Origin of the sequence: Chryseobacterium sp. KBW03, from assembly GCF_003852415.1 — a bacterium.
GTDB lineage: Bacteria > Bacteroidota > Bacteroidia > Flavobacteriales > Weeksellaceae > Chryseobacterium > Chryseobacterium viscerum.
Window position 1 is genome coordinate 339,528 of the sequence record NZ_QAJO01000004.1, and the last position, 230,686, is coordinate 570,213.

Genomic DNA, 230,686 nt, shown 5'->3' on the forward strand with positions numbered 1-230,686 from the left:
CGCCGCCAAATACCAGAAAAAGCGAGCAGCGAAAGCAGGTTCCCGGCTCCTTAATAGGATGATCATTAAACTTCAAATAAAATCTCTATATTGGTATAAGGTTTTACCATAATTAAAAAAAAATGACAGACTATTTTGGTTTTTTTGTAAAATTGATTGTGATCGCTGTTGTTATAACGATCGCTACAATTATTTTTGTCCCATTAAAAAAATACAGAATAGCAAAGATATTACTGTTCATTATTGCCGGTATTTTATTTATCATTGGTGCGGGAGGATGCTTTTTGATGACCATCTCTAATGTAGGATCTTACAGGTATTAATATTTTCCCAATAAAAAACATTATTTTTGCACATCAGACGTAAAAATTATGGCAAAGCAAGAAGATGTTTTCAAGAAAGTGATTTCTCACGCTAAAGAATATGGTTTTATTTTCCCATCGAGTGAGATCTATGATGGTTTATCCGCTGTTTATGATTATGGACAGAACGGGGCCGAACTTAAAAATAATATCAAACAATACTGGTGGAAAGCTATGGTACAGCTTAACGAGAATATTGTGGGTATTGATTCGGCGATCCTTATGCACCCTACAACATGGAAGGCATCAGGCCACGTAGACGCTTTCAACGATCCATTGATTGACAATAAAGATTCTAAGAAACGTTTCAGAGCAGACGTTTTGGTGGAAGACTACTGTGCTAAAATTGAAGATAAAGAGAATAAAGAAATCGAAAAAGCTGCGAAAAGATTCGGGGAGGCTTTCGATAAAGATCAGTTTGTTGCAACGAATCCAAAAATTTTGGAATACAGAGCAAAAAGAGAAGCTATTCTTTCAAGACTGGCAAAATCTCTGGAAAATGAAGATCTTGCTGATGTAAAAGCATTGATTGAAGAGCTTGAAATTGCAGATCCTGATACAGGTTCCAGAAACTGGACGGAAGTAAGACAATTCAACCTGATGTTCGGAACAAAGCTTGGTGCTTCTGCAGACTCTGCAATGGATCTTTATTTAAGACCTGAAACAGCACAGGGTATCTTTGTGAACTTCCTGAATGTACAGAAAACTTCACGTCATAAACTTCCTTTCGGTATCGCACAGATCGGTAAGGCATTCAGAAATGAGATTGTTGCAAGACAGTTTATCTTCAGAATGCGTGAATTCGAACAGATGGAAATGCAGTTCTTCGTAGCTCCGGGAACGGAACTGGAATTCTACGAGCAATGGAAGCAAAAGCGTCTGAACTGGCACTTGGCTCTAGGGTTAGGAAACGACAACTACAGATTCCATGACCATGAAAAATTGGCTCACTATGCGAATGCTGCTGCTGATATTGAGTTTAACTTCCCATTCGGATTTAAGGAACTAGAAGGTATTCACTCAAGAACGGATTTCGATTTAAAAGCGCATGAAGAATTCTCTGGAAGAAAACTTCAGTTCTTCGATCCTGAAAGAAATGAAAACTATGTTCCTTATGTAGTGGAAACTTCAGTAGGTTTAGACCGATTATTCCTGTCAATTTTCTCACATTGTCTAAGAGATGAAGTATTGGAAGATGGTTCTGAAAGAACTGTTTTATCTTTACCTCCAGCGATTGCTCCAATCAAAGCAGCTATTCTTCCTTTGATGAAGAAAGATGGTTTGGCAGAATACGCAGAAACAATCTTCAACGATCTGAAATATGATTTCAACCTATTCTACGAAGAAAAAGATGCGATCGGAAAACGTTACAGAAGACAGGATGCCATCGGTACTCCTTACTGTATCACTGTAGACCACGACTCTCTTGTAGATCATACAGTAACCATCAGAGACAGAGATACGATGCAGCAGGAAAGAGTTCCTGTTTCAGAGTTGAGAAGAATCATTGATGAGAAAACCAACTTCAGAAATTTACTCTCTAAATTATAATTTAAAAGCCCTGTTCGCAGGGCTTTTTTATTTTTATCAACATATGGGTTAATTTATTATTTTTATCCCTCAAATTTTAACCATGAAAAAAATAACACTCATAATGTTTGGAGTGATCCAGACATTGGCATTTGCCCAAACCCAGGACTTGACAACACTAGCTGCCGGGGATCATGTGGGAATGAATGCTCTATTCGATGATAAGGACAATCTTTACGGTTACGTTTCTCTATATTCTTACGGAAAATCCGGTGATAAGACCAAAAAATTTGAATACGTTGTATTAGACAAAAACCTCAACCCTGTTGCCAACAAAGAGTTTGAAGGAGATATCACCGCAGCATCTTATGTAGGATATGTTGATTTTAAGGGTCAGATTATCTTAAAACCTTCCATGATGGATTATTCTCTGGTAAAAAGCAGAGAAGTATTTACTCCCGTCTCTATGGTAATCGATCCAAAAACCAACTCTATTACCAGAAAAATATATTATGACTATCTGGAAAATGGGACTTTCAAAGAGATCAATGAACCTAAGAGCTGGAAAGAACAACGTAAAGAAAACCGTGATGAGAAAAAAGACAAAGGTTACAACTACGTTTCTGCTGTAGGAGAACTGAAAGAAGGAGGGTATTTTGCTGTTGAATACAAAGATTATGGAAAGTACGAGAACAGCAACAGCCTTATAAAGTTTGATCCAAACAAAAAGGAGGTTTGGAGGTACAGGTATAATACAGACGGAAGCAAGAAAATTTATACCACCTTGTCTGTTCTGGAAAGAGACGAAAACTACATGTACTGCATCATGAAAAAAGTCAATGAGAAGCAGAAAACATTCAGTCTTCTTGTTCTTGATATGAAAACCGGAAAAGAAACTTCCAATAAGCCAGTTACCGGATTATCAGATGACACCATAGACAATATTGAATCCTTCTACTCTAATTACAGAAAGATTGACAATGATAAAACCTTTGATGATAAAGTAGTTCTATTGGGAAGAAACTATGATGATTCTGAATCAGTAGGATTTGCAAGAATGATCGTCAATAAATCTAATTTTTCAGTAGATACCAAAGCGATTAATTATGAACCTAATATTTCTGCATTTCTTCCAAAAGTCAATAGGAATGGTATGGTAGAAAGCGGCTATATGCTTCAGACTAAGGACATGTATTTTATGAATGACGGAAGTGTAGGGATTCTATCTGAAAAATATAAACCGGCAGGCCAATATTCGGCTCCTAAAACCACTGATCTTGTTTACATTTACACCGATAAAGATTTCAAAGTAAAAAATGTTCAGGTTTTTGAAAAGGAAAAATCAAAATGGGTAAACAGTGATTATCTGTTCTCACAATACCTCAATGGAGGAAAAGATGTGGTATTTTTCTATCGTGACTACCAGAAAGATGAAGTGACTAGGCAAAAAAGATGGAATTTATTCATCAATACCATTATTGACGGGAAATTCAAACAGGAAATTGTTCCTATTTCTGAAAAAGACAATTATACAGTAACACCTTACGTAGGAAAAGAAGGCTATATACTGCTTCGTGAGTATAATGAGAAAGAAAAATTTAATAAGATCCGTTTGGAGAAATTAAATTACTAATACAAAAAAGAACCCTGAATTTTCATCAGGGTTCTTTTTTGTATGTTTTGGCTAAAGGCCAGTGGATTTTTTATTATTTTAAAACGGGCTAAAGCCGTTCCTATTGATCTCTTAATTACTATCAATTTACTTTTGCCAATGTCTCATTCGTCTGATAATACTCTGCAATATTCTTTATTTCATCCAAACTCAGGTTCCACATAAAATTCAGGAACTGCTGATAACTTTCACTTTGATTTTTGGATTCTATCCTATCCAGATATCGGTTTAGGTTGTAGTTTTTTCTCGCTTCATATATTTTGGAAAAACATCTTCCTAACCAGCTTTTATAATATTTTTCTTCCTCTTCATCCTGTAAAAACTGCATGGCGGTGTAAATTCCCAGTCCATAGTCTTCTGAGTGGAAATAATTGGGTAAAATCTCCATTCTTGCTGCTTTCTTTAATGTTACAAACAGATCTGAGGGTTTATCTGGAGCAACAGGTGTTTTAAGTTCTGCAAATGTTTTTTTAAGCATCTCAATTCTTCTGGACACCTCAGGATGAGAAGCCAGAGAATCTTTATTCAGCTTTTCTTTGTAGAAATTATAATTGTATAATGAAAAATCCTCCTTCTTCATCCACTTTTCATTGAAAGCCTGTTTGGGAAGATTAAAAAGTTTTTTATACGTTTCTACCTTCAATTCTCTGGGTGAAATCGTATCAAAATCCTGCAGCCTCTGAAGAGCATTCACAAATTCTGCTTTCTTAAAATCGCTGTTTTTAAAAATAACATAGCCCAAAGAATCTGCCTGCATTTCACTCTGTCTCCTTTCCACGCTTTTTTTATACACGGTATTTTTTACAATATCAAAAGCTTTTTGATTCTGGCTCTGACTTCGGTTCGTTGTAGTAGATTTTATATTCTCAACCAGTACTTTATCCAGCTTGTCCTGTTCTATAATTTTTAAAAAGGTTTTCAGGGAATGTTCTTCCATTTTATGTCCCAGCTCATGAGAAATAACGGCAGCAATCTGTTCCTCATTGTTGAGCCAGCTGTAAAGCCCCATATTGATTACAAAAGTTCCGTCAGCAAGACAATAAGCATTGGGAGTATTGTCTTTTGCAATCAGAATTTTCAGATCCTGAGGAATTTTAGGATTATTCTTTTTAAGACGTTGAATCATAGAGTGTATACTGGTTTCAAATTCAGATTTAAAGATAAAATCCTTATTTTTCACCTGCTTTTCAAAGTCAGTTCCAAATTCTTTGTAAATTTTGGAGAGTTGAGAACCTGTTTTCCCGGAATATTGGGACCTTAATTTCTTTACAGTCGCTTCATTATTCGCTTCAAAATTATTTAAAAATGCTTTTCTCTGTATGTAATCTGCAGTATCTATAGGCTTGTAAATCTGTGACATTCCCATTATAGAAAATAGGAAGCAGCCCAATACAATTAGTTTTCTGGTCATAGTTTTCATCAATAAGAACAAAAATAACGTATTTGATGATTCATTTTAATTTTTATAGCCAAATTATTCTAAATTTGTTAGAGACCCATTCATGAAAAAATGAGAATACTAAAGTATATGATAGGCGGAGCCGTAGCAGGTGCTGCAGCAGCTTATTTTCTGGGATATGATTATTTATTTAGTGGTATCTCCAAAACCTATCTTAAAGGAAAATCAAGTGCCTATATTGATGACGGAAATCTTTTCCCGAGCAATCCTATTGCTACAGAAGAACCCAGGCTGTGGGAAGAAGATTCTGATTACAATAAAAAAGAATTACCGAAACATTTAGTTGAAAATTTAGAGCACTCCAAAACAGCATCTTTTGTAGTGATACGGAATGGGAAAATTCTTCATGAGCAATATTGGGACGGGTACAATCAACTGTCGCAAACCAATTCTTTTTCTATGGCAAAGGCGGTCACTGTCATGCTTTTGGGAAAAGCACTGGAAGAAGGTATTATTCCCTCTATTGATGAAAAGTTCTCTGATTTTTATCCTGAATTTAAAAATAAGCCATTAGGAAACCTAGTTACCCTTAAAAACTTAGCTCAAATGGAAGCCGGATTGGACTGGAATGAAAATTACAACAATCCCTTTTTTCCTAATGCCAAAGCCTATTACGGAAAGAGCCTTGTAAAAGCCGTATTCCCAAGAAATTTCAAAGAAGAGCCGGGAACCCGATTTGAATATCAAAGCGGTTCTACACAGCTTCTTGGTTTTGCCCTTAGAAAAGCAATCGATAAGCCACTGGCTGGATACTTATCAGAAAAATTCTGGGTTCCTTTGGGAATGGAACAAAATGCGAAATGGAGTACAGACGATTATGGAATGGAAAAAACCTACTGCTGTATTCATTCCAATGCAAGAGATTTTGCCAAACTGGGACAATTATTTCTGGATGATGGAAAAGTTGAGGATCAGCAAATTCTCAACCTTGATTTTATTGAACAGATGAGAACTCCTACAGAAAAATCCGAAAACATCTATGGGATGGGACTTTGGATCAATCATGATAATCCTATCAAACATTATTATTTCCTGGGATTGCAGGGACAATATATTATTATGGTTCCGGAGCACCATATGGTGATTGTAAAAACCGGAAGTTATTCCAACAACCCTAAAAACGATAGAGGAAGACCTGATCAGGTTAGATTCTTTGTAAATGAAATTGTATCTTTATTCCAATAGAAATGATGGAAAAATACAGCTCAAAAATAGATGCTTATATTGAAAAATCCCAGGATTTTGCCAAACCGATACTGCATTATATCCGTGAAACCGTGCATGAGTTCTGTCCAGAAGCAGAAGAAACCATGAAATGGAGTTTTCCCCATTTTATCTACAAAGGAAAAAATCTTTGTGCCATGGCTTCTTTTAAACAGCACTGTACATTTGGGTTCTGGCTGGAAAAAGAAATGAAAACCATGCAGGAAATCACTCAGGATATTGAAAAAAACTCAATGTTCAGCTTAGGAAAAATCACCAGTATGGAAGACCTTCCATCTAAACCTCAGCTTAAAAGTGCCATTACAGAAGCCATGGAACTTACAGATATGGGAGTTGCCATGAAGAAATCGGCCCCTTCCAAAACGGAAATGGAAGTTCCGGATTACTTTCAATCAGCTTTAGATACTCAACCAAAGGCTCTGGAAGTTTTTGAAAAAGCTTCACCATCATTCAGAAAAGAATATATCTCCTGGATTGTTGATGCTAAAACAGAGGTGACCAGAAATAAGAGAATGGAACAGGCTCTGGAATGGATCGCTGAAGGTAAAGGCCGTAACTGGAAGTATGAGAGAAAATAAAAACACATATCCAATGAAGAAAAAAATTATTCACTTTTTCTTCCTTATTATTTCAATTTTTACATTTGCTCAAAAATTTGATTTTGAAGGGCAATATAGGTATGCCCGAATGCTTTCATCCAAAAATCCGGACAGCTCGGAAATTGTTCTGAATAAGATTATTGATTCTGCGCAGAGAAGAAATCTGCCGGAATTTCTTGCAAAGGCATATTATTTAAAGTCTTTCAACAGCTATTTGAAATCTGATGCCGAGAAAAGCCTTGATTTTGCAGACAAAGCGCTTAAAGTATCTATCCAAAGTGACTACAGCATCGGGAAAGCACTGGCGTACAGGATGCAGGGAACTCAATATGCAAAGCTTGGGCTGCTTAAAGAATCTTCGAAAAGCCTTCGAAATGCTCTGGCAGAAGTAAAAAACAATAATACGGAAGAAGGACATGAGCTGAAAGGTATGATCTTTAATTCTTTTCTGATCCTTCTCAATAAGAACCAGTATAAAGAGAAAGAGTACTATTCTACAGGTGCCATTCAGGAATTTAAGAAACTTAAAAATGTAACCAGACGAAATGAATTGCTGATTTCAGCTTATACCAATATGGGGTATAATTTATCTGAAGTAAAAAAATTCAAGGAAGCCAAATATTATTTCGTAAATGCTCTTTCATTGGTAGGGGAAAGCAATTATTATCTCCAGGCCAACATTCTTAATGATATAGGATTTTCATTTTCAAAACAGAATAAACCGGACAGTGCTGTGCTTTACTATCAGAAATCTCTGGCGATTGTAGACCGGTATGGTTTCAATGAAAAAAAGATTGAGGTTACCAAAAATCTTGAAGAAGCGTATGCCTTGCTTCACGATGATTCCAATACCGAGAAATATAAAATTGAAAATCTTACATTAAAAGACAGCATTGCTTACAATAAAGCCATGGCCGTCAACAAAACATTATCCAAAAAAGAGGAAAGTTTTCATCAACAGCTTAATGAAAGCCACAGCACTTCAAAAGGGCTTATTATAGCATGTCTTGCACTGATTCTTGTTTTAGGAGCTGCGATTTTCAATACCATCCGTCTCCGTAAAAAGCATAAAGAAACTGTTGCTAAAATTTACAGAGAAGGGATTTCTCCCGTTGTTTATGAAGAAGATCCACAGGAAGCTTCTGAAGATATTCAGACAAAAAACACCTCTACTCCGATTGAAATAAAAATTTCGCCTGAAGTAGAGGAAAACATACTAGATGGATTAAAAATTTTTGAAGAAAACCTTGAGTTTAACAACAAAAACATTTCTCGTTATAATCTTGCAAACACGCTGAATATCAATACAAAATACCTTTCAACGGTTATTAAGAAACATAAAAAATTCAATTTTAACCAATACATTAATCACCTGAGGATCAATTATATTGTCAATCAGTTGAAAAATGAGCCACAATACAGAAAGTACAAGATCAATCACCTTGCTGAAATCACAGGATATTCATCTCACAGTGCTTTTTCTCTTGAGTTCAAAAAGATCACAGGACTGCATCCGTCTGCTTTTATTAAAACCCTTGATGAAATCTCCTGATTACTGTTCTGCTATGGTAAGGTTATTATAACCTCCCGTATTATTGAGCGAAAAATTCGCAACGTTTGAGTTATTTAAATTAAACCAGATGTAAGGCATCAGCCTCTGCCCTGCCGTCATGTAGAATGAAGCTGTACAGTTACTTCCTGCATCAATATTTCCTACACTGTTTGAGGACATGGTATTGGCACATTTTACAGTATTGACAATATTGATGGCAGCCAATCCTGTTGTATTATCATAAAGCTGCCAGATCGCTTCTATCTGAATAGGATTTAAAGGATCTGTAGTATAATTAATGGCTAACGGAGCCAGATCTGTGGTGAAAGTAGCAACATAAATTCCATTTCTGGGGGCTGTAAAAATACCTGTACCCGCATTAAAAGTCGTCCCTGAATTACTTTCAAAGGTCTTACTCCAGTCTACAAGATAATTACTGGCTCTGTTCTGCAAGCCATTTGTTACAGTAGGTATAGAGGGAGTTGCCAGCTTTACGTTATTAGTCGTTTTGGCTGCAATAACAATCACCTTATTACTGGCGGGTTGTGCTGTAAGCAAAGGAAGCCACTCGCTTCCGTTGGAATATTCCACTCCGCTGTTATAGCGTACTGCCCCCTCATCTGCCGCAACCGCTGTGAGTGTAGAAGTTCCAAAACCAATAGCTCCGTTTCCGGAATTTCTGGCATCTACTTTTGCCGCCGGGCTCAAAGTTCCTACTCCTATTTTTCCCGCACTGCTCACAAGCACATCATTGGCCTGCTGGGCCGGAGTAAATGTCGATCCTGACGAAGGATTATCTTTTTGCCCGTCAATATGCAGAATTCCTTGTGGATTTGGAGTATTGATTCCAATCTGTGAAAATGCATATTGGAAGCTTAAGGTCATTAAAATCAGTAAACAATTCTTTTTCATCATCTATTTTTTTATAATCCGAAAATACTTAAAGAAGTAAGTGTAGAATCTGTATCCAGTGTTTTTGAACTTCCCAGTTTCTGATTCAGGCTTACGGTAATATTATCTCCCTGGTTCAGGTTAAAAATTCCGGAACAGTTCCCTGCAACACGGTTCCCAATCGTATTGTTTCCGGGATAACTTCCTACACATTTGAAAACCTTACCTGTTGCCGAAGATGTGGAATTGGTTTGAATCAGCGTTTCATACCTTGAATCATCCGCAATGCTTCCTGAAGTCAGTGAAAAGGTAAAGGATACGATGTATACTCCCGTTTTTGAAGCGGTAAAAATTCCTGTCCCTGCATTAAAGCTGCTATTTACATCAGTTTTTTTAGTCCAGTCTATAACGGTAGCTTGTATTCCGTCACTGAAACTTTGTGTAGAAGCATTTTCTGCATCCACAAAATCATTGGGAGCTTTATGAGCCAGTGCTACCCAAGAAGTTCCGTTAGAATAGCTCAGATCCTGAGTTCCGGAATTATACCTCAGCGCTCCGGTCTTTGCTGCAGCAGCAGATTGTGAAGTACCTCCAATTCCTATTGCATTTAAACGTTCTCCTGATCGGAGATCCAGTCTTGTTTTCGGAGATTTTGTTCCTATCCCTACATTTCCGGAAGGGGTAATAACTACATCATCATAATAAGTGGAGGGTATTGAAACACTTGTATTCTTCTGTCCGTCAATGTGTACCGCTCCCTCCGGAGAAGACATATTGATTCCTATCTGAGCATTCATCCATAAGCCAGAGCAAATGAGTAAAGCCAGTCCTAATTTTTTTCTCATATCAAAATGTGTTATTGTTCTAAAATAGAAAGATTTACAAAGCCATATTCATTACTTGCAGAAGATGTATCTGTTCTCAAACTCAGGCTGCCATTATAAACAGACTGATAGATATAAGGCTGAAGAGTATCTCCTTTATTCAGCTGAACTCCGGCAACGCACGAGCCTGCTACCTGTGCCTGTTTTGAAATATTTGAGTAAGATTTTACGCATTTTTTTATGGTACTGTTTCCATTTACAACATATCTCGCTTCTGAAAAATAACCCGAGACTATAGGAATTCTTACAAAATCATACGTAAAAGAAACAAGATATACTCCGGTTCTTGGGGCTGTAAAAATACCTGTTCCGGGAGTAAAGTTTCCTGTTGGGTCAGAAACTTCCGTCCATCCTGCAATACCTGTAGAAACCTGATAAGGAATTTTAACGGCAAAGTTCGCTGCCTGAAGATTAGCTACTACTACCGCTTTGGTAGGAGAAGAAATAAGATCCTGCCATACAACCCCGTCTGAATACTGTATCTTACCTCCATTCAGCGGGTTATATCTTACAGCACCTCCACCTGCTGCTGAGGCGGTCTGGCTGGTCTCTCCTATTCCGATTGAGTTGTCCGTATTTGTTACTGAACGAGTATCTATCTTAACGGCTGGTGTTAAAGTTCCAATTCCTATTTCTCCGGCAGAAGTGATGGCAACGTCATTAGCTATTTGAGTAGAGGATGGAGCTCCGGATGAGGGATTATCTTTTGCCCCATCCACATGGAAAGTGGTTTGAGGGTTTGAAGTATTAATACCTACTTGAGCTTTTGAGTGGCTTATGGTAAAGCATAAGAGAATCAGGATTCCCTTCATCAAAATACTTAGATTTTTCATGTAATTTGTGGTTTTTAAATCGTGTGCAATTCTTGGCCAAAGATAAATGCAAAAGCCCATCTCATACAATAGCACTATTTAAACCACAAACACTTAAAACATTGAAAACAAGCAAAATAACACTTTATTTTACATTATCAAAATACGGAATTTTACTACTTAAAATAAAACCCTTATGCTATTTTATTGGAAATTTTTAAAGAATTTTTGTTTTTTGAAGAAAATTTTTATTCTTAATGAAATCTGAAGTTTGCTTCCGATAAGGTATTCTGTTTCAGGAAGGCTTCATATTCGGGAGACAGTTTTGCTCGTCCAAAAGTATTTTCTCCACTCATGCTTCCAAGACGGACTTTATCCTTTCCGAATTTTCTGTTCATGGCATCCATCGCTTTCATCACAGGAAGATGCTGGTTTTGTATATCTTCTTCAAAAAGGCCGATCTGTCTCTGATCTTCGGGAACAAAATCATTCACCATTACTCCTGCCCTTTTATAATGAAACCCTTCTCTATAAACGGCCTCAAAAAGCTCATTGACCACTCTTCCGATCAAAATGGATGAATTGGTAGGATTGGAAAGAATCCGGGTCATAGCATTCCTGTACTCCGGAAGATCTTTTCTGAATCGGTTGGTCTGCACAAAAACGGTGATCGTTTTACAACAGGTATTCTGCTTTCTCAATCTTTCTGAGCAGTACATTCCAAAAGTTTCCACCCTTTCTCTTACTTCCCCTTTCTTAGTAAGCATCTGCATAAAGCTTCGGGTAACCGCGATGGATTTTTTAGGAGAAGGAGAATCCAGTTCCAGCTGGCGGATTCCTTTCAGCTCATGAATCATCCTTACTCCATGAATTCCCATAATTTTTCTGACCCACATTTCGGGTTTCTGAAGAAGATCCCAGGCTTTATAGACGCCATTGTCATTCATTTTAATGGCAAGCCTTCTTCCTATTCCCCATACATCTCCTATATTGAGCCATTTTAATGCCTTTTCAATTTTTTCGGGAGTATCTAAAATATAAACTCCCTTAAAGTTATCAGGAAAATCCTTTACAATTCTGTTCGCCACTTTGCATAAGGTCTTGGTAGGCGCAATTCCTATACTCACGGGAATATTTTCTTTATGGAGAATCTCTTCTCTGATTTTAAGGCAGTATTCATGCATATCAATATACTTAAAGCCTGTTAAATCAAGAAAAAGCTCGTCAATACTGTACACTTCATGATCAATAACGTAGGATTTGGCTATATTGATGACCTGTTGGCTTTTATAATTATACAGTTCAAATTTAGCGGAAAAGCTTTTCACATCATGTTTCTGAAAAAGCTCTTTATATTTGAATGCCGGAGCAGCCATAGGAATTCCCAGATCTTTTGCTTCTTTACTTCGCGATACAACACAGCCATCGTTGTTGGAAAGAACCACAACGGGCTTGCCCTCAAGTGCAGGATCTAAAGTCCTTTCACAGGAAACAAAAAAGTTGTTACAATCTACCAGAGCGTACATGACAAGCGTATAAGAAATATCTATACAAAATTATAGTTTTTAAAGAATAAAATAATCTTTTAGACTATAATTAACATCATATTTAACAATCTGGAAAACAAATGAATAAAATTTTAAACACGACACGTTTTGTCGTATTAGTGCTTTAATTTTGTTTTCAAAAACATTATTATTTAATACTTATTCTGCAGCTTAAATCATTTTTAAACGCTCTTCCTCAAGATCAATCTGATAAAGCTGGTGACGAATAATACTTTCATCGATAGAAATATCCTTATTGAGTTCTGCAAGAAACTGTCTCTGGCTTTCTAACATCTCAAAAAAGACCTCTTTTGTTTTTTCATTCATCCATTCTGTGCCATCGGACTGTATTTTTTCTTCCCAATGTTTCAGCATTCGCTCTATTCCGGCATGGCTGCTCAGTTCGCTTTCATGCTTATTTTTAAGAAAATGATAAACATGCTGCTTCAGTTTTTGTTTTATTTCTTCTCTGGCCTGTTTGTCTTTCTCTTCATCTGTAAAATCATCAAATACATGTCCATATCTGATAATATATGGCAGCGTAAGTCCCTGCACCAGTAATGTAAGTAAGATCACAACAAAAGTAATGAACAGAATAAGGTTTCTGTTGGGAAAAGGAAGTCCGTTTTCAAGGGTGATCGGAATTGCTAATGCAGCAGCTAATGAAACAACACCTCTCATCCCCGTCCATCCAAGGATAAGCGGCATCAGCAAACGTCTTCTCGCAGAAGATGCACGTGGTGCTACACTGGGCCGAAAAATCAAAGTAGCCAACATGGCGGCATATGCACTTATTATTCTGGCGGCAATGAGAATGCCCGTTATCAAAACTCCATACTGGATGGCAATCCTCAGAGGAACTCCCTCTGACCGCAATCCGCCAACAATTTCGGGAAGCTCAAGCCCAATAATTAAAAATACGATCCCATTCAGAATAAATACAAAGCTTTCCCATACACTGTAGCCTCTTATACGACTGCTGCTGTTTAAAAATATCATCCTTTTGGCAGACATATACAGACCTCCACAAACGACCGCTAAAACTCCGGAACAATGAAACTGTTCTGCCACCCAATACATGAGATAAGGTTCAATAAGAGTCAATGCAATATCTGACGAGGGTTCTGTAGGAAGACGCTTGTGAGCCTGGACAAAAATCCAGGCGAGCAGCAAGCCAACTCCAGCCCCTCCAATAATCATCCAAAAAAAGTCTAAAGAAGCTTCCTGCCATACAAATTGTCCGGTTCCTACGGCAATCAAAGCAAAACGGAATATAATAAGTGAGGAGGCATCATTCAGTAAACTTTCTCCTTCCAGAATAGCGGATGTAGTGGTTGGTATTTTTACAAATTTCATAATAGCTCCTGTACTTACCGCATCAGGAGGAGATACTATTCCTCCCAGCAAGAACCCTAAAGCAATCGTAAATCCTGGAATAAAATAATTAGCGGCTACCGCCACTGCCAGCGCTGTAAAAAAAACGACCAGAAAGGCAAAGCTTCCAATAATACGCCACCATCTTTTCATCTCTTTAAAGGAAATAGACCATGCTGCTTCAAATAATAGAGGAGGTAAAAAAATAAAAAATATAAGATCCGGATTGATCTTTACAACAGGCAAACCAGGTATAAAAGAAACGAAAAGCCCGAATACAACAAGTAAAATCGGATAAGCAATTTTTAATCTGGTAGCCCACATGTTTAGCAGCACGATGGCTGCTACCATAGCCAGTAAAAAAGGTAAGATGGTATGCATTTAATATTGTGTTTTTTGTCCATCATATTTACTACTTCTATTTGATTTTTAAAAATTTAAAAGCAATTTTTTTCTTGTTTTTTTTATGCTCACAGATTAATTTGATGTCATAAATCTATTTTCATATTCCCTTTTTATCTCAGATTGAATATTGTGAAATTTTAAACAAATTTTAAATAAAACACGTCAAGTTTCGTCGCTTCCGTTCTATACTTTTGTATCATAACAATAAGAAATATGGACAAAGTAACCTTAGAACGAATTCAGAAACTTCACCCGTTGGTAAGAGATGAAGTGAAGCAGATTATAAAGGAATGTGATGAAGCACTCACCGGAAGAGCCAAGATACGAATCACTCAAGGGTTAAGATCTTTTGAAGAACAGGAAAAGCTTTATGCCATCGGAAGAATTACATCAGGAAAAAAGGTGACCAATGCTAAAGCCGGACAAAGCATTCACAATTATGGCCTTGCTGTGGATATCTGCCTGATGATAGATGGAAAAACCGCTAGTTGGGATACCGTAAAAGACTGGGATAATGACAAAGTTGCGGATTGGTACGAGTGTGTAAAGATTTTTGCCCGCCATGGCTGGGATTGGGGTGGAAACTGGAAAACCTTCAAGGACCTTCCCCACTTCGAAAAGAAAAGCATTCCTTCCCAAAAAGGCCTCGTAAAAACCAGCTGGAGAACACTGTTGAAGATGCCCAGAGACAAGCAGAATTATGTTGTTTTTTAGTGATTATTTATTTGAAAATAATTAAAACACGACACGTTCTGTCGCTTCCCCAGCCTACCTTTGCTTTATAAGAAAACAACGAAAAAAGCAATGAAATCTAAGTATGAAACCTTATTATTTTTCTGATAAATCAATAGGTTCTGCAAATTTAAGATTGCATGTGTCCTTTTAAAAAACCATTAAAAATATCACATGAAAAAGACGACTATTCTTTCTTTGGACGGAGGTGGAATAAGGGGAATCATCACCTGCATTATTCTGCGTTACATAGAAGAGCAGCTCCAGTATTATGATAAACCGACCGCCAAGCTCGGAGATTATTTTGATCTGGTAGCAGGCAGCAGCACCGGAGGTCTGATTGCTTCTATTATTCTATCTCCTGATGAAACCCGAAAAGCAAAATATTCTATTCAGAAAGGACTGGAATTATATGCTGAAAAGGGCGGCGACATCTTCCAGGTTTCTTTTTGGGAAAAGCTGGTCAATCCATTCGGATTATTGAATGAAAGAATTTCTCAGGAAGCTCTTGAAAAGAATTTAAATGATTTTTTTGGAAATTTAGAATTAAAAGAATTAATAAAACCATGTTTGATAACAAGTTACGACATAGAAAACAGAAGAGCAAAACTTTTCAACTCATGGAAAGCCAACCTCAGCACAGACAACTTCTATGTAAAGGATATCTGCAGGGCGACTTCGGCGGCTCCCACCTATTTCAGCCCTGTTCAGATCAAATCGATGTATGGACAGATTTTCAGTCTGATTGATGGAGGGATGTTTGCCAATAATCCGTCGCTTTGTGCGTATGCGGAAGCAAGAAAAATTCCTTTTGCAGAAGTGTTGAAAAATCATCAGAAAGCCAATCATCCGAGTGTAAATGATATGATCATTGTTTCTATCGGAACTGGAATTGAAGCCAGACCTTATCCTTTTAAAAGACTCGAAAAATCAGGAAAAATAGGCTGGGTAAGTCCAATTATTGACATTCTGATGTCTGCGAATGCTGAAACAGTAGATTATCAGCTGGAGCAGATGTTTCAGACTTTAGGTCTCCGAAATCAAAAGAACTATTACCGCTTGAATCCTTCACTGAAAAATGCCTCTCCGGCAATGGATAATGTAAGAAGGTCTAATATTGAAAATCTGATACAAGCCGGATTAAGCTATATTGATGATAACAGAGAAACATTGAATCAGATTGTTCAAAAACTCATCAAAAATAAAATATAATCTTTTAACCTTATAATAGATCAATATAAGCTCTAAAGATTATATTGAAAATTTAGAAAATCTTTTTTTAACACGTCAAGTTTTGTCGTTTCGCACCATTATCTTTGGAGTATCAAAAAAACACAAAACAACAATCTATAAAAACTTTTAAAAGCCTTTGAATTCAACATTCACCTATGCTGAACAGCCTGAAGTATGTTCAAACTATAACCAACACCTTATAACACAAAACATAGAAACACCCAATCACAATATACTCTTCGATGAAGATCTCTATACCATAGAATGGAGCGATATCGAAAATACTGAGATGGATTACGAAAACTATCTCAATGACATTGAAAATTTCTTCAGAGGAGACTTTGAAGAAGACCAACTTGAAGAAGATACATTTTAAATAAAAATTTAAAACACGACAAGTTCTGACGCTGTCCGACATTACCTTTGAAATCCCTCTAATACGCGTACAGCAGTTTCATTAAACATTCCCAACACCTTTGAATTCACCATTCACAAAAATGCTGGACAGCCAGAACTATGTCTGAAAATTTCTAAAAAAACAACAAACAATGAATCTGAAAATCAAGAGCAAAGGTGGATATCTTTTGTCTGAAACCACCTAAAAAAATAAGACTACAACCTGAGACCTATCTATTAAAAAGAAGTTTTAAAATTTTAACTCAATTAATAAAATACCTAACAAAATTACAAAATGAGTAATACTGAAAACAAAATGGCTGCTTCTTCAGCTGACAACACCCCATCACAAACACTTTTCAGATTTGTAAGCTTAAGAAGCCCGCAACTTCCTGATGAAAAAAAGGAAAACAAAAAATTCATCACCATTCCGGATAGCTTAAAAAACGATGATTCTTTCTACAAGCCTGTGGCTTCAAACAATGGCTCTAAACTAAGAGTATTAAAAGAAAGAGCCCAACTGTATAAACAAAACAGTAATTTCATTCCGGATACTAAAACTCTGAAACAAGTTTATACAGTAGTATATGACTATGCTTTATGGCTTGCTAAAAACAAAAACACATGTTCTTATAATCAATTCAATGAGAAAAAGAATCAGGTAAAATTTTCCCCTTCTTATGCATTCCCTAATCTTATCAATTTATGGAATAACTTAATTTATCAGATTGCTACTCAAAAAGACTTTTATGTTAAAGAAGGATTGATGCAGGTTTTATTGGCTGCTCATACTCTTGACCCTAAATATTCAGACCCAGTCGGAGATGAATACAAAGATCTATTATCTGCAAGAGTTGTAATTCCAAGAGAACTGATGCTGGATACTCCGGATGCGAATCCAATTGGTCTCGCTTCAAAAATGGCAGGAAGAGAATCCGGAGAAATTACCGCTCCTTCTGCTTACATGGAAAAGCAGCAAAAGATTCAGGAAGCGAAGGCTTTACTTAGCAGATATGAAGTTTTAACAAAAGAGATCTCTCTTATTGAAACCGGATATAATAAAGAGTATGCACAGGAATATAAAAGAAGTGAAGAAGAGCACAATGAAAAAAATCAATCAATCATTGATGAATATTATGTTCGTTTAGAAGAAGCAAGAAGAAAATACTGTGAAATCAGAAAACCTGACCAGCCCTATAACCCCGCAGACCCTTGTCACCAGCCGGAAGCAATTCCTTATCCGAAACTTCCTAAATTCGAATTTCCATTCCGTCCTGAAATTGATGCAAGAACACTTGTCAATGCATTGAAACCAAGCAGCATTGATACCGTTTTGTCTCTTTTAGACTATGATTTTTCAGAACCGGTTAAAGCAAAAATGGACAATACAGGGACCATCGATAGTTTACTGGCAGGCAGGAATACTTTCTCTGAAGTAAAAGATATTATATCAAATGCAACGGAAAAAGCCAACAAGCTTATCTTAGATAACATCATAGATAATTCTGAATCCTATACCAGTATTGGCGGAGTCCTGCTTCCTGTTTCCAGAGTAGAAACCATTCCTTTTACGTATCAGTTATGTCCGAAATTTATAATGAGACTCACCTCTCTGGATTTATCTATTGATGTACCTGATGCTTCCTGGAATGTAGCCAGCATGAGTTATACTTTTTACACCAATGCAGGCCCTATTTCTGGAACTTATTTTGAAAAAAGCCGTGTCGGAAATAAGATCTTTTTAAGTAAATTATTAGCATCAGCGACTACAGACGGGGTATACATCGCTCAGACAGAGAACTTCACAATGGATGTTAAGATCACCTTTACGAATGGTAAAGTAACTGCTTTCAACCCAAGGATCATCACGATGAAATCCTGCTACACGTCGGCTTTTGAATTTGTAAATGAAATTAAGGATCCTATCGAAGAGCCGGATGATGCTTACATTCCTTCAGGATTTGGATTCAAACAAATTGGGATTGCAGATTATCTTAAGGTAGAGCAAACTACTCATGCTTATGTAGAAGGAGAAGTCGCTCACATTGAAAACGTAATGGCTCGTGAATATCGCGAAAAAGCAACAAGAAGGCTAAGAAGAAGCGAAAATACAACCACTACCTCTTCAGATACTGAAAGAGAGAAACTTACAGATACAACGACTGCTACCAGATTTGAAATGCAGACTGAAATTGCCAAAATGATGCAGGAATCCAGGGATACCAATGTACAGGCACATTTTGATGCTCAATGGAAGCTGACAGGTGGTGGATCTATAAGTACCGGAATTGCAGGAGGATATGCCAGTCATTCATCCAAAGAGGAAAGTACAAGACAGGCACTCACTCAGGCACAAGATGTTACAGCAAGAGCATTAGACAGAGTGGTGACCAAAGTTCATGAGGAAAGGATCGAAAAAATCATTGAAGAGTTTGAAGAAAACAACAAACACGGCTTTGATAATACAAAAGGAGACAAGCATGTTGTAGGCGTTTTCCGTTGGGTAGATAAACTAATGAAAAACCAGATCTATAATTATGGAAAACGTCTGATGTTTGAATTTATGATTCCTCAGCCGGCTAAACTTCATACATTGGGCATGACTCTGGATAATTCAGCAACAAAAAGTGATCTTGTAAAGCCTGAAGACCCTAGAAAAGCAAGCAATTTACCTTTGGAGAATTATACTTTCTTAAGTAATGACGCTGCATTAAAGCACTGGGTGAGTAAATATAATGCTGAAATTGATGAAAAACCTGCTGAATCTTTTGCTATCAGTAAATCCTTTAGTGGACGTGACGGAAACTTTGGAGGAAAAGATGATGATAAAGTTCAGATCGTCAATGGTAACGGAGAAGTAGAAGTTCCGGAGGGTTATTTATTAAAAGATGTTGATTATACTTTCCAGACTTATCCACATGGTTTCAAAGGAGCTCATCAGGCTTTCATGACTATTGGAGGGCAGGGTACTTATTGGATCAGTTCACCCAACAGTACGCAAATGAGTGGAAAGACTACCACCCTTAACATCAAAAATAAACTGGAATTTAGTTTTGCCACAGGGGAAAGTCCAATTATGCAGGGAACCCTAAAACTGAACTTAGAATTAACTCCTGAAGCAAGAAACGCATGGTTCCAAAAAACATTCAAAGCCATTATAGACAGCTACGAAAAAGCATTAGCAATTTACGAGCAGAAAATAGCTGAAGAAAAAGCTACAGGCATCCAGATTAAAGGCTCTAACCCAGGATTCTATCGTCAGATTGAAAACACGGTTCTTCGTAAAAACTGTATCTCTTATATGATCAACAGGTCAGCTAATTCTACGCAAGGATATGGTATGGCAGGATTAACAACTGGGAGCACTTTTACAGATTATGAAACGGATTTGTCATCAAAACTGGATAAATATACTGCCTTCCTTAAGTTCATGGAACAGGCTTTTGAATGGGAAAACCTTTCTTATTATCTGTATCCCTATTATTGGGCTAATAAAACAGAATGGGCTAACCTTTATCAGTCCGAAGATGTAGATCCATTATTCAGAGCGTTCTTACAAAGTGGTATGGCAAGAGTGGTTGCAACCGTTCGCCCGGGATTTGAAGATGCTGTCCAGTTCTATATGGCAACAGGAAAAATCTGGAGTGGTGGAGAAGTTCCTGTCATTGGTGATGAGCTTTATTTATCTATTGTAGATGAAATGAAGCAGCCAAAAGGAGAAAAACAAGGAAAAGCCTGGATCACGAGACTTCCTACTCCATTAAATATTCTTCAGGCAGAAAGCATCGGCTTAAAAGTGGGGCACGCTTTACCTTTTACAGCTGAAGATCCTAACGATTTTGAAGTGCCGGGTGATGTTATCACTGAAAGCAATTTTGTAAAAGATAATTCTTTAATGGGAACTAAATCAAGCATTAAGCAAATCCAGTTTTCACTAAAACAGTTAGATGCGGGATCTTATACAACCATCGGTGACCTTGATGATGTAGGTGAATTTCCTAGAAAATACGAATGTATGGGACAAACCATTGAAGTCGTAAGAGATGCAAAATGGGCTAAAACAGATTCCCTGGTGAAGCTTTATGGTGATTTAGCTGGTGGCCTTTCCAGAATAGATGGTCTTGAAGCCTTTGCCAATACAGAAAACGGAGTTACCATTCGAGTGGATATAGACAAAATCAAAAATTTCAAATTTGTAAAACCTCCTTATTCTGGTTCTGAGGATACCCTAAGCTTTACAACAGATGGTCTATCCTTCATAAAATTTGGCAGTGACAACTTTACAGGTTCCACAAATAGACTTTTTGACAAAGACAACAAGTCTATTGATTTCCAAGAGTATACAGACAAAATTGCTCTATCTAAATTTTTAATTTAATTCTCTAAAATATAACCATGAGCCGAGTAAAACTCGAGGCTATTTGGCAGCACGATCAAGTGCTGCCTTATATCCTCACGACCTTAAAGGATAAGATTGATGACATAACTGCTGTGGAAAAGATCTTTCTTTTCGGAAGCAGAGGCCGGGTGCCCTTTGATGAATGGGATACTTTGGAAGGAAAAGACTGGGATGTTTTGGTTCAGGCTAAAGGTAAACTTAAAAATGCTTATGCATTGATTGATCAAGATTACTATTTGGATCTTCTTGTTCTAGATGAACAAACAATAAAAGAGCATTATTCCAACAATAAACTTGCGATGATTTTTCCAGAAAATGAATTATCATCTTTAATCTCTAAAAATAAAGATAATGGCTGATTTTGAACAACTCATTGAGTTTCTCAGACTTTATCGAAGGTCTGAGGAAGCTGCAGAAAATGCTTTACCTCCCACGGAAGTTCTTTTAACAGCTTTAGATGATGGTGAAGCTTATAATGTCAATAAAAATATTTTTGAAACAGATTTTAGCAAATATAAACGAATCTTTAGTCTTCTGGACAGCCATCATGCTGAAGCTATTTATCTGCTCAAAACTACCGGGGAACGAAAATACTATGTAAAAACATCCAACGGAAACTATTACAATCTTTTGGATGAAACAACAGAAGTCGTGCCTGATGGATGGCTTATAGAATTTCCCATAGAATTTGGAACAAGCTCATATATTTATGATACCGATAAAAATTTGGTAGTCATTTTTTCTCAAAATTTAAAGGAGATAAGTGTTTTTCCAGACAATATCTATTATGACCCCAATGGAAAGTATCTCAAAGACATAGAAAGTGATGTATATAGTTACGATTATACAGATCACATCACTACTTTCGGGAAAATTATCAAAATACTCTTTGAAGATGAACAATACTTATGGAACAATCCGGAAAAGAAAGTTCAGGTTCTGAAAGCTGAAAAAGAAGGCAGAATGAATCTGATTCCTTTTCTCCAAATAGAATACGGACTGAAGAATTTCATACTGAAATACAGGTATTATGAAAAAGGGTACAGACCAAAGTTTTTCATATCTGATGATGAATGTTCTATTATATTAAAATTCACAAGTATCGGCGGAATCCTTACTTTTTTGGATCAGACTTTATTTAGTGAAGGATTTTCTTTACAAAAAGGAGAAAATCAAAATATCCAAAGAGATTTTTTCAGGGATCAGTTTATGACCCAGGTTATTCATAAAACAGAAGACAGTATTAAAAGTAAAAGCACACTTGCTTACTATGATGCCATGAAAACCCTGTTTTATTTACCGGAATCTGTAGCCATAATGTTTAATGAGAACTTCTTATGGACGCTTATGGAAATGGCCATAAGAAGAGATAGCCTTACGAACAAGAAAGATCTCGCAGAAGAAAACATCTTTGTAAAACTTATTAGAATTATTCTACAAAAAGAAGGACAGGAAGTGAGACTTATGAATTGGTTCCTGGAGAATATAAAAGATGGTGACAAAAATATTACCAAATTTGAATTTATTTATGATAGGATCAATGGAGATAACTTCTTAGAATTTGCAAAACTGATCAGTCAGGTTTGGAAAAAGTCAAGATTCATTTATCCGGATACGGAGAAAAACCCTGAGTTTGCAACGACAGACGGCCTTTTATTCCTTCCATATTCTTCTGAAAAAGCTTTTGGTTTCTATTTCAGTAATGTAAGTATGTCTTTTGAAACCCACAAACAGAAAGGAAGGTTATTAAAAACATTATATGATACAGGAAGAACCGAAACCGAAATGAGACCAGGCCTAAAGACTGATAATCTTGTGCCTACACAGGTTCCGATTATAGATCAATTCTGGTACCATCCTTTCTATCCTATTTATCTTAAGGATATTGAAAATCAGCAAACGGAAATGAAACTGGATTCTGTTGTTCCTGCCTTTATGCTGAAGGCCAATCGTGATAAACAGTTCTGGAGTAATGTCATCACGAGTGCAGAGTATGCCGCAGATATTTTAACTACTGTTTCCGGAGTTGGGAATATTGGAAAATTCAGATATCTGGCGAAATTTGCTGCAAAAGCAGAGAAGCTCAGCTTTGTCAGTAAAGCCGGAAGAGCAGTAGCTACCGCCAGAAAGGCTGTGGCAGCAACTGCGGCCGTAGTAGAAATTACCAGTGGTACAGTAAATATATTATTGAAACTTACAGGAGTAAGAGATGCAGCATGGGGTAAATCATTATCTGAATATTTATTTTGGCTGGAATTATTATCTTTGTCTGGAGAGCTTACAGTTACAATTCATAACGGTTTAAGGAAAAGTGCCAGAGAAATCTTAGAACATGAAGATGATTTAAAAGCACAACTTAAAAATGAAAAATATTCTGATGATCTTTTAGATGAAATATATGAGATTGCGGAAGAAAAGGTTCGCAGTTTAAATATTGGAGATGATATTGCCGATATTACTGAAGTAGACATTAAATCAATATCTACAATTGCTGCTAAAATCAATAAAGTCACTAAACTCCAAAATTTTGATATAATGGTAGTTAGCAGAGATAACGAAGCACTTACCGAACTATTCAAAGCATGGCAGAAAGAACCCAGAGTGGAAGGCGTTTTTATTCCTAAGAGTGGTATTTACAGAAGATATGGCATTCATTTAAAAGGTCCAAAAGTTTATTTATTTACAGGAAATACTTCTGATGGATTTATAAAAATTAAAGCACATACATTACAGCATGAAATATTCCATGTTGAAATGCATGCAAAGCTGATAGAACAATTAGGATTAGATAAATATCAAAAATTAGTTGATAGAATCCCTACAAATATAAAAGAAGAATATGTTGTACACAGGTTTTTAAAAACAAACTCTAAAGCAATTGACCTTAAAGAGATAGATATAGAACTTGATAACATCAATAATAATTATCGTATAAAAGCTGGCCATACTGAATCATTAAACAAAAACTATTTAATGAATGAATGGAATTTGAAAAATGAATTAAAAAAAATAAATATACATTATTAATCATGAAACCAACCAAAGAGCAAATTATAGAGATAGGACTAAAAATTGTTAGTGATATTTTCAACGAAGCTTATAATATCAAATCTGCTTCTGCAACTCAAGGCAAAGTAAAGCTATATTCATTAGGAAATGATGGCTATTATGAACATGATGGGTGGCACTTTAATGTGGATAGCGAAAAAAAATATGTTGATGAACACAAATCCTTTTTCATATACTTTTTAGATAATGGTATTCCTCTTCATATGACATCATTTTTAGGCGATGATAAACCTAAATTTGTATATGCCATAAAAAAAGATAATAAATATATTGCAGTAAATGAAATTGAATATTTTAAATACCAAAATTTTGATTTAAAAAAATTTATTAAAAAAGATTTTTAAACTTTCATAAAAAATAAAACACGACACCTTTTGTCGCATTAAGCACATATATTTGTCTTACAAAACTTTACTATGAAGAAAGACTTTTATCTGACAAGATATGCCTTAATAATTAAAAGATTAGAAAGTTCTCCGGCTACCTATTCTCAGCTGGAGGACTATCTTTTAAACTCTTTTGAATTTCAGGATGCAGAAATCAAGAGCTACTCTATCCGTACCTTGCAGAGGGATATCCGTGAGATTTCTGACCTTTTCAATCTTTCTATTCACAACAAGAAAAAGGGGGACAACCGATATTATATTGAGAGCCGCCCCATCATGGAAGTGGATGAATACAACCAAAAATTATTGGAATCCTTTCAGGTGAGCAACGCCATGAATACCCATCCCAATTTTTCAGATTTTATCTTTTTTGAAAGCCGGAAACCTACTGGTGTGGAAAATTTTTATGACCTTTTTTTTGCCATACGAAATAAAAGGGTTGTCACTTTTGAGCACTACAATTACAAAAACAAACTAATGACCTCCAGAAAGGTTCATCCTTTGGCATTAAAAGAATCCAAAGACAGATGGTACCTCATCGCTATTGATACAAAAGATAAGATTTTAAAATCATTCGGTCTTGATAGAATCAATTACTTGGATGTGGATAAAAATCAGTTCAGAGAGAAGTATAAATATAACTTCAGAGAGCATTTCAAAAACGCTTTTGGAGTGATGAATCTTGCAGAACAGAAACCACAAAATATTGTATTGAAATGCAGCCGCCATCAGGGAGAATATATCAGAAGCTTTCCTCTTCATCAGTCACAGAAGGAAACCAAAGAAACTCCGGAAGAGATCTATTTTGAGTTTTTTCTCCATCATACCTACGATTTCATGCAGGAGATTCTTTCTTACGGAAAAGAAGTAACCGTTCTGGAACCTAAAGCTTTAGTTGATGACATCCGCAATCATCTGCAGGAATCTTTAAACCGTTATCTTGAAAGCTGAGAATAAGAAATAAATGTCATATTTTTTGTTATATTTACATAAATATACCCTTATTGAAAACTTTATTCATTGGCATCAGCTGTTTTATTTCTTCTTTTTTACTGTCACAGCAGAAAGAAGAATTTAAGCTTGTAAAAAATTATTACAACCAGCACAGAAATATGCTGAATAAAGAATTCAAGAAAAAATTTGATGCAGAATCTAATACCGCAAAGAAGCTAGAGATCAAAGGAGATTTCCTTTTTTTTATGAAAAAAATGGACAGCATTGAAAACAATGCACTGATTGGAGCTTTGTTAAGGGTTAGAAACCTGGAAGACCTTAATACTATCAAGAGCCCCAAACTCATGTCATCTGACAAATTTGTGGATGCAGAAAAGGTTGCCGATTATCCCGGCGGACTCAATTCTTTGAGACAGGAAGTCGCCAATCTGCTGTATATTGACGGGGTATATTCTGAAGAAAAAATGGTGAAAACAGATGTTGCTTTTATTGTAGAAAAAGATGGAACCATCAGCAATGTTCATGCTCAGGGAAATAATTTCACCTTCAACAGACAGGCTGAAATTGCACTGTATTCTCTGGCAGAAAAGTTTTCTCCCGCCATGATAAAAGGTGATCCGGCGATCTATCGTTTTACTCTTCCTTTAACTTTAACCATGACAGACTAATGAAGAAATACTGCAGTTTATTTCTGCTCTTTACCCTTAATTTTTATTTTTCACAGCAGACAGAAGGTCTTAGGCTCATTAAAGAAAAATATGATCTCGAAATTCAGAAAGTAAAAAACATTTACCTAGATGAAGTTTTAAAAGTTCCTTTAAGAAAACGCGCTAAAATAACTATAAAAAAAGATACAATCTGTTTATCCAATCTCTGATGCGAATATAACATCTTTCAAAGATAGTAAGGTTGCTTATCAACCTAATTACCCCGGCGGAACGAAGGCCTTTAAAAAAGAGATTATTGATCATTTCAATATTAATGCTATTAATGGGAAAGGGAAACTCCAAAGTATTGTAATATTCATTATAGAAAAAGATGGAAGCATTATTACAGCAAAAGGCTTTGGCGAAAATCAAAATTTCAACAAACAAGCTGAGCTTGCAGTTCTACTCATTCAAAAGAAATGGGAACCCGCGATAAGAAATGGACAACCAGAGAGGGCTTATATGAGCGTTCCTTTAACATTAAACTTTGATTAAATTAAATGTTTACTGACGAATATTACATGAAAATGGCACTGCAGGAAGCAGAAGCCGCTTTAGAAAAAGATGAGGTCCCTATTGGATGTATAGTGGTTTCCAATAACCGCATTATTGCAAGAGCTCACAACCTTACGGAAACACTGAATGATGTTACTGCCCATGCAGAAATGCAGGCCATCACCTCAGCAGCCAATTTCCTTGGAGGAAAGTATTTAAAGGACTGTACGCTTTATGTGACGATGGAACCTTGTGTCATGTGCTCGGGAGCTCTTTCCTGGTCTCAGATCTCAAAAGTCGTGATTGGAGCTAGGGATGAACAAAGAGGATTTATTAATAAACATCTTTCTCTGCACCCGAAAACAGAAATTATCACGGGTATTATGGAAGCTGAGTGCTCTTCTATCGTGAAAGATTTTTTTAAAAGCAAAAGATAGACTTTTAATCACAACATAAAAAAGCAGAGAGTATTTTTCAATATTCTCTGCTTTTGTTTTTATAATGTCCGGAATGGTAAAAATACTTTTGTGGGGTCAGTCTTTGAAAATAGAATACCTCACAATATCAAAATATTCACCATTTTTTTTCATTTCCTGTTTTAAAACAGCTTCCTGCTCCATTCCTATTTTTTCCATAATTCTTCCGGAGGCAGGGTTGTGAAGAAAATGAGTTGCAAAAATTTTATTGAACTCCAGATCCTTAAAACCAAAATCCACTATCGCTTTTGCTGCTTCAGTCACATATCCTTTATTCCAGTAAGGAATTCCGATCCAATAGCCCAGCTCTGCTTTATCATCATCCCTGTCATGAAGCCCGATAGCTCCTATAATTTGACCTTCTTTATTCCGGATAGCAAACGTATAACCGGTATGGTCATCAAAAACTTCTTTTGACATTTTCACCCAGGAGATAGCATCACTTTCCATATACGGATAAGGAATATTGGAAGTAAGATCAGAAAAAATTCTATGCTGAAGATATTCAACGATGAAAGGAATATCCTTCTCTTCCAATTGGGAGAGAATCAATCTTTCGGTTTCTAGTATGGGAAACTTTTTCATTATATTAAATAGTAAAGCTGAGGTTCCAGCTAAGCATCTGTTCTTAATTCTCTAAGTTTACAAATCTTTTCCAAGGAAATAAAGCCCTTTTAAGGTATGAAGCCTGTCCATCACATGAATTTTATCTGTCAAAGGTTTATAGATATGAGAAACCCCTCCAGTGGCAACTACAAAACAGTCATCATTCACTTCGTCATTGATACGGGTGATAAAACCTTCTACCATACCCAGGAAACCATATACCATACCGCTTTGCATGCAGGTTACCGTATCCAGTCCTAAAACAGTTTTTGGTTTTTTCAGTTCAATATCAGGAAGCTGTGCGGTCTGGTTGATCAGTGAATTGAGTGAGGTAACAATTCCCGGAGCAATAATCACTCCTAAAGTCTCGCCTGTTTCTGTCACACAACTCGCTGTAAGGGCTGTTCCGAAATCGATGACAATCTTTTTCCTGCCTGGGTACAAATTGTGTGCTGCCACAAGGTTCGCATAGATATCTGTCCCCATCTGCTTTGATTTTGCCTGGACTCCCGAAGGTGTTCCTCTGTCAACAATCACAGGAGTTGTTCCATGAATTTTTTTGATCCCTGAGCTCATTACTTTGGTAAGCTGGGGTACCACCGATCCGATAATGACCTTATCAATATCTTTTGGATCAATTTTATAGGTCTGGTAAAGCATCAGCATTTGTACATACAGTTCATCTGCCGTTCTGTAGGGTTTTGTATTGATGACCCACGAAATATCACAGTTATCACCATTGAAAAGCCCAAATCGGATATTGCTGTTCCCTACGTTGATTACGATTGAATTCATTGACATATTTTTCAGAAGAAACCCCATAATCTATAACTGAGATTCTTACTTAATTTTGAGGGAATAAATTTAATAATTTTAAAAAAAAGAATCTGTTATTATCAAACTAAATTACAATGATTTATTTATTTTTTCTTTCTTTAAAACAAATCAGTATATTTAAATACACAACTTTATTCAAAACCTCTCATGAAAAAACTGATCCTCGGTACTTTATTATGCCTTAGTGTCTCTATTTTTGCGCAGTCTGGCTCTGCAATAACAACCGTTTTCCAAAAAATAAAGAATCAATCAAAAATTGACACTAATGATAGAGTAGTTTATGATCTGATGGATGAGCTTTATCAAAAGAATCTTCAGGCTGAAAATGACGAAATGACTCCTGAGTTTATGCACAAAATGGAAAAAGCTGTCTCTGATACTAACACCAAAAACATGCACTTATTATATCTTCTCCTGATGTATCAGCAGCATATCAGCCAGGCAGTAACAAAAGGAAAAAGTCCCAATCCTGAATTTCAGATTGAGATCATGAGTCTTCTGGAAAGTGAAACAAAAGAAGTGTATGGAAAGCTCCCGGCAATCATTTACATTTTTAAAGCAGAAGCCTTAGATAGCGGTCCAAAAAAGGAAGAAGCAAAAATTGCTGTTGCAAACGGATTAAAAGAATATCCTGATTCTGTTCCTTTAAAGGTTTATAGTTATTTAAACACGAAAGATGAAGCCTTGAGGCAAGACCTTATTAAAAATCATCCGAATCATTGGATGGTACAGCAATTCGGAATAAAATAAAAAAAATCCACAGACTCATCTGTGGATTTTTTTATAGGTTCTAATAATTATTTCACTTCAACAAAATTGTTCTCCATGTTCACATCAGCAATTCTCTGGCTGAAATCAATTCCCAGAACAGACAGCTGAGATTTTGTATAAGGAATCGTCAATGTATATTCTTTTTGAGTCCAAGGCCAGTAAGGCATTGTTTTAAAATCACCATAGACATCTTTTTCTTTCCACGTATGAGTCATATTCAATGGAATCTGGTAAGTCACTATTTTCTTATCAGTGGTCATCACCCCAAAATCAATCGGCATAGGAACCTGACCATTATTGACTAAGGTAATGGTTGTAGATTTTGCATCGTATTTCACATCCTTAATTCCGTAATCGATCGTCTTTGTAGTATTGATCCAATAGTTATGGAACCATTTCAGATCCATCCCGGAAACTTTCTGTGCAATGTGAAGGAAATCTCTGTCTGAAGGGTGTTTCATACTCCACAGATCATAATACTGCTTTAAGGTTTCTGCAAGATTCTGCTCTCCCATAATGTAGCCAAGCTGTACCAGATATAATTCTCCTTTTACATAAGATGCATACGTATAAGAAGTCCCGTTATCATGGTGATCCCCCAGCCAAACTGCAGGTTCTTCAATTCCTTTTTTAATAAACTTTCTGTAAGCATCCAATCTTTCCATAAAAGGATTCGGAAGGTCTTCAGGGAATAGCTGATACATCGTATATCCTTCTGCATAGCTGGTAAAGCCTTCATCCATCCATGGACGAACAGATTCGTTGGTTGCCAGCATCTGCTGATACCAGGAGTGAGATCCTTCGTGAGCCATTAGACCCAATAAATCTTTAACGTTTTTAGCTTCACCTAAAATCATGGTACACATCCCGTACTCCATTCCACCATCACCTCCCTGGATAAATGCATAGGTAGGATATACATACTTTCCAAAGTGAGCATTCATAATCTGGAAATACTTGGTGATATAAGGCTGTGCCTCTCCCCATGCTTTTGTTTTATCGTTTTTCTGATACACCAAATACGCTTTTGGCCCTTCCGGAACATTGAAGCTTTCTACAGAGTAATCTCTGTCTGCGCTCCATGCAAAATCAAGAATGTTTTTTGCGGTCCATTTCCAGGTTACTTTCTTATCTTTTTCTGCTTTTATTTTAGCATTGGCATCATAGCCTTTTACTTCTGTTGGGTTTTCGAGAATTCCTCCTGCTCCTACAACATAATCTTTGTTGATTTTAATGGTAACATCAAAATCGGAGAATGGGGCATGAAATTCTCTTCCTAAATAGTCAAAAGTTGCCCAGCCGTCATAATCGTACTCTGCAATTTTTGGGTACCATTGCGTCATCGTCATGTCTACTCCTTCTCTGTTGTTTCTTCCGCTTCTTCTGATCTGCTGAGGAATCACAGAATCCCAATCCATTGTAAAGGTAGTTGTAGAATTGGGCTTGATGGGTTCCGCCAGATATACTTTCATAATAGTTTCCTGAACTTCAAACTTCAGGTCTTTTCCATTCTGTTTGATCCAGTGGATATTCTGAACACCTTCCTGATCTTTTGGAATAGAAGCCAATCTTGAGATTCCGTCTTTCTGCAGTCTTCCGTCACCATTTTTTCCCTGGGAAGCCACTCTTTGGTCCATCATAGAATTGGGCTTGAAAGCATTCCAGTATAAATGAAAATACACTACCTTCAACTCATCGGGTGAGTTATTGGTATATTCTAAAGTCTGTTTTCCCTGATAGGTAAATTTTTCAGCATTAACATCAATATCCATCTTGTACTTCGCAGCCTGCTGATAATAAGCCCCTTGCTGAGCCTGAAATTGTGAAATGATAAACGCAAAAATGATTGCAGCCGATTTTCTCATTTAAAATTTTATTTTTTCTAAAGTTAAGTAATTTAAATAAGAACCTCAAATAGGAGTTATTCTGAGATTTTATTCTGTTTAGTATGGTTTTAGATAGATTTTAATTAAAATTGTTAAATTCTTTTTTTAAGCTTTATTTACAATGATCCTTGTCAAGGTTTAAAACCTTGACAAGGATCACAGATGATTGTGTATATCTTTTTATCTGCTTTTTAATAGTTTTTTGATTAAAGTAATCTGTCCCAGATGATAATAGCAGTGTTCGATCATTCCGTCGATATTTCTTCTGTAAGTTCCGTACTTCTCATCCACAAATACCTCATCAAGTTTAGAATCCGGTATCTGCTCCAATAGTACAGCAAACCTCTCAGAATCGTTCCATAATTTATGTAATAAGTCTTCCCACTGTTCCTGAGATTCGATGGGAGGAAGATCAAAACTAAATTTATCTTTGATCTCGAGACCACCGCCTTCAAAAACATTCACAATTCCTGCGATATAATAATCGATATGAAAAGTAAGCATCGCAATGGTATTCAAAGAATCTATCTTCGCCACGGCCTGCTCCCAGCTAACATCCGAAAGCTGATCTTTAAAATTCGTATTGGCAATCCAAAGACCATCCAGCAATACTTCCCTAAATCTTTTTGATAATTCTGATACTGAACTCATGGGCTACTATATTATGTTTTCTAAAGATAAATAATAAAAAAGAATGTCAGTCTTCTAGAAAAACTGACATTCTTGTGGGAAAATGATTGTGATGACCTGCATCGCCAAATCAAAAATTATAAGGCTGAGTATTGGCTAATCCGCTTCATAGAAAAGTTTCTTCCATTTTGTTATTGTATTTCTGCTCAGCTTATAGTAACTCGCCAACTGAAGGTTATTCAGATTATTCTTTTTCTGATAGTCTAATATTTTCAGAATAGCAGATTTACTGTAAGAACGGTGTTTCTGATTAAAAGCTTCTGTTTCTTTATCTGCTTTCCCGAATATTTTATGGTTCAGCTTTATAATATCTATTGCTGAAAGATTTTCGTTTTTCAATAAGGAAAGGCATTCCGCTTTTTTTTCAGGATATTTAGCGTCGAGAATATCCATGAAAATTTGTCGATAATTAATATTAGATTTTTGCATGGTTTTTTGAGGTTTAATAGATATTAGTCTACATATTTTCTGATTTTCTGTATTTTCCAATCCATTTGTAAAGGGTTGTTTTAGGTATTCTGTAATCTTCTAATACCTGAAACCTTGTTTTTTCTCCACTTTCAATAAGTTCCAGTACAAAATCTATGATCTCTCTGGTATAAATATTTTTCCTAAATTGTGGAAGAGCCGTCTTTGTCTTTTTATCAATTCCTCTTTCAGAATTAGCTGGGGCATACAATATCAAATGTTGTGTATAAATTCTAAAAAAATCATATTCCAAAAGCTTGCTCCAGCGGAGTAGAACCTCGCTATCTAAGCTTTGGGATGCATACATTTTGTTTACTTCCTCCTGTGAACATTTCATAAAGTTGCAGATCCGGAATATTTCTATCCTACATTCTGTAACTCTTTTTTCAATCATCTTTCCTATATGTATTTCTTTAAAATTAACCATTGTTTTACTTTTTATTACCTTCTGTAACCCAAAAATGGAAATGCCTCTAAGTTCTTTTAAGTTGTATACAGAGACTTTAATGAGAGTTAGCCTTTCTCAGGCTTTCTCTTTTTTTAATCATTTAAAAGATGCAGCCTTCTATACTTTTACAATCACATTAAAAGAAAGAAGTACTGCATCATTATTTTAGATCAGATTTTATACATTAAAATCCTGCCTTACCCAGAGCATAAGCCATGATATTATGCAAGAATCTCTCTTGTTGAGTGTCAATCACAGTACCTGCCACTGAGGTATCTCTGAAAGCCCCTTCATCCCAGAAGAAAATGGCTTTCCCTTGGTTTCCGGCAACAAATATTTGCGGAGCAGCTCCATTAGCTGCCAAAAGCGTATATCCTGCAGGCAATTGAGAAGTCGTGACAGCACCATATGATCCCTGACCTGTTATCAGAGTGTTTGTTGTATTCCCAAATATTCCATTGTTGATCGCATTTGTATTGGTTGTTGCAGTTGCCACACCAGAACCTACAGCACCTGTCCCTCCAAATGCATTAAATAAACTGGTTCCAGTACCAGAATCAAAAAGGATGATTGCAACTCCTCCACCATCTACAAACCCTTTAATTTTAGCGGCATCGGCAACCGTCATATTGGCATATCCTGTAGATATAACATCGTACGAACTTAATAAGTTAGCTACTGTAAGCCCAGATAAAGTTGAGGTAATATCTGTGAAAGTAAATCCGTTGAAATTACCCGAATACGTTCCTGAGACCCCATAATTAGCAGCATTACTTAATTGCGAATTGTACGCAGCTTGTGCACTATTCCCTATTGCATAACCTGACCAATATGCAAAACGAACCGTTTTTCGAACAGCTACAGAGTTTGAACAGCTTAAGTTCAGTTTACTCCACGCCCCAGTTAAAGTTCCTGATGCAGCAGGTGTTCCAGTTAGATTATATGTGATTATTTGAGATTGTCCAGCGTTAAGAGTAACCGATGCAGGTGTTACAGAAGCAACGGTTACTCCGCTTACACCACTCAAAGTAAGGTCACTTGCCTGAAAGCCGATCGTAGCCGTGGAGAAAGAATTATTAGTTAAAGTCACAGAGAATGTTGCTCCAGATAATGCTACACCTCCTGTATAGGTACCCTGAAATCCGCTTTGAGTACAGTCCGCTGCTATGGTAGGTGTTGTGGAACAAGCATCACATAAACAGTTTGACCATGCTGTCCCGTTAAATACTTTTACACATTTCATGCTGCTGTCATAAATGATAGTTCCTTCTGCAACATTTCCTCCCTGAGGGTTTATAATGTTTCCGGTGGAAGTATTCGTAGGCAATACCAAGCCCATATTATAGGTGGTAGGCTTATTAATATCTAATGCACCTCTGGGTGCCGTTGTTCCAATTCCAACCTGTCCGTTTGCTATTTGAAATAGCACTATTAATATAATTAATAAATACTTGTTTTTCATACTATGTATTTTTTACGATGATAATTTGTAAACTTGAATATTGTTAAGTTAAAAATGCTTCACATTCTTTTCAAGGTTTTGAACTTTGATAAGGCTAATTGTAAAGGCTTAAGCAGTAAAGGGTATCATGAAAGGCGGCGGTCGGGAATAATGAGCCAGCACTTTTTCTTTTACAAGAGAAGAGTCACAAAATGAAAATATAATAGTGTCTTCCCAGGCAAAAGAGTATATGGATATATATAAATCTTCATATAGAATCTGAAATTTCTGGATAACAGGATTATTGTTCAGTATCGCAAAACCCCAATAACCACCCGACGACGTAAAGAATGTGTGCCTATTTCCTGTAGGTTTAACATAAGAAAGGATTTGAGGCTTTTTTTCCGGTTTGTAAAGTTTTGCTTTTTGACATTTTGGACTTACAGCCCATTTTTTCTTTCCTGATCTGTGGGCAATTGTTTTTTCTTCATTCAATTTTGAATTTCCGAAATGTTCTGCACCATATATATGAACACCTTTTGCAATATAAATTTCGGTTTTTCCTGTACCTGTACTGATTTTCGTTTTTGAGCTGTCAAAATCATCTGCTACATAAAGAGTAACATTTCCTTCGATAGTAACTGCAGGATTATTTTTATTAAAAGTTTGGGAAAATAGAAACACAGAGATGAAATACAGAAAAAAGCCAATAGACATACCGCACTTACGGTATGCTATTGGAAACAAACTTTCTTTCACCAGAATGTTTTTCATCATATTATTAAACAATAGTCCTCTTTAGACTATTATTTAACCCATTGATTTACAAATCAATATTTTTAGAATGAAGAATCGGTATCAATAAAAATTTATCTTTCTGTTTTTTTAATCTATAAATATCAAATCAATGAAACAAAGTATACACAATGAACTAGAAAACAGAATTTTAAATTATTAGGTTTCTCAAAAAAAAGTTTATATTTGCAATGAAAAAGTAGTCTAAAGAGGACTACTTTTTTTATGTTAATTTAGCTGATAATAATCGCTAAACCCTACAAAATGACACTCCAATTTTTCCTATCTGAAAATTGTGGCACACAGAAAAATATCCACCTGGTAATTACTGACAATCAACAAAATAAAAAATACAATTTCCGCACAAACCTTAGTATTTCTGAAGAAAACTGGGATAAAGAGAAACAGCGTCCTTGTAATATTTATATAAAGAAGTATAAAATACTCAATGTAAAATTAGATTGTATAAAAAAGAAAATTACAGGATATATTGATAATAAAAAATTTCTTCGCCGGGAGATATCATGCAAAATAAAAAACATAGGTAATGGTGTACAGGATCCACCACAGGAAAACACTCTTCTATACTATATGCAATGGTACATTGACAGCAAAAAGGGACTCATATGCCATTCCACTTATAAAAGATATAAAGTTTTCTTCCGCCTCCTGGAACGTTTTGAAGGTTTTTTATGCAAATCCGTTTATATTGAGAATGTTGATTCTGATTTCATAAGGGATTTTATGATTTTTGGAAAAAAAGAAGAATACAGTGAAAATACAATCTACCGCACCATTCATTTTATCAAAACCATTTTGAATTTTGTAGAAAGAAAAGGGATCAGAACTTGCGTAAGAGAACTGGAACTGCGCAGGGAGAAGCAAAAAAAAGAAGTGGTAACACTTACAGAAAAGGAAATCATCAAAATACAAAAAACAGTTGTTCCAGAAGAATTGCAAGCCGCAAAAGACTGGTTGCTCATCAGCTGTTATACCGGTCAGCGATTTTCGGATTTTATACGTTTTAATACTCAACAGTTACATATTATAGAAGGAAAAACCTGTCTTTCGTTTGAGCAGAAGAAAACAAAAAAAGAAATTTTTTTGCCCTTACATCCTAAAGTATTACACATCATTGAACACAATGAGAACCGCTTTCCAAAAATAATGGACATCCAGCATTACAACAAATACATTAAAGAAATCGCAAAACTCGCCCACCTGAATGAGTCTTTAAAATCAAGGAAAAGAATCGGTTACAGAAGTAAGGAAGTGCAGTCAGAAAAGTGGGAAACACTGTCCAGCCATATAGGGCGAAGGAGTTTTGCGACCAACTTTTATGGAAAAATCCCCACACCACTGTTGATGGAGGCTACAGGACACAGCACTGAACAAATGTTTCTACGGTATATTAATCCTGTGAATAAAGACCGCATCCTGTCTCTAGGGAATTATTTTGATAAAATTGATGAGGGAAAAATGGCGTATCAATACTAAGCATGAGCATCACTATTTCATTTGTATTTTGAAAAAAAACCTCAAATGCAAAATACATCTGAGGTTGATATTATAATATTGAATGATCATTATTTTTTAGCAGAAGCTTCTTTCTTTCCACTTCTTAGAATCTTTTCAAGAATTCTTAGAGTGATCAGATAAGTTGGTTTTACCCCTGTAAGACCAAGACCTCCTGAAGATAATGTACTTCCTGTTTCCAACGGATTATCAGAAGCATAATACGCATACATCACAAAAAGGTCCGGTGAAATGTGGTGTCTGATTTTAGAAGCCACCTGAATAGCTTTCTGATAATGCGCCCCTTCCATTTCAAGACCAATTGCCTTCCATGAAGTATTCATAAAGTATGATAAAATATCTCTGTTTTGCAGTGACGTTCCCAATACGGTAATCATAGGCCCTTCAAAAGCTTTCAGCTCATCATCATTGAAATCATCAAGTTTTAATGCATTTTCAAATGGATAGTTATCTGCCGTTCCTTCAAAAATATGAGAAGTAGGAATCATAATATCTCCTTTTGCTCCTGTAAGAATTCCTGCTTTCCCCATGATAGACACAGATTTCACCTTCATCATATATATTTCCCCTTTGTGCTCAAAAGGTCTCAACAGCTCATCCATCACTTCGAAAGCCTGCTCACCAAAAGCATAATCGAATACCATTACCACGTCATCTCCTGAAAACTTGCAATCTGCAAACGGTGTATTCTTTAAGTCTGTTTTGCTGAGGTCAATGATCTGAACATCGATATTACTTCCACTCTTGTCAGCAATATGAATCATTCCCTCATCCAACGCATATTTTAAAACTTTATCACGAAGTTCTTTTTTGTTCGAAATCTCTTCGTATAGTTTATAGTCAATTTCATGATGCTGTTTCTTTTTAACTGCATTGTTGGCATACAGCATATTTTTCACAGAGTGCATGTTGGCAGAAATAATATGAAGCGGGCGCATGTGAAGGTTGTTATCAAATAAAACCTCTTTCACTTTGTTGGCCCATTTCTCACCAAAATAATGGTGCCCTACTCTTTCCTTTAATATAGCGCTGAAATAAACTTCTCTTTCTCTGCTACCTTTTGCATCCTCAAGACTTACTTTTCCTAAGTTGTAGATGATTTTGAATAAACGATCAGGATTATGATCATCACCAAAAGTATTATAAGCTCTTAGCGTTTCATCAAAAGATCTTCCTATTAAAGAAGAAAGATGAATAAGTGCCACTTCTTTTTCTTTTCTGCTGAATTTCTTTTCCCCTTTCACAACCTCTTCAATAATTTTGAAGGCGCGTGTCGGTTTCCAGTTTTCATTCTGAATGAAAGCCAGATTACGGATTTTATCCGCTTCTATAAATAAAAAGGTAAGGTGGGTAAGAATGTCATAAATTTCGGAACGGCCCAAAAGAACCTCAATATTCATCTGGTGTTCGTCTATTCTATAACAGTTTCTTCTTCTTTTCTTTGGAACAATTGGTTCGAAACTTCCTTTATCAAAACCTTCATCAGATGTAAGATGAATAAAAGCACATTCTTCAATCCCTTCCGGAAGTCTGTCTAATACATACATCAAACCGTCAAGTTCCAATTTGCTTGGAATATTCATGGTCCCATAAATTTCCGGATTGATCGTCTTCAACAAACTTCTGATACTTTCTCCTGAAACACCTCCCGGCTTGAAAAATCCTCTATAAAATAAATGTCTCATAGAGATGTATAATCTTTCAATAGCTTCCGTTGTCTCTCTTGCTCTAGAATTTGTCATAAAATAAATTTCACACAAATATACAAAATCTTTGCCCATCTTATTTTAACTGTCTTTTAATAAGTTGTTTAAAACCTACTGATAAGAAGATCTATTTTAAGATCTATCTGCACTCCTTTTTGTTTAATTATTTAATGGGAAATTGAATATCCATGTTTTATTCTTATATTTATACAGGCATAAGTGGTCATGAAAGTTGTTATTAATATGATTCCTCTTAAGAGATCTATTTTTTAAAGCACATTACAGTAAAAGTTTCTATTTCTGGATTTACAGCAATCCATTTTTAAACTTAAATACAAATTACCCCTCTCCAAAAACACCAAACAAGTGTTTAAGTTATGTAAATTTTTAAAACACCCCTAAATTTTTTGGGGTTAAAATGTTTTCGATTCATTTTTTTCGTAAATTTGCCCTGTAAAAAATCACCCAAATATGTCAACCTTAAGATTCAAAGCATTAGAAACCCTACCATTTAAGGATTTCAGAAAAGACAACGCTGTCGAAATCCCTGCAAAATTATCTGAACTTTTCTGTAAAAATGTTTTCTCAGAAGAAACAATGAGAGAATATTTAACAAAAGAAGCATTCAATTCTATTATGGATGCTATTAAAAAAGGAACTAAGATCCAGAGACATATCGCAGATCAGGTAGCCGTAGCGATGAAAGACTGGGCAATGAGCAAAGGTGCAACTCACTACACGCACTGGTTTCAGCCTTTAACAGGGACTACTGCTGAAAAGCACGATTCTTTCTTTACCCCAATTGAAGGAGGAAGAGCGATTGAAAGATTCAGCGGAAGCATGCTAATCCAGCAGGAACCTGACGCATCATCTTTCCCTAACGGAGGTATCAGAAATACTTTTGAAGCAAGAGGTTATACAGCTTGGGATCCTACATCTCCGGCATTCATCATGGGAACTACATTGTGTATTCCTTCCATCTTTATCTCTTATACCGGAGAAACATTAGATTACAAAACACCTCTTTTAAGATCATTGAACGCTGTGGATGATGCTGCTACGAATGTAATGCAGTATTTTGACAAAAATGTTACCAAGGTAACTCCTACTTTAGGTTGGGAGCAGGAATATTTCCTTGTTGATTCAGCATTATACCAGTCACGTCCGGACCTTGTATTAACAGGTAAGACATTATTAGGACATTCTCCTGCAAAAGGACAGCAGCTGGATGACCATTATTTCGGTTCTATTCCTACAAGAGTAATGAACTTCATGAAAGAGTTGGAAATCGAATGTATGAAATTGGGAATTCCTGCAACAACAAGACATAACGAGGTTGCACCAAACCAATTCGAGCTTGCTCCAATGTTTGAAGAAGTGAACGTTGCTGTAGACCACAACTCATTGTTGATGGACATCATGGCAAGAGTCGCTCACAAACACCACTTCCATATTCTTTTCCACGAAAAACCTTTCGCAGGAGTAAACGGAAGCGGGAAGCACAACAACTGGTCTTTGGCAACAGATACAGGGGAAAACCTATTAAGCCCGGGAAAAAATCCAAAGAAAAACTTACAGTTCTTAACATTCTTTGTTAACACGATTAAAGCTGTTCATGAATATGCAGATCTTTTAAGAGCAAGTATCGCTTCTGCAAGCAATGATCACAGACTTGGTGCCAACGAAGCTCCGCCAGCAATTATTTCCGTATTTATCGGAAGTCAGTTGTTCAGCGTATTGGAAGAACTTGAAAAAGTAACCAACGGAAAATTATCTCCGGAAGAGAAAACAGAATTAAAATTAAACGTAGTTGGAAAGATTCCTGAAATCTTATTAGACAATACTGATAGAAACAGAACTTCTCCATTTGCATTTACAGGAAATAAGTTTGAAATCAGAGCTGTAGGTTCTTCTGCTAACTGTGCAGAATCTATGACTGTAATGAACACTATTGCAGCGAAGCAGCTGAACGACTTCAAAAAAGAAGTAGATACCCTTATCGAAGGTGGATTAAAGAAAGATGAAGCGATCTTCAATGTATTAAGAGAGTACATCAAGCAATCTAAGAACATCATGTTTGAAGGTGACGGATATTCTGACGACTGGGCAAAAGAAGCTAAGAAAAGAGGATTGAACAACCTGAAAACAACTCCGGAAGCTCTTAAACAGGAAATGGACAAAAAATTCTTAGACCTTTATGAGGAAATGGGAATTTTCAACCACAGAGAAGTTGAAGCGAGAAACGAAATCAAATTAGAAAAATATTCTACCGTTATCGATATTGAAGCAAGAGTTTTAGGTGATATCGCAAGAAACCACATCATTCCTTCTGCTTTAAACTATCAGAACAGATTGATTGAAAACGTAAAAGGTCTTAAAGAAATCTTCGGAGATAAAGATTTCAAGCCATTGGCGAAAGAACAGATGAGCTTAATTACAAGCATTTCTGAAAACGTTTCTAAAATCAAGCTTGGTGTTGAAGATCTTCTTAAAGCCAGAGAAACGGCAAAAAATATATCAGACAGCCAAAAACAGGCAGAACAATACTGCAACAAAGTAAAACCATTATTCGATCCTATCAGAGAAGCTTCAGATGCTTTGGAAATGATGGTAGATGATGAGCTTTGGCCAATGACAAAATACAGAGAAATGTTATTTACAAAATAACCTCTGTAAAGTTCCATATTAGTTCAAATTCCTCGGAAAACCGGGGAATTTTTTATTTTATTTAAAATACTAATAGACAAAGACTTCCACAACTTCAAAATTGGTACAGAATTTAATTTTACCTTTGTTTTCATTATGAAAATCCTGATCGTAGAAGACAACAAAGAACTCGCCCAAAGCATGGAATATTATCTTGAAGGCGAGAACTATATCTGTGAATGTGCTTACCATTACAGTGAAGCCCTGGAACGGCTGAGCTTCAATTCATATGACTGCATTTTACTGGATATTATGCTGCCCGACGGAAACGGATTGAATATTTTAAATTACATTAAAACCGAAAAAATCAACAGCGGAATTCTTATTATTTCTGCTAAAAATGCATTAGACGACAAAATAAACGGACTGGAAAAAGGAGCTGATGATTACATTACAAAACCTTTCCATCTTCCAGAACTCCATGCCAGATTAAGAGCCGTTTACCGCAGAAAAAAAATGGATGGCTACAGTGAAGTCAAATTCAATGAAATACTATTAAATACGGATACATTCGAGGTTGCCATTCATAAAGCAAGACTGGAAGTTACCCAAAAAGAGTTTGAATTATTGCTCTATTTTCTCGTCAATAAAAACCGCGTATTATCAAAGCAATCCATCGCCAATCATCTTTGGGGTGACTATACAGATAATTTGGCTAATTTTGACTTTGTATATCAGCACGTCAAAAATCTGAGAAAAAAAATAGGGGCTGCCCAGGGAAATGACTATATCGAAACCATCTACGGTTTGGGCTACAGGTTTAATGCTTTAAAATATAATGGTTCATGAATTTATTGAATAAAATATCAGTCTGGTTTATTGCCATTGTATTGCTTGTCACCCCTGTAAGCATGTATATTTCGTACACCAGTATAAAAAAGCGCCTTGACAGTGTTGAAATCGAAAGACTTAAAAACGTCAACAACTACGTCATCAACCAGATAAAAAAAGGAGAAAATCCCGCAAAAACTTCTCAGGGACTTCCAATTTCTGTAAGCTTATTTAAAGGAAAAAATATTCCCGCAGAACCTCAGGTTATTCACACCTGTCTGGAAAACAAAGGCGTTTCAAAAAATGAATGTAAAATTCTCATCAACTCCTACGCAAAAGTTGACAACACAACTTACAGAATATCTTCATACGGTTATATTACCGCTACCCAGCAGATTATGGACGGAATGCTGGTTGCATTTTTCTGGAAAGTACTATTAATCACAGTCATCGTTTTTATTACCGCAAGAATTCTATCCAGATTTATTTTAAAACCTTTTCACCATGCCATCAATGGATTGCAGCAATTCAGTATTCAGAAAAAAGAACGCCTGCAGCTCTTACCCACAAGCACAAAAGAGTTCAAAAAATTAAATGAATTTCTGAAAACAATGACAGACAAAGCCCTGGAAGATTATGCTTCCGTGAAAGAGTTTTCAGAAAACGCTTCACATGAAGTTCAGACACCTTTAGCCATCATCCAGAACAAAATTGAATTGCTTTCAGAAACAGAAATCAATGAAAATCAAGCCATTTTATTAACCGACATTCAAAACTCCATTGATAAACTGAGCAGAATAAACCGTTCATTAATTCTTCTGACCAAGCTTAACAACAACGAATTCCTGACCGATGATGAGTTGAAATTCTGCCGTGTGGAAAGAGAAGCATTATGCATGTATGCCGATCATCTCGCCCTGAAGAATATTACCTTAAACAGGAATTGCGAAAAGAGTGTTTTTGTCAAAATTCATCCGGCATTAGCAGAAATTCTGCTGAGCAATCTCCTTTCAAATGCAATCCGCCATAATCTTGAAGGAGGGAAAATTGAAATCAATTTAACGCATAATTACTTTCAGATCAGCAACACCGGGCTGCCACCCCATGTTCCCACACAGGAACTGTTTAAAAGATTCAAAAAAAGCAATCAGTCCCAGGAAAGTATAGGACTTGGACTTTCTATTGTAAAACAAATCTGTGAGGTAAATGACTTTTCTGTTCATTATGATTTTGCAGACGGATGGCACAGTATCACCGTATATTTCGACAATACCAAAGTACACAAATCATCAATTTCTAAAAGGATATTAACTGAAAATACACTGGCTTTTGAAAGCGTAGAACAGATAGTAAATTTTGCTAAATAACTGCCGTTTTCATTATTTTTTCCAACTTCAAATTTGCTTCAAAATGTATTTTTTACTTTGAAAAAAGAAAAATACGTTAAATGCTTTCAAGAGTTTTTATTCTCGCATTATTATCCGTCTTTTTTGTCAACAACGCAAAAGCACAGGAAGTTCTCACGCTTCAGTCTGCGCTGGAAACGGCCGTTCAAAATTACGGATCTATCAAGGCCAAGGAATCTTATCGGCAATCATCAAAGGAATCGATAGAGCTGGCAAAACGGCAATACCTGCCTAATCTTAACATCAGTATTCAACAGGATTACGGAACCGTCAACGGACAAAACGGTCCTCTGTATGGTTTCGGAGGATATGGAGTAGCTTCATCCGGACTTCCGCTCCCTGATCAAAACTGGAATGCTTCTTTCGGAGCCTTATATTTAGCCAATGTCAACTGGGAGTTTTTCTCTTTTGGAAAAGCCAAACAAAGAGTGAAAGTTGCAGAATCTAAAAATCAGAGAGACACCAAAGATGTATCCGATGAAATTTTCCAGCACAAAGTAAAAGTTACAGCCGCTTATCTGAATGTTTTAGCGGCTCAAAAATTAAAGCTTTCCTATGCCCGAAATCTCGGAAGAACTGATACGATCAGAAGAATCGTTGAGGTTAAAGAAAAAAACGGCATTGTTCCGGGAGTTGATTTATCCCTTGCAAAAGCAGATTACGCCAATGCAATGATCACCTACACCAAAGCAAAAGACAACGAGCAGGAGCAGGAAAACAAGCTCGCCCAATTGCTGGGAATTCCGGCTCAGGAGTTTGTGCTTGACAGTACTTTATTAAAAAGAATTCCTGAAGAGTTCCCTACAGAAAAGGGTTCTTCTCTGGAAAGCCATCCTTTGTTGGCATTATATAAAAGCAGAATCAATGTAAGCGAACAGGAAAAACAATTCCTGAAAACACAATATTATCCGTCATTTTCAATGGTTGGTATTTTCCAGACAAGAGGTTCAGGGTTTGGAAACGGGTATGCACAAAATCAAAATGATTATTCTACCTCTTACTGGGACGGCATTCACCCTACAAGAAGCAACTATCTGCTTGGGATTGGTGTTTCATGGAACTTCACACAAACCTTCAGGCTATCAAAGGAAATAAGCGCTCAGGAGTATGTAAGCCAGGGTTTACAACATGAATATGACCTTGCAGAGCAGCAATTGAAAGCCCAGCTGGATCTATCTGATAATAAATGGAAAAACGCCATCCTGATTTATGATCAGGTTCCGGTTCAGCTTAAATCTGCCGGAGACGCTTATATTCAGAGGTCTGTTCTCTACAAAAATGGTTTAACAGATCTCGTTGATTTGTCTCAATCCATTTATGCACTGGTAAGAGCCGAAACAGACAGAGATATCGCGATTACCAATGTTTGGAATGCTTTATTGTTAAAAGCTGCCGCCATGGGAGACTTCTCTGTTTTCGAAAACGAACTGTAAGATTAATATCAATTATAATCAATAGTATTTCAATGAACTTAATAAGATTTGCATTAAGAAAACCCATTACGATTTTAGTGATTGTTGCCGGGCTGTTTTTCTTCGGATTACGGTCGGTAAGCTCTATTAAAGTCGACATTTTTCCAAAATTGGACTTACCTGTAATCTATGTTTCCCACCCTTTCAGCGGATATACCCCGCAACAGATGGAAGCATTTTTTGCCAAACAATACATCAATATTTTCCTCTTTGTAAACGGGATTAAAAGTATTGAAACCAAAAATATTCAGGGACTGACTTTAATGAAAATTAATTTCTATCCCGGAACCGATATGGCACAGGCTGCAGCAGAGCTAAACTCTTTTTCCACCAGAATTCAGGCTGCCTTTCCGCCAGGCTCCAACCCTCCTTTTATCATCCGTTTTGATGCTTCTACTCTTCCGGTGGGACAGCTTGTTTTGAGTAGTGACAAAAGATCAAACAATGAATTACTTGATCTCGCGAATGTATACGTGCGATCCACTTTCACCTCCATTCCGGGGATTGTTTCATCTCCTCCCTTTGGGGGAAATATCCGTACGGTAGTCATCAATGCCAACCCGGATTTGCTCCGTCAGCATAATATGACCCCAGACCAGCTTGTGGAAGCCTTACGTCTGAACAACCAGACAGCGCCTTCAGGAAACGTAAGAATAGGAGATAAATATTATATTACTCCTACTAATACGATGATTAAAAATGTAAAGGATTTTGAAAATATTCCTTTGTATAAGGGCAGTGTTCAGAATCTTTATTTAAGAGATGTTGCCACAGTTACCGATGGAGCAGATATGACTTCCGGTTATGCTTTAGTCAATGGCCGGCGTTCTGTTTATCTGAGCATTGCTAAAAGTGCCGATGCTTCTACCTGGGATGTGGTTCAGAATTTGAAAAAACAATTGCCACAGATTCAATCCAATCTTCCGGATGATGTGAAAGTCAGTTTTGAATTTGACCAGTCGACCTATGTAATCAATTCTGTTAAAAGTTTATTGAGTGAAGGAACCATTGGTGCTATACTCACCGGATTGATGGTCATTCTATTCCTCGGGGATATCAGAGGTGCATTGATTGTGATCCTCACCATTCCGACCTCCATTATATCGGCCGTTTTATTTTTAAATCTTTTCGGTCAGACCATTAATATCATGACCTTAAGCGGACTTGCGCTCGCCATCGGAATTCTCGTCGACGAAAGTACCGTTACCATAGAAAACATTCACCAGCATCTGGATATGGGCAAACCGAAATCTCTCGCGGTCTGGGATGCCTGTAAGGAAATTGCCTTCCCGAAATTATTGATCTTATTCTGTATTTTGGCGGTTTTTGCGCCTGCATTTACGATGGGAGGAATTCCAGGATCATTATTCTTACCTCTTGCACTGGCGATCGGTTTCAGTATGATTGTTTCTTATTTTCTTGCGCAGACCTTCGTTCCCATCATGGCCAACTGGATCATGAAAGTGAAGCATCACAAAGCAAAAGACGGACATATTCTGACAGATTCCGAGGAATTACAGGCAGCAGGCTTAAGTGATGAAAGTGATACATGGAGCCAGAAAGAAATTCTGCTCCAAAATGAAGACAGCAACCGTGATGGAAAAGTAAGCTTGTTTGAAAAAATCCGATTCCGTTACCTGAAGTTTTTAGACCGGATCATGCCCTACAGAAAAATATTGGTTTCAGCTTATATCATACTGATGATGGCAATGGTTGCCTTATTCCTGAACAGTATCGGACGAGATGTTTTACCGCAGGTAAATGGAAATCAATTTCAGGTAAGAACGCGTATTCCTGACGGAACAAGGATTGAAAAAAACGAACTTCAAACTTTAAAACTATTGGATGGAATTAAAGAAATTGTGGGAAAAGACAATGTTTCGATCACCTCTGCGTATGTAGGAACACACCCTACTCTTTTCTCGGTAAGCCCGATTTACCTTTGGATGGCCGGTTCCCATGAAACGGTATTACAGGTTGGCTTACATGAAGATTATCACACCAACATGGATGATTTGAAAGACAAAATCAGAGAGAAAGCGAAAAGCATTAATCCTGATATGAAATTATCTTTCGAACCAATAGAATTAACAGAAAAAATCCTTAGCCAAGGTTCTCCAACGCCTATTGAAGTACGATTGTCGGGAAGGGATAAAAGCATGAATGAAGCGTATGCTAAAAAAATAGAAACAGAGCTTAAAAAGATTCCGTATTTAAGAGATGTTCAGATAGGGCAATCTATAAAATATCCTGCACTAGACATCAATGTTGATCGTGTTCGTGCGGCTCAATTGGGTATTGACATGTCTGATGTTTCCCGTTCGCTGGTGGCTTCTACATCATCTTCAAGGTTTACGGAGAAAAATATCTGGACGGATGAAAAAGCAGGCTACAGCTACAATGTACAGGTTCAGATTCCTGAAAATAAAATGAACAGCAAAGAAGAAATTGCAGGAATTCCGTTGCTGAAAAATACCAACAGACCGAATTTGGGAGATGTAGCAACCATTAAAAACAGCTTTACTTATGGTGAAACCGACAACCTGGGAGCAATGCCTACATTAACGGTTACTGCGAACCTTAATCACACCGATTTGGGAACAGCTTCAAAAGATGTACAGAAAGTTATTGATAATATCGGAGAGCTTCCGAGAGGACTTAATATTCAAATGATTGGTTTGAGCCAGACTTTACATGAAACTTTAAGCAGTTTACAAAGCAGCCTGATCATTGCGATCGTCGTGATTTTCTTAATGCTGGCTGCCAACTTCCAGTCTTTCAAAGTTTCAGCGGTTGTATTAACAACAGCTCCGGCAGTTTTAGTGGGATCATTGGCTTTATTAATCATCAGCGGATCAACGCTTAATCTTCAATCCTACATGGGAATTATCATGTCTGTCGGGGTTTCAATCTCCAATGCGGTTTTATTAATTACCAATGCAGAGCAGTTAAGAAAACATAATGGAAATGCCTTACTTTCTGCCAGAGAAGCCGCAGCATTGAGGTTAAGACCTATCGTAATGACTGCTTTAGCGATGGTTGTGGGAATGATTCCTATGGCTTTGGGATTGGGAGAAGCCGGAGATCAGGTTTCGCCACTTGGAAGAGCCGTGATCGGAGGTTTGGTCGCATCTACTTTTGCAGCCCTTTTCATTCTTCCACTAGCCTTTGCATGGGGACAAGGAAAAGCAACGACTCAAAGTGTTTCTCTTGATCCTGAAGACGAAGAAAGCATTCACTTCATGCCCGAAATTGTAAAATAATAAGCTATTAAAAATAAAATATGAATCGATTATATAAATATCTAATCCCAACAATACTGGTTTTCAGCTTGCAGAGCTGTGGACATGAGGAAAAAAAGGAAGTAAAAAAATCAGCAGAGCCTTCATCCCCTGAAATTGAAACGGTGAATCCCAAGCAGGAAGAGTTTTCTTCATCAACAGCCATTCCTGGGGAACTACAGCCTTATCAGAAAGTGGATGTCTATGCTAAAGTAAGCAGTTTTGTTAAAAAATTATACGTGGATGTTGGAAATGAAGTAAAAGCAGGACAATTACTGGCCACTTTAGAGGCTCCTGAGATCAATTCTCAGCAAAGTGCTGCCTCATCGGCTTTGAAATCAAAGGAAGCGCTGTATATTGCCAGTAAGGCAAAGTATGACCGTTTAAAAGAAACCAGTAAAACTCCGGGAACAATTTCTGCTCTTGATCTGGAACAGGCTTTAGCGGCTCAAAAATCTGACATGGCTCAATTGGAAGCTGCAAAAGCATCATATCGTGAAGTGGCTGATGTTAAAAACTATTTGCAGATCAGAGCTCCATTTAGCGGAAACATTGCAACGAGAAATGTAAGTGCAGGAGCGTATGTAGGACCATCAGGAAAAGGGTCAGATCTTCCGATGTTCAGCCTGGTTCAGCAGGACAGATTACGTCTGGTCGTGAATGTCCCGGAATCTTACACCGGACTGCTGAATAAAAATGGAGCTATCAAGTTTTCAATTCAATCTATTCCGGGTGAAACTTTCACAGCAAGTGTCTCGAGATTTGCAGGAGCTTTAGACAACAAATTACGCTCTCAATGGGTAGAAATGGATGTTTATAATAAAGACAAAAGACTTTTACCGGGAATGGTTGCCAACGTAATCCTCCCTTTAAGTGAAAACAACAAGTCATTGTCTGTTCCCACTTCTGCTGTTCTCAACTCTACCTTGGGGGTATTCGTTATTAAAGTAGAAAAAAACATAGCCCATTGGGTACCTGTAACTTCAGGAATTGCGAATGGTGAGATCACCACGATCATTGGGCAGGTATCATCAAGCGACGTGATTGTTAAGAGTGCATCGGAAGAAATCCGTGATGGACAAAGTATTAAAATTAAACTCCCAAAATAGGCTCATAACCATCTGTTTATTAACAAAAATTATCATCCGTCTTTCTGATATAAAAATTTTAAAAATATACTAATGAAGGATAAAGTGAAATAAGTTTGTTAAAGAATCTTAATAAAAAAAACCGCACACTTACCAAAAATAGGCTGTTGCGGTTTATTTTTCTTTAACATATGTAAACAATATGTTAAAATGTGTTAAAGTAAGATCCTGATAATTATCATAACAGGGGTCTTTTATTTGGAATCTCTACTTTTGTATTGCTTTTGAAAATAAATTTTCCTTTTTAACACGGATAATCAAATATATATGAAGAAAAGAGTTTTGTTTTATTTAGTTGCTTTAGTTACTACAGTTTCAATGCAATCGTGTGCTACAAATTATGTGGTTTCAAAACCAGCAACTTACGCAAAAGAATACAAAACAGATGCCAAACTAGCTTCTATAGATAACAAAAAAATGGAGCAGGATAAGCAGAGACTTATCGACTCTTTTCTTGCTGAAAAGGCTGCATCTATAGCAAATGCTAAAAAAGCAATTAAGAATTCTGAGATTGCGAAAGTAATCAAACATAATAAAACCATTGACGGTATCCTTACAGAAGCTGAAACATACCTTGGAACTCCTTACAGATATGGAGGGACTACAAGAAACGGTATAGATTGTTCAGCTTTCGTTCTTTCTGTATTCGGAGCAGCAGCAGGTCTTAGCTTACCAAGAGTAGCAGCTTCTCAGGCTCAGGAAGGGGAAAGAATAGAAAAAGGAGAATTACAGAAAGGAGACTTAATCTTCTTTTCTCATGGAAGAAGAATTTCTCACGTAGGTATTGTAGAAAGTGTTACTGAAGAAGGTGAGATCAAGTTTATCCACGCAGCAACTTCAAAAGGAGTTATGATTTCTTCACTGAATGATTCTTATTGGGGACCTAAGTTCAGATTCGCGAAAAGAGTAATCAATGAAGAAGGAGAATCTTATAACAACTTAGCATCTGTAACTCCTGCTACACCAGCAAATTTTTAATTTTATAAATAATTGATTTAAATAATGAAGCCATCAGATTTCTGATGGTTTTTTTATATGCTTTATTTACAGTAGATTTTGGCTAAAGCCAATGGAATAGATATATAAAAAAAAGCGGGCTAAAGCCCACTCCTATTGAATCAATATTATATTTTTTATAATAGCCAGTACATGACTACGGACATCAGCTGTTCTTATCAATTTCAATATCCAGCTTATATAACAGTCCATATATTTCGGAAAGCGAGAATTTGGCCTTTTTAAGCCTATTTAAAGCCGGATCTATTGAATATCTTACCGAGGTTCTGAAATCTGCCTTTTCGAGGTTTGTATTATCGAAAACAGCGCCTGACAGATCACAGTTACTGAAGACCGCATTGGATAAATCACATTCAGCAAAATCTACCTCAATTAATTTAGAGTTTTTGAAAACCGTTTTCTTAACGGATGTTTGATAGAAAACAGAATTATTCAAAGCACATGCATCAAATCTAAAAGATAATCCGAATGGATTACTATCATTAAACTGAAGCCCAAACATTTTGCATTCTTTGAAAATCACATTGTGAAAAGCAGTCTTGATAAGCTTTGCCATGCTGAGGTTGCACTCGACAAATTCACAATCTGTAAAACTGAATCCCGACAGGTTAGCATATTCAAAATTACAGTTTCTGAATGTACAGTTTTCATATTCTCCTTTTTCTAACTGGGAAACATCTGTATTTTCAAAATCCTGATCCAGGATATAAGCTTCTTTCATATTTTTTATGATTTATAAAATGACAACACACTCCGTCATCTGACCGATTTTTAAACAACATTAAAAACTTTCGTCCTTTTTGCGATTTTGTATTTCCGCTTCAAAGACAGTTATACCAGGCTGTTTTTATCCGAATAATTAAGCTTAAAGAAGATAAAAGTCATGATAGAGAATGCCAGCAAAGAACTTCCCCCGTAACTGAAATACGGAAGAGGAATCCCAACCGTAGGGAAAAGCCCCATAACCATTCCCAAATTGATCGAAAAGTGCATCAGCAGAATGGATGCAAAACAATACCCGAATACACGGTTAAAAGTAGATTTTTGTTTCTCTGCGAGATAGTATATTCTTCCGATATAGACCATATAACACAGGATAAGGGTGGCACTTCCTAAAAAGCCCCATTCTTCTCCTACCGTACAGAAAATATAATCGGTTTCCTGCTCTGGCACGAATTTCCCTTGGGTAACAGATCCTTCACGGTATCCTTTTCCCCAGATTCCACCGGAACCAATAGCTGTTTTGGAATATAATAAGTTGTATCCTGAAGTATCTCTGAACGCTTTCTCACCTTTATAAAGAACCTCAATTCTTTCTCTCTGGTGTTTAGGAAGCTTTTCTAGAACATAAGGAGAACCGAAAGCCAGTCCGCATAATAAAATAATAGATCCGGCAATTCCTGAAATTGAAATCACATCCCATGACATTCTATGATAATTCATGGCAATAAGGACACCGGCAATCAGCAGAACAGCTGCTGCAACATAGATGGGAGGAATGGCTAATGACACCAGAAAAACTCCGGCAAAAACAAATCCTACACCAAATAAAAGACCACTAAGCCCCTCTCTGTATAAAGCGATGAAAAACGCAATAAATACCAACATGGAACCTACATCCGGAATAGCAAGAACAACTGCCGCCGGAACACCAATAATTGCTAAAGTAGTCCATAGGGACTTCTTATTTTTAAGATTAAAATCCGGTCCGGAAACATAATTGGCCACCATAAGGGCTGTCCCAATTTTTGCGAACTCAACAGGCTGCATGGTAAAACTACCAAACTTGTACCAGTTCTTTTGTCCTAGGATCTCCTTACCAAACGGAAAAAGCCCTACCAGTAAAAGAACACCGCCAATATAAATAATCCCGGACATATTCTCGAAGAACTTACTTCTTCCAACGAATATAATAAGCCCCACAAATAACGAGATACAGAAGAAAACCAATTGCTTCTCCCCCAGTTTCTGGTCAACACTGTAGATATTTGCAATCGCAAAAATACAAAGCAGGAAATACAGCCCAAGGCCCAGTTTATCTATTCCTTCTGTCCATTTCATTGCTTTACAGATTTAGCGGATTTATTGTTTTTAGTTTCGTCGTCTATTCTTTTCTGCAGTTTGGCTTTTTGTTGTTTCACAAACTCCAGACTATCCTTTATTCTTTTTTGTTTAATCGAATCAGGTTTAGGGTCAACATATAAACCTTTACGTTTAAGGTCAATCACCCATTGTCTCTTATATTCGGGCATGAAACTGGAAGTGATCATCTTTTTGTAAAGGTTTTCACGTTTCAGATCTCCTGTGATATATTTTTCTGCAATTACTGTAGAAGCAGGACCTGCCCAGGTAGCTCCAAATCCGGCATGTTCCATTACTGCAACCACCACAATTTTGGGTTTATCAGCAGGAGCAATCAATACAAAAATTGAGTTATCTTTTCCTTGCGGAACCTGTGCTGTACCTGTTTTAGCCAGCTGGGTAAAGTCATTTGATTTTAATCCACGGGCGGTACCTCTCAAAACTACCGCTTCCATTCCTTTTAAAACCGGTTCGAAATGCTTAGGATCTACAAGGGTCTTATGTTTTACTTTAAATCTCGGATCAGGATTTGGCTTTCCATCAATACCTTTTACAATGTGAGGGGTATAATACCAGCCTTTATTTGCGATTGCAGCAACATAGTTAGCCAGCTGAAGAGGGGTGATCATAATATCTCCCTGCCCCATTCCGTTGAAAACGGCTCCTGTCGCTAAAGGATCCCAGTTTTTATAATCTTTTGTTGAACCGCTTGCCTTAAGAATAGATTTCATTCTTCTCTCATAAAACTCACCGCTTGGAATTCTTCCTTTTGCACCTGAAGCCAGATCATTATTTAAAAATTCCCCGACTCCGAAACTGTTCATGATTTTTTTCCATTCATCAACCCCTTTGGAAGGATTGCCAGGATATTTATTGACAATTGCCAAATAAGCATAAGAGAAGAAACAGTTACTGGAAATCTGAATGGATGGGATTAAGGGGTCTGCTCCTCCGTGTCCTTTAATTCTTAATCCACGATAATTAAACCCGCCACCACAAGGGAAAACTGTATTTTCGGTCATTACTCCCATTTGCATCGCAGCGAGAGCTGTCAGTAGCTTGAATGTAGAACCCGGAGGATACGCTGCCTGAACAGACCTGTCAAACATGGGCTTATTTTCGTAAAGCGTATCTTTATTTAAAATGTTAATATTCTTAGATTTATAAGGTCCCGTAAATAAATTCGGATCCACATCAGGACCTGTTGCCAGGGTTAAAATATCACCGTTATTCGGATCGATGGCAACAATGGCTCCATGCTTATTAACAAGCATTTCTTCTGCTGTCCTTTGAAGGTCATAATCAATGGTTAAAGTAATATCTTTTCCGGTAATAACGTCTTTATCTAAAGTCCCATTTTTGTAAGAACCAACGTTTCGGAGTCTGATATCTTTTTGGATATATTTTACTCCTTTTACTCCACGAAGTTCTTTTTCATAGGATTTTTCAATCCCTTTCTTACCGATAAAATCACCAGGAAGATAGTACACAGAATCTTTTTTAATTTCGGCTTCATTTACTTCGCTGGTATATCCCAAAAGATTTCCAGAAGTAGAAACTTCGTATTGACGCTGAGGTCGCTGTACAATAGTAAAAGCGGGATATTTAAAAATAATTTCCTGAACTCTTGCAATATCTTCTCTGCTGAGATCTTTTAGAAAAGTCATCGGAGTCAGCTTTGAATAATATTTTTCTTTTTTAATAATATTGATCCTTTGGATAAAATCTGCTTTATTGATCTTCATCAGACTACAGAATCCCAGTGTATCAAAATCCGGCCTCATTAATCCCTGCGTAAAAGATATCTCATAAGCAGGCTGGTTTCCTACCATGATTTTACCGTTTCTGTCAAAAATAACCCCGCGCTGAGGGATAACATACTCAGTCTTAATGGAAGTATTGGCAGCATTCAGTGCGTAACGGTCTGTAAACAACTGCAAATACGCAAGCCTCGCCACAAAAATAAGGGCGATGGTAACAAGGATGGAAAAAATTTTAAAATAACGTGTGTTCAAACTTTTTGTTTGATTTTAAATATTAATGCGTAGATGACTATAAAGATAAACGAAATTACACTTGTCACCAAGACATTAAATAATATTTCAAAAAACCTGCTAAACTTAAAGAACTCGATATACTGTACTAAAAGCTGATGCAGGAAAATACTTGAAAATAAAAACAGCAAAAACTGCGCCCATTGAAGGGACTGAAAAGAGAAAAAGTCCGTAGACGTATCTGTGGAAGTCCTGAAGATCAACGTTCTGAAATAAGCAATCAACGTTGTCGCAAATGCATTGATCCCCCATGAATACAGGAAACCGTCAATAGACAAGCCTATTAAAAAGCTCAATGCCAGGAACTGAAATTTATTTCTAAAAAAGGGATAGAACATGACAAAGACAGGATATAATACCGGAGTATATTTCCCAAAAAGCGTAATCCTGTTCAATACAAATATCTGTAATGCCACAAGAAAAATCATGATCAATATATCAGTAAATAAAGTCCTGCTAATCATTTTCTTTTTTTATTACAGCCTGCATAGTGTCCTGAATCTTCTGCACTTCTGCTTTCTTAAGATTCTTCACTACATACACTTTATTCAACGCTCCCATTTTTTCACTCAGCTCAACGGATATATCCCAGAAGCCGGTTTTATTGTCTACAGAATACCCTGCAATGGTTCCTATGGTAACACCTTTAGGGAAAATAGCCGATTTACCATCAGTAACAACGGTATCTCCTACTTTTAATGCAACATATTTCGGAATATCCGCCAGGTGCATGACCCTTGAATTATCTCCATTCCATGTTAAGGTACCAAAATATCCTGAGCTTTTAAGTGCTGCATTAATTCTGATCTTGTTTACACTTAAAACCGATTGAACTAATGCATAACTATCTGTAGAATTGATTACAATCCCCGCAATACCTTTTGGTGCCATTACCCCCATTTGAGGAAAGACTCCATCTCTTCGGCCACGATTGATTGTAAAATAGTTATTTCTTCTGTTGATACTGTTGAAAACAATTTCTCCATCAACAAAAGTATAGATCTGCCCTCCACCAATGGTATCATGAACTCTTTTGAAAACAGGATTCTTCGTCCCGTCTTTTCCATAGAGCTCAGTCATAAGGGCTTTATTCTGAACGACAAGATCTTCGTTGATCTGTTTTAGTTTCAGGTAAGAAACTCCTTCATCAATATATCCGGAAACCCACGAGTTGAACGCAGCCGTTTGGCCCGCTACCCAAGATTTCTGCATTGCATTTCTGGAGAATATCAAAACCAAAGCAATAATTTGCAGGAATATAAAGAAGACGAAAAGAGTGTTCTTCGAAAATAATCTCAGCAAAAATCCCATTCAGATATAAAGTCGTAAAAAGTTAAAATTATTTAATTAAGAAATTGAACTTATCCATATTCTTAAGGGCAATACCTGTTCCGCGAACTACAGCTCTCAACGGATCTTCAGCAACAAATACAGGAAGACCTGTTTTTTTGTGAATTCTGTCCGCAAGACCTCTTAGTAACGCTCCTCCTCCAGCAAGATAAATACCTGTTTTGTAAATATCAGCTGCCAGTTCCGGTGGTGTAAGAGAAAGTGTTTCCATTACTGCATCTTCGATTCTGATGATCGATTTGTCCAATGCACGGGCAATCTCTTTATATCCAACCATAATTTCTTTAGGTTTACCTGTAATAAGGTCTCTACCTTGTACCGGGATATCCTCGATGTCTACATCAAGATCTTCTACTGCAGAACCTACTTCAATTTTAATTCTTTCAGCAGTTCTTTCTCCGATATAAAGGTTATGGTGAGTTCTTAGATAATAAGCAATATCATTGGTAAATACATCTCCTGCAATTTTTACAGATTTATCACATACGATACCTCCTAAAGCTACTACAGCAATTTCCGTAGTCCCTCCACCTATATCAATGATCATATTCCCTTCAGGCTTCTGTACGTCGATTCCTACCCCAATTGCTGCTGCCATTGGTTCGTAGATCAATCTTACTTCTTTTGCGTTTACTTTCTGAGCAGAATCTCTTACCGCTCTTTTTTCAACTTCAGTGATACCAGAAGGAATACAGATTACAATTCGTAATGCTGGTTGTATGAATCTACCTTTGATCCCAGGAATTTTTTTGATAAACTCCTTGATCATGTGTTCAGAAGCATGGAAATCTGCAATAACCCCATCCTTCAAAGGACGGATTGTCTTGATGTCCTCATGAGTTTTACCTTGCATATGCTTAGCTTGTTCCCCTACAGCAATGGGTTTACCCGTAGAACGTTCAATTGCAACAATTGACGGTTGATCTATAACAATTTTATTATTATGGATGATTAGGGTATTAGCCGTTCCGAGGTCTATCGCAATTTCTTGCGTAAACATATCAAATAAACTCATATTTTTCTTCTGATTTTAAGTTTACAAAGATATAAATTTAAGACTACTAAAGAAATTTCCCACCAACTTAATTTGGTTAAAGTTTTATTAAAATTTACAATTCTTTATTAACTTTCAATTTAGATGTTTACAGACTTTGAGTTCAACTAAAATTAATGGGACGTTGAAAGGGCCGAAAAGCAAAATTACAAATGAGAAAAGCGGTAAAGAAAACAATATGATCGAGAAAGTTAATACGCGAATTTGAAAATTGTTTTTGGGGTATAGGTCAGCAATTTCCGCTTAATTTAAGAGTAATCCTGCTTAACTCATTCAAAATCAAATTTTTAAAATGATATTAAAATAAGATCTCATTTTAAAATTTCACTAACAAGATCTGTAAGAAAATCCGCTTTTTCACCTTTTTGCACTTTTGCCCTTACTTTCTACCGTCACATCAACCTTCTCCATTTTTTTAGCTTCTTACAAAACCGTCTACTTCCTATAGTTTTTTACGATAATTATCATATACACTATCAGAGAATGATTAATTAAAAAAAGCGTAAATTTGCGACTGCTTATGTTACAGTATTCCAACATCCATCAAACGTCAAATTTTGCCGTGCTTTCTATAAGCTACGAGAAAGCCGACGTAGAAACGAGAGGAAAGTTTGCATTCTTTGATGAAAACATCAAAAACTTTGTTTCCAGGGTTCACCAGGAAGATTTAGGGGATGCATTTGTGGTCTCCACTTGTAACAGGACCGAAATTTATACCACGTCTCCCAATTACCTTTTAGTTGCTGAAGAGTACTGCAAAACCATTGGAGTACATCTTACTGATTTTCTTCAATTTGCCAATATCCTTACCAAGGAAGAAGCGCTGATTCATCTTTTCAGAGTAGCGGCAGGTCTTGAAAGCCAGATTATCGGAGATTTTGAAATCATCGGACAAATCAAAAAAGCATACAGCCGTTTCAAAAAAGAAAGGCAGAATTCTAACCCTTATCTGGAAAGAGCAATCAATGCAGCAATTCAGATTTCGAAAAGAATAAAAAACGAAACAGGTATTTCCAATGGAGCTGCTTCTGTTTCTTATGCTGCAGTTCATTATATTTTAAACAGCCAAAAGAGAATCGCCGAAAAGAACATCCTTCTTTTAGGAGTAGGAGAAATCGGGCAAAATACGGTTGAAAATCTGGTAAAGCATGTTTACCAGCCCAAAATTAAAATCGCCAACAGAACTCAGGAGAAAGCTGAAAAGATTTCCCAGAAATACAATATCCCTCACGTTGATTATTCTGATTTTGACCAGGAATTAAAAAACACGGATATTCTTATTGTAGCAACAGGAGCCAAACATCCTATTGTGAACCAGTCTCATTTCCCCAATGGGAAAGAAACACTGATCATTGACCTTTCCATTCCTCACAATGTTGAAAAGAACGTTACCGAAAATGAAAACGTAACATTGATTGATGTAGATGAGCTTTCAAAACAGATCCAGGAAACTATCCAGCAGCGGGAAAGAGAAATCCCGAAAGCGGAGAAAATTATCAAGGAACTGATGAAAGACTTCATTGAGTGGGAAAAAAAGAGAAAATTAGCACCAAATATTCATCATTTCAAAGCCGTTTTAAAGAATATGGAACGTAATGAAATGCATAATTTTTATAGAAAGAACAAATATATAAACATCACGGACATGGAACTTTCTGATAAAATGATCCAGAAAATCACCAACCGTTTTGCAAAATATATCATTGACAATCCTTTAAAAGCCGAAGAAATTAGTAAATTAATGCACGAAATATTAGTTGAACAACCAAACAACGAATTCAATGAAAAGCATTAGAATCGGAACGAGAAATTCCGCACTTGCACTTTGGCAGGCTAGAGAGGTTGCGAGGCACCTTCAGAACAACAATTATTTAACGGAAATTGTTCCTATCGTTTCTTCTGGCGATAAGAACCTTAATCAACCTTTATATTCTTTAGGAATTACCGGGGTTTTCACAAGAGACCTTGATATTGCCTTATTGAATGATGAAATTGACATTGCCGTTCATTCTTTAAAAGATGTTCCTACTCTATTGCCTCAGAATATCGAGATGATCGCCTATCTGGAAAGAGATTATCCCCAAGACATCCTGATCAGAAAAGAATCTGCCAGGAATAAGGAGTTCCATGAGCTTAAGCTGGCAACCAGCAGTTTGAGAAGAAGAGCGTTTTGGCTGAGAAATTATCCAAACACAGACTTCTCGGATATCCGTGGAAATATTCAGACAAGACTTCAAAAATTGGAAGACGGGAATTTTGATGCGACCATTTTATCTTTGGCCGGTATCAAAAGAATGAAAATGGAAATCGATTATGAGATGCTTCCATTAATGATTCCTGCGCCTTCACAAGGAGTAATCTCTGTGGCTGGACACACGGACAAACCTGAGATCAACGAAATTGTACATCAGATCAATCATAAACAGACTCAGATCTGTGTAGAGATTGAAAGAAATTTCTTAAGTACTTTAGAAGGCGGGTGTACTGCACCTATTGGAGCTTTTGCTGAAATTATCGGTGATCAGATCCGCTTCAAGGCAGCACTTTGCTCTTTGGATGGGAAAAACTGTATTGCTGTTGACGAAAACTTTGTTTATACTCCAACAGAGAATTTTGGAGAAAAGTACGCAAAAGTAGTTCTTGAAAACGGTGGAAAAGAATTAATGGCAGAAATCAAAAGCCAAATCTAGAAATCTCTGTTATAGATTTTACATTCTTTATAACCGCATTTTTTCATCTTCTTAATTTTACCTACAGACATGAAAATCTTATTTACCAAAAATATAGACCAAACCATTATATCCAAAGAATTAGGAGAGGATAACATGGTTGACTGTATTGAGGTAATTAAGACCAAACCTATTATGATCAGTCCTTTTGATCTGAAAAACTATTCTTTGATTTTTACCAGTGTCAACGGAGTAATTTCGTTTTTTAAAAACAATTTTAAGCCCAATGAAAATTTCACTGCAAAAAATTACAATAAGATCTATTGTGTGGGCGAAAAAACGAAAAGGGAATTGAGAAAACATGGGTTTGGAACATTTAAGGTTTTGAAAAATGCTGAAACTCTTTCTAGGTTTATTATCGGGAAATGCCAGCAAGAGCAGTTTCTCCATTTCTGTGGGAATCTTGCCATTAATGTTCTGGACAAGGAACTTCCCTTACAAAACATTAAGTACAAAAAAGTTACGATTTACAACACCGAAGAAACCAATCCTTTAATAACTGAAAAATATCATGCTGCAGTATTTTTTAGTCCGAGCGGAGTTCGTAGTTTTGCAAGGCGAAATTCTCTGGAAGGGATGACGCTTTTTTCAATTGGCGAAACCACTTCTGGTGAGTTGAGAAATTATACGCAGGAAGAAATTTTTACTTCTGAAGAAAACACACTGATTTCGATCTTTGAACTGATAAGAAGAGAAATCAGGAATAAAATTTAGAATATCAGTTACCGAACATAGCCGGTAATATTAGTTTAAATAGATTATGATAAAAAACGACCTATATTTAAAAGCACTTCGCGGAGAAACCGTTGAAAGACCTCCTGTCTGGATGATGAGGCAGGCTGGAAGATATCTGCCGGAATTCATTGCTTTAAGAGATCAATATGATTTCTTTACAAGATGTCAGACCCCTGAACTTGCGGCTGAAATTACCTTACAGCCGATCCGTAGATTTCCGCTGGATGCTGCGATCCTGTTTTCAGATATTCTGGTAGTTCCTCAGGCAATGGGAATCGATTTCAAAATGAAGGAATCTGTTGGACCATGGTTAGACACTCCAATCAGAACAATGGAGCAGGTTCAGAATATTGAAACTCCGGATGTGAATGATACTTTAGGCTACGTTTTTGATGCTATTGAACTGACTCTTCAGAAGCTTGACAATAATATTCCATTGATCGGTTTTGCCGGTTCTCCATGGACTATCCTTTGTTATTGTGTGGAAGGAAAAGGAAGTAAAGCTTTTGATATTGCAAAATCTTTCTGTTTCCAACAGCCTGAAGCTGCTCATTTATTATTACAGAAAATTACAGATACTACGATTGCTTATTTAAAGAGAAAAGTAGAGAAAGGTGTTTCTGCAGTACAGGTTTTCGATTCTTGGGGAGGAATGCTTTCTCCGACTGACTATCAGGAATTCTCATGGCAGTACATCAATCAGATTGTTGAAGCATTAAGCCCGCTTACCCATGTCGTTGTATTTGGAAAAGGGTGTTGGTTTGCTCTTGAAGAAATGACCATGTCTAAAGTCTCTGCTTTAGGTGTTGACTGGACCATTAAGCCTGAACTCGCAAGAACATTAACAAACCATACGATGACGCTTCAGGGGAATTTTGATCCTGCAAGACTTCATTCTACTCCTGAGACGATCAAGAAGATGGTAACTGAAATGATCAACCGTTTTGGAAAAGACAGATACATTGCCAATTTAGGACACGGAATTTTACCTAATATTCCTGTTGAAAATGCTGAAGCATTCATCAGAGCAGTTGTAGATTGGAAACCGAATATTTAAGGTTTATTTCATACAAAATAAAATCCCTTTCAAAATAATTGAGAGGGATTTTTTATAAGAAAAAATTAGTAATTAATTCACTTCGGTAATAAAAGCTTCTTTAGGCTTTCTCACTTTCGTAAGATTCACCAACCAGTCTGATTCCGTATTTCTGTACCCGATTGGTAACAACAAAACACTTTTTAACCCTTTTTCTTTTAAGTTTAGTATTTCATCTACTGCATCAGGTGAAAACCCTTCCATGGGTGTAGAATCTACTTCTTCAAAAGCAGCTGCGATAATGGCCGCCCCGAAGGAAATATAAGCCTGTTTTGCAGCGTGGGTAAAGTTTTCTTCAGCAGATCTTTGAGGATATGTTCCCAACAGCATTTGTCTGTAGTTTTCCCAACCTTCATTTTTAAAACCTCTGATCTCATTGGTAAGGTCAAACATACTGTTGATTCTCTCTTCTGTATAATTATCCCAGGCAGCAAATACCAAAAGATGCGAACAGTCTGTGACTTGTGGCTGATTCCATGCATGAGGCTTAATTTGCTCTTTTACCTCCTGATTAGTGATCACAATGATCTCAAAAGGCTGAAGCCCGCTGGAAGTTGGTGCCAGTCTTGCCGCTTCTAATATTTTATCCACTTTTTCCTGTGGTACTTTTTGACCGTTCATTGCTTTGGTTGCAAATCTCCAGTTCAGTTTTTCTATTAATTCCATTAAATTAAATTTAGACTAAGGCAAAATTACTCCAAGAAGAAAGACGAGCAGATATAAAAATTCCTATCTCAGAGATTGTCAAAGTCTATTATTTACAGGCTGGTTCGTAATATTCTATGAATTAAACTAATAAGCCCTCCAAATTTTGAGAATTTATTAGTTTCCCCGTGATATTTTTAATTATCTTCATGTCACCATTAACATTTTAAATCATTGAATATGAAAAAATTAAACAAAGACAAAATGAAAAGCATTATGGCTGGAGGAGAAATCTGCCTTGAATGCGCCATTGGATATTATCAGGTTATTATTAATGGCCGATGTGATTGCATTCCATGGGAATAAAAAAAGCAGCTTAATAGCTGCTTTTTAATTTATATAATAAAGAATATTGTATGATTAGCTCAACATTCTTTGTGCCTTCTTAACGCCTTCTACCAGACTATCAATTTCCTCGAAAGTATTATAAACAGCAAAACTAGCTCTCACTGTTCCTGCAATATTAAAGAAGTTCATGATAGGCTGTGTACAGTGGTGTCCTGTTCTTACCGCAATACCCATTTTATCAAGGATCATTCCTACATCAGACGCAATCCCTACCCCTTCCAGATTAAAGGAAACCACCCCTGTTCTTTTTGCCTTTTCACCATATATTTTAATGCCTTCTATTTCCAAAAGCTGTTTCTGGGCATATTCCAGTAAAGCATTCTCATGATTCTGAATATTAGCATGGCCTACATGGTTCATAAAATCAACAGCAGCTCCTAAAGCAATATTTCCTCCTACATTCGGTGTTCCTGCCTCATATTTAAATGGAAGGCCTGCATAAGTAGTTCCTTCGAAAGAACATGTTGCAATCATCTCCCCTCCTCCATGAAAAGGCGGCAGGGCTTCTAATATCTCACGTTTTCCATATAAAATACCCGTTCCCATAGGAGCATACATTTTATGACCTGAGAATACAAAGAAATCACAATCCATCTTCTGAACATCAATATTGAAATGCGGTGCAGATTGAGCTCCATCAATAACAATATAGGCATCCGTATTCTTTCTTGTTTTAGCAATAATCTCTTCAATAGGATTCACAATTCCCAACGCATTGGAAACCTGGTTTACAGAAACTACTTTAGTCTTTTCGCTTAAAAATTGGTCAAAATGATCCATTTGAAGGATCCCATTTTCATCAATAGGGATCACTCGAAGTTTTGCTCCCGTTCTTTCGCAAAGCATCTGCCAAGGAACAATATTGGAATGGTGCTCAAGATATGAAATAATGATCTCATCATCTTTCTGCAATTTCTGTGTTAAAATATAAGCGATAAGGTTCAGCCCTTCTGTTGTTCCTTTTGTAAAAATCACTTCAAAATCATGCTCAGCATTGATGAATTTCTGGATTTTTCTTCTTGAAAGTTCCATTTCTTCTGTAGCAAGCTGGCTCAGGGTATGAATCCCTCTGTGAACATTCGCATTAAGTTCTGTATAATATGTGTGACAGACATCCAAAACTGAATTTGGCTTTTGAGATGTAGCTGCATTATCCAGATAAACCAAAGGCTTACCGTTCACTTCTCTGTTCAATATAGAAAACTGACTTCTTATTTCCTGAATGTCAAACATTTATTTATTTTTTAAATTAAAACGTCCTTATTTAGAACACTTCAAATTTACGGTTTTTTTTCTGAAAGAAGGCATGGGGTTGTATGCTGATACTTGTCAGCTGATAGAAATATTCGATGGTTTGTGGTGAAGAAAAACGATGAGATAAAGCAAGCTGGGAAGGATAAAAGTAAAAGTTCACTTATTTATCTTTTCATTACACCAATAAAAAACCCGCCAAAATTGACGGGTTCTTATATTGTTTAAATAAGCAATTCTTATTCTGCTGCAGATTCTGCTGCTTCAGGAGCTGCACCTTCTTCAGTTGCAACTTCTTCTTCATCTTCATCATCCATTGCAGCTGCACCACCTTTCATTGCATTTCTAGACATCTTAACAGCAACTACTACTGCGTTGTCAGGGTGAACGAAAGAATATCCTACTGTTTTGATGCTACCGATGTAAAGTTTGTTACCGATTCTTAATGGAGTAACGTCTACAACCACTTCATCTGGCAAGTTAGCAGGAATAGCTTTTACTTTTAGCTTTCTGAAAGACTGACGTAAAACACCACCAGCTACAACACCTTTAGAACGTCCAACAAGTCTTACTGGAACTTCCATAACAACTGGCTTATCGTCAGATAGTTGGTAGAAGTCTGCGTGAAGAATTTTGTCCGTGATTGGGTGAAACTGAATATCTTGAAGAACTGCTGGAATTGTTTGACCATCAACTTCAATAGATACCGTGTGTGCTTCAGGAGTGTATACTAACCCTTTGAAAGCTCTCTCTTCAGCAGAGAAGTTCAATGGTGCACCACCTCCATAAACAACACAAGGAACTAATTCAGCATCACGTAAAGCTTTTGTAGACTTTTTGCCCACGCTTTCTCTTTTTGTACCTTGAATTGTAATAGATTTCATTTATAAAAATTTAAAAAATTGTTCTAATTATAATTTGCAACTCGCTTAAAATCAATTAAATAACAAACTTACTGCTAATTGATTTGTGCTCATGAACCATTGTCATAACATCTGCAAATAATGGGGCGCAAGATAGCACTTTTATTTTAGATGACAAATTATTTTTAACAGGAATTGAGTCAGTTACAATAACTTCCAAGAGTTTTGAGTTCTCAATATTATCGTAAGCCTTTCCTGAAAGCACTCCGTGAGTTGCCATTGCTCTTACTGTTTTTGCTCCTTTTTCAATTAAGATTTCTGCTGCTTTACAAAGCGTACCTGCAGTATCAATCATGTCATCGATAAGGATTACATTTTTACCTTTCACGTCTCCAATAAGGAACATTTCTTCTACAACGTTTGCTTTTTTTCTTTCCTTGTAAGCAATTACTACTTCAGCACCTAAGTGTCCTGCATAGTTTTTAGCTCTTTTTGCACCTCCCATATCCGGAGAAGCAATGGTAAGATTATCAAGATTCAATGATCTGATATAATCTACAAAAATACTTGAAGCATACAGGTGATCTACCGGAATTTCAAAGAATCCTTGAATCTGATCTGCGTGAAGATCCATTGTCATCACTCTTGTTGCTCCCGCTGCTGTAAGAAGGTTGGCAACTAACTTAGCACCGATCGGCGCTCTTGGTTTGTCTTTTCTGTCCTGTCTGGCAAGTCCGAAGTAAGGAATTACAACGGTAATGCTCTTTGCAGAAGCTCTTTTCGCTGCATCAATCATTAGAAGAAGCTCTAAAAGATTGTCTGCAGGAGGGAATGTAGATCCGATTAGGAAAACTCTTCCTCCTCTTACAGATTCGTCCAAAACAGGCTCAAATTCCCCGTCGCTGAACTCCTGAAAGTTGATTTTTCCTAATTCTTTCCCATAATTCTGGGCAATTTTCTCTGCCAAGTCCCTGCTGGTTCTTGTACAAAATAGATAACTTAACTGATCGGCCATTTTTACTTTTTAAAAGATTTTGCAAATTTAAAAAAAAACCACAAGATTTACTCTTGTGGTTTCTAAGTTTTTATTTTATCAATTATTAAGGGAACTTAACTCCTGAATATTTGTTCGGATCTACCTGTGGAAGTGTAGATTTATATTTAGCATTGATAGACTTAATAAATTCATTAGCAATAACACCATATCCGCGTCCTGTAAGGTGTACCCCATCTAAAGAGAAAGCCCCACCTGTTACAAATTTCGCAGTATATTTCACGCCGTCATATGAAATACCAGATTGTCCGTTCAGTTCCAGCATTTTAGCTCCTGAATCTACAAAAGCCAATCCATAAGAGTCAGCAAGTGATTTTATAGATGTATTATATGCAGTAGTAGCAGTTTTCACATAACCAGCTTCTGTTTTTGTTAAAACATGTTGGTTTTGTAATGGATAAGAAATACCATAAATATTTACCGGAGCCGGAACCCCTGCAGCAGTACTTCCAATCACAGAACTCGTAGTAAGCAGGATATAATCATCTGCAGTAGCCTGTCTAGCCTGTCCAAAGATTTGTCCAAAAGCTGTTGCTGTAGGCAATCCTAAAGAAGGAGTCAAAGCAGCAGTAAGCTGAGCTGACAGATCCGTAAGAGCAACATCTTTAATTAAAACTGGATTGGGTCCGGATGCAGAAAGTAAATTAATTCTATCTCCGGCACCAAAAGCGGTAAGCGCCTGCTTCAAAGGACCATATAAACTTGTATTAAGAGTTGTCAGGTTCGAACCTAAAAGAGCAGGTGTCAAAGGGTTATAAGGCACCGTAGTAAAGAAAGGAACTGAAGTAACAGAAGGAATATTAGCAATAACACCTTTTGTTGTTCCTACACTTTTAAGGCCATCTAACACAGCTTTAATAGATCCAGCCAAAAGTGCAGGATCAGAAATATCATTTGATTTGTAAGTCGTAGGATTTGTATTTCCAGTCTGAACAGTAGCAGCAGTATAAGTGGTAACTCCTCCTACGGTCTGAGAGTTTGTTCCTCCATTGGTAGCATACGATAATACGTCATTATTTCCTATCCAAAGAGAAAAGAATGTTGCCTTCTGAGCCATAGCATCAGCCAATACACTTGTTGTAGCAGAAGAAGCAAACCTCACAAAATAAGGATTAGCCGTTCCTGTAGCAAGACCTGCCTGGCTACCATATCCAGGCGCCACCAGGTGAAAAGATTTTGCACCAGGCACACCCATATTATTATAAGTTCCTCCACCAGATAAGACATCTAATGCCCCTGCCGGACCACTTGCCACCGGAGACAAAGATCCATTAACCACCTGAAGATTTAATTTTCCAGGAAATCCAGGAAGATTATTGAACCCTCCTACATCATTAGGCATTAACGGTTGTTTGAAGTCTCCTCCTCCTGCAAGTCTCATTTGTCCCGCAATCATACTTGGATAAGATTCATTTTGGCCGCTACTGTATAATGCTCCATCACGATATCCGGAAGTAAGTGAATTTCCTAGTGAAATATATTTTGTAAAATCTGCATCACCTTTTGTTACCTGGATATCTTTTACATCCGTATCGAAATCCGTATTACAGCTCGTTACTGTAAAAAGAAGTGCAGAAACTGCAATTGTCGATATTATAATTTTTTTCATAGTCTTCTAAAATTAAAAAGGATTATAAGATAAACCTAGACCCAAGTAGAACGCTGTTGCCTTAGATTGTCCGTAGAAACCTAGAGTAGCGTTATTTACATTTCTGTATTGAGGCATCGCATATCCTCCTGCGATATCAATTCCGAACTGCTTCAATTTAATCCCTATCCCTCCTGTTACAACGTAAGTATCATATGAAGGTGTTTCCGGAATAAAGTTATCTGTAGTATAAGGCGCTTCATCATAATAAGCTCCCAAACGTCCGTAAATCATATTGGTGAAGGCATATTGAGTTCCCAATCTGAATGTTTTGGAGTTTTTGAAGTTCTTAGGACTTGTAAGAATAGTCGGATCTGATGGATTATTTCCGATAGGTGCATTCTCGAAATCTAAAGTAAGTTTGCTGTATCTTTCCCATCCGTGATAGTTAAAGTCAGCAGAAACCTGCCATTTCGGTGTTACTCTATATGTTAAACCTACTGTATATTCTTCAACAAGAGGAAGAACTGCTGAGAAACCATCCTGTCCTGCTGCATTCAGTTTCAGCTGTGTATAAATAGATTGAGACGGGAACTGGAATGTAGCCGTACCGTTCTTCGCTTTCATATCTATTGCAGAGCGGTAAGCAATACTCACGTCTAATTTTGGATCAGGTCTGAAATAGAAACCGAAACCATATCCATGTCCGCTTGCTTTTTTATCATTGATATTCACCTGCCCACCGAATTGTGTTACAGCTTTATCCCAATCTACAACTCCTTTTGCATAAATATAACTTGCACCAAAAGATACCCAAGGGGCAAGTTTCACAGAAACCATCGGCTGAAAGTAAAAACTCTTCAGTTCAAGTTTCTGAACCATTTCTTTACCTTCCCAGTTTTCCGGCCACTTAATTGTGCTTCCAAAAGGCGTTGTAACACTAAGACCCACTGTTAGTTTTTCTATTGGTCTATAAGTAATCGCAGCATAGAAAGGAGTTCCTACAGGGTTATCTGTTTCTGTACTTTGTAAAGTATTGAAGTTTTGAAAAGTAACCTTGTTACTTGCAGCAAACCCTCCAGCCACTACACTCAGTTTGGAAGGGATAAATGACATACCCGCAGGGTTAAAGAATGTCACACTCGCGTCTTCGGCATGAGCACTAGTATGCGCCATTGCCAATTGTTTCACCCCCTGCAGGGAAACTCTAAAGCCTCCTGCGTAAGATAGAACTCCCGCCAATAAAGCAGTTGATACTAATATTTTTTTCATAGACTATTATATATAAGTCAAATATAAAATTATTTTGAATACGTCTGTTAATATTTCCTAATATTTTAAACAATATCTTAAAAGAAAACTATGTTTAAAATAACACATTGAAATAAATACAATACAATATTTTAATTATTAAACACTTAAGTACACTATAAAATAATTAAAATCAAACTGTTTAATTTTAAACGTTTGTTTAATTATAAAATAATCTTACTCCAAAAAAATAAAGCAGGAGAGCAAATGATAATAAATGTTAATTTAAAAAAGGAGTCAAATAATTGATATTCTTTTTTTTTAATTCTTCTCCTTTTATCCCCTCTATGAGATCCTTATTCCAGTTTCGAGCTCTTATTCTTACTTAAAATACTTAAATGTTTTATGGTGAATTCAGGTTATTTAAGTATTTTAGAATTGCATAAAGATAAAAATACATAAATTTGCAGATTATAAATAATAGTAATATATGAGTTGTGGATGTAAAACATCCGGCGATTCTGCACATTCTTGTGGTCCTAAAAAAACTGCAAGTGGCTGTGAAAGTGTAAATACCTGCGGGAATAGTTATAAATTAAGTGTGTTTGACTGGCTTTCTGACATCAACAATCCGGCACCTAACAGGTGTGATTTTGTTGAAGTTAGATTTAAAAATGACAGGAAATCGTTTTATAAGAATGTAAATAACATTCCTTTACATATAGGTAGCGTAATTACAGTAGAATCAAGTCCGGGACACGATGTAGGTGTTGTAAGCCTTACAGGAGAACTAGTAAAGATTCAGATGAAAAAGAAAAAATTTTCTGAAGAATCTGCACTCAAAATATACAGACAAGCCAACCAAAAGGATCTTGAGGTATGGCAGGAAGCAAGAAAAAAAGAAGATGGTGTAAAACTTGAAGCAAGAAAAATTGCTCAAAGATTAAACCTTGAAATGAAAGTTACTGATGTGGAATATCAGGGTGATTCTTCAAAAATCACTTTTTATTACACGGCTGATAACAGAATAGACTTCAGACAGCTAATCAAAGATTACGCTGGAACTTTCCGAACTAAAATCGATATGAAACAAATCGGTTTCAGACAGGAAGCGGCTAAAGTAGGTGGAATAGGATCTTGTGGGCGTGAACTTTGCTGCTCTACATGGCTTACAGATTTCAGATCTGTAAATACCAATGTTGCAAGATATCAGCAATTGAGCATTAACCCTCAAAAACTAGCCGGGCAATGTGGAAAGCTGAAATGCTGTCTTAACTATGAGCTTGACAGTTATTTGGATGCGTTGAGCAACTTCCCATCTTCTTCAACAATGCTGGAGACGGAGAAAGGAAAAGCATTCTGTATCAAAATTGATGTTTTCAAAAAGAAAATGTGGTTTGCCTACGTAGATAGTTCTATGGCATGGTACGATTTTGACATTGATCTTGTGAAAAAGCTGATTGCAAAAAATAAAAGAGGAGAAAGAATACTTCCTCTGGAAGACCTGAAACAGCCGGAACCTTCTACTCACAATATTGACCTTATCCAGGAAAATAATGTGGATCGTTTTGAGAAGAAGAATAGAGGAAACAGGAACAGGAACAACCAAAACAACCAGAATAAGCAAAATAACAATCAGCAGGCACCGTCAGGACAAGGGCAAAAAAGAAACAGACCGGAGAGACAAGAAAGACCGGAAAGATCTGATAAAGCCGAAAATCCAAATGCTCAGTCCGGAAACCAGCCTAGACCACAAAAACAACAGCCACAGCAAAAAGGACCTGTGGAAAAAGTAGAAGGCAATTCTGATGCTGACAATAAACCACAAAACAATCCGAACAAGAAGAAATTCAAAAAGAAATTTCCCCCAAAAAAAGATAAAGATGCGTAAAATTCTAGGATTATTTTCCCTTATCCTTTTCTTTAGCTGTAACTCTTCCTCAGGAGGAGACGTTATCATGAATTCCGTTGATAGTAAATGGAATAAGAAAAGTGAGCAAAAATTTAATCTTGAAATTTCAGATCCGCAGAATCCTAAAAATATTATATTTGTCGTAAGAAACAACAATAGTTATCCTTACAGCAATATAAGGTTCATTGTAAATTTCACCAATCTCCAAAACAAAAAAAAGGAAACCGATACCTTGAATTATGTATTGGCAAAACCAAATGGAGAATGGCTTGGTACAGGCTTTGGTGATACAAAGGAAACATTGTTTCAGTATAAATTAAATTATAAATTTCCGGGAAAAGGAAAATATGAAATCGGCTTGACTCAGGCAATGAGAAACGATAACCTTCCGGGAATTGAGGATATTGGGGTAAAAATAGAAACGGCTAAACCGTAACCATAAATGGAAGAAAACAAAAAAAATGCAGGAAATAAGGGGAAAACATTTCCTCTGCCTCCCAAAAAAAAGAAAGATACCTCCTGGAAAAAATGGGTTTCATTTATTTGGATTGGACTCATTGCAGTAGTTCTGGGAATTTCGGGGCTTTTCTTTGCGGTTTCCCAAGGATTCGTTGGGGAAATGCCTGATGTAAAAGAACTGGAGAATCCAGATATCTTTGTCGCTTCTGAAATTATTTCTTCAGACGGAGTCACTTTAGGTAAATTTGAAAAAGAAAAAACGCAGCCTATCGTTTATAAGGACCTTCCTCCTTATCTTATTTATGCTCTTCAGGCTAAAGAAGATGAACGTTTCAAAGAACACTCAGGAATCGACTTATATTCCGTTGCCAGAGCTGTAGCCTATGGTGGTGGACGTGGTGGTGGTTCTACCATTACCCAACAGCTTGCAAAACTTCTTTTTACAGGGAACGCTTCTCAGAACAAAGTTGAAAGAGGATTCCAGAAATTAAAAGAATGGGTTGTAGCAGTAAGTCTTGAGAAAAGATATACCAAAGAAGAGATCATCACTCTTTATTTCAATAAATTTGATTTCCTTTTCAATGCTAACGGTATAGAAATGGCTTCCAGAGTTTATTTTAACAAAAAAACTTCGGAACTTACATTACCTGAAGCTGCAACATTTGTAGCAATGCTTGAAAATCCAAGAAAAAACAATCCTTACAGATATCCTGAAAAGGCAAAAGAAAGAAGGAATGTCGTATTGGATCAGATGCAGAAGACCGGATATATTGATGCTGCTACCTATGAAAAAGCAGCCAATACTCCGATCGAAGTAGACTTCCACCCTATTAAAAGCATTACTGACGGATATTCTGCTTATTACAAGTTTTATCTGAGAAAAGAGATTGACAAATATCTTGACGCTAATGAAAAAGAAACCGGTAAGAAGCTTAACCTTTACAAAGACGGTTTAAAAATATATGTAACCCTTGATTCTAAAATGCAGAAGTATGCAGAAGAGTCTATCAAGGAGCACTTAACTGATCTTCAGAAGAGATTTGATGCAGAACAGAGAGGAAGAAAAAACAGACCTTTCTATTATCTGAATGATAAACAAATCCAAAGCGTGATGCTTCAGGCCATGAAAAGAACCGGCCGATACAAGCTTTTAAAAGCTGACGGCATGCCTGAAGACTCCATTATGATGGAATTCAAGAAACCTATCAAAACTTCAAGATTCACATGGAATGGTGAAGAAGAGGTAGAAATGTCTCCTTGGGATTCTATCAGATACCACAAACAAATTGCACAGGCCGGCCTTATGTCTATGGTTCCCGGAACAGGAGAGATCAAGGCATGGGTAGGTGGTATAGACTGGCAGCACTTCCAATATGACCACATCAAGCAAGGTAAGAGACAGGTAGGATCTACCTTCAAGCCTTTCGTATATGCAACTGCTATTATGAAACTGGGAATGACTCCTTGTTCAGCTGTTTCTAACGGAACTTATGATCATAACGGATGGCATGTACCGGGAAGAGGAGGAATGCTTACTTTAAAAGATGCATTGGCTCACTCTCAAAACCCTGTTGCTGCAAGACTTATTGAAATGACAGGAGTAGATGCTGTCATCCAGACCGCAAGAGATCTGGGAGTAACAGAAGATATTCCGAGAAACAATACAATCGCTCTAGGTTCATCAGACATTACAATTTACGAGATGCTAGGAGCTTATAGTACTTTTGCCAATTATGGTAACCACAACAAACCGGAAATGATCTGGAGAATTGAAGATGCCAATGGTAGAGTAATTAAGGAAGTAAACGTGGAACCAAAAGAAGTAATGAACCCGATGTATGCTTACACCATGATTGAACTGATGAAAGGTGTAGCACAGTACGGAACTGCTTCTGGAGAATTAGGAAGAAGAGGAATCTCAAAAGCGGTAGAAATTGCTGCTAAAACTGGTACAACTCAGAACAACTCCGATGGATGGTTTATGGGAATCACTCCAAAATTAGCAACCGGAGCATGGGTTGGATGGGAAGACAGAGCCACTCACTTCTTCGGCACAGGTGAAGGTCAGGGTGCGAAAATGGCATTACCGATCTGGGCAATCTTCATGAAGAAAGTATGGGCAGATAAGAGTTTAGGAATAACTCCTGACGATAAATTTGTCAAACCTTCAGATTGGAAAGACGGTTGTTCAAACCTTAAAGGCTTAAGCGGAGGATATGGAGATGATGGAAGTCTTCAGACCATCGATGAGATCAAAAATCCAAGACCGGCAGATCCAACTCCTAAAAAACCTACAGAAAAGAAAGAGGACAACGTCAATGAAAACCTTCATTCCAATGATGAAGTAGATTTCAATAAATAAATTCTCTTTTAGAAATACACAAGACCTTTCAATTATTTGGAAGGTCTTTTCTTTTATAATTAATACCTTTGAAGCATGAATATCGAACGTATCAGACAGCCTTTTATTGAGAAATTCCCTGGTGATTTCTCCAACAATTCTATGCAGAGAAACACTCCGAAGGTTTTATTTGCCACCACCAAACCTGCTGGCTTTGACAAACCTGAACTGATTGCTTTTAATGAAGCTTTATCAGAAGAAATAGGATTGGGGAAATTTGAAGATAAGGACCTGAATTTCCTGGTAGGAAGCAACCTTCCTGAAAACGTTCAAACCTATGCCACAGCCTATGCAGGACATCAGTTTGGAAATTGGGCGGGCCAGCTGGGAGACGGAAGAGCGATCCTCGCAGGTGAAATCACCAATGAAGCCGGTAAAAAGACAGAAATTCAATGGAAGGGTGCAGGAGCCACTCCCTACTCCAGACATGCTGATGGAAGAGCTGTATTAAGATCTTCAGTACGGGAATACCTGATGAGCGAAGCCATGTATCATTTAGGAGTACCTACAACCAGAGCACTCAGCCTGGCATTTACAGGAGAAGATGTGATGCGCGATATCATGTATAGTGGAAATCCACAACTTGAAAAAGGCGCCGCGGTCATCAGAACAGCTGAAAGTTTTATACGCTTTGGGCATTTTGAATTGATGTCTGCCCAAAGAGAATATAATACCTTACAGGATCTTGCCGATTTTACCATTGAAAACTATTTTCCGGAGATTACATCCACCGACAGTCAGAAATATAGAGACTTTTTTGAAAGGATCTGCATCCGGACTGCCGAGATGATCGTGGAATGGTTCAGAGTGGGGTTTGTACATGGAGTCATGAATACAGATAATATGTCTATTCTCGGATTAACAATTGATTACGGACCTTATTCTATGATGGATGAATATGATTTGAATTTCACACCCAATACAACTGACCTTCCCGGAAGAAGATATGCATTCGGAAAACAGGGACAGATTGCTCAGTGGAATCTCTGGCAGCTTGCCAATGCCCTTCACGCATTAATTAAGGATGAAAAATTTTTAGAAGACACCCTGAATCGTTTTGGAACATATTTCTGGGAAGCCCATGATCAAATGCTTTGTAAAAAATTTGGATTTGATCAACTTCAAAAAGAGGATGAGGAGTTCTTCACCAATTGGCAGGGATTAATGCAGGAACTTCAGTTAGACTACACCTTGTTTTTCACCCAACTGGAAAAAATAACTCCATCTACCGATATAAAAGAACACTTTAAAGATGTTTCTTATGTTCCCATTAATGAAGAAAAGCTTTTAAAACTTACCAGCTTTATAAAGAACTACGAAGCAAGATTAAGCTTAAACTCTATTTCAAGAGAAGATTCAACAGCGATGATGAAAAAAACAAACCCCAAGTTTATTCTTAGAAATTATCTCCTTTACGAATGCATCGAAGAGATCAGTAATGGTAAAAAAGAAATGCTTGAAAAACTCACCAAAGCATTAGAATCTCCCTATCAGGAAATATATCCTGAGTTCTCCGTCAAAAGGCCATCTGGCTATGATGACACTGCAGGATGTTCTACACTTTCATGTAGTTCGTAAGTGAAAATATTCATAAAACACTAAAAAACAAGTAATTATTTTCATTTTTTTATTATATTTACTAATAACTTAAAACCAAAAGCAAATGAAAACAAAATTACTATTCATGTTCTTAGTCTCTTCCATACTAGGGAATGCACAGATTCTCACAGAGACTTTTCAGGGTACGACATTTCCTCCCACGGGCTGGACAACAGGCACAAATGTAGCCGCCAGACCTTGGGGATTTACCACAACGATATTTAACGCATCCGGGCAAACAACATTTAATATTACAGGCGGAAAATCTGCAGGTATTGGATGGATTGCCCAAGCCCAGGACGCTCATTTAACAAGTCCTTCATTTAGTTTAGTAGGAACAACCAATCCTGTACTGAAGTTTAATGCTAAAATAGGATATGAATACATGGTTTCCCCTAATCCTAACGGAGATTTGAAGGTAGAAGTATCAACAGACGGAGGAACGGTATGGAATCAGGTATGGGTTGAAGAAAACTACGGCGTTTATACTGACTACGAAACACTGGCTATCACAGTAAGTTTAACTCCATATGCAGGACAGGCAAACGTTAAATTCAGATTCCGTTATGTTGCAAATGATGCAGACAGTCTTTCAATAGATGATATACAGGTTTTGGCTAGTGCTACATTATCTACTCAGGAAGCTTCTGCTAAAGCTAAATCTGTTACAGATATTTATCCCAACCCTACAAAAGGAGAAGTCAATATAAAAACAGACAAAAAGATAAAATCTGCTATAGTATTTGATATTTCTGGAAAATCTCTGATCAATAACAATTCTGAAAGAATAGATATCTCTTCACTTCCAAAAGGAACCTATCTGTTGAAAGTAGATTTCTCAGATGGAACTTCCACCACAGAAAAAGTGATCAAACAATAACAACGTTTATACAATCTTTACACAACCACCAATTTTGGTGGTTTTTTATTTTACTTTTGCAAAAAATTTGACACGTGTCTTTTATCAAAACAAAAATCATCAGTTTCTTTAAACTTATTTTTCCTTCCACCTATGCCGAGCTGGTTGTTTTCCTGTTTTTTATTACCTGTTATGGAATTTTAGGTTCCTATATTGCTATTCATTACAGAATCATATTTGACAACAGAATACCGTGGGATGCTTATTTTAGCTTTGATAACAAATCTATCCTTATGACCGGTGGAAGCTTTGAAAGACATCCACTATCCTATTATTTCTTCAACTGGGTAAGAGAATTTTCATTATTCATTTCAGGCGGAAAAATGGATGTGAACTTCAGGCTCACCCTGGCATGGCTTAGCAATATCATTATCAGCTTAAATATTGTTCAGGTTTTCAAATACTTAAAGAATATCATCTCTCTTCCACTATGGTTAAACGTTTTGATCATTCTATTCTTTGGAACATTTTCAACCAATATTATCCTATCCTTTACTCCGGAAAATTTCACGTATACCTTATTTTTATTATCCTTATACAATTATTATGCGGCGATAAAACTAAGGAAAGAAGAAAAAACACCTGCCGCAGCCCTTTCTCTTGCAGGAATTACCATTGGAGGGCTTACCATTACCAATTTTGTGAAAGTTTTTATTCCCCTTCTTTTTGAGAAAAATCTATTCAGAGACTGGAAAAAATTCGGAAATGCTGTATTCAGAGTAGCTGTAGCCACCATTTGCTTTATACTCCTTTACTTAAACAGAATAGATTTCAAATACCAGAATATCTTTTCTAAAACAAACCAACAGTATGAAAAGTTTTCCAACGTAGAATCAATGCCGACATGGGATATGATTAGCTCATTCTTTTTCGGAGGCAATATTCTTTTCCCGGGATTCATTCTTTCAGACAAACATAACATGAAGGGATTCCATTTCAAGGGTCTTTACATGGATGTTTATTCTTCAGTATTCCCTTACCTTTTTATAGCCATATTATTAGCCCTTATAAGTTGGAGTTATTTTAAAAATTTTAAAAATAAATGGGTTCAGGTTATCACTCTTTCATTCATTGTTGACATTATCATTCACTGTGTTATGAGATTCGGACTTCATACATCATACATCTACGGAGGACACTTTGTTTTTGTATATCCTCTTCTTATAGGATGGCTTTTTTATGCGTACAAATCATCACCCAAAACACTATCATTTTTAACATTGACAGTAGCCATATTGTTTGTTTATCTTCTCGCCAATAATCTATTTAGAATGTCTGAATTTTTCTGGTTTATGGAAACTTATTACCAATAAAAAAAGCCGAGAAATTTTCTCGGCTTTTTGTTTATTTTAAAAAAGAACCTCTTCTATTTTGCTTCTGCACAGAAAATTCTGTATTGTACTGGTACTGCAGATTTGAAGTACTCTCTTATTTTTGAAAGATCCCCCGCAGCACTTTGTTTAGTGAAATAACTTCCCGCCAAAATTTTATAATTCGGTCTTAAAGAAGCATCCGTTTCTACTTTCAGATTAGGAAATCTTTTTCTGAAATAAGACTTCACTTCGTTGGCTTCTTCATTACTTTTTACTGTTGTAATCTGAATTTTAAATCCTAAAATTCTTGGATTTTTTTTACAAATTTCAGCATTGGTAAGTTCCCTGTTTGGAATATAAATTTTGGGAGGCTTCGTAATTGTCCCTGAAGAAATTCCACTATCAATATTCGTAACATCTCTAGAAGAATTATTGGTGACAACTTTGGAACACTTCCCTTCGATTCCTTCCAAAGCTGCATTTATTTTGGAATCCATTGTCATGACAAGCTCTGTCCCTGAAAGAGTATCCTTCTTAACAACCTGCTGTGCTTCAATATTATAAAACCAAAACAATGATAATATCGAAAATATTTTAATCAAATTTCTCATTTAAACTTGTTTGCGCAAATTTATACAAATTAAAAAACTATACCAAACTAGTTATTTAGAATCAATACAAATTAAACGTAAATGATATTTTCCCTTTTCGATATACCGTTAAATTCCTGTTAAAAATATTATTTTTGCGGAATTGATTGAATGTTCAATAATTTACTAACATAAGATAATTTAAATGATTAGTTGGAGAAAGCATTATAAAAAAACGTTGATTGCAATAGGTTTATTGTTATCAACCAGTGCTTCATTTTACGGGCAAGACGGCGATCCTAAAAACGGAGAGAAACTTTTCAAAGCGAATTGTACTGCATGTCACGCGCTGGACAAACAAGTTGTTGGACCACCATTAAAGGGGGTTGTGGAACGAGTAAAGACAGAAGGTGGTGTAGACAAAGATTGGCTTCACAAGTGGATCAAAGACAACAAAGCTCTTAGAGCTTCTGGGGATAAATACGCCAATGAGATTTTTGAAAAGTTTAACAAGACTGAAATGCAGGTCTTTCCAAATCTTACAGATAAGGATATTGACGACATTTTAGCTTTCACGACTAATCCTCCTGCTCCGGAAGAGAAAAAGCCGGAAGCAACAACTGCAACTGACGCTGCTGCGGCAGCTCCTGCAGACAAAACTACTACAAACGTAGTAATCATTTCACTTTTAGCGATCGCAGGTTTACTGGTTTGGATCTTAGTTAAACTAAGACAATTGGTAACTTTAGGTCAGTCTGAAGAATTAGCAGGACTCAACGAAACAAGAGTTCGTTCGTTCAGTGAAATGTATGAGAAGTTCCACTTTATTGGTAAGGGCTTATTAGCTATTCTAGCTATTTTAGCGGCTTATGGAGTATGGAACTGGTTAATGTGGATCGGGGTTTATAAAGGGTACAAACCTGAACAGCCTATCTACTTCTCTCACAAGATTCACGCTGGAGAACAGAAAATTGACTGTCAATTATGTCACTCTAGTGCTAAATACGGAAAAGTATCTGAGATTCCTTCTATGAACGTTTGTATGAACTGTCACAGAACAATTTCAGAATACAACAAAGATCACTACATGGAGCCAGGAAAAGATAAGGCTTTCTATGACGGAGAAATCCAGAAGATCTACGCTGCAACAGGTTGGGATCCTGCAAAACAACAGTACACAGGAAAAACACAGCCGGTTGAATGGACAAGAATCCACAACATGCCAGATTTCGTATACTTCAACCACTCTCAGCACGTAGTAGCAGGTGAACAAGCGATCATCAATTCTTTCAACAAAAAGAATCCTAACAACAAAATTGACGTTGTATGTAAAGCTTGTCACGGTAAAATTGATACAATGAATGTTGTTCAGATGGCTAATGACTTTACTATGGGATGGTGTATTGAATGTCACAGAACGACTGAGGTTGATATGAACAACGGTTATAATAAAGAGTACTTCAAAAATCTACACGACAAGTTGAAAAAACAATATCCACAAGATGGAGGTAAGATCACTGTAGATGCAATTGGAGGTCTTGAGTGTGGTAAATGTCATTATTAATAACTAAAAAATTAGAAGTATAAATGGCTTCAAACAAAATACAATTCAGAAGTATTCATGAACTTAAAGACCCAGCTTTAAATGGTAAGCTGGCTCTTAAAGAGTTTCAGGAAGAAATTCCGGTAGAAGATTTCCTTGGAGATGCTGAACAAAACGGATCAAGTACTTCAAGAAGAGATTTCCTTAAATTATTAGGATTCTCTACAGCAGCAGTAACATTAGCTGCCTGCGAAGCTCCTGTAATCAAAACAATCCCTTACGTGGTAAAACCACATGATATTATTCCAGGGGTTCCTAACTATTACGCATCAACATATTTTGACGGTTTCGATTTCGCTAGTGTTTTAGTAAAAACCCGTGAAGGTAGACCTATCAAAATTGATCCAAACCCAGCAGCTGGTGATTTAGGAAAAACAAACGCAAGAGCTCAGGCAAGTGTACTTTCTCTTTATGATAATGATAAAGTAAAGCAGCCTAAACTAGACGGTAAAGACGAAACTTTCGATAAAGTAGACAGTTTTGTTCTTAAAGGTTTAGAAGAAGCTAAGGCGTCAGGTAAAAAGATTGTGCTTTTATCGCACTCTTTTGCTTCGCCTACTTTCAAAAAGCTATTTGCTGAGTTTAAGTCTAAATATCCTACAGCAGAATTAGTAACTTATGATGCTTTCCCTTATTCTGCAGCTCTAGATGCTGCCCAGGAAGTATTCGGACAGAGAGCATTGCCTGTTTATGACCTTAAAGTTTCTGAACTAGTAGTTTCTTTCCAGGCTGATTTCTTAGGAGATTATAACGCTTCAAGCTTAGAAACATCTTATGCAGCAGCTAGAAAGCCAGGTGCAAACATGTTGAGACACATCCAAGTGGAATCTAACATGTCATTAACTGGTGCTAACTCTGACTCAAGATATAGATTAAAACCAAGTGCTGTAAACAAAACTTTAGTTGAAGTTTACAACGCAATCGTAGGTGGCGGTACTACTGATAAGACTGCAACTGAAATTGCTAACGAACTTAAAGCAAAAGGAAGCAAAGCTGTTGTTTTAGCTGACGGTTCTAAAGGAGCACAGGTTTTAGCACACTTAATCAACCAAAAATTAGGATCAGTAGCTTTCACAGGTAAAGCAAACTTCCTTAAAGAATTTGATAAAGCAAGATACCAGGAATTCTTAGGATGGGTAAATGCTGGTCAGGTTGGCGTATTAATCGCAAACAACGTAGACCCTATCTACTCTCATCCAAAAGGTGAAGATTTCAAAAAATCTTTATCAAAAGTTTCTTATGTAATTGCTGTAGCTGATAAGAAAAATGAAATGTACAAAGCAGCGAAAGCTGTAATTCCAGTGGCAAACTGGCTAGAGTCTTGGGGAGATATCGAACCACAGACTGGAGTATATTCATTAATGCAGCCTACGATCCAGAAGATCTACAAATCAAGACAGATTGAAGAGTCTCTATTGGTTTGGAAGAACGGTAAAAACAATGCAGCAAATAATTACTATGATTATTTAAAATCAAGTGCAGCTTCTATCTTAGGTGCTACTTCTTTCAACAAAGCATTGTACAACGGTATTACTACTTCTAATAATGCAACAACATTAGCTTATGCAGGTGGAAACGCTGCTCAGGCTGTTGCTGAACTAGGAAACTTCAAAGCTTCTGAATTAGAATTGGTATTATATACTAAGACTTCAATGGGAGATGGTACACAATCAAACAACCCTTGGTTGCAGGAGTTACCAGATCCATTGACAAGAATGTCTTGGGATAACTACTTAACAATTTCTCCTAAAGATGCAGAGAAGTTTGCAATTGATAACGATCTTAACGCGAGAATGCAGTTGGATGGTTCTATTGTAAACCTTACTGTAAACGGAGTAACAATAAAAGATGTTCCTGTATTTATTCAACCTGGTCAGGCAGAAGGATCTGTAGGTCTTGCGCTTGGTTATGGTAAGAAAAACTCAGGAGCAACTGCAGATACAGGGGTAAACGCTTATCCTTTATTTGACGGTTCTAATCTTGCTGTTTCAGGTGTTAAAATTGAAAAAACAGGAGAAGACCACGAATTTGCAGGTATCCAGCTTCAAAATACATTGATGGGTCGTTATGAAATCGCTAAAGAAGTTCCTTTGGCTGAGTTCATCTCTGTTCCTTTTGATGATGAGCACAAAGGATGGAACAAGCCTTTGGAATACCACACAATCAGTGGGGCGCTTCCAGCAAGAAAAATTGACCTTTGGGATGCTTTCGATGATACAGATGGACCTCACTTCAACTTATCAATCGACTTGAACTCTTGTACAGGTTGTGGAGCATGTGTAATTGCTTGTCAGGCTGAAAACAACGTTCCTGTAGTAGGTAAAGAAGAGGTAAGAATGTCTAGAGATATGTATTGGTTAAGAATTGACCGTTACTATTCTTCAAGACAGAAAGTAGAAGTATACGAAGGATTGAAAGAAGGAATGGCTGTACCAGAATTGTACGGTACTGCTTTCGGAGACGGAGGTGCATTAAACCACCCTGCAGACAATCCGGATGTAATCTTCCAACCAGTAATGTGTCAGCACTGTAACCACGCTCCTTGTGAAACTGTATGTCCGGTAGCGGCTACTTCACACGGTAAGCAAGGTCAAAACCATATGGCTTACAACAGATGTATCGGTACAAGATATTGTGCAAACAACTGTCCGTACAAAGTAAGACGTTTCAACTGGTTTACGTATAACCTAAACGATAAGTTCGATTTCAACATGAACAACGATTTAGGAAGAATGGTACTTAACCCAGACGTAGTTGTAAGAACTAGAGGGGTAATGGAGAAATGTTCAATGTGTATCCAAGAAACTCAGGCTACTATTTTAGCAGCTAAGAGAGAGAACAGAAAAGTAACAGATACTGAGTTCAAGAACTCTTGTGCTTGTGCTGCTGCTTGTTCTACTGGAGCAATGACTTTCGGAGACATGAATGATAAAGAGTCTGAAGTTAGAGAATTGTATTCTAGCAACAGAAGATATTATTTACTAGAGGAGATCGGAACAAAACCAAATGTGTTCTATCATACTAAAGTAAGAAACAGAGTAGAAAAATAAAGTTTAAATAATAAATAGGTAAAAAATGTCAGGACATTACGAAGCTCCGATAAGGGAACCTCTAATTATTGGTCACAAAACTTATCACGATATCACAGAAGATATTGCACGACCTATCGAAGAAAGAGCAGGTAAATTATGGTGGATCTCATTATATGCTGCGCTAGTTCTCTTTCTCTATGGATTCGGATGTATCGCTTATACTATCGGGACAGGTATTGGAGCATGGGGGCTTAACAGAACTATTAACTGGGGTTGGGACATCACCAACTTTGTATGGTGGGTAGGTATCGGTCACGCCGGAACCTTAATCTCAGCAGTATTATTATTATTTAGACAGAGATGGAGAATGTCTGTAAACAGATCTGCAGAGGCGATGACGATCTTTGCGGTTGTACAGGCAGCAATCTTCCCTGTAATTCACATGGGTAGAGTTTGGGTTGGATACTGGGTATTCCCTTTACCAAACCAATTCGGTTCTCTTTGGGGGAACTTCAACTCTCCTCTACTTTGGGACGTATTTGCGATCTCTACGTATTTCTCAGTATCAACTGTATTCTGGTTCATGGGATTAATCCCTGACTTTGCAATGATCAGAGATAGAGCTAAAACTCCTTGGACGAAGAAAATCTATACATTCCTAGCATTCGGTTGGGGTGGTAAAGCAAAACACTGGCAGAGATTCGAAGAGCTTTCTTTGGTTCTTGCAGGTTTGGCAACTCCCCTTGTATTCTCAGTACACACAACCGTATCTTTTGACTTCGCAACTTCAGTTATTAAAGGATGGCACTCTACAATCTACCCTCCTTACTTCGTAGCTGGTGCGATCTTCTCAGGATTCGCAATGGTACAGACTCTATTGTTGATTGCTAGAAAAGTGTGTCACTTAGAAGAATATATCACAATGTATCATATCGAAATTATGAACATCGTAATCGTTCTTACAGGTGGTATGGTAACGGTAGCTTATGCTACTGAATATTTCATCGGATGGTACTCAGGATCTAGATTTGAAGATTTCACATATCTTTCTCCAGGTGCTGCAGTAGGACCTTACTGGTGGGCATTCTGGGCGCTAATTACTTGTAACTTGATTGTTCCTGCATTATTCTGGTTCAAGAGAGTAAGAACAAATATTATTGCTACATTTATTATCGCGTTAATTATTAACATCGGTATGTGGTTTGAGCGTTTTGATATCATCGTTATCAACCTTTCAAGAGATTACTTACCAGGATCTTGGACTATGTTTAAGCCAACGATCATTGATGTGGGTGTATATTTAGGAACAATCGGATTCTTCTCTGTATTATTCTTACTATACGCAAGAACATTCCCTGTAATTGCACAGGCTGAATTAAAATCGATTCTGAAAATTTCAGGTGAAACTTATAAAGCAAAAGAAGGAGATGAGCACCACTAAAATTGTATACGGACTTTATGCTGACGACGACGATTTAATGAACGGCGTTAAAGCATTCAACGATAAAGGAATCGCAATAAACGAGGTTTACACTCCGTTTCCGGTTCACGGACTAGACAAAGCTTTAGGGTTAAAGAAAACTAGAATTTCTGATGCTGCTTTCTTCTATGCTCTTTATGGTGTTACTATCGGTGCTACGGTTACCTGGTATGTAATGAATCATGACTGGCCTCAGAATATTGGTGGTAAACCAGCTTTTGACTGGGCTCACAACATGCCTGCATTCGTAGTTCCTATGTTTGAATTAATGGTATTCTGTGCTGCTCACATGATGTCTTTAACCTTCTTAGTTAGAAACAAAATGTATCCAGGGGCTCCGGCTCAGAACCCAGATCCAAGAACTACTGATGATAAATTCATGATGGAATTTGTAACTGAAGATGTAGAATCTGTAAAGCAGTTGCTTATTGAAACTGGAGTTGAAGAAATAACTGTTAAAGACGCTTAAAATGAAAAAGAATGTATTAAAAATTACAGCAGTTTTAGGTTTAACAACAGTTTTACTTAACTCTTGCGGTCCAAAAGAAAATACACCATTGGTATACTTCCCGGATATGTATTTTCCGGTAGCTTATGATCCATTGATGAAAGCGCAGGATGCTTATTCAGATCATGAAAATGAAATTCCCGCTTTTGTTAAAAACAATGGAGCAACAGGTCTTTCTCCTGTAGAAGGATCAGTTCCTCAGAATAAGGACGGAGTTTTTGAAGAAAGTTTATTACCAAAGAATGTTGACCAGTATAACGCAGGATATGATGCTTCTAAAAAGCTTAATGCTTCTCCTCTAAACCCAGCGAATGCTGCTAAGGATATTGAAAGAGGAAAAGTATTGTTTGATCATACTTGTGCTGCATGTCACGGAACAGGAGGTGATGGACAAGGACCTATCGTACAAAGTGGAGCATTCTCCGGAGTGCCAAACTATGCTGACAGAGAAATTACTGTAGGATCTGTTCATTATGTATTAACAAACGGTAGAAATGCAATGGGATCTTATGCGGGACAATTGAACGCAGGAGACAGATGGAGAGTAGCAATGTATGTGATGAGTGCTTTCAAAAAAGGAGCAGCAGCACCGGCAGCAGCTACAGCGGCGGCACCAGCAAAAACTGAAACGACTACCGAAACTAAAAAATAAGAAAAGAAATGTATAGTTTTTCACCAAAATTAAAATCAACTTCTATAATACTTCTTGTTGTAGGTTTAGTTCTTTTCGGTATTGGTTTCTTTTTGAACAAAGGAATTTCTACTGAGAAAATAGAACAAATGATGGAAGCTGTTCATGCTTCAGGTCACGACGCTCCTACACACTCAAGTGAAATGGTAGGACCTCAGGATCACGCAGCTCATTTAGAGCACACTGAGCTTCAGGTTCACAACCAGCCATTGGCATCGCTGCACTTTGTAGCTGTCTTTTTCTTTGGAGTAAGTTGCGCTGTACTGTTTTTCTACTGTATTCAGCACGCAGCTCACGCAGGATGGCCGATTATCATCACAAGAGTAATGGAAGCCATCGCTTCTTATATTCCTTATGGAGGGGCTATCTTGATTATCTTGATGATCTTAAACATCACTCATAATGGTCATTTATTCCACTGGATGGACCCTGAATTGACAAACCCGGATTCTCCGCATTTTGATGTGATCTTATTCGAAAAGAAAAGATTCTTAAATATTCCTTTCTATGCTATCAGAACGATCATTTACGTAGCAGGTGCTTCTTTCTTCGCATGGAAACTGAAAGCTCAGTCTAAAAAAGTAGATGAGACTAAATCTAAAGTTGAATATCAATTCCTTTACAGATGGGCAGTAGGATATATCGCATTCTTCGGATTTGCTTCTGCAGCTTGGGCTTGGGACTGGTTGATGTCTATTGACCCTCACTGGTATTCTACAATGTATATCTGGTATTCAATGGTTAGCTGCCTTTCAAGTGGTATCGCTGTAATCATTCTATTAAGTGTTTATCTTAAGAAAAATGGTTTCTTACCACAGTTCAATGACAACCACTTACACGATTTAGGAGTTTTCCTTTTCGCAACAAGTATGCTTTGGACATATACATGGTTTGCACAGTTCATGCTATACTGGTATGCAAACGTTCCGGAAGAGGTAAATTACTTCTTCGGAAGATTCCAACACTATGGTACTACATTCTTACCAATGCTTATTGTAAACTTCTTATTACCATTATTGGTACTAGTGAGCAGCAGCATCAAGAGAAATTACAAAGTAGTAACAACAATGGCGGTTGTAGTTATTTTAGGTCACCTTTTAGATTACTTCAATATGGTAATGCCGGGAACGGTAGGGCCATACTGGAAAACTCCTGAAGTGTTCTTATTAATTGTAGGTGCTGTATTATTTGTTGGAGGATTGTTTATGTTTACTGTACTTTCAGCTTTATCTAAACTGAAGTTGATCCCTACAGGAAACCCTTACCTACACGAATCTGAAATTTATGAGTATCCTTTCTAAGGACTTGTAACAAAATAAAATTATAAAAGACTGATTGTTAAACAATCAGTCTTTTTTTTTGCATGTTAATCACCAGGCAACCATTCTGAACTTTTTGCGTCTCTATAATGAGATGACTAACTAAACCAAATTCTTATTATGAAAACAAAATTTTTCCTTTACTCGCTATTCATATTCCTGTTCGGCTTGATCCACGCTCAGACGATCACTTTCGTTTCTGAAAAAAACAATCAGCCTCTTCCAAGAGTTTCGGTGTTTGGAAAAGACGGAAGCATACTCGCATTTTCCGATATCGATGGAAAAATTGATAAACAGGCGCTATCTCCGGCTCAGGAAAAATTTCAGCTGGTTTATAATAATTTTCCAGTGGCCACATTATCCTATTCAGACTTTGATCAGCCCGTCATTAAAATCAATGATCAGGTAAAGGAAATTGAAACCGTGGTTATCAAAAATAATAAACCGGCTAAATACATTATCATCAAAGGAAATTTTAACGCCTATGTCACAGTAAACAATAAACTGAATAGTTATACTGACGGAATTGTAACTTATATTTTTGATAATAAATCCAAAAAACTGAAAAACACCAATGTTGAACAATACAGGGTTTTCAGACTGACAGATTCTAAAAATGAGAAAAAAGAGACTTCCTCATGGGATTATGGCAATTCTCTTCAGCTCCCAAAACTTAAAAATGTAGGAAATCCCGAAGAATATAAAACAAAAAGAAATACAATTAAAGAATTAAAAGGCGAACGGAAAGATCAGATCGAGGTAACTGATGCAGCACTTCAGGAAAAAGAATTTTCGTTATTCGGATTTCGATTCTATGATATCAGAACCATCCTGAATATGTCTTTCGAAAAAGGATCAGAAAAAACACTGAAGGATTTTCTGGAATATAATGAATTAGCTTTTGTAAAGCTGAAACATAAAAGCGAACCAGATTATAACCAGATCATTCTGTATAATAATTTTTATCCTACAGAACTTAGCTTCAGTAATGACAATGATGTTGAGAAAGTAAAATTTGATAAAGACAACAGCAATTACAAAATACCCTACTGGCAAGATCCTTCATTCCCCAATATGCAGACTATTTTCAGCAGCTTTTTCAAAGGAGATCTAAAAGAGCAGCCTAAAAAACAATAATGCGCTCTAAATGAATATCAAAGCAGCATTGAGATTTCCGGGAGAAATAATAAAATGAGCCTGAAAACATAAAGTAAAAATAAAATCCAGTATTAATAAAGGTTTTATTAAATTTGCAACAAACCAAATAAAAATGAAAAAGTTTTCTTTTCTACTTGTTTTCAGTCTGTTGCTTTTTACAGCATGTAAGAAAGATCATGTAGATGCTACGAATACTAAAACACTGCAGTCAAGTATCAATGATATGACTTCCAGTTTACCTACCATTAAGCAGATTAAGTTTAATGAAGCTCTTTATATCCTTAAGACATTTGGTGTAGAAGCTGATGGCGATATCAATGAGCTTAAAGCGCTTGGAAAACTTATCAACGGGAAAAAAGTTCCCGAAGTTATGGCACTTGCAGACGAGGTTGCACAGAAAAACGGAATAGAATGGGCAAGTACTGACCCACCATCGCTTGGAGAAATGAATATCTTTGGAGATGATAAAGCCAAAGAAAGCGATCCTAATGACGTTAAGGCTGGCTCATTAACCCTTATTACAACCCCTACAGGAGATGACGGATCTGGAGCAGCTACTGCAATTCAGATCGTTCCAAGACTTGTGGATGCGGCTGGAAAACCTGTAGCCTTCACCGGAGCAGGTCTGGAAGCTACATTGGAAGTCTTCAGTAACGGAGTAAGACTTGCTACGGCAAAGAACCTGATGCAGGATAATAATTTTAAAGGATTCAACTTGAAGTTCTCCTCTATTCCTGCAGCAAAAGTAGTGGACAACAAAATTGATATCACAGTTTCTGTAAAAACAACTGCCAAGACTTTCAAAATGTCAAAAATCGGGCTTGATGTAAATGCAGCTGCTCTGAAAGTTCCCGCAGTTCCAAAAACTGATACAACCGCTGTACCGGAACAACCAAGTGCTGTGATAGATCCAAATAATCCATCAGCTACTCCCGGAACAACGACAGATCCAGCAACAGCTACTCCAACAGCTCCAGCTGCACCAAAACAGCCAACTGCAGATCCTAAAAATACCGTAAGTAAATTTTTGAACAATGTAAGTTCTCAGAATCTGAAAGCAGCTTATGAAACAGCCAGCAATCCAAGCTGGGGAAGTTATGAGTCTTTCTCAAACCCTACTTCAGGTTTCGGATCTGTAAAAAATGTAAGTGTGAAAAATATTACAACAAACGGAGCCACTGCAAACGGGGCCAGTGTAAACGCCACTTATGATGTAACGGATAAAAGCGGTAAGACGACTTCTTTAAAAGTAACTTTCGGGCTTAAAAATGTAAACGGAGACTGGAAAATTTCCAGTTATAAAATCAATTAATAAATGGCTTCAGCAGAACTGATCAAAAAATTAGAAGAAACAATTGAAAATATCCCTGATTTTCCGATTCCGGGAATACAGTTCAAGGATATTTCGCCCATCTTTTTAGACCCAAAACTTTACGAAGATGTTATTGCTGATCTTGTTACCTTCAGTAAAGGAAAAGTAGATGCAGTCTGCGGAATAGAAAGCCGTGGTTATTTGTTTGGGATCGCCATTGCTGTAGCATTGGAAGTTCCGTTCATCCTAATCAGAAAAGCGGGAAAACTTCCACCTCCTGTCATTTCAGAAAAATATGATCTGGAATATGGAAGCGCTATTATCGAAACTCGTGAAGGACAAATAAAACCAGGACAAAGAGTTTTGATTCACGATGATCTTTTAGCAACAGGAGGAACCACTGAGGCGGCGGCAAAATTGGTAGAAAAACAAGGAGCTACTGTTTCCCAATTCAGCTTCCTTATCGGCTTAAAAGGCTTAAATGGAGATGAAAAACTGAAAAAATTTGGTGCAGAAATCTACCACATTTTAAATTATTAAGAGTTTACCCTAACAATATATTTTGACTCCGCTCAGTATGCCAACCAGTACAAAACTGTTTCTCATACTGAGCGGAGTCGATGCTTTTTACAGTAAATAAAAACAAATTCACAACATTTATACAATAATCGCAATAAAGTATTTTGTAAATCTCTCAGAAACAATTAAATTTGCATTTCAATTTTTAAAAACTTATGGCAAAATTGGGAAAGAGTGCTCAGAACGAGCAAGAAGGTAAAGAAACAGTTGAGTTCTTTAAAGACCTTGATAGAGAAGCTTTAAACACTGAAAGATTTGTTGAAAAATATTCAAAGCCACTAGGTTTTGTATTTGGAGTATTGATTTTGGGAGTTTTAGGATTCTTTGCTTACAAGCAATTTGTAGTTGCTCCGAAGAACACTGAAGCTGTGAAAAGTTTCCTTTCTGCTCAAAAAAGCCTTGCTGAAGGTAAAGATAAAGACGCTTTGGGAGGAAAATCTGCAGCTAACCCAGGTTTTATAGGTACAGCTAATGAATATTCTTCAACTGAAATCGGTAAACTTTCTTCTTACAACGCTGGTTTATTAAAATTCAAAGAAGGAAAATATCAGGAAGCTTATGATCTTTTAGACAAGTTTTCATCTGACAACAAAACATTAGTAGCAATGAAATTCGGAGCTATGGCAGATGCAAAATCAGGTCTTAACAAAAACGATGAAGCTTTATCTTTATTAGACAAAGCAGCTTCAGCTTCTGACGATCCTTACACAACCTATTACTTCACAAGAAAAGCGGGTATTGTTGCTTTAGGATTAAAGAAAAATGCAGAAGCTAAAAAATACTTCTCTGCAATTGACGAGAAATATCAGGACTACGACAACGGAATGTCTGATTCTTATATTGAAATGACTAAATATTACTAAAAAATGGCAACAGTTAATCTTTCGGATTACAAGCCACTTCATATAACTAATGCCGAAGAATTTTCTATCGGCATTGTTTTTTCTGAGTGGAATGATTTTGTAACGTACAATCTTCGTGATGCAGCTTTGGAAATTCTTGAAAAAGAAGGCGTAAAACCTGAAAACATCAAACTTTTCCCTGTTCCCGGAGCTTTTGAATTAAACTATGCAAGCATGCAGCTATGCAAAGAAAGAAAATATGACGCAGTAATTTCTATCGGATGTGTAATCCGCGGAGAAACGCCACATTTCGATTATGTATGTTCTGCAGTAGCACAGGGAATCAAAGACTGCAACATCATGACTGATACTCCTACTATTTTCTGTGTATTGACAGATGATACAAAAGAACAATCTATCGCAAGAAGCGGTGGTGATCTTGGAAATAAAGGGGTAGAAGCAGCTGTAACAGCTCTAAGAATGATTGATTTCAAAAAGAATTTATCTGATAAAAAAGGAAATATCGGTTTCGGACATTCTTAACCGCAGATCAACCTTAACCAACACACAGGGACTATTTTTAATAGTCCTTTTTTATTGGGATAATTATAAATCTAAAATCTTACTAATAAACGGGATGTTTTTGTTTTTTTCCATCAAAAGTTCTGTACAAAAACTATCTTTGTGAAACTAATATAGACAGTCAATACATGTTTTTAAAAAAAATAAAGCCGTTCCTATATTTAGGAGTTTTCTATCTTATTATTTCATTGATAATAAGAACAGTATTCTTTTTTCATCCCATTACAACAGCTAGTTTTGGATTTTTCGAAATCGTAAAGGTTTTGCTGATAGGTCTGGTGAATGACATTTTCGTTTTCATTCTCGCCAGTTCTATTCTCGCCCTCTACTTCCTCTTCCTTTCCAATTCAAAATATAAAAAACCTTACGGCTACATTATTTTTGGAGCACTCGTTTTATTTTTTCTTTATATCTGGCTTATTCCGAATAATATTTTCAAGCAATATGGTGGTTCTGTAACGGAAGTAGCCCTTGTTTTTGTAGGAATAAAGACTTTTTTCTTCGGAATAATGCTATTCCTTCCCACACAAAGGATCAAAATACGCAATACACTCTATTTCATAACATTATTATTATATGTTCTCCTGATTATTTTCAACGGAGTAAGTGAATATTTCTTTTACAATGAATTTGGAGTACGCTATAATTTCATTGCAGTAGATTACCTTATCTATACAAATGAAGTCATTGGAAATATCATGGAAAGCTATCCTGTTATTCCATTATTTTCTGGCATCATGATCGTTACCCTTACCATCACGTGGTTTATTTATAAAAGAACAAAGGATGAACTGCTGGAACTTCCGGATTTTAAGCAAAAAATGGTTCTTTTGGGAAGTTTTATGGTACTTGGTGCTCTTAGTTTGCTCGCAATACCCTCTCTAATGCAGATTAAATCTGATAATGTTTTTGCAGATGAAATTGAAGCCAACGGAATTCCAAAATTCTATTGGGCCTTTACTCATAATGAGCTGGATTACTTTCAGTTTTATTCGCAGATCAACCAGCAGCAGGCAGAAAAAAATTTCCTAAGCCAATATCCGCAACAGACCTTAACAAGAAATATTGTTGCTGAGCAGCCTGATATGAAGAAAAATGTAGTGTTGATCTCTATTGAAAGTCTTTCTGCAGATTTCATGGAACATTATGGAAATACACAAAAAATCACTCCGTTCCTGGACAGCCTTGCAGAGAAGTCGATGATGTTCACCAATCTGTATGCTACCGGAAACAGAACGGTACGCGGACTGGAAGCTTTAACATTGTGTATTCCTCCAACGGCTGGAGAAAGTATCATCAAAAGAGACGATAACAAAAATAAATTCACAACCGGAAGTGTTTTCAAATCCAAAGGGTATGATGTTAAATTTTTATATGGTGGTTACAGCTATTTTGACAATATGCAGGACTTCTTCAGTGGAAATGGCTATGACATTGTAGACCGAAACAACTTTAAACCTGAAGAAATCAGTTTTGCCAATGTTTGGGGGGTTGCTGATGAAGATATGGCGAAAAAAGCGATTCAGGTGATGAATGCTGAAGCTAAATCAGGAAAACCATTTTTCAATCACTGGATGACTGTTTCCAATCACAGACCTTTTACTTACCCTGACGGAAGGATTGATATTCCCGGGACAGCAAAATCCCGTGAAGGGGGTGTAAAATATACGGATTACTCCCTGAAATTGTTCTTCGATATGGCCAAGAAACAGGATTGGTATAAAAACACCGTTTTTGTCATCATTGCAGACCACTGTGCATCGAGTGCCGGAAAAACCGAACTTCCAATGGATAAATACAGAATTCCTGCTATGATTTTTTCAGAAGGATTTATTCAGCCTCAGAAGTTTGATGCGTTGATGTCTCAGATAGACCTAATGCCTACCCTTTTCGGATTATTAAACTTCAGTTATCAATCTAAATTTTTGGGTCAGGATGTCTTCAAACAGGAATTCCAACCTAAGGCTTATGTTGCCACTTATCAGGATCTTGGGTTTATAAAAGATGGGCGATTGACCATTATCTCACCGGTAAAAAAGGTGAAGCAATATTCTTTAGAACTTGAAAAAAGTGATCTTGCACCGGCATTTAAGCTGTATTACGACGAGAAATTATTAAAAACAGAAGATCCAAAACTGGTAAATGATGCTGTATCTGCGTATCAATCTACCTCTTATTGGCTTAAAACGAAACAACTTAACAAATAAAGATTTAAATATTTTACCGCTATAGTTTAGCGTAAAATATTTAAATTAACCAATAAATTTATTAGTATGAAATGGACAGACGACAGAGGCGGAAACGTTGATGACCGCCGTGGTTCCGGAGGCGGAGGTGGTGGTATGATCGTAGGTGGCGGACTTGGAACTTTAATTATAGCAGCCATCGTATTCTTTTTGGGAGGTGATCCATCCGGTATTCTGAATTCCGGCAGTATGCAGTCTTCAGGAAATCCTACCGAGCAAAGAGATCTTACTACCGGTGAAAAACAGATCGGAGAAATGGTCAAAATGATGGATGCATGGAATAGCCAGACCTGGACCCAGATTTTTAAAGAAAATGGGATGACTTATACTGATCCGGGGATTGTTCTTTTTGAAAATACAACTTCTTCAGCATGTGGTACAGCTCAGTCTGCTATGGGTCCATTCTACTGCCCAGCTGATCAGAAAGTCTATATGGATATGAGTTTTTTCGGTGAACTGCAGCAAAGATTCGGAGCAAAAGTAACGGAATTTACAGTAGCTTATGTTTTGGCCCATGAAGTAGGACATCATGTTCAGACTCTTTTAGGAACAACACAAAAGGTAGATGCATTAAGAAGAAGCGGAAGATATTCTGAGGCTGAAATGAACAAAGTATCTGTTGCTACAGAATTACAGGCAGATTTCTATGCCGGAGTCTGGGCAAAAAGAACCAATGACAGCAAACATATTCTGGAGCCCGGAGACATTGAATCTGCAATAGATGCAGCAGAAGCTGTAGGAGATGATAATATTCAGAAAAGAGGGCAAGGATATGTTAACCAGGAAAGCTTCACTCATGGATCATCCGCACAACGTAAAGAATGGTTTATGAAAGGCTATAACACCGGTGATATCAGACAGGGTGATACTTTCAATCAGCTTTTGAAATAATACTGAACCATTAAGAGTAGTTAAAAAATTAAGTATCATTAAGATAAAAGCTAAAGCTATTGATAAGCAGTATGCTTTATCATCTGTAAAAGATGAATCTTAATTGATCTCAGCCATTTCTATTTTCTTAATGTTTTAAATAGCATACAAAATAAAATGCGGTTTCAGAGTGAGACCGCATTTATTATTTATTGCAATTCGATTGGGTTAGAATTTTTCTTGGCTTCTTCTTTTACCCTTTCTTCCATTCTTTTCTTAAAATCGCCAGGATTTTGATTTCCTCCTCCTCCAGGTCCTCTTCCTCCCCCAACTCTCACTGTAGTCGAAAATCCACCTTGTCCGCCGCCACCTTGATTCATGAATGACATAGGGTCACTAATAAATTTCTGCTGCTGCTTTAAATAATCTGTTCTTTTCACTTTCAACGTGTTTCCAAACTGGTTTAATGTCGGAAGTTCTGGAATCTTATAGTTTTTCATTAAATCAAAAGAATACTCTCCTTTATCATCTTCTACTTTTACAATCAATCCCGGAAGACCTCCAAACTTATAGGGTCCATCCTGATAAGGAAGATCAGTGGTAAACCATGCAGTCCATCTTCTTCCGCCAAAGTCTGCTTCAGCTTTCTGAACTTTATATTCTCCTATTTTTCTTGTCTCCGACTCAATTTTCCAGTTCAGAGGTCTGTCTTCTTCATACGAATAAACATCACGCCCAATTCGGTCTTTAAAATACGTCTTTTGGTTCTTTTTATCCTTTTCTATAGAATAGTTGATATTCGTCCTCAAGCCTTCCATCTGATCTCTGTTGATGCTTCCTCTTCCCCCTCCTCCCTGAAATGCTTTTTGCATGATAGAGTCTCTTTTGATCCTGTTTTCAGAATAAAATACAGATTTTTCGGAAGAAATATCCAGATATGCATTTTCTGTTTTGATATCTGTTTTGTTTTCTGCATCCGGTTTCATAGTCACCTGATACACAAACCTGTTTGTCTGTGCAGAAACATTCTGGATGAAGAGTGCCAATGCGATAATACCTAATTTTTTCATTTATATTTTTCTTTTATTTTAATTCAATTGGATTCTGGACCATACTTCCGGTAAAGGAGTGACTTTCTATAGATAAATTCTGCTGTGTTGGAAAACTTTGGCTTTCTCCACCCATTCCTCTATGCATTCCGCCACCTCCGTGACCTCCGCCTCTCATTCCTCCTCCATTCATACCGCCACCGCGTCTTCCTCCTTCAAGATTCATATTTCCTCCTCCATTATTTCCGGCCATAGATTTTCTGTTTTTACCAAACTCCATCTCCAGCGCAGCCTTATCTCCATGGAAATTAACCCTTGTACTTTGTTTTGCGTCAGCGCTTATCTGCTCTTCAAAAGCATTTTTGACGATCATTTTTTTAACAAGATCAAATTTATAGTCCCCTTTGTCGTCTTCCAGTTTTACAATCAATCCAGGTAATCCTGAAAATTTGTACGGTCCGTCAGAGAGAGGAATCTCTTTTGTAAACCATGCTGTCCATACTCTGCCGCCAAACTCTGCGACTGCCTTTTGAGCAGAATATCCGTTTTGCTTTTCAACAATATTGGTTGTTTCCCATTGTATGGGTCTGTCTTCCTGATAATAAATTTGTTTTCCGGCCGCCTTTTCATAGTAATATACTTTCTGATCCGGAACAGTTTTAGTAATAAAATATTCAAAGAAAGTCGGTTCATGATTTTTACCTCCTTCCGGTTTTGAAAAATCTTTTTCCTCTTTTTTATGAGTTTCCTTCATTTCTGACCTTAAAGAAGCAAAAAGAGAATCTCTTTTCAATTTATTTTCACTGATAAATAGAGAATGATCTCCTTTAATATCCAGAAAAGTTCTTTCACTTTTCATACTTACCAGATTGATTGAATCTGGGTTTACCAGGGTTTCATAGACAAATCTTGTCGTTTGTCCATAAGACACTGCGGTGAAAAACAGCACAAAAAAAACAGTTATTTTTTGTTTCATTACCAATTTTATTTATAGATCGAAAATATGATTCAAGGTTAAAATTAGAAATAAAATCTTCACACAAGGATAACAATTTTATCTATTTTTAACATAAATGATCGCTCCAAGATCGCTATTAATATCATAATCATTAAAATAGACATCTTCGATTTGAGATTGCGGAAATTAGTTCGTATTTTTGCATCATTAAATCATTCTAAATAAATACAATGATAAAAGTATCAGACTATGCAAAGGAGAAAGCCATCCAGTTGATGACGGAAGATGGTTTTAACCCAGCTGAAGATTATATAAGAGTAGGGGTGAAAAGCGGCGGATGCTCTGGTTTAGAGTATGTTTTAAAGTTTGATAACCAAAAAACAGACGCAGATCAGATTTTTGAAGATAATAACATCAAAATTATTATAGATAAAAAATCCATCCTTTATCTAGCAGGAACAACTCTTGAGTACTCAGGAGGATTGAACGGAAAGGGGTTTGTTTTTAACAACCCGAATGCATCCAGAACATGTGGATGTGGGGAATCATTTAGTCTTTAGTGAAAAGACATTAGATCCTAGATTTCAGATCTCAGAGTAACTTCTGAATTCTGAAATCTAAAATCTGAAATCTAAAAAAAAATAATGAGTAAATATACAGAAGACGATTTAAGAGTCGATCTAGAAAATAAAAAATATGAATTCGGTTGGGAAACGAAGATAGATTATGAAGACTTCCCAATTGGTTTGAATGAGGATATCGTCCGTGCAATTTCTGCTAAAAAAGAAGAGCCGGAATGGATGACTGAATGGCGACTGGAATCTTTCAAAATCTGGCTGAAAATGGTAGAGCCTACCTGGGCAAATATCAAATATCAAAAACCAGATTTCCAGGCAATCCGTTACTACGCTGCTCCAAAGGCAAAACCTGAACTGGAAAGTTTAGACGAAGTTGATCCTGAATTATTGGCAACTTTTGCCAAATTAGGAATCAATATTGAAGAGCAAAAAAGACTTTCTGGTGTCGCTGTAGATATTGTAATAGATTCAGTTTCTGTGAAAACTACTTTCCAGGATACATTGGCAGAAAAAGGAATTATTTTCTGTTCAATCTCTGAAGCGATTAAGAATCACCCAGATTTAGTAAGAAAATATCTAGGAAAAGTAGTTCCGAGAGGAGATAATTTTTATGCAGCATTGAATTCCGCAGTATTCTCTGACGGAAGTTTCTGCTATATTCCTAAAGGGGTAAGATGCCCAATGGAACTTTCTACTTATTTCCGTATCAACCAGGCAGGAACAGGACAGTTTGAAAGAACTCTTGTGATTGCAGATGAAGGAAGCTATGTTTCTTATCTTGAAGGATGTACAGCACCATCAAGAGATGAAAACCAGCTTCACGCAGCAGTTGTAGAACTGATCGCAATGGATGATGCTGAAATTAAATACTCTACCGTTCAGAACTGGTATCCTGGTAATGAAGAAGGTAAAGGAGGGGTATTCAACTTTGTAACGAAAAGAGGTCTTTGCGAAAGAAATGCAAAAATCTCATGGACGCAGGTTGAAACGGGTTCTGCAGTAACTTGGAAGTATCCATCTTGTATCCTTAAAGGTGACAATGCAATTGGAGAGTTTTATTCTATTGCTGTAACCAACAATCACCAGTATGCTGATACAGGAACAAAAATGATTCACATTGGTAAAAATACCAGGTCAACGATTATTTCAAAAGGTATTTCTGCTGGAAAATCTCAAAACTCATACAGAGGATTGGTAAAAGTAATGCCTTCTGCAAAAGGAGCAAGAAACTTCTCCCAGTGTGACTCTCTATTGATGGGTAATGAATGTGGAGCACACACTTTCCCTTATATTGAAATCAAAGATCCTACTGCACAGTTAGAACATGAGGCAACCACTTCAAAAATTGGGGAAGACCAGATTTTCTACTGTAACCAGAGAGGGATTGACACAGAAAGAGCTATTGCTCTGATTGTAAATGGATTCAGTAAGGAAGTTTTAAATAAGCTTCCGATGGAGTTTGCTATTGAAGCTCAGAAATTGTTAGAAATTTCTTTAGAAGGTTCAGTAGGATAAATCCTTCAAAAAAGGATCTCTCAGATAAAAACTAACTGATATAATGGCAAGGTTTTCAGCGTTTCTATGAGATCAAAAACCGTTATAAACGGAAATATAAGTTCTAATCTTCACAGAAGATTATTACAAACATAAAATATAAAAAGCTTCTATCCGTCTGTTGGAGAAATTTCCAAATAAAGACATAATGTACATACAGGAGAAGCTCACACAATTATAAAAGCAAAAGTTAGCAAGAATGTTACAAATTAAAGACCTTCACGCCAAAATTGAAGATGGCGCAGAAATATTAAAAGGTATTAATCTTGAAATAAAGCCGGGCGAAGTTCACGCTATCATGGGACCCAACGGAGCTGGTAAGTCTACCCTATCTTCTGTAATCGCTGGAAAAGATGATTACGAAGTAACTGGTGGAGAAATTCTTTTCCAAGGGGAAGACATCAGCGAAGACGCTCCTGAAGATAGAGCTCACAAAGGGATTTTCCTTTCTTTCCAGTATCCAGTGGAAATTCCGGGAGTTTCTGTAACGAACTTTATCAAAGCTGCTTTAAACGAGACTAGAAAAGCAAACGGACTGACAGAGATGCCTGCAAAAGAAATGCTTGCATTGATCCGTGAAAAATCTGAAAAGTTGGGTATCAAGAAAGATTTCCTTTCAAGATCATTGAACGAGGGATTCTCAGGAGGTGAAAAGAAAAGGAATGAGATCTTTCAGATGATGATGCTGAATCCTAAACTGGCTATTCTTGATGAAACCGATTCCGGATTGGATATCGATGCATTAAGAATTGTTGCAGATGGGGTAAACCACTTTAAAAATGAAGGAAATGCAGTTCTTTTGATTACTCACTATCAGAGATTGCTTAACTATATTCAGCCTGACTTTGTTCACGTTTTAGCTAACGGAAAAATCATCAAAACGGGTGATAAGTCTTTAGCATTAGAACTTGAAGAAAAAGGGTACGACTGGCTTCTTAACTAAGAAGAATATATTATTTCAGAGATTAAAGTTTTCTGCGATTATTCATGAGACGTAACAAAATGAAGAATCTCTAATATTAAAAATTGGGTTCCACATTGTTTGGAATAACAATATTTTAATTCAAAATAAAAAGAAAAAATGGTGCAAACCACAGATATACCAGTAATGGCATTAAAAGAACAAATTATAGAGAACCATAATGAATTTTTGGAGAGTCTTCGTCACAGGTTTCTGGATGATGAAAGAAAAGCGGCTCTTCAGAGATTTGCAAACATTGGCGTTCCAACAAAAAAAGACGAAGAATATAAATATACCAATCTAAAGGAGATCACGGAAAAAAGCTATAACTTCTTCCCGAAAGAGAGCCACAATATCACTAAAGAGCAGTTTGATGAATTGCACCTTGGAGAGGAAAATTTTGATTGGATTGTTTTTGTAAACGGTAAACTTCACAAGGAACTTTCAAAAGTTTCTATTGAAAATGTAGAGTTTCTTTCATTCAACTATGCATTGAACGACGAGAAGCATAAAGAGGTTTTTGAAAAATATTTCAACTCAGCAGCTTCTAAAGATCAGGCTTTTACCAACTTAAACCTTGCTTACTGCAAATACGGATTCTTCCTTAAGGTTCCGAAAAATGTAGTGATTGAAAAGCCTATCCACGTTTTTTATATATCTCAAAATCAAGAGGAAAATACGTTCTACAATACAAGAAACCTATTGATCGTAGAAGAAGGAGCAAAAGTAGAAGTGATTGAAAGCCACCATAATTTTGACAGCACGTATGTATTGACAAACTCTGTAACGGAGATCTTTACCTATCCAAACGCAAAAGCAGATTGGCACAAGCTTCAAAATGACAACAATACAACTTATCTTATTGACAATACTTTCGCAAAACAGGAGAAAGACAGCTTAACGACTGTAAATACATTCTCTTTCGGAGGTAAACTGGTAAGAAATAACCTGGATTTTATTCATAATGGATCAAACATCAATTCATTCATGAACGGAATCACCATCATCGGAAAAGATCAGTTGGTAGACCACCATACAGCGGTTCACCATAACTTCCCGAACTGTGAAAGTTACCAGAACTACAAAGGAATCTTCGATGGCAATGCACACGGAGTTTTCAACGGGAAGGTTTTTGTAGATAAAATTGCTCAGAAAACAAACGCTTATCAGCAAAACAACAACGTATTGCTAAGTGAAGGAGCAAGCATCGATACCAAACCTCAGTTGGAGATCTTTGCAGATGATGTAAAATGTTCTCACGGATGTACGGTAGGCCAGCTGAATAAAGATGCTTTATTCTACCTGAGAGCAAGAGGAATCTCTAAAAAAGAAGCTCAGGCATTGCTTTTATATGCTTTCGCAAATGATGCTATGCAGAATATTGATATAGAGCCTCTAAAAGAGAAAATTTCAAAGCTATTGGCTGAGAAACTAGGAGTAGATATAGAATTTTAAAACTTTATATATATTGATACATAAAAGCACTTCTTTCGAAGTGCTTTTATAGTTTTAACGGGTTTATTTCCGCTTTATTTCTTTAACCAGCCTTGGTTATCTTTATTATCTGAACGTTTCTTGCCGTTATCGAAATTATAGGCCAAACCTACGCCTAATGTCTGCTTCAACTGTGTTTTCCATATCTGGTTATGATCATACAGCAGATCCAGGGTAATATTGGATGAAATATATTTATTGATTTTCATGTTTAAGATCGCTCCATAAGCCAGCACCAATCTATCCGGATGATCCAGATAATTTGAAAATACAGACGCTGTATTGGTCAGGTTTATATTCTCCATGATTTTGATCTTATAGATGGCTGTCCCAAGGAAACCGAACTGGAAAAGTGATGAATCACAATTATTTTTAAGACCATAAGTTCCTGCAGTCTGAAGGTCCTTATCCAAGACAAAAGTCCATCTTGCATTGGCAGGACGTAAAGTCACTGTCAAATTATCATTGGGACGGTAGGTAACCCCTGCACCCACATTTAAATATCCCGGAGCCATGAAATTGGAAATCTTTTTAGCATCAGGATTGTTCCCATCTTCATATCCCGGAGCAAACTGAGTCTGAAGTCCGGCTCCTCCTGAGAAATACCAGCTTTCAGCAAATTTTCTACCATAGTTTGTAGAAAGGTTGATGACATCCTGAGTTTTTCTCACTCCTGTTCCCTGGGTATTGTTCTGTCCATAGCCCAGAATAATGATATTTTCCCAAAGATCTTTCCCTTTTTCATAAGTCATGTTGTAATTGACACCTGCAAGCCATCCCACGTTGTTGGCTCCCCCACCTACCCAGTTTGAAAAGGCAGCCTGATTGAGCATTAATGTGTTTTGTCCCTGAATAGACCAGGCTTTAACGGTGTCTGCTGCCGGAGCATCTGTTTTAGTTTCTTGCGCCAAAGCTATCGCTCCAAAAGAAATGGAACTGATCAATAAAAGTTTTTTCATAATGTCGATTTATTACAAATGTATAAATAATAATTTACGCCGGAAGAAAATTCACTTTAAAATGAATTTAACATAAGTGATTTTAGCCTCATAACACCATGAAAACAACTCATTTAAAGATAACCTACATCCATTACGAACTTAAACCAACTTAAAACGACAGTATTTTAAAAGCAAAAAACACCTCATTTCTGAAGTGTTTTTTAATTGATATTTAACTCAATAGGATTGTAATTTTTTGCTCTTTCTTGAGCCTTTTTAAGGAGAGAACGACGTTCATCAAGATCTTCAATAAACTTATTATAAAGAGTAGGATTCGTTAATTCTTTTCTTCGATAATCAAATATATTTTCTTTTTTCACTAGTCTAGTATTGGAGTGCAAATTTGCAGAATTACAATAATATTTCCTTTTTCTGAAGTTATACATTGTAAAATGATAATCATCTTTGTCATCAAACACTTCTAGAATTAATCCTGGTAATTTACTAAACTTGTATGGACCAAAAGGGAGGGGTATTTCTTTAGCAAAATATGCAATCCAAGTTCTACCATACTTTTTTGTTATGGCTTTTTGACATTTATACTTTCCAATTGTTTTGAATTCATTTATAAGTTGCCAATTGGTATTATTCGTTTCTTCATATTTAAAATATTCATTAGATGTTTTAAAAGTTACATACAGCCTTCCCATTGTTGTTCCAATACTTTCAGAAAATTCTGAAGTATATTTCATTTGTTCTTCAATCGGACTGTTTTCATGAAGTTTTTTTTCAAAACGAAGTGAATCCCCAACATATTGATTCATATTTTTGTAATAAGATTCTTTCTCGTTCATCAAAAGTGCAAATGCTGCATCTTGAACAATAGCATTTTTCATTTGGCTTTTATAAACCAATTTATAATCAGCCTCATATACAACATTAAACCCTCCTTGAGATTTAATAATAATTATGAAGAAAAAGAAAAACAGACTGTAATAGATTTTCATTGTTTAAATACACAAGCAAAGTATAATTAATACTTTGCTTGAAGTTTTGAATTAGAATTAATTAGTGAATATAAAGAGTTATTCCTTTTGGAGTAGTGCCACATTCGTTATAATTAACAAATTGTAAAAAAGTTGTTACTTGCTCCATGGTATACCCTTGAGTTTGTGTAACATTTACAACAGTTCCACAAGAAGTTCTGAAAGGAAATGCACTTGCCACACCAGCGATTAATAACGTGACTGCTAATAATGTTTTTTTCATAATTAAGTTGTTTTTGTTATTACTATTTTAAAATTTCATCTCAAATATATTAAATAAATCATATCAGTAGAGATATATTTTTTATGTTAAATAATTATTTATCAGCAATTTACGATCAAGTAGGAATAGGTTTTAATTTCTCATTATAGTACACCATAAGGTTATTAAAAATATTTTCTAAAAATAATTCAGTAATGTTAAAAACTAAAAAAAACACCTCATTTCTGAAGTGTTTTTTCTATCGAATATATGATACTATATTATTTTTTTATCCACCATTGGCTGTCTTTACGATCAGATCTTTTCACCCCATTATTCAGGGTGTAAGCGAATCCAATTCCAAGGGTTTGTTTCAACTGCGTTTTTTCTATCTGATTGTGATCGTACAACAGATCTAATGTTACATTGGATGAGATATACTTGTTTACTTTCAGGTTCAATAGTGCTCCATACGCAAGGACCAATCTGTCCGGACGGTCAAGATAATTTGAAAAGACAGAAGCTGTATTCGTTAAGTAGATATCTTCCATTATTTTCAGTTTATATATTGCCGTTCCCAGAAAACCGAATTGTAATAAGGAAGTATCACCATCGCTTTTCAAACCATAACTTCCTGCCGTCTGAAGGTCTTTATCCAATACAAAGGTCCATCTGGCGTTGGTAGGACGTAAAGTGACCGTAAGATCATCATTAGGTCTGTACGTGATACCCATACCGACATTCACGTAACCTGGTGCCATAAAATTCGATATTTTCTTGGCTTCAGGATTATTTCCATCTTCATACCCTGCGGCAAACTGGGACTGAAGCCCGGCTCCTCCAGAGAAATACCAGCTTTTTGAAAACTTCCGCCCATAATTGGTAGAAACATTGATAACATCCTGGGTTTTTCTTATTCCCAATCCCTTCGTATCATTCTGCCCGTAGCCCAGTATAATAATATTCTCCCAAAGATCATTATCCTTTTCATAGGTCAGATTGTAATTGACACCGGCAAGCCATCCCACGTTGTTGGCTCCCCCTCCTACCCAGTTTGAAAAGGCAGCCTGGTTGATCATTACTGTATTTTTTCCTAAAACCGACCAGTATTTTACTGTGTCTACCACTACGGAATCTTTTTTCAATTCTTCTTGTGCACTTGCATAAATTCCCATAAAAATGGAAAGAATCAATAAAAACTTCTTCATTATTCTAAATAATTTTCGGTACAAAAATATTAATATATTTTTTTTTAAAGGTAAATTCTCCTTTAAAGAATCCAATTTCATTACAGTTGAATTACTTCTAAAACTTATATTTCTATAAAATCAATGCCAAAATAATAAGTTTGAAAAATAAATTTGATACCTTTTGTCTTAAAATCAGTTTGATAGATCCGCATTCATCGACAAATTTTCCGAAATTTATCATTGGCTTTTGATTTGACGTAAAACCCTCATGTTTAAAAATGTAATTTCCAAAAAAGCGGTTATATACCCATTGCTGATGTTATCTGCGATGTGGTTCGGGTATTTTTTACAAATGCAGGGCTTTTTTCAAAGCTGTTTTGGAGCCATCATTCCGCTTTTGCCAGAAGGATTGCTGGGCATAGTTACATCTCCCCTTTTACACGGAAATATCGATCATATTATAGGAAATTCAATCCCGATAGCGGCATTGATGTTTCTGCTCTATCAGTTTTATCCTTTAGTAGCGAACAAGGTTTTCATTATCGGCTGGCTGGCAACAGGACTTTTGGTATGGCTGCTTCCTCCTATTGACATTCTCACCGGCGAATATATGTATACCTGTACCATCGGAGCCAGTGGTGTAGTCTATGTTCTTGCATTTTTCCTCTTTTTCAGCGGGGTATTCAAATGGAATACAAAACTTCTGACCATTTCAATGCTTGTTGTACTGTATTATGGAAGTTTAGTATGGGGAATGCTGCCAGAAGAGTTGTTTTATAACATGCAGGAGCCGAGTAAAATCTCATGGCAGGCCCATCTTTCCGGAGCTGTAGTGGGAAGTATCATTGCATTTTCCTTTAGAAATGTGGGCGAAAAGAAGAAAAAATTTATTTGGGAATTTCCTAATTATTATAATGAAAAGGATGATAAACTGTGGCAGGAATATAAGGAAAATCACCCGGAAGATTTCATGGAGCTTCCTTACAAGAAAAGAGATGATATCTGGGATCATTTGGAGGAATTAAGAAAAAGATAAAGCTTATTTCACTACATTTGAAAAAACACATACATGATCTCCGAAGAATATTTTTACGCCATCGCACTCCGCGAATGCAGCCAGATTGGCGACATCCATTTTCACAGACTGGTGCGTACTTTCGGAAGTGCTCAGGAAGCATGGAAAAGAGCAAAGAAAGAGTATAAACTACTGGAAGGAATAGGACAGAAAACGGTTTCGGACATTGGCAACAATGATCATTTGAAATTCGCAGAAGAAGAATTAAAATTTTGCGAAAAGCATAATGTCCAAATCAAGCTAAGACACCTTAATGAAACCCCTTCTCTCCTTAATGAATGTACAGATGCTCCTGCAATACTTTACCAAAAAGGAAGCCTTGATGATACTCTTTCCACAATAAGCATGGTAGGGTCCAGGAATATGACAGCCTATGGCCAACAGTTTATTGGGGATTTTTTTGAAGCTACGCAGTCTTCAAAATATATCTCGGTAAGCGGCCTGGCATTAGGAGTAGACAAAGAGGTTCATGAGCAGTCTATTCATCACCGAAAACCTACCGTAGCAGTCCTTGCCCATGGTTTCCAATATTTATATCCGGCAAAAAACAGAAAGCTCTCAGAGAAAATTCTTCAGGAAGGAGGAGCATTAGTAACAGAATTCAGTTCTTCCAGAAAACCAGACCGCGAAAACTTCATCCAGAGAAACAGAATTGTGGCGGGAATATCACCTTCCACTATTGTCGTGGAAACCGGTTTTGGAGGAGGTTCTGTAAGTACAGCAGCTTTTGCCAATGACTACAACCGTGATGTTTTTGCCTTACCAGGAAAAATCACAGACCTCTGCAGTCAGGGGTGTAATCAACTGATTTTCCATAACAAAGCGACAGCCATTTCTACCATAAAAGATCTTATCGGCTTACTGGGATTTAATAGTCCTAAAGAAAAAATTGAAGAGTTATTTCCTTACAGCGAGACCACAATACAATTATCTGATAATCAACATTTAATATATCAATCCATAATAGAACATCCCCAGATTTCTCTGGACGATTTGTCACAGAAAATGGATGTCTCTCCTCACAAAATCTTACCAATAATTTTAGAATTGGAACTTTTAGGGAAAGTAAAATCATTTTCCGGGAGGCAATTTGTGGCAATTTAAGAATTAATGATTTCTTAATATTGCATTATTTCATACATAACATTTCATTTTTAATAAAATTTAAACACAAATTATCAATTTAATAATATTATGAAACATTATTATTTAATTTTTAACAATCTTAAAATATAGTGTTGTGAATCTTGAAAAAAAAATTAAATTTGTTGACAATAATATTCAACCTTAATATATGGAACAATATAATATTGACCAGAAAATCCAAGAGTTTATTGCAAAAATTGAAGCAAAAAATCCTAACGAACCAGAGTTCTTACAGGCTGTAAAAGAAGTTGCCGTAACTGTAATTCCGTTCATTGCTACTAAAAAAGAATATACCGGAATGAAGCTGCTTGAAAGAATGGCTGAAGCTGAAAGAATTATTATTTTCAGAGTTCCATGGGTTGATGACAAAGGAGAAATTCAGGTTAACAGAGGTTTCAGAATTCAGATGAACTCTGCAATTGGTCCATACAAAGGAGGAATCCGTTTCCATCCTACTGTAAACTTATCAGTTCTTAAGTTCTTAGCTTTCGAACAAGTATTCAAAAACTCTCTGACAACTCTTCCAATGGGAGGTGGTAAAGGAGGTTCAGATTTTGATCCACAAGGAAAATCTGATATGGAAGTAATGCGTTTCTGCCAGGCTTTCATGACAGAATTATGTAAGCACATCGGTCCTGAAACAGATGTACCTGCAGGAGATATCGGTGTTGGAGCAAGAGAAATCGGATATTTATTCGGACAGTACAAGAAAATCAGAAATGAGTTTACCGGAGTTCTTACAGGAAAAGGTCTTGCTTACGGAGGTTCATTAATCCGTCCTGAAGCTACAGGATACGGTGTTGTATACTTCGCTGAGCAGATGCTTAAAACTATCGGACAAAATTTCCAAGGTAAAATAGTAACTGTATCAGGTTTCGGAAACGTAGCTTGGGGAGTTATCAAAAAAGCAACTGAACTAGGGGCTAAAGTAGTAACAGTTTCTGGTCCTGACGGATATATCTACGATAAAGATGGTATCAGCGGAGAAAAGATTGATTATTTATTAGAGCTTAGATCTTCAGGAAATAACAGAGCTGAAGATTATGCTAAAAAATATCCATCTGCTGAATTCCACGCTGGAAAACGTCCTTGGGATGTGAAGTGTGATGTTGCGTTCCCTTCTGCAACTCAAAACGAATTAGATTTAGATGATGCAAGAAAACTAGTTGAAAACGGATGTGTTTGTGTAACTGAGGCGGCTAACATGCCTTCTACATTAGATGCTATCAACTATTTCTTAGACAATAAAGTATTATTCTCTCCTGGTAAGGCTTCCAATGCTGGAGGTGTTGCTACATCAGGATTAGAAATGACTCAGAACTCTATCCGTCTTAACTGGACTTCTGAAGAAGTTGACGCAAGATTAAAGGAAATCATGATCGGTATCCATAAAGCTTGTAGAGACTACGGAAAAGACGAAGACGGTTATGTAAACTACGTAAAGGGTGCAAATATTGCCGGCTTCGTAAAGGTAGCAGAAGCAATGTTGGCTCAAGGAGTTGTGTAACAGAAAAAAATAAAGGTTGGGAAAAATTCCCGACCTTTTTTGATAAAGCCTGTTCCCGGGATAATGGGAAAAAAGTAAAAAGTGAAAGGAGAAAGCGCTGCTATATGCAGCGCTTTTTTTTATTTTTATGTCATGAAAAACACTTTTAAAAATATTGATGAATACATTCTTCTGTTCCCAATAGAAGTACAGAAAAGACTGCTTGGGCTGAGACAAGCCATTCACTCACAGGTTCCCGATCTGGAAGAGTATATCGGATACCAGATGCCTGCTTTCAGGTATAAAGGAAAACCTTTGGTTTACTTTGCGGGGTATAAAAAGCATATTGGGTTTTATCCGGGGGCTGAAGGCATCAGGAATTTTGAGAAAGATTTTGAGAAAAAAAATTATAAATTTTCAAAAGGAGCTGTACAGTTTCCGATTACCGAAGATCTTCCGCTGGATTTGATTCATGCGATTGTTCAGTTCAAAGTAGAAGAAACGGAACAGAAAAAATCCTGAAATACAAGATTTCAGGATTCCTACTAGTGTTTGCTAAAGTGCTTTTACTTTTTCTTCTTTTTGTCTTTCTTTCCTTCTTTAGGAGCATCTGCAGGCTTAGTTGCATCCGTAGGTGTTGTACTTACCGATGGATCAGCTGCAGGAGAAGTGTCCATTGTGGTAGCAGGTGTTTTTTCCTGTTGATTCTTTGGATCCGAAGGACTTGTAGTCTGTGTATTCGGTTGTTGAGTTTGAGTTGTTGCTGGTTTATGAGTAGAAGTATCAGCTGGCTTTTGTGGTGTAGATTGTGCTGATACTGCGATTACTCCGACTAATGTAAACGCTGCCGTTAAAAATAACTTTTTCATAATGTAATATTTAAATGATTGTTTAACTTAAACGAGGCATCATTTATAAAATTATATGTAAACAGCTTATTTAACGTACTTTATAATTATTTAAGAGGATTTTGCAAAAAATTATTTTGCTATATTTTTCATCATTTTTTCTACGAATTCAAATGCTGCTGGGCATATTACTGTATTTTTCAGCATCAGATTATTAATCTGGTAGATCTTCTTACGGTCTGTATGTGGATATTCACGACAGGCTTTGGGTCTTACTTCATAGATGGAACAGGTATTATCGCTGTTCAGGAAAAAGCAGGGAAGATTCTGTAATACTTTGTCATTATCTTCATCGACTCTTAGAAACTTGGCTTCAAAGTCTGCAGACTTCATGCGGAGATGCTTGGCAATACGTTCAACATCCTTTTCAGTATACAACGGACCGGTTGTTTTGCAGCAATTGGCACACTGTAAACAGTCTATTTCATCAAAAACTTCCTCATGGGTTTCCTGTACGATATAATCAAGGTTTTTGGGCGGCTTTTTCTTTAATCCGTCCAGAAATTTCTTGTGCTCTTTCTGTTTTTGTATTGCTTGTTTTTTATAAAAATCTAAATTCATTTATTCTTTATTTCTTACGGCATCCGGAAGTTCTTCTTTCTTATATTCATTGATTTTATCCAGATCCAAAACAGTCGTGATATTTTCTCTGCTTGGATAATACATCGGGATAAATCTGGCTCCATAAATAATTTCTCCTGTAGTGTATGAAGACCGTTGAACCACTGTATTCGAAAACACTTCATCAAATGCTCGTACCTGTACAATAAGCTCAATATCCGTATTTTTAAAATCGTCTTCAGAAAAGCCATAAAATGGAGAATTTTTATCAATTTTATGCACAACGGTCCAGTTGAGTGCCAGGGTATTAATCTTATTTAATTGGGTTTCCAGTCTGTAAAAATTACTTTTAGCAGTCCCATTTTCTATTACTTCAATTGCCGCCGACAAGATCACATCAGCATCTGTCAGTGCATTATTTTTATAGGGCGCAAGCCTGAACATTAATGCTGAAGATTCCTGAAAAGGTGCAATAACAGCTATATCAGAAAACCTCAGGTATGCTCTCGGTCTTGAAAAACGTCCGTAAAAAAGTCCTGTTGCAATGGCAAAGGTAAGCAATCCCAGAAAAGCTTCAAAAGTAGCCACAAGACTGGCTAAAAACCCCACAGGAGCTATTCTTCCATATCCAACTGTTGTAAAGGTCTGGGAGCTGAAGAAAAAGACATCAATAAATTCATTCAACGGATCACTTTTATCAATCCCGGTAAGATGCTCCACACCGATCAGGTAGTAGATCATGGCAAAAAGAAGGTTGATCAGAATGTATGCAATGACCAGATAAGAAATAAAACGAAATGAAGAGAGATTCAGCATGGTATGATACCAGCTGAGCCTGTTGAAAACATTCACTCCTCTTCTCTGAACATTCGGGAGGCCGTCTTTATTGATAAATCTTCCGGATGCATTGGTTCCAAAACCACTGTTCTCCGCATTTTTCTGGCGGATTTTTTTTCTGAATCCTCCTGTCATTTTTTAATCATTTTGACTGTGTTATATAATGATTTCTCTCTGCAAACAAGCTGATTGATGATCAGCTCTTCCCTTCTGTTTTATACTATTTAAAAAAGCAAAGTTATGTTTTTTAGTCATCATTTCTTTAACATTCATCATTCAGATGACAGATTATTTTCCCACAGACCTCTATGAGGTTTTCTCAAAATAACCTATACAAAAACAGCAGAAATCTCTGGATTCCTGCTGCTTATACAATATTGATTAAAGTGGCTTTATATCGTTTGTGCAGGCGATTCTATGACAGTAACACTTACATTGCTGACAGATTTTACAGTCCCCGACTCTCCATGTATATCAGAAAGAAAATTAGGGAAGTCTTCAATAGGAAAAGCCCAATAATAATGGCCATTGACCGGAGAAGAAAAGTTGGCTTGCAATCTTCCATTCAATTTCATGGGTACAAAGTATTCTACAGAAGATCCTTTTAATTTCGTCAGGATAGAAATGGTCTTTTTAGAGTGCGCCGGAACAATAGTTTTATAAGTACTGGTTTCAGTAATCTCTTCAGAATTTTCTGTGCCTTCCGTTGTATCTCCTCCTACAACAACTTTAGTGCTTGCTGAAGCTTTTGCAACCAACGGAATATCAACAGATACGGATGCCGCCACTTCAAATGATCCTGAAACAGTACGTTTCCACGAGGTAGAATATCCCTTTTTGTAAGAATAGGATACTGTAATTTCGCTTTCACGGTCTCCATTATTAATAGCTTCTGTAGTATAAGCATTATCCGGCAAATCTATTCCGTCTGTTTTTACCGTTACCTCAGGAGTTCCCAAAACAATAGAAACATTAGGATTAGGCGCTGTATTCCGGGCATCTCCATCTACGGACAGATCGGGATTAAAGATAATACCATCCGGAATTTGGCCATTGTATGCAAAAACATTTTTTAACCTCGTTCTTTCTCCGGAATAATTGATATCATATCCTATATCTTTCAAATGGCTAGGCTTGAAAGGAATTTCACGCTCTTCATTGGCCAACCTGTTTACACCCAGACTATTATTATCCGGTAATTTAAACTCATCTACAATTTTCCAGCCTTTCTGCAGCATCTCAGCTTCTGTCAGCTGTACTTTCTTTACTTCAGCAGAATTTACCTTTGCTGAATCATCATTAATTGCACTCACTTCATCTCTTGAACATGACACCGAAAACATCAATAAGAGAAACCAAAAAGAATTGATTTTTTTAATCATTTTAATAATTTTTTAGTGTTTAATAATTAAATTTACAAAAAATGAGCTTTTTTAAGCCGTTTTTTTGCGAATTAATCAAATTTTAATGTTTCCCAATTTTCCATCTGATTATCCTATATTTTGCTCTAAAATGCTGTTTATATGAAATTTATCAATTTAGAGACTGGATTTTTTTATATGATTTATACTAACTTTGAACTATGAAAAAGCTTGAGTCACGAGAAGATATTGAAGACCTAGTCAATGCATTTTACAATAAAGTCGTTAAAGATGAAACCATAGGTTTTTTCTTTAATGATGTCGCTAAAGTAGATTGGGACCAACATCTTCCTAAAATGTATTCATTTTGGGAGTCTATTCTTTTTGGGCAGATGACCTATAAAGGCAACCCGATGGGTGTACATTTCCCCATCAATGAGATACAGGCCATGGAGCAGAAACATTTTGACAGATGGCTTGAGCTTTGGCGAAATACAATTGAAGAAAACTTCGTTGGAGAAAATGCTGATATGGCGATCTACAAATCCGAAAACATTGCAAAACTGATGGCTTTCAAGATGGAATTGGCAAGAAGACTCTAGTGAGTTTCGTGATCCGGGATTCGAAATTTCGAGGATTTATTTTGTAAATAAGTGCATATCATTTCGTCTTTCTAAGGAACGATTACCGTAAAGATATAGGCTGCCAGATTCACTAATAGAACAGTTCCGTAAAGGATATTGGTCTTTCCGCGGCTCAATGAAAGCATTACTATAAAGACTGATAAAGAAAGAAGAATAATGTCTTTTTTATCTAAGCCCAGTACCAGTGGAATATCATACATAATACATACTACTGAAACGGCAGGAATACTTAATCCGATACTTGCCAGAGCTGACCCTAATGCCAGGTTTAAACTAGACTGGATCTGATTGGCTCTTGCGGCACGAATCGCGGCTACTCCTTCAGGAAGCAGAACTACAGCGGCAATAATTACCCCAACCAAAGATTTAGGAGCTCCTACACTTTGTACCATCCCTTCAATAGTATCAGAAAGCCCTTTTGCCATTAACACAACAATGATCAGACAAACGACTAAGAAGGCAAAACTGATCAGAGTTTTTGTCAGTGACGGGATATAATGTTCTTCAGGATGTTCATCAGGAATGATAAAATAGCTTCTGTGGCGCACCGTTTGTACCATCAGGAAAATTCCGTAGATCACCAGACAGGCAATGGATATAAAAATAAGCTGTGCTTCGTTATAGAAAGGACCGTTTACACTTGACGTAAAATTAGGAAGAACAAGGGTAAGCACCAGGATGGAAACAATACTTACCAGATAAGTGGTTGCAGAGGTTCTTGCGAAGAACTGCTCATGATATTTAACACCGCCTACAAGGATACATATTCCCAGAATTCCGTTTAGAATAAGCATGACAGCGGCAAAGACTGTATCTCTGGCCAGCGTGATCGCCTGATCTCCGCCGGCAACCATGAGCGAGATGATAAGCGCGACTTCAATAATGGTGATACAAAGAGCCAGAATAATGGTTCCGAAAGGCTCTCCTACTTTATGAGCCACTACTTCTGCATGATGTACTGCCGATAAAACACTCCCGATCAATAAAATACCGGCAATGATATCATAAAGAACTCCTCCCCCCATCAATCCGGAAAAGTAGTAACCTACCGCAAGGACAGGGAAAATATAAGTATAATGTAAGAATTCTTTAGGTCTCATAAGTGACTACAAAATACAAAAAATCTATGAAATTTTAAATATCAAAAGAAAATATTAATAATATTTTAATGAGGCCAAAAGGTAAAGTCCTGAAAATCTGTTAACATATGAAAAAGAAGCCCAATTCCAATAATTCTGATATTTCCTTTAAAAAACAACATCAAAAAATACACCGCAATGGCATAATAGGAATGTAAAAAATGAAAACCTATGCTTCCTCTTGAAGGATCAAAAATAGGATTGGCAAAAAGGTGATCCAAATCTACCAGCATTGTTGCCAATAAGATAAGATATACTTTCTTCCAGTTTTTAGGATAAAAAACCAATGCAATAAAGACTGGAAATACAAAATGTAAAAAATAATGTGTGCATGTTTTGAGCAATGCAATGTCTGATGGAGCCATTAATAGGTATTTATTTTTCGGTTTCTATGCTTACCACCGTAAAATTAAGGGTAATTCTCCTTTCTTGGCTTTTATTTTTACCCAATAGTTCTGTGACTTATTCCCATACAACACATAATCTATATCGGAAATGATTCTTTTTTCAGTATTATTCAGCATTTTCAAAGAAGAATACAGCAGAGCATTGTTTCTGATGAAAATATAGTTTTCGTTGAATTGAGCCGATAACACCACGGGATTTCTGGTCGATTTTATTGCAACTCCGCTTTTATTTTGGCTGATTTCATTGGGTTGGAAGGGAATTGCGGTGAATTGATTTTCTGTATTAATCCACTTTTTAGACTGAAAGTATTCCCACGTCTGTGCAGGGTTTCTAGATTGGATATCGATGATATAATTAGGCTGTGTTATCTTTTGAAAGGTCTTTTTTTCAACTTCATTGAAATTATCATCATATTCATAACTGATAATGGTGTCATTAACTCGTTCAAGATCTACCGTTGCTTTAATGTAAAATGCCTGCGAAGAATCCGCAATACTTTTATTGAAAAACCGGCTGAAGTTCCTGATATTTTCTTTATCCAATTCCAATGTCAGGAAGTGGCTTTCCTTTTGAAGTTTAGAAGCCATCGAATTAAAGATTTCCTGGTTTGCATTATTTTTTATTTCAATCTCATCATCATGTAATTCAATCGAAAAGTTTTGAATGTTTTGTCCTGAAATGAAAGAAAGGCTCCCTAATGTATTATCAATAAGCTGATCTGCATTCCAAACACGATGTGAAGAAGAAGTTTGCAGAATTTTTTTTTGAATGGCTTCAAAAGCCTGGTCAGAAGTTCCCGCAATACAGCGGTCCCCATTAAGCATAATGAAAATCTGGTCTTTCTGAAAACGGTTGTTCCCTTTATCTGTAAATTTTTGCTTCTTTAAAAAAGCAATGAATTTCTGTGGATCTTTAAGTTCTATTACAGTGTACCATTCTGAAAACTTACTGTCTTTTACATGGAAGATCTGTAAAAAATCCGGGATTCTGATTCCTGAATCTTTCAATGACCCGGAGCTTTTACCTTTTGTTTTGCTTCCGGACCAATGTGAAGGATGGGTTATCCAGCTGAAAAGATATTGCCCCGTTACTTTCTTGATATCGATTAAAACAACTGCATCTGCGTTCTCAGGAATATATCTGAGGTTCTTATCTTTACGGAAAACCACAAAATATACTGCAACAGCGAGCAATAAAAGTAACGGGACAATAATTTTCTTTTTCTTCATTTATAAAATTTGTGGCTTCTCTTCTTTTTCTTTTGTTTTAAAAACCTGCTCGAATACATCAAAGAAATACATCAAGCTGTTTTCAGAAGAATCTTTAATATTATAATTCATTTCAGTCTGGATACTTTCTCCTTTTACTTCAGTTTTATAATACAATTCGCCAACATTTTTTCTTATTGCCTCTAATGTTTTTCTTTCTTTAGGACTTTTGAACTCTTTATCTAAGCCGGTTAAAAGTTTCTGAATATCCAATCTTCCGGATAAAGGATACTTTGCAGAATCTTTCGCCCATTTTCTGGAAACATCAGACTGGTTGACAGGCAACATATTATCAGCAGAACTCATGAGATAAACCACACCGTCTTTTACGGTAAAGAATAGTTGATCAATATACCCTCCGTTTTTCTCTTCTTTAAAAGTGTAGACGTTTCCTTTTTTAGAGAATCTTTTAGCCAGTTTTTTATTGGTTGCGAGTACATCAAAAATACGGTTCCAATATCCTTCGTTCTCCGTTGCAAAAGCAAAAGTGAAATTAGGAACAGCAATATCTTTGGTTTTCTTTACTTCTTTTTCATTGAAATCAGCATCGTATTCGTAATCGGTGTATTCTACTTTTTTGGATTTCAGTTCGTTTAAAACAAAGATTCCGTTTCCTGGTGCTATTTTGGTAATAGCTTCTTCATCCAAGACGATTTTCATCGTTTCCATGATCAGTTCCATTTCTTTTTTGTACTCATTTTCTCCGGAGTTCTGAAGAAGACTGTACATCATGTCAAAACATTTCGCCCCATTGACGTTCATTGCATAATAGCCAACGCTTTTTTCATTGATTAGTTCCAGCAATTTTTTGTTTTTCTTGCCTTTATAAATGGCAGAGATATTCTTTTGAATGTCAGCATCTTTGTGCTGATAATTATTAACCAGCCTTACTTTGTCTTTATCAAAATACAGATTATACGCATAGTTAGAGTTGTACATGTTTTTGAAGAACTGTCCATAGCTGTAAAACTTCGCCATTTTGCCATAAATTCCTTCATTTACAATTCTTCCGTAGTCTGTGTAGACAAAAACATCAGAACTGCCATCTCTGAAAGCCAGCATTTCTTTAGGAACTTCTATTTCTAAATTTGAACTGAAGTATTGGTCAAAACGATCTTCAGCATTCTTTTTAACGATCTTGAAGTTTTCTCTGCGGATAGAATCCTGCTCTTTCTGGAAGGCTTTCCCATCATCTTCATATCCTTCATCAGGCATATTTTCATCTTCATGCTGTTCTGCATTTTCTTTTTCCTGTGGGTATTTGTGATGCTTCTGCAGGTATTTGATATCTTTCTGAATTCTTGCGATCTCGTTGTTATTATCTTTAATGCTTTCTTTCAGATATTTAACATCTTCCTTCAGGCTTTTAATTTCTTCTTTATAATCAAAAGGTTTTTCCGGCTCATCTGTATAAGCGGTATCTCCCATATCTACTGCTACGCTATCAACGGCTACGGCAGCACTATCCGCAACAGCTTCCGTTGTCCAAAGGTCTTTGTAAGGTTTGGTATAGCTTATCATGCTAAGCACAGCACGGCTTCCGTTCCAGGCTACAAAAACATCATCATTGATATCAACATAGGAATAGTTGGCTTTCTTAGAAACTTCCTGTCCTTTTTTCTTCACAGAATTAACGAATTCCTGAAACTTCTCTTTATTATCAATTATAAAATGGGTATTGTAGGTCTTAATGGAATCATTAAAACTTGCATAATGGTACTGAACAGCATCATATTTGATTCCGGTTTTGGAATAATCTGTCCATGAAAGGGTTTCTTTGCTCTTTTTGCTTAATTCATGCAGCAAAGGATTCAGTTTATTCCAATTGATTTTATTGTTAAGCTGTTTTCCGTTGACTTCCATATAAAATACGGCATCAGACGGGATTTTCATACTATTCTGGGCAAAAACCAGTGTAAACCCAAAGAGTACAAAAATAATTTTTTGTGTTTTTAATAAGATAGATTTCATGACGATAGTTTAGAAATTTATTGAAAAAGAATAGTGTTTTGTATTTGTTTTTTCTGAAGGATCAGATCCAGGATATCAGCCTCCAGTTTGAGTGCTTTTTTGTTGGGAGAAAGTACGTACGTATTATTCGTTTGTGATTTCACCGTGCTTTCGAACTGCATAATGGAAGTATATCTTGCATCATTAAAAACTTCCTTATCTGCCTTGCTCATCTTGTCGTAATCTGCTTTGAAGGTATTGACTTTATTCCTTGTCAACGTCTTTTTTTCAAGATTCTGACTGTACACTTGTGTTGGAACCATTTTGCCCAGTATATTCTGAGCTTTCAGTTTTTCCAGGCCGGCATTGATATTTTCGATCTTTTTGAAATTGCAGCTCAGTTTAATGATATAATTATCAAAATCCATGGATGTTTTCACATTGCTGATTCCGGGGGTTCCTTTGAAAATTTTTGCAGCTTCATTGATTTTATTCTCAATTTCAGCCTTTTTCGGAACCTTTTTGCCGTTGATGGTTTCCATTTTGGAGATGGATGCCAGTCTTGTTTTGCTTTTACTGGCATTAAGAATAATAGTATATTCCCCTGTTCCGTCAGCCTTTACATTCACTTTATCAAGGATATCGAAACAGCTTGTAAGGAATAGCAAAGGAAAAAATAGAAGAAATAATCTGAGAAAATTTTTCATGATTGGTTTTAAAGCCACAAAATTACTCAATTTTGACCTTAAATCCTTACAATCTTTGTTCTTTTCAGCATAAATAGCTGTTTTCCGGGACTTTTTCAAGACAGGAAACGACACTACTTTTGGTTTTATTCTTTTTTAAATGCGTCCCTTCAGATAGTCCTGACGAAGATCTTCGTCCAGCTTTTCAATAGCGTACCGAAGGCAGGTTCTGGGCATTTCTTTGTAATACTGATTCAGATAGCTGATCAGCGCTCCCTCATTTTTATTTCCCATTTCCCTTAATAACCAGCCATTTGCTTTATGCATCAGATCATGAGGATGTTTCAGGTTTCTGGTTACGAATTCCTTAGTAAGATCAAACGATCCTTTTTTTATGTAATGCATTGTCCCCACAACGGCTATTCTTTTATGCCACATTTCTTCAGATTCCGAAAGTTCTCTGAGAAGGTTTTCTTTCTGATTTTCAAAAGCATACCTGCCCAAAATTTTATAACAGGTAGAGTCTACCAGATCCCAGTTATTGACATAAGGAAGATGATTAAGATAGAAAGCAACCACTTCTTCTTTTACAGCTTTATCCTTTGTTTTTTCAAACTTTGAAATCAGCATAAAAAGAGCTGTCAGCCTATGTTCATGGTATTTTGAAGAAAGCAAGGTGCCGAGTTCTTCTAAATTGATTTTCGAATAATACTCTTTGGCTACAGAGCGCTGATCCGGAACTTTTACGCCCAGAAACAGATCTCCTTCTCCATATTCTCCTTTTCCGGTTTTAAAAAATCTTGGAAAGAATTCTGCCTTTTCAGGAATGGATAGAACAGCTAATGCTTCCTGTATTTCTTTGACAATACTCATATTTCTGAACAATTGTTACATCTAAGCCTTCTCCTCTACTGCAAGGCTTTCCTGCTCCTGCTCTTCCTCTTCTTTTGCGATCTTGTTAGGATTAGCCACTTTAGCAATAGTAAGCCCCTGAACAATGATAGAGAAAACCACTACACAGTAAGTAATACTTAAAATAATCTCACTGTATTCACTTTTAGGAATAGACATTGCCAGCGCAATAGAAACTCCTCCGCGAATTCCTCCCCAAACCAGAACCTTTACAGTCTGCGGGCTGAAACTTTTTCTCAGAGAGGTAAATTTTGTAGGCCCCCAGATGGAAATAAACCTTGCCAGAAGAACAACAATAATTGCCAGTAAACCAGGAACCATGAAATGTTTCAGATCTTTAATCATCAAAAGTTCAAATCCGATGAATAGGAATAATACAGCATTCAGAATTTCATCAATCAGTTCCCAGAACTTAATCAGATAATCCTGAGTGACCGATTTCATTTTAAAACTTCTGTTGAAATTCCCCATGAATAGTCCAGCTGCCACCATTGTCAACGGCCCTGAAATATGCATTTGGCGGGCAATAAGATACCCTCCCATTACAACAGAAAGTGTTACCAATACGGAAATAATATAATCATCCACTTCACGCATCAGTCTTGATGTAACCCATCCAAGCAAAACTCCCAGTAAAAGACCTCCTCCTGCTTCTTTAAGCAAGAGTAATCCTATTGTTTCAACACTCAGATCCACTTCTTTTCCGACCGCAAGCTGTAAGATCACCGTAAATACTACAACCGCCATACCGTCATTGAAGAGAGATTCTCCGGCTACCTTTGTTTCCAGTGATTTGGATACATTAGCCTGTTTTAAAACACTCAGAACAGCTACCGGATCAGTAGGTGAAATCAAGGCTCCAAAAACAAGACAGTAGATAAAAGGAAGCTTAACGCCCACATAAGGAAGCAGATAAAACATTCCAAATCCTACCACAAAAGTAGAAATCACAACACCTGCTGTGGAAAATATAACAACAGGTCTGAATTGTTCTTTCAGGTCGTTAATATTAATATGAATTCCTCCTGCAAAAAGAAGAAAATTAAGCATAGCTCCCATCAAAACCTCCGTAAAGTCGATGCTGTCCATCAGGTTGTGCAGGTGTCCGAAAGTTCTCGGAAGCACTGTTTCTCCGAACATTACCAAAAAAATAGAAACCACGATTGCGATCACCATAATTCCGATGGTACTCGGAAGTTTTAAAAACCTGTAATTGAGATATGCAAATATTGATGCTAATACGATTAACGCTGAAAATGAATAATATAATTCCACTAAGTGTCTTTATTTTGAGATTAATTGGTGAGTTCCCAATAGAGTATTTTTATGTAAATCTTTGTATCATCTTTTTCCCAGATATCAAACATACCATCTTTAACCGTTTTTGAGTTTCTTTTGTAATCCTGTCCTATGTTCAGAATGTTCAGCAGAATATACTCATCTCCTACGGAATTAACGATATAAGCTGTCTTCTCAGATTTCCCGTCCCCTGAGCTTTTGATGCCTTCAGTAATCGCACGGAACTGATTCAGATGATGTATAAAATTGTTGCCGTCCTTTACAGAGTCATAAGCCCTGAGAAGGATCAGCAGAATATCCAGATTTGTTGGATCTTTATTATACAAAGCTTTCCCTTGTTTGATACAGTCTGCAAAATTGTTCTGCTTAAAAGCATCTACAAGGTTTTTAAAACTATCTTCTGATGTGTTTACTTTATCTTTTCTGAAATTCCTTCCATAATAAAGATATTGTGACTCTATACTATCCAAAGACTTTGGATATCCTTTATACTTGAAAATAAGCTTCTCGTAATTATAAGGAGAGTCAGAATTTTCGAGACTTTTCTCAATAGCTTTTAAGTCTATTTTTGATTTCTGACCGAAGCCAAAAACCGAAAATAGAATGAATAAAAGGAAAAATTGATATTTCATTAATTGTTGCTTTCTTCTTCCTCGTCGTTATCGAAATATTCGAAAAGGAAATCGTTGTATGGAAATCTGGAAATATGAATCTTCATAACCTCGTCATAGATCATTTTCTTCATTTCCGGGAAGTTTTCCTTCGTTAAGGCAGAAATAAAAACCGTTGGATATTTTGATTTTCCCATCCATGTTTTTGTCCATTCTTCCAGGGAGATATTTTTACGGGTTGACGGAGTAAGATCATCATCATCCTTTTTCTCATAACTGAAATCATCAATCTTATTGAAAACCATAATCATAGGCTTCTGGTGAGCATTGATTTCCATCAGAATATGATTTACCGATTCTATATGGTCTTCAAAGCTTTCGTGAGAAATATCCACCACATGAATCAGAAGATCGGCTTCACGAACCTCATCCAAAGTAGATTTGAACGATTCCACCAGCTGAGTTGGCAATTTTCTAATAAATCCTACGGTGTCTGTAAGCAGGAATGGTAAATTTCCGATTACGACTTTTCTTACAGTCGTATCCAGTGTTGCAAATAATTTATTTTCTGCAAAAACCTCAGATTTTGAAAGAGAATTCATCAAAGTAGATTTACCCACGTTGGTATATCCTACTAAAGCTGCACGAACCACTTTTCCACGGTTGTTACGCTGAGTAGCCATCTGCTTGTCAATCGTCTTCAGTTTTTCTTTCAGCAATGTAATTCTGTCACGGATAATACGACGGTCAGTCTCAATTTCCGTTTCACCGGGACCTCTCATCCCAATCCCCCCTTTCTGACGCTCAAGGTGGGTCCACATTCTTGTCAGTCGTGGTAAAAGATATTGATATTGTGCCAGTTCCACCTGAGTTCTTGCATAAGAAGTCTGTGCTCTTTGGGCAAAAATATCAAGAATAAGATTGGTACGGTCCAAAATTTTAACCTCCATATCTCTTTCCAGGTTTTTAAGCTGCGAAGGAGAGAGTTCATCATCGAAGATTACGGTCCCTATCTCGTTTTCTTTTACATATTCTTTTATTTCAATAGCCTTTCCACTTCCTATAAAAGTTTTGGAATCAGGCTGAGTCAGTTTTTGAGTAAAACGTTTTTCTACGGTTGCTCCTGCTGTGAAAGCTAAAAACTCAAGTTCATCTAAATACTCCGTCAGTTTATCTTCGTCCTGATTTTGGGTAATAACACCCACCAAGACTGCTTTCTCATAGTTATGTTCTTTCTTTTCTAACATTAAGTTCGGTCTATGTTTATGATTTTTACAAGTTAATATTTTTCAGAAAAAAAACAAAATCAATTTTTATTTAATAACATATTTTAATATAAATTTAAGTTTACATGAGGAGGTTTATACAAAAAATCAATAACTTTATATAATAAATTTCTGATTTTTAAATATTTAAATTAAAAATAATATCCGGAATATCATGATTAGCCATATTAGATGTATGATTATTGATAATGATGAACTGGACAGGCTGGTTCTTCAGCATTATATCAGACAATATCAAAACATTGAGATTGTCGCCGCTTTTGATTCTGCAGAAAAGGCTGTTCCTTATCTTGATCTCCCTATAGATCTTCTGATCACCGAAACCAATTTACAGGGAATGACCGGCCTTGAATTCCGGAAGCTGGCTCATAAGATCCCGGCATGTATCTTTGTAAGTTCCCATCCCGAATTGGCTGCCAGAGTTTTTGAGATCAACACATTAGATTTTATTACCAAGCCCCTTACTGCGGAGCGCTTTCATTATTCCATACAGAAGCTTTTCGATTTTTTTGAAGTCAAAGAAAAATGTGAATGCTATGATGCTATGGTAGGAGAAAATTGCATCAAAATAAAAGAGGGTGGAAATATTTTTCAAATCAAAATGAAAGATATTCTGTATCTGGAAGCCTTAAAAGATTACACCCGGATCATTACCCTTGAAAAAAATCACTGTATTTTAAATTCTCTGGGAAATCTCCTCCAAAAAAGCTTTTTCGATTCTTTTGTCAGAATACACAGAAGCTATGCTGTACCACGCCACCTCATCCGCGGGAAAAACTGTCATGAAATAGAGCTTGCACATCATATAAAGCTTCCTATAGGCCGGACATATAAGGATAATCTTTCTTTTTTCAATCCTTAAAAACCTCACCGGACATTCAACCAATAATTCATAAAATGCCATTGGTCGATTATTTCTGCCGTTGGTCTATTTTCCTGTCATTTGATTAAGATAGATAGTAATTTAGTCTTCCCAAGTTACCCACATTATAGCACTGAAACCTAACATTTTAAAAATAACTCTCTATGAAAAAAAAATCTATCTATTCTCTCATTTTTTGCAATTCCGCATGTTGATTCTAAGTTTTGGCAGCAAGTCCGGTTTTTAAACAGGGACTTGATATAAAAAGCAAAAATGTAAAACCAATATCTTTATTTAAACTCTTGGAAAACTTTGTTTCAACATCCTGAATTTCGACTATTTCAAAAACTATGACCAACAGGCATGTCCATCATACTACTATAAATTCTAGGAACACAAATACAAAATTTATTAAACGAACCATAATATAGACGAGCACATAAAAAAACTATTCTCAAAAACTAATAATCTTCAGAACTAGTAACCGTCAAAAAGCTGATAACCAAACTAGATTTTTTAAACAAAAAAGTCCGCTCCGGCGGACTTTTATATTGTAAAACGGGAATCATTAATCCCAATCGGCTGCTACAAATTTCATTGAGGCTCCCCTATCATCAGATAAAGTAAGAAAATGCCCTTCTACTGAATATCTGGTCATGGTTTCAATTTTTTTCTGAAAAGAGGTTTCAAGATTCATATCCTGGCAAGCTTTCATGGTACTCACTCCTTTTGAGATTTTCACTTTTCCTCCTTTTTTAAACTCGGATACAAAAGACATTTGATTACACCCCATATAGGTACGTGCTTGAATTTTACCATTCTCCATACTGCCTGTCAGATTCATTTCGGCTTTATTCGCTATCAATTGATCTTTTGAAAAACCATCAAAAGAAATCAGCATCCATTGCCTTTGAAGGGATGGATTTTTATCCGGTACTGTGGAGCAATTTAAAACAACTCCTAAAAATAAAACTGCAAAAAGTGGTAATAGTATCTTTTTCATAGAGGTTATCCTCCCATTTTCATACCAATCCGGGACAGAATCTCGTAAAAATTAGTAAATTAGCGACACAAAAATTATTTTATAAAATGAAAAGACTATTTCTACTATTCACTTTCTTATTGGGCTTTGCTCAGATGAGGGCGGATGAGGGGATGTGGCTGCTTATGCTCATCAAAAGACTTAACGGTGTTGATATGCAAAAAGAGGGTCTACACCTTACGCCTGAAGAAATTTATTCGGTAAACAATTCAAGCTTAAAGGATGCTATCGTAAGTTTCGGTGGTTTCTGTACAGGTGAGATTGTTTCTGATAAAGGACTTATATTTACAAACCACCACTGTGGTTACGGTGCTGTTGCTGCTGCTTCCACACCGGAAAAAGATTATTTGAAGAACGGTTTCTGGGCAATGAAACAGAAAGACGAGTTCAATGCAAAGGATCTTTACGTAAGATTTTTAGTGAGAATGGATGATGCTACTCAAAGGATCACTTCTAAACTAAACAACAATATGACCGGAGCAGAGAGAAAAGCTGTTATTGATGCTGAGACTAAAGCAATCCAGACAGAAAACTCTGAAAACGGAAAATATACTGTAGTAGTAAGAGATTTCTTCAACGGAAATGAATTCTACTATTTCGTATACCAGGATTATAAAGACATCAGATTGGTAGGTGCTCCACCTTCATCATTAGGAAAATTCGGAGGAGATACAGACAACTGGGAGTGGCCAAGACATACTGCAGACTTTACCGTTTTCAGAGTGTATGCTGATGCTGCAGGAAACCCTGCTGAATATTCTCCGAGCAATACTCCTTTGAAGCCTAAGCATTTCCTTCCTGTTTCTCTTAAAGGAATTAAGCCTGGTGACTTCTCAATGATCCTTGGATACCCTGGAAGAACAAACCGTTACCTGACTTCTTACGGAATTCAGCAGATGGTAAACAAAGATTACCCGGCTTGGGTTGAAGCTTCTAAACTTGCTATGGATGTAATGAAAAAATACATGGACAAGGATAAAGCGACTCAGCTTAACTATGCTTCTCAATATGCTTCAGTAGCAAACTACTGGAAAAACAGACAAGGTACTATTGATGCAGTAGATAAAAACGGAACCATTACTGACAAGCAAAAAACTGAGGACATTTTCAGAAAATGGTCTATGACAGCTGGAAATGAGGCTTATGACGGAATTCTTGAAGATATTGCAATGTACTACAAGCAGGTTTCTGAAAGAAATGTTGAAAGAAACTACGCTTCTCAGTTCTCAAGAAATGCAAAATATATATCACTTGCGCTGCAAGTAGGATCTGTTCTTAAGACTTATGCTGCTCAGGATATGCAAGGCAGACTGGCTATGAAAGCTAAAACTGAAGCGGCTATTAAAGCAGCTTATGAAAACATCAATCCATCTTTAGAAGGAGAAATGCTTACTTCTATGGTTAACTTATACCAAACAAGAGTTACCAATAAAGACATTGCTTCTGCTACTATTTTAGGTCTTGATGCTAAAACAGTTTCTAATCTGGCATATTCTTCAATTTTTGCCAACAAAACTTCTGCAACGAACTTCTTATTGAATCCAGATGCATTGAAACTTGATGCTGATCCACTTTGGAAAGCGGCTAACGGAATTGCTGCTGATCAAAAAATGAGTACTGAGAGATATGTTCAGGTAGATGATAATTTTGCTAAAAAGAACCGTATGTTCTTAGCTGGTCTAATGAAAGCGATGCCTGAGAAAAAGTTCTATCCGGATGCTAACTCTACCATGAGATTAACTTACGGTACTGTAGATAAACTTCCTATCAGAAATGACAGAAACTATTTCGGTATTACGGATAACTATTATACAGACATGACTGGTCTTGTTGGAAAATACAAGAAAGGTGATGAAGAGTTTGACCTTCCTCAAAGAGTGATCGATCTTTATAACCTTAAAGACTTCGGACAGTATGCTGATGCTGCAGGATATATGCCTGTAAACTTCCTTTCTAACAATGATATTACGGGTGGTAACTCTGGTTCTCCGGTAATTGACGGCGACGGAAACCTTATCGGTATCGCTTTCGACGGAAACAGTGAAGCATTAAGCGGTGATATCGTATTCGAGCCTGAATGGCAGAAAACAATCAACGTAGACGTTCGTTTCGTTCTTTGGACAATCGATAAGTATGCAGGTGCAAGAAGATTAGTTGACGAATTGAAGCTTGTAAGAGGTGAAAACACTCCAGCTGATACAAAAACTAAAAACTCTGGTACTACTACAACCCCTAAGAAAATCAATAAAAAATAATCTTATCTGATTTATTTTTAAAACCGTGAAATTTACTTTCACGGTTTTTTTTATTTTTGACTATTAAAATTTCTCATCATGAAGTCTCAAACTATCAAATTCACAGCTGCTATACAGCAAAACGGAGAGATGGATGCTGCTTTTGTGGAATTTCCTTTTTCTACGGAAGAACTTTTCAATAAAAAAGGTCAGGTAAAAATTAAAGCCCTATTTGACGGCAAAGTTGAATACCGTGGAAGTCTTGCCAAAATGAAATCGGACTGTCACATTCTCGGTCTTACTCAGGAAGTCAGAAAACAGCTTGGTAAAACATTCGGAGATAATGTTTCTGTTTCGCTTATTGAAGATAAAGAAGAAAGAGTGGTCGAGGTTGCCGATGATATTGTTTCTGTTTTTAATGAAAATCCCGAAGCAAAGACCTTATTTGACAAGATGAGCTATACACACAAAAAGGAATATATCCGTTGGATAGAAGAAGCCAAGAAACCGGAGACCAGAGAAAACAGAAAGATAAAAATGATTCAGATGATTCTGGATGGAAAAAAGGGGATATAAAAAAGAGTTCAGGAAATCCTGAACTCTTATATTTTATATTACTCAATCTATTTTATTTTAATAGGTATCATAAGTACAAATTGGGAAAGTAATATCCGCATCATTCACAGTAATATGAGATGGAATATTAGCTGTTACCACATTTCCCGCTTTTGCTGCAATTTTAAAACGAACAGTTCCTCCTGCGGTATTAATATAGAAGATTGTTCCAAGAGATAGTTTATTTATATCTCCGGTCTTTATTGTAAACATTCTTGATCCTGCAACAGCGTCTACAGTATATCCTGACAGCGCACTTCCAACTCCTGACTCTTTAACTACTGAAGTTTTATGTGTATTAAAATTGTAGAATTTCTCGCCAGTGCTGAAATTGAATCCAACCATAGCCGAAGCTGAAAGATCATTAACCGTTGAGTAAGTTTCTTCAGGAATTTCAAGGAATTTCACCTTTTCGATCTTTCCTCTATCTGCTCTGTTAATCATGACCTTTAACCTTGCATTCTCATACGGTCTCTGGATAATTCCTACATACTTCGCTTCCGGAATGAATGACATATTATTCACATAATCTCCATCGTCTTCAGCTCCAATCTTAATAATTCTCACATCGGAAGTTACTCCAGAGGGAATCCAATAATCCTGCGGTCTAAAATCAAGTAAATTTATCTGAGCCTGCAGTAGAGTCTCATCTTTTATCATATTTCTATTCTCATCGAAAAGAACAAACTGTGGATAACGATGCCATTGCACCCATAAGTTGGTATTATGATCATTGATTTTAAAGACCTGACAGAATTGATTATCATAATCTGCGTTCGGAAACAACCCTGAATATTCATTAAAAGGTTCCAGATTTTTTACATAGAAGTGGCTGTCTGAGCCATTGGTCTTTAAGTCACTGCTTAAATCTTCATCCAATAAAACAACTGGTTTTTCTCCTATATATTTAATACCATTCTGATCTGTAAAATAAGTGAGGTAATGAATTTGATTTGAGCTAAAATTAAACTCGGATCCTCTGTGGAAAATACCGATTCTTTCTCCTTTTTTAATTTCAATTCTTGGTTCTGAAATAGAGATACCAAAGCATGGAGCTGCTGAAAAATCAAAGCAAAGTGTTTCCCAAGGATCGATATCAAATCCCCATTCAAATGCCTGATTAATGAAAAGCCATGAATTACATCCTTTAGAAGCCCCATCTTTCTCAAATTTTACAAATGTTCTTCTACGGGTAACGGTATTAGGATCCAGTAATCCGCCAAAAGATCCAAATTCACCGCCAATAACACGGTTCGCATTGGCCCAGCCATCATTTGTATTTCTGATTACAAAAGAATCAAGATTAGACTGCATTGATTTTAACTGAATTTCATTCCATGCAAAACCGGTAAATAAGCCTGGCGAATTATTGGCATCACAAACTATTCCTTTTGTAAAGAAAGAAGCTCCCAGATACATTTTACAATGCTGTGAGCCCTGAAGTAAGATGCCTACATAATCATCTGAAGAGACATTTGTTCCGGGCGTTCCTGAAATATTGGTGGTAATTGTATTTTTAAAACTATTCTGAAAGATCAATGCCGTTTTATCGCTTGTTCCTCTATAGAATATTTTATCTACAATAAAGTTTAACGGCTTTTTAAATAAAACCGTATCCGTAATTTTATATCCAATTGGACTGTTCCCAACCAAAGTAACAGATTGCAGTTCAAGAGAATATTGTTCCCTTGGGTCATTAGGATCAAGAGACACAAAGTCATAAAGTCTGTTAACAAAATCTGCAGCTTTTAAAAATGCCTGTGTATCATCCGTGGTAGAATCTCCTTTTGCTCCAAAAAGCTCAATGTTAATAGGTTTTCCTGCCAGGAAGCTTGTTAGTGCATAGTATTCATTTTTCCTTTTTCGGTAAATAATACCATCACATAAAGCATCTGTCATTGCTACAGGATTGGCTTCATGATACCAGTGAGTCACTTTCTGATAGTTTACATTTTCTAAAGAATAACTGTCTACCAATTGTACCAAATCATCTGCGGGATCTGTAGAAGTGGGTGAAAAAAAATCGTTTGTAAATTTCATGTGGTTAATATTTATTGATTGTGATTAGTTTACAGACAACAATCGATATGGCCATATTCCCTTTTTGTCTTGATACAAATATCGCCCTGCACCACGACAAAACTTGACGTATCATTTATGAAAAAAAATATTTTAGATTATTTTGTCAGGATCTCAAAAAGTAGTCGACTATAGTTACAGATATCAATTGTAACTATAAAAAATTACTTTTATGAACAAATTTATTTTCAGAACATCAGTTTTAGCGGCAGCTACTCTAGCTGCATTTACTCTTTCTTCATGCAATGATTCGGATAACGACGTGATGATGGATATGGCTTTTCAAAGAACCATTACTTTTGAAAACGTTGTAACCCCTAAAGATTTTGTAGAAAGCGGAAGTTTTCAGGGAGTGGGAACTCCTCCTATTATTTTGCCAGGACAATCTGTTTCTGTTAAATTCAGCGCAGGGAAAACACAGGCACTAATGTTTGCTACCATGTACGGAGCTTCAAAAGACTGGTTTTTTGCCTCCCAACAACCAGGTATCAAACTGTTTGACAACAATGGAAATGCCATTACCGGAGACGTTTCTTCAAGCGTGCGATTATGGGACAACGGAACGAAAGATGATATAACCGGGCAAACAGAAAGTAAACCCATCATGCCGGTTGCTAATGTAAATGCAGCTCAGCTTATGAAGCTTAATCTGGCTTACAATGATGTCTCTTCTGAATTCACTCTTACGATCACCAATACTTCTGGCGGAACAGCCAACGAGACTCCTTTTTCTCCCGGCGTATGGGCGGTTTCCAATTACAATGGTTCTCAGCTGCTGAACAGTGCTCCGTTTTTTACCCCTAATGCTTTATCAAATCCTGAAATTACAGATATTGCTCAAATGGGGAATATCAGCAAGATGATGACTAAACTGAATGCCAACACAGGAATTATGACTGGTCTTTCTCCTGCATTGGTGGTAGTATACCGTGGGGATAAAAATCCTATTTATGAACTGGGAAAAACAGACAGCGGAATGGGACTGAAAGACATCGCCCAGTTTGGAAATGTAGCCAAGCTTCAAAACAACCTTAAATCCTTACCGAATGTAAAAGGGGTATACGTTGCAGGGAATGCCCCTGTAGCACCGGGAAGTAAAGTGACAACAAGCTTTAATGCTGATCCGGGTGATAAAATTGCCTATGCAACCATGTTTGGTTTTTCCAATGACTGGTTCTATGCCAACGAGCAAAGTATTGATGCAAATACCAAAGGGGATATTACTTCAAAAACCTCATTATTTGATTCAGGGACAGGGATTGACCAATATCCGGGAGCCGGAAATCACCAGGCTCTGTTCGGTGGAACTCCGCAAGCTGAGAATATGGTTATTTCCAAAGTTGGAGCTCAATATCCGGTTCCTGCTGTTCAGAATGTAGTGAAGGTAACGGTGAATTAAAATTAACCTTCAAGTAAAGAAAAAGCCAGACATTATGAATGTCTGGCTTTTTATTGTAAAATATAATGATTTCCGGAAAGGAAAATTAACCTTCTTATATTTTTAATTCCCCTTCCAAATATTGTTTTCCGCCACCATTGGTAATGGTTATAAAACCTTCATAATGGCTTACTTTTATGCCTAAATCATTGGTTACTTCTTTAAAATAGCCTGTTTTTTCTCTGTTCCCTGAGATGATATCTCTCTGCCAAAGAAATCTGGCGGACAGTCCTGTTTTATTCTGAAACGTGAGTGCTCCTAATGGATTTATAAATCCCCAGGATTTAAGATCAATCACGGCACTTTCATTGGCCGCAAAATCTTTAGACAATACAATAAAATTATTCATTTATTATTATTTACTTTCAGTTGATAAGGAAACAGAGGAGTGACCTCATTTTATTACGAGACAAATATCCGTCTGTATTACGACAAAACTTGACGCTTCATTTATTCTATTAAAAAATTTGTAAGTGCCATAACCGGGTCCGGATAAAATTAATTTTTCAATAGAAAAGCCCAAGCAGAATCTGTTTGGGCTTTTAAATCTTCAAATATTATTCAACCGGAATTCCGAGGTATTTTAAGTAGGAATCCAATATTTTTTTATCAAATACAGGTTCCTTAATGTCTGAGTCTTCCAGAAACTGAATGACATTGGAACAATCCCATACATAGGTATTCTGATAAAGCTCTACAGTGGATAACCCTTCGTGCATATTGTCCCTGAAAAGACTCGTCAGTGGATACAACCTATTTTTGCTGTCATCTTCCCACTGTTTTCTCCATTCTTTATAAGGAAGATCTTTCAGTGTGAAAGGATAGTATTTTTTCATAAGTCCAAAGAAATCTTCTAATGTAAGATTGGTTTCCGGGCGGGCAATTAGATTAAACTTTTTACCTATCGCTTCTTTATTCTTTGTAATGTGAGCCATAGACTTCGTCATATAATCTACTGTGACAAGACCTTCTCTAAGTTCCGTCAGTGCCGGATAAGATTTGAATTCTATGCAGTTTTTCACCAGTCCGGACCACCATTGATAGGATGCACTGGCTCCCGTTTCGCTATGGCACATTGCATAGCCAAGACGATAAGTAATCAATGGCAATCCTTCTTTTGCTGCTAAATCTGCGACTGCTTCCATTACCCATTTGCTTCTTACATAGCCTATATCTTTACTTACCGACATCAGGTTCTGTTCGATATCATCAGATTCAAGCATCACTGTTTTCCCTGTAAACAGATGTCCCCAGCTATACACTGAAATGGTAGATAATAAAGCAAGACATTTTGTTCTTTCCGCTCCTGCCAGTTTTATGATTTCTCTTAATCCTTCTACATTCGGGGCTTTCATATAGGAATAAGGTTCAATGAAGTTTACTGAGCTTCCGGAATGGTAAATCAGATCGGTTTGCTTTGCCAGCTTTGTGAATGTTTCTTCTGATAATCCTAATGAAGGCAATGCTAAATCTCCAATTACAGGAATAATTCTTGACTTCTGTTCTTCTTTTTGAGGGATATGATACTGTTTAAAACATCTATCAATTTTTTCCATCGCATGAAATTCATCCTGTGCTCTTACGAGGCAGTAAATGTCAGCAATTGTCGTATCCAGAAGTTCCTGTAAAAGATGAATTCCTACAAATCCTGTAACTCCGGTTAGAAAAATTGTCGTTGGATTTTCTATCTGTTTAGGATCAAATCCTCCCGCAAAAACAGTTCCTGGGGCAAGATAAACATCTTTCTGCAGCTCGACATAGGGTTCCATATCTTCCGCGGGAATAGCTTCCCTGGTTTCTCGGGCTCGTTCTATAAGAACTTCCGATAGCTGCTGTAATACCGGATATTGATAAATATCCCTGAGATACACTTTTACATCAAGCTTTCTTTGTAATGTGACAGCAACCGTTGCCACCAGCAAGGAATTTCCTCCAATATCAAAAAAATTATCTGTGATGTTAATCACGGGACGTTCCAGTGCTGAAGCCCAAACATCTACGATAATTCTTTCAGTCTCATTGGTTGGAGGTTCAAATGAAATAAGTTCTTTAGCTTCTTTATCGGCCAGATCTCTCAGCGACTGAGTATCTGTTTTGCCATTTGCCGTTACCGGAAATTTATCTATAAAAATAATCTGTGCAGGGATCATATAACCCGGAAGTTCTTCTTTCAAGGCATTCCGGACTGATGCAATATCTTTTTCAGCTTCTGGTTTTAAGACAATAAAAGCAATAAGATATTGAGTACTCCCTTCTGTTTCTCTACTGATGACTACGGCTTCCGTGATATCATCCTGCTGAATCAATGTACGTTCTATTTCTCCCAGTTCAACCCGGAATCCACGAATTTTCACCTGATTATCTATTCTTCCTAAAAATTCAATATCGCCATTCGGCTGCCATTTCGCCAGATCTCCGGTACGATATAATTTTTCCGTTTCATTAAATGGGTTGGTAATGAATTTAGATTTTGTGAGTTCTTCATTATTAAGATATCCTTTCGCTAAAATATTTCCGCCGATACATAGCTCTCCGACTGCTCCCAACGGCAACAATTCCATATTTTCGTTTACAATATAGGCTTTGGCATTGGCAATGGGTTTACCTATTGAGGAAATATATTTACCATTCGTGTCTTTCACTTTTTTGAAAGTAGCATATACTGTACATTCGGTGGGACCATAATAATCTATCAATTCGTAACTTAATTCAGAAGTCAGCACCGGTTTTAGCTTTTCACCACCGGTAAAAAGATATTTTAATTTCAGATCATTATAATTTCGGGTACAATTGACTACAGAAGGAGCCAGAACAGATGGTACGAAACCGTGTGTAATCTGATTTCTTCTATAGTAATCTACCAGCGCGTGAGCATCTGTCCTATCCTCATTACCTGCAATAAAAAGAGTTGCTCCTGAGGTAAGTGCCGACCAGGTTTCCCATACCGATATGTCAAATGCCAATCCTGCCACAAGGGTCAACTTTGAACTGTGATCCACATGGAAATGATGATTATGCCATGTTACCAGATGCTGTATTGCCTGATGGCTTACCATTACTCCTTTCGGCTTTCCCGTTGAACCCGAAGTATAAATTGTATACGCCAAATCATTCTGGTGAATGTTAGTTTCCGGATATTCTGAAGGTAAGTCATTAAGATGATCCATACTGCTCAAATCCAATACTTTTACCCTTCCATCTTCAGATAAAAGACCCTGAAGATTTTGATTGGTAATGACTATATCGGAAGCAGTATCTGAAAGTATATATTCTACTCTTTTAACGGGATAGGCAGGATCTATCGGGACATAGGCAGCTCCGGTTTTAATAACTCCAAGCACTGCAACAATCCATTCTAAGGAACGATCCAGCCAGATAGGAACATACTTTCCTTCTTTGATACCCTGGCTCAATAATGTATTGGCAACCTGGCTGCTTCTTCGGTCTAACTCTCTATAAGTGATCTCCCGATCCTCATAAATAACGGCAAGTTTATCAGGATGAAGTATTGCCTGTTTCCGGAAAAGAGACTCGAGTGTTTCTTCATGATGATAGTCCCAACCGGTTTTATTGAATCCATTTAACAGCCTTTCTCTGTCTTCAGCTGACAACAATACAGCAGCACCTATGGATAAGGTTTCGAGTGAGGGAATTGTATTTGACATTTTAATAGTGTGATTTGGTTAAAAATTTTGTAGTCAATAAATTTCTTTCTCTGTGAATCTGATTTTAAACTATAAGAAAAGATGAAACATCCGGGCACAAGCTATAGGCACAGTTTATTGACTAAATGTGTTTTCATAATAGATTATTAAAAATCTGATTTACAATGATTTTAAATTGATCCACTTAAAAAGCAGAACCGTAAACAACTTGAAAAACGTTATTTATTGCAATCGAAAAGTGGGAAGAATAGACGTGATATATTCTTAATAAACTAAATATGGCGGCTATTCAGTGTTTAAAAATTTGATTTTCATAATATAATATTTTTGATTATTTGGTAATCAAACTTAACATAATAAATTAGACCGAGTGTTACATAATTACTATTATTTGCCACAATCGCGAATTAACATTCTAGAATAAAATATTGAATTTTAATCTATTACAACTATAACATTCAATATCCATCCACCTATCGATCAAGGTATGGGAATAATCTTTAAATTTGCAAGAAAGAAAAAAACACTTCATTTTAATATGGATCACGAACTGAAGAAAGAGCATGGATTTATACATATTCCATGTCATGAGCTGGATATTTTTATACTTTCTGACGGGTATTTTGGTATTGGTTACCATCAGCCGATTTTAGCACCCGGCATTCCTCAAAACAAGGTAAAAAATGAGCTCCGAAATCTTTATTTATCGGACTCTTATTATGAAGCACCCATTAATGTAATGCTTGTCAGGAAAGCCGACCGCATTATTTTAATAGATACCGGAGAAGGGTTTTATGATGAAGAAAATGCAGGGCAACTGCTGCACAGCCTTGCGGCAGCTGGATTTGCACCTGAATCTATAACGGATATTCTGATTACACACGCCCACAGGGATCACATTGGAGGAATTCTTTCTAAGAACGATGAGATGATATTCCCGAATGCGAATTATTATATTTCACGTCAGGAATTCGATTTCTGGATAACTAATGAGCCCGATTTTCAGAAAAGCAAAAACCCGGAAGGAGGAAAACCAAGTATTCCACTGGTGAGAAAAATCCTTTCCATCATTGGGAGCCGACTTACAACATTTGAAATGGGAGATCTTCTGTTCTCGTGTATTCAGACACAGGCTGCTCCAGGACACACTCCAGGACATATTATTTATACAGTAAATGATGGAGATATTTCAATCACCAATGTAGTAGATGTCTTCCATTCTCCCCTGCTTATTGCAAAACCTGACTGGGGAACGCAGTGGGATATTGATTTTGAAACAGGTGTAGAAACCCGTAAAAAGGTTCTGGAAAATTGTTATAATAACAGAACACTTATCTGCTCTGCTCATCTTCCATGGCCAGGGATTGGGTACATTAATAAGGTGAACGATCAGTTTCAATGGATTCCAAAAGTTTACAACCATCCTTTTTTAATCAATCTTAAAACAGATCTTGAAATAACGACATAGATAATTTCAGAAATAGAAGTGCGGATCAACCATTCCAAAACTCCCGGTCAAGACTTCTATACTGTATGGCTTCGGAAATATGAGAAGAAAGAATGTTTTGAGATTCTTCAAGATCTGCAATGGTTCTAGACACTTTCAGGATTCTGTCATACGCTCTTGCCGAAAGGTTCAGTTTCTCCATTGCTAATTTTATGAGATTGAAAGAGGCCTCATCCAAACTGCAAAATTCTTCAATTTCTTTGGGGCCTATCTGAGCATTGCTGCTTATATTGAGGCCCTGATATCGTTTATTCTGAATGTCCCTTGCTTTCAATACCCGTTCTCTAATGTCTTTGCTTTTTTCTCCTTTCCTTTTTTCAGAAAGCTGTTCAAATTCTACTTTCTGAACTTCGATATGAATATCAATCCTATCCAGAAGTGGACCTGAAATTTTATTCATATACCGCTGCATCTCATAAACAGAGGATGTATTGTTAGGATCATCAGGAAAGAATCCGCTCGGGCTGGGATTCATTGAAGCTACCAGCATAAAACTTGCCGGATAGTTTACGGTAAAACGGGCTCTTGAAATAGTGACTTCTCTGTCTTCTAAAGGCTGTCTCATTACTTCCAGCACTGTCCGTTTAAATTCAGGCATTTCGTCTAAAAATAATACTCCGTTATGAGCAAGAGAAATCTCTCCGGGCTGCGGATAGCTTCCCCCTCCTACTAAAGCAACATCTGAAATCGTGTGATGCGGAGACCTGAAGGGACGAACGGTCATTAATGAGGCTTCAGTTCCTATCTTTCCTGCTACAGAATGAATTTTGGTTGTTTCTAGTGCTTCTCTTAATGTTAATGGCGGTAAAATACCGGGAACTCTTTTAGCCAGCATGGTCTTTCCGCTTCCGGGAGGCCCGATCAGAATGATATTATGGCCGCCTGCTGCAGCTACTTCCATCGCTCTTTTGGCGGCTTCCTGACCTTTAACTTCAGAGAAATCAAAGGGAAAGTCGTTGATTTTATCCTGAAATTCCTTTCTGGTATCCAATATAACTCTGTCCAGAGGCTTTCCTTCATTAAAAAAGTCAATAACCTCACTGATATTCTCTATACCATATACTTCAAGATCACTTACAATGGCCGCTTCTCTGGCATTTTGCCTTGGGAGAATAATGCCTTTAAAACCTTCTTCTTTGGCCTGAATAGCAATTGGCAAAACACCTTTAATTGGCTGCAGGCTTCCATCGAGAGAAAGCTCGCCCATAATAATGTAGTCTTTAATGTTTTCTGCCAGTATCTGATCTGAAGCTGTTAAAATACCGATTGCAATACTCAGGTCATAGGCAGAACCTTCTTTCCGGAGATCTGCCGGAGCCATATTAATCGTAATTTTTTTCCCGGGAATTTTATATCCTACATTCTTTAATGCGGCAGAGATTCTATAACTGCTTTCCTTAATAGCATTATCGGGAAGCCCTACCAGATGGTATCCTACTCCACCGGTATCTACATTCACTTCAATTGTTATGGTCTGGGCAGCCACTCCATGAATGGCACTTCCATAAATTTTGATCAGCATGGTGTGTTTTTGAAGTAAAAATAATCAATATATTATTTTGAAAATCTGAGAGTTACTTTAATGATTTTCTATAGAAATAAGTATATTTAAAAAGATATCAATAAAAGAGCATTGAGAGTTGACTTTCAAAGCTATCAGGCTTGATAAGGGACTTATTCCAAATTATTTTAGGACGCAATATTTTATACAAAGTGTTCTATCGCTTTCAAGTCAGGAAAAATTATTTATTCCCAGCCAATTATCTACCCAATGAAATCCTTTTTAGCAGTCTATTCTTCATTTCCTATAGCATACATCCTAATAAAAATCAGGTTTTAAAGGAGAAATAAAATCATCTCGCTGTTTAGAATTAGTATAAATAAAGTTATATTTGTGGCTTATTTATTTTTAATAAGACTAAATAGAGATAAAAATGCAGCAGACCACCTCCAAAAAATCCAAAGGTACCTTCAAAAAATATATGCTGAAAGTTCATTTATGGCTCGGATTGTTTTCAGGTATCATTGTATTGATAGTTTCTCTGTCAGGTGCATTTTTTGTTTTCAATGAAGATATTACCGCTGCCCTGCGCAAGGAAAATACTTTTCATGGAGAAAAAGATATTGAGCATAAGAAGCCCATTCCTATACGCGAGTTAAAAGATCTGGTGAATGCCCAGCTGAAAAATGAAATAGTAAAAACAGATGAAGTAACCATCCCTATAGATCCTGCCCGCTCCTATCAGTTCGGACTGATTAAAACGAATCCCGATGGCTGGAACCACTTCAATACCTTCATTATTTATAAAAACGTTTATGTAAACCAGTACACTGGAAAGGTCCTCGCCATATACGATGTAAAAAACAATCCTTTCTTTATCTGCATGATTCTGCACCGCTCCCTGTTATTGAGCAATAAAATTGGGGGCACTATTGTGGGGATATCCACGATTATCTTTGTAATAATGCTGATTACCGGGATTATTCTATGGTGGCCGAAAAATAAAAAAATGCGTAAACAACGTCTGTGGTTCCGTTGGGAAAAGGTAAAAGGCTGGCGACGCAAGAATTATGATATACACAATATCCTTGGCTTTTATGCCTCTTTTCTTGCAATTGTTGTAGCGATTACCGGTATTATGTATTCGTTCCGTATCACCCAAATGTGGCTATATGCCTTACTCAATGGTTTTTCTTCTGCTACACCAGATTACAGTCAATATAAAACAACCGCTCCGGAATCCGTGGAAACCGTAACCACCATAGACCGTATCATAGAACAGGTAAAAACTCATTACCCGAAAGCTTATTCTTTTGGGATTGATCTTGAAGACCATGCTGAAGCAGACCACAAACACGACAATTTAAGCATCTGGATCAAGGATAAAGAATTCACTTATGCTGAGTCTTCCATGATGATTTTTGATGAGCATTCAGGGAAGCTTTTATTTAACCACCCCCATAAAGACAAACCTATGGCCGAAAGAGCTACAGATGCTACGTATGATCTGCATGTGGGAGCTTTTTTCGGAATGCCTGGAAAAATATTGGCATTTATCATGAGTTTATTCTGCGCCTCACTGCCCGTAACCGGATTTATGATCTGGTGGGGCAGAAAAAATAAAAAAAAACCAACAACCTAAATCTATTATCATGAAGAAACACTATATATGGCTCCCTTTAATGGCGAGTCTGAATGCTTACGGACAGACAGAAAGTCAGAATGATTCTTTGCAGACAGATAAAATCTCAGAGATTAGCGGCATCGTAGTAAAAGGGAGTAAAGCCGTTTTCCAGCAAAAAGCTGATAAAATGATTTTTAATGTAGAGAATAGTGTATTATCTGATGGTACTACTGTTTTGGAATTGCTGGGCAAAACACCCGGTGTAGTAGTTTCGCAGGAAGGTGAACTTTCTTTACGGGGCAAAAAAGGAGTAAGTGTAATGATCAACGGGAAGCTCAGTTCGCTGTCAGCAAAGGAGCTGGCCAACCTGTTGCGCTCTACCAATTCCACACTGGTAAAAAATATTGAAATTATAGCCAACCCTTCCTCCAAATATGATGCTGCAGGAAATGCGGGAATCATTAATATTATACTGAAAAAGAGCTCATCAGAAGGATTGAGTGGTAACTATTATCTGAACGGAGGAAAAGGCCGTAAAAGCAGAGTAAATACAGGATTAAGCCTGAACTATACTCATAACAAACTCTCTCTACACGGAGATTACAGCTATACTTTCCGTGGCGAGGAAGAAAGACGGGACTTCAGTCAGATTTTCTTCGATGAAAAACAACCTCAGCAAATGACTCGGAGAACCGATCAAAATTCAATAACCAATGAGCCTTTAACTTCTAATAATTTTAAATTCGGGGCTGATTATGCTTTGAGTGACAAAACAACTATTGGTGCTTTATTTGATGCTAAAATAGGGCGATATGAAGATTTTTCGAAAGGGGAAAACAGAATATTTCAGCCCATAGATAATCTGTTTGCTCATGTACTCTCGGATAATAAAAGCAAGGAAAACTGGTACGATTATACCTATAATTTAAAGGGTACCCACATCTTCAACGACAAGGATTATAAGGTAGATGTGGATCTGGAATACGAAACTTCACGTTTCTCTTCCCGCCAGAATCAGATTTCAGATGCATTGGTGAATCTGGGAACAGAGAAATTCAACAATAGAAGAGGCAGCATTGCTTCTCGCCTGAAAGTTTTCAATGCTAAGGTAGATTTTACCCTGCCTTTTAGCGATATGCATAATCTGGAAACTGGATTGAAATCTACTATAAAGTCTAATAACAATCCTTCGGATTATTTTATACAGCAGGGTGACGAATGGATCAATGATGATAAAGCAAGTAATGAATATGCATACAAAGAGCAGATCCATGCATTGTACGCCAACTACAAACTTAATCTGACGAAATGGACATTCCAGCTTGGGTTGAGAACGGAAATGACCCATACGGATATCAACCAGAAAACTTCCCAGGAACAGCGAAAAAGAAATTATACCAACCTTTTTCCGAGTGCCTCCATCAAATACCAGATGAACGATCAGCATGGATTTTATGCTTCATACAGTAAAAGAATCAACAGACCAAGTCACTTCGATCTGAATCCGTTCCGTTTTTATGACGATCCTTTCAACTACTGGCAAGGAAACCCTAATCTGAATCCGGAATTTACACACGCAACAGAATTGGGATATACCTGGGGGAAATACATTATTGCATCGGCCTATTTTAGTGTTACAAACGATGTAATGACAGAAGTATACAACTATCAGCCGGACACAGGAATCCTTGTAAAAACTCAGGACAACCTAAACAAGTCTTATGTATATGGTGCCAATATTACCGCCACTACAAAGCTTTTAAAATGGTGGTCGCTTACCTCTATGCTGAATGTATTCAACAATGAATATAAGGGTAATTACCAGAATTACTCGGTCAACAGTTCACAACTGGCATTTACCCTAAACGCACAAAACAGCTTTACTATTGCAAAAGGACTAAAAGCAGAGGCTAATGCTCAGTATTTTTCGAAATCTAATATTGGCTTGTTTATCCGCGATGCTTACTTTGACCTGACACTGGGGGTCTCTAAAACATTATGGAAGGATAAAGCAACCTTAAAACTTGCAGTGACGGATTTATTAAAGACCAATAATTACCGTGTAACAGGGAATAACTTTAGCTCTACAATCCGACAAAAATACAATCTGGACAGCCGGGTGGTAACGCTGTCATTCAATTATAAGCTTTAAAAGAGCAAATTATTGTAGTAGACCCTTGTCAAGGTTTATAACCTTGACAAGGGTCTACTTTAAACAAATAAAAAACAATACATTAAGCAACAAAAACGGGTCTCAAAATTTTTGAGACCCGTTTTTAATCAAATAAATATTCTATATTTTCTACGAAGTTTATATGCTGTGATTAATCATATAATTTATCGAAACGGGCAAACCCGGAAATACTATTAGGAAGCTTCATTCCTTTAGTTATTTTATCAGTCTGCGGATCGTAAATCCATACATAGTTCCCTACTTTATTGGTATTTACAGCAATATATAACTTTTTATCCTGAACAAACATGCCTTGTTCATAAGGTTCATCTCCCGGCAGTTCGTCCAGAACCCGCACCAACTGCTTGGTTTCGATATCTACAATAGCATATCGACCATTGTAGCTGCTTCCTAATGCGGGATCACGGTACAGAACTACCATTTTATTGTTCCCAATATATTCTATAACTGTTTCCAGAGGCTTACCGCCAACTACATTGGTAAGATTGATCTGATATCCTGCATCAGGTGAAGTTGCTCCTTTGAGAGCCCTGAAAAGGTAAATATCACTTGTTCCGGCTCCTACACGCGGAAAACACGTATAATAAAAAGCTTCTTTATCTTTTGTAAAAGTAGTTTTGAAATAAGGAGAACCATTGGCTACACCAGAACTTCTGCTATCAGTTATAGAATTTTTTACTTTGAAGGTTTTATAATCTATTACCGCAAAATTGTAATATTCAGGGGTGAGCCATTTCCCATCGCGGAAGCTGTACTGCAGATAGATCTGCCCATCCATATAGGTCATAGCACCCACCGAATAGAAGTTATAAACATTTGGGAAAGGCTGAAATCCTTCAATCTCACCCTGACGGATAATACTAAGGTCGGCAGCATTGAAAACAGTGTAGCGTATATGCTGACCATCCCCTGTTTCTCCAACGATAACCAACGTATTATCATCTATCCAAACATAGCTGGAAATATCACTGATATAGGTATAAGGCACTTCTTTTACAGTCGTCAGCCTATCCTGTGTATATTTAAATTTTTTGAAGATCCCCTGATCGGTTTTATAGTTATAGATAAAACCATTTTTTACAATGTAGGAGTAGGTTCCTTTGGAGTTAATCTCATCTCCTTCTTTGGTAATATCCATTTCACCTTTTGTAAGGTCGTTGGTAGCTGTCATATAATGCACAGTATTGGGCCAGCTTCCCAAAGCGGAAAGTAGAAAATATTTATAGTCTTTTTCACCACTTTCAGAGTCACCTAAACCGGGCTCTCGTTCACAACTCATAATGGTTAAACATGCGAGTATTAAAAATATACTGTTTTTGAAATATTGTGTCATGGTCTTTTACTTAAGTAGGTATCTGAATTTTATATAGAAAGCACGTCCCTGCTTCTGAAGTTTGAAGTTGTCATATGCCAGTGCATCCCCAACGTTGCTTACATCGAAGGCCAAATTATATCTTCCGTTCTTCATGGAATAACTTATCCCTATGTTGTGAAGGGTTTGTCGTGGAATAATCGGAATGTTTCGTGGATTTCCATAAGATTTCCAGTTTTTGTAGAACCACTCCGTCATTTGCAGTCCGTAGTAAAGCTCTATCCGGCTGTCTTTCTGAAACCAGTCGTCTTTACCAAGGCTTACATTTACATTTCCAAATAACCAAGGCTGATTGGGAACATCTTTTTTGTAAGTAGCGGAAACTACATAATCACTGTTGTTGGCAAATTTTGTATTGTCAGAGGCTTTGTTGTAGCTCACATTCATTAGCACATTCAGGAGTCTTTTATATTGGTAGCTCATCTCTCCTTCCAGTCCGCGTGTAAAGATATTGGACAGGTTTTCATATTTGAAAGTACTGTTATATAAATTAGGAACGGTATAGATAAAATCCTTTGTATCCCGAATGTATCCTGCCCCTTCTACACGGAAAGCATGCTCCCCCCAATGATGGCCATAGTATAACCCTACATTTACATTATTACTGGTTTCAGGTTTCAGATTCATATTACTGGTTACAGCAACACCATCACCGAAAATTTCCTGTGGTTCTACCAAACGATAAGAACGTTCGAATGACCCTTTTATCCCCAATCCTTTTGTAATTTTCACCGTAGTAGCAAAGCCATACCCCCAACTGCTAAAATGATCCTTTGCCGGGTTATCAGTTCTGGTCACCGGATCGAAAACCATTTTCTGAAGTCCTACCTGATAGTATTTAGCAAAGAAAATATTAGTCCAATGCTTATTGAAAAACTCCTGTTGATAAGCCATAGACAAGATCTGTTTGGTCATCTTCGCCGGAGGTACATTCTTTTTTTCCTCTTCAAGTTGATTGAATGTGGTATTCTTAAGATAGTCAAGTACATAATTGAAGATAAGCTTGTGGTGCTCAACTATTTTGTAAGTAGCCCCTACCTGTGAGTAAAGGCGGTCTTCATGCTGCATGATGATAGTCCGGCCCCCTTTTTCACTTGTTGCGGAAGGCTCAAAAGTGTTATCCCAGCTGTATTTACGCATAAGGGTATCTGTGGCTTTCTGAACGCTTTTTGAGAAACCTGCATACACATTCACATCCAGATGATCATTGAACAGGTTCGCTTTTTTATACTTCATAAAGTAATTATTAGCCTCTCCGTTTTGTTTTACACCGCCATACACTACTTCCTGATTGGAACCGGTCTGTATCTGTTTATCAAAAACCGATTGTGACATTCCTACAAAGAAAGAATCTGCCCAGCTTTTGTTCTCTAGTCCTACCTCAGCCATTCCAAAAACAGATTGATATCTGTCATTAAAACGTTTCAGGTCTCTCAGCTCATATTCATTTTTGGCAGCATTCCAGATTTTCATATCCTTCATCAGATAGTTGTTATCCGAATGGTTATAAAAACTGTTTATACGCAGGATAATTCCGGTCTTATCATCTTTAAACTGTCCATTCAGATTGATACGCTGTGTATTAAAAGAACCTAAACTTATACTGGCATCCAGATAATTTTTGCTGCTTACCGGAGTAATAATATTGACCGCTCCCCCCATAGCATCCGTACTTAAATGGATCGGAACAACTCCTTTATAGATCTCTACACGGTCGGCCATATTTACAGGCAATGTACTCAGATCCACCCCTTTTCCAAGCATTTCCAAAGGAACACCATCTATAAAAAATTTCACAGCTTTACCAGACATTCCGTTGATAGAGAAGTTATAATCGGAACCTATACCCCCCTGCTGACGGACTTTAATCCCTGTGGTTCTGTTCAGAACCTGATTAAGATCTGCCGTGGTATTGGCCAATTTAGCAACATCTATAGCATTAACAGTAAAAGCACCGTCTTGCAGTGCTTTTACTTTACCTTTGCCGTGTACTATAACTTCTTGTACGGCCGCATGATCCTCAGCTAACTGAATATTTACCGGAGATACTTCGCTACCGAAGTTTATTTTCTTTTTGAGCTTTTTGTAGCCATCCAAGCTGAATACTAATGTAGCTTCTCCTTTCTTGTAACTAATCTTGAAATTTCCGTTTTGATCGGTTTTTGCTTTTATTTTTGTGTTTTCAACAAAAATGTTTACTCCATTTAATCCCTGCTTTGTATGATCCTGTACAACTCCCTGAACCGAAAAGCCATTATCCTGTGCTTTGATGAGGGAAATTGTAAGGGTAAAAATGAGAAAGATAAAAATACGCTGATACAATTTCATTATTTATAATTATAAAGAGCAAAATTAGAGGTTCCCTTGTAAATTCCCAAACGAAAAAGGATTTTATTTTTAATTGTTCTAATTATAATTAATGATTGTTTATATATAATTTTCCTTTAAAATCGTAACAAGCTTAGATTCAGATATCAATATAAAAACATCGCGATATTATATTGTGTCCGTATGAAAAAAGTCATATGAAGAACAAAAAACACCGCTAGAGAATATTCATCTTATAGATTTAAAAGAAAGAAGCAGCCATAAACAAGCTGCTTCCTGTAATTGAATAATTGTGAATCTTTCCGTATAAAAAATCATTTAATACGCTAAAGAAATTCCTGCTCCCCATCCCATATCACTGTCATAGTGGGCACGAATACTCACATTTTTATTAAGAATATACTTTAGTTCTGTCATGTATTCTTTGTCGGTATTCACCATAAAGCCTCCTCTCAATCGTTTTGATATTGGAATATCTTCTCTCATCAACTGTAAACGAACAATTCCGTCATGATATACTTCTGCCTGAAAGTTGACCAGCATCGGAAGGGTGTATATAAAACCTAAGCTGACCGCTCTTCGGGTGTCTTTTTCGTTCTTTTGGCCAAAGATATTTTTCTCCTGTTCATCCATTCCCATTTTTCTATAACGGAAATCAAATCCTACAAACGGCATAAACCACTGCATTTTTCCTATGTATCTTCCCAAGTGGGTTTCTACTTCATATCCATGCATATCATTGTACCCCAAACGCCATTCTGTAGAGAGGTTCCATCTTGCATTCTGAAGCATGGCATCTCCATCATTTCCATTGGTTGCAAAATCGTTCTGAATCATGAAATGGGGCATATTGCTTTCTTTTTGAAGCATATTATACGCCTCTTTTTTGTCTGGTAAATAAGGATTTTTATAATCATCCACCGCAAAAACTCTGTTCATTCCAGCCATCATATGATACAGGATATGGCAATGAAAGAACCAGTCTCCCTCTTCATTGGCCAGAAATTCGATCGTATCGGTTTCCATTGGCATCACATCCAGTACATTTTTCAGGGGAGCTCTCTCTCCTTTGCCGTTAATCACTCTGAAATCAAAGCCATGTAAATGCATCGGGTGTCTCATCATGGAATTATTATAGATGGTAATCCGCAATATCTCTCCTTTCATTACAGGAATTTTATCGGTTTCTGATAAGATTTTATTGTCCATGCTCCATACATAACGGTTCATATTTCCGGTGAGGGTAAATTTTAATTCTTTTACCGGAGCATTTTTGGGAAATTCAGTGTTATAAGGAGACTGAAGCATCGCGTAATTTAAGGTCTTGATGCTGCCTAAAGCATTGGCATTATACCTGTTGCTGTCCATGTTCATTTCCTTATCCATTCCTTTATCTGCATTCATATTGTGCTGGCTGTGATCTATCTTCTTACTTCCATCTCCAGTGATTTCAGGATACATAACTACATTCATATCCATTTGGTTGAGGCTCATTTTCATGCCCATATCATTGAGGTCTCCGTTCATTTTCATCATATCATTCATCATTTTCATTCCTTCAAAATATTTAAGTTTGGGAAGAGGAGAAATGAGCTGTTTTATACCATTACCTACAAAATAGCTTGCGGACTGGGTTCTGTCTTCTGTGGTGGCTAAAAATTCATAGGCAACACCGTCCTGAGGAATTGTTACCACAATATCATAGGTTTCAGAAACAGCAATAATAAGCCTGTCTACTTCTACAGGTTCCACATCATTACCATCATTGGCAACAACGGTAATTTTACCTCCGGCATAGCGTAACCAAAAATAGGAGGAAGCACCGCCATTTGATATTCTTAACCGTACTTTATCTCCCGCTTTCAGTTTTTTGCCATCTACAGTTTTTAAATCTGTACTGTTGTTTCCATTGATTAACACTTTATCATAATATACATCACTTACATCCATTGCCAGCATACGTTTCCACTCATTGGTAAGTTTTGTTTTAAAATGTCCTTCTTTAATGGCTTCTACATAAGACTGCGTAGCATTTTTCTTAATGGCAGCCCAATCATTGGCGTTATGCAGCATTCTGTTGATATTGTCAGGATTCAGGTTGGTCCATTCGCTTAAAATAATGGGAACCGTCGGCAGGTCATCAATTCCTTTTCTGAAGGTTTTGTCATCGTCTCTTTTTTTCATGATGAAACTTCCATACATCCCAATCTGTTCCTGAAGCCCGGAATGTGAATGGTACCAGTGTGTTCCATGCTGAATAATTGGGAAACGATAGGTATAGGTGGCCCCTGCCTTTATAGGTTTTTGGGTGAGCCATGGCACCCCATCTTCTTTATTGGGTAAAAATATTCCATGCCAGTGTAATGATGTACTCTCCTTCAGCTGATTGTGCACCACAATCTCTGCGGTATCTCCTTCTGTAAAGGTAAGAGTAGGCATTGGGATCTGTCCGTTGACGGATATGGCTCTTTTTTCTTTCCCGGCGTAATTGACCAGGGTATCTTTTACATACAACTCATATCGTACTACTTTTTGTGCAAAAATACCCTGCCAGCAGAAGAGGATCAAAGCTACCTGAAGTAGTCTTATCATGATATTGTGAGGTATATTCATTGTACTATTTTTATTCATAAACTTTGTTCTGCGCATTTAACCAATTGGTCGTTGTTTTAATTTCGTCATCACTCAGCTTTGCTTTTCTGTGCATTAGAGTATATGATGACAATGGCATTTTTCTGTTTACAATCTGTTCTTTTATTGAATTCAGCAATCTTTCCTTCTTCCGGTTTGAATAGGCATCCCATTCGCTGAAATTAAGGTCATCTTTTGCCTCTTTAATGTGGCTTTCTACAAGTGTTTTTGCAGGCTGTATGTAATCGTACCAGGCATACTCGGTATTGTTACTATGACAGTCATAGCACGAATTCCGAAACAGAGTTTCTACTTCATCCGGCATTTTATAAACCCTTGTAAAATCTTTTGTAACAGCCTCCCCTTTATCTACATTTAAGGCAGGCTGATACAGTTGTATTGCAATAAAAATGAACAGAACAAATACCAAAATTCTTTTTAGTATTTGTTTCATTTTCAGAACTCTTTTTTCACAGAACCACAGCTTAACATCTGATTTCCATAGTATGGATTTTTGATGGCTTTGGTTTCACTGATCCATACCGCTCCTTTACCGTCATTAAACATTGGGCAATGATCCTGATACAGCTTTTGTGAACTGCCAAATAAGGCAACAAGGTCTGAAACATCTTTACTTAAAAAAGCCAGATGCTCTCGCTGATGGTCAATCTTTCCTGCATTATCACCTATATGTTCAGCATTTTCCCTGGCGTCATCTGCTATTTCTTTATATTCTTTTTGCTTTCCGGAAGGGACACTGCTGATATCTACATTCTTTAAGGTATTCAGCAATTGTTTTCCTGCATTGGATGCACCTTTATCATTATCAGCTATCAACGCATTTTTAAGGGCTAAATAATCTTTAATAATAGGGTCAATGGTAAAGCTTTGGGATTGAGCCTCTGTTTTACCCGTTTCAGCTTTCTGAACCGGAGCGCTTACGGGGTCAGCAGAAGCAGCTGAATCATGTATTGGTAATGTCTTTGTTTCAGATACTGATGTGCTGTCCTGTGTCTTTAATTCATTGTTTTTATTTGGAGATTTTTTGCAGGAAACTACTGTTAATGCTGCGGTTGTTGATATGATGATTGATAAGATTATATTTTTCATTGTATTGATATTTACTTATTAAGTCCTTTATTATTTGCTGTTAATCGTTTCCTGAACACTTCCACAGGTAAGCATTTTGGAACCGTAAAACGGATTTTTGATCGCTTCTTCTTTACTAAGCCAGTTCGCTCCTTTTCCATTATTAAACATTGGACAGTGCTGATAATAAACAGGTTCGTCCTGTTTTGAAACTTTGGTAAGGGCATAGATATTTTCAGACAGAAGCGCAAAAGTGTCTCTCTGTTTTGAGATATCTTTGGTTGCTGCTATCTTTTCTGCCTGTGCTGTAAGTTCTTTTAAAACTTTCATCCAAACGGTGTGCTCTTCATTGGAAAGCTTACTCATTTCAACATTCTGAATCGTTTTTACCAAAGAGGTTGCTTTTGCAGATGAGGTGGCTGTATCAGTATTTACAAGAGCATCTTTTAAGGCAAAATAATTGTCGAAAACCGCACTAAGCTGGGAAGCGTTCTTATTTTCAGAGCTATTGGACTGGGTCATTTTACTATGATCATGATTTGAATGTTCATTATTCATATCCATCCCCTGGTTTTTATCCACGCTGGCCGGTTTTAGCTCTCTTTTGTACTGGCAACAGCCCGCTAATTTATTGTAGGCATCATCCGGGGCTAAGAATTTTTCGCTGTCATAACCGGCTAAAGCAATACGCTTGAGGATTTCATCTTCATTTGTCTTTTGCGCGTTATAGCTCAGCGCAGCCATTTTTGTGTCTTCATTCCATACCACGGATGAAATGTTCTTTAGATTACCTGCTTTTTCGATATTGGTTTTACACATGTCGCAGTTGCCATATATTTTTATGGTTGATGTCTTTACATTTTTTATCTGTGCAAAACTTAGGGTGTATGATAGTAATACCGTGATTACCATCAATATTTTTGATATTGATTTCATTTTTTGATTTTTAAAAATTAAGAATTGGAGTACAACAGATTGTCCGAAAACAAAAATTTTGCTTTCGACAAGACGTATTTCTGGCTGTTAAACCAGGAGTTACCCTATTTTGGGAGGTTGCCAGATGGAAGAAAAACCTGAAGAATAATAGGTTTGGCTGAAACTAAATCTAAGTTTCTTTTCTTCTATAAAATGATTTTTGATTTTTAGATCGGACATCACAGGCAGGCCTGTTAATGAGATCACGGTTCCGCATCGGCAAGAATTGTGTTTGCATTTACCATTGCAGTCATTATGGTCTTTGTCTTTTTTACAAAAACCAGGTTGGCAGCAGAATTTATCAGAAAAAGTTCTGGTTTGACACTTATAACCTAAGGTTTCATCCTTTTTTATATTTTTCTTGGTACAGGCAAAACTTAAAGTTGGCACCAAGAAAAGCACCAAGCACAGGATAAGAATGTGACCAATATTTTTGTTATAAGTTTTCAACAAAACAAAGTTACAATTTTTATCATTTATATATTTTTTTATCAAATTATTTTGTGAAATTTTATTTTACTGACGAAAATAAGAAGGTACATTTAGCAAAGAAATCCTATCAAAATTTTCCACGGAAAGCTGATTCCAATGGGATGAAATAAAAAATCGGTACAAATAAATTTGTACCGATCCAACCATTATTAAAACTAACGAAAAGATTCTTTATCTGAATTTTGCATAAAAAATGTAAGTCAGGAAGACGGATGCCAAAAAGAGGGGCTCCTTTTGGGGGTAATTATGACCGTCTTAGATTAACAAGGATGAACTTTATCTATTGAGCGTAAAGTACCAGAATAAAAATACTTTAGTCCTTCTTCAATACAAGGAACATCCCTCCTCTGACACCCATTCTTCCTTCCCACAATCAATCTTTAAACATCTTCAGATTCTATAATCCTATTTCTTTATAAATCTATTTTTGTATTCACTTCCATCTGCGCTTTTGGAAATAATGATATAATTTCCTGGCACCAGCTGGCTCACATCAATTGCCTGATTATATCGGTGGTCGTTTTTCTTCAGAACAAGTTTTCCGGACATGTCTATAATGGTAACTTCCTTATAGACTTTATCGGATTCTTTCCCAATATAAAGGTGCTGCGCTGTAGGATTCGGATAAATTTTCAGATTGTTATCTTTAATTTTTGTCTCTCCTGTTCCCAGATTGCTGCAGAATTCCCAGTTTCCGAAATTCACCTCCACAAAAGCGAAGGGGTCTAACATCTGACATTGATCCGGGCAGTATTCTGTACAGGCATAAAATCCATATTTCCCTGAAGTTGTTGCTACATAGGTATCTCCTATTACGCCAGGAATAATGCAGGGATCTCCCGCAACCGGAGGATTACTGCCTGGGACACATCTGAACCAGGTATGCTTGCCATATACTACAGGAAAGATGTTGTCAAACTGTACAGAAGCACCGTTGCAAACATTCACTGTTCCTCCATTTTCCTCATACGTTCCGGGAGTATAAGTGGTCATCATAGCCGGAAGACCATATACAAAACCATCTGCCATTGCTGTGGAACTTTCTGCTGTACAGTCTCCTTCTGTAACCACTACTTTAAAATAATTCAGCTGATCATTCCCATTGATGGTTAGCTGTTGTGAGGTAGCCCCGGGAATCAGCACCCAAGGGTTGTTATTGGGGGTCTGCCAAGTCCATTCCTGTTTATACCATTGGTAACTTGCGTAAGTCTGTGTAGTGGAAAGTACCTCATCTTCCGTATCACAGAATAAAATCGTTCCAGGGTATTTTTGCCCTAATCTCGGGCTGGTAAGTGTAGGGGTGCATTGTGCTTTTACATTCAAAATAGTGAATAATAAAACCACTAAAAAAATTAGCTTTGTTTTCATATATAGATTATTAAGTTTGGTGTTATAATAAATCATCTACATTCAATCCAACAGCACTCTGATCCCGAATTTCATATTAAAATGAAGCGGTTTTTCTTTATAAATTGTATTGGGAGCTTCTTCTTCCTTAAAATGATATCCTATTCCCGGTTCTGCATAAATTCCAACTTTATCAATGATCTTCAGCTGAAATCCTACTGCAGTGTTGACAGAAAACTGTAAGGGTTTGTGGTCCAGACGTTCCTTCGAGGATTCTTTTATTTCATCATCGACAACATAAGTCGTTGTAATGCTTCCTGATACAGGTTTTTCTACGAGCGCTCCTCCCGTAACATATCCTGTAAATCTTCCTTTTTGAATGATATTATAGTTGACCTGAACAGGAATTCCTATATAATGAACGGTCTGATCTCCTTTTATATAGTTGTTATCACTTCCCGAATGCAGCTCAGAAGCCAGTTTGGTATAATTCAAACCGGTCCCTATTCCCCATCTTTTCCCCAAATTGTAGTAAAGGGATAATCCGAATGTTACAGGTACTTTATGCCTGATTCTCGCTTCTACCGGCTGACTCTGATTCGCCAGGAATATTGCTGTCAGAGGATCATCATGATATTCGGCCGTACTCCACAACTGCTCAACATTCATTGCTTTTCCCGTAATCGAAGCATATCCCGGAAACTGTTGTTCTGCAGAGTTGGAAGCAACATTTCCTGTAAGCATGCTCAGCATCCAGGATTTTTTATCACGGGATTTTCCAGTATTACGCTTGGTGTTTTCAGCATATACTTCCTTTGGTTTCTCCAGTTGAAAAGGAGTCTCATTGGTTTCTTTTTCTATGACCGGATCTTTTACTATATCCTCAGCAGGAGATACTTTCTGAGCCATCTTATTTTCCTGCCGGATGGACTCTGCTCCTGTCGAAAGCCTGAAGAGATCCTGAACATTCTGATTATTTCCGGCTTCATTTCCTTCTCGGCTATTAGAATATCTTTGGGTTAAAATTTTCTGCGGAACTTTTGTATTCAGCATATTGTCAGCTAAAAAAGCATCTGATCCTGATTTCACTTCACTGCTTGAAATACTCTCAGTTTCTATAGGTTTTAAAGAATTCCCCCCCTTTCCCTTTTCCACATCTTCCGGTTTATGAGACAAGGTTTTCTCTATATCTGTATCATTCTGTAGTCCTATTTTCGTCAGTAAAAACAACAATGCAATAGCAGCAGCAATACCTCCTATACGATAAAATAAAGATTTTCGTCCTGCACTGGCTATCTTTTCTTTTTTCTTGGCACCCCCTTCATGAATTTCTGGAATAAACCCGGGAATGCTGTTTTTTTCTTCCCCGGAGAATAATTCATCTTTGATGTCATCCCACAACCCTTCCGGAACGTCCTCTTCATGGTCATCCATTCTGCTTCGCAGGTTATTTAGCCACTCGTTATTCATATTGTGCTTTTTTTGACATTTTAAATTCTTTTATTTTCTGAACAAGCAGTCCTTTTGCACGGTGAAACTGAGATGCAGAAGAGTTTTCTGCAATTCCCAGCAGTCCGGCAATCTCTTTATGGCTTTTTTTCTCAAACACATACAGGTTAAAAACAGTTCTGTATCCTTCGGGAAGAGCTTTGATCATCATCATAATATCATCACGCGGAATCTCTTCAAAATCCGGTTCTTCTTCATTGGGAATGTCCGGAAGATCATCTACTTCAACAGCAGATTTAAAATCGCCTTTCTGTTTTATATGCTTCAACGATTCATTGATGGTGATACGGGTCATCCAGGCTTTTAAAGAACCATTTCCCCTGTACTCAAAAGATTCTATCGAACGGAACATTTTGATAAAACTGTTTTGGAGTACATCATGAACATCTTCTTTCTCCGCTACATAACGAGAGCATACATAGGACAGATTTCTGGAATAAGCTCCAAAAAGCTCTTTCCAGGCAGCTTCCTCCTTCTTCAGGAGATGCTTTACCAAAATCTGTTCTTTACTTTCTTCCATATATGCTGCCGCCGTATCCAGTGGATGTTATAAAACTGTCAAGCAAAAATAGATTGCATCTTATTAATAAAGTGCAATCCATTGATGATAATATCTATTAATTAATTTTTTATACAGAAAGGAAAATTATAATCAATAACCTCATATGGTGTAATCAACGTACCATCTACGGTAATCTTTTCTGCTGTGACAGCAAACCTCAGCGATTGATCCAGTCCTACATAATATCCTTTTTGCTTAGAGACGAATTCTACAACCGTCTTTTTATTAACACCATCTACAGGAATCTGAAGTTCCAAAGCTTTTGGTGCTAAAGTCAGCTCAATTACATTATTCGCTGTATTGATCACTGCTGCATATTTTAGATCATACTTCACTTTTGCCATTGCTTTTAATGCAGCTTCCGCTTTTACCGGGTTTTTCACTACTGTTTTTACAATTTCTTCGATAGGAAATTCAGCGAATGAGATGGTATCTTTTTTTACTTTAAACTCTTTTACTCCTTCTCTTTTGCTATTTCCCTGTACTATAACCAGCTTTCCTTTATAATTTCCTGGTAAGTTTTCCATTTTTACAGGTGGAATATCCGGACCTTCATTATCATTGCATGCGGATAAGGCAAATCCTGCTAAAACCATTAAAACTGTTATAAAAAATCGGGGTACTGTCAATTTTTTCATTGCATTACTTTTTCGTTAAACATTAATTATTTTCGAGTACTCATCTATATAAATCTCTCTTTCTAAAAATCTTGCATGATTTCTTGAAAAAAAAGATAAATTTTTCATAACCATTTGATTTTATGGAGATAAAATTTCATCACTTCTATGCAAATTCCGGACCTCATGTAAAAATTTTATTTTATTTACCCTCAGAAATAACAAAAAAGGAAGCTACATCACATAGCTTCCTTTTATTATTTATTATTTATTATTTACATTTTACTGTACTCCTCCGCCAAGTGCTCTGTAGAGGTCTACCTCAGCATTTAGTCTTTCCAGGGTTACATTAATCGCTTCCAGGTCATTCTGAAGTTTATTGTTCTGAGCGGTGATCACTTCAAGATAAGTGGCCATACCGCTTTTATACAGCTTAAGCGCATCATTGATTCCTTTGTCCAGAATGGCTGTTCTCTGGTCTAAAAGCTGAAGTCTTTCCGAAGAACCCTTAGACTTCGCCATGGCATCGGATACTTCTCCCACAGCAGTCATTACAGATTGTTTAAAATTGATGGCTGCTTTTTCCTGTTCAATCAAAGCTGTTTCGTAAGCTGTTCTCAGTTGTTTTTTCTGAAAAATCGGAGCCGCTAAATTCGCAGCGATTGCTTTGGTAATGGATCCCGGAATATCAAACCACGAGCTGAATTTATTGGAATTCACTCCTATCTGCGGACTCAGACTGATACTTGGATACATCGCTGCTTTTGCCAACCCGGTTTTAGAATTTAAACTGATTACGTTAAATTCTGCCACTTTCAGATCCGGTCTGCGGCTCAGCAATTGTGCCGGTAAGCCTTCTGACAATTTATTTTCAGGAATCATTGTTTTCAGATTTCCCTCCCTTTCTATCTGGGCTGGATATCCTCCGCAAAGAATACTCAATGCATTTTCCTGGATAGAAATATTCTGTTTCGCCAAAGGAATCAGCAGTTCAGCTGTTTTCTTTTGTGATTCTGACTGCTGAATGGCCAATGAATTAATCTGTCCTGCCTTAAACTGAAGGTTCATCATTCTAAGAGTATTATCACTCAATTCAATATTCTGTTCAGCAATTTTCAGCTGTTCATCCAGACTGATAAGATTGTAATAGGCCTGAGCCACCTGAACAACGATTCTGCTTTTGATGGCATTTAAGTTTTCTTTTTGGCCAAAATATTCTGCAGCAGCAGATTCCTTTTGCATTTTAGCTTTTCCCCAGATGTCTACTTCCCATGAAAGCCTTAGTGCAGCACTGAAATCATCTATGTATTTTGTCCCTACAAACTGTTCGTTAAGAGAGCCGTTAAGCGTATTGGGAGAAGCCCAGCTTCTGTTGGCACCCGCAGTGAAATCCAGTGTTGGCATCAGACCCAGCTTGGCCTGCTTATAAATCAGATCCAGCTGTTCTATATTTTTCAGCGCTACATTTACTTCGTTATTTCTGGAAAGGGCTTTATCTATTAATCCTATCAGTTTAGGATCTTTGAAAAAGGTCTTCCACGGCAGCACCACTGTATCTCCCGTTACCTGTACAGATTCTTTATATGTTTCGGGAACCTGAAGATCTGTTCTTGTATATTTTTTCCCTACGGCACAAGACACCAGCAGTGATGCCATTGCGCCTGAAATAAGGAAATTCTTTATATTAAATATTCTCATTTGTCAATTGATTTTCTGTCGTATGATACTTCTTTTTGGTAGAGAATTTCTCATCCAGATACTGAAAGAACATGTATAGTACAGGAATTACAAAAACTCCTAAAACCACTCCACTCAGCATTCCCATTGCAGCACTTGTACTGATGGATTTGTTTCCTGAAGCCATCCCTCCTGTGGAAATCATCAGCGGAATCATTCCCACAATAAAGGCTAATGAAGTCATGATAATCGGACGTAGTCTCGCCTTTGCCCCTTCCAGTGCAGAATCCAGAATGGAAAGACCTGCTTTTCGCCTTTGTATGGCAAATTCTACAATCAGGATCGCGTTTTTGGCCAAAAGACCGATAAGCATGATCAATCCTACCTGTACATAGATATTATTATCCAGTCCAATTGCTTTTATTCCTAAGAAAGCGCCTACAATACCCGTCGGGATGGAAAGCATTACTGCCAGAGGAAGAATATAACTTTCATATTGTGCTGCCAGCAGCAGGTATACGAACAGTAAACATAATCCAAAGATGGCAATCGTCTGATTTCCTGCAGATTTCTCTTCCAAACTCAATCCAGTCCATTCGTAGCTGTAATCAGAAGGTAATTTGCTTAATGTCTGCTCCAGCTTACCCATTAATTCTCCGTTACTTACTCCTGGTTTCGGAGACACGTTGATATTTAATGAATTATAAAGGTTATAACGCTGAACGGATTCCGGACCGTAGACTTTTTTCAAAGTGATCAGCGTATTCACCGGTACCATATTTCCTTTGTCGTTCTTTACGAAAATATCATTGAACGCCTGTTCATCCATTCTGAAAACTCCGTCCGCTTTAATATTGACTCTGTAGAACTTTCCGAATCTTGAAAAATTCTGAGACTGGTCTCCTGAAAAATAGGTCTGAACAGTTCCTAACAGGTTTGAAATGCTTACTCCAAGCTGTTTCGCTTTATCTTCATCAACTTCAAGCTCCATCTGAGGGTAATCTGCTCTGAACATCGTATAGGCGAATCCCACTTCCGGGACCTTCATCAGCTGACCGATCAGTTCGTCTGCTTTGGCTTTAAGAACCTGAGGATCTCTACCCATACGATCCTGAAGTACAATTTCGGCATCATTCGTCATTCCATATCCTTCTACCGGAGGCATTCTGAAGGTCATTACGCTTCCTTCCTTAATGACACCCAACTTTTCATTAGCCATATCTACAACCGCCTGGATATCCTGAACCTCACCTCTTTCTTTTTTAGGTTTCAGCTTAACAAACCCCATTGCATAAGCCGGTCCTGCACTGTTACTAAGAAGGTTGTATCCTGTAATGGATGTATTTTCCTTCACGGCATCTACTCCTTTTAAGATTTCATTGATCTTATTGGAAACTTCTGTAGTTTTTGTCAACGCTGTTCCCGGAGGCATACTTAAGGTATACATGAAGAATCCATCATCTTCCATCGGTACAAAGCTTTTAGGCGTGCTTGACATCAGCCATCCTGCAACACCGATAATAGCGATCACCAATCCTCCTGCAATCCATTTTCTTCCGATTAAAAAACGAACTCCTTTTGCATAGCGGTTGGTCATATTACTGAACCCTGCATTGAAGGCTACCGCAAATCTCTGTCCGAATCCTTCCGGCTTTTTACCTTCTCCTGCATGGTTGTTTTTCAAAAACACAGCACATAAAGCCGGAGTTAAAGTCAGTGCGTTGACCGCTGAAATAATAATTGCGATGGCCAATGTATAGGCAAACTGCTTATAGAATAATCCCGCTGAACCGGACATAAATCCAATTGGAATAAATACCGCCGACATCACTAATGTAATGGAAATAACCGCTCCTGTGATCTCACTCATCGCTTTGTGGGTAGCCTCTCGTCCTGAAAGGTCTGTTCCTTCCATATTACTGTGAACGGCTTCCACCACTACAATGGCATCATCCACTACAATACCGATCGCCAGTACAAGGGCAAAAAGCGTCAATACATTGATGGTAAATCCTAAGACCAAAAGGAAGAAGAAGGTACCAATAATGGCTACCGGAACGGCCACGGCCGGAATAATGGTAGATCTAAAATCCTGTAAAAAGATAAATACTACGATAAATACCAGAATAAATGCTTCGATCAGGGTAGATTTCACCTGTCCTGTCGCTTCATCCAATCTTTCTTTGGTACTCATTACATTCGTAAATTTAATTCCCGGAGGAAATGATTTTGACAATTGAACAAGGGCTTTGTTTACTCCTATTTCAATCTGATTGGCATTGGATCCTGTGGTTTGCATGATCGCTACCGTCACCGCATTTTTCCCATTGGAAAGGTTATCTCCTGTGTTTGAAATAGCCCCAAATTCTACGCGGGCCACGTCTTTAAGCCTGATGACCTGACTTCCTGTATTTTTAACAATGATGTTCTCATATTGTTCCGGCTTGTTCTTTTTCCCTTTATATCTGATGACATATTCCAGGGCTGCATCTGACTCTTCCCCCAATTTACCAGGAGCAGATTCCAAACTGTGGTCAGCTATTGCTCTGGAAACATCGGCCGGTTCAAGTCCGTACGAAGACATTTTCTGAGGATTAATCCATATTCTCATGGAATAATCTTTCAAACCAAAAACCATGGCCTGCCCTACTCCTTTTACCCTTTTGACCTGTGGAATAAGGTTGATATTCGCATAGTTCTGCAGGAATGTTTCATCGTATTGTTTATTATCTTCAGTATAAATATTGAAAATCAATACCATACTATTCTGCTGTTTGGATGTGGTAAGTCCCATTCTCACTACCTCCTGCGGAAGTATCGGGGTGGCCTGCTGTACTCTGTTCTGCACATTTACGGCTGCCTGATCGGCATTCACTCCTTGTTTGAATATAATGGAGATGGAAAATGTACCGTCATTACTTGCCGTAGACTTCATGTATTCCATATCTTCCACTCCGTTGATCTGTTCTTCCAGCGGAGTTACCACGGAACGGATTACGGTCTCACTGTTCCCTCCCGGATAAGATCCTGAAACAGTGATTGTAGGTGGAGAAATATCCGGAAATCTGGTTACCGCCAGCTGGTTTAATCCTATGATCCCCAAAATAACAATGATAAGGGATATTACTGTCGCCAGTACCGGACGGTCTATTATCTTTTTTAACATTTTTGAATTTTCTATGAATGGTTATACAACTATTTCAAAGGAACTGTTTGGGCAGCAACCTGCGCACCATCTGTAAGAGCATCAATCCTGTTGATGGCAATCTTATCTCCGGCATTCACTCCTTCTTTCACAAAGTAGTCCTGAGATGTACTTCCTGAAATGGTAATCTGGGTCATTTTCACCTTGTCTTTACCGTTCAGTTTATAGACAAAGAACCTGTCCTGAATATCTTTCACGGATCCTTTTGGAATCTTGATCACTCCGTTCAGTGCATTATGAATAATGACTCTTGCTGTTCCCCCGGCTCTCAATAATTTATCCGGGTTTTGAAAAACAGCCTTCATCTGAATACTTCCGGTATTTTTGTCGAAGTTTCCACTGGCATTTTCCAGTTTTCCTTTAAGAGAATAGGTGGAACCATCTGCAAGGACAAGCTCTACATCTTCTGCTGCATTTCCTGAAGTTGCCGCTTTGCTGTGTGCAATAAAATCTGCCTCATTCATCGAGAAATAAACATTGACACTGTTTATGCTTGAAAGTGTTGTCAACGGAGATGTATCCGACGGACTGATGAGATTTCCCACTCTATTCGGAATTCTTCCTATGTATCCGCTAACGGGTGCCTTGATATACGTAAAATTGGCATTGATTTTTGATGATCCTAAAGAAGACTGTGCCTGAGCTACCTGTGCTGATGCCGCTTTGTAACTCGCCTGAGCTGTTTTCAGCTGCATATCGGAAACTACTTTTCCTTCTACCAACGGTTTCAGTTTTTCAACTTCAAGTCTCGCTGTTTCCTGGGCTGCCAAAGCCGACTTCAGAGCTGCGGCATTGGTATTTACCTGCTCATTGTACACCGATGGGTTTATTCTGAAAAGGGTCTGTCCTTTACTTACATACTGTCCTTCTTTGATATATACTGCCTCCAGATAACCTGTCACCTGTGTCTTAATATCTACATTGTCCTGCCCCTCTATGCTTCCAGGGTATCCCGTAGATACATCGGCATCTCCGGATTTCACCTGAATAAAATCTGTTGGAAACGCCTGCTGCATCTGCTGAGCATTTTCCTGGCCATTCCCCGAACCACACGAGTATAGTATCGCTGCAGCTGTAAGTGAAAGTACCAGATATCCTTTTCTGTAATTCATAACATTGGTTTTTAAATTTTACAGCAGCAAAATAACTTCATCTTATAGTGATATTCATTCAGAAGTTGGGTGAAGTGTCGTTAATCGCAGGTGAAGCGTATCATACTAAAAATGAAAAGAAAACATGCATTTCAGCGTATAAAAATGATAAAAAAACCTCTTTTTCGGTTGAATATTTCAAAAATACGGTTGAGATTCAAATTTATACGGTTCACATTTAAAACTCTCGTTTCAGGATATTTACGGGCATAATTTCGCAGTATCAATACAACAAAAAATAAGTTATTAATTTAAATTTTTATCAAATGAAAAAGTTTTTAGCAATCACCGCTCTTGTATTCGGTTTGGGAGTACAGGCACAACAGACAAAAGAAACGAAAAAAGATTCCGGTATAGAACTGATTCCCAAAGCAGGGATCAACTTTGCCAACCAGTCTATTAAAAATGTGAATGGAGAGAAATCTAAAATATCCTTCCAGGCAGGTTTAGGGGTAAATATACAGACAGGCGTAAAGAATTTTTCCATACAACCGGAAGTTAACTTTATCAGTAAGGGAACCAAGTTTAAAAACAGCTTCGGAAACGAAACTTACAATTTCAATTATATCGAGGTTCCGGTATTGGCTAAATACAGTTTTGGTCCGGTCTATGTAAATGCGGGTCCTTCTATTGGCTTCCTGATGGGAAAAAGTGATAAAATAAAGGCGGCCTATGGGAAAACCAAGACTATAGATTTCGGTGTACAAATGGGCGCTGGTATAGCAATTCCGGCCGGTCCTGGTAAAATGATTATCGATGGAAGGTATAATTTGGGATTAAGCAATATTTCTGATGAAAAAGGGGTTGATGTGAAAAACAGAGGTTTTGCTGTTTCTTTAGGTTATGCTATTCCTTTGTAAGGCTAGATTGCTAAAAGACTAAATCATAAAAAAGTAAATTTACTGATCAGCTTTTTACTTGTATATCTCTGATCTCCTCATAATGTTTGAGGAGGTCATTTTTTTATCATGCCGGATCTTATAGAAAAATAAAAGTTGCCCTCTGAAAAGGCAACTTCATGTATTTTATATTATTTTGTCAGCTAATAATCCATCCAGGATTTGAAAATAGAGGCTTTCTCTCTGCTTACAATTACTTCCATATCTGGTTGTTTTCTGAGTTCCAGCTTCAGTTTTCCATTAAAATGATTGAAAATTTGTTTTACAGAATCAATGTGAATGATAAACTGTCTGTTGGCGCGGAAAAAGAATTTCGGGTCTAACTATTTTTCCAGTTCTTCCAGTGTTTGGGGAAGGTTTTCCACCACTCCGGTAGTCAGCATGGCTTTACTGATTCCCAATTCAGTATAAAAGTATAAAATATCTTCCGCCAAAACGGTTTTATATCCGTCCCGGTGGGTAATCAGAAAGCGTTTCCTGTAATCTTTAGGCTGGATATAATTCAGCAGTCCTTCGATGGCTGTTCCCAATACCGGAACAGCATCCATAAAGGTTTCATAACGTTTTAAAGCCGCATCCAGTTCATCTTCTTCAATAGGTTTCAGAAGGTAATCTACACTGTTGTATTTAAATGCCTGTACTGCATATTCATCGTATGCCGTGGTGAATATAACAGCACTTTTAATTTCATGTTTATTAAATATTTCAAAGCTGAGGCCATCTGCCAGACGTACATCCATCATAATGACATCCGGAACGACATTATTCTCCAGCCAATGTACCGTTGAGGTAATTGAATCTTCTACGGACAGAATCTCGATATGGGGTCTTAACTTCAGCAACAGTCTTTTTAATCGGTCTGCATTGGGCCTTTCATCCTCAACTATTAAAATTTTATTAATCTTCATATCAATGGAAGTTTTACAATAAATTTATCTTCAGTTTTTTCAATAACAGGTTTTGGATATCCTAAGATTTCATATCGTGCAATGATATTGGTAAGCCCTACTCCAGAGGAATCCGGCTTATTGATCAATGGCAGGAATGTATTGGATACTACCAGCTCTCCTTCAGGATTAGTATAAACCTCTATTTCCAAAGGATTTGCCTTTGATGTCTGATTATGCTTAATGGCGTTTTCAACCAGCAGCTGTAAAGACAATGGAAGGGTATACATCGATTTGTATTTTTCCTGAACATCTATTGTAAACACCACCCCTTCCCCAATTCTTTTTTCAATCAGAAAGATATAGGATTCTAAAAATTTCAGCTCCTCTTCTACTGCAATGATGTCTTTTTTGGAGTTGACCAACAAGTATCGGTATACTCTTGCAAAATTCTCCGAATAGTCATAGCCTAGCTGCTGATCTTCCAGAATGAGTTCTGACAGTACACTTAAATTATTGAAAATAAAATGGGGATCTATCTGCAGTTTAAGCGCCTGGAGTTCTGCTGCCATGGCAGCCTGCTTATGCTTGGACGCCCTAAGTTTATGCTGGGCGGCTTCTACTGCTGTTTTTTTCCAGTTTTCAAGTAAATAATCCACGGTATTGAATGCGCTGATAATCAAAGATATTACAATATTGGTTGCAATCCACTGCCCCAGGAGTGTATATTCTTTTCGGGAATCCATCTCGGGTAATGTCACTGAAGTACAGTCTACAATGGCGTTAATAATAATCACAATCATAACACTTCCCACAATCTGCAGTAAGCACTGAATGAGCAGTCGTTTTATGGTTCTGTCTTTCCAGGGAAGCAGTTTATTAAGGGTCCTGTCTATAAATATGCTTACCTCTGAAATAATGATGAAAAAAAAGATAATCCATGTGGCATCTTCCAGGATCATTTGCAGGGGAGCGTCCAGATATCCTTTCCAAACGGGATCAAATGGATCAATAAGATAGGAAAAGACACAGAAAGTGACCACTGCTACCGCCCAGATCACGAGCCTTCTCTTCATGGTAGAAAGAACCTTCTTATTCCGTACTATATTTTTCCTGATGGTAGAAATCCTATTCATATCCGGGATTTTATGAATGTAAATATAGAAATAGATTTTATATGAGTGTTTCCTATTTTGAACGAGACCGCCAAAACGGGACCTGAAACGTAAAATAGATGACTTAGAATGAAGGCTAACGTTTCATCACCTGAAAAAGACATTTCATCATCATTTTATGCAACATCACATTATTTTTATCACAAGACCTCAACGGTCTCTCCTAGTTTTGCAGTATTAAATCCGGTACAATGAAAACAATAATTGTCTGCACAGATTTTTCCCCTGAAGCTGAAAATGCTACCCATTATGCAGCTTCTATGGCTAAAGAAAATAAATACAGAATCGTACTGTTTAATCTACAGACTATTTCTATTCATGCTTTGAATGCTCAGGCTTCAGCAGATTTCTTCTATTCCCAGACTTTTAAAAATCAAAAAAAACTTGAAGATAAAGCCACTGAACTTAAGGTGCTATACACTATAGAAACCGACCATCATCTGGCTTCCGGTAATTTCATTGAAGAACTGGAAAACTGTATACAGCTCCACGGGGGTGATTTTATTGTTATGGGAATGACAGAAAAGACCCTTGAACAAAGGCTTTTGGGCAATAGTGTAACTAGGGCTATCCATAGAATACAAAAACCGATATTAATTGTTCCCGCTCATATAGAATACACAGGAATCAGGAAAATTCTCTTTGCTTACGACAATCATAAAAATATGACCTGGTCTGCGATGAATGACATTTATTATTTCATTAATGAATTTAATGCTGAGGTAGAGGTATTCAATGTAAGTGAGAGGCTGGAAGATTTTGCTGAGGTGATCCATGATATCGATCTGAATTCGGGACATGATCTGGATGATATTAAATACAGCTTTAAAATGATTCAATCCATCGAGGTGATCAAGGCTATTGAAGAGGAAATCAGATTGATTAACCCAGATCTTTTGACCATGGTTCCTTATAAATACAACCTTGTGGAAGCTCTTTTCCATCGAAGCAAAACAGCTATTATGGCTTATAAAAATAAAATACCATTGCTATCAATTCCCTTAAACGTAGATTAAGATCAATAAAAATCTGTACACATTTGAATTATCCTTTTTTGCCTTTGAAGGCTAAATTTTACACTTAATCTTGTTTAACAGGACCGGAAAGAGGTTTCCGGTCCTGTTTTTATTTTAATTTCATATTATTGCCAATCAAACAAAGAGCTTATCCTGATATATACTTTAACTAAAAACAAAAACCGTTATGGACTATCTTTTTCCTCATTTCAGGTATATTATTTTATTCTTATTTATCACATGCATCCCATTCTCAGCACAAGATTTAAAAGGGCAAAAAGACATCAGCAAGCAATGCATGCAAAAGATGAAACTGACCTCAGATAAAATTGTGTTAACCAAGAACAATTTTGAAATGGCAATTCCATCTGAAATAATTATAGATCCGCTTCATTCCACGATCATTACTAATATTCAGCAGCCCAACAAACAGGAAAAGACTGTAACCAACTTTATCATTAAAGAAATCAGATGTGAAATGAATGAAAATATCACATCTGGAAATATAACCTATACCGTAAAAAGTAATAATCCCAATGCCGCTTTTCCCAAAAACGGTTTTATCCTGAAGGCAACAAAAGAAGGATTATTTTTTTTCAGCAGTACAGATCCGGCAGATGATACCCCTATCATTCCTGTTGTTAAATTTGAAATTATAAAATAGTCTTCAAAAGAAAATCACCTCGAACTTGAGGTGACAGATGAAATATTTTAAGAAACCAGAGTCATTAAAGCCTCGTAATAGTTTTCCAATAAACGGTGATCTCCATTCAGAAATAAGTAAGGTTCTATGAGCTCCAATTCCATTAATTGAAATGAATTGTTGATTACAACACCATCTACTCTTGCATAAAGGGTCGCTTGTGGCAGGCTTTTCAAATAGGAACCCGCCTGTTCTATGTGTAAGGGATCCGGAACAGGATAACTGATGCTTCCTCCATGATAATGCTGCACTCTGAAATCTCCTTTTTTAGGCGTTTTTAATGAACAATGACTATATTTTCCATTAAAAAACAGGAAAGACCATTCTCCGTTTTTAATTTCATCTACAAATGGCTGTACCATATAATCCTGCTCTTTCAAAAGGGTTTCAATTTCTACAGAACGTTCATTGAAATTATCTTTGCTTACCGTGATTGTATTTTGTGCTCCTGCACTTACGCAGGGTTTTACAACCAGCTTATCCGTATTGAAATACGCAAAGAAACGGTTGTCAAATCCGGACCCCTTTTCAATATATTCAGCAGGGATAACAGGAAGTTGTTTTTCTGCAAGGTCTTTCAGATAATGTTTATCACTGTTCCATTGAATGATCTCAACAGGGTTTAACACTTTTACCCCTAATTTTTCAAGGTTGTCCAGCCAGTTCAGGAATTCATGTAAGTGATTGTGGTAATCCCAGGGAGATTTGATGACAACGACATCGAAACTACTCCAATCAACGGCTTTATCATTCCAGATGGTTGGAACAACGTCTAAGCCTTTATGTATTAAAAAATTAATCAGTTCTGTATCTTCATCATTGGCCACTCCCTGCGAGAGTCTTTCTTCTTTTTTATAGCCTACTATTGTCATTTTCATGCTTCTGTTTTTGAGTTTTATTTCAACCTCAATTTCGGGAAACCTTAAGGATAAACTCAGACACAGATTTTTTTATTTTGAGGGGTACAATTGGGATTTTTCTGATAAGGAAAACAAATTGACAATTCATATCCATCTGAATATCAAAAAGTCGTAAATTTATTAAAGGATAAAAAACAGTGTTTTCCCTCTTTTTTATAGTTATACCGTTCGCTAATTTTGTTCAATAAAATTAAAAACCATAAAAATGAAAACTTCCTTTTTTACTAAAATCTTAAGTCCGCTTTGTGCAGCATTTGTTATCGCTTTTTGTTTACTAAGCTGTACCCGCTGCTCCGAACCTCCTAAAGAACCCGTTAGCAACAGTTATAAAAAGAAACTGATCAGCTATCGTGAAGGCCGGGTTCTTTTTGATGAATACACGAGAACCAATCATGAAGCTCTCACCAAATACAGGAATGGTGAGCCCGATTCCCGATGGTACTGGTTTTCGCTGGAAGATATGGAAGGATATATTAAATATGTAAAAGAAAATGCCAGGAAACAAAATTTAAAAAATCCGGGAATCAGGATTTACATGGGAAAATACCCTTTGAATCATCCTAAAAACCGAATGGCAAAACCTGAATATGCAGGCTATCAAACCATATTTTTGGCCCCTACTGCCCAAAAGAAAAAAAGAGATAATGCCGTGTCGAGATCCGCAACATCCGCGACATCCGAGGAAAATACAGATGTACCTTCAATAGAATCTATGAATATGACCAATCTGGCTCCGCCGCCAAAAACGTTGTCTGGAACAATGCCATAAAAAAAATAAAACTATGAACTGGAATATTGAAATAGGAAAACAGATATCTATGGTCATATCTATTGTAGTCATGATTTTAATGATTATAAAATATAGAAAAACCGGAAAGGAAAATTTGTTTTTTATCATCGGATACCTGTTATTTTCCCTGATTGATATTTTCTGTTATTTCTACTTTGCGCTGAAGAGTCTGCCTACGGATATATTCTATGTCATTGGTTTTTTGATGGTCGTGTTTTTTTTATACTTACTGTATTATTACCATTTGTTGTATGTTCCGCTGCTCAAAAAGATACAGATGTTTATTCTGGGGCTTTTTGTCCTCAATATTGCGGTAATGTTTTACACGGAAGATGATCTGCTTCATCATTTTTCTTTTAATATGCTGTATGTAGATATTCTGCTGCTGCTATTTTCAATTATTTTGTTCCTTTATCAAACCTTTAATTCAGATAAAATACTAGAAATCAAAAATTACTTACCCTTCTGGATTTCAGTGGCTTTACTGATCTTTTTTATAGGAAGTATTCCTATTTTCTTTTTCAGGACTACGGTTTCGGAGAATATTTATTTCTTCATTTTATTTATGTTGAATTTGATCAGCAACAGCATACTTATATTGGGTTTAGTTTGGAACAAACAAGACAGAAACAGATAAATGCTTCTTAGATATGGAAGAGAATAACTTGGTCATCATCTTTACCATTACATTATTCATCGTTGTTTTGACAATGATCTTCATTTATGCTGTTTTTATCAAAAAAAAAACAACGCTCCTGATAGAGCAAAAGGAAAAAGATCTGCGGTTTGAAAAAGAACTGGCCACTTCTCAGGTGGAAATGAAGGAACAGACCCTCAATTATATCGGGCAGGAATTGCATGATGATCTTGGGCAAAAACTTTCTGTAGTCAGGTTACGACAAAATCAGCTGATTACCAAGTTAAAAAACACGGAAAAAGAAGATCTGATAGAACTGAATGACCTTTTAGGCGAATGTATACAGGATATAAGAAACTTGTCTAAAACATTGATTACCGAACAAATCATTCATTTCGGACTGGCAGAATCCATAGAAAGAGAGGTTCAAAGGATCAAAAAACTGAAATTATTAAAAATAGAATTCGTCACTCAGAAACAGGACATTGATATTTCGCCTAAACATGGGCTGATCCTCTTCAGAATTATCCAGGAAAGTATCAATAACGTTTTGAAACATTCAAAAGCCAAAAATGTTTCTATACAAATGGAAGATGACTGTGAAAAATTACACATTAGTATCTCAGACAATGGAAAAGGCTTTGATACAAGCAATATTCAGGACGGTTCAGGATTGAAAAACATGAAATTGAGGGCCAAGCTTATCCATGCTGAACTGGCTATACAATCGGAACTGAACAAAGGAACACAAACTTTGATAACCTATCACAAAAATTTATTATGAAAACCATTCCCATAGCCATCGTGGATGATCATACTTTAATTTCCAAAGCATTGGAAAATATGATCTCAGAAAATCCTCAATATAGGGTGATCATGAATCATCCTAACGGAGAAGATTTTATTGCTGGCATAGAAAAAGCTTCCGAATTGCCGGATGTTGTATTGATGGATGTCAACATGCCTTATAAAAACGGCATAGAAACTACAGAATGGCTTAGTGAGCACTATCCTGACATTAAAGTCATTGCTTTGACAATGGATGATGATGAAAAAACATTGATTAAAATGCTAAAGGCAGGAGCTAAAGGATACTTACTCAAAGACATGCAGCCTTCTATCCTCTTTCAGGCGATCGACACTGTATTTGAAAAAGGGAGTTTTTATACTGATTTTGTGGCCCAGAAACTTCTGAAAGTAAAAACAGAAGAAATAAAAACCGCTTCTTTACTTTCGGAACTGAAAGACAGGGAGAAAGATTTTATAAGATGGGCCTGCAGTGAACTTACCTATAAAGAAATAGCAGACAAGATGTGCCTCAGCCCCAAAACAATTGATGGCTACAGAGATTCCGTTTTTGTAAAACTGGATATAAAAAACAGAGCCGGTCTGGTGCTCTTTGCTTTAAAACACGATCTGTGTTGATAGAATATTTCAATTTTCTGATCTTATTTTATCTCATAACATAAACATCCTTACATCCTACTTACCCATCCGGCAGCTTTTCAAGCTGCCGGATTTTTTATAACATAACATCCTCATACAGAATTAAAAAGGGGCTTTTCCCTTTACTAAAATACGGTTTTATCCTCTGTTTTTGTTCTGTAGAATGACGGAATTTTGTCATAGAAAAACAAAGGAAGGCAGAACCCGAAAAGCCGAAACAGAGTAGGGATTATTTTAAAACTAATACAATGAAAAAAGCACTCATCGTAGGAATCAATGATTATGCACCTATCGGATATGGAGGACCAGATCTTAATGGCTGCGTAAATGACGCGAGGGATATGGCCAACACATTGGTGATCTGTGGCTTTAGTCCGGCAAAGATTAAAATCCTGACCAATCAAAATGCCACAAGAGCGAATATATTAAACTATCTGAAATCGATCATCAGCACCAGTGTAAAAGGAGATTCTCTTGTTTTTTATTATTCAGGACACGGAACCCGAGTGGCTAATATCGGGTCAGATCTGGAACTGGATGGTCTGGACGAAGCTATTTGTCCGCACGACTATGCCAATAATGGGGTCATCCGTGATGATGATTTTAAAACCGTTCTCAGCAAGCTAAAACCTGGAGTGAATATGGAAGTCATCTTCGACTGCTGTTATTCCGGAACGGGAACCCGAAAAATGGATCTGGGACTGGAAGCAGACCTCCTTAATGAAACCGCCCGTTATATTCCGCCAATGCTTGAGGATGAATTTTATCTGACGTATGCCAGTGAAATGGAATCTTCTAAAAATGCTAAAAAATCAACTGTCCTGACTAAAGCATTGATCCCTGTTGCCGGAATGAATCACACGTTATGGGCTGCCGCGAAAGACAATCAGGTTTCTATGGAAGGAAATATCAGCGGTCAGATACGAGGCTATTTCACTTATCACTTCTGCAAAATATTACGTGCTACCAATGGAAATATCATCCGAAAAATCCTGGATAAGCAGGTTGCTATCGCATTAGCTGCTATGGGAGCCGCTCAAATCAATCAGACAGAAAGCATCCCTGCAGAATTTTCACAAAAAATATTCACTTAATCATAAAACCATTACCGGCGGAATCCGAAAAGCCATCAAAAGAGTAGGAACATACCAGATTAAAAATAATAATCATGTCTAAAATTGAAAACAACAACCCAATGACAGCAGAAGAAGTTTTAAGACTTAGAACTGTTAAAGCAAAACTAACTGAAAAACCGGCAGCCATTGAAAAATTATTCAGCCAGCTTCCTGCTATGGAAACCATTAACGGAAGAACTTTTCCTAAAGGAATGAAAACAATAGGAATGCCTATGGATGAAAAAACAGCAGAAAACCGATCGCTGGAAACTGACCATTTCTACCCTACCCATGCTGATTTTGAATACAGTCCCAAACTGGAACCCAAAAGAGATCGTAAACCTAAATTCATTGACAGAGATTCTTTCCTGACTCCTGAAAATGCAAGAACTATTTTCGGGGCAGATCAAAGAAAAGTATATAATTCTACGGCGTATCCATGGAGATGTGTCGGCAGAGTAGAAAGTTCTTTAGGATCAGGGAGCGGTGTAATGATCGGACCAAGACACCTTCTTACCTGCTCTCATATCGTAGACTGGCAGCCTAATAATACAACGGGATGGCTGAAGTTCACACCTATGTATTACAACGGAAGCGCTCCTTATGGAACTGCCTGGGGTACATTAACGTATTACAAATATAAAGTAGCTGGCCCTAGCATTGACTCTACAGAGATACAATATGATTATGTCGTGATTGTATTAGACAGACCTATCGGAAACAGCACAGGCTGGCTAGGCTCAAAATCATATTCCGATTCCTGGGATGGAGGTGCTTACTGGACTCACGCAGGATATCCGGGAGATCTTACAGGGACCCAAAGACCCACTTACCAAACAGGTATCGCGCTGGACGGAGACTTCTGGAGTGCAGATGACAACGAAAGCATGAGCCACAAAGCAGATATATGGCCTGGGCAAAGCGGAGGTCCTTTCTGGGGATATTGGGACGGCTCTCCATATGCTGTAGCCACTCAAAGTGCTCATAATCCGAGTGATAATTTTGCAAGTGGAGGCTCAGATTTGGTGAATCTGGTCATCAGAGCAAGAAATGAACATCCTTAATGTATTTTTTAGTTTCAATCAAGAGCCTGCCTTTTTGGGTGGGCTTTTTTCTTCGTTTTATGAAACAATTAAAAACCAGTCTTAGAGTTTAAAAACGAGTCTCATTTCCCATATTATTTAATAGTTATTGTAAATAATCCTTTTTTTAAGACAAATTATGACCGTAGCCTATGCTAGAGTTTCAACTTCAGACCAAAACATCTCCACACAAGTTGAAATGCTATATAAGTTCACAGAAAACATCAAAGATATAGTAGAATATGAAAATTGTGCATAGCTTATGACTTGACTTTAAGGTAGAAAGTTGCAATTTTCCAAGAATCCAAAATAATTTAAAACATAAATCTTAGATATATTGCAGATAATCATTAACTATATAAAAATCCGACGGTAACAATCTTTCAGAAACCTTTTTAATCTACCAAAATTAAGATCAAAGTTCTCAGTCGATTGTTATGAAGAAAAGTAAATTAAAGAAATCCATCAAATCTCTGTCCTTTATGCTATTTTAGGATATCTTACAATTTAAAAAGAATTTTATGATATTTGCGAAATGAATGATATTGGTATAAATAGACTTTCAAGACTTGTAGCAATCTTAACAACTTTGCAAACAAGACGATTGATAACCTCTGCATCACTCGCCGAAAAATTTGGTGTAAGTACAAGAACTATTTACAGAGATTTAAAAACATTGGATCAAGCAGGGGTTCCCATTTTGACAGAAGACGGCAAAGGTTACAGTTTAATGGATGGTTATAAAATTCCACCCGTAATGTTTACCGAAAATCAAGCTAATGCTTTAATAATTGCAGAACAACTAGTTTTAAAAAATAGAGACAGTTCGCTAATAAAAGATTATGCCGAAGCCATAGACAAAATAAAAGCAGTATTAAGACAAAGCGAAAAAGACAAAGTTAACTTACTTTCAGTAAGAACAAAATTTGAAAAACTTAAAGATTTCGAAATTAATAGCAATAATTTATCAGTCATACAAAACGCATTAACCAACTTTTATTTAATAAAATTAGACTATATAAATGCCGAAAATAAAAAAAGCAAAAGAACCGTTGAGCCTTTTGCCTTGCTTAGTACTATAGAGAGTTGGCTTTTGGTTGCCTATTGTCGTTTGCGTGAAGAATTCCGTTTTTTCCGGTTGGACAGAATTAAAAAATTAGAAGTCTTACCAGACAAATTCACACCTCATAAAATGACTTTACAAGATTTTTTCGAAAAATATCACGGACATTAAATACCCTTGACATACAGGTGTCACTCGCTCATTTTAATTTTGCATTATAAATAATTTAAACAAAAATAAAATGAGTATCAAGAAATTACTGAGAAGCTATGCTGCTTACAATTTAAACGCACATCAACAGTTTGTAAATTGGTTAAGCAAACAATCGGATGAAGAATTACAGCAAGATGTTCCATCAAGTTTTAACAACATTCTTAAAACCCTAAACCATATTTGGGCTATTGAAGAAATTTGGTGTGCCTACCTTTTCAAAAATGATGATGTAGTTAATCGATACGGTGTGCAAGACCTTAAATCCAAAGAAGTTTTTAATGGGTTATTAAAAAGATCAGCAATAATTGCAGAGAAAGTTGATCAGCTTACAGACGAAAAGCTAACCGAAAATATGCATATAAAAACACCTTGGTTTGAAGCAAATCTTACAATTGCTGAGTATCTGCAACATCTTTTTAATCACAGCACCTATCATCGTGGGCAAATTATAACAATGGCACATAGTTTAAGATTTACAGAAATGCCATCAACTGACTTTTTATTTTACTCTTTAATGGCTTCAAACAAATAAACTTTAAAATTATGATTAAATATATTTTAAAAATAAATTGGTTAGCCGTTTTGCTATCATTGGTATTTTATTCATTTTTTGGTTGGCTTTGGTTCACCGTTTTATTCCCTAATCAATATGCTAGCACATTAGATAAATTGGGATTATTACCTGTAGAGCCAGACCCTATTTATTTTTATGGCCCACCTTTGACAATTCTCCCCACTATAATTACAACAGCATTATTGATGAGAGTGCTAGACATAAAAACAAGAAAAGTGGCTATTGAATTTGCATTAATCATTGGAATTGGTTTTTTGGTCGCTAATACTTTTGATATTGCAATCAACCCAAATATTCCGCATCCAATGCCTTATGGTTTACTTGTTGGCAGTTATCATTTAATTTGTATTCTAGTGTCTTGTCTCATTATGTTAGCAATGCGTAAGAAATGAATAAACCAGAAATAGAACAATTCTATCCAAAAACTAATCAGCATTTAAGAACCTGGTTGCAAAAAAATCATTTAACAAAAGATGCTGTTTGGATTATTTTTTATAAAAAGAATGCAGGAAAACCAACCGTAACCTGGAGTGATGCCGTAGATGAAGCTTTGTGTTTTGGATGGATTGATAGCAGAGCAGAAACTATTGATGACAATACTTTTAGACAATATTTTTGTAAGCGAAAACACAATAGTACTTGGAGCAAAATAAATAAACAAAAACTTGAAAAGCTGATGTCAAAAGGTTTAATGGCACCTGCGGGATTAGAAGTTATTGAAATTGCCAAACAGAATGGTTCATGGACAATTTTGGACGAAGTAGAAGAACTAATGATACCATCAGACTTAGAAGAGGCATTCACAAAGTTTGATAAGTCAAAGGATATTTTTTTGACATTAAGCAAAAGCAAAAAGAAGTATTTGTTGCAATGGATAGCACTTGCAAAAACAGAAGTAACAAGACAAAAAAGAATTCTGGAAATAGCAGAAAGTGCCTTCGATAAACAACTATCAAAACTATTTACACCCAAGAAGAAAAGTAACAGCTAACATAGAACAGTAATTTTATATAAGACATTAATAGTCAATAATTGTTTAACATGGATTTACATAAATAATATTCTTTTTAAAAATTTTAAATAAAATGAATAATCAAGAAATTATAATAAGAAAAGCAGTTGAATCAGATTCGGAAAAAGTTTGGATACTAATGAAAGAGCTTGCTATTTTTGAACATTATGATGATTCTTTTGCTATTACTCCAGAGATTATCAAAGAAAGCGGATTTAGAAAAACGCCTCCTGATTTTTTCTGCATTGTTGCTGAGTCTGATGATAAGATTGCCGGAATGCTTGTTTACTATTTCCTGCCGTATACGGCGCAGAACCGATCTGCAGTTTACTTAAAAGAATTATATGTTGACTATCGATATAGAGGCCTAAAAATAGGAGAAAAGCTAATGAATGCATTAAAGGAGGATGCAAAACAGCATGACTGTACACAGATCAAATGGACTGTCGCACCATGGAATGATGCAGGTAAAAGATTTTACGAACGTATAGGAGCAAAGGAAAATACAGAATGGCTAAATTACGAATGGAGTATCTAATGTGAAAATCAAAATAGAGCTGCTCAAAAATCAAAACTTAAAGCGTCATAATAATATATATTCCAAAAAGCTTTGATTCTTATAATAGAGAGGGGTTCCTATCATTACGCAACTACCCTTTTGAGCTCCTAAAGAAGAGGTTAAACTGGTTATAATCTCCAAAGTAATAGTTACTTCAGTACGATTTATAAAGTAAATCCAATATTTTCCCCCTTTGTACTTTCGAATAATTAAAATATATCGTAATTCTCAATATTTTAATACATTTGTTATTAAACATATTTCAGATGAATTTCGAGCAGATCAACTTACACCTTGAGGCTTACAAAGAGCATAACCAGATTTTGGATGCCGCAAAATATCTGATCCATTCTTTTGATCTTGAACATGAGAACTTTGCAGGATTTGGATTCAGGGAAGAACTTTCTCCCACCTCGATGCTTCTTACAGCAGAAGGAGGTCTGGGCGGGCCGCAAACCGTAATGATCCCAAGAAATTTATTTGATTTTGACCTGAACCTTGTTCTGAATATGGTGGCTCACGAAATGCTTCATGTAAGACAGAAAGCTCCCGGACAGGTAATTGAAGACAAAAATGAAAGAGAATTTCAGGCGTATTATGAGATGCTTTTTCACAAAGTATTTCCACAGATTCCGGAGGTTTCAGATTTTCATAAAAAATTCTTCGGCGGAAAAGCGTTGGAATATTACAAAAGAATGGGTGAAGGGTCAGTATTACAGCAAAAATATGCAGAGCAGAAAACAGAAGTAGAACATTTAATCAACGAATTACCATGACAGTAAAACCAGACATCTCCTGGGCAGATTTTGAAAAAATAGACATCAGATGCGGAACAATAATTTCAGTGAATGATTTTGAAAAAGCAAGAAACCCATCTTATCAGTTGGAAATAGACTTTGGAGATCTGGGAATCAGAAAATCATCGGCACAAATTACTTCTCTTTATGAAAAAGAGGAACTGGTAGGAAAACAGATTTTAGCCGTGGTTAATTTCCCTAAAAAGCAGATTGCCAACTTCTTCAGCGAATGTCTTGTTTTAGGATTATATGGTGATGATAAAAAAGATGTTACTCTTTTAGCTCCTTCATTGCCTACAAAAAACGGAATGCAGGTAGGATAGATACCAACAAAAACACATATGATACAGACCATACCTTTAGAAAGAGTTTTATTCCTTGATATTGAGACCGTTCCGCAGTCAGGATCCTGGGACGAATTATCCGAAACAGAGCAATACCTGTGGGACAAGAAGACCAGATTCCAGAGAAAAGAAGAGGTCTCGGCAGAAGAATTTTATGAACGTGCCGGTATTATGGCCGAGTTTGGAAAAATCATCTGCATTACCATCGGGATGATTGAAAAGAATGATACTTTAAAAATAAAAAGTTTCTCCGGACATGATGAAAAGAAAATGCTTCAGGAATTTGGAGAAATTTTCAACAGTCCCAGACTCTATAATGTCATTCTGTGCGCTCACAACGGAAAGGAATTTGACTTCCCCTGGATTGCCAGACGATACCTTATCAATGGAATGCAGCCTCCGGCTCCGTTCCAGATGTTTGGAAAAAAGCCCTGGGAGATTCCTCATATAGACACCATGGAACTGTGGAAGTTCGGGGATTATAAGAGTTTTGTGTCACTGGAATTACTGGCTCATGTCTTTGGCATTCCAACTCCGAAAGATGATATTGACGGCTCAATGGTTTCATCAATTTACTACATAGAAAAAGACTTGCAGAGAATTGTTGACTATTGTGAAAAAGATGTCTTAACTTTGGCAAATATTTTCCGGCGCATGCGTCAGGAAGATTTGTTGAAAAGGAATATCAATCTAGATTAAAAAATGAAATTTACAGACGATCAAATTGCTGACATTGGTGAGGAAATCATTGGTGTACTAAAAACCGTATATGACCCCGAAATCCCGGTAGATATTTACGAACTAGGACTGATTTATGATGTCCAGATCTCCGATGATGCTGACGTAAAAATTATAATGACACTTACGACTCCCAACTGTCCTGTTGCAGAAACACTACCACAGGAAGTAAAAGATAAAGTGGCTGAAGTAGAGAACGTAAAAAGTGTAGATTTAGAGCTTACTTTTGAACCGAGCTGGAATAAGGATATGATGAGTGAAGAAGCGAAGTTTGAGCTGGGAATGCTTTAATTACTCTTAACAATATAAACCCCCGAAAGAATTCTTTCGGGGGTTTTGTTTTTTACATATCTTTTGCAATTTCTTTTCCTTCTCTCCTGCTCCACTCACTCCAGGATCCTACATACAGATCGGGCATTGGAAAACCTGCATAATCCAGAGCCAAAATAGTGTGGCATGCTGTAACGCCTGACCCACAATGAATAATCAGATGCTCAGGGGTATTTTTTAATAACTGACTGTATTTTTCTTTTAAAACTACCGGACTCAGAAAATTACCGTTTTCATCAAGGTTTTCAGAAAAAGGAATATTGATCGCTCCCGGAATATGCCCTGCAACCAGATCTATTGGTTCAGACTCACCTCTGTATCGATAGGCATCTCTTACATCAATGACGGTGGAAGAATTTCCTGCCAGATCATTTTCAACAGTTTCCAGGCTCGAAACCGGAAGGTTCCACTGATTTTTTTCAATCAAAACAGCCTTATTAAATATTTCTTCTCCTGAAGAAAATTCAAAGTCATTTTTTTCAGCTGCCTGCATTCCGCCATCTAGAACCTGAACATTTGCAAGGCCGAAAGATCTCAACATCCACCATGCTCTTGCTGCTGCATTCGAAGCATTTTTATCGTCATACACAACAACGTGAGAGTTTTCAGTGACCCCAAGGTTCGACAATGTTTCAGCAAACTTTTCTACGAAAGGAAGCGGATGTCTTCCTCCAAAAGCAGCATCTTCTCCTATCTCAGCCAGATCTTTATCCAGATCAATAAATCTTGCTCCTTTAATATGTTTTTCAAGATAGTTTTGCTTTACCTCTTTTCCTGTTCTTGCATCAAGAATGATAAGATTTTCTGTGGAAAGGTTTTTTAATTCGGAGGGTGAGATGATTGGAGACATTTTGTTGATTTTGGGGTTAATTTAATTATTATTTGGCTAAAGCCATATGTATCTTAATATAGTAAAGCGGGCTTTAGCCCGCTCCTATTTATTTTTTTATTCTTTATAACTATTTAAAAATGAAAAATATCCTTCGCCTTGTTATAAGAACTTTCAAAGTTCAGGAGATTCAATTTATGTTCTGCTTTTTCAACACTCATAAAGTTGATCACCTGCTCGGTAGGCATATTTCCTACCAGATCATCTTTAGCCATAGGACAACCGCCAATTCCTTTGATAGCACTGTCAAATCTTCGGCAACCTTTATCATAAGCCGCTTTTAATTTCGAGTAAGAATCTTCATAACGGTTATGAAAATGTCCTCCGAAGTTGATTTCAGGGTATTTTGAAGGTATCTTTTCGAACAAGAGAGCAATGGTTTCCGGAGTTGCCACGCCGGTTGTATCTGACAATAAAATGTCTTTCACACCTATATCAGAGAATCTTTGTGCCCACTGGTCAACATCTTCCCATTTCCACATTTCACCGTAAGGATTCCCAAAAGCCATGGAAAAATAGATATTCAGCTGTTTTCCCTCGCCTCTTGTCAGCTCAAGCATTTTAATAATCTCCTCAAAAGCTTCTTCCTGACTTTTATTGGTATTTCTATGCTGAAAGGTTTCAGAAATAGAAAACGGAAAGCCCAGAATATCTACAGAATTGTGTTTCAGTGCTTTTTCGGCACCTCTGTAGTTTCCGATAATTGCAGAAACTTTCGTTTTGGAACGTGATTTATCAATATTTTCAGCTACTTCATCAGAGTCAGCCATCTGTGGAATTGCTTTTGGAGAAACAAAACTCAGACAATCCAGCACATCAAAGCCAACATCCATCAAGGAGTTGATATAATCGATTTTTTTATCGGTAGGGATAAATTCTCCCCATCCCTGCATCGCATCTCTAGGACATTCGGTAAGAAACATTGTTACTTTTTGATTTTCTCAAATATAATAAAACTAAACTACTTAGTATACTGTACATACAAATCTAACACTATTTTGATTTTCAAAGTTTTATATCTGATTTATAATTTCAATAACTGATATTAACTCTCAAATAATGTATTCTGAGCATCAAATTTGCTAACTTTGTTAAAATTTATGATAAATCTGATGAGTACAATAGAATTCAACCCAATGTGGAAAGAGAAATTACTGAACCGTTTTCTTAGCTATGTAAAAATATATTCAACCAGTGATGCAGAAAGTGAAGCAACACCTTCTACTCCGCGCCAGTGGGATATTGCCAACTATATTACTGAAGAACTGAAGACTATCGGTCTGGAAAATGTTTCAATTGATGAGCATGGTTATATTATGGGATATGTTCCTTCTAACCTTGAAAATGATGACAGACCTACTATCGGATTTATTTCACACTATGATACTTCACCGGATTTCAGTGGAGAAAATGTACAGCCTCAGGTTTGGGAAAACTATGATGGAAATGATCTTCTTTTGAACCAGGCGACAGGATTCACATTATCCCCTTCAAGATTTGAAAGCTTAAAAAAATACATCGGTCAGACCTTAATTACGACTGACGGAACAACTCTTCTTGGTGCTGATGATAAGGCAGGTTGTGCAGAGATTGTAACTGCTGCTGAGTACCTTATCGCCCATCCAGAGATCAAACATGGAAGAATCGCTATAGGATTTACTCCGGATGAAGAAATCGGAAGAGGCGCTCATAAATTTGATGTCGCTAAATTTGGTGCAGAGTGGGCTTATACCATGGACGGTGGAGAAGTTGGAGAACTGGAATATGAAAACTTCAATGCAGCAGGTGCTGTAGTAAAAATCCACGGATTGAGCGTTCACCCAGGTTATGCATATGGAAAAATGATCAATGCAGCTCTTTTAGCAGCTGAATTTGCTCAAACACTTCCGGCTAACGAAACTCCAGCAACAACAAAAGGTTTTGACGGATTCTATCATTTAATGGATATTACAGCTGACATCTCTGAAGCAAAACTTCAATACATCATCCGTGATCATGATGCAGATAAATTCGAAGCCAGAAAGAAATTCATGGAAGGGAAAATCGCTGAATTCAACCAGAAGCATGGCGAAGGAACTGCTGAAGTGGAGATCAAAGAGCAATACAGAAATATGAAGCAGCAATTTGAAGGTAAAATGCACATTGTAGACCTTGCTGCAAAAGCAATGACAGAAGCTGGCATTGAGCCTAAGATCAAAGCGATCAGAGGAGGAACAGATGGTGCACAGCTTTCTTATATGGGGCTTCCATGTCCGAATATTTTTGCAGGAGGAATCAACTTCCACGGACCCTACGAGTATGTAGCATTGGAAAGTATGGAAAAAGCCACTGAAGTAATTATTAATATTGTAAAAGCTTAATAAATCATGAAAAAGGTCTTAGCATCAGCATTCATTTTCACTTTTATTTTCGGCAGCGCCCAGATTTCTGAATTTCAAAGGGCAGATTCCCGCTATGAAAGAAAGAAAGCGGCTCTGTATAACAAATATCCTAAGCCTAATGATTTAAAAACCAAGAAAGAATGGCTTCTGACCGAGGATAAAATTGCAGCATACAAGGATGCTTTGGAAAAAGCTTCAGTTGAGGATAAGAAAATGATCGCTGCAGATCCACCCGCAAAAGGAAAGGTTACCAAAGAAGCTGAATATGATAAAGGTAAAGCCGCTTTCCAAAAGCTTTTATATGAAGCAGTGGATCTTGACTTTCTCAACTTTTCTTCAGATGCCTACAAAGCAACAATCACTTTTGTTGTAGACTCTAAAGGAAATGCTCTTGACCCCAACGTAAAAGGAAATAATGAAGATGTAAATGCATTCATTGAAGCCGCTTTTTACCGCATAAAAGACAAAGGCAAGTGGAAGCCGGCAGAAGATAAAGGAAAACCGGTATCTTCTACTGTTTCTATTCCTTTAACATTGATTTTAAAAAAATAATCTATATAAACCCGCTCTCATCACAGCGGGTTTTTCATTTCCTATTACCTTAGAAATTCGTATTCATGATTACCAGAACAAAATGTAAATCTCACTGAAAATCATTATGTTATTGATACTAATTTAATATGATTCTTTTGTGAGCGTTAAATAATTCACCTAAATTAGATAGAAACTTAAAATCACTGTTTATGAAAATGAAATCTAACCCCTTCACAATCAGCAGAAAATTTTATTTTTCTATTCTTTTTTCTATTTTCTGTTTGCTTCTTTTAACGTCTTGTTCTCAGGATGATCCACTGGATACTCCTGTTGAAAATACCGCAGAGTCTGTTCCTATGAAGACATTAGGAAAACTGACTTTACAGAAAAATGTTATTATCTTGAATGATGAATCGGTAAATGCAATTTCTGCCCACAATGAAGGGGAAATTACATTTAACCACAGCACTCCACAAACAGACAGTATTTCGGCAGGAACTGTTATTGTCGGCACAAAAGTAGAAGGCAATCAGGTGAGTACCATCCTTTCAAAAGTGAACGCTGTTTCCAAATCAAATAACGGCTTCACAGTACAGACTTCCAGTGCAAAACTTGAAGAATTTATCTATAGCGGAACACTCAGCGGAGTGTATGATCCATCAGATAAAGCGCCTATTAATATCAATGGAAAAATGGTGAATTATGTTCCCGTAGAAGGTTTGGTTTCTCAGGAGATCAATCGTAAAATACTTTCTATTGAAGCCAAAAACCTCCAAAATCAAAAAGCAGTTGCTTTCAACCGTTTTGATTTTGATAAAACCTTTTCATTTCCCTTATCCTCAGCAGGAACTTCCAGCGTGAATGTAAAGGGTGGATTTACTCCAAAAATTGATTATCATATCACTTTTTCTTGGGGCCATTTATCTGATTTTTATGTCAACCTCATCATGGATGACATCAAGCTTCAGAGCTCTGCAAGTATTGTAGGAAGCCTGGGTTATACAGCCAGCACGACAGATTATCTGAATATCCCTATCGTTCCTATTGTCTTGGGACCTACTGGTCTTATTTTAAGCCCTACCCTTTCTGCAGGACCATTTCTTGGAGTGCAGGCAACAGGAAAGGTGCAAGGACAGCTTTTGGATCTTGAAGGAAATGCCAACTTCCTGATAAGCAAAACTCCGGCACTTAATATCAATCTTCAAAAGAAATCAGATCCCGCCATCACCGGTGTGGAAGGAAACTTATCTGCTGAAGCAGGTTTAGAGGCTAAAGGAGCTGTAGGACTGCTGTTTATTTCTATTCCTATTGCCAATTCCGGATTAAGAGGAAGAGCTTCTGCCCTTTCATCTTTGGGATTGACATTTATTCCCGAAAGAAAAGGAGTATTTTCTGTAAAAGGCAAAATTCAGGCAGATATGTTTTATGGTTTTGGAATAGCTCCTCTCAGGTATGAAGGGACTATCCCTCTTTTCAAAAAAGAATATCTGCTGTATCAAAAGGATTTCACTTTCTAAGACATAGCAGTCCATCTATCTCATTATCAATAAGCCACTCTTGAAGTGGCTTATTTTAGTATAAAAAACATCATACATATAATTCATTTACAATTAATTAACGCAATTTTATTATATTTACAAGGATGTACAATTTTAAACTATAACATTTAATACCAAATTTAATCATGAAAAAAATGAAAAAACTTTTGAGAAAAGACTTATCTGCAATTCTGGGAAGCGGAGGCGGAGGCTGTCATATGGGAGGAAATTCCTATAATTGTCAGGATGACTGCCAGTGTGCCTGGGGAAATGCCTGTGAAATGTATGAAGACGGAAGTCCGGGACAATGCATCGCTGTAGGAGGTGGTGGAAATCCTGGCGGAGGCGGATGCAACCCTCCTTCTATCTGTGAAGAACAACCTTATTAGTAATAGAAAGCCGGGAGTAGTACTACTTCCGGTTTTTATTTTTCATCCGAAAACAGAACCTTGTCAAAGCATCTCTGCCGTTCATCAAATAAAATTTCATCTCCTGCTTCATAATTGTTGTTTTGCATCAGATTTTTAACAACACTTAATTTATGAAGCAGCAATTTTTAGCCTTGAGCTCTCTATTATTGTGCATTTCCTGCACTATAGACATTAAAGCACAGCAAACCCCCGCTTTTCACATCGGAATAAAGGGAGGAACAAATTTTACAAAAACCTCAACGGAATCTTCTTCCTTGGAAGGGAAATACGGCTTCGGTTATCAGGCGGGAGTAATGACAAGAGTAGACCTGGGAAGCCTGTATGTACAAGGAGAAGCACTCTTCAACAAAAGGAAAACATCATTCGAGTCCCAAGACGGAAGCTCTTCAAAACTTTCATGGAACGCTATTGATATCCCTGTAATGGTAGGATATAAATTCATTAAAACCGATGATTTCAATGTAAGGGTATTTGCCGGAGGCGTTTACAGCTATGCTTTTAATAATAATTTATCTACTTCTCAGGCTCTTCAGGAAGGTTTTAAAAAGTTTGATAAATCCAATATTGGAGTTATGGGAGGAGTAGGATTAGACTATAAAAATTTCACGGTAGATCTGAGATATGAGACCGGCCTTACAAGCATTAGTAAAGAATTTAAGTCCAAACCCCACAGTTTTTCCCTCGGAATAGGGTATTTCCTGTTCTAAAAAACTTAAATTATCTTTACCTGTTAGAAACTGTTTTCCCTGCAGTTTCTAATTTTTTTATCAACCTATTTCCAGTTCCATGACAAAATCTTTTGTTTTAAAAGAATATATATTTACTTTTATTTTCTGGCTTGTTCTTGCTATTGTACTATGGTGTAATTTCCAGACCACCACAGAAAAATATCTTGCAATGATTCAAGCCGTTATCATTGTGAGTTTCTCTTTTACATTTACCCATTTTTTAACCAACAAACTTCTTCCAAAAGCTTTAAGGGAAAAAAGAATGAAACGGTTTCTGATCCAGGCGGTGATGGTTATTTTTATATTAAGCCTGATTTTTGCTATTGTTTTCACGTATCTAGAAGTCGCTCCCAAAGAGCAGCTTCCAAAAGATTTTTTGGAGCAACTTCCTTTTTTGTGGAAGGGCTTTTATATGTCTTTGCCCGCATCATTCCTGATCAACGGGGCAGCATGCGGTATCAAGTTTTATAAAGAACACGGAAGAATAGAACGTGATCATATTCTCCTTCAGCAGGCTCATCTGGAAAACCAGCTCAAGCTTTTGCAGGATCAGATCAACCCTCATGTAGTATTTAATATTCTGAACCATATTCATATTCTGATGAAAACGGATACGCAGCTTGCGGATTTTCTGCTGATGAAATTTTCGGATATTCTCCGGTATCAGCTGTATCACTGTAACCAAGCCATGGTTCCTTTGGATAAAGATGTTGAATATCTTCAAAACCTTGTTGAAGTAGAAAAACTGAGATGGGGAAACGAGCTGGATGTGAAAGCAAACTGGGAAATCGGTAACAGGAAAGCCCTTATTGCACCATTGCTTCTTGTTCCTTTTATTGAAAATGCATTTAAATACGTCTGCAGGCTGCCCGGTCATAAAGGGTATATAAAAATCTCCTGTAAAGAGAAAGACAATCACCTCTATTTCTATGTTGAAAATTCCTATTCGGATGTGGCAACCTATAAAAAGAAAGAAGGAACAGGAGGAATTGGTCTTCAAAATGTAAAAAAACGGTTAAAACTACAATATCCGGATTCCCATGATCTGAAAATTGAAACGGATAATCATATCTTTAAAATAACTTTACGACTAACGCTATCTGACCATCATGAGTAATATTATTCCTAAAATGAAATGCCTGATTATAGATGATGAACCTCTGGCAAGATTCCATCTTAAAGAACTCGCTGATCAGATTGACTTTCTATCGGTTGAAGGAACATGTGCCACAGCCCTGGAAGCAGACACCAAAGTAAAGGAGAGTGAAATAGACCTCCTTTTCCTGGATATCAATATGCCTTATCTTTCCGGTCTGGAGTTTCTGGAACAGCTTGAAAATCCGCCTTTGTGTATTCTTACCACAGCTTATTCCGAATATGCTTTGGAAGGATTCCGTCTGCAGGTAGCAGATTATCTTTTAAAGCCTATTGCTTTTAACCGTTTTTATCAGGCAGTAAACAGGGCACAACAGCAGTTTATCATCAGTGAAAAACTGAAAAAGAATACTTCCTTGGATGATCCTTTTCTATACGTGAGGCAGTCCGATTCCTTTATTAAGGTTTCCTGGGTAGATATTCTTTACATTGAAAGTATGCAGAATTATACTAAGCTTCATTTTAAAGATAAATCACTGATTATCCATCAGACGATGAAGGCTATTGAAGAATCGCTTCCTTCAGATCACTTTTTCAGGATTCATAAGTCATACCTCATCAATATCACCCATATCGATATGATCTCCGGAGGGCGGCTCTTCATTAATAAAATTGAGCTTCCTATTTCCCGTACCCGAAAAGAAGAATTACTTAATCAGGTGGTGTATAAGAAACTGATCAGCAAATAAAGAAATAACTTATTATAAAAAGGGAAGGCATTAAAGCGCCTTCCCTTCTTGTTTTATGGCAGATTCCAGCGCAGTGATACTGCAGCGTAGAATGTACTTGCAAATCTTGGGTCTGCTACTTTTTTGTCTCTGAAAATACTTTTGATCTTTCGGTCATTTTCGCTGAAGCTTCTCAGTATTGCTGTTCCACCTGTGAGGCGTAACGTAAGTCTGTCATTGATTTTCAATTCCGGTCTAAGTCCTGCGGTGATCTGCTGGTAACCCAGCAACATAGATTTTCCGCCTACATTTCTCTCAACAGTCATTCCGTTGAGGTCTACAACAGCTTTTAAAGCAAATTTGTCTGAAAACAGATAACCGGCTTCCATTCCTTGTGGGAAATTGAGACTGAATTTTATCTTTCCATTCGTTTTCCAGTCAAGATAAATCCAGGGTAAAATCATAGGAACTCCAAAAGCAGTGGTAAGTACCGGCCCTCCACCCAATGAAAGGTTAGGATTAAAATGTCTGATAAACAAAATTCCTCCCTGCCCCAGTACATCATCAAAACTGACTCTTTCAAGGTCTGTATAAACTCCCACGGAAGCGTTCATCATCATGCTCCACTTTTTGCCCAAAGGTCTCATATGCTGTATTCCGACTTGCGCATTCAGCATCTGATCCGGAAATAATTGGGTTTCGTAATTTTTGTGTGTCATCTTTGCATAAGACCCGCTCAGCAGCATAGACCAGGATCTTACTTTTCCATCGGTGTCTTTTTTTACAGATAACGGAATACTCAGATTAAGATCGATCCTTTTAAAATCACTTTTAGAATTCGTCTTTGTACTGTCTTCAGGTCGGATATAGTTTGAGCCCGGAATATATTCTGTTTTCAGCTCCGCAGAGAGCCCGGATTGAGCGCTTACCCAATACCCTAATGGCATTAAACAGCATAAAACTGTCGAAAGGGTTCTTTTCATATTTTAAATTTTATGCAAAGAGAACCCTTTGGTGATTTTTTACAAAAATTACTTGATTAAGTGTCCGGATAGTATGACAACAGGATCAAATAAGAGGATTAGTTTTTCTGCTGTATGAGAACAGATACTTAAGCTGTTACTTTTTGAGCCTTAAAAATACGGTATCCGAACCACACCGCGATTAATGCCATTGCAGAACGTGTCACCACCATCGGAATGATAGAGTCTGCTTCTAAAAGACCTATCAGCCCTGATATTAAGAATGTAACCATCAACTGCATGAATCCAAGTAATGCAGCTGCTGTCCCTCTTCCTTCTTTAAATGGAGATAGCGCATGGGCTGATGTAATAGGAAACAAAATACCGATGGCCAGCAATGACAGATAAAGCATTGCAATTTCCAGGGCTACAGAAACATTTTCCGCAGCAATCAGAATATGGAGAGAACACACCACCAGCAGTACAATGGTAGCCGTAAATAAAAGCGTTGAGTTGCTTATTCTTTTGATCAGCTTAGGGGTAATATATGCCGCCGTTATCAAGGCCAGAGAGTTAAAAGCAAATATAAAACTGAACACACCGCTTGAGAACCCGTGGATTTCCATAAACAGGAAGGGTGCATTCGAAATATAAATAATAAGGGATGCAAAAGCAAGACTTCCTACCATTGTACTGTTGATAAAATCTTTGTTGGAAATGATCATTTTCAGCTGATCTTTTAATCCTTTTTCATTCAACAGTTCATCATCCGGAAGATTAATTCTGCTATTGGTTTCCGGTACATATTTGTAAACCATGAAAAGCGTTATCAGTCCCATGATGCATAAAAAAGCAAAAGAACTGTTCCAGCCCCAGAATTTAAGGAAAACACTTCCCAATAGCGGTGCGACAATAGGTGCAATGCCACTGATCTGAGACTGCTGTGAAAAGATCGTTACCGATTTCTGTTTATCATAAAGATCAATAATGATAGCCCTGCCAATAACGATTCCGGCACTTCCTCCGAACGCCTGCAGAAAACGCATTGCCCATAAAACATAAATATCTGAGGTAAAATAGATGGCTGCTGTTCCTATAATAAAAAGTAAAAGCCCGCAATAGAGCATAGGTTTACGTCCTTTTTTATCGGACAAAGGTCCCCACAACAGCTGCCCGAAAGCAAACCCTGCAAAAAACACAGAAATGGAGATCTGGATATGACCGATATCGGTATTAAAGATTTGGGCCATACTTGGGAAAGCGGGAAGATAAAGATCTATACTTAGCGACTCCAATGTGTTGAGCAGTGCTAAAATAAACACTACAATATTCAAATTCTTCTTCATAAATAACATAAGCCCTCACGGGCGATTTTTCAGCTGCAAAGGTGCTGTAAAAAGCTTAGTTTTTCAATAAAAGAACTGAAGGAAGGATAGCACAAACTGAAGATTTATATACAATAATAAATAAAAAGCATTAGTTTAAGCTTATCATTATAGTAAATATTGAAGATTACTTTTTTCCATTATTCTTAAAATAGTCGGGATTTTGGCCAGTATGTTTCTTGAAAAATCTTGAAAAATATGAAGTATCGTTAAAGCCAAGTTTAAAAGCAATTTCCTTCACCGTGAGGGCTCCAAAGCTAAGTTCTCTTTTGGCTTCCAGGATAAGGCGCTGAGAAATCATTTTTTTTACAGTTGTACCTCTCAAAAGGCGAACAATATCATTAAGATGATGGCTGCTTATCTTTAACTGACCAGCATAGAAATTGGTTTCTTTATGTACGATATAATGTCTCTCAATAAGCCCTATCAGTTCCTGAATACGTTGACGGTCATTCAGTAAAGGTTCCTGAGGGTTAATTTGTTCTCCGATGATGATACAAAATGCTTTCAGATAAGCCTTTAAGAGTTCTGTTCTTGCTTTTGTTTTATATTCCTGCTCCATTAATGCTATAATTGTACTGCAGGTATTTTCATTTTGAGGATTTAAAAAAAAGGGAAGCTCTCCTCCCGTAAGTACCGATTCTATATTACAGGCCTCGTTGAAAATTTCCCGGCTTATTGCCATTGCATATCCTTCCTCTCCTTCTAATTTCATATTGAATGCCTGGCCTGGAGCAATGATGCAGATTTGATTGTTCTCAAGGGTATAGCTTTCAAAATCCAACTCTAAACGGCTGTTTTCATACACCTTTCTAAACCAGATAATCTCAAAAAAATTATGCCTGTGAACATCATGAAAGTTTTCAGGACCCGCAGCACTTAGCGTACTCATCTGAAATTTTTCAGAAGTGAGATGGTGAACCGGGATTTCTTTTTCTGGTGTAATCATCACTATATAATAAAGTAATTAACTATAAACAAAAACCGCAGCAAAAAATACTACGGTTTTCTTACAATATTTAAAATTAAATATAATTTTTCGATTTTAGCAGACTGATTTTCAATTCCTTTTTATAATTATCAGCCTGTTTCTAGCTAAAAACAAAATAATAAATCAAACTCCAGACTGTTACAAAGAAAAAAACAAAAACAAATGATTCTTTCAGATTCTGATTCCGTTTTTTGATGTAATGTTTATAAAGAGTTACGATTATAAATGTAATAATAACTAAAACTGGTAATACGGTAAATGTATACATTTTACTGGCCTAAAAAAGCATCCCATCCCTGAGCGGTAAGGGCTATCAGCTGGTTAGATCCTCTTGCTACCATAAAGTTTCCTTCTTCATTTTCTACTGCATATCCGATGATGGTAAAATCAGGGTGGTTTCTAATTTTATCAAAATCATTGGGTGAAATAGTGAACAAAAGTTCATAATCTTCACCACCGCTTAAAGCAGTCATTACCGGATTCAAATTCATTTCATCTGCAGTAGAGATGGTAAGGTTGTCCAATGGAACTTTTTCCTCATACAATCTGAATCCTACTTTTGACTGATCTGAAAGGTGAAGAATTTCAGAAGCCAGACCGTCTGAAATATCGATCATTGAAGTGGGTTTAACATCCAGTTCCTCCAAAATGTTTTTAACATCTGTTCTTGCTTCAGGCTTCAGCTGTCTTTCCAGGATATAATCGTAGCCTTCCATTTCCGGCTGCATATTAGGGTCGGCAAGGTATACAGCATGTTCTCTTTCCAGAATCTGTAAGCCCATGTATGCTCCACCCAAATCTCCTGTTACCACAAGAAGATCATTTGGCTTTGCTCCGCTTCTTTTTACGATGTTTTCTTCATTTTCAATTCCTACAGCCGTAATGCTCATTACCAGTCCTGAGTTGGAACTTGTAGTGTCTCCTCCTACCAGATCGACTTTATATCTTGCACAAGCAGCCTGAATCCCGGAATAGATTTCTTCCAAAGCTTCCACCGGAAAACGGTTTGAAACCGCAAGGGAAACCAATATCTGGGTAGGCGTCGCATTCATTGCAGCAATATCACTGAGGTTTACGACCACAGCCTTATATCCTAAATGTTTTAAAGGAACATATCCTAAATTAAAATGTACTCCCTCCGCCAGCACATCTGTCGTAAGAATTACTTTTTTATTATCCGGATTAATAACTGCTGCATCATCTCCCACACCAAGTTCCGAAGATTCATTGGATAGCGGAAAATGTTCTGTCAGATGTTTAATAAGACCGAATTCTCCTAATTTCGAAATGGGCGTAAGCTCCTGTGATTTATCTTCAAACATGATTTTTATTTATAGTGATAATTGATAAATGATCAATCATCGTTCATCATTTATATATTAATTTCTGACGGGTCAATATTGTGTGGGTGGAAAGGAAACTTCTTGAAATCTTCTTTCGACAATACAACGGTTTCCGGGCTCTTATACTTATTCATTGCTTCCACAACGTCATCCGGCGGAGTGGTCATTTTTCTAAGCATCATATCGATCCATACTCCTGTTGCTTCTGCTGTAGCACAGTGCAGCCCATCCGGAGTATAGAATTTGTGAACGAAACGGTAAATAGAAGAATCTTCCGAGCATCCGTCAATTTCTACACTTACGATTACGATCTGATCTGCATAAATCTCTTTGAAGAAAGAATATCTTTCGTGCAGAATTACCGGACCAATTCCCCATCTGCTTAGCTGGGTAACTCCCATTTTCTCTTTAGTCATAAAAGCCATTCTGGCTTGCGCACAATATTGTACATATGATGAATTGGCTAAGTGCTTGTTGGCATCAAGATCGCTCCATCGCACTTCAAATTTATGGTAGAAAATCATTTGAAAATCGTTTTTGGTATGATTAAATTATAATCTTCAAAAATACTCAAATAAGATGGTTTATAAAAATTGTACTTTTGAAAAAATAATCTTCCGCATAGGATTACATAGACATGAAACAGATCATTATTATCGGAGGCGGTGCTGCAGGCTTTTTCTGTGCATCCAATCTTGACGAAAAAAAATATACAATTACGATTTTAGAGCAGAACTCTGATGTTCTTCAGAAGGTTAAAATTTCCGGAGGCGGGCGATGCAATGTAACCCACGCCTGTTTTGATCCAAGAGAACTTGTTCAGTTTTATCCTCGTGGAAACAAGGAACTGCTAAGTGTTTTCAGCAAATTTCAGCCTGGTGACACAATGGAATGGTTTGACCAGCGTAATGTTCCCTTGAAAATTGAAAATGACAACAGAACTTTCCCTGAAAGCAATTCTTCACAGACTATCATCAATACTTTTTTGAATGAGACCCAAAAGAAGAATGTCTCCGTACAAACAAAATGTTCGGTAAAAGAGATTGAAAAACAGGATGAAAAATATATTGTAAAGACCTCTTCAGGAGACTTTGAGGCAGATTATATCGTTTATACTACCGGAAGTTCTCCAAAATCGTTGAAAATGGTTGAGAATCTTGGGCATAAGATTGTAGATCTTGTCCCTTCCCTTTTTACGTTTAATATTAAAGATGATTTACTGAAAGATCTTCCTGGAACAAGTTTTGAAAACGCGGGAATTTCCATTCCGAAGCTGAAAACTGAAGAAAGCGGACCGTTGCTTATTACCCACTGGGGACTTTCAGGACCTGCTGTTCTGAAAATTTCTGCATGGGAAGCGATAAGCCTGGCAAAACTTAAATATAACTTTGAAATTGAAGTTAATTTTGTTTCCATAGAAACGGATGAAGCGGAAGAAATCTTTACTCATTTCAAACAAAGCAATCCTAAAAAGACTATCGGACAATCCAAAATCTTTGATATTACAAACAGATTCTGGCAAAAGATTTTAGATATTTCAAAAGTTGACCTCAACAAGCAGGTTGCGAATATTTCCGGAAAGGAAATGCAGAAAATCATTGAAAACCTTTGCCAAAAAAAGTTTCAGGTTACCGGAAAATCAACCTTTAAAGATGAATTCGTAACCGCCGGAGGTGTTGATTTAAAGGAAATTAACTTTAAAAACATGTCTTCAAAACTGCTTCCTAATTTTTATATTGCAGGCGAGGTTCTCAATATAGATGCTGTAACGGGAGGGTTCAATTTCCAGGCATGCTGGAGTGAAGCATGGCTGATTGCACAGGATCTCAATAACTTATAAAAAACACACCATGAAAAAGATATCAATGCTCATCTTACTATTAGGAACTCAATTTGCTTTTTCTCAAACAATACAAAAGGAAGAGCAACAAACCTCAACTCCATCGTCGGAGGTAAATAAGGACGAAATCACTCCTGTCGAATATCCCGGAGGAATGATTGCTTTGAGACAAGATATTAGTCAAATCTTTGATCCTTCAAAATTTGAGAACTCCTCGGGAATATCTAAATCAATTACAAAGTTTGATATTAATCCCGATGGGAGTATAAGTTCTATTTCAACAACAGGAAACAATCCTGCTCTGAATAAAGAGATGGACCGCGTCATAAAAGCTTTAAAGACCAAATGGAAGCCTGCTACTAAAAACGGGCAAGCAGTTAAAGCAACGTACCGCATTCCTATGACTTTAAATCTTTAAAATGCTAATCTGAAAAGCTAATAAACCATATCTATGAAAAGAATACTAGCATTCATTTTATGTCTTGGATTTGGGCTTACATTTGCTCAAACAGAAGAAAATAAAACACAACCTGTGGAGAATCATTCTGGAGATCAACATAATCCAGAACAAAGTAAACCTGCAGAATATCCTGGCGGAATTTCAGCATTTATGCGAGAGGTATCTCAAAAAATTAATTCTAACAAAATAAAAGGGGCTAAAAGCAGAACAAGTTCAAAAGCAAAATTTTCTGTCAATGCTAAAGGTTATATTGAAACTATTATCGTAACCGGAGAAAATGAATCTCTTAATCATGAGGTAGAAAGAGTGATGAAATCTATGAAAACCCAATGGAAGCCCGGAGAATATAAGGGGAACCCCGTAATGATTTGGTTTACCCTCCCTTTCTCTATCAATTTTGACTAATCGAGATGCTCTCTGCTAAAAGAAATATATCTACCCTTTTTAAAATCCTTCTCATCATAGGATTTGGATACTTCTTTTGGCTGATGCTGAAAATCACGTTAGAATACATTCCTTTTAATCCTGAAGCCAGTTTTCTGATGATCAAACAGACGGAAGTTATAGATAGGCCAGAATATCTTGCATTTTTCTATACACATGTCTATACCAGTATTTTTGTGCTTCTTTCAGGGTTTCTGTCCATTCTCAGACGGAATTTTGGATTAAAAAACTTCCACCGGAATATGGGAAAAGTATATATTCTTCTCATTCTGATCTGTGCGGCACCTTCCGGAATTTATATGGGAATATTTGCCAACGGAGGCATCCTATCGAAGGTTTCGTTTGTTATTTTGGGCATTTTATGGTGGTTTTCAACGTTTAAAGCGTATCAGCTGGCAAGGCAGAAAAGGTTTAAAGAACACAAACAATGGATGTGGCGGAGTTTTGCCTTTACATTATCTGCTATTACGTTGAGAATGTGGAAAGTTATTATTGTATATTTATTTCATCCCAATCCTATGGATGTCTATCAGATCATTGCATGGCTGGGCTGGGTTCCTAACCTCCTTATTATTGAATATTTAATCACAAAAAAACATATATGAAAATTCTAAATTACACTCTCATTTCTTTACTGACAGTTTCTTTGGTAAGCTGCAAAAAAGATGGGAAAACCAATGAAGCGGGAAAAGATTCTCTAACCGCAAAAAAGGATTCTGTTGTCGTTCCTGAAGTTCATAAAGAATACTATGGAATTTATACCGGTGAATTTGCCGGAATGGAAAAGGTAGTTGACGAAATGGACGGTTCGGAATATGATGTTAATAATTATAAAAGAATTTCTTTGAAGATCAACAGAATCACAAAGGACAGTGTTTACGGACAAAGTATTGTGAATGGAAATCAGCGTCCATTTAAAGGAGTTTTCAATGAAGCTGCAGCCTCTTTTGTCCTGGATGAACCTGGAAATGACAAAACGGACGGAAGGTTCGAGGTAAAACTGAAAGGCGACAGCTTAACCGGAAAATGGAATGCCTTCAATAAAACATCGGTAAAAGCGCCTTCAAAAACTCTTAAGCTGACAAAAAAAGAGTTCGTTTATAATCCTAACTTTATGCTGGATAAGGATTCTGATCTGGTAGACTGGTCAAACCCTAAAGAGTTTACAGAAAAGTACAAGGATGAAGAAACCGGAAAAACAGAAAGCTATAAAACCTCTAAAAACCGCATCGCCTCAGAAGCGATATTCAAACTGAATGCATCCAAGCAGAAGCTGACGGAAAAAGATCTTAAAAACTTAAGAAAACTTGACCTTGAGATCATCAAAAATTCTGTATTTGCAAGACATGGCTATTCTTTTAAAAAAGAAACCTACAGAAACTTCTTTGAACAGACAGATTGGTATATTCCTGTTTCCAGCAATGTAGATAATGATCTTTCTCCTATGGAAAAGGACAATGTAGCTTTACTGAACCGCTTTACCAAGTATGCGGAAGATAAATACGATAGTTTTGGAAGATAGGTGCTAGGTTGCAGGAATTAGGTATTAGGGGTCGAGGTTAAGCCATCATTGTTTGTCGTCCTTACAAAAATATAGAGGATTAGGCAGCCTACGGCATAACACAAATTATCAATCCACGAAAAAGAATTTCCGATAACGATATACATTAGGCTTCCAGGACGGAAGCCTAGTTTTTCTGCAATATGGAAATACTGGGCAAATTCTACCATAAATGAAAAAATCAGAATTCCAAGGATCAGCTTCTGGTCATTTACTTTTACAAAACTCTTCACAAAGGTGTACATAAGCATCACCACAATCACATCTCCAAGATAGGCTCTGACAAAGAAAATCCCGCTCAGTTTTGTAGCGATTAAGATTTCTACAAGAAAAATAAGAAGGGTCAGAAGGAAATACTTCAGGCTGAACTGTAATTTCATTTCAAATCGGGTTTAAGGCATAAAAAATCGGTATTCTAAGAACACCGATCTTATTCTAGGTAAGCAAATATATTATTTCTTTACTTTGATTGTACATCCGATGGCCACTGTTTTTGTCATTTTTACAGCATCCCCTTTTATTAAAGCATTTACGGCATCCTGAACATAATATTCTGATACATCATTCGGATTATCATAATTGTTGTCGATAGCGCCAATATATTTTACCATATTCTTTCCGTTTTCCTTTTTCAATACAAAAACATGCGGAGTCTTTGTAGCGCCATACTGCGGGTAAATTTTCTGCCCTTCATCCACCAGATACGGAAAAGTAAAGCCCTTCTGCTTGGCTCTTTCGATCATCTGCTGATAGCCGTCCTCCGGCTGTGCATTAGGATCATTAGGATTAATGGCAATGACCGGATATCCCTGCGCTTTGTATTTTTTATCCAGCTCAATGATTCTGTCTTCATATTTCTTGGCATAAGGACAGTGGTTGCAGGTAAATACCACAATGAATCCTTTTGCACTTTTAAAATCACTCAGAGAGACCATTTTCCCATCAATATTTTTAAGCTTAAAATCAGCAGCTTCATCTCCTACTTCATAGCCTTTTACAGATGAAACGCTCTCTTTTTTATTTTTGCCTTTATCGTGATCCGTTGTCGTAAAGCTCAGTAATCCAAGCCCAACAATGAATGCCGTCATTACAATTTTCAGGTTTTTCATAATAGATTATTTATTGTAGATTTTCTTTAATTGTTTTTTCAAGATCTTCTTTGCTCATTTCACCATCATTAAAATGAATTTTCTCCCCATTTTTATAGAACAGCGTTACCGGAATATTCCCATCCCAGTCTTTTTCGAACCTTGGTATCCAGGTATTCATTCTTTTGATATCATCCAGCAGAAGTACTTCAGCAGTAAGATTTTTATTTTTAATGAATTTCAAAACTCTTTCTTTATCTGCAAGCCTGTCCAGTGAAACCAGAATCATTTTAAATTTAGGATTTCCGGCATATTGATGACTGATCTCCATAAAATGAGGCATTTCCTTTACACAAGGGCCACAGGTAGTTGACCAAAAGTTGACCACAAGAAGTTTATCTTTCTCTTCCTGAATTCGTTTTTCCAGATTTTCATATTTCACTACTGAAACTTCAGTCTGCTGGGCATTGAAAACCGTACAAAAAAGAAACAGTGCCATTATTTTCAACAAATTCTTCATCCTCAAATTTAATAAATAATTGTAAACCAATCCCCTATAAGAATCATCTAATTTTTTTTTATACCTTTGATAGTAAACTAAAAACCATCAGCCATGAAAAAGACTTATTTACTTTTGCTAATTTTCTTTTTAGCATCGTGCTCAAGCAGCAATAATGATACTCCTTTACCTGATAATAATGGAAACAACAATGATGGAACTCCTGTTCTGGTAACCAAAGTGATCACAAGCGGAGAGACATCAACCTATTCTTATAACGGATCGAAACTATTTCAGATCATTAATATCACCAAAGGAAACGTAACTACATTTACTTATACTAATGATTTGATTACTCAATCTGAAACCATTGGTCCGAATCCTCAGACGAACCAATATACTTATGATACTGATAAAAGGCTGATCAAATTAATAGCTTCGGGAGTTTCCTTCGGCACTTCATGGAGCTTAGAATCAGATTATACTTATAAACCCAATAACAGAGTAGAAATAAAATTCTACAAAAAATTTACACCTCCATTACAAAGAAGAAGGGGGTCAGTATCTGCAGTATTGAATACTGATGGCTCACTGAGCAGTTGGAATGGTAGTTTCGATAGAACTCTAAATGATAATCCAGGTGTAATAGCCACTTCTAAGTTAAAAACAGTAGAATACGATACAAAAAATTCTCCTTTTAAAAATATAACAGGATACCTAAAGATTATCGATTTGGAAAATAAAAACGGCTCTTCGCACAATACACTAAATTACGATCATATGATTAATTATGAATATCTACCCGCACCAACCGTAGAGGCTGAACGCACAGCATTCAAATCAGATTTCGAATATAATACCAGTGCTTACCCTATAAAAGAAACCCGAACAACTTACGCGAACTACAAGGGATCACCAACGACTATTAATATCAGTACTTTTGAATACAATCACTTATAAAAAAGAGAGCTAAAAGCTCTCTTTTTATAGAAGAAGATCGCGATATTAAAATTCATAAACACATTATAATCAATAACATATAAAAATAGGTTTTATATATTTTACAAATAAACAGTTTATTTTCATCAGCAATTCATTTTTTTGATATTTTTACTGCCTTAAATTAAAACCATGAAAAAAGCTTATTTACTTCTGCCAATTTTCTTTTTGGCATCCTGCTCTAGCAGTAATGATGATAACGAATCATCTAACAATAACGGGAACAACAATGATAATAGTCCGGTCTTAGTTACAAAAATGGTTGCTGACGGAGACACTTCAACGTACACTTACAATGGCTCGAAAATCTCTCAGATTAAAAACATCACCAATAGTGAAGTTACCCTATTCAGTTATTCAGGAGATCTGATTACTCAGCAGGTAACTACCGGTTCAAGCACCAGCTATAAAACCAATTATACCTATGATGGAAACAGCAGATTAAGCAAAAAAATATATGTTGAGAATAATCTTTCATCCGGAACTGTTTCTACAGTAGAAACCAATTATACCTATCTTTCCAGCAATAGTGTAAAAATTACCTATACTGCAAACTTTACAGGGTCTCCTGCTATGAGAACCGGTACGAAAATGGCAACATTAAATGCAGACGGCTCACTGAGCAGCTGGACTGAAACAGCATCAGTTCCTTCTAACACCGGAGGATTTCATAGTGCAACGGGATCTTTACAGCCTATCCAATACGATACTAAGAACGTTCCTTTTAAAAATATAACAGGATTTTTAAAAATTATTGATACCGAAGATGAAAACGGATCTACCCACAATATCCTAAGCTATAATAATCTCCTTAATTATAACAATGGTTCAGGAAGTGCTGAATGGGGAATCTTTAAGTCTACTTACGAATACAATACCAGCAATTATCCTACTAAAAATGTCAAAACTTATTATAATAAGACCGGCACAGGGGTAACGAACAGCGAATTGAATACTTACGAATACAATCATTTATAATAGAAAAGAGAGCTTAACGCTCTCTTTTTGTTTTCATTAACACCTATGTTAAATTTTTCCCAATCCATGGAATTATATAAATCATTTTGTATATTAGCTCTGAATCAAAACTAAAATTACCATGAAAAAATCAAACATTCAAAAGAGAAAATTAACCAAAAATGAGTTAAAAGAAATTAATGGTGGAGCACTTCCTCCCAGATGTCTCCGCGGATTCTGCACGCTTCCTGACTCAGGAGAGATGGTACCGGGCCTTGTGGGAAGAGATGGATTTTGCTGCTAATCAAAAATTAATACTCAAAAACTAATCAAACTAAAACTACCATGAAAAAATCAAACATTCAGAAAAGAAAACTAACAAAAAGCGAATTGAAGGAAATAAACGGAGGTAACGGACCTATCGCTTGCCCTGAAGGATTATGCAAAATAGGTGATGACCAATATGTTATCGGACCTGTAGGTAGAGACGGGTACTGCTGTTAATATCACGTAATCTTGTTAGATAAAATAAGGATTGAGGAAACCCCTCAATCTTTTTTTGTGAAATCATTTCTACACCAAAAAAAACATAACAATTTGAATAACAATCTTTTGAATTATATTTTTCCTTATCTTAGTGAAACCAAATTCAAATTATTATGAAAAATTCAAAAAATCAGAAAAGAAAGCTTAGTAAAAATGAGCTGAAAGAGATCAGCGGAGGGGCCAACAGACCTATCTGCCCAAGAGTAATAAGCTGTACAGATCCTAATACCGGAGAGGAAAGATCTGGAGTTCCCGGGATGCAGGATGGATTTTGCTGTTAACCAAGTTTATAATATTTAAACAAGGAAAATATGAAAGGTTCAAACATTCAGAAAAGGAAACTCACCAAAACTGAGCTGAAAGAAATCAACGGCGGGGCAGCCTGCGCAGAAGGTTTATGCAAACTGAGAGGAGTAAGCCACTTCCTGATCATTGGCCCAAGAGGTAAAGACGGCTATTGCTGTTAATTAAGCTTTAATTTTATAACAAAAAAAATGATTGGATTATTTTCCAATCATTTTTTTTATCGCGTTTAGCTTCATCAAAGCCTCAATTGGTGTCAAAGTATTGATATCTATTTTCGTCAGTTCCTCACGGATATTCTCCAGAACAGGATCATCCAGCTGGAAGAAAGAGAGCTGCATATTTTCCTCAGTCACTCTTTTGATACTCTCAGAAGTATTTCCTCCCTGGGTTCTGCTCGCTTCAAGTGTTTTAAGAATTTCATTCGCTCTGTTCACCACTTTGGAAGGCATCCCGGCTAGTTTTGCAACATGAATACCGAAACTGTGCTCACTTCCTCCTGGAACCAGCTTTCTCAGAAAAATAATATTTCCTTTGTTTTCCTGGATAGAAACGTGGAAATTTTTCACCCTCTCAAAGTTGATGGTCATTTCATTCAGCTCATGATAGTGGGTTGCAAACAGGGTCTTCGCCTGCGTTGGATGCTGATGAAGATATTCTGCAATAGCCCATGCGATAGAAACCCCGTCATAAGTGGAAGTTCCACGGCCGATTTCATCCAGTAAAATCAGGCTTCGTTCTGAAATATTATTCAGAATGTTCGCCGCTTCATTCATTTCTACCATGAAAGTAGACTCTCCTGCAGAAATATTATCTGTGGCCCCTACCCTTGTAAAAATCTTATCCAGCATTCCGATTTCAGCATGCTTTGCAGGCACAAAACTTCCGATCTGAGCCAAAAGACATACAATAGCCGTCTGTCGCAGAATTGCCGATTTACCGGCCATGTTCGGACCTGTAACCATAATGATCTGCTGAGAATCTTTATCCAGAAAAATATCATTCGGAATGTACTTTTCTCCTAAGGGAAGAGCATTCTCAATGATCGGGTGTCTGGCTTCTTTTAGATCGATCGCATAGCCGTTATTCAAAACAGGCTTTGTATAACTCTCAGAAACAGCCAGTTCAGATAAACCGGCAGCCACATCAAGTTGTGCAATGATATTGGAGTTCCCCTGGATCTGATCGATATAAATCATCGTTTCTGCACATAAATTCCTGTACAGTGAAGTTTCCAGAACGCCGATTTTTTCTTCGGCTCCCAGGATCTGGTTTTCATATTCCTTTAACTCTTCGGTAATATATCTTTCGGCATTCACCAGGGTCTGCTTTCTTACCCAGTCATCTGGAACTTTATCTTTATGGGTGTTTCGGACTTCAATATAGTATCCGAAAACGTTATTAAAATCAATTTTAAGACTTGAAATTCCCGTTCTTTCAATCTCTCTCTGGCACATATCATCCAGAAACCCGCGTCCTTTACTCTGCAGGTTTCTCAATCTGTCCAGCTCTTCAGAAATACCGGCTTTAATAATATTTCCTTTGGCAATGTTTACCGGAAGTTCTTCATTAAGATGATTTTCCAGGAATTTAATTAATTCTTCCAGATCAAATAACGGTTCCAGCCACGCCAGTACCCCTGCATGAGGATGCAATAACCCTTTGATTTTATGGATATTAATCAAACTTTGACGCAGGTATCCCAATTCTTTGGGTGAAATTTTTTCTGCAGCCAGTTTTCCCATTAATCTGTCAAGATCCGAAATCGATTTCAAAAGCTGGCAGATCTCATATTTCAGAGGTTCATTTTCGTTTAAGAAATCAATCAGAGAAAGTCTTCTCATAATCTCATCCACTGATTTTAAAGGAAGAATAATTCTTCTTCTCAATAATCTCCCTCCCATCGGAGTAGAAGTTTTGTCAATGATATCCAGCAGAGATTTTCCTTGTGGATTGCTTGGATAAACAATTTCCAGATTTCTCAGCGTAAAATTATCCATCATCAGATAATCTTCCTGTGGAATGATCTGAAGTTTTGTGATATGGGAAAGCAGATTATGATGAGTATCCTCCACCAGATAGGCAAAAATAGCCCCTGCTGCGGTGATTGCTAGTGGAAGACTCTCTACCCCAAATCCTTTTAAAGAATTGGTTTTAAAGTGACTCGTTAATTTTTCGTAGGCAAAATTATATTGGAAAGCCCAGTCTTCCAGTTTGAAAGCATTTTTATTTTTTATCTGCTCCGGAATCTGTGTGCTTCTCTGGAAAATAATCTCACTGGGATCAAAAGTATTGACAATATGCAACAGTTTTTCCAGAGTTCCTTCACTTACCAGAAACTCTCCTGTAGAGATATCTACTAAGGCCATTCCGTATTTCTCTTTTTCTTTGTGTAAAGAAAGAAGGAAATTATTCTTTTTTGAATTTAAAACCTGGTCATTGAAGGTAACACCGGGTGTAACCAACTCCGTAACGCCTCTTTTTACAATCCCTTTCACTGTTTTTGGGTCCTCCAGCTGATCGCAGATCGCCACCCTCATGCCTGCTCTTACCAATTTTGGAAGATAAGAATCTACAGAGTGATGTGGAAATCCGGCCAGCTCTATATGCCCATCACCATTGGCTCTTTTGGTAAGCACAATACCCAGAATCTGAGAAGTTCTGACAGCATCCTGCCCAAAAGTTTCATAAAAATCCCCAACTCTGAATAATAATAGCGCATCAGGGTATTTCGCCTTGATGGTATTGTACTGCGTCATTAACGGGGTTTCTTTCTTCGCTGCTTTTGCCATAGTAAAAAATGAGCCCCAAATTTAGAAAAATAAATTCAGGGTATGAGAATTGTTTATCAGTTAATCTTTTATACTTTTCTTTATCAGCAATTAATCGTATTTTCACCATCAAATCACATTATTCATGGAATTTCCTGTTTTAGAAACTGAAAGGCTTATTTTACGTCAGCTTACGTTTGATGATACCCAAGATTTGTTCGAGTATTTTTCTCTGGATGAAGTTATGGAATATTATGATCTGGATACCTTTAAAACAGAAGAGGATTCCCGACGTATTATTCAACATTTTAACAGTGAATTTGAAAAAGGAAAAGGTTTCAGATGGGCTCTGGAACTGAAATCTACTGGAAAAGTCATCGGAACCTGCGGTTACCACAACTGGTACAGAGAACACTTCCGGGCGGAAGTCGGCTATGAACTTAATCCCAAATTCTGGCAGCAATCTTATATGAAAGAAGCCATTCTCCCGATTCTGACCTACGGATTTGAAACAATGAGACTGCACCGTATAGATGCATTCATTGATCCCTCCAATATCTCTTCTGAAAGATTGTTATCTTCTTTAAATTTCAGCAAAGAAGGTACTTTAAAAGATTATTTTTTTGAAAAAGGGAAATTTGTAGATGCTACAATCTTTGGACTGATTAATAAATAAGCGGGAAGCACGAAGATGGAAGTTTCGATGGGTCGTTTTAAGTAATGGTTATCCTTTAAATAAAAATGAAATCCAGTAATACTAAGCTGTAAAGAGGCTTCCCTCCTCCAGCTTCCTTCTCCCCTTCCCTTTTATCTTCCTGCTTTCATATGTTTCTCCAATGCTTCTGAGCTCTTTTTATAGGCCCATTTCTGCTTATAATCCACCCATTTGGCTTTGAAAAGTTTACGCATGAGTTTATCTGTATATCTCATAATAAAAACGTGATACAGCATATTGGCAAAGACATTAGGCTTATTGGGAAGGGCTCTTAAAGAGAGCGAAAAACCGGGCTCCAGATATCTGTTGAAGTGCCAGAATGCCCCAGGAATAAAGAGCGCATCACCATGTTCCATGAAAATTTCATAGCCTTTCGCATATTTCAGGGCAGGAAACTTTTCATAATCCGGATTCTCATAATCCAGTTCATAAATGGTATGAACCGATAAGGGAACTTTATATAAAAACGGAGATTGCTTCTGGTCAAATAGCAGGATTCTTTTTTTTCCTTCAAAGTGGATATGCATAAAATCACCCAGATCCACATCATAATGCATTAAAACATGAGCTTCACTACCTCCGAAGAACAAAGTAGGCAGTCTTTTGAAAAACTTCATCCCCAAATCCGGATAGGTGAAATTTTTCAGCAGCTCAGGAAGTTTGTCTGTGATGATATAGAAAAAGATTCTCAGATCTGAAGGTTTACTTTTTATAGTATCAATATACTCCTTCATTTTCATACGGGTGACCGGAGCATCTGAGCTTTTCGCAGCATCAGCCGGCTTATTGTTGTACAACGGCACCTCCTGATCACCTGCTTTCTCCCGGATATATGACAGATTCCACTTTTCAAAAGCATCCCATCGGCTGGCGAAATTCTTGATTAAAAGAGGTTTCTGTTTTTTAAAATAGTTCTTCTGAAAATCTTCTTTACTGATATCATCTACAATATCTACGCTTTCGAGGATCATGTATTTTATATTTAGTGCGAACTAAAAATAGTCTTTTTTTGAAACCTGCAAAAATTTTAAAAGAAGAGATAAAGACTTACTTTAATAAATACAGCAGTATGGAAATGATTCCTCCCAAAAAAGTGACAGCACAGCCCGGAGAACTTTTGCTTCCCCTTCCTCTGCCACGGGTATTCACATAATGACCGCTTACCCAGGTTCCGTTTTTTTTGAAGTGTCCCTTTCTATAATAACCCATGTTCTAGTTTTTAAAGCAAAATAAAGAGGTCTTTCAGGATAAATTTTACGGTTTCCCATAAGTCAGCGCTAAATGAAAAAAAATTATATTTGTAGTAATAAGTCAACTTATGAGAGCCTACAATACCAAACATTTCATTAAAATCCTTTTCAGTTTACACAAAAGCGATACCTTAAAAATTCTTTTCCCGAGTATGGTTCTTGTAGGATTATATTCCTGGGGTATTCAGTATCTGGAGGTAGGATATTTCCATCTTACTTCAAAATCCGGAATCAGCAATGTGGGAATGATACATTCTCTGCTGGGTTTTGTTCTTTCTCTTTTACTGGTTTTCAGAACCAATACGGCCTATGACAGATGGTGGGAAGGCCGTAAACTTTGGGGGAAACTGGTAAACGACACCCGAAATTTTGCTATAAAGATCAATACCATTTTGGGGGACAACCGTCAGGATGCAGAACAAATTGCACGATATTTAAAGTTTTTTCCACACTTTTTAGCCAAACATCTTTCTAAAGAATCTACAAGACTGGCTTTGGATGAAGATTATTCTGAAATAGAAAATTCATTAAAAAATCATGGTCCGAGCGAGATGATTATTCTGATGAGCCATAAATTGAACTTATTAAAGAAGGAAGGTAAGATTTCAGAAATTGAAATGCTGTATTTAGACACTCAGCTTTCGGGGTTTCTGGATGTATGTGGAGGTTGTGAGAGAATCAAAAATACACCGATCCCCTATTCTTACTCCTCTTTCATCAAGAAATTTATTATCCTGTACGTTTTTGCACTGCCTATTGCTTATGTCATCACCATCGGTCTTTTTATGATCCCGCTTACCGTTTTTGTCTATTATGTATTGATGAGCCTTGAGCTTATTGCGGAAGAAATTGAAGACCCTTTCAATAATGATGAAAACGATATTCCTATGGAAGCATTGGCGCAGAATATTGAAAAAAATGTACATCAGATTATGAACAGAAAATAAAAAATCAAGCTTTTAAAGCTTGATTTCTTTTAATTCTCCGTCTTGTTTTATTTCTACAAACTTGCTTTCCCTGTTGGCCGCAGAATAACCGTAGAAAAATGTATTATATATAGGAGAGGAATACATATATCCCCCCATCCCATTATAGGTGTCTGTAGTCCCTGTCTGTTTCTGATAACTTGCTGTCGCTGTAAAATTGATAATCGTTTCAAGATAATATTTGCCCGGTTTCAGTTTTTCAAACTTAAATCTGCCGCGGTCATCCGTTAATGCCTCTACTCTATATTTAAAAGCCTCTTCAGACATATACACCGTATTTTTTTTGTTTTCATATTTCCTTCTCATGTCATAAAACTCTTCAAAATAAGGAGTCACCGGAAAGAGCATGATTACTGTTCCTTGCTTTGCATAATGTTTTTCCCCTAGCAAAGGTTTAATGCCCAGGGCTGTTTTCTGCTTGGTAGAAGCCACCCCTTCAATGGTAGAATTACCGAATCCAAGCATGTCACGGGCCATTTTTTTGTCAAAAAAGGCTTGAGGATAATACGTATTTTGTGCTCCCAGGTACACAAACCCCATCATCAGTATGAATAATGTGAATAATTTTTTCATAGTATATTTTTGAGTCAAATATAAGTATTTTACTATTTTTGAAATAAAAATAGCTATGAAGTACATGTTTCTATTGTTTTTTTCCGCTTCTGCTATCGTTATGGCACAGAAACCTTGTGGATATAAAGACGGATTACAAGAGGGATCTTGTAAAGAATTCTATGATAACGGACAGGTAAAAAATACCGTGGAATGGAAAAAAGGGAAAGTGGATGGCGATGCCGTTTTTTATTACGACAGCGGAAAAGTACAGTCAAAAGGAGAATACAAAAAGGGATTCAAAGTAAAAGAATGGTCCTATTTTGATAAGAACGGAGTACTCACGTCTAAAGAAGCTTTTAGAAATGGGGAAAAGAATGTTTATGACAACAGTCTTACGGCTACTTTTTATTCTCCTGCAGGTAAAATAACTGAAATTTCGAATTATAAATTCAATAAATTACAGGGTGAAAGCAAAACCTTTCATGAAGACGGAAAATCGTTGAAAGATATCGGGCAGTATGACAACGGCCTTGCTACCGGAAAATGGAAAGCGTTTTATCCATCTGGAAAACTACAGCGTGAGACGGAGCTTGCCAACGACAAAAGAAATGGCAACAGGATTCATTACCGTGAAGACGGAAGCATAGAAAAGACCGAGGTCTATAAAGAAGGAAAATTAATCTCAACAAAATAATACAATTGGTACAGAAACTAAAACTGGAAGAACTTAACAGAATAGATGTAGAAACATTTAAAAAGGTTGAAAAAATTCCGTTGGTCATCATTTTAGACAATATCAGAAGTATGCACAATGTAGGTGCAGCTTTCAGAACGGCAGATGCCTTTTTAATTGAAAAAATCATTCTTTGCGGGATTACCCCCCAGCCTCCTCATCGTGAAATTCATAAAGCGGCACTGGGAGCTACGGAAAGTGTAGACTGGTCTCATGAATCAGACACCAATACGGCCATTGCTGATCTGAAAAGCAAAGGGTACGACATCATCGGAATTGAGCAGACGACCAGCAGCAGGCTTATTACTGATTTTACGATTGACAGATCGAAGAAATATGCCCTGATTTTAGGAAACGAAGTAGAAGGAATCAGTGATGAAGTACTGCCTAATATTGATGTATTCTTAGAAATTCCGCAGCTTGGAACCAAACATTCTCTTAATGTAAGTGTATGTGCTGGAATTGTGATGTGGGAATTTGCAAAAGCTTTAAAATAAAAAAACTGCATATGTCCTTAGTAGACAGTGCAGTTTGAAATAAATCTAATAAAAAGTAAAAATGAAAGGCGACAAAGGTACTTTTTTTTTCTTTACTATCAAATTTTGATGGCATTTTTTTTGTTCCATCTTAAAAAAAGTGGTGTTTTCAGAAAAAGTTTCATTTAATTTTTTATAAATTAGCACAATGTTTATCAAGGACTATATCTCTAAAGACTTTCCGTGTTTTAGCCTGTCTGACTCTATAGAGTCGGCCAGAAACATATTGGAAGATTTCGGATATTCCCATGTTTTCATCAAAAAATCCCATCACTTCTACGGAGCTATTGCAATGGACTTTCTGTATGAAGAAGAGGGCGGAACCCTGAAGGACCTGGAGCACCAGATTGAGCGCTTTGCTATTTTGGAAGACAATAATATTATGGACAGTATCCGTCTGTTTTATACATTCAGTTCCAACGTGATTCCGGTGATTAATAAGAATGAAAAATATCTGGGATATATTACCTGTGAAGATATCTTTCAGGACCTTTCCCGTTATCCTTTATTTTCAGAATCAGGAGCTATTCTTACCGTAGAAACTCCCGCCAGAAAATATTCAATGACGGAAATTGCCAGTATTGTAGAAACCAATAATGCTAAATTCTACGGTGGGTTTATAAGTTTCATGTCTGATGAGGTGATCCATGTGACCATAAAAATCAGTAGTGAAAATCTGGCCTCGATAGACTCAACTTTTGACCGGTACGACTACAGAATTGTTGAAAAATACTATTCTGATGAGAAATCCGATCTGTTTAAAGACCGTTTTGGTTTTTTACAAAAATTCATAGAAATATAACATGAAGGCAGCCATATATTCTCAGAAAAAAGATCTTGATACTTTTTTATATTTAAGCAAGTTTATCTCTGAACTTGAAGCCAGAGATGTAAAATCTGTTCTATATGATGAAATGGCTGAAGCACTTCAGTTTTCAAAAATCTTCGAAACATTCAACTGTAAACAGGATCTTCTGGATAAAGAAGTAGATCTGTTTTTCACTTTTGGCGGAGACGGAACGATCGTAAACTCATTAACATTCATTGAGGATCTTGAAATTCCTGTTGTAGGAGTGAATACGGGAAGACTTGGGTTTTTAGCCTTTTTCACAAAAGAAGAAGCCTTTAAAGAACTGGATTCCATCTTAAAAGGAGATGTAAAAACAAGCCGCCGTTCTGTCATTGAAGTCGTATCTCCCAATCTGGAAGGTTTTTTTCCTTATGCATTGAACGATGTCACTGTTTCCAGAAAAGAAACCACCTCCATGATTACGGTAGATTCTTATATCAATGATGAGTTTTTGAATGTATTCTGGGGTGATGGTGTGATCATTTCAACACCTACCGGTTCTACTGCCTACTCTTTGAGCTGTGGTGGACCGATCATTTCTCCGAACAACGAAAATTTTGTCATCACTCCTATTGCCCCTCACAATCTGAATGTGAGACCATTGGTGGTAAATGATAAAGTAGAAATAAAATTCAGGGTAGAAAGCCGTGTACCCCAATACTCCCTTTCTTTGGATTCCCGATTGATCCATATCGAAACTGATAAGGAAATTATTATCAAAAAGGCGGGATTCCAGCTTCTTCTGGTACAGCCCAACGGTTTGAGTTTCTATGAAACCATCCGTCAGAAGCTACTTTGGGGCAGGGATAAAAGAAATTAGTAATTTCTTAAAAATGATTACCTTTACACAAAATTAAAACACCTAATAAATTTATAATAAAAAGTAAAACATGAGCAGAATTTTTCCGGCAGGAGTTGCCACAGGTCAGCTAGTTACTGATATCTTTCAGTATGCTAAAGAAAACAAATTTGCATTACCTGCAGTAAACGTAATTGGATCAAGCAACATCAATGCTGTGATGGAAACTGCAGCGAAATTGAACGCTCCTGTAATTATTCAGTTTTCAAATGGTGGGGCTGCATTCAACGCAGGGAAAGGATTAAACAATGACGGACAAAAAGCTGCCATCTTAGGATCTATTGCTGGTGCAAAACATATTCACACTCTTGCTGAAGCATACGGAGCAACAGTAATTCTACACACAGACCACTGTGCAAAGAAATTACTTCCTTGGATCGACGGATTGATGGATGCTAACGAAGAATTCTTCAAGCAGACAGGAAAATCTCTTTACTCTTCTCACATGCTGGACCTTTCTGAAGAATCTTTAGAAGAAAATCTTGAGATTTCAGCTCAATATTTCGAAAGAATGGCAAAACTTCAGATGACTCTTGAAGTAGAAATCGGAGTTACTGGTGGTGAAGAAGATGGTGTTGACAACTCAGACGTTGATAACTCTAAATTATATACTCAGCCTGAAGATATAGCGTATACTTATGAAAAATTAAAAGCTATTTCTGACAACTTTACTATTGCTGCTGCATTCGGTAACGTACACGGAGTTTACAAGCCAGGAAACGTAGTTCTTACACCAAAAATCCTTGACAATTCTCAGAAATATGTTCAGGAAAAATTCGGAACGGCAGCGAAACCTGTTAATTTTGTATTCCACGGAGGTTCAGGATCTACTTTAGAAGAGATCAGAGAGGCTATCGACTATGGAGTAATTAAAATGAATATCGATACTGACCTTCAGTTTGCATATACAGAAGGCGTTAGAGATTATATGGTAAACAATATTGAGTATTTAAGAACTCAAATCGGAAACCCTGAAGGAGAAGAAAAACCTAACAAAAAATTCTATGACCCAAGAGTTTGGGTAAGAAAAGGTGAAGACACATTCTCTACAAGATTGGTGAAAGCATTTGAAGATTTAAATAACGTAAATACTTTAAAATAAGAACTGTACATTTGTACCGATGTAAAAAATATTCATGAGAAATACATTTACATTGGTACATTTTACATTTATACATTAATACAAGCAAAAATGGCATTCGACTGGTTTAAAAGAAAAGCAAAAAACATTACCACTTCTACTGATGAAAAAAAGGACGTTCCCAAAGGTCTATGGCATCAGACTCCATCCGGAAAAGTTGTGGAACATGATGAACTAAAGAGAAATAACTATGTTTCTCCTGAAGACGGATTTCATGTAAGAATAGGAAGTTCGGAATTTTTTGACATCCTTTTTGACGGTGGTAAATTTACCGAACTGGATGCTAATGTTGAAAGTATTGATATCTTAAACTTTAAAGATACAAAACCTTACAAAGACCGTTTAAAAGAAGTAAAAGCGAAGACAAAACTTACAGACTCTATCAGAAATGCTGTAGGAACTGTAAAAGGTACTGAAATGGTAGTTTCTTGTATGGATTTTGCTTTTATTGGTGGATCTTTAGGATCTGTAATGGGAGAAAAAATCAGAAGAGCAGTAGATTACTGTATTGCCAATAAACTTCCGTATATGATTATCTGTCAGTCCGGAGGAGCAAGAATGCAGGAAGCAACCTACTCTTTGATGCAGCTGGCAAAAGTTCAGGCTAAATTAGCTCAGCTTTCTGAAGCAGGACTTTTATACATCGCTTATCTTTGTGACCCTACATTCGGAGGAATCACAGCTTCTTTTGCAATGACCGCTGATATCATCATGGCAGAGCCGGGAGCATTGATCGGTTTCGCAGGACCAAGAGTAATCCGTGAGACGATCGGTAGAGACTTACCGGAAGGATTCCAGACATCAGAATTCTTACAGGAAAAAGGATTTGTAGATTTCATCGTAAAAAGAACTGAAATTCAGGATACTGTTGCCAAAACAGTTAATTTATTAGCTGTAAAAGCGTAGTATCTGTAACAAAAACAATACAATCTCTCTCTAATTAGGGAGAGATTTTTATTTATGAGGACTTTTAAGATATTTTTCAATACCATCAGAAGTATGAGTTTTAAGAAGATTATGCGTCTTTTATCACTTATCCTTCCCCATCCTCTTTTTGCCCTATTGAGTTTTCACGCTACGGTAAAAGCATTTACCATTGCACAGAAAAAATTCCCACAAACAGCCTCCAATAATGGAATCGGGAATGCTTTCAGACACGCTCTGTGGTGCTGCTTCATTATGATGTACTGCTGCAAGGTCTCTTCTCCTAAAAAAGCGCTTGATTTTTGCAAAAGAATTACAGATATGCATGAAGAACTATTCCCCAATGAGCCTTTGGAAACAAAAATGGACCTCCACAACAATAAAATCGGAATGGATTATTTCATGGAGCTTCTGCCAGGTATTCACCGCCAGTTTTTTGAAAAAAGCTTTTTTGTAGAGGCATTGGTCAAAAAAATGGATGATGCCAAAGTTCTGAAGAATTTGGATGATAATTTTGAAGGTCATCTTATCTATTTGAAAGAGTAGATCTATTTTTTTCAGCCAAAAAGTTTTATTTAGAATAACACTTTAGAACACTTAAGTGCTCTTCTTTACTGTATAATATTTTACTGTATGAAAACTAAAGTGTTTAATTCTTTTATGACTTTTGTAGTTTAAAGTATTTTTGATAAGTTTAAACAATTAAATCAATCAGATGGTTCTCAGCAGAATTTGGTCGGCTTTTATTATTATTGCCATTGCCATTGCCAGTATAAAATACGTTTCATCAGCTCACTACAAAACTATTTTCAATGATATGGTTGTGGGAAAAGGTGGTGATACCGTGAAGGTTGTATCTCAACCGATGAACAGCCTCTCTCCTGTTATCAGAGACAGTCTGATGAAAAAAAATGATTTTGCAGACAGCAGAATTCATTACAAAACAGATTCTTTAAAACAAAATGTAAGCGTTTATCGTGTTCAGGAAGCTGATGGAGTGATCGGAACCTCAGAAACAGCGGTAAAGATATGTATTGGACTTATCGGAATCATGACGCTTTTCATGGGATTCATGAGTATTGCTGAAAAAGCAGGAGGAATTAATCTTCTAAGCCGTCTGATCCAGCCGTTTTTCTCCAAATTATTTCCTGACATCCCTAAAAACCATCCCGCTTTCGGACATATGCTGATGAATTTCAGCGCCAATCTTCTGGGATTAGATAATGCAGCGACTCCTTTTGGGCTAAAAGCAATGGAAAGTTTACAGAGCTTAAATCCCAATAAAGATACCGCCAGCAATTCGCAGATTATGTTTTTATGTCTCCATGCCGGAGGGATGACCTTAATTCCTGTATCCATTATTGCGATCAGAGCATCCATGGGTTCAAAGACCCCTACTGATATATTTCTGCCCTGTATGATTGCGACTTTTGCGGCTACATTGGCTGCGATGATTATTGTTTCTTTATATCAGAAGATCAACCTGCTTCGCCCTGTCGTTATTGCTTATGTAGGAGGAATTTCAGCCGTTATTGCTTTACTGGTGGTCTATCTTGTACAGCTAAGTAAAGATGAACTGGATGACTTCAGTAAGATATTAAGCAATGGACTTATTCTCTTTATTTTCCTTGCCATAGTACTTGGAGCTGTTTATAAAAAAATCAATGTTTTTGATGCCTTTATTGAAGGGGCAAAAGAAGGTTTTACCACCTGCGTCAAGATTATCCCTTATCTGGTTGGAATGCTGATTGCCATTTCCTTATTAAGAACTTCTGGTGTTTTTGATGTGATCATTGACGGAATGAAATGGGTGGCCAACGTGGCCAATATGGATCCAAGATTTGTTGATGGACTTCCAACGGCTTTAATCAAGCCTTTATCCGGTTCAGGAGCAAGAGGGATGATGGTGGATACGATGTCAACATTCGGAGCTGATAGTTTCCAGGGGAAACTAGCGGCCGTACTTCAGGGAAGCTCAGATACGACGTTCTACGTGATCGCAGTTTATTTTGGCGCCGTTGCCGTTAAGAATACAAGATACACAGTAATTGCTATGCTTCTGGCCGATTTAGTCGGTGTTATCACTGCAATTGCCTTGGCTTATTTGTTCTTTGCTTAATTAAAAGCTGCTGGTTGAGACCGATGCTATTAATTTTAAACACTAAACTTAAAACTTTAAATCATTATGATTACAGATAAAGAATTTACTTTAAGACTTATTCGCCAATTGACTCAGGCATTAGAAAAATTGATCCTGGATAAACCAGAAGAAAGCTTAATGCAGAAAGAACTGGATTTTGATACTTTGATGAGAGATATTTTCAAGATGAGTTTCACGGAAATATCTTCGAAAACAAAAGAAGAAATAATTGCCATTGTCAATGAAAGGCAGGAAAGAGATCACAAAGATTATTATGAAATGCTTGGAAACCTTTTCTACTTCAACAGCAGGCATGATCAGAATAAAGACTTTCAGGATAAAGCAAAGACATTTTATGAGCTGTATCTTCAGACCAGCGGTATTTTTGCCCTTCCGATTATCAACAGAATAAATGAATTAAAAAAAGCACTTGAATAAAGTGCTTTTGTATTTTAGAATGTAATTTTATAACTTCCGGTTGATGACGTATTGGCTTTCTCTGCCTTTACATATTTCTTCACCCAGGCCACGGATGTGGAAGATACACAAGGGTCTGAAACTCCTCCGGCTCTTCTTGCAGACACCACATTTCCTGCTTTATCAACAGTATAAGCAATGGTAATCGATCCGCTTACAGTACAGCTGTGAGAAGGCTGAGCCCCTCCTCTTCCCATTGTTCCTGGAATATAACCAACGAGCTTTCTATCAATTCCAACTTTACTGTCTCCGTTTCCATCTCCACCCAAAGGATCTCCTGCATTTCCGATTCCTTCTCCTGTTCCTTGGCTTCCTGCTTTTGTACCTCTTCCTTTAATCAGGTTTCCAATAGCAGCATTTCCTTTTCCATCCCCATTTCCGGTTTTTGAATTGGCCGTAGCAGCACCTGATTTCTTGGTATTTTTTGAAGCGCTCGCGCTTGTTGCTTCTTTTTTCTCAGCTTTTTTTGAATCTTCCTTTTTAGGAACTGTTGCTTTTGAATTTTTTCCGGTAATAGCCTTCTCCTTAACTTCCGTTTTCTTTGGTGCGGGAGTAGGTACCGGTTCTGGTTTTACTACAGTTTTTGTTTCCGGAACAGGTGTTTCTGCTGGTTCCGGTGTCACTTCTTCTGTAGCTGCAGCAAGACTTCCCGGCTGCTCAGCAGGCTCTTCAATACCCTTACCGTTTCTGTTATCCCCGAAGTTTACCAACATAGTTGTTACCACTTCAGGTTCTTTATCCAGTTCGGGTTTTAATTTATATAAAAAAACAAAAAGCAAAACGGCAGCCCAGATGAGAATAGAAAGCACAGCGCTCTTTATCCTATCTTTGTTTTCGTCGTTTCTGTTTGCTGTATAGCTTTTCATCTTAAAAAGTAATTCTTTCCGGAAATCCGGATCTGTTATTTATCTTTAACCGTTGCAATAGCAATGTTAAATTTATGTTTTTCAGCGATTTCCATTACAAAAACAACATCTTTATGCAGTGTATTTTCGTCGGCTCTGATCGTGAAAGATTTATTCGTCTGACTGGCTAATTTATCAACAATAATCTTCTCCAGTTCTCCTTTATTTGCAGGGTTATCATCTACAAAGAATGAACCATCCGGCTTGATACTTACTGTAACAGGATTGGGTATATTATCGTCAACAGCTCCGGCTTTCGGCAGATTCACATCAATGGCGCTTTGATTGGCGGCAGAAGAGGTGATCATAAAGAAGATCAGCATCAACAGGATAACGTCTGTCATCGCTGCTAAACTGAATTCCGGGTTTGCTTTATTTCTTCTCTGAATTTTCATCGTAAGAAATTTTATAAAGGTTTATTGATAAGGTCTAAAAATTCTCCTGACATATTCTGAGCTTTCAGTACAAACTTATCAATCCTTGTCAAAAGGATGTTGTAGCAGAAATTAGCAGGAATTGCTACTGCCAGACCTACCGCAGTCTGTCCCAAAGCAGTATAAATACCTTCTGAAAGTGTTTTTGGAGAGAAAGATCCTGTGGCGTGGGATAGATTAAAGAAAGCAATAATCATCCCGATTACTGTACCCAAAAGACCTAACATCGGTGCGATACTTGGTACTACAGCGAGAAGGTTAAGGTTTTTCTCCATATTAGCAACCTCTACCTGAGCCTGCGATTCCATGGCACTTACAATATCAGAAACAGGACGTCCCAATCTTGAAATTCCTTTTTCTAAAATTCTTCCTTCCGGAGAGTTCTGTGTTTTGCAATAATCTGCCGCAGCCTCTATTTTTCCAGCTTTTATAAAGTCTTCGATATTGTTCATGAAGTTGGAATCCGTTTTTGAAGTGAGTCTTTTGATAAAGAAAAATCTTTCAAAAAACAGATAGAGAGAAAATATCCCCAACAGCAACACAATGGCCATCACTATTTTAGCGAATGCCCCCCCATGGAACATGATTTTCCAGAATGAGAACTCTAAGTTGTCTGCAGCAACTGCAGGTGTGGCGATTTGTGCAAATAAAATCTGAGAAAGTTCCGTTAACAGCATTAAATGTGAATTTTATTAAAGTTTCAACGACAAATGTAATAGAATATTATGAATTGAACTCTTAAAAATTGCTTAAAAACAACTTAAAATTTGTTATTATTTACCAATAGCAAATTTCTTTCCAAAAATAATTTTGAAAAGAAATTCGATAGTAAAAAAGGAACAAGGCTTTCGTTAATCCTCGTCTACCTCAATATCATCCTGCTTGAATTCGCATTTTAATCTAAAAGGAATCGGTGTATCAGATCCGGTATAGAAATCATCAATGGCACCCTTCCAGATGACCTGAAGCTCTCCTTCTTCATTTCTTTCGAAAAGAAGCTCGTTGTCGTAGATATAAGCATCTTCGTCATCGAAAAGATCTACTTCTGTGTAGGTTTCTTCATCAGAGTCATTGATTTTGATAGTTTTTCCTTCTATTTCCGTCGATTCAATGGGCAAATCGAAAACTTCAAGTGAAAGCTGCGGAAACTTGTACTGTAGTGAATCATCGTCTACGTGATCCAAACTGTCATCCGTAATAACTTCAACCTCTAAAAAATGTTGTTGATTGCTGTAGATTGCTTTACAATAAGTATTTCTGATATTGTATTTTAGCGTCTCCTCCGGATGGTAAATTTTTAAAATCCCTTTCATTTTTTCTTAAAAAAGAACTGTAATAATATGATTGTTAAACGTTTTAGACAAAGATAAAAAATTGATTCAAAGTTAAAAGGATTTTGAAAATAATTTTTTCAAAATCAATTCATACCATAAGTCTGAATACCCCAATAATACTTATTTTTGTTTTATAAAGATTCTGAAAATGAAAAACATTTTATCAAAAGGTATTCTAGGACTAGGATTGATGATCGGTCTTGCTTCATGCAAAAAATCGGATTCTCCTCTTACGAAAGTAACGCCCAGCAACCTGGACTCTATTGCTTCCAACTACTATGAGCAGTATCTGAAGCTATACCCTTTGGATGCTACTTCTCAGGGAGATACAAGATACAACGACCAGCTTCCTATCAATATTGATAAAGATTTTATCTCAGGGGAAGTCGCTTTCTATAATTCTGTACAGAAACAGCTGGAACACGTAGATTACAAAACGCTTTCTGATGAAGATAAAGTAGTATATGATGTACTGGATTATACTTTAAAGGATAAAATTGAGGCATATGCTTATCATCCTGAATATATTCCTTTTACCCAATTCGGAGGTCTTCCGCTTACTTTTCCATTGTATGGAAGCGGACAGGGAAGCCAGCCTTTTAAAACGGAAAAAGATTACAGTGATTGGTTAAAAAGAATGGAAAAATTCCCGGAATGGATGAATGCAGCCGCAGATAACTTCCGTGAAGGAATCAGCAATAAGGTAGTTCTTCCTAAAAAACTGGTTGTCAAAATGATTCCTCAAATGAAAGCAGAGGAAATCACAACGTCTGACATGGAAAAAAATATTTTCTACGGACCGGTTAAAAACTTCCCGAAAAGCTTTACTCAGGATCAGAAAGACAAATTTTCAGCACTTTATAAAGATGCCATCACGAAAAAAATCATTCCTGCCTACGCAAAAATGGGAGTATTCTTAGAGAAGGAGTATCTTCCAAAGGCAAGAGATACAGATGGATACAACAGCCTTCCTAACGGTAATGAAATTTACAACTATTACGTAAAAAGCTGGACAACCACCAAAAAATCTCCCACTGAGATCAATAAAATCGGACTACAGCAGGTAGCGATGCTTCGTGCAGAAATGGAAAAAGTAAAACAGCAGGTAGGTTTCTCCGGAACTCTGGAAGAATTTATCACTTTTGTAAAAACAGATCCTAAGGCGATGCCTTATAAAACGTCTAAAGAGGTTTTGAATGCTTTCAATGGTATTCTAACGAAGATTACGCCGAAACTGAAAACCATGTTTAACGTAACTCCGAAAACAAAATTTGAAATCAGACAGACAGAGAAATTCAGAGAGGCAAGTGCCAGCGCAGAATATATTCCCGGAACTCCGGATGGAAAAAGAGCGGGGATATTTTATGTTCCGCTGCCGGATCCTACCAAATTCAATGTTACTTCAGGAATGGAATCTCTTTTCCTTCATGAGGCAATTCCAGGACATCATTACCAGGTTTCTCTTCAGCAGGAAAATACAAAACTTCCTAAATTCATGAGATTCGGATGGTTTGGAGCTTATGGAGAAGGATGGGCACATTATTGTGAAACACTAGGTCCTGAGTTCGGTTTGTATACAGATCCTTATCAAAAAATGGGATATTTAAGCGATCAGATGTTGAGAGCAGTACGACTTGTAGTAGATACGGGACTTCATACCGGGAAAATGTCAAGAGAAGAAGCCATCAAATATTTCTTAAGCAACATATCTTATGATGAGGGGTCTGCCACAGCAGAAGTAGAAAGATATATGGCAATGCCGGGACAGGCTTTAGGCTACAAAATAGGTTCTTTAAGAATCCGTGAGTTGAGAGAAAAATATCAGAAAGAACTGGGAAAGAAATTCAATCTGGCGAGCTTCCATGACGAAGTATTAAGCCAGGGATGCCTTCCTTTGGATGTTCTGAACAGAAAAATGGAGCTTTGGGCTCAAAAACAAAAATAGTTTCTTATGAGACTATTTTTGTTTTCTCATGATATCAACAAATAACCATGAATATTAAAAGTCTAACAAAATTATTCTTACTTATTTTGTTCCTGAATACAGGAAGCACATTTTTTGCTCAAACCAAATATCAAAAGGATTTTATTGAATTCTGGACGGATATCAATAATCATTATGCATATTTAGATCAGCAAAATATTGACTGGAAGAAAGTGAAAGAAATTTATGAGCCACAAGTAATCAAAATTTCAAATGACAACGAATTCATTTCATTTCTTGAAAACATTCTTAATGAGCTTTATAATGGTCACACCTCTTTAAATACGAACCTGAATACGTCAAACAGGTTGATCCCATCTGGTTTGGATCTGCATATTGAAAAAACAGGAAATAAGTATTTCATCAGAGACATCCGAAAAGGTTTTGGAGCCGATCTGTCTGGGTTGAAAATAGGAATGGAGGTAACAAGATTCAACGGAAACCCTATTGAGGAACAATTGAAAAAATTTCTTCCAAAATTCACAACCCGTCCTGATCAAAGAATGGATCAATACAGCATTAATATGCTTTTTGCAGGCACACATGACACTCAAAGAGAAATTACAGCAATAGAAAACGGAAAAGAAAAGATATTCAAACCCGTTAATTATGGTAACAGAAATGAGCTGTTATATAAAAAGGTATTAAATAAAAACACAGCCTACATCAAAATAAATAATTCACTAGTTAACAATGACTTGATTGCTGCTTTTGATAAAACGCTCGACAGTTTATTCCAATACAAAAATTTGATTATTGATTTAACGGAGACTCCAGGAGGAGGAAATTCAACTGTTGCCAGAGCTATTATGGGAAGATTTACCAACCAACTTCTCCCCTATCAGACTCACGAATTTGATGAAAAAGAATTTCAGACCAAAAGGCATTGGACAGAATATGTAACTCCGAGAAAGGAAATATACAGCGGGAATGTTTATATTCTTGTGGGGCACTGGACCGGAAGTATGGGAGAAGGAATTGCTATTGGGTTTGACGGAATGAAAAAAGCACAAATTATCGGTACAAGAATGGCCGGTTTAATAGGAGCGGTTTCCAATTTTCAACTCAGCGAAACTAAAATAAGATTTCAGATTCCAACGGAAAGATTATATCATATCAACGGAACGCCAAGAGAAAATTTTATTCCCGGAATCCTAACAGAAAACATTGAAGAAACGATCCAAAAAGCTAAAGAAATACAATAAAATTGATATGATCACAGAAAGCCTTATCTCTCTCTACAACAGAGATTTAAACAAACTAAAAATAGAGATAGAAGCCTATCAAAACGAAGAGAATCTTTGGAAAATTGATAAAACCATTGCCAATTCTGCGGGTAATCTAGTCCTTCATTTGGTGGGAAATCTTAACCATTTTATAGGAACCCACCTTGGAAACACAGGATATGTAAGGCAACGCGACCTGGAGTTTTCATTAAAAGATATCCCAAGAACTGAGCTTATTGAAAAAATAGAGGCAACCGCAGCAATGATAGAGTCTTCTCTTGCTCCATTATCAGAAGATGATCTGAAAAAAGAATATCCGCTGGTTGTTTTCGAAAATACAATGACCACAGATTACTTTCTGATCCACCTGATTGCTCATTTGGATTATCATTTAGGTCAGATTAATTACCACAGAAGGTTGCTGGATTATTAATACCCTTTTACTTTCTTTTACATGATATTTTATACCCTGTCAGGGGTTTAAACCTTGACAGGGTATAAAATTCAAAGATTTTTTCAGAGAAAATTATTTCTCAAACATCATTTTCGTAATAAAATCCTTCTCTCCTTTTCCTCTTGCCGGAGAATATTCTCTTCCATAGAAAATAATCTGAAGATGAAGTTTATTCCATACTTCTTCCGGGAATAATTTCTTGGCATCACGCTCTGTTTCCACCACGTTTTTTCCAGAAGTAAGCTTCCATTGTGTCATAAGACGATGAATATGGGTATCGACCGGAAAAGCAGGAAATCCGAAGCCTTGGCTCATCACCACCGAAGCAGTTTTATGTCCTACTCCAGGCAGCGCTTCCAATTCTTCATACGTTTGGGGTACGACACCGTTATGTCTTTCCAATAATAGCTCGGCCATTTTTTTCAGGTTTTTGGCTTTTGTATTGGACAAACCTATTTCTTTGATCAATTCTTTAATTTGAAATTCTTCCAGTTTTGCCATTCTCTGAGGGGTTCCTGCTACCGCAAAAAGATCAGGGGTAACCTGGTTGACTTTTTTATCGGTTGTTTGTGCAGAAAGTGCCACAGCAACCATTAATGTATACTGATCAGTATGATCCAACGGAATAGGTGTTGTAGGATATAGTTTCTCCAGTTCTATCTGAACGAGCTCGGCTCTTTGCTTTTTTGTCATGTAACCCTTAAATTTGAACAAAATTAAATCATTATGTTGAAAGTTGGAGACAAATTACCTGAATTTGAAGGAATCAATCAAGATGGAGAAACAGTAACCTCATCAAAATTAATGGGAGAAAAACTGGTGGTTTTCTTCTATCCGCAAGCAAGTACCCCAACCTGTACCGTTGAAGCCTGCAATCTGAGTGACAATTATACTGAGCTTAAAAAAGCTGGATTTCAGCTGTTGGGAATAAGTGGTGATTCTGTGAAAAAACAGAAAAATTTCCATAGCAAATTTGCCTTTCCTTATGATCTTATTGCAGATGAAAGTCGTGATATCATTGAAAAATTCGGAGTATGGCAGGAGAAAAAAACGTTTGGAAAAACGTATATGGGAATTGTAAGAACCACTTTTATTTTTGATGAAAATGGGGTATGTACAAGAGTAATTGAAAAAGTAACTTCAAAGACTGCTGCTGAGCAGATTCTGGAAGGATAATTCTTTTTTTAAACACAGATATCACAAATCTTTTCACAAATAACACAATTATGTATCTGTGTTATTTGTGAAAAAATTTTTTATGGATGTATTATTCTGTTTCGTAATAGTTTAATTCTTCGGTCTCCCCGGGAAGAGTCACATGTTTTTTAAACCTTAATCCCAATTTTTCGATAAGCTTTTGGGAAGAAACATTATCTTTTGAAATGATCGCAGAAATTTTGGGTAATCCAAAATCGTCCATCCCAATAGACTTGACCTTCTGAGCCGCTTCGAAAGCATATCCTTTTCCTTCAAACTCTTCCAATAGAGAATATCCGATATCCACGATATCAAGCCCTTCTCTTTCAAAGATTCCCACTGCTCCTATTTTTTCATTCCCTTCTTTGGTCACCAAAAGATAGTTTCCAAATCCCAGTCTTTCAATCTGTGGAGCAAATCTGTTTAAGATATAATTTTCAGCATCCTCAATGGTATTAACATTACGGTTGCCAATATGTTGAATAAATTTTGGTCTGTTATAAAGTTCAAAGACAAAATCTCTGTCTTCACGAGACATCGGACGTAGTATTAGTCGCTCAGTCTCATAGGTATTATTTGCGCTTGGGTGTTTTTCTAGGCTCATCTTTCTTTGGTTCTTCCTTTTTTTCGATTTTTAAAAGTCTCGGGTTATTAGCACATTTTTTATTGTAAAGCTCAATATAAGTACCATTGTTCTTTACATTGCTTACAGCACCTGTAGATTTATTTACGGTTACCGTATAATGCGTTTTCTGGTAAGGGCATTCTTTTGAAGTAAGTTTCCCCAGATCCAGATAATAATTTGATTGATCTTCATGATAGTTACCCGCAAGATCTTTGAATTCCTCATCTACCATGTATCCGTCAGCGGCTAGCATTATAGATGCTTCCTGGGCATTATCAATTCTGTCTACAAATTTTTTAAGCCCTTCTATATCGGTAATGTAATTTATTTTACCCCCTTCTGAATAGGCGATATAATAAAAACTGTCTTCACTGGGAAACAGATTGAATCCTGAGAACTGAGGAGTATAATTCACCTTGCCCGAGCTCTTTATTTCTTCTCCTTTTCCATAGCTATTGTATACCAGAACCCATGAGTCAACTTTGTTACTTGGGTTGATCTGTTGTAAAATACCGGGAATGCTTGAAAACTTTTTCTTATCCTGAGAATATCCTAGGATTCCAAAAAGTAAAAATATAAGAATTGTAAATCGGGTTGCAGTTTTAATCATAATTTAAAAATCAGCAGAAAATATACCAAAGATTACATAAACTTCTCGCCCTTCTTAAAGTTTTTTAAGTCAAGAACATAATCTTTAATGAGCTGGTCATTATCTCGCGGACAAATAAGAAGTGCTTTATCGGTGTCTACAACAATATAATTTTCAAGACCATCTATGATTACGGCCTTGTTATTATTCCTTAGACGGATAATATTTCCTTTTGAATTATAAGAGAGTAAATGTTTCAGTGTTACCGCGTTTCCATCTTTATCCTTTTCAGTATTTTCAAACACCGATGTCCAGGTTCCAAGATCACTCCATCCTAAGTCTGATGGAATTACATATACATTCTTTGCTTTCTCTAAAATCCCATTATCAATGGAGATTTTCTGAACCTTAGGATAAATGGTTTCAATACAGCTGTTTTCTTTTTCCGAATTGTATTCACAAGCCATAAAATGCTGCATCATCTCAGGAAGATAAAGATCAAAAGCATGATGAATACTTTTTACATTCCATACAAAAATACCTGCATTCCAAAGGAAATCCCCACTTTCTAAAAAGCTTTGGGCAATCTCAAGAATTGGTTTTTCTGTGAATGTTTTTACCTTAAAATATTCGGAGGCTTTCTTTTCTACAAACTGAATGTAGCCGTAGCCGGTATCAGGCCTTGTAGGGGTAATACCCAATGTTACCAAATAATCATGTTGTGAAGCCACCTCAAAGGCAAGCTCTACTTTTTCCAAAAATACATCTTCTTTAAGAATCAGGTGATCTGCTGGCAGCACAATCATAGTGGCATCCGGATTGATCTCAGCAATCTTGTTTGCCATATACAGATTACAGGCCGCTGTATTTTTCATAAGCGGCTCACCCACAATATTTTCTTCAGGAATTTCCGGAAGCTGCTGATGGGACAGAGTAACATACTCTTTGTTCGTAATCACGAATATCTGCTCCTTAGGAATCACCTTGCTGATTCTGTCATAGGTTTGCTGAATCATCGTGCGCCCGGTTCCTAAAATATCCTGAAACTGTTTTGGAAATTTCTGCGTACTCATCGGCCAGAACCGGCTACCGATTCCTCCTGCCATTATAACACAGTATCTATCTGATTTTAACATTCTTAACTACATTTTTGCACCCTCGCTAAAGGCTTGAAAGAATACTTCCTTCCAGTAGCCAGGTTCTTACAAAGATAGTTTTTTTTAACCAGACCTTCCAATAAATACTTTTCGTTGCGGTATATAAAAAACTCACCCTTCTGAAGATCTTCTATAAAATGAAGACTACCATCCTGTTTTTCAGTATGAAAATACCTTACCAGATCAGGGCTTGCCATGAAATTTGCTTTGGGTGATTTCGAAAACTTTATGATGATGGGTTTGAGTTCTTGATCATAAATTTCAAGACTTTCAAGAAGCATATTTCTAAAAGTTTCTTTCCACTCGCTGCCATGAGGAGAGATTCTTCGTCCATATTTTTCAAAGGCAATCAAATGAGCCAATTCATGGGTCAAAACAAAGAAAAAAAGTTGTGGGGTAAGCGTAGAGTTTACCGTAATTTCATGAGAATTATCCGGAAGCTTTCTGTAATCTCCCAGTTTTGAATTTCTATTTCGTGTAACTTTTATATGTATATAGTGATCTGAAAACCAGATCCTTAAATATTTAAGAGTGTTTTGAGGTAAATATTTTTCTAATGATTGGATAGACATTTTACAAACTTAATGGAATTCCCGCATAGAAATTCAATAGTTTAAGACTGAAAAGATAATTATATTTCGCCTGTGCTACTGATCCTTGTGCATTTGCATAATTATTTCTTGCCACATTGACGTCATATATGGTTGTTCTTCCTGCAGCATAGCTTTTATCAGCAAAATCAAGAGCCAGTTTGGAGCTCTTTTCTGCTTCCACAGCCGCCAGATAGTTTTCATAGTTGGCATCTGCATCAAACTGAGCTTTCTGTATATTTTGCCTTACTGTTTGTTTTTGCTGCTCAAGGGTAATTTTGCTAACACTTTCATTTAATTTGGACTGCTCAACCTGTAATTTTGTTTTCCCTTTATTGAAGATAGGGATATTAAGTGACAGCCCTACATTTTGTCCAAACTGATCTTTGTATTGTTCAAAAAAAGTTCCCTGCACAACTCCTGGAGGAACATTAAATTGCCTATTATAGAAAGTGTTAAGACCGGCACTAGCCGTTAATGTAGGCCAGAATGCCGTTTTACTTACCTCAGTCTGTGCTTCAGCAGATCTTATTCTGCTTTCGGCTGCTTTTATCTGGGGTTGTACATCATAGGCTTTTGTAAGAACCTCATCAGCGGTTACCAATTGTGAATCTAATGCTTCAGGAATATCTACATTTTCCACATCAAAATCTTTATAATCTGAAAGCTGTAAAAGCTGAGCGATCGCAAACAGAGCTCTTCCTACGTTAACCTCTGCCGTCTTAAGATTTTGCTTTTCTCTCGCCCAGGCTGCGTCTGCTTCCGCTAAAACAGTCTGTGCCGTAGTCCCAACCTGAGTGGTTATACTTGCTCTATCACGCTGTTTTTTGGCATTTTCTACAGCGCTTTGAGAAATCTTAACAATTTCTTTGTTCAATAAAGCAGTTAAATACTGTTGTGCAATTTGTACCGAAATATCATTTTTGATGGTTTCAATATCATACTGACTGGCTTCTACATCAAACTGGAGTTTTCTTACATTCTTCTCCAATCTTCCATTATTATAGACTAAAATATCGGTACCTATACCAACACTGTTATTGAATCTATCATTTCTATAGCTTCCTGCTCCTAATGATCCTTGTCCGAAACTCACCCCACTCGTAATACTCCCCGATACGGAAGGCAAATAGTCTTTTTTTGCTGCTTTAAGGTTGTATTCTTGGTTTTGTTTGGTATACTGATTTTGGATAACCTGAAGATTATGCTCCACTGCATAGCTTACACATTCTTTTAAGGACCATTTCTTCTGAGCGCTTAAACCCAGATAACCTAATCCAAAAACGATGATCCAAACTTTTTTCATATGTATATGTTTATTTGTTTTTAATGGTCATATGGAATCGTGTCATCTTCATCAGTATTGCAACTTGCAAATCACAACGATTTCATATTAAGATTTTTCAATATTAGACGAATTAAATATAAAAAAGTTACAGATTGAAAAATTATATTTTATTTTAAAAAAACTTTTGAGAATTTTGTACCATGACAAACGAACAATATCAGGAAGCTATTGACTGGCTTTTCGTACAGATGCCCAACTACCAGATCGATGGACAGCAGGCTTACAAACCCGGGCTTGATAATATAACTAAGCTTTGTGCTTTCTTTGGAAATCCCCAGGATAAGATCAAATGCATCCATATCGGTGGAACCAACGGAAAAGGCTCTTCAAGCAACATGCTGGCATCAGTTCTTCAGGAAGCTGGCTATAAAATAGGACTATACAATTCTCCGCATCTTATCGATTTCACAGAGCGTATTAAGGTTAACGGGAAAAACTGTAATAAAGAATTTGTCTTTGATTTTATTCAAAAACTCAAGACAATTCCGGAAGATATTCGTCCTTCGTTTTTTGAGTTTACCACGATTATGGCTTTTGAATATTTTTATCAGCAGCAGGTAGACTTTGCCATTATTGAAGTCGGATTGGGAGGAAGATTGGACTCAACCAACATTATTAAACCTCTTATCTCTGCCATAACGAATGTTCAGCTGGATCATCAGAATATTCTGGGAGATACGATTGAAGAAATCGCAACGGAAAAAGCGGGAATTATTAAAAGCAACATCCCTATTATCTCGGGTGACGACAACGAAGTAGTGAAAAATATCATCAGAGAGAAAGCAATTAAAGAAAATGCTCCGTTTATAGATGCCACCAGTATTGATACTTCTCTTTCTTCCGACCTGAAAGGAAACTACCAGAAAAAGAACATCAGAGTTGTATTGGCTGCAGTAGAAGAATTAAGAAAACTGGAAGTCTCTATTTCCGATAAAGATCTGGAAAACGGACTGCTCCATGTTCATCAGAATACAGGATTCATTGGCCGTTGGTTCGAATTTTCAAAAAATCCGCTTACGATTTGTGATACGGGACACAATCAGGCAGGTTTGGAGTATGTTTTTTCACAATTAAATTCAATTGACAGGCACAAGCACGTTATTTTGGGGTTTGTAAATGATAAAAAAATAGATGATGTAATGAATTTACTTCCTGAAAATTCTGAGTTTTATTTTGCAAAACCATCTGTCAACAGGGGAAGACACCCGAAAGATTATGAAAATCTGCTTCAGGAGGCGAAAATTTTTTATAAAATTTTTGATTCCGTACAAGAAGCGTATCTGTCTGCAAAAGAACGCTGTACAAAAGAAGAAATGATTTTTATCGGCGGAAGTAACTTTGTTGTGGGAGATTTTTTAGAAAAAAATTTGGAGATTTCTGAATAAGTTGTATATTTGCACCACTCTAAACGAGGAAACAAGTTATAGGGGCTCTTAGCTCAGTTGGTTCAGAGCATCTGGTTTACACCCAGAGGGTCGGGGGTTCGAATCCCTCAGGGCCCACACAAAGGATACTGAAGCCTTTCAAAAAATTTCAGGGCTCTTAGCTCAGTTGGTTCAGAGCATCTGGTTTACACCCAGAGGGTCGGGGGTTCGAATCCCTCAGGGCCCACAAAATCTCTCAGGAAACTGGGAGATTTTTTTTATTTTAAAATTCTTCTAGTTCATTTTTGTATAATTACTTTTAAAACTTTAGTTTTAAACTTTCAAACTATATAATCATGAAAAAATTTTTACTTCCATTACTAATCTGTTATGGTGTCACCTCAAATGCTCAAAAAAACAATACAGCATTAGCTGCTGGAGTTGCTGCGGCAGCGACCATTACTTTTATAGCCGCAAATATGGCTAAAAAAGAAACAGCCAAAACCATTTCACAGTTTAGATCTAAAGAATTTATTATTAATCGTATTATTGGTGATGCAGGTAATAAAGAAATTAAGTTTGAGACAGAAAGCCTAGCTTCTGATGATAGTGGGGGCCTTATTTCTGTAGCATTTAATTGTGATGAAATCAATGAAAGAGGGCTATTACTTGCATTTTTCGGTGAAAATCGGGATGAAAATGGATACTTTGGGAATGCATATGCATTTAGATATTTACCTATAGAAGAAGCTAAGAGCGTATTAGAGAGATTAGAAAAGGTAAGAGAAAGTAACTCTAAGTACTTGTCCGAATCATCAAATGTAAATAATGTTTTTGTACAACATAAAGATTTAAAATTTGTATTCTATAGAGAAAACGGTAACCAAATTAGAGTATTCTGGAATGGATTTGAAGTAATTTGGGAACAAACTGCTTTTGATAGAACAAAAAGAAGGCTTAATAAATGGTTCAACAAATAATACATTCCAATTTAAAGATTTTCTCTATTTTTTGAGAAATTCTATATTTTAATAATTCCAATGTTCCACAATAAGACCTTTTCCTTATATTTATTTACCTTTGTCTGCATTTGAATTCGCTCACGTGAAGGAACTCCATATCATATCATTCAATTATCCCTACCCTCCTTCTTATGGTGGAATTATTGATGTTTATTATAAGATCAAAAGCTTACATGATCTGAAAGTAAAGATCTATCTTCATTGTTTTATAGACCAGGTTCCTGAAACCATTGATCCGGAAATTAAAGAGATTACCGAAAATGTATTTTTTTATAAAAAGAAAAAGAACCCCTTCCTTTATTTTTCAGGAACACCATTTGCCGCTGCCATTAGAGACTCCAAAGCCCTCCTTCAAAATCTTGAAAAAATAAAGGCTCCGATCTTATTTGAAGGCTTACAGACAACCCGTATCATCCGGTTTCTGAAAAGTAACAAAACCCCACTCTATCTCCGCCATCACAACAACGAAACAGAATATTATAAAGGGCTTTCTTTGTCGGAAAAAAACATTTTCAAAAAGGTTGTGTATAAAATTGAATCTCTAAAATACACAGGATATCAAAAAAAGCTTCTCAAGAGATTTAAAACCGTATTCTGCTTGTCTGAAAAGGAATATAACGAAGTCAATAATTATTCGAAAAACGCGCAGCTTATTCATATTTTCCACGGTAACCAATCGGTAAAACAATTGGACAAAAAAGGAAATTATTTTCTTTTCCATGGAGATCTCACGACCGCCGATAATAAAAAGGCGCTGAATGAAACTATAGATTTATTTAAAACTCTTCCCCAATATAAGCTGGTTGTCGCATCCGACCGTGCCAGTGAAGAGGTAAAGAAGAAAATTTCAGCCGTTAAAAACATCAACCTCACTCCTATTCAAACTACTGAAAACCTTCATCATCTTCTGGAAAATGCCCATGCCAATATTCTGTTTTCCTATCAAAATTCCGGAACCAAAGTGAAGCTTTTTAACACCCTTTACAACAGCCGGTTTGTTATTATTAATGGAAATATCACAGATGATCCCACCCTGATGAGTTTATGCCTTTATGGTGCTGATATGGCCGAAATCCGCCAACAAATCATCACTTCAGCTGAAAAAGACTATGATACCTCCGAAAACAGGAAAGAAGTCCTGGAAAAAAGACATTCAGATCATTCCAAAGCCGAAGAAATGGTAAAAATTATTTTTAAAAATTAACCCTATTTATGACTTTCTGGATATTAAACTCTTCCAGGCAGGCCCAGTCGCCTCTGTAACACTCTTTGTCCCCAAAAACAGAACATGGTCTGCAGGTAAGATCCTTTACCTGAACAACATCTTCTTCACTCTGCCCGAATCCTAAAAATCCGGCATAAGGATGGGTTGCTCCCCAAATAGAAACACATCTGGTTCCCACAAGACTTGCAAGGTGCATATTGGCAGAATCCATAGAAATCATCAGTTCCAGTTGAGCGATTTGGTTGAGCTCTTCAGTAAGGTTTAGCTTTCCGGAAAGGTTTTTGGTATTAGGAATTTCAGCTGCCCATTGGTCAAGGGTCTCTGTTTCTTTTTTGCCGCCTCCAAAGAAATAGATCGTATGCTTCTTTGCCAGAATTCTGACAAGCTCGTACGATTTGTCTAAAGGAAGCATCTTCCCTCTATGTTGGGCAAAAGGCGCAAAGCCAATCCCCGATTTATACTCTGAAATAGGCCTTAATGAATGTGAAAGCTCAACTTTGAATCCCATTTTACGAAATACATCAGCATAACGCTCCACTGTTTTTTTCAGCTGTACTTTATCAAGATTCCACACATCCGTAAGATGTTCTTTCTCTTCTTTTCCTTTATCTATTTTGAAAACTTTCAGCCCTTTCCTTCTGTATATTCTATCTAAAATCTTGGTCCGGATTACATCATGAAGATTGGCAACACAGTCGGGATTAAACTCCCGGATCAGTTCATTGCTCAGTTTTCGCAATCCAAAGAGACCTTTATAGTCATCCAAATCAATTCCTTTAAAGATAACATTGGGAATTCCGGCAAATAAGGCTTCGAAGTTCTTCCTTGAAACCATAATAATTTCCACACCGGGGTTCTGCTCCAGAAATTCTCTGAAAACAGGTGCAGTCATCGCAACATCTCCGAATGCGGAAAAACGATATGCTAAAATTCTAGTCACGGTTATGATTTCAGTTGATAAGCAACAGCATAAAATTTGATTTGCTTGGTCATTGCCATCAATCCATTCGCTCTCGATGGCGAAAGAAATTCCTGCAATCCTATTTCTGCAATAAATTCGAAATCAGAATCCAATATTTCCTGAGTGGAATGTCCACTGTAAATACTGACTAAAAGAGACACGATCCCTTTTGGTAGAATACCATCAGAATCTGCATTAAAGAAAAGTTTACCTTCTTTATATTCAGCATCTATCCAAACCTTACTCTGACAGCCCTTAATCAGATTGTCTTCGGTTTTCCTGTCTTCCGGTAAGCCTTTCAGTTCTTTTCCAAGATCGATAATGTACTCGTACTTTTGCTCCCAATCCTCAAGAAATGCGAATTCATCGATTATTTCCTGCTGTTTTTCTTTAATGGTCATTTTAAATCAAATTTCTTTATGCAAAGATAACCAATTTTGTAAAAATTATTTAAGGGATGCTTTTTCAAAAAGTTGCAGAATTTTCAATTCCTCATTCTCCCAGCAAAATACGTCTGCAGCTTTATTAAGTTCGCTCTGATAATATAGCCTCCCTCTTTCAAGAACCAGATTAATTGCTCTCTCAATAGTTTCTGGCTGATGATCTGTAATGATCTCTCCTACATCAAACTGATTTTTGATTCGCTGCATCTCAGGAAAATTAATCATTACAAGCGGTACTCTGGATTGAATATAGTCACAAACCTTATTAGGCAGAGAATAATAATAGCTTACCCCATTATTTTCCTCAAGACTGAAACCCGCATCTGCGGTTTTAGTTATTTCTCTGAGGTTTTCCGGTTTCAGCTTACCCAGAAAGAAGACTTTGTCTTGCAGTTTTTCCTGAGTAACCAATTCTTCATATGTTTTTTTCTTTGGCCCATCCCCAGCGATTTTCAGAACAGCATCTTTAATATGATGCATCGCGACAATCATCTTTTCAATTCCCCGGGACTGATTGATTGCTCCCTGATACAGAATTATTTTAGGCTGATTTTCCGGAATTTCCGGCACAGAAAGAATTTTTCTCGGAATATTTCTTACCACAACAGGATTCACATTGTATTTTTCATGAAACCATTCGGCGTAGCTTTCGCTTTCTGTCATCATGAATTCTATTTGAGGAACCAGTTTCCTTTCCAGTACTCTCCAGAATTTCTGTGAAAACCTGTTTTGGACCGATGGCATTTCTGTAAAAATTTCATGACTGTCAAAGACCAAAGGAATATTCAGTTTTTTGGCAATGAGATAATTTGGCAGAAGTGCATCTATGTCATTGGCATGAAGGATAGTATCTTTGTCAGCTTTTTTCTTTAGCTCCTTATACAGCTTCCAGTTGAATTCAAAATAGGCAGTCTTTAAACTTTTTGATGTCAATTCTATTCTCGAAAAAGGATAAGGGCGCTCCATTTTCTCATTTCCTTCCCAGTCATTCCCTATAAGTTCTATTGGATATCCGTTATCAAAAAGGGTTTTACATACCTTTTCTATTCGCTGGTCGGTATACAGGCTGCTAAAAGCTGAAGTGATTACTTTTTTCCTCATTCTTTTTTCTTACCTAGTATTAAATGATAGATCTGGATAAGACAGATCAATCCGTTTGGAATGATAACCGGCCATAACGGCCCACTAAAAAAGCCATAAATGACAAAACAAAAACAGCCAATCATGTTGACAATTCTAATTTTTCTTACATCTTTCAGTATGAAACTCAGCACGATAAAAACTGAGGCAGAATATCCGATATAAGTAGTAGATTCGGGGCTCATGAGAAATTTTTAAGGATAACAAACTTAATCATTTTCAATAAGATAATAAAATTTTTTACTGCCATAAAGTCATTAATTGATTTTTGGTAAAATATTTGTAATTTAGATAATGAATAAATGGCAACGTTGCCATTATTCTAATGAGATATATTATGGATTATAAGTTTTCACAAGGTTTGAGCCAAGTGTTCAAACAAAGCAAAAGCGAAGCTAAACGGCTGAAAAGTGAATTTCTTAATACAGAACATCTACTTTTAGGTATTATAAAAACGGAAAACTCTGCAAAAGAAATCCTTCAAAACCTTAATGCGGATTTAACACAAATCAGAAGAAAAATTGAAACTTTAAATACAGCAAGTCTTAATCCTATTTCTGAAGAGGTTACCAATATTTCTTTCACCAAGATGGCGGATCATGCCATTAAACGTGCAGAGTTAGAATGCCGACAATATAAAAGCAATGAAATTAATACCGTTCACCTGCTTTTAGGTATTCTTTATAAATATGAGGACCCTACTTCAAATATTCTGGGAGCTTATGACATCGATTATGAAGGAGTTTCAAGAGAATACCAGACGATGCTTAAAAATTCAGGGCAGTCACCACAGATGAGTGCTTATGATGATGATGATGAGAGAGAGGAATTTGAGCAAATGAGAAAGCCTACAGGAAACTTAGGTTCTGCAAAAAGTAAAACGCCTACATTGGATAACTTTGGTAGAGACCTTACTTCTTTGGCCAGAGACGGAAAACTGGACCCGGTAATCGGACGTGAAAAAGAAATTGAGAGAGTTTCTCAGATCTTATCCCGTAGAAAGAAAAACAATCCGCTTCTTATCGGGGAGCCGGGTGTTGGTAAATCTGCGATTGCTGAGGGATTGGCATTAAGAATTCAACAGAAAAAAGTATCCAGAGTTCTTTATGGAAAACGTGTAATCACTTTAGATCTGGCGAGTTTAGTAGCCGGAACAAAATATCGTGGTCAGTTTGAGGAAAGAATGAAGGCCATCATGACGGAACTGGAGAAAAACAGAGATGTCATTTTATTTATTGATGAGCTTCATACAATTGTAGGAGCAGGAAGTTCTACGGGAAGTTTAGATGCTTCCAATATGTTCAAGCCGGCTTTAGCAAGAGGTGAAATTCAATGCATCGGGGCAACTACTCTGGACGAATACCGCCAGTATATTGAAAAGGATGGTGCTTTAGAAAGAAGATTCCAGAAAGTAATGGTAGAACCTACCAATATTGAGGAAACTATTCAGATTTTGAATCAAATCAAGGATAAATATGAGGAACATCATAATGTAATTTATACTCCTGAAGCAATTTTGGCGTGTGTCAATTTGACATCAAGATATATTACAGATCGTTTCTTACCGGACAAAGCAATTGATGCGATGGACGAAGCAGGATCTCGTGTTTATATTAAGAATATGAAGGTTCCTACAGAGATCATTGATTTTGAAAAGAAAATCGAAGATATCAAAGAAATGAAGCAGAAAGCTGTAAAAGCTCAAGATTATCTTGAAGCAAGAAAGCTTAAAGATGAAGAAGAACGTCTTCAGATGGAACTGAAT

At 36.9% G+C, this 230,686-nt stretch carries 217 protein-coding genes, 2 tRNA genes and 1 pseudogene (1 of these 220 running past the window's edge); 122 read left to right on the plus strand and 98 right to left on the minus strand.

The genetic code is table 11. The features are described from left to right. Window positions 1–122: 122 nt before the first annotated feature. From DBR39_RS09535 to DBR39_RS09545, 3 genes are all read left to right on the plus strand, one after another. Window positions 123–323, plus strand: a complete 201-nt coding sequence (locus DBR39_RS09535) for a hypothetical protein (protein ID WP_124532551.1) — start codon at window positions 123–125, stop codon at window positions 321–323. A 48-nt stretch (window positions 324–371) separates the two neighbouring features. Continuing rightward, window positions 372–1,913, plus strand: coding sequence for a glycine--tRNA ligase (locus DBR39_RS09540; protein WP_124532553.1), 1,542 nt, complete (start codon window positions 372–374; stop codon window positions 1,911–1,913). An 82-nt stretch (window positions 1,914–1,995) separates the two neighbouring features. Then, the gene (locus DBR39_RS09545) at window positions 1,996–3,525 is read left to right on the plus strand and encodes a hypothetical protein (RefSeq protein ID WP_124532555.1); all 1,530 of its coding nucleotides are present in this window, start codon (window positions 1,996–1,998) and stop codon (window positions 3,523–3,525) included. A gap of 121 nt (window positions 3,526–3,646) precedes the next feature. Here the strand turns inward: DBR39_RS09545 and DBR39_RS09550 are convergent, their stop codons facing one another. Beyond that, on the minus strand, window positions 3,647–4,975 hold the full coding sequence (locus DBR39_RS09550; RefSeq protein WP_228447806.1) for a M48 family metalloprotease: 1,329 nt from the start codon (window positions 4,973–4,975) through the stop codon (window positions 3,647–3,649). 99 nt (window positions 4,976–5,074) lie between these two features. On the opposite strand from DBR39_RS09550, the gene DBR39_RS09555 reads away from it, so the two are divergent. From DBR39_RS09555 to DBR39_RS09565, 3 genes are read left to right on the plus strand one after another with little or no spacing between them, the layout of a single operon-like run. Beyond that, the gene (locus DBR39_RS09555) at window positions 5,075–6,208 is read left to right on the plus strand and encodes a serine hydrolase domain-containing protein (RefSeq protein ID WP_124532559.1); all 1,134 of its coding nucleotides are present in this window, start codon (window positions 5,075–5,077) and stop codon (window positions 6,206–6,208) included. Between the two features lie 2 nt (window positions 6,209–6,210). Continuing rightward, window positions 6,211–6,825, plus strand: coding sequence for a YdeI/OmpD-associated family protein (locus tag DBR39_RS09560; protein WP_228447807.1), 615 nt, complete (start codon window positions 6,211–6,213; stop codon window positions 6,823–6,825). 13 nt (window positions 6,826–6,838) lie between these two features. Then, complete coding sequence (locus tag DBR39_RS09565) at window positions 6,839–8,398, plus strand: helix-turn-helix domain-containing protein (RefSeq protein ID WP_185147164.1); 1,560 nt, start codon at window positions 6,839–6,841, stop codon at window positions 8,396–8,398. Here DBR39_RS09565 and DBR39_RS09570 read toward each other — a convergent pair whose 3' ends face one another. From DBR39_RS09570 to DBR39_RS09590, 5 genes are all read right to left on the minus strand, one after another. Then, on the minus strand, window positions 8,399–9,310 hold the full coding sequence (locus DBR39_RS09570; protein WP_124532563.1) for a hypothetical protein: 912 nt from the start codon (window positions 9,308–9,310) through the stop codon (window positions 8,399–8,401). Window positions 9,311–9,321: 11 nt separating this feature from the next. Then, complete coding sequence (locus DBR39_RS09575; protein WP_124532565.1) at window positions 9,322–10,134, minus strand: hypothetical protein; 813 nt, start codon at window positions 10,132–10,134, stop codon at window positions 9,322–9,324. Window positions 10,135–10,145: 11 nt separating this feature from the next. Continuing rightward, entirely contained in the window at window positions 10,146–11,006 is an 861-nt protein-coding gene (locus DBR39_RS09580) for a hypothetical protein (protein WP_124532567.1), read from the minus strand. Window positions 11,007–11,239: 233 nt separating this feature from the next. Continuing rightward, window positions 11,240–12,511, minus strand: coding sequence for a Y-family DNA polymerase (locus DBR39_RS09585; RefSeq protein WP_124532569.1), 1,272 nt, complete (start codon window positions 12,509–12,511; stop codon window positions 11,240–11,242). 192 nt (window positions 12,512–12,703) lie between these two features. Further along, complete coding sequence (locus tag DBR39_RS09590) at window positions 12,704–14,287, minus strand: Na+/H+ antiporter (protein WP_124532571.1); 1,584 nt, start codon at window positions 14,285–14,287, stop codon at window positions 12,704–12,706. A 237-nt stretch (window positions 14,288–14,524) separates the two neighbouring features. Here DBR39_RS09590 and DBR39_RS09595 point away from each other — a divergent pair, with 237 nt between their 5' ends. From DBR39_RS09595 to DBR39_RS09640, 10 genes are all read left to right on the plus strand, one after another. Next, on the plus strand, window positions 14,525–15,025 hold the full coding sequence (locus tag DBR39_RS09595; RefSeq protein ID WP_124532573.1) for a M15 family metallopeptidase: 501 nt from the start codon (window positions 14,525–14,527) through the stop codon (window positions 15,023–15,025). 192 nt (window positions 15,026–15,217) lie between these two features. Beyond that, on the plus strand, window positions 15,218–16,255 hold the full coding sequence (locus tag DBR39_RS09600) for a patatin-like phospholipase family protein (RefSeq protein WP_124532575.1): 1,038 nt from the start codon (window positions 15,218–15,220) through the stop codon (window positions 16,253–16,255). Between the two features lie 157 nt (window positions 16,256–16,412). Then, entirely contained in the window at window positions 16,413–16,652 is a 240-nt protein-coding gene (locus DBR39_RS09605; RefSeq protein WP_124532577.1) for a hypothetical protein, read from the plus strand. Window positions 16,653–16,967: 315 nt separating this feature from the next. After that, window positions 16,968–21,050, plus strand: a complete 4,083-nt coding sequence (locus tag DBR39_RS24230; RefSeq protein ID WP_185147165.1) for a hypothetical protein — start codon at window positions 16,968–16,970, stop codon at window positions 21,048–21,050. Between the two features lie 17 nt (window positions 21,051–21,067). Next, entirely contained in the window at window positions 21,068–21,430 is a 363-nt protein-coding gene (locus DBR39_RS09615) for a hypothetical protein (protein WP_124532579.1), read from the plus strand. Continuing rightward, entirely contained in the window at window positions 21,423–24,098 is a 2,676-nt protein-coding gene (locus tag DBR39_RS09620) for a hypothetical protein (protein WP_124532581.1), read from the plus strand. The genes DBR39_RS09615 and DBR39_RS09620 overlap by 8 nt, the downstream gene beginning before the upstream one ends. Before the next feature lie 2 nt (window positions 24,099–24,100). Beyond that, window positions 24,101–24,484, plus strand: a complete 384-nt coding sequence (locus DBR39_RS09625; protein WP_124532583.1) for a hypothetical protein — start codon at window positions 24,101–24,103, stop codon at window positions 24,482–24,484. Between the two features lie 72 nt (window positions 24,485–24,556). After that, window positions 24,557–25,477 carry a helix-turn-helix transcriptional regulator gene (locus DBR39_RS09630; RefSeq protein WP_124532585.1) on the plus strand — a complete coding sequence of 307 codons (921 nt, stop codon included), beginning with the start codon at window positions 24,557–24,559 and terminating at the stop codon, window positions 25,475–25,477. A 53-nt stretch (window positions 25,478–25,530) separates the two neighbouring features. Next, on the plus strand, window positions 25,531–26,148 hold the full coding sequence (locus DBR39_RS09635) for a hypothetical protein (protein WP_228447808.1): 618 nt from the start codon (window positions 25,531–25,533) through the stop codon (window positions 26,146–26,148). A gap of 539 nt (window positions 26,149–26,687) precedes the next feature. After that, window positions 26,688–27,119: a nucleoside deaminase gene (locus DBR39_RS09640; protein ID WP_124532587.1), complete on the plus strand. Its 432-nt coding sequence runs from the start codon at window positions 26,688–26,690 to the stop codon at window positions 27,117–27,119. A 96-nt stretch (window positions 27,120–27,215) separates the two neighbouring features. Here DBR39_RS09640 and DBR39_RS09645 read toward each other — a convergent pair whose 3' ends face one another. Together DBR39_RS09645 and DBR39_RS09650 are read right to left on the minus strand one after the other, a co-directional pair. Continuing rightward, the gene (locus DBR39_RS09645) at window positions 27,216–27,743 is read right to left on the minus strand and encodes a GNAT family N-acetyltransferase (RefSeq protein WP_124532589.1); all 528 of its coding nucleotides are present in this window, start codon (window positions 27,741–27,743) and stop codon (window positions 27,216–27,218) included. Window positions 27,744–27,800: 57 nt separating this feature from the next. Then, window positions 27,801–28,559, minus strand: a complete 759-nt coding sequence (locus DBR39_RS09650; RefSeq protein WP_124532591.1) for a type III pantothenate kinase — start codon at window positions 28,557–28,559, stop codon at window positions 27,801–27,803. A gap of 189 nt (window positions 28,560–28,748) precedes the next feature. Between DBR39_RS09650 and DBR39_RS09655 the strand changes: the two genes are divergently transcribed. Next, entirely contained in the window at window positions 28,749–29,351 is a 603-nt protein-coding gene (locus DBR39_RS09655; RefSeq protein WP_124532593.1) for a hypothetical protein, read from the plus strand. Window positions 29,352–29,398: 47 nt separating this feature from the next. Here DBR39_RS09655 and DBR39_RS09660 read toward each other — a convergent pair whose 3' ends face one another. From DBR39_RS09660 to DBR39_RS09685, 6 genes are all read right to left on the minus strand, one after another. Then, complete coding sequence (locus DBR39_RS09660; RefSeq protein WP_124532595.1) at window positions 29,399–31,237, minus strand: M1 family metallopeptidase; 1,839 nt, start codon at window positions 31,235–31,237, stop codon at window positions 29,399–29,401. Between the two features lie 201 nt (window positions 31,238–31,438). Then, the gene (locus DBR39_RS09665; protein ID WP_124532597.1) at window positions 31,439–31,909 is read right to left on the minus strand and encodes a DUF1572 domain-containing protein; all 471 of its coding nucleotides are present in this window, start codon (window positions 31,907–31,909) and stop codon (window positions 31,439–31,441) included. Between the two features lie 135 nt (window positions 31,910–32,044). Continuing rightward, the gene (locus tag DBR39_RS09670) at window positions 32,045–32,341 is read right to left on the minus strand and encodes a helix-turn-helix domain-containing protein (protein WP_228447809.1); all 297 of its coding nucleotides are present in this window, start codon (window positions 32,339–32,341) and stop codon (window positions 32,045–32,047) included. 64 nt (window positions 32,342–32,405) lie between these two features. Then, window positions 32,406–32,843, minus strand: a complete 438-nt coding sequence (locus DBR39_RS09675) for a recombinase family protein (RefSeq protein ID WP_124532601.1) — start codon at window positions 32,841–32,843, stop codon at window positions 32,406–32,408. Window positions 32,844–33,048: 205 nt separating this feature from the next. Continuing rightward, a complete protein-coding gene (locus DBR39_RS09680; RefSeq protein ID WP_124532603.1) occupies window positions 33,049–34,326 on the minus strand; it encodes a hypothetical protein in 1,278 nt (425 codons plus the stop codon). 108 nt (window positions 34,327–34,434) lie between these two features. Further along, window positions 34,435–35,082 carry a hypothetical protein gene (locus tag DBR39_RS09685; RefSeq protein ID WP_124532605.1) on the minus strand — a complete coding sequence of 216 codons (648 nt, stop codon included), beginning with the start codon at window positions 35,080–35,082 and terminating at the stop codon, window positions 34,435–34,437. 282 nt (window positions 35,083–35,364) lie between these two features. On the opposite strand from DBR39_RS09685, the gene DBR39_RS09690 reads away from it, so the two are divergent. Continuing rightward, window positions 35,365–36,597: a tyrosine-type recombinase/integrase gene (locus tag DBR39_RS09690; protein ID WP_124532607.1), complete on the plus strand. Its 1,233-nt coding sequence runs from the start codon at window positions 35,365–35,367 to the stop codon at window positions 36,595–36,597. A gap of 89 nt (window positions 36,598–36,686) precedes the next feature. Here the strand turns inward: DBR39_RS09690 and DBR39_RS09695 are convergent, their stop codons facing one another. Continuing rightward, on the minus strand, window positions 36,687–38,378 hold the full coding sequence (locus tag DBR39_RS09695) for a DUF6909 family protein (RefSeq protein WP_124532609.1): 1,692 nt from the start codon (window positions 38,376–38,378) through the stop codon (window positions 36,687–36,689). 435 nt (window positions 38,379–38,813) lie between these two features. Here DBR39_RS09695 and DBR39_RS09700 point away from each other — a divergent pair, with 435 nt between their 5' ends. From DBR39_RS09700 to DBR39_RS09730, 7 genes are all read left to right on the plus strand, one after another. Further along, window positions 38,814–41,009, plus strand: coding sequence for a glutamine synthetase III (locus tag DBR39_RS09700; protein WP_109737817.1), 2,196 nt, complete (start codon window positions 38,814–38,816; stop codon window positions 41,007–41,009). 135 nt (window positions 41,010–41,144) lie between these two features. Next, entirely contained in the window at window positions 41,145–41,837 is a 693-nt protein-coding gene (locus tag DBR39_RS09705; RefSeq protein WP_124532611.1) for a response regulator transcription factor, read from the plus strand. Further along, window positions 41,834–43,186, plus strand: a complete 1,353-nt coding sequence (locus DBR39_RS09710; RefSeq protein ID WP_124532613.1) for a sensor histidine kinase — start codon at window positions 41,834–41,836, stop codon at window positions 43,184–43,186. Before DBR39_RS09705 ends, DBR39_RS09710 begins: the two co-directional genes overlap by 4 nt. A gap of 80 nt (window positions 43,187–43,266) precedes the next feature. Next, window positions 43,267–44,658, plus strand: coding sequence for a TolC family protein (locus DBR39_RS09715; RefSeq protein WP_124532615.1), 1,392 nt, complete (start codon window positions 43,267–43,269; stop codon window positions 44,656–44,658). A 32-nt stretch (window positions 44,659–44,690) separates the two neighbouring features. Continuing rightward, window positions 44,691–47,960, plus strand: coding sequence for an efflux RND transporter permease subunit (locus DBR39_RS09720; RefSeq protein WP_124532617.1), 3,270 nt, complete (start codon window positions 44,691–44,693; stop codon window positions 47,958–47,960). 20 nt (window positions 47,961–47,980) lie between these two features. Beyond that, window positions 47,981–49,087, plus strand: a complete 1,107-nt coding sequence (locus DBR39_RS09725) for an efflux RND transporter periplasmic adaptor subunit (protein WP_124532619.1) — start codon at window positions 47,981–47,983, stop codon at window positions 49,085–49,087. Between the two features lie 306 nt (window positions 49,088–49,393). Then, entirely contained in the window at window positions 49,394–50,104 is a 711-nt protein-coding gene (locus DBR39_RS09730; RefSeq protein WP_103231751.1) for a C40 family peptidase, read from the plus strand. A gap of 184 nt (window positions 50,105–50,288) precedes the next feature. Here the strand turns inward: DBR39_RS09730 and DBR39_RS09735 are convergent, their stop codons facing one another. The 6 genes from DBR39_RS09735 to DBR39_RS09760 form a co-directional block, all read right to left on the minus strand. Next, window positions 50,289–50,864: a pentapeptide repeat-containing protein gene (locus DBR39_RS09735; RefSeq protein ID WP_124532621.1), complete on the minus strand. Its 576-nt coding sequence runs from the start codon at window positions 50,862–50,864 to the stop codon at window positions 50,289–50,291. A gap of 110 nt (window positions 50,865–50,974) precedes the next feature. Next, entirely contained in the window at window positions 50,975–52,204 is a 1,230-nt protein-coding gene (gene rodA, locus DBR39_RS09740) for a rod shape-determining protein RodA (RefSeq protein WP_124532623.1), read from the minus strand. Then, window positions 52,201–54,240 carry a peptidoglycan D,D-transpeptidase FtsI family protein gene (locus DBR39_RS09745; protein ID WP_124532625.1) on the minus strand — a complete coding sequence of 680 codons (2,040 nt, stop codon included), beginning with the start codon at window positions 54,238–54,240 and terminating at the stop codon, window positions 52,201–52,203. Before DBR39_RS09745 ends, rodA begins: the two co-directional genes overlap by 4 nt. Continuing rightward, entirely contained in the window at window positions 54,237–54,743 is a 507-nt protein-coding gene (locus DBR39_RS09750; RefSeq protein WP_002982456.1) for a hypothetical protein, read from the minus strand. The genes DBR39_RS09745 and DBR39_RS09750 overlap by 4 nt, the downstream gene beginning before the upstream one ends. After that, window positions 54,736–55,590, minus strand: coding sequence for a rod shape-determining protein MreC (gene mreC, locus DBR39_RS09755; protein ID WP_124532627.1), 855 nt, complete (start codon window positions 55,588–55,590; stop codon window positions 54,736–54,738). Before mreC ends, DBR39_RS09750 begins: the two co-directional genes overlap by 8 nt. 28 nt (window positions 55,591–55,618) lie before the next feature. Then, window positions 55,619–56,644, minus strand: a complete 1,026-nt coding sequence (locus DBR39_RS09760; protein WP_103231746.1) for a rod shape-determining protein — start codon at window positions 56,642–56,644, stop codon at window positions 55,619–55,621. 559 nt (window positions 56,645–57,203) lie between these two features. Here DBR39_RS09760 and hemA point away from each other — a divergent pair. The 4 genes from hemA to hemE all read left to right on the plus strand — a co-directional run bounded on the left by hemA (window position 57,204) and on the right by hemE (window position 61,204). Beyond that, window positions 57,204–58,478, plus strand: a complete 1,275-nt coding sequence (hemA, locus tag DBR39_RS09765; protein WP_109737820.1) for a glutamyl-tRNA reductase — start codon at window positions 57,204–57,206, stop codon at window positions 58,476–58,478. After that, window positions 58,465–59,373, plus strand: coding sequence for a hydroxymethylbilane synthase (gene hemC, locus DBR39_RS09770; protein WP_124532628.1), 909 nt, complete (start codon window positions 58,465–58,467; stop codon window positions 59,371–59,373). Before hemA ends, hemC begins: the two co-directional genes overlap by 14 nt. Window positions 59,374–59,442: 69 nt before the next feature. Next, window positions 59,443–60,126 carry a uroporphyrinogen-III synthase gene (locus tag DBR39_RS09775; RefSeq protein WP_124532630.1) on the plus strand — a complete coding sequence of 228 codons (684 nt, stop codon included), beginning with the start codon at window positions 59,443–59,445 and terminating at the stop codon, window positions 60,124–60,126. 46 nt (window positions 60,127–60,172) lie between these two features. Then, a complete protein-coding gene (gene hemE, locus DBR39_RS09780) occupies window positions 60,173–61,204 on the plus strand; it encodes a uroporphyrinogen decarboxylase (protein WP_124532632.1) in 1,032 nt (343 codons plus the stop codon). A 72-nt stretch (window positions 61,205–61,276) separates the two neighbouring features. Here hemE and DBR39_RS09785 read toward each other — a convergent pair whose 3' ends face one another. Further along, window positions 61,277–61,909, minus strand: a complete 633-nt coding sequence (locus tag DBR39_RS09785) for an NAD(P)H-dependent oxidoreductase (protein ID WP_109737821.1) — start codon at window positions 61,907–61,909, stop codon at window positions 61,277–61,279. A 219-nt stretch (window positions 61,910–62,128) separates the two neighbouring features. Here DBR39_RS09785 and DBR39_RS09790 point away from each other — a divergent pair, with 219 nt between their 5' ends. Next, window positions 62,129–62,254 (plus strand): GNAT family acetyltransferase, encoded by a 126-nt coding sequence (locus DBR39_RS09790; RefSeq protein WP_124532634.1) that lies wholly within the window; start codon window positions 62,129–62,131, stop codon window positions 62,252–62,254. Between the two features lie 54 nt (window positions 62,255–62,308). Here DBR39_RS09790 and DBR39_RS09795 read toward each other — a convergent pair whose 3' ends face one another. The 5 genes from DBR39_RS09795 to DBR39_RS09815 all read right to left on the minus strand — a co-directional run bounded on the left by DBR39_RS09795 (window position 62,309) and on the right by DBR39_RS09815 (window position 68,324). Next, on the minus strand, window positions 62,309–63,529 hold the full coding sequence (locus tag DBR39_RS09795; protein WP_124532636.1) for an aminotransferase class V-fold PLP-dependent enzyme: 1,221 nt from the start codon (window positions 63,527–63,529) through the stop codon (window positions 62,309–62,311). 257 nt (window positions 63,530–63,786) lie between these two features. After that, window positions 63,787–64,431: a 50S ribosomal protein L25/general stress protein Ctc gene (locus DBR39_RS09800; RefSeq protein ID WP_124532638.1), complete on the minus strand. Its 645-nt coding sequence runs from the start codon at window positions 64,429–64,431 to the stop codon at window positions 63,787–63,789. Between the two features lie 55 nt (window positions 64,432–64,486). Beyond that, a complete protein-coding gene (locus DBR39_RS09805) occupies window positions 64,487–65,425 on the minus strand; it encodes a ribose-phosphate pyrophosphokinase (RefSeq protein WP_124532640.1) in 939 nt (312 codons plus the stop codon). Between the two features lie 85 nt (window positions 65,426–65,510). Then, the gene (locus DBR39_RS09810; RefSeq protein WP_124532642.1) at window positions 65,511–67,073 is read right to left on the minus strand and encodes a G-D-S-L family lipolytic protein; all 1,563 of its coding nucleotides are present in this window, start codon (window positions 67,071–67,073) and stop codon (window positions 65,511–65,513) included. A gap of 12 nt (window positions 67,074–67,085) precedes the next feature. Then, window positions 67,086–68,324, minus strand: coding sequence for an OmpP1/FadL family transporter (locus DBR39_RS09815; RefSeq protein ID WP_103232302.1), 1,239 nt, complete (start codon window positions 68,322–68,324; stop codon window positions 67,086–67,088). Window positions 68,325–68,793: 469 nt separating this feature from the next. Here DBR39_RS09815 and DBR39_RS09820 point away from each other — a divergent pair, with 469 nt between their 5' ends. The 6 genes from DBR39_RS09820 (at window position 68,794) to DBR39_RS09845 (ending at window position 76,906) form a co-directional block, all read left to right on the plus strand. Then, the gene (locus DBR39_RS09820; RefSeq protein ID WP_124532644.1) at window positions 68,794–70,194 is read left to right on the plus strand and encodes a stage 0 sporulation family protein; all 1,401 of its coding nucleotides are present in this window, start codon (window positions 68,794–68,796) and stop codon (window positions 70,192–70,194) included. Then, window positions 70,187–70,651 (plus strand): gliding motility lipoprotein GldH, encoded by a 465-nt coding sequence (locus DBR39_RS09825; protein WP_103232300.1) that lies wholly within the window; start codon window positions 70,187–70,189, stop codon window positions 70,649–70,651. Before DBR39_RS09820 ends, DBR39_RS09825 begins: the two co-directional genes overlap by 8 nt. A 6-nt stretch (window positions 70,652–70,657) precedes the next feature. Beyond that, the gene (locus DBR39_RS09830) at window positions 70,658–73,036 is read left to right on the plus strand and encodes a transglycosylase domain-containing protein (RefSeq protein ID WP_124532646.1); all 2,379 of its coding nucleotides are present in this window, start codon (window positions 70,658–70,660) and stop codon (window positions 73,034–73,036) included. Between the two features lie 75 nt (window positions 73,037–73,111). Continuing rightward, complete coding sequence (locus DBR39_RS09835; RefSeq protein ID WP_124532648.1) at window positions 73,112–74,653, plus strand: protein adenylyltransferase SelO; 1,542 nt, start codon at window positions 73,112–73,114, stop codon at window positions 74,651–74,653. 85 nt (window positions 74,654–74,738) lie between these two features. Further along, window positions 74,739–75,554, plus strand: a complete 816-nt coding sequence (locus DBR39_RS09840) for a T9SS type A sorting domain-containing protein (RefSeq protein WP_124532650.1) — start codon at window positions 74,739–74,741, stop codon at window positions 75,552–75,554. Between the two features lie 74 nt (window positions 75,555–75,628). Further along, window positions 75,629–76,906: a DUF6080 domain-containing protein gene (locus DBR39_RS09845; RefSeq protein ID WP_228447810.1), complete on the plus strand. Its 1,278-nt coding sequence runs from the start codon at window positions 75,629–75,631 to the stop codon at window positions 76,904–76,906. A gap of 53 nt (window positions 76,907–76,959) precedes the next feature. Here the strand turns inward: DBR39_RS09845 and DBR39_RS09850 are convergent, their stop codons facing one another. After that, window positions 76,960–77,517 carry an SPOR domain-containing protein gene (locus DBR39_RS09850; protein ID WP_124532652.1) on the minus strand — a complete coding sequence of 186 codons (558 nt, stop codon included), beginning with the start codon at window positions 77,515–77,517 and terminating at the stop codon, window positions 76,960–76,962. Window positions 77,518–77,701: 184 nt separating this feature from the next. Here DBR39_RS09850 and DBR39_RS09855 point away from each other — a divergent pair, with 184 nt between their 5' ends. The 13 genes from DBR39_RS09855 to DBR39_RS09915 all read left to right on the plus strand — a co-directional run bounded on the left by DBR39_RS09855 (window position 77,702) and on the right by DBR39_RS09915 (window position 93,739). Then, window positions 77,702–79,060: a c-type cytochrome gene (locus DBR39_RS09855; RefSeq protein ID WP_124532654.1), complete on the plus strand. Its 1,359-nt coding sequence runs from the start codon at window positions 77,702–77,704 to the stop codon at window positions 79,058–79,060. 23 nt (window positions 79,061–79,083) lie between these two features. Then, complete coding sequence (locus DBR39_RS09860) at window positions 79,084–82,149, plus strand: TAT-variant-translocated molybdopterin oxidoreductase (RefSeq protein WP_124532656.1); 3,066 nt, start codon at window positions 79,084–79,086, stop codon at window positions 82,147–82,149. Window positions 82,150–82,174: 25 nt separating this feature from the next. Next, complete coding sequence (gene nrfD, locus DBR39_RS09865) at window positions 82,175–83,572, plus strand: NrfD/PsrC family molybdoenzyme membrane anchor subunit (RefSeq protein WP_034724187.1); 1,398 nt, start codon at window positions 82,175–82,177, stop codon at window positions 83,570–83,572. Then, a complete protein-coding gene (locus tag DBR39_RS09870; protein ID WP_047398786.1) occupies window positions 83,559–84,080 on the plus strand; it encodes a DUF3341 domain-containing protein in 522 nt (173 codons plus the stop codon). The genes nrfD and DBR39_RS09870 overlap by 14 nt, the downstream gene beginning before the upstream one ends. Before the next feature lies 1 nt (window position 84,081). Next, window positions 84,082–84,771 (plus strand): c-type cytochrome, encoded by a 690-nt coding sequence (locus DBR39_RS09875; RefSeq protein WP_103232293.1) that lies wholly within the window; start codon window positions 84,082–84,084, stop codon window positions 84,769–84,771. Between the two features lie 8 nt (window positions 84,772–84,779). Next, the gene (locus tag DBR39_RS09880) at window positions 84,780–86,111 is read left to right on the plus strand and encodes a quinol:cytochrome C oxidoreductase (protein ID WP_124532658.1); all 1,332 of its coding nucleotides are present in this window, start codon (window positions 84,780–84,782) and stop codon (window positions 86,109–86,111) included. Window positions 86,112–86,249: 138 nt separating this feature from the next. After that, window positions 86,250–87,266 (plus strand): hypothetical protein, encoded by a 1,017-nt coding sequence (locus tag DBR39_RS09885; RefSeq protein ID WP_124532660.1) that lies wholly within the window; start codon window positions 86,250–86,252, stop codon window positions 87,264–87,266. A 133-nt stretch (window positions 87,267–87,399) separates the two neighbouring features. After that, window positions 87,400–88,599, plus strand: coding sequence for a hypothetical protein (locus tag DBR39_RS09890; RefSeq protein ID WP_124532662.1), 1,200 nt, complete (start codon window positions 87,400–87,402; stop codon window positions 88,597–88,599). Window positions 88,600–88,602: 3 nt separating this feature from the next. After that, on the plus strand, window positions 88,603–89,139 hold the full coding sequence (locus tag DBR39_RS09895) for an adenine phosphoribosyltransferase (RefSeq protein ID WP_124532664.1): 537 nt from the start codon (window positions 88,603–88,605) through the stop codon (window positions 89,137–89,139). 194 nt (window positions 89,140–89,333) lie between these two features. Then, window positions 89,334–90,041 (plus strand): hypothetical protein, encoded by a 708-nt coding sequence (locus tag DBR39_RS09900; RefSeq protein ID WP_103233697.1) that lies wholly within the window; start codon window positions 89,334–89,336, stop codon window positions 90,039–90,041. A gap of 3 nt (window positions 90,042–90,044) precedes the next feature. Then, a complete protein-coding gene (ribH, locus tag DBR39_RS09905; protein WP_124532666.1) occupies window positions 90,045–90,563 on the plus strand; it encodes a 6,7-dimethyl-8-ribityllumazine synthase in 519 nt (172 codons plus the stop codon). A gap of 167 nt (window positions 90,564–90,730) precedes the next feature. Then, entirely contained in the window at window positions 90,731–92,809 is a 2,079-nt protein-coding gene (locus tag DBR39_RS09910; protein ID WP_124532668.1) for an LTA synthase family protein, read from the plus strand. 66 nt (window positions 92,810–92,875) lie between these two features. After that, window positions 92,876–93,739, plus strand: a complete 864-nt coding sequence (locus tag DBR39_RS09915; RefSeq protein WP_124532670.1) for a neutral zinc metallopeptidase — start codon at window positions 92,876–92,878, stop codon at window positions 93,737–93,739. A gap of 188 nt (window positions 93,740–93,927) precedes the next feature. Here DBR39_RS09915 and DBR39_RS09920 read toward each other — a convergent pair whose 3' ends face one another. Further along, entirely contained in the window at window positions 93,928–94,788 is an 861-nt protein-coding gene (locus tag DBR39_RS09920; RefSeq protein WP_124532672.1) for a GLPGLI family protein, read from the minus strand. A gap of 13 nt (window positions 94,789–94,801) precedes the next feature. After that, window positions 94,802–95,743: a GLPGLI family protein gene (locus tag DBR39_RS09925; RefSeq protein WP_124532673.1), complete on the minus strand. Its 942-nt coding sequence runs from the start codon at window positions 95,741–95,743 to the stop codon at window positions 94,802–94,804. 212 nt (window positions 95,744–95,955) lie between these two features. Here DBR39_RS09925 and DBR39_RS09930 point away from each other — a divergent pair, with 212 nt between their 5' ends. The 4 genes from DBR39_RS09930 to sufD all read left to right on the plus strand — a co-directional run bounded on the left by DBR39_RS09930 (window position 95,956) and on the right by sufD (window position 100,273). After that, window positions 95,956–96,285: a HesB/IscA family protein gene (locus DBR39_RS09930; protein ID WP_045491822.1), complete on the plus strand. Its 330-nt coding sequence runs from the start codon at window positions 95,956–95,958 to the stop codon at window positions 96,283–96,285. A gap of 84 nt (window positions 96,286–96,369) precedes the next feature. After that, complete coding sequence (gene sufB, locus DBR39_RS09935) at window positions 96,370–97,818, plus strand: Fe-S cluster assembly protein SufB (RefSeq protein ID WP_124532675.1); 1,449 nt, start codon at window positions 96,370–96,372, stop codon at window positions 97,816–97,818. A gap of 238 nt (window positions 97,819–98,056) precedes the next feature. Next, window positions 98,057–98,800 carry a Fe-S cluster assembly ATPase SufC gene (gene sufC / locus DBR39_RS09940; protein ID WP_103233703.1) on the plus strand — a complete coding sequence of 248 codons (744 nt, stop codon included), beginning with the start codon at window positions 98,057–98,059 and terminating at the stop codon, window positions 98,798–98,800. A 165-nt stretch (window positions 98,801–98,965) separates the two neighbouring features. Further along, window positions 98,966–100,273, plus strand: a complete 1,308-nt coding sequence (sufD, locus tag DBR39_RS09945; protein WP_124533194.1) for a Fe-S cluster assembly protein SufD — start codon at window positions 98,966–98,968, stop codon at window positions 100,271–100,273. Between the two features lie 74 nt (window positions 100,274–100,347). Here sufD and DBR39_RS09950 read toward each other — a convergent pair whose 3' ends face one another. From DBR39_RS09950 to DBR39_RS09965, 4 genes are all read right to left on the minus strand, one after another. Beyond that, window positions 100,348–101,271 carry a DUF3078 domain-containing protein gene (locus DBR39_RS09950; RefSeq protein ID WP_124532677.1) on the minus strand — a complete coding sequence of 308 codons (924 nt, stop codon included), beginning with the start codon at window positions 101,269–101,271 and terminating at the stop codon, window positions 100,348–100,350. A gap of 203 nt (window positions 101,272–101,474) precedes the next feature. Then, window positions 101,475–102,260 (minus strand): GLPGLI family protein, encoded by a 786-nt coding sequence (locus tag DBR39_RS09955; RefSeq protein ID WP_124532679.1) that lies wholly within the window; start codon window positions 102,258–102,260, stop codon window positions 101,475–101,477. 61 nt (window positions 102,261–102,321) lie between these two features. Then, window positions 102,322–102,522, minus strand: a complete 201-nt coding sequence (locus DBR39_RS09960) for a hypothetical protein (protein ID WP_124532681.1) — start codon at window positions 102,520–102,522, stop codon at window positions 102,322–102,324. A gap of 260 nt (window positions 102,523–102,782) precedes the next feature. Further along, window positions 102,783–103,709, minus strand: a complete 927-nt coding sequence (locus DBR39_RS09965) for a DUF3078 domain-containing protein (protein ID WP_124532683.1) — start codon at window positions 103,707–103,709, stop codon at window positions 102,783–102,785. A 250-nt stretch (window positions 103,710–103,959) separates the two neighbouring features. Between DBR39_RS09965 and DBR39_RS09970 the strand changes: the two genes are divergently transcribed. From DBR39_RS09970 to DBR39_RS09985, 4 genes are all read left to right on the plus strand, one after another. Continuing rightward, window positions 103,960–104,727, plus strand: coding sequence for a rhomboid family intramembrane serine protease (locus DBR39_RS09970; RefSeq protein ID WP_124532684.1), 768 nt, complete (start codon window positions 103,960–103,962; stop codon window positions 104,725–104,727). Between the two features lie 33 nt (window positions 104,728–104,760). Further along, window positions 104,761–105,870 (plus strand): DNA-processing protein DprA, encoded by a 1,110-nt coding sequence (gene dprA / locus DBR39_RS09975; RefSeq protein WP_124532686.1) that lies wholly within the window; start codon window positions 104,761–104,763, stop codon window positions 105,868–105,870. A 190-nt stretch (window positions 105,871–106,060) separates the two neighbouring features. Next, window positions 106,061–107,419, plus strand: a complete 1,359-nt coding sequence (gdhA, locus tag DBR39_RS09980) for an NADP-specific glutamate dehydrogenase (RefSeq protein ID WP_103234953.1) — start codon at window positions 106,061–106,063, stop codon at window positions 107,417–107,419. A 132-nt stretch (window positions 107,420–107,551) separates the two neighbouring features. After that, window positions 107,552–107,920: an iron chaperone gene (locus tag DBR39_RS09985; protein ID WP_124532688.1), complete on the plus strand. Its 369-nt coding sequence runs from the start codon at window positions 107,552–107,554 to the stop codon at window positions 107,918–107,920. 44 nt (window positions 107,921–107,964) lie between these two features. Here the strand turns inward: DBR39_RS09985 and DBR39_RS09990 are convergent, their stop codons facing one another. From DBR39_RS09990 to DBR39_RS10005, 4 genes are all read right to left on the minus strand, one after another. Then, the gene (locus tag DBR39_RS09990; RefSeq protein WP_124532690.1) at window positions 107,965–108,267 is read right to left on the minus strand and encodes a hypothetical protein; all 303 of its coding nucleotides are present in this window, start codon (window positions 108,265–108,267) and stop codon (window positions 107,965–107,967) included. Window positions 108,268–108,378: 111 nt separating this feature from the next. Further along, a complete protein-coding gene (locus DBR39_RS09995; RefSeq protein WP_124532691.1) occupies window positions 108,379–108,867 on the minus strand; it encodes a YkgJ family cysteine cluster protein in 489 nt (162 codons plus the stop codon). Then, entirely contained in the window at window positions 108,868–109,839 is a 972-nt protein-coding gene (locus DBR39_RS10000) for an ion channel (protein WP_124532693.1), read from the minus strand. Window positions 109,840–110,096: 257 nt separating this feature from the next. After that, on the minus strand, window positions 110,097–111,086 hold the full coding sequence (locus DBR39_RS10005) for a hypothetical protein (protein ID WP_124532695.1): 990 nt from the start codon (window positions 111,084–111,086) through the stop codon (window positions 110,097–110,099). A gap of 200 nt (window positions 111,087–111,286) precedes the next feature. On the opposite strand from DBR39_RS10005, the gene DBR39_RS10010 reads away from it, so the two are divergent. Then, a complete protein-coding gene (locus DBR39_RS10010; protein WP_124532697.1) occupies window positions 111,287–111,667 on the plus strand; it encodes a group III truncated hemoglobin in 381 nt (126 codons plus the stop codon). 71 nt (window positions 111,668–111,738) lie between these two features. On the opposite strand, the gene DBR39_RS10015 is transcribed toward DBR39_RS10010, so the two are convergent. From DBR39_RS10015 to hflX, 9 genes are all read right to left on the minus strand, one after another. Continuing rightward, window positions 111,739–112,809 carry a calcium:proton antiporter gene (locus tag DBR39_RS10015; protein WP_103234979.1) on the minus strand — a complete coding sequence of 357 codons (1,071 nt, stop codon included), beginning with the start codon at window positions 112,807–112,809 and terminating at the stop codon, window positions 111,739–111,741. Window positions 112,810–112,874: 65 nt separating this feature from the next. Beyond that, window positions 112,875–113,213 (minus strand): DUF6122 family protein, encoded by a 339-nt coding sequence (locus tag DBR39_RS10020; protein WP_185145110.1) that lies wholly within the window; start codon window positions 113,211–113,213, stop codon window positions 112,875–112,877. 30 nt (window positions 113,214–113,243) lie between these two features. Further along, window positions 113,244–114,485 carry a hypothetical protein gene (locus DBR39_RS10025; protein ID WP_124532699.1) on the minus strand — a complete coding sequence of 414 codons (1,242 nt, stop codon included), beginning with the start codon at window positions 114,483–114,485 and terminating at the stop codon, window positions 113,244–113,246. Further along, complete coding sequence (locus DBR39_RS10030; protein WP_124532701.1) at window positions 114,486–116,495, minus strand: hypothetical protein; 2,010 nt, start codon at window positions 116,493–116,495, stop codon at window positions 114,486–114,488. A 17-nt stretch (window positions 116,496–116,512) separates the two neighbouring features. Further along, the gene (locus tag DBR39_RS10035; RefSeq protein ID WP_124532703.1) at window positions 116,513–117,181 is read right to left on the minus strand and encodes a hypothetical protein; all 669 of its coding nucleotides are present in this window, start codon (window positions 117,179–117,181) and stop codon (window positions 116,513–116,515) included. Window positions 117,182–117,316: 135 nt separating this feature from the next. Next, complete coding sequence (locus tag DBR39_RS10040) at window positions 117,317–118,033, minus strand: DNA alkylation repair protein (RefSeq protein WP_124532705.1); 717 nt, start codon at window positions 118,031–118,033, stop codon at window positions 117,317–117,319. Between the two features lie 21 nt (window positions 118,034–118,054). After that, window positions 118,055–119,347: a cation:proton antiporter gene (locus tag DBR39_RS10045; RefSeq protein WP_109737836.1), complete on the minus strand. Its 1,293-nt coding sequence runs from the start codon at window positions 119,345–119,347 to the stop codon at window positions 118,055–118,057. A gap of 20 nt (window positions 119,348–119,367) precedes the next feature. Beyond that, on the minus strand, window positions 119,368–120,003 hold the full coding sequence (locus DBR39_RS10050; RefSeq protein ID WP_124532707.1) for a DUF4919 domain-containing protein: 636 nt from the start codon (window positions 120,001–120,003) through the stop codon (window positions 119,368–119,370). Then, on the minus strand, window positions 120,003–121,229 hold the full coding sequence (gene hflX / locus DBR39_RS10055; RefSeq protein WP_124532709.1) for a GTPase HflX: 1,227 nt from the start codon (window positions 121,227–121,229) through the stop codon (window positions 120,003–120,005). Before hflX ends, DBR39_RS10050 begins: the two co-directional genes overlap by 1 nt. A 193-nt stretch (window positions 121,230–121,422) precedes the next feature. On the opposite strand from hflX, the gene DBR39_RS10060 reads away from it, so the two are divergent. Then, window positions 121,423–122,130, plus strand: coding sequence for a LytR/AlgR family response regulator transcription factor (locus DBR39_RS10060; protein WP_228447811.1), 708 nt, complete (start codon window positions 121,423–121,425; stop codon window positions 122,128–122,130). A gap of 568 nt (window positions 122,131–122,698) precedes the next feature. Here DBR39_RS10060 and DBR39_RS10065 read toward each other — a convergent pair. Beyond that, the gene (locus DBR39_RS10065; protein WP_228447812.1) at window positions 122,699–123,133 is read right to left on the minus strand and encodes an META domain-containing protein; all 435 of its coding nucleotides are present in this window, start codon (window positions 123,131–123,133) and stop codon (window positions 122,699–122,701) included. An 86-nt stretch (window positions 123,134–123,219) separates the two neighbouring features. Between DBR39_RS10065 and DBR39_RS10070 the strand changes: the two genes are divergently transcribed. After that, complete coding sequence (locus DBR39_RS10070; protein WP_124532711.1) at window positions 123,220–125,427, plus strand: S46 family peptidase; 2,208 nt, start codon at window positions 123,220–123,222, stop codon at window positions 125,425–125,427. Window positions 125,428–125,505: 78 nt separating this feature from the next. Then, window positions 125,506–125,982 carry a YdeI/OmpD-associated family protein gene (locus tag DBR39_RS10075; protein WP_124532713.1) on the plus strand — a complete coding sequence of 159 codons (477 nt, stop codon included), beginning with the start codon at window positions 125,506–125,508 and terminating at the stop codon, window positions 125,980–125,982. A gap of 57 nt (window positions 125,983–126,039) precedes the next feature. Here the strand turns inward: DBR39_RS10075 and DBR39_RS10080 are convergent, their stop codons facing one another. Further along, on the minus strand, window positions 126,040–128,061 hold the full coding sequence (locus tag DBR39_RS10080; RefSeq protein ID WP_124532715.1) for a hypothetical protein: 2,022 nt from the start codon (window positions 128,059–128,061) through the stop codon (window positions 126,040–126,042). Window positions 128,062–128,272: 211 nt separating this feature from the next. On the opposite strand from DBR39_RS10080, the gene DBR39_RS10085 reads away from it, so the two are divergent. Then, complete coding sequence (locus DBR39_RS10085) at window positions 128,273–129,499, plus strand: spondin domain-containing protein (protein ID WP_124532717.1); 1,227 nt, start codon at window positions 128,273–128,275, stop codon at window positions 129,497–129,499. A gap of 94 nt (window positions 129,500–129,593) precedes the next feature. On the opposite strand, the gene DBR39_RS10090 is transcribed toward DBR39_RS10085, so the two are convergent. Beyond that, window positions 129,594–129,887 carry a hypothetical protein gene (locus DBR39_RS10090; protein WP_124532719.1) on the minus strand — a complete coding sequence of 98 codons (294 nt, stop codon included), beginning with the start codon at window positions 129,885–129,887 and terminating at the stop codon, window positions 129,594–129,596. Window positions 129,888–130,095: 208 nt separating this feature from the next. Then, window positions 130,096–133,203 (minus strand): non-ribosomal peptide synthetase, encoded by a 3,108-nt coding sequence (locus DBR39_RS10095; protein WP_124532721.1) that lies wholly within the window; start codon window positions 133,201–133,203, stop codon window positions 130,096–130,098. 538 nt (window positions 133,204–133,741) lie between these two features. Between DBR39_RS10095 and DBR39_RS10100 the strand changes: the two genes are divergently transcribed. Then, the gene (locus DBR39_RS10100; RefSeq protein WP_185147166.1) at window positions 133,742–134,671 is read left to right on the plus strand and encodes an MBL fold metallo-hydrolase; all 930 of its coding nucleotides are present in this window, start codon (window positions 133,742–133,744) and stop codon (window positions 134,669–134,671) included. 25 nt (window positions 134,672–134,696) lie between these two features. On the opposite strand, the gene DBR39_RS10105 is transcribed toward DBR39_RS10100, so the two are convergent. Continuing rightward, window positions 134,697–136,232: a YifB family Mg chelatase-like AAA ATPase gene (locus DBR39_RS10105; RefSeq protein WP_124532726.1), complete on the minus strand. Its 1,536-nt coding sequence runs from the start codon at window positions 136,230–136,232 to the stop codon at window positions 134,697–134,699. Window positions 136,233–136,644: 412 nt separating this feature from the next. On the opposite strand from DBR39_RS10105, the gene DBR39_RS10110 reads away from it, so the two are divergent. Together DBR39_RS10110 and DBR39_RS10115 are read left to right on the plus strand one after the other, a co-directional pair. Next, the gene (locus DBR39_RS10110; protein ID WP_124532728.1) at window positions 136,645–137,853 is read left to right on the plus strand and encodes a PepSY-associated TM helix domain-containing protein; all 1,209 of its coding nucleotides are present in this window, start codon (window positions 136,645–136,647) and stop codon (window positions 137,851–137,853) included. Between the two features lie 10 nt (window positions 137,854–137,863). Then, on the plus strand, window positions 137,864–139,987 hold the full coding sequence (locus DBR39_RS10115; RefSeq protein ID WP_124532730.1) for an outer membrane beta-barrel family protein: 2,124 nt from the start codon (window positions 137,864–137,866) through the stop codon (window positions 139,985–139,987). 172 nt (window positions 139,988–140,159) lie between these two features. On the opposite strand, the gene DBR39_RS10120 is transcribed toward DBR39_RS10115, so the two are convergent. The 14 genes from DBR39_RS10120 to DBR39_RS10185 form a co-directional block, all read right to left on the minus strand. Then, window positions 140,160–141,308: a hypothetical protein gene (locus DBR39_RS10120; protein ID WP_228447813.1), complete on the minus strand. Its 1,149-nt coding sequence runs from the start codon at window positions 141,306–141,308 to the stop codon at window positions 140,160–140,162. 60 nt (window positions 141,309–141,368) lie between these two features. Further along, a complete protein-coding gene (locus DBR39_RS10125; protein WP_124532734.1) occupies window positions 141,369–143,729 on the minus strand; it encodes a TonB-dependent receptor in 2,361 nt (786 codons plus the stop codon). Window positions 143,730–144,047: 318 nt separating this feature from the next. Continuing rightward, window positions 144,048–146,342, minus strand: a complete 2,295-nt coding sequence (locus DBR39_RS10130; RefSeq protein ID WP_124532736.1) for a multicopper oxidase domain-containing protein — start codon at window positions 146,340–146,342, stop codon at window positions 144,048–144,050. A 10-nt stretch (window positions 146,343–146,352) separates the two neighbouring features. Continuing rightward, on the minus strand, window positions 146,353–146,814 hold the full coding sequence (locus DBR39_RS10135; protein WP_124532738.1) for a heme-binding domain-containing protein: 462 nt from the start codon (window positions 146,812–146,814) through the stop codon (window positions 146,353–146,355). 2 nt (window positions 146,815–146,816) lie between these two features. Beyond that, window positions 146,817–147,470, minus strand: a complete 654-nt coding sequence (locus DBR39_RS10140; protein ID WP_124532740.1) for a DUF3347 domain-containing protein — start codon at window positions 147,468–147,470, stop codon at window positions 146,817–146,819. A gap of 30 nt (window positions 147,471–147,500) precedes the next feature. After that, window positions 147,501–148,385, minus strand: a complete 885-nt coding sequence (locus DBR39_RS10145; RefSeq protein WP_124532741.1) for a DUF3347 domain-containing protein — start codon at window positions 148,383–148,385, stop codon at window positions 147,501–147,503. A 99-nt stretch (window positions 148,386–148,484) separates the two neighbouring features. Next, on the minus strand, window positions 148,485–148,919 hold the full coding sequence (locus DBR39_RS10150) for a hypothetical protein (RefSeq protein WP_124532743.1): 435 nt from the start codon (window positions 148,917–148,919) through the stop codon (window positions 148,485–148,487). A gap of 402 nt (window positions 148,920–149,321) precedes the next feature. Further along, entirely contained in the window at window positions 149,322–150,284 is a 963-nt protein-coding gene (locus tag DBR39_RS10155) for a T9SS type A sorting domain-containing protein (RefSeq protein WP_124532744.1), read from the minus strand. Between the two features lie 42 nt (window positions 150,285–150,326). Further along, window positions 150,327–151,733: a porin family protein gene (locus DBR39_RS10160; RefSeq protein WP_124532747.1), complete on the minus strand. Its 1,407-nt coding sequence runs from the start codon at window positions 151,731–151,733 to the stop codon at window positions 150,327–150,329. Beyond that, on the minus strand, window positions 151,726–152,292 hold the full coding sequence (locus tag DBR39_RS10165; RefSeq protein ID WP_124532749.1) for an RNA polymerase sigma factor: 567 nt from the start codon (window positions 152,290–152,292) through the stop codon (window positions 151,726–151,728). Before DBR39_RS10165 ends, DBR39_RS10160 begins: the two co-directional genes overlap by 8 nt. Before the next feature lie 101 nt (window positions 152,293–152,393). After that, entirely contained in the window at window positions 152,394–152,972 is a 579-nt protein-coding gene (locus DBR39_RS10170; protein ID WP_124532751.1) for a DUF4840 domain-containing protein, read from the minus strand. A gap of 261 nt (window positions 152,973–153,233) precedes the next feature. Next, window positions 153,234–154,649, minus strand: a complete 1,416-nt coding sequence (locus DBR39_RS10175; protein WP_124532752.1) for an efflux transporter outer membrane subunit — start codon at window positions 154,647–154,649, stop codon at window positions 153,234–153,236. Then, entirely contained in the window at window positions 154,636–157,794 is a 3,159-nt protein-coding gene (locus DBR39_RS10180; protein ID WP_124532754.1) for an efflux RND transporter permease subunit, read from the minus strand. Before DBR39_RS10180 ends, DBR39_RS10175 begins: the two co-directional genes overlap by 14 nt. A 29-nt stretch (window positions 157,795–157,823) precedes the next feature. Next, complete coding sequence (locus DBR39_RS10185) at window positions 157,824–158,945, minus strand: efflux RND transporter periplasmic adaptor subunit (RefSeq protein ID WP_124532755.1); 1,122 nt, start codon at window positions 158,943–158,945, stop codon at window positions 157,824–157,826. Window positions 158,946–159,250: 305 nt separating this feature from the next. Here DBR39_RS10185 and DBR39_RS10190 point away from each other — a divergent pair, with 305 nt between their 5' ends. Then, a complete protein-coding gene (locus DBR39_RS10190) occupies window positions 159,251–159,844 on the plus strand; it encodes a porin family protein (RefSeq protein WP_124532757.1) in 594 nt (197 codons plus the stop codon). A gap of 182 nt (window positions 159,845–160,026) precedes the next feature. On the opposite strand, the pseudogene DBR39_RS24550 reads toward DBR39_RS10190, so the two are convergent. The 3 genes and pseudogenes from DBR39_RS24550 to DBR39_RS10200 form a co-directional block, all read right to left on the minus strand. After that, window positions 160,027–160,194: pseudogene (locus DBR39_RS24550) on the minus strand (LytTR family transcriptional regulator DNA-binding domain-containing protein); the annotation flags it as partial. 12 nt (window positions 160,195–160,206) lie between these two features. Then, window positions 160,207–160,791 (minus strand): LytTR family DNA-binding domain-containing protein, encoded by a 585-nt coding sequence (locus tag DBR39_RS10195; RefSeq protein ID WP_317127288.1) that lies wholly within the window; start codon window positions 160,789–160,791, stop codon window positions 160,207–160,209. Beyond that, window positions 160,788–161,906: a sensor histidine kinase gene (locus DBR39_RS10200; protein ID WP_124532759.1), complete on the minus strand. Its 1,119-nt coding sequence runs from the start codon at window positions 161,904–161,906 to the stop codon at window positions 160,788–160,790. Before DBR39_RS10200 ends, DBR39_RS10195 begins: the two co-directional genes overlap by 4 nt. A gap of 230 nt (window positions 161,907–162,136) precedes the next feature. On the opposite strand from DBR39_RS10200, the gene DBR39_RS10205 reads away from it, so the two are divergent. After that, the gene (locus DBR39_RS10205) at window positions 162,137–162,961 is read left to right on the plus strand and encodes a universal stress protein (protein WP_124532761.1); all 825 of its coding nucleotides are present in this window, start codon (window positions 162,137–162,139) and stop codon (window positions 162,959–162,961) included. 187 nt (window positions 162,962–163,148) lie between these two features. Beyond that, complete coding sequence (locus DBR39_RS10210) at window positions 163,149–163,625, plus strand: hypothetical protein (protein WP_124532763.1); 477 nt, start codon at window positions 163,149–163,151, stop codon at window positions 163,623–163,625. 47 nt (window positions 163,626–163,672) lie between these two features. Here DBR39_RS10210 and DBR39_RS10215 read toward each other — a convergent pair whose 3' ends face one another. After that, window positions 163,673–164,542: a RimK family alpha-L-glutamate ligase gene (locus DBR39_RS10215; protein WP_124532765.1), complete on the minus strand. Its 870-nt coding sequence runs from the start codon at window positions 164,540–164,542 to the stop codon at window positions 163,673–163,675. 247 nt (window positions 164,543–164,789) lie between these two features. Between DBR39_RS10215 and DBR39_RS10220 the strand changes: the two genes are divergently transcribed. The 15 genes from DBR39_RS10220 to DBR39_RS10295 all read left to right on the plus strand — a co-directional run bounded on the left by DBR39_RS10220 (window position 164,790) and on the right by DBR39_RS10295 (window position 175,245). Beyond that, window positions 164,790–165,353: a hypothetical protein gene (locus DBR39_RS10220; RefSeq protein WP_124532767.1), complete on the plus strand. Its 564-nt coding sequence runs from the start codon at window positions 164,790–164,792 to the stop codon at window positions 165,351–165,353. A 13-nt stretch (window positions 165,354–165,366) separates the two neighbouring features. Continuing rightward, window positions 165,367–166,011 (plus strand): hypothetical protein, encoded by a 645-nt coding sequence (locus DBR39_RS10225; protein WP_124532769.1) that lies wholly within the window; start codon window positions 165,367–165,369, stop codon window positions 166,009–166,011. A gap of 13 nt (window positions 166,012–166,024) precedes the next feature. After that, the gene (locus tag DBR39_RS10230) at window positions 166,025–166,795 is read left to right on the plus strand and encodes a sensor histidine kinase (protein ID WP_124532771.1); all 771 of its coding nucleotides are present in this window, start codon (window positions 166,025–166,027) and stop codon (window positions 166,793–166,795) included. Further along, window positions 166,792–167,436, plus strand: a complete 645-nt coding sequence (locus tag DBR39_RS10235) for a response regulator transcription factor (RefSeq protein ID WP_124532773.1) — start codon at window positions 166,792–166,794, stop codon at window positions 167,434–167,436. Before DBR39_RS10230 ends, DBR39_RS10235 begins: the two co-directional genes overlap by 4 nt. Window positions 167,437–167,705: 269 nt before the next feature. Next, entirely contained in the window at window positions 167,706–168,551 is an 846-nt protein-coding gene (locus DBR39_RS10240; protein ID WP_124532776.1) for a caspase domain-containing protein, read from the plus strand. A 74-nt stretch (window positions 168,552–168,625) separates the two neighbouring features. Continuing rightward, entirely contained in the window at window positions 168,626–169,636 is a 1,011-nt protein-coding gene (locus DBR39_RS10245; protein WP_124532778.1) for a trypsin-like serine peptidase, read from the plus strand. Between the two features lie 553 nt (window positions 169,637–170,189). Beyond that, window positions 170,190–170,888 carry a helix-turn-helix transcriptional regulator gene (locus DBR39_RS10255; RefSeq protein ID WP_124532782.1) on the plus strand — a complete coding sequence of 233 codons (699 nt, stop codon included), beginning with the start codon at window positions 170,190–170,192 and terminating at the stop codon, window positions 170,886–170,888. A gap of 70 nt (window positions 170,889–170,958) precedes the next feature. Further along, window positions 170,959–171,462, plus strand: coding sequence for a DinB family protein (locus DBR39_RS10260; RefSeq protein WP_124532784.1), 504 nt, complete (start codon window positions 170,959–170,961; stop codon window positions 171,460–171,462). An 11-nt stretch (window positions 171,463–171,473) separates the two neighbouring features. Further along, window positions 171,474–171,896 (plus strand): DUF1761 domain-containing protein, encoded by a 423-nt coding sequence (locus DBR39_RS10265; protein WP_124532786.1) that lies wholly within the window; start codon window positions 171,474–171,476, stop codon window positions 171,894–171,896. Continuing rightward, window positions 171,893–172,495 (plus strand): YdeI/OmpD-associated family protein, encoded by a 603-nt coding sequence (locus DBR39_RS10270; RefSeq protein WP_124532788.1) that lies wholly within the window; start codon window positions 171,893–171,895, stop codon window positions 172,493–172,495. Before DBR39_RS10265 ends, DBR39_RS10270 begins: the two co-directional genes overlap by 4 nt. A gap of 160 nt (window positions 172,496–172,655) precedes the next feature. After that, window positions 172,656–173,054: a GNAT family N-acetyltransferase gene (locus DBR39_RS10275; protein WP_228447814.1), complete on the plus strand. Its 399-nt coding sequence runs from the start codon at window positions 172,656–172,658 to the stop codon at window positions 173,052–173,054. 287 nt (window positions 173,055–173,341) lie between these two features. Further along, window positions 173,342–173,851 carry a hypothetical protein gene (locus DBR39_RS10280; protein WP_124532792.1) on the plus strand — a complete coding sequence of 170 codons (510 nt, stop codon included), beginning with the start codon at window positions 173,342–173,344 and terminating at the stop codon, window positions 173,849–173,851. After that, window positions 173,848–174,195, plus strand: a complete 348-nt coding sequence (locus DBR39_RS10285; RefSeq protein ID WP_124532794.1) for a tRNA-binding protein — start codon at window positions 173,848–173,850, stop codon at window positions 174,193–174,195. Before DBR39_RS10280 ends, DBR39_RS10285 begins: the two co-directional genes overlap by 4 nt. An 18-nt stretch (window positions 174,196–174,213) precedes the next feature. Continuing rightward, a complete protein-coding gene (locus tag DBR39_RS10290; protein WP_103235385.1) occupies window positions 174,214–174,915 on the plus strand; it encodes a 3'-5' exonuclease in 702 nt (233 codons plus the stop codon). 3 nt (window positions 174,916–174,918) lie between these two features. After that, entirely contained in the window at window positions 174,919–175,245 is a 327-nt protein-coding gene (locus DBR39_RS10295; protein WP_034691980.1) for an SUF system Fe-S cluster assembly protein, read from the plus strand. 52 nt (window positions 175,246–175,297) lie between these two features. On the opposite strand, the gene DBR39_RS10300 is transcribed toward DBR39_RS10295, so the two are convergent. Further along, window positions 175,298–176,134, minus strand: coding sequence for a sulfurtransferase (locus tag DBR39_RS10300; protein WP_124532796.1), 837 nt, complete (start codon window positions 176,132–176,134; stop codon window positions 175,298–175,300). A gap of 113 nt (window positions 176,135–176,247) precedes the next feature. Continuing rightward, a complete protein-coding gene (locus DBR39_RS10305) occupies window positions 176,248–177,096 on the minus strand; it encodes a hydroxymethylglutaryl-CoA lyase (RefSeq protein ID WP_124532798.1) in 849 nt (282 codons plus the stop codon). 189 nt (window positions 177,097–177,285) lie between these two features. Here DBR39_RS10305 and pepT point away from each other — a divergent pair, with 189 nt between their 5' ends. The 7 genes from pepT (at window position 177,286) to DBR39_RS10345 (ending at window position 183,629) form a co-directional block, all read left to right on the plus strand. After that, window positions 177,286–178,533, plus strand: coding sequence for a peptidase T (gene pepT, locus DBR39_RS10310; RefSeq protein WP_124532800.1), 1,248 nt, complete (start codon window positions 177,286–177,288; stop codon window positions 178,531–178,533). Window positions 178,534–178,539: 6 nt separating this feature from the next. Beyond that, window positions 178,540–179,106, plus strand: a complete 567-nt coding sequence (locus DBR39_RS24470; protein WP_228447815.1) for an energy transducer TonB — start codon at window positions 178,540–178,542, stop codon at window positions 179,104–179,106. Between the two features lie 191 nt (window positions 179,107–179,297). Next, a complete protein-coding gene (locus tag DBR39_RS10325) occupies window positions 179,298–180,605 on the plus strand; it encodes a hypothetical protein (RefSeq protein ID WP_124532806.1) in 1,308 nt (435 codons plus the stop codon). 176 nt (window positions 180,606–180,781) lie between these two features. Next, entirely contained in the window at window positions 180,782–181,015 is a 234-nt protein-coding gene (locus DBR39_RS10330; RefSeq protein ID WP_124532808.1) for a hypothetical protein, read from the plus strand. A 152-nt stretch (window positions 181,016–181,167) separates the two neighbouring features. Then, entirely contained in the window at window positions 181,168–181,764 is a 597-nt protein-coding gene (locus DBR39_RS10335; RefSeq protein ID WP_124532810.1) for a porin family protein, read from the plus strand. A gap of 79 nt (window positions 181,765–181,843) precedes the next feature. Then, a complete protein-coding gene (locus DBR39_RS10340; RefSeq protein ID WP_124532812.1) occupies window positions 181,844–182,902 on the plus strand; it encodes a sensor histidine kinase in 1,059 nt (352 codons plus the stop codon). Next, on the plus strand, window positions 182,895–183,629 hold the full coding sequence (locus tag DBR39_RS10345; RefSeq protein WP_103233902.1) for a LytR/AlgR family response regulator transcription factor: 735 nt from the start codon (window positions 182,895–182,897) through the stop codon (window positions 183,627–183,629). The genes DBR39_RS10340 and DBR39_RS10345 overlap by 8 nt, the downstream gene beginning before the upstream one ends. Window positions 183,630–183,682: 53 nt before the next feature. Here DBR39_RS10345 and DBR39_RS10350 read toward each other — a convergent pair whose 3' ends face one another. The 5 genes from DBR39_RS10350 to DBR39_RS10370 all read right to left on the minus strand — a co-directional run bounded on the left by DBR39_RS10350 (window position 183,683) and on the right by DBR39_RS10370 (window position 188,813). Continuing rightward, the gene (locus DBR39_RS10350; RefSeq protein ID WP_124532814.1) at window positions 183,683–184,591 is read right to left on the minus strand and encodes a DUF6268 family outer membrane beta-barrel protein; all 909 of its coding nucleotides are present in this window, start codon (window positions 184,589–184,591) and stop codon (window positions 183,683–183,685) included. 128 nt (window positions 184,592–184,719) lie between these two features. Further along, complete coding sequence (locus DBR39_RS10355) at window positions 184,720–185,916, minus strand: multidrug effflux MFS transporter (RefSeq protein WP_185147167.1); 1,197 nt, start codon at window positions 185,914–185,916, stop codon at window positions 184,720–184,722. A 166-nt stretch (window positions 185,917–186,082) separates the two neighbouring features. After that, complete coding sequence (locus tag DBR39_RS10360; RefSeq protein WP_124532818.1) at window positions 186,083–186,904, minus strand: helix-turn-helix domain-containing protein; 822 nt, start codon at window positions 186,902–186,904, stop codon at window positions 186,083–186,085. Between the two features lie 311 nt (window positions 186,905–187,215). After that, a complete protein-coding gene (thiL, locus tag DBR39_RS10365; RefSeq protein ID WP_124532820.1) occupies window positions 187,216–188,268 on the minus strand; it encodes a thiamine-phosphate kinase in 1,053 nt (350 codons plus the stop codon). A 50-nt stretch (window positions 188,269–188,318) separates the two neighbouring features. Further along, window positions 188,319–188,813 (minus strand): acyl-CoA thioesterase, encoded by a 495-nt coding sequence (locus tag DBR39_RS10370; RefSeq protein WP_109737850.1) that lies wholly within the window; start codon window positions 188,811–188,813, stop codon window positions 188,319–188,321. A 113-nt stretch (window positions 188,814–188,926) separates the two neighbouring features. On the opposite strand from DBR39_RS10370, the gene DBR39_RS10375 reads away from it, so the two are divergent. The 5 genes from DBR39_RS10375 to DBR39_RS10395 are packed head-to-tail and all read left to right on the plus strand — an operon-like array spanning window position 188,927 to window position 192,555. Beyond that, on the plus strand, window positions 188,927–190,129 hold the full coding sequence (locus DBR39_RS10375) for an NAD(P)/FAD-dependent oxidoreductase (RefSeq protein WP_185147168.1): 1,203 nt from the start codon (window positions 188,927–188,929) through the stop codon (window positions 190,127–190,129). A gap of 10 nt (window positions 190,130–190,139) precedes the next feature. Continuing rightward, window positions 190,140–190,547: an energy transducer TonB gene (locus DBR39_RS10380; RefSeq protein ID WP_124532824.1), complete on the plus strand. Its 408-nt coding sequence runs from the start codon at window positions 190,140–190,142 to the stop codon at window positions 190,545–190,547. A gap of 33 nt (window positions 190,548–190,580) precedes the next feature. Further along, window positions 190,581–190,994, plus strand: a complete 414-nt coding sequence (locus DBR39_RS10385; protein ID WP_124532826.1) for a hypothetical protein — start codon at window positions 190,581–190,583, stop codon at window positions 190,992–190,994. Window positions 190,995–190,999: 5 nt separating this feature from the next. Beyond that, a complete protein-coding gene (locus tag DBR39_RS10390) occupies window positions 191,000–191,638 on the plus strand; it encodes a DUF2306 domain-containing protein (RefSeq protein WP_124532828.1) in 639 nt (212 codons plus the stop codon). Further along, entirely contained in the window at window positions 191,635–192,555 is a 921-nt protein-coding gene (locus tag DBR39_RS10395) for a YARHG domain-containing protein (protein WP_124532830.1), read from the plus strand. Before DBR39_RS10390 ends, DBR39_RS10395 begins: the two co-directional genes overlap by 4 nt. 17 nt (window positions 192,556–192,572) lie before the next feature. Here the strand turns inward: DBR39_RS10395 and DBR39_RS10400 are convergent, their stop codons facing one another. The 3 genes from DBR39_RS10400 to DBR39_RS10410 all read right to left on the minus strand — a co-directional run bounded on the left by DBR39_RS10400 (window position 192,573) and on the right by DBR39_RS10410 (window position 194,181). Next, a complete protein-coding gene (locus DBR39_RS10400; RefSeq protein ID WP_124532832.1) occupies window positions 192,573–192,974 on the minus strand; it encodes a DUF2809 domain-containing protein in 402 nt (133 codons plus the stop codon). 72 nt (window positions 192,975–193,046) lie between these two features. After that, window positions 193,047–193,703, minus strand: coding sequence for a thioredoxin family protein (locus tag DBR39_RS10405; protein ID WP_124532834.1), 657 nt, complete (start codon window positions 193,701–193,703; stop codon window positions 193,047–193,049). 10 nt (window positions 193,704–193,713) lie between these two features. After that, window positions 193,714–194,181 carry a TlpA family protein disulfide reductase gene (locus DBR39_RS10410; protein WP_228447816.1) on the minus strand — a complete coding sequence of 156 codons (468 nt, stop codon included), beginning with the start codon at window positions 194,179–194,181 and terminating at the stop codon, window positions 193,714–193,716. A 114-nt stretch (window positions 194,182–194,295) separates the two neighbouring features. On the opposite strand from DBR39_RS10410, the gene DBR39_RS10415 reads away from it, so the two are divergent. The 6 genes from DBR39_RS10415 to DBR39_RS24240 all read left to right on the plus strand — a co-directional run bounded on the left by DBR39_RS10415 (window position 194,296) and on the right by DBR39_RS24240 (window position 197,150). Continuing rightward, on the plus strand, window positions 194,296–195,141 hold the full coding sequence (locus DBR39_RS10415) for a hypothetical protein (RefSeq protein ID WP_124532838.1): 846 nt from the start codon (window positions 194,296–194,298) through the stop codon (window positions 195,139–195,141). Window positions 195,142–195,312: 171 nt separating this feature from the next. Beyond that, window positions 195,313–196,158, plus strand: coding sequence for a hypothetical protein (locus DBR39_RS10420; RefSeq protein ID WP_124532840.1), 846 nt, complete (start codon window positions 195,313–195,315; stop codon window positions 196,156–196,158). 121 nt (window positions 196,159–196,279) lie between these two features. Beyond that, window positions 196,280–196,441 carry a bacteriocin gene (locus DBR39_RS10425; RefSeq protein WP_124532841.1) on the plus strand — a complete coding sequence of 54 codons (162 nt, stop codon included), beginning with the start codon at window positions 196,280–196,282 and terminating at the stop codon, window positions 196,439–196,441. A 41-nt stretch (window positions 196,442–196,482) separates the two neighbouring features. Next, a complete protein-coding gene (locus tag DBR39_RS24235) occupies window positions 196,483–196,641 on the plus strand; it encodes a hypothetical protein (protein ID WP_185147169.1) in 159 nt (52 codons plus the stop codon). 155 nt (window positions 196,642–196,796) lie between these two features. Next, window positions 196,797–196,964 carry a bacteriocin gene (locus tag DBR39_RS10430; protein WP_109737854.1) on the plus strand — a complete coding sequence of 56 codons (168 nt, stop codon included), beginning with the start codon at window positions 196,797–196,799 and terminating at the stop codon, window positions 196,962–196,964. Window positions 196,965–196,994: 30 nt separating this feature from the next. Further along, entirely contained in the window at window positions 196,995–197,150 is a 156-nt protein-coding gene (locus DBR39_RS24240; protein WP_185147170.1) for a hypothetical protein, read from the plus strand. Between the two features lie 36 nt (window positions 197,151–197,186). On the opposite strand, the gene mutS is transcribed toward DBR39_RS24240, so the two are convergent. After that, window positions 197,187–199,778 carry a DNA mismatch repair protein MutS gene (mutS, locus tag DBR39_RS10435; RefSeq protein WP_124532843.1) on the minus strand — a complete coding sequence of 864 codons (2,592 nt, stop codon included), beginning with the start codon at window positions 199,776–199,778 and terminating at the stop codon, window positions 197,187–197,189. Window positions 199,779–199,902: 124 nt separating this feature from the next. Between mutS and DBR39_RS10440 the strand changes: the two genes are divergently transcribed. After that, the gene (locus DBR39_RS10440; RefSeq protein ID WP_124532845.1) at window positions 199,903–200,433 is read left to right on the plus strand and encodes a GNAT family N-acetyltransferase; all 531 of its coding nucleotides are present in this window, start codon (window positions 199,903–199,905) and stop codon (window positions 200,431–200,433) included. Window positions 200,434–200,564: 131 nt separating this feature from the next. Here the strand turns inward: DBR39_RS10440 and DBR39_RS10445 are convergent, their stop codons facing one another. Further along, window positions 200,565–201,443 carry a cupin-like domain-containing protein gene (locus DBR39_RS10445; protein WP_124532847.1) on the minus strand — a complete coding sequence of 293 codons (879 nt, stop codon included), beginning with the start codon at window positions 201,441–201,443 and terminating at the stop codon, window positions 200,565–200,567. A gap of 76 nt (window positions 201,444–201,519) precedes the next feature. Beyond that, window positions 201,520–201,681, minus strand: a complete 162-nt coding sequence (locus DBR39_RS24245) for a hypothetical protein (RefSeq protein WP_185147171.1) — start codon at window positions 201,679–201,681, stop codon at window positions 201,520–201,522. A 109-nt stretch (window positions 201,682–201,790) separates the two neighbouring features. Here DBR39_RS24245 and DBR39_RS10450 point away from each other — a divergent pair, with 109 nt between their 5' ends. Next, window positions 201,791–202,669: a bestrophin family protein gene (locus DBR39_RS10450; RefSeq protein ID WP_124532849.1), complete on the plus strand. Its 879-nt coding sequence runs from the start codon at window positions 201,791–201,793 to the stop codon at window positions 202,667–202,669. Between the two features lie 12 nt (window positions 202,670–202,681). Here DBR39_RS10450 and DBR39_RS10455 read toward each other — a convergent pair whose 3' ends face one another. Beyond that, window positions 202,682–203,281 (minus strand): hypothetical protein, encoded by a 600-nt coding sequence (locus tag DBR39_RS10455; protein ID WP_124532851.1) that lies wholly within the window; start codon window positions 203,279–203,281, stop codon window positions 202,682–202,684. 64 nt (window positions 203,282–203,345) lie between these two features. Between DBR39_RS10455 and DBR39_RS10460 the strand changes: the two genes are divergently transcribed. The 9 genes from DBR39_RS10460 to DBR39_RS10500 all read left to right on the plus strand — a co-directional run bounded on the left by DBR39_RS10460 (window position 203,346) and on the right by DBR39_RS10500 (window position 210,884). Next, on the plus strand, window positions 203,346–203,957 hold the full coding sequence (locus tag DBR39_RS10460) for a toxin-antitoxin system YwqK family antitoxin (protein WP_228447817.1): 612 nt from the start codon (window positions 203,346–203,348) through the stop codon (window positions 203,955–203,957). A gap of 5 nt (window positions 203,958–203,962) precedes the next feature. After that, entirely contained in the window at window positions 203,963–204,493 is a 531-nt protein-coding gene (locus tag DBR39_RS10465) for an RNA methyltransferase (protein WP_124532853.1), read from the plus strand. Window positions 204,494–204,680: 187 nt separating this feature from the next. Further along, window positions 204,681–205,334, plus strand: coding sequence for a CBS domain-containing protein (locus tag DBR39_RS10470; protein WP_124532855.1), 654 nt, complete (start codon window positions 204,681–204,683; stop codon window positions 205,332–205,334). A gap of 1 nt (window position 205,335) precedes the next feature. Further along, the gene (locus DBR39_RS10475; protein WP_124532857.1) at window positions 205,336–206,202 is read left to right on the plus strand and encodes an NAD kinase; all 867 of its coding nucleotides are present in this window, start codon (window positions 205,336–205,338) and stop codon (window positions 206,200–206,202) included. Window positions 206,203–206,272: 70 nt separating this feature from the next. Then, a complete protein-coding gene (fbaA, locus tag DBR39_RS10480) occupies window positions 206,273–207,343 on the plus strand; it encodes a class II fructose-bisphosphate aldolase (RefSeq protein ID WP_124532859.1) in 1,071 nt (356 codons plus the stop codon). A 90-nt stretch (window positions 207,344–207,433) separates the two neighbouring features. Then, window positions 207,434–208,288, plus strand: coding sequence for an acetyl-CoA carboxylase, carboxyltransferase subunit beta (gene accD, locus DBR39_RS10485; protein WP_124532861.1), 855 nt, complete (start codon window positions 207,434–207,436; stop codon window positions 208,286–208,288). 54 nt (window positions 208,289–208,342) lie between these two features. Beyond that, complete coding sequence (locus DBR39_RS10490) at window positions 208,343–208,852, plus strand: DUF6973 domain-containing protein (protein ID WP_124532863.1); 510 nt, start codon at window positions 208,343–208,345, stop codon at window positions 208,850–208,852. Between the two features lie 169 nt (window positions 208,853–209,021). Further along, window positions 209,022–210,425 carry a nucleoside recognition domain-containing protein gene (locus DBR39_RS10495; RefSeq protein ID WP_103233188.1) on the plus strand — a complete coding sequence of 468 codons (1,404 nt, stop codon included), beginning with the start codon at window positions 209,022–209,024 and terminating at the stop codon, window positions 210,423–210,425. A gap of 66 nt (window positions 210,426–210,491) precedes the next feature. Beyond that, complete coding sequence (locus tag DBR39_RS10500; RefSeq protein WP_124532865.1) at window positions 210,492–210,884, plus strand: hypothetical protein; 393 nt, start codon at window positions 210,492–210,494, stop codon at window positions 210,882–210,884. Window positions 210,885–210,898: 14 nt separating this feature from the next. Here DBR39_RS10500 and DBR39_RS10505 read toward each other — a convergent pair whose 3' ends face one another. From DBR39_RS10505 to DBR39_RS10520, 4 genes are all read right to left on the minus strand, one after another. Further along, the gene (locus DBR39_RS10505; RefSeq protein WP_124532867.1) at window positions 210,899–211,789 is read right to left on the minus strand and encodes a ferric siderophore ABC transporter substrate-binding protein; all 891 of its coding nucleotides are present in this window, start codon (window positions 211,787–211,789) and stop codon (window positions 210,899–210,901) included. 35 nt (window positions 211,790–211,824) lie between these two features. Then, entirely contained in the window at window positions 211,825–212,223 is a 399-nt protein-coding gene (locus DBR39_RS10510) for an ExbD/TolR family protein (RefSeq protein ID WP_103233185.1), read from the minus strand. Between the two features lie 11 nt (window positions 212,224–212,234). Then, a complete protein-coding gene (locus tag DBR39_RS10515) occupies window positions 212,235–212,939 on the minus strand; it encodes a MotA/TolQ/ExbB proton channel family protein (RefSeq protein WP_109737859.1) in 705 nt (234 codons plus the stop codon). A 174-nt stretch (window positions 212,940–213,113) separates the two neighbouring features. Then, window positions 213,114–213,575 carry a hypothetical protein gene (locus DBR39_RS10520; protein ID WP_124532869.1) on the minus strand — a complete coding sequence of 154 codons (462 nt, stop codon included), beginning with the start codon at window positions 213,573–213,575 and terminating at the stop codon, window positions 213,114–213,116. Window positions 213,576–213,744: 169 nt separating this feature from the next. On the opposite strand from DBR39_RS10520, the gene DBR39_RS10525 reads away from it, so the two are divergent. From DBR39_RS10525 to DBR39_RS10535, 3 genes are read left to right on the plus strand one after another with little or no spacing between them, the layout of a single operon-like run. Continuing rightward, window positions 213,745–215,541, plus strand: a complete 1,797-nt coding sequence (locus tag DBR39_RS10525) for a DUF885 domain-containing protein (protein ID WP_124532871.1) — start codon at window positions 213,745–213,747, stop codon at window positions 215,539–215,541. Between the two features lie 47 nt (window positions 215,542–215,588). Then, a complete protein-coding gene (locus DBR39_RS10530) occupies window positions 215,589–216,785 on the plus strand; it encodes a S41 family peptidase (protein WP_124532873.1) in 1,197 nt (398 codons plus the stop codon). Between the two features lie 7 nt (window positions 216,786–216,792). Next, on the plus strand, window positions 216,793–217,239 hold the full coding sequence (locus DBR39_RS10535; RefSeq protein ID WP_185147172.1) for a DinB family protein: 447 nt from the start codon (window positions 216,793–216,795) through the stop codon (window positions 217,237–217,239). A 93-nt stretch (window positions 217,240–217,332) separates the two neighbouring features. On the opposite strand, the gene DBR39_RS10540 is transcribed toward DBR39_RS10535, so the two are convergent. Beyond that, a complete protein-coding gene (locus DBR39_RS10540) occupies window positions 217,333–217,953 on the minus strand; it encodes an endonuclease III domain-containing protein (RefSeq protein ID WP_124532876.1) in 621 nt (206 codons plus the stop codon). Between the two features lie 33 nt (window positions 217,954–217,986). On the opposite strand from DBR39_RS10540, the gene bcp reads away from it, so the two are divergent. After that, window positions 217,987–218,436: a thioredoxin-dependent thiol peroxidase gene (bcp, locus tag DBR39_RS10545; protein ID WP_124532878.1), complete on the plus strand. Its 450-nt coding sequence runs from the start codon at window positions 217,987–217,989 to the stop codon at window positions 218,434–218,436. A 91-nt stretch (window positions 218,437–218,527) separates the two neighbouring features. On the opposite strand, the gene DBR39_RS10550 is transcribed toward bcp, so the two are convergent. The 5 genes from DBR39_RS10550 to DBR39_RS10570 are packed head-to-tail and all read right to left on the minus strand — an operon-like array spanning window position 218,528 to window position 222,724. Beyond that, entirely contained in the window at window positions 218,528–219,061 is a 534-nt protein-coding gene (locus DBR39_RS10550; RefSeq protein WP_124532880.1) for a GNAT family N-acetyltransferase, read from the minus strand. Continuing rightward, window positions 219,030–219,692: a hypothetical protein gene (locus DBR39_RS10555; protein WP_124532882.1), complete on the minus strand. Its 663-nt coding sequence runs from the start codon at window positions 219,690–219,692 to the stop codon at window positions 219,030–219,032. The genes DBR39_RS10550 and DBR39_RS10555 overlap by 32 nt, the downstream gene beginning before the upstream one ends. A gap of 32 nt (window positions 219,693–219,724) precedes the next feature. Then, entirely contained in the window at window positions 219,725–220,807 is a 1,083-nt protein-coding gene (locus DBR39_RS10560) for a mannose-1-phosphate guanylyltransferase (RefSeq protein WP_228409946.1), read from the minus strand. Window positions 220,808–220,809: 2 nt separating this feature from the next. Beyond that, complete coding sequence (locus tag DBR39_RS10565) at window positions 220,810–221,400, minus strand: SprT-like domain-containing protein (protein WP_103233177.1); 591 nt, start codon at window positions 221,398–221,400, stop codon at window positions 220,810–220,812. 1 nt (window position 221,401) lies between these two features. Then, window positions 221,402–222,724: a TolC family protein gene (locus DBR39_RS10570; protein ID WP_124532884.1), complete on the minus strand. Its 1,323-nt coding sequence runs from the start codon at window positions 222,722–222,724 to the stop codon at window positions 221,402–221,404. Window positions 222,725–222,906: 182 nt separating this feature from the next. Between DBR39_RS10570 and DBR39_RS10575 the strand changes: the two genes are divergently transcribed. From DBR39_RS10575 to DBR39_RS10595, 5 genes are all read left to right on the plus strand, one after another. Further along, entirely contained in the window at window positions 222,907–224,151 is a 1,245-nt protein-coding gene (locus tag DBR39_RS10575; RefSeq protein ID WP_124532886.1) for a bifunctional folylpolyglutamate synthase/dihydrofolate synthase, read from the plus strand. 42 nt (window positions 224,152–224,193) lie between these two features. After that, a tRNA-Val gene (locus tag DBR39_RS10580) sits at window positions 224,194–224,268 on the plus strand. A gap of 34 nt (window positions 224,269–224,302) precedes the next feature. Further along, window positions 224,303–224,377: transfer RNA gene (locus DBR39_RS10585), tRNA-Val, on the plus strand. 109 nt (window positions 224,378–224,486) lie between these two features. Then, on the plus strand, window positions 224,487–225,110 hold the full coding sequence (locus DBR39_RS10590) for a hypothetical protein (RefSeq protein ID WP_124532888.1): 624 nt from the start codon (window positions 224,487–224,489) through the stop codon (window positions 225,108–225,110). A gap of 124 nt (window positions 225,111–225,234) precedes the next feature. Continuing rightward, on the plus strand, window positions 225,235–226,356 hold the full coding sequence (locus DBR39_RS10595; protein WP_148089914.1) for a glycosyltransferase: 1,122 nt from the start codon (window positions 225,235–225,237) through the stop codon (window positions 226,354–226,356). Here the strand turns inward: DBR39_RS10595 and DBR39_RS10600 are convergent. The 4 genes from DBR39_RS10600 to DBR39_RS10615 are packed head-to-tail and all read right to left on the minus strand — an operon-like array spanning window position 226,346 to window position 229,106. After that, a complete protein-coding gene (locus tag DBR39_RS10600) occupies window positions 226,346–227,269 on the minus strand; it encodes a glycosyltransferase family 9 protein (protein WP_124533205.1) in 924 nt (307 codons plus the stop codon). The two genes, DBR39_RS10595 and DBR39_RS10600, sit on opposite strands and share 11 nt — an antisense overlap. Before the next feature lie 50 nt (window positions 227,270–227,319). Then, complete coding sequence (locus DBR39_RS10605) at window positions 227,320–227,739, minus strand: SufE family protein (RefSeq protein WP_103231849.1); 420 nt, start codon at window positions 227,737–227,739, stop codon at window positions 227,320–227,322. Window positions 227,740–227,784: 45 nt separating this feature from the next. Beyond that, window positions 227,785–228,882 carry a glycosyltransferase gene (locus DBR39_RS10610; RefSeq protein WP_124532890.1) on the minus strand — a complete coding sequence of 366 codons (1,098 nt, stop codon included), beginning with the start codon at window positions 228,880–228,882 and terminating at the stop codon, window positions 227,785–227,787. After that, entirely contained in the window at window positions 228,879–229,106 is a 228-nt protein-coding gene (locus tag DBR39_RS10615) for a uroporphyrinogen decarboxylase (RefSeq protein WP_109737861.1), read from the minus strand. Before DBR39_RS10615 ends, DBR39_RS10610 begins: the two co-directional genes overlap by 4 nt. Before the next feature lie 152 nt (window positions 229,107–229,258). On the opposite strand from DBR39_RS10615, the gene DBR39_RS10620 reads away from it, so the two are divergent. Then, window positions 229,259–230,686: the 5' portion of an ATP-dependent Clp protease ATP-binding subunit gene (locus tag DBR39_RS10620; protein ID WP_124532892.1), read on the plus strand. Its footprint extends 1,110 nt past the window's final position; only the first 1,428 of its 2,538 coding nucleotides appear in the window; the start codon lies at window positions 229,259–229,261; its stop codon lies beyond the right edge, outside the window.

Bases quoted from the DNA above. Each gene is read 5' to 3' on its own strand.
- DBR39_RS09535 (WP_124532551.1), top strand. From the start codon at position 123: ATGACAGACTATTTTGGTTTTTTTGTAAAATTGATTGTGATCGCTGTT.
- DBR39_RS09540 (WP_124532553.1), top strand. From the start codon at position 372: ATGGCAAAGCAAGAAGATGTTTTCAAGAAAGTGATTTCTCACGCTAAA.
- DBR39_RS09545 (WP_124532555.1), top strand. From the start codon at position 1,996: ATGAAAAAAATAACACTCATAATGTTTGGAGTGATCCAGACATTGGCA.
- DBR39_RS09550 (WP_228447806.1), bottom strand. From the start codon at position 4,975: ATGACCAGAAAACTAATTGTATTGGGCTGCTTCCTATTTTCTATAATG.
- DBR39_RS09555 (WP_124532559.1), top strand. From the start codon at position 5,075: ATGAGAATACTAAAGTATATGATAGGCGGAGCCGTAGCAGGTGCTGCA.
- DBR39_RS09560 (WP_228447807.1), top strand. From the start codon at position 6,211: ATGATGGAAAAATACAGCTCAAAAATAGATGCTTATATTGAAAAATCC.
- DBR39_RS09565 (WP_185147164.1), top strand. From the start codon at position 6,839: ATGAAGAAAAAAATTATTCACTTTTTCTTCCTTATTATTTCAATTTTT.
- DBR39_RS09570 (WP_124532563.1), bottom strand. From the start codon at position 9,310: ATGAAAAAGAATTGTTTACTGATTTTAATGACCTTAAGCTTCCAATAT.
- DBR39_RS09575 (WP_124532565.1), bottom strand. From the start codon at position 10,134: ATGAGAAAAAAATTAGGACTGGCTTTACTCATTTGCTCTGGCTTATGG.
- DBR39_RS09580 (WP_124532567.1), bottom strand. From the start codon at position 11,006: ATGAAAAATCTAAGTATTTTGATGAAGGGAATCCTGATTCTCTTATGC.
- DBR39_RS09585 (WP_124532569.1), bottom strand. From the start codon at position 12,511: ATGTACGCTCTGGTAGATTGTAACAACTTTTTTGTTTCCTGTGAAAGG.
- DBR39_RS09590 (WP_124532571.1), bottom strand. From the start codon at position 14,287: ATGCATACCATCTTACCTTTTTTACTGGCTATGGTAGCAGCCATCGTG.
- DBR39_RS09595 (WP_124532573.1), top strand. From the start codon at position 14,525: ATGGACAAAGTAACCTTAGAACGAATTCAGAAACTTCACCCGTTGGTA.
- DBR39_RS09600 (WP_124532575.1), top strand. From the start codon at position 15,218: ATGAAAAAGACGACTATTCTTTCTTTGGACGGAGGTGGAATAAGGGGA.
- DBR39_RS24230 (WP_185147165.1), top strand. From the start codon at position 16,968: ATGAGTAATACTGAAAACAAAATGGCTGCTTCTTCAGCTGACAACACC.
- DBR39_RS09615 (WP_124532579.1), top strand. From the start codon at position 21,068: ATGAGCCGAGTAAAACTCGAGGCTATTTGGCAGCACGATCAAGTGCTG.
- DBR39_RS09620 (WP_124532581.1), top strand. From the start codon at position 21,423: ATGGCTGATTTTGAACAACTCATTGAGTTTCTCAGACTTTATCGAAGG.
- DBR39_RS09625 (WP_124532583.1), top strand. From the start codon at position 24,101: ATGAAACCAACCAAAGAGCAAATTATAGAGATAGGACTAAAAATTGTT.
- DBR39_RS09630 (WP_124532585.1), top strand. From the start codon at position 24,557: ATGAAGAAAGACTTTTATCTGACAAGATATGCCTTAATAATTAAAAGA.
- DBR39_RS09640 (WP_124532587.1), top strand. From the start codon at position 26,688: ATGTTTACTGACGAATATTACATGAAAATGGCACTGCAGGAAGCAGAA.
- DBR39_RS09645 (WP_124532589.1), bottom strand. From the start codon at position 27,743: ATGAAAAAGTTTCCCATACTAGAAACCGAAAGATTGATTCTCTCCCAA.
- DBR39_RS09650 (WP_124532591.1), bottom strand. From the start codon at position 28,559: ATGAATTCAATCGTAATCAACGTAGGGAACAGCAATATCCGATTTGGG.
- DBR39_RS09655 (WP_124532593.1), top strand. From the start codon at position 28,749: ATGAAAAAACTGATCCTCGGTACTTTATTATGCCTTAGTGTCTCTATT.
- DBR39_RS09660 (WP_124532595.1), bottom strand. From the start codon at position 31,237: ATGAGAAAATCGGCTGCAATCATTTTTGCGTTTATCATTTCACAATTT.
- DBR39_RS09665 (WP_124532597.1), bottom strand. From the start codon at position 31,909: ATGAGTTCAGTATCAGAATTATCAAAAAGATTTAGGGAAGTATTGCTG.
- DBR39_RS09670 (WP_228447809.1), bottom strand. From the start codon at position 32,341: ATGGATATTCTCGACGCTAAATATCCTGAAAAAAAAGCGGAATGCCTT.
- DBR39_RS09675 (WP_124532601.1), bottom strand. From the start codon at position 32,843: ATGGTTAATTTTAAAGAAATACATATAGGAAAGATGATTGAAAAAAGA.
- DBR39_RS09680 (WP_124532603.1), bottom strand. From the start codon at position 34,326: ATGAAAAACAAGTATTTATTAATTATATTAATAGTGCTATTTCAAATA.
- DBR39_RS09685 (WP_124532605.1), bottom strand. From the start codon at position 35,082: ATGATGAAAAACATTCTGGTGAAAGAAAGTTTGTTTCCAATAGCATAC.
- DBR39_RS09690 (WP_124532607.1), top strand. From the start codon at position 35,365: ATGACACTCCAATTTTTCCTATCTGAAAATTGTGGCACACAGAAAAAT.
- DBR39_RS09695 (WP_124532609.1), bottom strand. From the start codon at position 38,378: ATGACAAATTCTAGAGCAAGAGAGACAACGGAAGCTATTGAAAGATTA.
- DBR39_RS09700 (WP_109737817.1), top strand. From the start codon at position 38,814: ATGTCAACCTTAAGATTCAAAGCATTAGAAACCCTACCATTTAAGGAT.
- DBR39_RS09705 (WP_124532611.1), top strand. From the start codon at position 41,145: ATGAAAATCCTGATCGTAGAAGACAACAAAGAACTCGCCCAAAGCATG.
- DBR39_RS09710 (WP_124532613.1), top strand. From the start codon at position 41,834: ATGAATTTATTGAATAAAATATCAGTCTGGTTTATTGCCATTGTATTG.
- DBR39_RS09715 (WP_124532615.1), top strand. From the start codon at position 43,267: ATGCTTTCAAGAGTTTTTATTCTCGCATTATTATCCGTCTTTTTTGTC.
- DBR39_RS09720 (WP_124532617.1), top strand. From the start codon at position 44,691: ATGAACTTAATAAGATTTGCATTAAGAAAACCCATTACGATTTTAGTG.
- DBR39_RS09725 (WP_124532619.1), top strand. From the start codon at position 47,981: ATGAATCGATTATATAAATATCTAATCCCAACAATACTGGTTTTCAGC.
- DBR39_RS09730 (WP_103231751.1), top strand. From the start codon at position 49,394: ATGAAGAAAAGAGTTTTGTTTTATTTAGTTGCTTTAGTTACTACAGTT.
- DBR39_RS09735 (WP_124532621.1), bottom strand. From the start codon at position 50,864: ATGAAAGAAGCTTATATCCTGGATCAGGATTTTGAAAATACAGATGTT.
- rodA (WP_124532623.1), bottom strand. From the start codon at position 52,204: ATGAAATGGACAGAAGGAATAGATAAACTGGGCCTTGGGCTGTATTTC.
- DBR39_RS09750 (WP_002982456.1), bottom strand. From the start codon at position 54,743: ATGATTAGCAGGACTTTATTTACTGATATATTGATCATGATTTTTCTT.
- mreC (WP_124532627.1), bottom strand. From the start codon at position 55,590: ATGGGATTTTTGCTGAGATTATTTTCGAAGAACACTCTTTTCGTCTTC.
- DBR39_RS09760 (WP_103231746.1), bottom strand. From the start codon at position 56,644: ATGAGTTTATTTGATATGTTTACGCAAGAAATTGCGATAGACCTCGGA.
- hemA (WP_109737820.1), top strand. From the start codon at position 57,204: ATGTTACAGTATTCCAACATCCATCAAACGTCAAATTTTGCCGTGCTT.
- hemC (WP_124532628.1), top strand. From the start codon at position 58,465: ATGAAAAGCATTAGAATCGGAACGAGAAATTCCGCACTTGCACTTTGG.
- DBR39_RS09775 (WP_124532630.1), top strand. From the start codon at position 59,443: ATGAAAATCTTATTTACCAAAAATATAGACCAAACCATTATATCCAAA.
- hemE (WP_124532632.1), top strand. From the start codon at position 60,173: ATGATAAAAAACGACCTATATTTAAAAGCACTTCGCGGAGAAACCGTT.
- DBR39_RS09785 (WP_109737821.1), bottom strand. From the start codon at position 61,909: ATGGAATTAATAGAAAAACTGAACTGGAGATTTGCAACCAAAGCAATG.
- DBR39_RS09790 (WP_124532634.1), top strand. From the start codon at position 62,129: ATGAAAAAATTAAACAAAGACAAAATGAAAAGCATTATGGCTGGAGGA.
- DBR39_RS09795 (WP_124532636.1), bottom strand. From the start codon at position 63,529: ATGTTTGACATTCAGGAAATAAGAAGTCAGTTTTCTATATTGAACAGA.
- DBR39_RS09800 (WP_124532638.1), bottom strand. From the start codon at position 64,431: ATGAAATCTATTACAATTCAAGGTACAAAAAGAGAAAGCGTGGGCAAA.
- DBR39_RS09805 (WP_124532640.1), bottom strand. From the start codon at position 65,425: ATGGCCGATCAGTTAAGTTATCTATTTTGTACAAGAACCAGCAGGGAC.
- DBR39_RS09810 (WP_124532642.1), bottom strand. From the start codon at position 67,073: ATGAAAAAAATTATAATATCGACAATTGCAGTTTCTGCACTTCTTTTT.
- DBR39_RS09815 (WP_103232302.1), bottom strand. From the start codon at position 68,324: ATGAAAAAAATATTAGTATCAACTGCTTTATTGGCGGGAGTTCTATCT.
- DBR39_RS09820 (WP_124532644.1), top strand. From the start codon at position 68,794: ATGAGTTGTGGATGTAAAACATCCGGCGATTCTGCACATTCTTGTGGT.
- DBR39_RS09825 (WP_103232300.1), top strand. From the start codon at position 70,187: ATGCGTAAAATTCTAGGATTATTTTCCCTTATCCTTTTCTTTAGCTGT.
- DBR39_RS09830 (WP_124532646.1), top strand. From the start codon at position 70,658: ATGGAAGAAAACAAAAAAAATGCAGGAAATAAGGGGAAAACATTTCCT.
- DBR39_RS09835 (WP_124532648.1), top strand. From the start codon at position 73,112: ATGAATATCGAACGTATCAGACAGCCTTTTATTGAGAAATTCCCTGGT.
- DBR39_RS09840 (WP_124532650.1), top strand. From the start codon at position 74,739: ATGAAAACAAAATTACTATTCATGTTCTTAGTCTCTTCCATACTAGGG.
- DBR39_RS09850 (WP_124532652.1), bottom strand. From the start codon at position 77,517: ATGAGAAATTTGATTAAAATATTTTCGATATTATCATTGTTTTGGTTT.
- DBR39_RS09855 (WP_124532654.1), top strand. From the start codon at position 77,702: ATGATTAGTTGGAGAAAGCATTATAAAAAAACGTTGATTGCAATAGGT.
- DBR39_RS09860 (WP_124532656.1), top strand. From the start codon at position 79,084: ATGGCTTCAAACAAAATACAATTCAGAAGTATTCATGAACTTAAAGAC.
- nrfD (WP_034724187.1), top strand. From the start codon at position 82,175: ATGTCAGGACATTACGAAGCTCCGATAAGGGAACCTCTAATTATTGGT.
- DBR39_RS09870 (WP_047398786.1), top strand. From the start codon at position 83,559: ATGAGCACCACTAAAATTGTATACGGACTTTATGCTGACGACGACGAT.
- DBR39_RS09875 (WP_103232293.1), top strand. From the start codon at position 84,082: ATGAAAAAGAATGTATTAAAAATTACAGCAGTTTTAGGTTTAACAACA.
- DBR39_RS09880 (WP_124532658.1), top strand. From the start codon at position 84,780: ATGTATAGTTTTTCACCAAAATTAAAATCAACTTCTATAATACTTCTT.
- DBR39_RS09885 (WP_124532660.1), top strand. From the start codon at position 86,250: ATGAAAACAAAATTTTTCCTTTACTCGCTATTCATATTCCTGTTCGGC.
- DBR39_RS09890 (WP_124532662.1), top strand. From the start codon at position 87,400: ATGAAAAAGTTTTCTTTTCTACTTGTTTTCAGTCTGTTGCTTTTTACA.
- DBR39_RS09895 (WP_124532664.1), top strand. From the start codon at position 88,603: ATGGCTTCAGCAGAACTGATCAAAAAATTAGAAGAAACAATTGAAAAT.
- DBR39_RS09900 (WP_103233697.1), top strand. From the start codon at position 89,334: ATGGCAAAATTGGGAAAGAGTGCTCAGAACGAGCAAGAAGGTAAAGAA.
- ribH (WP_124532666.1), top strand. From the start codon at position 90,045: ATGGCAACAGTTAATCTTTCGGATTACAAGCCACTTCATATAACTAAT.
- DBR39_RS09910 (WP_124532668.1), top strand. From the start codon at position 90,731: ATGTTTTTAAAAAAAATAAAGCCGTTCCTATATTTAGGAGTTTTCTAT.
- DBR39_RS09915 (WP_124532670.1), top strand. From the start codon at position 92,876: ATGAAATGGACAGACGACAGAGGCGGAAACGTTGATGACCGCCGTGGT.
- DBR39_RS09920 (WP_124532672.1), bottom strand. From the start codon at position 94,788: ATGAAAAAATTAGGTATTATCGCATTGGCACTCTTCATCCAGAATGTT.
- DBR39_RS09925 (WP_124532673.1), bottom strand. From the start codon at position 95,743: ATGAAACAAAAAATAACTGTTTTTTTTGTGCTGTTTTTCACCGCAGTG.
- DBR39_RS09930 (WP_045491822.1), top strand. From the start codon at position 95,956: ATGATAAAAGTATCAGACTATGCAAAGGAGAAAGCCATCCAGTTGATG.
- sufB (WP_124532675.1), top strand. From the start codon at position 96,370: ATGAGTAAATATACAGAAGACGATTTAAGAGTCGATCTAGAAAATAAA.
- sufC (WP_103233703.1), top strand. From the start codon at position 98,057: ATGTTACAAATTAAAGACCTTCACGCCAAAATTGAAGATGGCGCAGAA.
- sufD (WP_124533194.1), top strand. From the start codon at position 98,966: ATGGCATTAAAAGAACAAATTATAGAGAACCATAATGAATTTTTGGAG.
- DBR39_RS09950 (WP_124532677.1), bottom strand. From the start codon at position 101,271: ATGAAAAAACTTTTATTGATCAGTTCCATTTCTTTTGGAGCGATAGCT.
- DBR39_RS09955 (WP_124532679.1), bottom strand. From the start codon at position 102,260: ATGAAAATCTATTACAGTCTGTTTTTCTTTTTCTTCATAATTATTATT.
- DBR39_RS09960 (WP_124532681.1), bottom strand. From the start codon at position 102,522: ATGAAAAAAACATTATTAGCAGTCACGTTATTAATCGCTGGTGTGGCA.
- DBR39_RS09965 (WP_124532683.1), bottom strand. From the start codon at position 103,709: ATGAAGAAGTTTTTATTGATTCTTTCCATTTTTATGGGAATTTATGCA.
- DBR39_RS09970 (WP_124532684.1), top strand. From the start codon at position 103,960: ATGTTTAAAAATGTAATTTCCAAAAAAGCGGTTATATACCCATTGCTG.
- dprA (WP_124532686.1), top strand. From the start codon at position 104,761: ATGATCTCCGAAGAATATTTTTACGCCATCGCACTCCGCGAATGCAGC.
- gdhA (WP_103234953.1), top strand. From the start codon at position 106,061: ATGGAACAATATAATATTGACCAGAAAATCCAAGAGTTTATTGCAAAA.
- DBR39_RS09985 (WP_124532688.1), top strand. From the start codon at position 107,552: ATGAAAAACACTTTTAAAAATATTGATGAATACATTCTTCTGTTCCCA.
- DBR39_RS09990 (WP_124532690.1), bottom strand. From the start codon at position 108,267: ATGAAAAAGTTATTTTTAACGGCAGCGTTTACATTAGTCGGAGTAATC.
- DBR39_RS09995 (WP_124532691.1), bottom strand. From the start codon at position 108,867: ATGAATTTAGATTTTTATAAAAAACAAGCAATACAAAAACAGAAAGAG.
- DBR39_RS10000 (WP_124532693.1), bottom strand. From the start codon at position 109,839: ATGACAGGAGGATTCAGAAAAAAAATCCGCCAGAAAAATGCGGAGAAC.
- DBR39_RS10005 (WP_124532695.1), bottom strand. From the start codon at position 111,086: ATGATTAAAAAAATCAATTCTTTTTGGTTTCTCTTATTGATGTTTTCG.
- DBR39_RS10010 (WP_124532697.1), top strand. From the start codon at position 111,287: ATGAAAAAGCTTGAGTCACGAGAAGATATTGAAGACCTAGTCAATGCA.
- DBR39_RS10015 (WP_103234979.1), bottom strand. From the start codon at position 112,809: ATGAGACCTAAAGAATTCTTACATTATACTTATATTTTCCCTGTCCTT.
- DBR39_RS10020 (WP_185145110.1), bottom strand. From the start codon at position 113,213: ATGGCTCCATCAGACATTGCATTGCTCAAAACATGCACACATTATTTT.
- DBR39_RS10025 (WP_124532699.1), bottom strand. From the start codon at position 114,485: ATGAAGAAAAAGAAAATTATTGTCCCGTTACTTTTATTGCTCGCTGTT.
- DBR39_RS10030 (WP_124532701.1), bottom strand. From the start codon at position 116,495: ATGAAATCTATCTTATTAAAAACACAAAAAATTATTTTTGTACTCTTT.
- DBR39_RS10035 (WP_124532703.1), bottom strand. From the start codon at position 117,181: ATGAAAAATTTTCTCAGATTATTTCTTCTATTTTTTCCTTTGCTATTC.
- DBR39_RS10040 (WP_124532705.1), bottom strand. From the start codon at position 118,033: ATGAGTATTGTCAAAGAAATACAGGAAGCATTAGCTGTTCTATCCATT.
- DBR39_RS10050 (WP_124532707.1), bottom strand. From the start codon at position 120,003: ATGAAATATCAATTTTTCCTTTTATTCATTCTATTTTCGGTTTTTGGC.
- hflX (WP_124532709.1), bottom strand. From the start codon at position 121,229: ATGTTAGAAAAGAAAGAACATAACTATGAGAAAGCAGTCTTGGTGGGT.
- DBR39_RS10060 (WP_228447811.1), top strand. From the start codon at position 121,423: ATGATTAGCCATATTAGATGTATGATTATTGATAATGATGAACTGGAC.
- DBR39_RS10065 (WP_228447812.1), bottom strand. From the start codon at position 123,133: ATGAAAAAGATACTATTACCACTTTTTGCAGTTTTATTTTTAGGAGTT.
- DBR39_RS10070 (WP_124532711.1), top strand. From the start codon at position 123,220: ATGAAAAGACTATTTCTACTATTCACTTTCTTATTGGGCTTTGCTCAG.
- DBR39_RS10075 (WP_124532713.1), top strand. From the start codon at position 125,506: ATGAAGTCTCAAACTATCAAATTCACAGCTGCTATACAGCAAAACGGA.
- DBR39_RS10080 (WP_124532715.1), bottom strand. From the start codon at position 128,061: ATGAAATTTACAAACGATTTTTTTTCACCCACTTCTACAGATCCCGCA.
- DBR39_RS10085 (WP_124532717.1), top strand. From the start codon at position 128,273: ATGAACAAATTTATTTTCAGAACATCAGTTTTAGCGGCAGCTACTCTA.
- DBR39_RS10090 (WP_124532719.1), bottom strand. From the start codon at position 129,887: ATGAATAATTTTATTGTATTGTCTAAAGATTTTGCGGCCAATGAAAGT.
- DBR39_RS10095 (WP_124532721.1), bottom strand. From the start codon at position 133,203: ATGTCAAATACAATTCCCTCACTCGAAACCTTATCCATAGGTGCTGCT.
- DBR39_RS10100 (WP_185147166.1), top strand. From the start codon at position 133,742: ATGGATCACGAACTGAAGAAAGAGCATGGATTTATACATATTCCATGT.
- DBR39_RS10105 (WP_124532726.1), bottom strand. From the start codon at position 136,232: ATGCTGATCAAAATTTATGGAAGTGCCATTCATGGAGTGGCTGCCCAG.
- DBR39_RS10110 (WP_124532728.1), top strand. From the start codon at position 136,645: ATGCAGCAGACCACCTCCAAAAAATCCAAAGGTACCTTCAAAAAATAT.
- DBR39_RS10115 (WP_124532730.1), top strand. From the start codon at position 137,864: ATGAAGAAACACTATATATGGCTCCCTTTAATGGCGAGTCTGAATGCT.
- DBR39_RS10120 (WP_228447813.1), bottom strand. From the start codon at position 141,308: ATGAGTTGTGAACGAGAGCCCGGTTTAGGTGACTCTGAAAGTGGTGAA.
- DBR39_RS10125 (WP_124532734.1), bottom strand. From the start codon at position 143,729: ATGAAATTGTATCAGCGTATTTTTATCTTTCTCATTTTTACCCTTACA.
- DBR39_RS10130 (WP_124532736.1), bottom strand. From the start codon at position 146,342: ATGAATATACCTCACAATATCATGATAAGACTACTTCAGGTAGCTTTG.
- DBR39_RS10135 (WP_124532738.1), bottom strand. From the start codon at position 146,814: ATGAAACAAATACTAAAAAGAATTTTGGTATTTGTTCTGTTCATTTTT.
- DBR39_RS10140 (WP_124532740.1), bottom strand. From the start codon at position 147,470: ATGAAAAATATAATCTTATCAATCATCATATCAACAACCGCAGCATTA.
- DBR39_RS10145 (WP_124532741.1), bottom strand. From the start codon at position 148,385: ATGAAATCAATATCAAAAATATTGATGGTAATCACGGTATTACTATCA.
- DBR39_RS10155 (WP_124532744.1), bottom strand. From the start codon at position 150,284: ATGAAAACAAAGCTAATTTTTTTAGTGGTTTTATTATTCACTATTTTG.
- DBR39_RS10160 (WP_124532747.1), bottom strand. From the start codon at position 151,733: ATGAATAACGAGTGGCTAAATAACCTGCGAAGCAGAATGGATGACCAT.
- DBR39_RS10165 (WP_124532749.1), bottom strand. From the start codon at position 152,292: ATGGAAGAAAGTAAAGAACAGATTTTGGTAAAGCATCTCCTGAAGAAG.
- DBR39_RS10170 (WP_124532751.1), bottom strand. From the start codon at position 152,972: ATGAAAAAATTGACAGTACCCCGATTTTTTATAACAGTTTTAATGGTT.
- DBR39_RS10175 (WP_124532752.1), bottom strand. From the start codon at position 154,649: ATGAGAATATTTAATATAAAGAATTTCCTTATTTCAGGCGCAATGGCA.
- DBR39_RS10180 (WP_124532754.1), bottom strand. From the start codon at position 157,794: ATGTTAAAAAAGATAATAGACCGTCCGGTACTGGCGACAGTAATATCC.
- DBR39_RS10185 (WP_124532755.1), bottom strand. From the start codon at position 158,945: ATGAATTACAGAAAAGGATATCTGGTACTTTCACTTACAGCTGCAGCG.
- DBR39_RS10190 (WP_124532757.1), top strand. From the start codon at position 159,251: ATGAAAAAGTTTTTAGCAATCACCGCTCTTGTATTCGGTTTGGGAGTA.
- DBR39_RS10195 (WP_317127288.1), bottom strand. From the start codon at position 160,791: ATGAAGATTAATAAAATTTTAATAGTTGAGGATGAAAGGCCCAATGCA.
- DBR39_RS10200 (WP_124532759.1), bottom strand. From the start codon at position 161,906: ATGAATAGGATTTCTACCATCAGGAAAAATATAGTACGGAATAAGAAG.
- DBR39_RS10205 (WP_124532761.1), top strand. From the start codon at position 162,137: ATGAAAACAATAATTGTCTGCACAGATTTTTCCCCTGAAGCTGAAAAT.
- DBR39_RS10210 (WP_124532763.1), top strand. From the start codon at position 163,149: ATGGACTATCTTTTTCCTCATTTCAGGTATATTATTTTATTCTTATTT.
- DBR39_RS10215 (WP_124532765.1), bottom strand. From the start codon at position 164,542: ATGAAAATGACAATAGTAGGCTATAAAAAAGAAGAAAGACTCTCGCAG.
- DBR39_RS10220 (WP_124532767.1), top strand. From the start codon at position 164,790: ATGAAAACTTCCTTTTTTACTAAAATCTTAAGTCCGCTTTGTGCAGCA.
- DBR39_RS10225 (WP_124532769.1), top strand. From the start codon at position 165,367: ATGAACTGGAATATTGAAATAGGAAAACAGATATCTATGGTCATATCT.
- DBR39_RS10230 (WP_124532771.1), top strand. From the start codon at position 166,025: ATGGAAGAGAATAACTTGGTCATCATCTTTACCATTACATTATTCATC.
- DBR39_RS10235 (WP_124532773.1), top strand. From the start codon at position 166,792: ATGAAAACCATTCCCATAGCCATCGTGGATGATCATACTTTAATTTCC.
- DBR39_RS10240 (WP_124532776.1), top strand. From the start codon at position 167,706: ATGAAAAAAGCACTCATCGTAGGAATCAATGATTATGCACCTATCGGA.
- DBR39_RS10245 (WP_124532778.1), top strand. From the start codon at position 168,626: ATGTCTAAAATTGAAAACAACAACCCAATGACAGCAGAAGAAGTTTTA.
- DBR39_RS10255 (WP_124532782.1), top strand. From the start codon at position 170,190: ATGAATGATATTGGTATAAATAGACTTTCAAGACTTGTAGCAATCTTA.
- DBR39_RS10260 (WP_124532784.1), top strand. From the start codon at position 170,959: ATGAGTATCAAGAAATTACTGAGAAGCTATGCTGCTTACAATTTAAAC.
- DBR39_RS10265 (WP_124532786.1), top strand. From the start codon at position 171,474: ATGATTAAATATATTTTAAAAATAAATTGGTTAGCCGTTTTGCTATCA.
- DBR39_RS10270 (WP_124532788.1), top strand. From the start codon at position 171,893: ATGAATAAACCAGAAATAGAACAATTCTATCCAAAAACTAATCAGCAT.
- DBR39_RS10275 (WP_228447814.1), top strand. From the start codon at position 172,656: ATGAAAGAGCTTGCTATTTTTGAACATTATGATGATTCTTTTGCTATT.
- DBR39_RS10280 (WP_124532792.1), top strand. From the start codon at position 173,342: ATGAATTTCGAGCAGATCAACTTACACCTTGAGGCTTACAAAGAGCAT.
- DBR39_RS10285 (WP_124532794.1), top strand. From the start codon at position 173,848: ATGACAGTAAAACCAGACATCTCCTGGGCAGATTTTGAAAAAATAGAC.
- DBR39_RS10290 (WP_103235385.1), top strand. From the start codon at position 174,214: ATGATACAGACCATACCTTTAGAAAGAGTTTTATTCCTTGATATTGAG.
- DBR39_RS10295 (WP_034691980.1), top strand. From the start codon at position 174,919: ATGAAATTTACAGACGATCAAATTGCTGACATTGGTGAGGAAATCATT.
- DBR39_RS10300 (WP_124532796.1), bottom strand. From the start codon at position 176,134: ATGTCTCCAATCATCTCACCCTCCGAATTAAAAAACCTTTCCACAGAA.
- DBR39_RS10305 (WP_124532798.1), bottom strand. From the start codon at position 177,096: ATGTTTCTTACCGAATGTCCTAGAGATGCGATGCAGGGATGGGGAGAA.
- pepT (WP_124532800.1), top strand. From the start codon at position 177,286: ATGAGTACAATAGAATTCAACCCAATGTGGAAAGAGAAATTACTGAAC.
- DBR39_RS24470 (WP_228447815.1), top strand. From the start codon at position 178,540: ATGAAAAAGGTCTTAGCATCAGCATTCATTTTCACTTTTATTTTCGGC.
- DBR39_RS10325 (WP_124532806.1), top strand. From the start codon at position 179,298: ATGAAAATGAAATCTAACCCCTTCACAATCAGCAGAAAATTTTATTTT.
- DBR39_RS10330 (WP_124532808.1), top strand. From the start codon at position 180,782: ATGAAAAAACTTTTGAGAAAAGACTTATCTGCAATTCTGGGAAGCGGA.
- DBR39_RS10335 (WP_124532810.1), top strand. From the start codon at position 181,168: ATGAAGCAGCAATTTTTAGCCTTGAGCTCTCTATTATTGTGCATTTCC.
- DBR39_RS10340 (WP_124532812.1), top strand. From the start codon at position 181,844: ATGACAAAATCTTTTGTTTTAAAAGAATATATATTTACTTTTATTTTC.
- DBR39_RS10345 (WP_103233902.1), top strand. From the start codon at position 182,895: ATGAGTAATATTATTCCTAAAATGAAATGCCTGATTATAGATGATGAA.
- DBR39_RS10350 (WP_124532814.1), bottom strand. From the start codon at position 184,591: ATGAAAAGAACCCTTTCGACAGTTTTATGCTGTTTAATGCCATTAGGG.
- DBR39_RS10355 (WP_185147167.1), bottom strand. From the start codon at position 185,916: ATGAAGAAGAATTTGAATATTGTAGTGTTTATTTTAGCACTGCTCAAC.
- DBR39_RS10360 (WP_124532818.1), bottom strand. From the start codon at position 186,904: ATGATTACACCAGAAAAAGAAATCCCGGTTCACCATCTCACTTCTGAA.
- thiL (WP_124532820.1), bottom strand. From the start codon at position 188,268: ATGTTTGAAGATAAATCACAGGAGCTTACGCCCATTTCGAAATTAGGA.
- DBR39_RS10370 (WP_109737850.1), bottom strand. From the start codon at position 188,813: ATGATTTTCTACCATAAATTTGAAGTGCGATGGAGCGATCTTGATGCC.
- DBR39_RS10375 (WP_185147168.1), top strand. From the start codon at position 188,927: ATGAAACAGATCATTATTATCGGAGGCGGTGCTGCAGGCTTTTTCTGT.
- DBR39_RS10380 (WP_124532824.1), top strand. From the start codon at position 190,140: ATGAAAAAGATATCAATGCTCATCTTACTATTAGGAACTCAATTTGCT.
- DBR39_RS10385 (WP_124532826.1), top strand. From the start codon at position 190,581: ATGAAAAGAATACTAGCATTCATTTTATGTCTTGGATTTGGGCTTACA.
- DBR39_RS10390 (WP_124532828.1), top strand. From the start codon at position 191,000: ATGCTCTCTGCTAAAAGAAATATATCTACCCTTTTTAAAATCCTTCTC.
- DBR39_RS10395 (WP_124532830.1), top strand. From the start codon at position 191,635: ATGAAAATTCTAAATTACACTCTCATTTCTTTACTGACAGTTTCTTTG.
- DBR39_RS10400 (WP_124532832.1), bottom strand. From the start codon at position 192,974: ATGAAATTACAGTTCAGCCTGAAGTATTTCCTTCTGACCCTTCTTATT.
- DBR39_RS10405 (WP_124532834.1), bottom strand. From the start codon at position 193,703: ATGAAAAACCTGAAAATTGTAATGACGGCATTCATTGTTGGGCTTGGA.
- DBR39_RS10410 (WP_228447816.1), bottom strand. From the start codon at position 194,181: ATGGCACTGTTTCTTTTTTGTACGGTTTTCAATGCCCAGCAGACTGAA.
- DBR39_RS10415 (WP_124532838.1), top strand. From the start codon at position 194,296: ATGAAAAAGACTTATTTACTTTTGCTAATTTTCTTTTTAGCATCGTGC.
- DBR39_RS10420 (WP_124532840.1), top strand. From the start codon at position 195,313: ATGAAAAAAGCTTATTTACTTCTGCCAATTTTCTTTTTGGCATCCTGC.
- DBR39_RS10425 (WP_124532841.1), top strand. From the start codon at position 196,280: ATGAAAAAATCAAACATTCAAAAGAGAAAATTAACCAAAAATGAGTTA.
- DBR39_RS24235 (WP_185147169.1), top strand. From the start codon at position 196,483: ATGAAAAAATCAAACATTCAGAAAAGAAAACTAACAAAAAGCGAATTG.
- DBR39_RS10430 (WP_109737854.1), top strand. From the start codon at position 196,797: ATGAAAAATTCAAAAAATCAGAAAAGAAAGCTTAGTAAAAATGAGCTG.
- DBR39_RS24240 (WP_185147170.1), top strand. From the start codon at position 196,995: ATGAAAGGTTCAAACATTCAGAAAAGGAAACTCACCAAAACTGAGCTG.
- mutS (WP_124532843.1), bottom strand. From the start codon at position 199,778: ATGGCAAAAGCAGCGAAGAAAGAAACCCCGTTAATGACGCAGTACAAT.
- DBR39_RS10440 (WP_124532845.1), top strand. From the start codon at position 199,903: ATGGAATTTCCTGTTTTAGAAACTGAAAGGCTTATTTTACGTCAGCTT.
- DBR39_RS10445 (WP_124532847.1), bottom strand. From the start codon at position 201,443: ATGATCCTCGAAAGCGTAGATATTGTAGATGATATCAGTAAAGAAGAT.
- DBR39_RS24245 (WP_185147171.1), bottom strand. From the start codon at position 201,681: ATGGGTTATTATAGAAAGGGACACTTCAAAAAAAACGGAACCTGGGTA.
- DBR39_RS10450 (WP_124532849.1), top strand. From the start codon at position 201,791: ATGAGAGCCTACAATACCAAACATTTCATTAAAATCCTTTTCAGTTTA.
- DBR39_RS10455 (WP_124532851.1), bottom strand. From the start codon at position 203,281: ATGAAAAAATTATTCACATTATTCATACTGATGATGGGGTTTGTGTAC.
- DBR39_RS10460 (WP_228447817.1), top strand. From the start codon at position 203,346: ATGTTTCTATTGTTTTTTTCCGCTTCTGCTATCGTTATGGCACAGAAA.
- DBR39_RS10470 (WP_124532855.1), top strand. From the start codon at position 204,681: ATGTTTATCAAGGACTATATCTCTAAAGACTTTCCGTGTTTTAGCCTG.
- DBR39_RS10475 (WP_124532857.1), top strand. From the start codon at position 205,336: ATGAAGGCAGCCATATATTCTCAGAAAAAAGATCTTGATACTTTTTTA.
- fbaA (WP_124532859.1), top strand. From the start codon at position 206,273: ATGAGCAGAATTTTTCCGGCAGGAGTTGCCACAGGTCAGCTAGTTACT.
- accD (WP_124532861.1), top strand. From the start codon at position 207,434: ATGGCATTCGACTGGTTTAAAAGAAAAGCAAAAAACATTACCACTTCT.
- DBR39_RS10490 (WP_124532863.1), top strand. From the start codon at position 208,343: ATGAGGACTTTTAAGATATTTTTCAATACCATCAGAAGTATGAGTTTT.
- DBR39_RS10495 (WP_103233188.1), top strand. From the start codon at position 209,022: ATGGTTCTCAGCAGAATTTGGTCGGCTTTTATTATTATTGCCATTGCC.
- DBR39_RS10500 (WP_124532865.1), top strand. From the start codon at position 210,492: ATGATTACAGATAAAGAATTTACTTTAAGACTTATTCGCCAATTGACT.
- DBR39_RS10505 (WP_124532867.1), bottom strand. From the start codon at position 211,789: ATGAAAAGCTATACAGCAAACAGAAACGACGAAAACAAAGATAGGATA.
- DBR39_RS10510 (WP_103233185.1), bottom strand. From the start codon at position 212,223: ATGAAAATTCAGAGAAGAAATAAAGCAAACCCGGAATTCAGTTTAGCA.
- DBR39_RS10515 (WP_109737859.1), bottom strand. From the start codon at position 212,939: ATGCTGTTAACGGAACTTTCTCAGATTTTATTTGCACAAATCGCCACA.
- DBR39_RS10520 (WP_124532869.1), bottom strand. From the start codon at position 213,575: ATGAAAGGGATTTTAAAAATTTACCATCCGGAGGAGACGCTAAAATAC.
- DBR39_RS10525 (WP_124532871.1), top strand. From the start codon at position 213,745: ATGAAAAACATTTTATCAAAAGGTATTCTAGGACTAGGATTGATGATC.
- DBR39_RS10530 (WP_124532873.1), top strand. From the start codon at position 215,589: ATGAATATTAAAAGTCTAACAAAATTATTCTTACTTATTTTGTTCCTG.
- DBR39_RS10535 (WP_185147172.1), top strand. From the start codon at position 216,793: ATGATCACAGAAAGCCTTATCTCTCTCTACAACAGAGATTTAAACAAA.
- DBR39_RS10540 (WP_124532876.1), bottom strand. From the start codon at position 217,953: ATGACAAAAAAGCAAAGAGCCGAGCTCGTTCAGATAGAACTGGAGAAA.
- bcp (WP_124532878.1), top strand. From the start codon at position 217,987: ATGTTGAAAGTTGGAGACAAATTACCTGAATTTGAAGGAATCAATCAA.
- DBR39_RS10550 (WP_124532880.1), bottom strand. From the start codon at position 219,061: ATGAGCCTAGAAAAACACCCAAGCGCAAATAATACCTATGAGACTGAG.
- DBR39_RS10555 (WP_124532882.1), bottom strand. From the start codon at position 219,692: ATGATTAAAACTGCAACCCGATTTACAATTCTTATATTTTTACTTTTT.
- DBR39_RS10560 (WP_228409946.1), bottom strand. From the start codon at position 220,807: ATGTTAAAATCAGATAGATACTGTGTTATAATGGCAGGAGGAATCGGT.
- DBR39_RS10565 (WP_103233177.1), bottom strand. From the start codon at position 221,400: ATGTCTATCCAATCATTAGAAAAATATTTACCTCAAAACACTCTTAAA.
- DBR39_RS10570 (WP_124532884.1), bottom strand. From the start codon at position 222,724: ATGAAAAAAGTTTGGATCATCGTTTTTGGATTAGGTTATCTGGGTTTA.
- DBR39_RS10575 (WP_124532886.1), top strand. From the start codon at position 222,907: ATGACAAACGAACAATATCAGGAAGCTATTGACTGGCTTTTCGTACAG.
- DBR39_RS10590 (WP_124532888.1), top strand. From the start codon at position 224,487: ATGAAAAAATTTTTACTTCCATTACTAATCTGTTATGGTGTCACCTCA.
- DBR39_RS10600 (WP_124533205.1), bottom strand. From the start codon at position 227,269: ATGACTGCACCTGTTTTCAGAGAATTTCTGGAGCAGAACCCCGGTGTG.
- DBR39_RS10605 (WP_103231849.1), bottom strand. From the start codon at position 227,739: ATGACCATTAAAGAAAAACAGCAGGAAATAATCGATGAATTCGCATTT.
- DBR39_RS10610 (WP_124532890.1), bottom strand. From the start codon at position 228,882: ATGAGGAAAAAAGTAATCACTTCAGCTTTTAGCAGCCTGTATACCGAC.
- DBR39_RS10615 (WP_109737861.1), bottom strand. From the start codon at position 229,106: ATGAGCCCCGAATCTACTACTTATATCGGATATTCTGCCTCAGTTTTT.